220 protein-coding genes and 3 pseudogenes (2 of these 223 running past the window's edge) are annotated in these 230,686 nt (G+C 41.9%); 97 read left to right on the top strand and 126 right to left on the bottom strand.

Features of this window, described 5'->3' with window-relative positions; genetic code table 11:
* The 3 genes in view from ACOOE0_RS06300 to ACOOE0_RS06290 are tightly spaced (at most 21 nt apart) and all read right to left on the bottom strand, a layout consistent with a single transcriptional unit that may run on beyond the window.
* Positions 1–631: the 5' portion of a nucleoside permease gene (locus ACOOE0_RS06300; RefSeq protein WP_420401620.1), read on the bottom strand. It extends 599 nt beyond the left edge of the window; the window shows 631 of its 1,230 coding nt (coding positions 1–631); its start codon is at positions 629–631; its stop codon lies beyond the left edge, outside the window.
* Positions 632–643: 12 nt separating this feature from the next.
* A complete protein-coding gene (locus tag ACOOE0_RS06295; RefSeq protein ID WP_420401619.1) occupies positions 644–1,087 on the bottom strand; it encodes a DinB family protein in 444 nt (147 codons plus the stop codon).
* A gap of 21 nt (positions 1,088–1,108) precedes the next feature.
* Entirely contained in the window at positions 1,109–2,092 is a 984-nt protein-coding gene (locus tag ACOOE0_RS06290; RefSeq protein WP_420401618.1) for a sugar phosphate isomerase/epimerase family protein, read from the bottom strand.
* A gap of 136 nt (positions 2,093–2,228) precedes the next feature.
* Here ACOOE0_RS06290 and ACOOE0_RS06285 point away from each other — a divergent pair, with 136 nt between their 5' ends.
* The 3 genes from ACOOE0_RS06285 (at position 2,229) to ACOOE0_RS06275 (ending at position 6,339) form a co-directional block, all read left to right on the top strand.
* The gene (locus ACOOE0_RS06285; protein ID WP_420401617.1) at positions 2,229–3,947 is read left to right on the top strand and encodes a GMC oxidoreductase; all 1,719 of its coding nucleotides are present in this window, start codon (positions 2,229–2,231) and stop codon (positions 3,945–3,947) included.
* Complete coding sequence (locus ACOOE0_RS06280) at positions 3,947–4,597, top strand: gluconate 2-dehydrogenase subunit 3 family protein (protein ID WP_420401616.1); 651 nt, start codon at positions 3,947–3,949, stop codon at positions 4,595–4,597. Before ACOOE0_RS06285 ends, ACOOE0_RS06280 begins: the two co-directional genes overlap by 1 nt.
* Before the next feature lie 206 nt (positions 4,598–4,803).
* Positions 4,804–6,339, top strand: coding sequence for a Kelch repeat-containing protein (locus ACOOE0_RS06275; protein ID WP_420401615.1), 1,536 nt, complete (start codon positions 4,804–4,806; stop codon positions 6,337–6,339).
* Between the two features lie 293 nt (positions 6,340–6,632).
* Here ACOOE0_RS06275 and ACOOE0_RS06270 read toward each other — a convergent pair whose 3' ends face one another.
* On the bottom strand, positions 6,633–9,110 hold the full coding sequence (locus tag ACOOE0_RS06270) for a ribonucleoside-diphosphate reductase subunit alpha (protein ID WP_420401614.1): 2,478 nt from the start codon (positions 9,108–9,110) through the stop codon (positions 6,633–6,635).
* 45 nt (positions 9,111–9,155) lie between these two features.
* Between ACOOE0_RS06270 and ACOOE0_RS06265 the strand changes: the two genes are divergently transcribed.
* Positions 9,156–9,353 carry a hypothetical protein gene (locus tag ACOOE0_RS06265; protein WP_420401613.1) on the top strand — a complete coding sequence of 66 codons (198 nt, stop codon included), beginning with the start codon at positions 9,156–9,158 and terminating at the stop codon, positions 9,351–9,353.
* On the opposite strand, the gene ACOOE0_RS06260 is transcribed toward ACOOE0_RS06265, so the two are convergent.
* The 3 genes from ACOOE0_RS06260 to ACOOE0_RS06250 all read right to left on the bottom strand — a co-directional run bounded on the left by ACOOE0_RS06260 (position 9,350) and on the right by ACOOE0_RS06250 (position 10,951).
* Positions 9,350–10,336: a ribonucleotide-diphosphate reductase subunit beta gene (locus ACOOE0_RS06260; RefSeq protein WP_420401612.1), complete on the bottom strand. Its 987-nt coding sequence runs from the start codon at positions 10,334–10,336 to the stop codon at positions 9,350–9,352. The genes ACOOE0_RS06265 and ACOOE0_RS06260 overlap by 4 nt on opposite strands.
* A 281-nt stretch (positions 10,337–10,617) precedes the next feature.
* Entirely contained in the window at positions 10,618–10,818 is a 201-nt protein-coding gene (locus tag ACOOE0_RS06255) for a hypothetical protein (protein ID WP_420401611.1), read from the bottom strand.
* Positions 10,819–10,828: 10 nt separating this feature from the next.
* On the bottom strand, positions 10,829–10,951 hold the full coding sequence (locus tag ACOOE0_RS06250) for a hypothetical protein (RefSeq protein ID WP_420401610.1): 123 nt from the start codon (positions 10,949–10,951) through the stop codon (positions 10,829–10,831).
* Between the two features lie 287 nt (positions 10,952–11,238).
* Between ACOOE0_RS06250 and ACOOE0_RS06245 the strand changes: the two genes are divergently transcribed.
* On the top strand, positions 11,239–11,973 hold the full coding sequence (locus ACOOE0_RS06245) for a LytR/AlgR family response regulator transcription factor (RefSeq protein WP_420401609.1): 735 nt from the start codon (positions 11,239–11,241) through the stop codon (positions 11,971–11,973).
* 84 nt (positions 11,974–12,057) lie between these two features.
* The gene (locus tag ACOOE0_RS06240; RefSeq protein ID WP_420402201.1) at positions 12,058–13,956 is read left to right on the top strand and encodes a tetratricopeptide repeat-containing sensor histidine kinase; all 1,899 of its coding nucleotides are present in this window, start codon (positions 12,058–12,060) and stop codon (positions 13,954–13,956) included.
* Here the strand turns inward: ACOOE0_RS06240 and ACOOE0_RS06235 are convergent.
* Positions 13,946–14,518 carry a DUF3109 family protein gene (locus tag ACOOE0_RS06235; protein WP_420401608.1) on the bottom strand — a complete coding sequence of 191 codons (573 nt, stop codon included), beginning with the start codon at positions 14,516–14,518 and terminating at the stop codon, positions 13,946–13,948. The genes ACOOE0_RS06240 and ACOOE0_RS06235 overlap by 11 nt on opposite strands.
* A 122-nt stretch (positions 14,519–14,640) precedes the next feature.
* Between ACOOE0_RS06235 and ACOOE0_RS06230 the strand changes: the two genes are divergently transcribed.
* Both ACOOE0_RS06230 and ACOOE0_RS06225 read left to right on the top strand, forming a co-directional pair.
* A complete protein-coding gene (locus tag ACOOE0_RS06230; RefSeq protein ID WP_420401607.1) occupies positions 14,641–15,219 on the top strand; it encodes a MarC family protein in 579 nt (192 codons plus the stop codon).
* Between the two features lie 20 nt (positions 15,220–15,239).
* Positions 15,240–15,443 carry a hypothetical protein gene (locus ACOOE0_RS06225; RefSeq protein WP_420401606.1) on the top strand — a complete coding sequence of 68 codons (204 nt, stop codon included), beginning with the start codon at positions 15,240–15,242 and terminating at the stop codon, positions 15,441–15,443.
* On the opposite strand, the gene ACOOE0_RS06220 is transcribed toward ACOOE0_RS06225, so the two are convergent.
* From ACOOE0_RS06220 to ACOOE0_RS06205, 4 genes are all read right to left on the bottom strand, one after another.
* Positions 15,440–17,065: a S41 family peptidase gene (locus tag ACOOE0_RS06220; RefSeq protein WP_420401605.1), complete on the bottom strand. Its 1,626-nt coding sequence runs from the start codon at positions 17,063–17,065 to the stop codon at positions 15,440–15,442. The genes ACOOE0_RS06225 and ACOOE0_RS06220 overlap by 4 nt on opposite strands.
* 17 nt (positions 17,066–17,082) lie before the next feature.
* Positions 17,083–17,520 carry a deoxycytidylate deaminase gene (locus tag ACOOE0_RS06215; RefSeq protein ID WP_420401604.1) on the bottom strand — a complete coding sequence of 146 codons (438 nt, stop codon included), beginning with the start codon at positions 17,518–17,520 and terminating at the stop codon, positions 17,083–17,085.
* Between the two features lie 86 nt (positions 17,521–17,606).
* Positions 17,607–18,191 (bottom strand): HupE/UreJ family protein, encoded by a 585-nt coding sequence (locus ACOOE0_RS06210; protein WP_420401603.1) that lies wholly within the window; start codon positions 18,189–18,191, stop codon positions 17,607–17,609.
* A gap of 97 nt (positions 18,192–18,288) precedes the next feature.
* On the bottom strand, positions 18,289–19,029 hold the full coding sequence (locus tag ACOOE0_RS06205) for a TerB family tellurite resistance protein (protein ID WP_420401602.1): 741 nt from the start codon (positions 19,027–19,029) through the stop codon (positions 18,289–18,291).
* Between the two features lie 121 nt (positions 19,030–19,150).
* On the opposite strand from ACOOE0_RS06205, the gene ACOOE0_RS06200 reads away from it, so the two are divergent.
* Positions 19,151–19,561: a BrxA/BrxB family bacilliredoxin gene (locus ACOOE0_RS06200; protein WP_420401601.1), complete on the top strand. Its 411-nt coding sequence runs from the start codon at positions 19,151–19,153 to the stop codon at positions 19,559–19,561.
* Between the two features lie 75 nt (positions 19,562–19,636).
* Here the strand turns inward: ACOOE0_RS06200 and ACOOE0_RS06195 are convergent, their stop codons facing one another.
* On the bottom strand, positions 19,637–21,196 hold the full coding sequence (locus ACOOE0_RS06195) for an IPT/TIG domain-containing protein (protein ID WP_420401600.1): 1,560 nt from the start codon (positions 21,194–21,196) through the stop codon (positions 19,637–19,639).
* Positions 21,197–21,447: 251 nt separating this feature from the next.
* On the opposite strand from ACOOE0_RS06195, the gene ACOOE0_RS06190 reads away from it, so the two are divergent.
* The 4 genes from ACOOE0_RS06190 to ACOOE0_RS06175 all read left to right on the top strand — a co-directional run bounded on the left by ACOOE0_RS06190 (position 21,448) and on the right by ACOOE0_RS06175 (position 25,494).
* Positions 21,448–22,188, top strand: a complete 741-nt coding sequence (locus ACOOE0_RS06190; RefSeq protein WP_420401599.1) for a lysophospholipid acyltransferase family protein — start codon at positions 21,448–21,450, stop codon at positions 22,186–22,188.
* Positions 22,185–22,835, top strand: coding sequence for an HD domain-containing protein (locus ACOOE0_RS06185; RefSeq protein WP_420401598.1), 651 nt, complete (start codon positions 22,185–22,187; stop codon positions 22,833–22,835). The genes ACOOE0_RS06190 and ACOOE0_RS06185 overlap by 4 nt, the downstream gene beginning before the upstream one ends.
* A 60-nt stretch (positions 22,836–22,895) precedes the next feature.
* Entirely contained in the window at positions 22,896–24,320 is a 1,425-nt protein-coding gene (locus ACOOE0_RS06180; RefSeq protein ID WP_420401597.1) for a Gfo/Idh/MocA family protein, read from the top strand.
* A gap of 79 nt (positions 24,321–24,399) precedes the next feature.
* The gene (locus ACOOE0_RS06175; RefSeq protein WP_420401596.1) at positions 24,400–25,494 is read left to right on the top strand and encodes an acyltransferase family protein; all 1,095 of its coding nucleotides are present in this window, start codon (positions 24,400–24,402) and stop codon (positions 25,492–25,494) included.
* On the opposite strand, the gene ACOOE0_RS06170 is transcribed toward ACOOE0_RS06175, so the two are convergent.
* From ACOOE0_RS06170 to ACOOE0_RS06160, 3 genes are read right to left on the bottom strand one after another with little or no spacing between them, the layout of a single operon-like run.
* Entirely contained in the window at positions 25,491–26,738 is a 1,248-nt protein-coding gene (locus ACOOE0_RS06170; protein WP_420401595.1) for an RNA polymerase sigma factor, read from the bottom strand. The genes ACOOE0_RS06175 and ACOOE0_RS06170 overlap by 4 nt on opposite strands.
* Before the next feature lie 46 nt (positions 26,739–26,784).
* Positions 26,785–27,138, bottom strand: a complete 354-nt coding sequence (locus tag ACOOE0_RS06165) for a YciI family protein (protein ID WP_420401594.1) — start codon at positions 27,136–27,138, stop codon at positions 26,785–26,787.
* An 8-nt stretch (positions 27,139–27,146) separates the two neighbouring features.
* Entirely contained in the window at positions 27,147–27,500 is a 354-nt protein-coding gene (locus ACOOE0_RS06160; protein WP_420401593.1) for a YciI family protein, read from the bottom strand.
* A 156-nt stretch (positions 27,501–27,656) separates the two neighbouring features.
* Between ACOOE0_RS06160 and ACOOE0_RS06155 the strand changes: the two genes are divergently transcribed.
* Positions 27,657–28,310 carry a hypothetical protein gene (locus ACOOE0_RS06155; RefSeq protein ID WP_420401592.1) on the top strand — a complete coding sequence of 218 codons (654 nt, stop codon included), beginning with the start codon at positions 27,657–27,659 and terminating at the stop codon, positions 28,308–28,310.
* Here the strand turns inward: ACOOE0_RS06155 and ACOOE0_RS06150 are convergent.
* From ACOOE0_RS06150 to ACOOE0_RS06115, 8 genes are all read right to left on the bottom strand, one after another.
* Positions 28,307–29,380: a PA0069 family radical SAM protein gene (locus tag ACOOE0_RS06150; protein ID WP_420401591.1), complete on the bottom strand. Its 1,074-nt coding sequence runs from the start codon at positions 29,378–29,380 to the stop codon at positions 28,307–28,309. The two genes, ACOOE0_RS06155 and ACOOE0_RS06150, sit on opposite strands and share 4 nt — an antisense overlap.
* Before the next feature lie 52 nt (positions 29,381–29,432).
* Complete coding sequence (locus ACOOE0_RS06145; RefSeq protein ID WP_420401590.1) at positions 29,433–29,885, bottom strand: META domain-containing protein; 453 nt, start codon at positions 29,883–29,885, stop codon at positions 29,433–29,435.
* Positions 29,886–29,939: 54 nt separating this feature from the next.
* Positions 29,940–31,496 carry a hypothetical protein gene (locus tag ACOOE0_RS06140; RefSeq protein ID WP_420401589.1) on the bottom strand — a complete coding sequence of 519 codons (1,557 nt, stop codon included), beginning with the start codon at positions 31,494–31,496 and terminating at the stop codon, positions 29,940–29,942.
* A gap of 21 nt (positions 31,497–31,517) precedes the next feature.
* A complete protein-coding gene (locus ACOOE0_RS06135; RefSeq protein WP_420401588.1) occupies positions 31,518–32,300 on the bottom strand; it encodes an enoyl-CoA hydratase/isomerase family protein in 783 nt (260 codons plus the stop codon).
* Between the two features lie 129 nt (positions 32,301–32,429).
* Complete coding sequence (locus ACOOE0_RS06130) at positions 32,430–33,836, bottom strand: ATP-binding protein (protein WP_420402200.1); 1,407 nt, start codon at positions 33,834–33,836, stop codon at positions 32,430–32,432.
* 143 nt (positions 33,837–33,979) lie between these two features.
* Complete coding sequence (locus tag ACOOE0_RS06125; protein WP_420401587.1) at positions 33,980–34,525, bottom strand: CopD family protein; 546 nt, start codon at positions 34,523–34,525, stop codon at positions 33,980–33,982.
* Positions 34,526–34,584: 59 nt separating this feature from the next.
* Positions 34,585–36,360, bottom strand: a complete 1,776-nt coding sequence (locus tag ACOOE0_RS06120; protein WP_420401586.1) for a MutS-related protein — start codon at positions 36,358–36,360, stop codon at positions 34,585–34,587.
* 76 nt (positions 36,361–36,436) lie between these two features.
* Complete coding sequence (locus ACOOE0_RS06115) at positions 36,437–39,571, bottom strand: WD40/YVTN/BNR-like repeat-containing protein (RefSeq protein ID WP_420401585.1); 3,135 nt, start codon at positions 39,569–39,571, stop codon at positions 36,437–36,439.
* Positions 39,572–39,727: 156 nt separating this feature from the next.
* Here ACOOE0_RS06115 and ACOOE0_RS06110 point away from each other — a divergent pair, with 156 nt between their 5' ends.
* From ACOOE0_RS06110 to ACOOE0_RS06065, 10 genes are all read left to right on the top strand, one after another.
* A complete protein-coding gene (locus ACOOE0_RS06110; protein ID WP_420401584.1) occupies positions 39,728–40,576 on the top strand; it encodes a DUF4328 domain-containing protein in 849 nt (282 codons plus the stop codon).
* Positions 40,577–40,703: 127 nt separating this feature from the next.
* The gene (locus ACOOE0_RS06105; protein ID WP_420401583.1) at positions 40,704–41,819 is read left to right on the top strand and encodes an SPFH domain-containing protein; all 1,116 of its coding nucleotides are present in this window, start codon (positions 40,704–40,706) and stop codon (positions 41,817–41,819) included.
* A gap of 71 nt (positions 41,820–41,890) precedes the next feature.
* Positions 41,891–42,985, top strand: coding sequence for a DNA helicase PriA (locus tag ACOOE0_RS06100; protein WP_420401582.1), 1,095 nt, complete (start codon positions 41,891–41,893; stop codon positions 42,983–42,985).
* Positions 42,986–43,058: 73 nt separating this feature from the next.
* Positions 43,059–43,814: a LytR/AlgR family response regulator transcription factor gene (locus ACOOE0_RS06095; protein WP_420401581.1), complete on the top strand. Its 756-nt coding sequence runs from the start codon at positions 43,059–43,061 to the stop codon at positions 43,812–43,814.
* A 95-nt stretch (positions 43,815–43,909) separates the two neighbouring features.
* The gene (locus tag ACOOE0_RS06090) at positions 43,910–46,135 is read left to right on the top strand and encodes a DUF5916 domain-containing protein (RefSeq protein ID WP_420401580.1); all 2,226 of its coding nucleotides are present in this window, start codon (positions 43,910–43,912) and stop codon (positions 46,133–46,135) included.
* Positions 46,136–46,146: 11 nt separating this feature from the next.
* Positions 46,147–46,611 (top strand): nuclear transport factor 2 family protein, encoded by a 465-nt coding sequence (locus tag ACOOE0_RS06085; protein WP_420401579.1) that lies wholly within the window; start codon positions 46,147–46,149, stop codon positions 46,609–46,611.
* A 40-nt stretch (positions 46,612–46,651) separates the two neighbouring features.
* Complete coding sequence (locus ACOOE0_RS06080) at positions 46,652–47,767, top strand: alpha/beta hydrolase-fold protein (RefSeq protein WP_420401578.1); 1,116 nt, start codon at positions 46,652–46,654, stop codon at positions 47,765–47,767.
* A gap of 93 nt (positions 47,768–47,860) precedes the next feature.
* Complete coding sequence (locus tag ACOOE0_RS06075) at positions 47,861–48,808, top strand: SMP-30/gluconolactonase/LRE family protein (RefSeq protein ID WP_420401577.1); 948 nt, start codon at positions 47,861–47,863, stop codon at positions 48,806–48,808.
* A gap of 1 nt (position 48,809) precedes the next feature.
* Entirely contained in the window at positions 48,810–49,226 is a 417-nt protein-coding gene (locus tag ACOOE0_RS06070; protein WP_420401576.1) for a hypothetical protein, read from the top strand.
* Positions 49,219–50,196: a hypothetical protein gene (locus tag ACOOE0_RS06065; RefSeq protein ID WP_420401575.1), complete on the top strand. Its 978-nt coding sequence runs from the start codon at positions 49,219–49,221 to the stop codon at positions 50,194–50,196. The genes ACOOE0_RS06070 and ACOOE0_RS06065 overlap by 8 nt, the downstream gene beginning before the upstream one ends.
* Here ACOOE0_RS06065 and ACOOE0_RS06060 read toward each other — a convergent pair.
* The gene (locus ACOOE0_RS06060) at positions 50,193–51,293 is read right to left on the bottom strand and encodes a lactonase family protein (protein ID WP_420401574.1); all 1,101 of its coding nucleotides are present in this window, start codon (positions 51,291–51,293) and stop codon (positions 50,193–50,195) included. The genes ACOOE0_RS06065 and ACOOE0_RS06060 overlap by 4 nt on opposite strands.
* A gap of 82 nt (positions 51,294–51,375) precedes the next feature.
* On the opposite strand from ACOOE0_RS06060, the gene ACOOE0_RS06055 reads away from it, so the two are divergent.
* The 3 genes from ACOOE0_RS06055 to ACOOE0_RS06045 all read left to right on the top strand — a co-directional run bounded on the left by ACOOE0_RS06055 (position 51,376) and on the right by ACOOE0_RS06045 (position 54,073).
* A complete protein-coding gene (locus tag ACOOE0_RS06055; RefSeq protein ID WP_420401573.1) occupies positions 51,376–52,389 on the top strand; it encodes a helix-turn-helix domain-containing protein in 1,014 nt (337 codons plus the stop codon).
* An 81-nt stretch (positions 52,390–52,470) separates the two neighbouring features.
* A complete protein-coding gene (locus ACOOE0_RS06050) occupies positions 52,471–53,622 on the top strand; it encodes a PQQ-dependent sugar dehydrogenase (RefSeq protein ID WP_420401572.1) in 1,152 nt (383 codons plus the stop codon).
* 16 nt (positions 53,623–53,638) lie between these two features.
* Positions 53,639–54,073: a nuclear transport factor 2 family protein gene (locus ACOOE0_RS06045; protein WP_420401571.1), complete on the top strand. Its 435-nt coding sequence runs from the start codon at positions 53,639–53,641 to the stop codon at positions 54,071–54,073.
* Here the strand turns inward: ACOOE0_RS06045 and ACOOE0_RS06040 are convergent.
* Together ACOOE0_RS06040 and hemH are read right to left on the bottom strand one after the other, a co-directional pair.
* The gene (locus ACOOE0_RS06040; RefSeq protein ID WP_420401570.1) at positions 54,070–55,452 is read right to left on the bottom strand and encodes an MATE family efflux transporter; all 1,383 of its coding nucleotides are present in this window, start codon (positions 55,450–55,452) and stop codon (positions 54,070–54,072) included. The two genes, ACOOE0_RS06045 and ACOOE0_RS06040, sit on opposite strands and share 4 nt — an antisense overlap.
* Positions 55,453–55,554: 102 nt before the next feature.
* Positions 55,555–56,586, bottom strand: a complete 1,032-nt coding sequence (gene hemH, locus ACOOE0_RS06035; protein ID WP_420401569.1) for a ferrochelatase — start codon at positions 56,584–56,586, stop codon at positions 55,555–55,557.
* A 118-nt stretch (positions 56,587–56,704) separates the two neighbouring features.
* On the opposite strand from hemH, the gene ACOOE0_RS06030 reads away from it, so the two are divergent.
* The gene (locus ACOOE0_RS06030) at positions 56,705–57,556 is read left to right on the top strand and encodes an N-acetylmuramoyl-L-alanine amidase-like domain-containing protein (RefSeq protein ID WP_420401568.1); all 852 of its coding nucleotides are present in this window, start codon (positions 56,705–56,707) and stop codon (positions 57,554–57,556) included.
* Here ACOOE0_RS06030 and ACOOE0_RS06025 read toward each other — a convergent pair.
* Both ACOOE0_RS06025 and ACOOE0_RS06020 read right to left on the bottom strand, forming a co-directional pair.
* The gene (locus ACOOE0_RS06025; RefSeq protein WP_420401567.1) at positions 57,542–58,294 is read right to left on the bottom strand and encodes a ThuA domain-containing protein; all 753 of its coding nucleotides are present in this window, start codon (positions 58,292–58,294) and stop codon (positions 57,542–57,544) included. The genes ACOOE0_RS06030 and ACOOE0_RS06025 overlap by 15 nt on opposite strands.
* 9 nt (positions 58,295–58,303) lie before the next feature.
* Positions 58,304–59,182 carry a helix-turn-helix domain-containing protein gene (locus tag ACOOE0_RS06020; protein ID WP_420401566.1) on the bottom strand — a complete coding sequence of 293 codons (879 nt, stop codon included), beginning with the start codon at positions 59,180–59,182 and terminating at the stop codon, positions 58,304–58,306.
* Positions 59,183–59,392: 210 nt separating this feature from the next.
* On the opposite strand from ACOOE0_RS06020, the gene hemA reads away from it, so the two are divergent.
* The 14 genes from hemA to ACOOE0_RS05950 all read left to right on the top strand — a co-directional run bounded on the left by hemA (position 59,393) and on the right by ACOOE0_RS05950 (position 71,353).
* On the top strand, positions 59,393–60,649 hold the full coding sequence (gene hemA / locus ACOOE0_RS06015; protein ID WP_420401565.1) for a glutamyl-tRNA reductase: 1,257 nt from the start codon (positions 59,393–59,395) through the stop codon (positions 60,647–60,649).
* Complete coding sequence (gene hemC / locus ACOOE0_RS06010; protein ID WP_420401564.1) at positions 60,646–61,572, top strand: hydroxymethylbilane synthase; 927 nt, start codon at positions 60,646–60,648, stop codon at positions 61,570–61,572. The genes hemA and hemC overlap by 4 nt, the downstream gene beginning before the upstream one ends.
* The gene (locus tag ACOOE0_RS06005; RefSeq protein ID WP_420401563.1) at positions 61,550–62,215 is read left to right on the top strand and encodes a uroporphyrinogen-III synthase; all 666 of its coding nucleotides are present in this window, start codon (positions 61,550–61,552) and stop codon (positions 62,213–62,215) included. The genes hemC and ACOOE0_RS06005 overlap by 23 nt, the downstream gene beginning before the upstream one ends.
* A 59-nt stretch (positions 62,216–62,274) precedes the next feature.
* Positions 62,275–63,300 carry a uroporphyrinogen decarboxylase gene (hemE, locus tag ACOOE0_RS06000; protein WP_420401562.1) on the top strand — a complete coding sequence of 342 codons (1,026 nt, stop codon included), beginning with the start codon at positions 62,275–62,277 and terminating at the stop codon, positions 63,298–63,300.
* Positions 63,301–63,481: 181 nt separating this feature from the next.
* A complete protein-coding gene (locus tag ACOOE0_RS05995) occupies positions 63,482–63,859 on the top strand; it encodes a DUF6973 domain-containing protein (RefSeq protein ID WP_420401561.1) in 378 nt (125 codons plus the stop codon).
* A complete protein-coding gene (gene hemF / locus ACOOE0_RS05990; protein WP_420401560.1) occupies positions 63,856–64,761 on the top strand; it encodes an oxygen-dependent coproporphyrinogen oxidase in 906 nt (301 codons plus the stop codon). Before ACOOE0_RS05995 ends, hemF begins: the two co-directional genes overlap by 4 nt.
* A 33-nt stretch (positions 64,762–64,794) precedes the next feature.
* Complete coding sequence (locus ACOOE0_RS05985; RefSeq protein ID WP_420401559.1) at positions 64,795–65,154, top strand: four helix bundle protein; 360 nt, start codon at positions 64,795–64,797, stop codon at positions 65,152–65,154.
* Between the two features lie 27 nt (positions 65,155–65,181).
* A complete protein-coding gene (locus ACOOE0_RS05980; RefSeq protein WP_420401558.1) occupies positions 65,182–65,970 on the top strand; it encodes a PhzF family phenazine biosynthesis protein in 789 nt (262 codons plus the stop codon).
* Between the two features lie 86 nt (positions 65,971–66,056).
* Positions 66,057–66,665, top strand: a complete 609-nt coding sequence (locus ACOOE0_RS05975; protein ID WP_420401557.1) for a hypothetical protein — start codon at positions 66,057–66,059, stop codon at positions 66,663–66,665.
* 13 nt (positions 66,666–66,678) lie between these two features.
* Positions 66,679–67,668 (top strand): porphobilinogen synthase, encoded by a 990-nt coding sequence (gene hemB / locus ACOOE0_RS05970; protein WP_420401556.1) that lies wholly within the window; start codon positions 66,679–66,681, stop codon positions 67,666–67,668.
* A 121-nt stretch (positions 67,669–67,789) separates the two neighbouring features.
* Positions 67,790–68,986, top strand: a complete 1,197-nt coding sequence (locus tag ACOOE0_RS05965; RefSeq protein WP_420401555.1) for a serine hydrolase domain-containing protein — start codon at positions 67,790–67,792, stop codon at positions 68,984–68,986.
* A 52-nt stretch (positions 68,987–69,038) separates the two neighbouring features.
* On the top strand, positions 69,039–70,160 hold the full coding sequence (locus ACOOE0_RS05960; RefSeq protein ID WP_420401554.1) for a CNNM domain-containing protein: 1,122 nt from the start codon (positions 69,039–69,041) through the stop codon (positions 70,158–70,160).
* Entirely contained in the window at positions 70,160–70,630 is a 471-nt protein-coding gene (locus ACOOE0_RS05955; RefSeq protein WP_420401553.1) for a methylated-DNA--[protein]-cysteine S-methyltransferase, read from the top strand. The genes ACOOE0_RS05960 and ACOOE0_RS05955 overlap by 1 nt, the downstream gene beginning before the upstream one ends.
* Before the next feature lie 9 nt (positions 70,631–70,639).
* On the top strand, positions 70,640–71,353 hold the full coding sequence (locus ACOOE0_RS05950) for a 3'-5' exonuclease (RefSeq protein WP_420401552.1): 714 nt from the start codon (positions 70,640–70,642) through the stop codon (positions 71,351–71,353).
* Positions 71,354–71,441: 88 nt separating this feature from the next.
* Here the strand turns inward: ACOOE0_RS05950 and ACOOE0_RS05945 are convergent, their stop codons facing one another.
* Together ACOOE0_RS05945 and ACOOE0_RS05940 are read right to left on the bottom strand one after the other, a co-directional pair.
* The gene (locus ACOOE0_RS05945) at positions 71,442–73,634 is read right to left on the bottom strand and encodes a S8 family serine peptidase (protein ID WP_420401551.1); all 2,193 of its coding nucleotides are present in this window, start codon (positions 73,632–73,634) and stop codon (positions 71,442–71,444) included.
* A gap of 157 nt (positions 73,635–73,791) precedes the next feature.
* Positions 73,792–74,736 carry an endonuclease gene (locus ACOOE0_RS05940; protein WP_420401550.1) on the bottom strand — a complete coding sequence of 315 codons (945 nt, stop codon included), beginning with the start codon at positions 74,734–74,736 and terminating at the stop codon, positions 73,792–73,794.
* A 262-nt stretch (positions 74,737–74,998) separates the two neighbouring features.
* Here ACOOE0_RS05940 and hflX point away from each other — a divergent pair, with 262 nt between their 5' ends.
* Positions 74,999–76,210, top strand: coding sequence for a GTPase HflX (gene hflX / locus ACOOE0_RS05935; protein ID WP_420401549.1), 1,212 nt, complete (start codon positions 74,999–75,001; stop codon positions 76,208–76,210).
* Between the two features lie 27 nt (positions 76,211–76,237).
* On the opposite strand, the gene ACOOE0_RS05930 is transcribed toward hflX, so the two are convergent.
* The 3 genes from ACOOE0_RS05930 to ACOOE0_RS05920 form a co-directional block, all read right to left on the bottom strand.
* Positions 76,238–76,807, bottom strand: a complete 570-nt coding sequence (locus tag ACOOE0_RS05930) for a porin family protein (RefSeq protein WP_420401548.1) — start codon at positions 76,805–76,807, stop codon at positions 76,238–76,240.
* Positions 76,808–76,930: 123 nt separating this feature from the next.
* On the bottom strand, positions 76,931–79,651 hold the full coding sequence (locus tag ACOOE0_RS05925; protein WP_420401547.1) for a tetratricopeptide repeat protein: 2,721 nt from the start codon (positions 79,649–79,651) through the stop codon (positions 76,931–76,933).
* 666 nt (positions 79,652–80,317) lie between these two features.
* Complete coding sequence (locus ACOOE0_RS05920) at positions 80,318–81,247, bottom strand: DUF3078 domain-containing protein (RefSeq protein ID WP_420401546.1); 930 nt, start codon at positions 81,245–81,247, stop codon at positions 80,318–80,320.
* 375 nt (positions 81,248–81,622) lie between these two features.
* Between ACOOE0_RS05920 and ACOOE0_RS05915 the strand changes: the two genes are divergently transcribed.
* Complete coding sequence (locus ACOOE0_RS05915) at positions 81,623–83,182, top strand: IPT/TIG domain-containing protein (protein WP_420401545.1); 1,560 nt, start codon at positions 81,623–81,625, stop codon at positions 83,180–83,182.
* Between the two features lie 45 nt (positions 83,183–83,227).
* On the opposite strand, the gene ACOOE0_RS05910 is transcribed toward ACOOE0_RS05915, so the two are convergent.
* The 10 genes from ACOOE0_RS05910 to ACOOE0_RS05865 all read right to left on the bottom strand — a co-directional run bounded on the left by ACOOE0_RS05910 (position 83,228) and on the right by ACOOE0_RS05865 (position 92,748).
* Complete coding sequence (locus ACOOE0_RS05910) at positions 83,228–83,731, bottom strand: DUF2480 family protein (protein ID WP_420401544.1); 504 nt, start codon at positions 83,729–83,731, stop codon at positions 83,228–83,230.
* A 76-nt stretch (positions 83,732–83,807) separates the two neighbouring features.
* Positions 83,808–84,137, bottom strand: coding sequence for a DUF59 domain-containing protein (locus ACOOE0_RS05905; protein WP_299385923.1), 330 nt, complete (start codon positions 84,135–84,137; stop codon positions 83,808–83,810).
* A 73-nt stretch (positions 84,138–84,210) separates the two neighbouring features.
* Complete coding sequence (locus ACOOE0_RS05900; RefSeq protein ID WP_420401543.1) at positions 84,211–84,633, bottom strand: SufE family protein; 423 nt, start codon at positions 84,631–84,633, stop codon at positions 84,211–84,213.
* Positions 84,634–84,704: 71 nt separating this feature from the next.
* A complete protein-coding gene (locus ACOOE0_RS05895) occupies positions 84,705–85,931 on the bottom strand; it encodes an aminotransferase class V-fold PLP-dependent enzyme (RefSeq protein WP_420401542.1) in 1,227 nt (408 codons plus the stop codon).
* A 3-nt stretch (positions 85,932–85,934) separates the two neighbouring features.
* Positions 85,935–87,251 (bottom strand): Fe-S cluster assembly protein SufD, encoded by a 1,317-nt coding sequence (gene sufD / locus ACOOE0_RS05890; RefSeq protein ID WP_420401541.1) that lies wholly within the window; start codon positions 87,249–87,251, stop codon positions 85,935–85,937.
* 96 nt (positions 87,252–87,347) lie between these two features.
* Positions 87,348–88,100: a Fe-S cluster assembly ATPase SufC gene (gene sufC, locus ACOOE0_RS05885; RefSeq protein ID WP_420401540.1), complete on the bottom strand. Its 753-nt coding sequence runs from the start codon at positions 88,098–88,100 to the stop codon at positions 87,348–87,350.
* 82 nt (positions 88,101–88,182) lie between these two features.
* Entirely contained in the window at positions 88,183–89,628 is a 1,446-nt protein-coding gene (gene sufB, locus ACOOE0_RS05880; protein WP_420401539.1) for a Fe-S cluster assembly protein SufB, read from the bottom strand.
* Positions 89,629–89,673: 45 nt separating this feature from the next.
* Positions 89,674–90,003: a HesB/IscA family protein gene (locus tag ACOOE0_RS05875; protein ID WP_138836632.1), complete on the bottom strand. Its 330-nt coding sequence runs from the start codon at positions 90,001–90,003 to the stop codon at positions 89,674–89,676.
* A gap of 117 nt (positions 90,004–90,120) precedes the next feature.
* A complete protein-coding gene (locus ACOOE0_RS05870; protein WP_420401538.1) occupies positions 90,121–91,461 on the bottom strand; it encodes a hypothetical protein in 1,341 nt (446 codons plus the stop codon).
* Between the two features lie 9 nt (positions 91,462–91,470).
* Positions 91,471–92,748 carry a choice-of-anchor B family protein gene (locus tag ACOOE0_RS05865; RefSeq protein WP_420401537.1) on the bottom strand — a complete coding sequence of 426 codons (1,278 nt, stop codon included), beginning with the start codon at positions 92,746–92,748 and terminating at the stop codon, positions 91,471–91,473.
* Between the two features lie 65 nt (positions 92,749–92,813).
* On the opposite strand from ACOOE0_RS05865, the gene thiL reads away from it, so the two are divergent.
* Entirely contained in the window at positions 92,814–93,860 is a 1,047-nt protein-coding gene (gene thiL / locus ACOOE0_RS05860) for a thiamine-phosphate kinase (protein WP_420401536.1), read from the top strand.
* A gap of 118 nt (positions 93,861–93,978) precedes the next feature.
* On the opposite strand, the gene ACOOE0_RS05855 is transcribed toward thiL, so the two are convergent.
* The gene (locus ACOOE0_RS05855) at positions 93,979–94,236 is read right to left on the bottom strand and encodes a hypothetical protein (RefSeq protein WP_420401535.1); all 258 of its coding nucleotides are present in this window, start codon (positions 94,234–94,236) and stop codon (positions 93,979–93,981) included.
* Between the two features lie 272 nt (positions 94,237–94,508).
* On the opposite strand from ACOOE0_RS05855, the gene brnQ reads away from it, so the two are divergent.
* Positions 94,509–95,990, top strand: a complete 1,482-nt coding sequence (brnQ, locus tag ACOOE0_RS05850; protein ID WP_420401534.1) for a branched-chain amino acid transport system II carrier protein — start codon at positions 94,509–94,511, stop codon at positions 95,988–95,990.
* Position 95,991: 1 nt separating this feature from the next.
* Positions 95,992–96,054, top strand: a pseudogene (locus tag ACOOE0_RS05845) (AbiH family protein); the annotation flags it as partial.
* 41 nt (positions 96,055–96,095) lie between these two features.
* Here the strand turns inward: ACOOE0_RS05845 and ACOOE0_RS05840 are convergent.
* Positions 96,096–96,293, bottom strand: a complete 198-nt coding sequence (locus ACOOE0_RS05840) for a SymE family type I addiction module toxin (protein ID WP_420401533.1) — start codon at positions 96,291–96,293, stop codon at positions 96,096–96,098.
* 146 nt (positions 96,294–96,439) lie between these two features.
* Here ACOOE0_RS05840 and ACOOE0_RS05835 point away from each other — a divergent pair, with 146 nt between their 5' ends.
* Positions 96,440–96,649, top strand: coding sequence for a helix-turn-helix transcriptional regulator (locus ACOOE0_RS05835; RefSeq protein WP_138836648.1), 210 nt, complete (start codon positions 96,440–96,442; stop codon positions 96,647–96,649).
* Between the two features lie 31 nt (positions 96,650–96,680).
* Here the strand turns inward: ACOOE0_RS05835 and ACOOE0_RS05830 are convergent, their stop codons facing one another.
* Both ACOOE0_RS05830 and ACOOE0_RS05825 read right to left on the bottom strand, forming a co-directional pair.
* Positions 96,681–96,848 carry a hypothetical protein gene (locus tag ACOOE0_RS05830; protein ID WP_420401532.1) on the bottom strand — a complete coding sequence of 56 codons (168 nt, stop codon included), beginning with the start codon at positions 96,846–96,848 and terminating at the stop codon, positions 96,681–96,683.
* Positions 96,849–96,962: 114 nt separating this feature from the next.
* On the bottom strand, positions 96,963–98,252 hold the full coding sequence (locus tag ACOOE0_RS05825) for an aminopeptidase P family protein (protein ID WP_420401531.1): 1,290 nt from the start codon (positions 98,250–98,252) through the stop codon (positions 96,963–96,965).
* Between the two features lie 86 nt (positions 98,253–98,338).
* Between ACOOE0_RS05825 and ACOOE0_RS05820 the strand changes: the two genes are divergently transcribed.
* The 6 genes from ACOOE0_RS05820 (at position 98,339) to ACOOE0_RS05795 (ending at position 105,913) form a co-directional block, all read left to right on the top strand.
* Positions 98,339–101,182, top strand: a complete 2,844-nt coding sequence (locus ACOOE0_RS05820) for a VPS10 domain-containing protein (RefSeq protein ID WP_420401530.1) — start codon at positions 98,339–98,341, stop codon at positions 101,180–101,182.
* A 197-nt stretch (positions 101,183–101,379) separates the two neighbouring features.
* Complete coding sequence (locus tag ACOOE0_RS05815) at positions 101,380–102,558, top strand: DUF1624 domain-containing protein (protein ID WP_420401529.1); 1,179 nt, start codon at positions 101,380–101,382, stop codon at positions 102,556–102,558.
* A 48-nt stretch (positions 102,559–102,606) separates the two neighbouring features.
* The gene (locus tag ACOOE0_RS05810) at positions 102,607–103,473 is read left to right on the top strand and encodes a helix-turn-helix domain-containing protein (RefSeq protein WP_420401528.1); all 867 of its coding nucleotides are present in this window, start codon (positions 102,607–102,609) and stop codon (positions 103,471–103,473) included.
* A gap of 120 nt (positions 103,474–103,593) precedes the next feature.
* Positions 103,594–104,715 carry an acyl-CoA dehydrogenase family protein gene (locus ACOOE0_RS05805; RefSeq protein ID WP_420401527.1) on the top strand — a complete coding sequence of 374 codons (1,122 nt, stop codon included), beginning with the start codon at positions 103,594–103,596 and terminating at the stop codon, positions 104,713–104,715.
* A gap of 20 nt (positions 104,716–104,735) precedes the next feature.
* Positions 104,736–105,272: a hypothetical protein gene (locus ACOOE0_RS05800; protein WP_420401526.1), complete on the top strand. Its 537-nt coding sequence runs from the start codon at positions 104,736–104,738 to the stop codon at positions 105,270–105,272.
* A 152-nt stretch (positions 105,273–105,424) separates the two neighbouring features.
* Positions 105,425–105,913 carry a hypothetical protein gene (locus ACOOE0_RS05795; RefSeq protein WP_420401525.1) on the top strand — a complete coding sequence of 163 codons (489 nt, stop codon included), beginning with the start codon at positions 105,425–105,427 and terminating at the stop codon, positions 105,911–105,913.
* Here the strand turns inward: ACOOE0_RS05795 and ACOOE0_RS05790 are convergent.
* Together ACOOE0_RS05790 and ACOOE0_RS05785 are read right to left on the bottom strand one after the other, a co-directional pair.
* The gene (locus tag ACOOE0_RS05790) at positions 105,910–106,869 is read right to left on the bottom strand and encodes a succinylglutamate desuccinylase/aspartoacylase family protein (RefSeq protein WP_420401524.1); all 960 of its coding nucleotides are present in this window, start codon (positions 106,867–106,869) and stop codon (positions 105,910–105,912) included. The two genes, ACOOE0_RS05795 and ACOOE0_RS05790, sit on opposite strands and share 4 nt — an antisense overlap.
* Complete coding sequence (locus tag ACOOE0_RS05785) at positions 106,847–107,737, bottom strand: RimK family alpha-L-glutamate ligase (protein WP_420401523.1); 891 nt, start codon at positions 107,735–107,737, stop codon at positions 106,847–106,849. The genes ACOOE0_RS05790 and ACOOE0_RS05785 overlap by 23 nt, the downstream gene beginning before the upstream one ends.
* Positions 107,738–107,935: 198 nt before the next feature.
* On the opposite strand from ACOOE0_RS05785, the gene ACOOE0_RS05780 reads away from it, so the two are divergent.
* From ACOOE0_RS05780 to ACOOE0_RS05765, 4 genes are read left to right on the top strand one after another with little or no spacing between them, the layout of a single operon-like run.
* Positions 107,936–108,604 carry a succinate dehydrogenase cytochrome b subunit gene (locus tag ACOOE0_RS05780; RefSeq protein ID WP_420401522.1) on the top strand — a complete coding sequence of 223 codons (669 nt, stop codon included), beginning with the start codon at positions 107,936–107,938 and terminating at the stop codon, positions 108,602–108,604.
* Between the two features lie 2 nt (positions 108,605–108,606).
* The gene (locus tag ACOOE0_RS05775; protein WP_420401521.1) at positions 108,607–110,610 is read left to right on the top strand and encodes a fumarate reductase/succinate dehydrogenase flavoprotein subunit; all 2,004 of its coding nucleotides are present in this window, start codon (positions 108,607–108,609) and stop codon (positions 110,608–110,610) included.
* A 33-nt stretch (positions 110,611–110,643) separates the two neighbouring features.
* Positions 110,644–111,024 carry a four helix bundle protein gene (locus ACOOE0_RS05770; protein ID WP_420401520.1) on the top strand — a complete coding sequence of 127 codons (381 nt, stop codon included), beginning with the start codon at positions 110,644–110,646 and terminating at the stop codon, positions 111,022–111,024.
* Between the two features lie 39 nt (positions 111,025–111,063).
* Positions 111,064–111,810, top strand: a complete 747-nt coding sequence (locus ACOOE0_RS05765; RefSeq protein WP_420401519.1) for a succinate dehydrogenase/fumarate reductase iron-sulfur subunit — start codon at positions 111,064–111,066, stop codon at positions 111,808–111,810.
* A gap of 55 nt (positions 111,811–111,865) precedes the next feature.
* On the opposite strand, the gene ACOOE0_RS05760 is transcribed toward ACOOE0_RS05765, so the two are convergent.
* Positions 111,866–112,828 (bottom strand): WD40 repeat domain-containing protein, encoded by a 963-nt coding sequence (locus tag ACOOE0_RS05760; RefSeq protein WP_420401518.1) that lies wholly within the window; start codon positions 112,826–112,828, stop codon positions 111,866–111,868.
* Positions 112,829–113,413, bottom strand: coding sequence for a YceI family protein (locus ACOOE0_RS05755; RefSeq protein WP_420401517.1), 585 nt, complete (start codon positions 113,411–113,413; stop codon positions 112,829–112,831).
* A gap of 108 nt (positions 113,414–113,521) precedes the next feature.
* Here ACOOE0_RS05755 and ACOOE0_RS05750 point away from each other — a divergent pair, with 108 nt between their 5' ends.
* From ACOOE0_RS05750 to ACOOE0_RS05740, 3 genes are read left to right on the top strand one after another with little or no spacing between them, the layout of a single operon-like run.
* A complete protein-coding gene (locus tag ACOOE0_RS05750) occupies positions 113,522–114,403 on the top strand; it encodes a winged helix-turn-helix domain-containing protein (protein WP_420401516.1) in 882 nt (293 codons plus the stop codon).
* A gap of 59 nt (positions 114,404–114,462) precedes the next feature.
* A complete protein-coding gene (locus ACOOE0_RS05745) occupies positions 114,463–114,936 on the top strand; it encodes a very short patch repair endonuclease (RefSeq protein ID WP_420401515.1) in 474 nt (157 codons plus the stop codon).
* Entirely contained in the window at positions 114,933–116,078 is a 1,146-nt protein-coding gene (locus tag ACOOE0_RS05740) for a methionine aminotransferase (RefSeq protein ID WP_420401514.1), read from the top strand. Before ACOOE0_RS05745 ends, ACOOE0_RS05740 begins: the two co-directional genes overlap by 4 nt.
* Positions 116,079–116,082: 4 nt before the next feature.
* Here the strand turns inward: ACOOE0_RS05740 and ACOOE0_RS05735 are convergent, their stop codons facing one another.
* Complete coding sequence (locus ACOOE0_RS05735) at positions 116,083–116,790, bottom strand: helix-turn-helix domain-containing protein (protein WP_420401513.1); 708 nt, start codon at positions 116,788–116,790, stop codon at positions 116,083–116,085.
* A 144-nt stretch (positions 116,791–116,934) separates the two neighbouring features.
* Here ACOOE0_RS05735 and ACOOE0_RS05730 point away from each other — a divergent pair, with 144 nt between their 5' ends.
* Complete coding sequence (locus tag ACOOE0_RS05730; protein ID WP_420401512.1) at positions 116,935–117,255, top strand: hypothetical protein; 321 nt, start codon at positions 116,935–116,937, stop codon at positions 117,253–117,255.
* Here the strand turns inward: ACOOE0_RS05730 and ACOOE0_RS05725 are convergent.
* From ACOOE0_RS05725 to ACOOE0_RS05680, 10 genes are all read right to left on the bottom strand, one after another.
* Positions 117,244–117,774, bottom strand: coding sequence for a GNAT family N-acetyltransferase (locus ACOOE0_RS05725; RefSeq protein WP_420401511.1), 531 nt, complete (start codon positions 117,772–117,774; stop codon positions 117,244–117,246). The genes ACOOE0_RS05730 and ACOOE0_RS05725 overlap by 12 nt on opposite strands.
* A 313-nt stretch (positions 117,775–118,087) precedes the next feature.
* Positions 118,088–118,741: a 3-oxoacid CoA-transferase subunit B gene (locus ACOOE0_RS05720; protein WP_420401510.1), complete on the bottom strand. Its 654-nt coding sequence runs from the start codon at positions 118,739–118,741 to the stop codon at positions 118,088–118,090.
* A gap of 42 nt (positions 118,742–118,783) precedes the next feature.
* A complete protein-coding gene (locus ACOOE0_RS05715; protein ID WP_420401509.1) occupies positions 118,784–119,134 on the bottom strand; it encodes a four helix bundle protein in 351 nt (116 codons plus the stop codon).
* A gap of 60 nt (positions 119,135–119,194) precedes the next feature.
* Positions 119,195–119,896, bottom strand: a complete 702-nt coding sequence (locus tag ACOOE0_RS05710; RefSeq protein ID WP_420401508.1) for a CoA transferase subunit A — start codon at positions 119,894–119,896, stop codon at positions 119,195–119,197.
* A 226-nt stretch (positions 119,897–120,122) separates the two neighbouring features.
* On the bottom strand, positions 120,123–122,456 hold the full coding sequence (locus ACOOE0_RS05705; RefSeq protein WP_420401507.1) for a penicillin-binding protein 1A: 2,334 nt from the start codon (positions 122,454–122,456) through the stop codon (positions 120,123–120,125).
* A 4-nt stretch (positions 122,457–122,460) separates the two neighbouring features.
* A complete protein-coding gene (locus tag ACOOE0_RS05700; protein WP_420401506.1) occupies positions 122,461–122,949 on the bottom strand; it encodes a gliding motility lipoprotein GldH in 489 nt (162 codons plus the stop codon).
* The gene (locus ACOOE0_RS05695) at positions 122,939–124,096 is read right to left on the bottom strand and encodes a PSP1 domain-containing protein (RefSeq protein ID WP_420401505.1); all 1,158 of its coding nucleotides are present in this window, start codon (positions 124,094–124,096) and stop codon (positions 122,939–122,941) included. The genes ACOOE0_RS05700 and ACOOE0_RS05695 overlap by 11 nt, the downstream gene beginning before the upstream one ends.
* Positions 124,097–124,215: 119 nt before the next feature.
* Positions 124,216–124,578, bottom strand: coding sequence for a type II toxin-antitoxin system HicB family antitoxin (locus ACOOE0_RS05690; protein ID WP_420401504.1), 363 nt, complete (start codon positions 124,576–124,578; stop codon positions 124,216–124,218).
* Between the two features lie 2 nt (positions 124,579–124,580).
* Positions 124,581–124,826, bottom strand: a complete 246-nt coding sequence (locus ACOOE0_RS05685; protein ID WP_420401503.1) for a type II toxin-antitoxin system HicA family toxin — start codon at positions 124,824–124,826, stop codon at positions 124,581–124,583.
* A gap of 42 nt (positions 124,827–124,868) precedes the next feature.
* Positions 124,869–125,021 carry a hypothetical protein gene (locus tag ACOOE0_RS05680; RefSeq protein ID WP_420401502.1) on the bottom strand — a complete coding sequence of 51 codons (153 nt, stop codon included), beginning with the start codon at positions 125,019–125,021 and terminating at the stop codon, positions 124,869–124,871.
* A gap of 31 nt (positions 125,022–125,052) precedes the next feature.
* On the opposite strand from ACOOE0_RS05680, the gene ACOOE0_RS05675 reads away from it, so the two are divergent.
* A complete protein-coding gene (locus ACOOE0_RS05675) occupies positions 125,053–126,558 on the top strand; it encodes a BspA family leucine-rich repeat surface protein (RefSeq protein WP_420401501.1) in 1,506 nt (501 codons plus the stop codon).
* 338 nt (positions 126,559–126,896) lie between these two features.
* On the opposite strand, the gene ACOOE0_RS05670 is transcribed toward ACOOE0_RS05675, so the two are convergent.
* Positions 126,897–127,928, bottom strand: a complete 1,032-nt coding sequence (locus tag ACOOE0_RS05670; RefSeq protein WP_420401500.1) for a rhodanese-related sulfurtransferase — start codon at positions 127,926–127,928, stop codon at positions 126,897–126,899.
* Positions 127,929–128,221: 293 nt separating this feature from the next.
* On the opposite strand from ACOOE0_RS05670, the gene recA reads away from it, so the two are divergent.
* From recA to ACOOE0_RS05645, 5 genes are all read left to right on the top strand, one after another.
* Positions 128,222–129,229, top strand: a complete 1,008-nt coding sequence (recA, locus tag ACOOE0_RS05665) for a recombinase RecA (protein ID WP_420401499.1) — start codon at positions 128,222–128,224, stop codon at positions 129,227–129,229.
* A gap of 89 nt (positions 129,230–129,318) precedes the next feature.
* Positions 129,319–129,741, top strand: a complete 423-nt coding sequence (locus tag ACOOE0_RS05660; RefSeq protein WP_420401498.1) for a hypothetical protein — start codon at positions 129,319–129,321, stop codon at positions 129,739–129,741.
* 42 nt (positions 129,742–129,783) lie between these two features.
* A complete protein-coding gene (locus ACOOE0_RS05655) occupies positions 129,784–130,314 on the top strand; it encodes an RNA polymerase sigma factor (RefSeq protein WP_420401497.1) in 531 nt (176 codons plus the stop codon).
* Positions 130,315–131,847, top strand: a complete 1,533-nt coding sequence (locus ACOOE0_RS05650) for an outer membrane beta-barrel protein (RefSeq protein ID WP_420401496.1) — start codon at positions 130,315–130,317, stop codon at positions 131,845–131,847.
* A gap of 223 nt (positions 131,848–132,070) precedes the next feature.
* Complete coding sequence (locus tag ACOOE0_RS05645; protein WP_420401495.1) at positions 132,071–133,237, top strand: histidine kinase; 1,167 nt, start codon at positions 132,071–132,073, stop codon at positions 133,235–133,237.
* On the opposite strand, the gene ACOOE0_RS05640 is transcribed toward ACOOE0_RS05645, so the two are convergent.
* Positions 133,220–133,951 carry a lysophospholipid acyltransferase family protein gene (locus ACOOE0_RS05640; protein ID WP_420401494.1) on the bottom strand — a complete coding sequence of 244 codons (732 nt, stop codon included), beginning with the start codon at positions 133,949–133,951 and terminating at the stop codon, positions 133,220–133,222. The two genes, ACOOE0_RS05645 and ACOOE0_RS05640, sit on opposite strands and share 18 nt — an antisense overlap.
* Positions 133,952–134,007: 56 nt before the next feature.
* On the opposite strand from ACOOE0_RS05640, the gene ACOOE0_RS05635 reads away from it, so the two are divergent.
* Together ACOOE0_RS05635 and trpS are read left to right on the top strand one after the other, a co-directional pair.
* The gene (locus ACOOE0_RS05635; protein ID WP_420401493.1) at positions 134,008–134,250 is read left to right on the top strand and encodes a GlsB/YeaQ/YmgE family stress response membrane protein; all 243 of its coding nucleotides are present in this window, start codon (positions 134,008–134,010) and stop codon (positions 134,248–134,250) included.
* 85 nt (positions 134,251–134,335) lie between these two features.
* Positions 134,336–135,304, top strand: a complete 969-nt coding sequence (trpS, locus tag ACOOE0_RS05630) for a tryptophan--tRNA ligase (protein WP_420401492.1) — start codon at positions 134,336–134,338, stop codon at positions 135,302–135,304.
* Between the two features lie 151 nt (positions 135,305–135,455).
* Here trpS and ACOOE0_RS05625 read toward each other — a convergent pair whose 3' ends face one another.
* Both ACOOE0_RS05625 and dprA read right to left on the bottom strand, forming a co-directional pair.
* On the bottom strand, positions 135,456–135,764 hold the full coding sequence (locus tag ACOOE0_RS05625; protein ID WP_420401491.1) for a GIY-YIG nuclease family protein: 309 nt from the start codon (positions 135,762–135,764) through the stop codon (positions 135,456–135,458).
* A gap of 41 nt (positions 135,765–135,805) precedes the next feature.
* Positions 135,806–136,912: a DNA-processing protein DprA gene (gene dprA / locus ACOOE0_RS05620; RefSeq protein ID WP_420401490.1), complete on the bottom strand. Its 1,107-nt coding sequence runs from the start codon at positions 136,910–136,912 to the stop codon at positions 135,806–135,808.
* Positions 136,913–137,016: 104 nt separating this feature from the next.
* Between dprA and ACOOE0_RS05615 the strand changes: the two genes are divergently transcribed.
* Together ACOOE0_RS05615 and ACOOE0_RS05610 are read left to right on the top strand one after the other, a co-directional pair.
* A complete protein-coding gene (locus ACOOE0_RS05615; RefSeq protein WP_420401489.1) occupies positions 137,017–137,961 on the top strand; it encodes an SPOR domain-containing protein in 945 nt (314 codons plus the stop codon).
* Between the two features lie 60 nt (positions 137,962–138,021).
* On the top strand, positions 138,022–138,534 hold the full coding sequence (locus tag ACOOE0_RS05610; RefSeq protein WP_420401488.1) for an acyl-CoA thioesterase: 513 nt from the start codon (positions 138,022–138,024) through the stop codon (positions 138,532–138,534).
* A gap of 131 nt (positions 138,535–138,665) precedes the next feature.
* Here the strand turns inward: ACOOE0_RS05610 and ACOOE0_RS05605 are convergent, their stop codons facing one another.
* From ACOOE0_RS05605 to ACOOE0_RS05575, 7 genes are read right to left on the bottom strand one after another with little or no spacing between them, the layout of a single operon-like run.
* Entirely contained in the window at positions 138,666–139,502 is an 837-nt protein-coding gene (locus ACOOE0_RS05605) for an aldo/keto reductase (RefSeq protein ID WP_420401487.1), read from the bottom strand.
* Between the two features lies 1 nt (position 139,503).
* Positions 139,504–140,730 carry a murein hydrolase activator EnvC family protein gene (locus ACOOE0_RS05600; protein ID WP_420401486.1) on the bottom strand — a complete coding sequence of 409 codons (1,227 nt, stop codon included), beginning with the start codon at positions 140,728–140,730 and terminating at the stop codon, positions 139,504–139,506.
* A 1-nt stretch (position 140,731) separates the two neighbouring features.
* Complete coding sequence (locus tag ACOOE0_RS05595) at positions 140,732–141,520, bottom strand: DUF4292 domain-containing protein (RefSeq protein WP_420401485.1); 789 nt, start codon at positions 141,518–141,520, stop codon at positions 140,732–140,734.
* Positions 141,520–142,437 (bottom strand): tetratricopeptide repeat protein, encoded by a 918-nt coding sequence (locus ACOOE0_RS05590; RefSeq protein WP_420401484.1) that lies wholly within the window; start codon positions 142,435–142,437, stop codon positions 141,520–141,522. The genes ACOOE0_RS05595 and ACOOE0_RS05590 overlap by 1 nt, the downstream gene beginning before the upstream one ends.
* A 28-nt stretch (positions 142,438–142,465) precedes the next feature.
* Complete coding sequence (locus ACOOE0_RS05585) at positions 142,466–143,482, bottom strand: sugar phosphate nucleotidyltransferase (RefSeq protein WP_420401483.1); 1,017 nt, start codon at positions 143,480–143,482, stop codon at positions 142,466–142,468.
* Positions 143,483–143,516: 34 nt separating this feature from the next.
* The gene (gene dut / locus ACOOE0_RS05580; RefSeq protein WP_420401482.1) at positions 143,517–143,951 is read right to left on the bottom strand and encodes a dUTP diphosphatase; all 435 of its coding nucleotides are present in this window, start codon (positions 143,949–143,951) and stop codon (positions 143,517–143,519) included.
* A complete protein-coding gene (locus ACOOE0_RS05575; protein ID WP_420401481.1) occupies positions 143,941–145,410 on the bottom strand; it encodes a lipopolysaccharide biosynthesis protein in 1,470 nt (489 codons plus the stop codon). The genes dut and ACOOE0_RS05575 overlap by 11 nt, the downstream gene beginning before the upstream one ends.
* Positions 145,411–145,648: 238 nt before the next feature.
* Here ACOOE0_RS05575 and ACOOE0_RS05570 point away from each other — a divergent pair, with 238 nt between their 5' ends.
* The gene (locus tag ACOOE0_RS05570; protein ID WP_420401480.1) at positions 145,649–147,166 is read left to right on the top strand and encodes a sulfatase; all 1,518 of its coding nucleotides are present in this window, start codon (positions 145,649–145,651) and stop codon (positions 147,164–147,166) included.
* A gap of 172 nt (positions 147,167–147,338) precedes the next feature.
* On the opposite strand, the gene atpG is transcribed toward ACOOE0_RS05570, so the two are convergent.
* The 11 genes from atpG to ACOOE0_RS05515 all read right to left on the bottom strand — a co-directional run bounded on the left by atpG (position 147,339) and on the right by ACOOE0_RS05515 (position 157,366).
* A complete protein-coding gene (gene atpG, locus ACOOE0_RS05565) occupies positions 147,339–148,199 on the bottom strand; it encodes an ATP synthase F1 subunit gamma (RefSeq protein WP_420401479.1) in 861 nt (286 codons plus the stop codon).
* Between the two features lie 98 nt (positions 148,200–148,297).
* Positions 148,298–149,878, bottom strand: a complete 1,581-nt coding sequence (gene atpA / locus ACOOE0_RS05560) for a F0F1 ATP synthase subunit alpha (RefSeq protein WP_420401478.1) — start codon at positions 149,876–149,878, stop codon at positions 148,298–148,300.
* 105 nt (positions 149,879–149,983) lie between these two features.
* Positions 149,984–150,523 carry an ATP synthase F1 subunit delta gene (atpH, locus tag ACOOE0_RS05555; protein WP_420401477.1) on the bottom strand — a complete coding sequence of 180 codons (540 nt, stop codon included), beginning with the start codon at positions 150,521–150,523 and terminating at the stop codon, positions 149,984–149,986.
* Positions 150,524–150,529: 6 nt separating this feature from the next.
* A complete protein-coding gene (locus tag ACOOE0_RS05550; protein ID WP_420401476.1) occupies positions 150,530–151,030 on the bottom strand; it encodes a F0F1 ATP synthase subunit B in 501 nt (166 codons plus the stop codon).
* Between the two features lie 86 nt (positions 151,031–151,116).
* Entirely contained in the window at positions 151,117–151,308 is a 192-nt protein-coding gene (atpE, locus tag ACOOE0_RS05545; protein ID WP_045801726.1) for an ATP synthase F0 subunit C, read from the bottom strand.
* Between the two features lie 91 nt (positions 151,309–151,399).
* On the bottom strand, positions 151,400–152,524 hold the full coding sequence (atpB, locus tag ACOOE0_RS05540; RefSeq protein ID WP_420401475.1) for a F0F1 ATP synthase subunit A: 1,125 nt from the start codon (positions 152,522–152,524) through the stop codon (positions 151,400–151,402).
* Between the two features lie 119 nt (positions 152,525–152,643).
* A complete protein-coding gene (locus ACOOE0_RS05535) occupies positions 152,644–153,033 on the bottom strand; it encodes a DUF6168 family protein (RefSeq protein ID WP_420401474.1) in 390 nt (129 codons plus the stop codon).
* A complete protein-coding gene (locus ACOOE0_RS05530) occupies positions 153,033–153,263 on the bottom strand; it encodes an AtpZ/AtpI family protein (RefSeq protein WP_420401473.1) in 231 nt (76 codons plus the stop codon). The genes ACOOE0_RS05535 and ACOOE0_RS05530 overlap by 1 nt, the downstream gene beginning before the upstream one ends.
* On the bottom strand, positions 153,241–153,675 hold the full coding sequence (locus ACOOE0_RS05525) for a bactofilin family protein (RefSeq protein WP_420401472.1): 435 nt from the start codon (positions 153,673–153,675) through the stop codon (positions 153,241–153,243). The genes ACOOE0_RS05530 and ACOOE0_RS05525 overlap by 23 nt, the downstream gene beginning before the upstream one ends.
* A gap of 6 nt (positions 153,676–153,681) precedes the next feature.
* On the bottom strand, positions 153,682–156,237 hold the full coding sequence (locus tag ACOOE0_RS05520) for a tetratricopeptide repeat protein (RefSeq protein ID WP_420401471.1): 2,556 nt from the start codon (positions 156,235–156,237) through the stop codon (positions 153,682–153,684).
* A 115-nt stretch (positions 156,238–156,352) separates the two neighbouring features.
* On the bottom strand, positions 156,353–157,366 hold the full coding sequence (locus ACOOE0_RS05515; RefSeq protein WP_420401470.1) for a GlxA family transcriptional regulator: 1,014 nt from the start codon (positions 157,364–157,366) through the stop codon (positions 156,353–156,355).
* Positions 157,367–157,476: 110 nt separating this feature from the next.
* Between ACOOE0_RS05515 and ACOOE0_RS05510 the strand changes: the two genes are divergently transcribed.
* Genes ACOOE0_RS05510 through ACOOE0_RS05495 form a run of 4 tightly spaced genes read left to right on the top strand, consistent with a single transcriptional unit; the run spans position 157,477 to position 159,165 of the window.
* Positions 157,477–157,791: a hypothetical protein gene (locus ACOOE0_RS05510; RefSeq protein WP_420401469.1), complete on the top strand. Its 315-nt coding sequence runs from the start codon at positions 157,477–157,479 to the stop codon at positions 157,789–157,791.
* Positions 157,792–157,794: 3 nt separating this feature from the next.
* Positions 157,795–158,085, top strand: a complete 291-nt coding sequence (locus tag ACOOE0_RS05505) for a putative quinol monooxygenase (protein WP_420401468.1) — start codon at positions 157,795–157,797, stop codon at positions 158,083–158,085.
* A gap of 10 nt (positions 158,086–158,095) precedes the next feature.
* Positions 158,096–158,755 (top strand): DUF2461 domain-containing protein, encoded by a 660-nt coding sequence (locus tag ACOOE0_RS05500; protein WP_420401467.1) that lies wholly within the window; start codon positions 158,096–158,098, stop codon positions 158,753–158,755.
* A 38-nt stretch (positions 158,756–158,793) separates the two neighbouring features.
* Entirely contained in the window at positions 158,794–159,165 is a 372-nt protein-coding gene (locus ACOOE0_RS05495; protein ID WP_138836762.1) for a SnoaL-like domain-containing protein, read from the top strand.
* 159 nt (positions 159,166–159,324) lie between these two features.
* On the opposite strand, the gene ACOOE0_RS05490 is transcribed toward ACOOE0_RS05495, so the two are convergent.
* From ACOOE0_RS05490 to ACOOE0_RS05480, 3 genes are all read right to left on the bottom strand, one after another.
* Positions 159,325–161,127: an Ig-like domain-containing protein gene (locus tag ACOOE0_RS05490; RefSeq protein ID WP_420401466.1), complete on the bottom strand. Its 1,803-nt coding sequence runs from the start codon at positions 161,125–161,127 to the stop codon at positions 159,325–159,327.
* 329 nt (positions 161,128–161,456) lie between these two features.
* A complete protein-coding gene (locus ACOOE0_RS05485; RefSeq protein ID WP_420401465.1) occupies positions 161,457–162,152 on the bottom strand; it encodes an ABC transporter ATP-binding protein in 696 nt (231 codons plus the stop codon).
* A 183-nt stretch (positions 162,153–162,335) separates the two neighbouring features.
* Positions 162,336–163,805, bottom strand: a complete 1,470-nt coding sequence (locus ACOOE0_RS05480) for a DUF5687 family protein (RefSeq protein WP_420401464.1) — start codon at positions 163,803–163,805, stop codon at positions 162,336–162,338.
* A 123-nt stretch (positions 163,806–163,928) separates the two neighbouring features.
* On the opposite strand from ACOOE0_RS05480, the gene ACOOE0_RS05475 reads away from it, so the two are divergent.
* The gene (locus tag ACOOE0_RS05475; RefSeq protein ID WP_420401463.1) at positions 163,929–164,978 is read left to right on the top strand and encodes an FAD-binding oxidoreductase; all 1,050 of its coding nucleotides are present in this window, start codon (positions 163,929–163,931) and stop codon (positions 164,976–164,978) included.
* A gap of 110 nt (positions 164,979–165,088) precedes the next feature.
* Here the strand turns inward: ACOOE0_RS05475 and ACOOE0_RS05470 are convergent, their stop codons facing one another.
* Positions 165,089–165,874, bottom strand: coding sequence for a patatin-like phospholipase family protein (locus tag ACOOE0_RS05470; protein WP_420401462.1), 786 nt, complete (start codon positions 165,872–165,874; stop codon positions 165,089–165,091).
* A gap of 341 nt (positions 165,875–166,215) precedes the next feature.
* Here ACOOE0_RS05470 and ACOOE0_RS05465 point away from each other — a divergent pair, with 341 nt between their 5' ends.
* From ACOOE0_RS05465 to arsS, 3 genes are all read left to right on the top strand, one after another.
* Positions 166,216–166,884, top strand: coding sequence for a TIGR04282 family arsenosugar biosynthesis glycosyltransferase (locus tag ACOOE0_RS05465; protein WP_420401461.1), 669 nt, complete (start codon positions 166,216–166,218; stop codon positions 166,882–166,884).
* 92 nt (positions 166,885–166,976) lie between these two features.
* The gene (locus tag ACOOE0_RS05460) at positions 166,977–167,312 is read left to right on the top strand and encodes an arsenosugar biosynthesis-associated peroxidase-like protein (RefSeq protein WP_055397919.1); all 336 of its coding nucleotides are present in this window, start codon (positions 166,977–166,979) and stop codon (positions 167,310–167,312) included.
* Between the two features lie 76 nt (positions 167,313–167,388).
* On the top strand, positions 167,389–168,477 hold the full coding sequence (gene arsS, locus ACOOE0_RS05455) for an arsenosugar biosynthesis radical SAM (seleno)protein ArsS (protein ID WP_138836776.1): 1,089 nt from the start codon (positions 167,389–167,391) through the stop codon (positions 168,475–168,477).
* 22 nt (positions 168,478–168,499) lie between these two features.
* On the opposite strand, the gene bla is transcribed toward arsS, so the two are convergent.
* Positions 168,500–169,402 carry a class A beta-lactamase, subclass A2 gene (gene bla / locus ACOOE0_RS05450; protein ID WP_420401460.1) on the bottom strand — a complete coding sequence of 301 codons (903 nt, stop codon included), beginning with the start codon at positions 169,400–169,402 and terminating at the stop codon, positions 168,500–168,502.
* 550 nt (positions 169,403–169,952) lie between these two features.
* On the opposite strand from bla, the gene ACOOE0_RS05445 reads away from it, so the two are divergent.
* Positions 169,953–170,570: a TetR/AcrR family transcriptional regulator gene (locus ACOOE0_RS05445; protein WP_420401459.1), complete on the top strand. Its 618-nt coding sequence runs from the start codon at positions 169,953–169,955 to the stop codon at positions 170,568–170,570.
* Positions 170,571–170,705: 135 nt separating this feature from the next.
* Here the strand turns inward: ACOOE0_RS05445 and ACOOE0_RS05440 are convergent, their stop codons facing one another.
* Genes ACOOE0_RS05440 through ACOOE0_RS05430 form a run of 3 tightly spaced genes read right to left on the bottom strand, consistent with a single transcriptional unit; the run spans position 170,706 to position 173,313 of the window.
* Complete coding sequence (locus tag ACOOE0_RS05440) at positions 170,706–171,755, bottom strand: glycosyltransferase family 9 protein (protein WP_420401458.1); 1,050 nt, start codon at positions 171,753–171,755, stop codon at positions 170,706–170,708.
* Positions 171,739–172,344, bottom strand: a complete 606-nt coding sequence (locus tag ACOOE0_RS05435; protein ID WP_420401457.1) for a DUF4254 domain-containing protein — start codon at positions 172,342–172,344, stop codon at positions 171,739–171,741. Before ACOOE0_RS05435 ends, ACOOE0_RS05440 begins: the two co-directional genes overlap by 17 nt.
* 36 nt (positions 172,345–172,380) lie before the next feature.
* The gene (locus ACOOE0_RS05430; protein WP_420401456.1) at positions 172,381–173,313 is read right to left on the bottom strand and encodes a DUF6427 family protein; all 933 of its coding nucleotides are present in this window, start codon (positions 173,311–173,313) and stop codon (positions 172,381–172,383) included.
* A 39-nt stretch (positions 173,314–173,352) separates the two neighbouring features.
* On the opposite strand from ACOOE0_RS05430, the gene ACOOE0_RS05425 reads away from it, so the two are divergent.
* Positions 173,353–173,574, top strand: a complete 222-nt coding sequence (locus ACOOE0_RS05425; protein ID WP_420401455.1) for a DUF6341 family protein — start codon at positions 173,353–173,355, stop codon at positions 173,572–173,574.
* A gap of 49 nt (positions 173,575–173,623) precedes the next feature.
* On the opposite strand, the gene purD is transcribed toward ACOOE0_RS05425, so the two are convergent.
* The 4 genes from purD to ACOOE0_RS05405 all read right to left on the bottom strand — a co-directional run bounded on the left by purD (position 173,624) and on the right by ACOOE0_RS05405 (position 178,489).
* On the bottom strand, positions 173,624–174,895 hold the full coding sequence (gene purD, locus ACOOE0_RS05420; protein WP_420401454.1) for a phosphoribosylamine--glycine ligase: 1,272 nt from the start codon (positions 174,893–174,895) through the stop codon (positions 173,624–173,626).
* A 59-nt stretch (positions 174,896–174,954) separates the two neighbouring features.
* On the bottom strand, positions 174,955–175,947 hold the full coding sequence (locus ACOOE0_RS05415) for a UDP-glucuronic acid decarboxylase family protein (protein WP_420401453.1): 993 nt from the start codon (positions 175,945–175,947) through the stop codon (positions 174,955–174,957).
* Between the two features lie 77 nt (positions 175,948–176,024).
* Complete coding sequence (locus tag ACOOE0_RS05410; protein WP_420402199.1) at positions 176,025–177,299, bottom strand: exopolysaccharide biosynthesis polyprenyl glycosylphosphotransferase; 1,275 nt, start codon at positions 177,297–177,299, stop codon at positions 176,025–176,027.
* A 185-nt stretch (positions 177,300–177,484) separates the two neighbouring features.
* Positions 177,485–178,489 carry an NAD-dependent epimerase/dehydratase family protein gene (locus tag ACOOE0_RS05405; RefSeq protein WP_420401452.1) on the bottom strand — a complete coding sequence of 335 codons (1,005 nt, stop codon included), beginning with the start codon at positions 178,487–178,489 and terminating at the stop codon, positions 177,485–177,487.
* A gap of 41 nt (positions 178,490–178,530) precedes the next feature.
* Between ACOOE0_RS05405 and ACOOE0_RS05400 the strand changes: the two genes are divergently transcribed.
* Positions 178,531–179,604: a glycosyltransferase gene (locus ACOOE0_RS05400; protein ID WP_420401451.1), complete on the top strand. Its 1,074-nt coding sequence runs from the start codon at positions 178,531–178,533 to the stop codon at positions 179,602–179,604.
* A gap of 4 nt (positions 179,605–179,608) precedes the next feature.
* Positions 179,609–180,760 carry a sialidase family protein gene (locus tag ACOOE0_RS05395; RefSeq protein ID WP_420401450.1) on the top strand — a complete coding sequence of 384 codons (1,152 nt, stop codon included), beginning with the start codon at positions 179,609–179,611 and terminating at the stop codon, positions 180,758–180,760.
* Between the two features lie 12 nt (positions 180,761–180,772).
* On the opposite strand, the gene ACOOE0_RS05390 is transcribed toward ACOOE0_RS05395, so the two are convergent.
* The 19 genes from ACOOE0_RS05390 to ACOOE0_RS05300 all read right to left on the bottom strand — a co-directional run bounded on the left by ACOOE0_RS05390 (position 180,773) and on the right by ACOOE0_RS05300 (position 200,960).
* The gene (locus ACOOE0_RS05390; RefSeq protein ID WP_420401449.1) at positions 180,773–182,005 is read right to left on the bottom strand and encodes an O-antigen ligase family protein; all 1,233 of its coding nucleotides are present in this window, start codon (positions 182,003–182,005) and stop codon (positions 180,773–180,775) included.
* Positions 182,006–182,027: 22 nt separating this feature from the next.
* Positions 182,028–182,435, bottom strand: a complete 408-nt coding sequence (locus ACOOE0_RS05385; RefSeq protein WP_420401448.1) for a DUF6418 domain-containing protein — start codon at positions 182,433–182,435, stop codon at positions 182,028–182,030.
* Between the two features lie 860 nt (positions 182,436–183,295).
* Positions 183,296–184,324, bottom strand: coding sequence for a polysialyltransferase family glycosyltransferase (locus ACOOE0_RS05380; RefSeq protein ID WP_420401447.1), 1,029 nt, complete (start codon positions 184,322–184,324; stop codon positions 183,296–183,298).
* Positions 184,305–185,534: a lipopolysaccharide biosynthesis protein gene (locus tag ACOOE0_RS05375; protein ID WP_420401446.1), complete on the bottom strand. Its 1,230-nt coding sequence runs from the start codon at positions 185,532–185,534 to the stop codon at positions 184,305–184,307. Before ACOOE0_RS05375 ends, ACOOE0_RS05380 begins: the two co-directional genes overlap by 20 nt.
* A gap of 50 nt (positions 185,535–185,584) precedes the next feature.
* Complete coding sequence (gene pseI, locus ACOOE0_RS05370; protein ID WP_420401445.1) at positions 185,585–186,598, bottom strand: pseudaminic acid synthase; 1,014 nt, start codon at positions 186,596–186,598, stop codon at positions 185,585–185,587.
* A 13-nt stretch (positions 186,599–186,611) separates the two neighbouring features.
* Positions 186,612–187,214, bottom strand: coding sequence for a hypothetical protein (locus tag ACOOE0_RS05365; RefSeq protein ID WP_420401444.1), 603 nt, complete (start codon positions 187,212–187,214; stop codon positions 186,612–186,614).
* A gap of 5 nt (positions 187,215–187,219) precedes the next feature.
* Entirely contained in the window at positions 187,220–188,260 is a 1,041-nt protein-coding gene (locus ACOOE0_RS05360; protein WP_420401443.1) for a hypothetical protein, read from the bottom strand.
* A 2-nt stretch (positions 188,261–188,262) separates the two neighbouring features.
* Positions 188,263–189,135 (bottom strand): hypothetical protein, encoded by an 873-nt coding sequence (locus ACOOE0_RS05355; protein WP_420401442.1) that lies wholly within the window; start codon positions 189,133–189,135, stop codon positions 188,263–188,265.
* The gene (locus tag ACOOE0_RS05350) at positions 189,125–189,370 is read right to left on the bottom strand and encodes an acyl carrier protein (RefSeq protein WP_420401441.1); all 246 of its coding nucleotides are present in this window, start codon (positions 189,368–189,370) and stop codon (positions 189,125–189,127) included. The genes ACOOE0_RS05355 and ACOOE0_RS05350 overlap by 11 nt, the downstream gene beginning before the upstream one ends.
* Before the next feature lie 9 nt (positions 189,371–189,379).
* Positions 189,380–190,303 carry a ketoacyl-ACP synthase III gene (locus tag ACOOE0_RS05345; protein WP_420401440.1) on the bottom strand — a complete coding sequence of 308 codons (924 nt, stop codon included), beginning with the start codon at positions 190,301–190,303 and terminating at the stop codon, positions 189,380–189,382.
* 24 nt (positions 190,304–190,327) lie between these two features.
* Entirely contained in the window at positions 190,328–190,993 is a 666-nt protein-coding gene (gene pseF, locus ACOOE0_RS05340; RefSeq protein WP_420401439.1) for a pseudaminic acid cytidylyltransferase, read from the bottom strand.
* Entirely contained in the window at positions 190,986–192,137 is a 1,152-nt protein-coding gene (gene pseC, locus ACOOE0_RS05335) for a UDP-4-amino-4,6-dideoxy-N-acetyl-beta-L-altrosamine transaminase (RefSeq protein ID WP_420401438.1), read from the bottom strand. Before pseC ends, pseF begins: the two co-directional genes overlap by 8 nt.
* Positions 192,127–193,152: a UDP-N-acetylglucosamine 4,6-dehydratase (inverting) gene (gene pseB, locus ACOOE0_RS05330; RefSeq protein WP_420401437.1), complete on the bottom strand. Its 1,026-nt coding sequence runs from the start codon at positions 193,150–193,152 to the stop codon at positions 192,127–192,129. Before pseB ends, pseC begins: the two co-directional genes overlap by 11 nt.
* A 22-nt stretch (positions 193,153–193,174) precedes the next feature.
* Positions 193,175–194,218 (bottom strand): hypothetical protein, encoded by a 1,044-nt coding sequence (locus ACOOE0_RS05325; protein WP_420401436.1) that lies wholly within the window; start codon positions 194,216–194,218, stop codon positions 193,175–193,177.
* A 1-nt stretch (position 194,219) separates the two neighbouring features.
* Complete coding sequence (locus ACOOE0_RS05320; RefSeq protein WP_420401435.1) at positions 194,220–195,905, bottom strand: DUF6909 family protein; 1,686 nt, start codon at positions 195,903–195,905, stop codon at positions 194,220–194,222.
* Between the two features lie 139 nt (positions 195,906–196,044).
* Positions 196,045–197,298, bottom strand: a complete 1,254-nt coding sequence (locus tag ACOOE0_RS05315; protein WP_420401434.1) for a sulfate adenylyltransferase subunit 1 — start codon at positions 197,296–197,298, stop codon at positions 196,045–196,047.
* A gap of 12 nt (positions 197,299–197,310) precedes the next feature.
* Positions 197,311–198,216: a sulfate adenylyltransferase subunit CysD gene (gene cysD, locus ACOOE0_RS05310; protein WP_420401433.1), complete on the bottom strand. Its 906-nt coding sequence runs from the start codon at positions 198,214–198,216 to the stop codon at positions 197,311–197,313.
* A gap of 380 nt (positions 198,217–198,596) precedes the next feature.
* Positions 198,597–200,093, bottom strand: a complete 1,497-nt coding sequence (locus ACOOE0_RS05305; RefSeq protein ID WP_420401432.1) for a GH3 auxin-responsive promoter family protein — start codon at positions 200,091–200,093, stop codon at positions 198,597–198,599.
* A complete protein-coding gene (locus ACOOE0_RS05300) occupies positions 200,094–200,960 on the bottom strand; it encodes a M23 family metallopeptidase (protein WP_420401431.1) in 867 nt (288 codons plus the stop codon).
* 171 nt (positions 200,961–201,131) lie between these two features.
* On the opposite strand from ACOOE0_RS05300, the gene tatA reads away from it, so the two are divergent.
* The 3 genes from tatA to ACOOE0_RS05285 all read left to right on the top strand — a co-directional run bounded on the left by tatA (position 201,132) and on the right by ACOOE0_RS05285 (position 204,047).
* A complete protein-coding gene (tatA, locus tag ACOOE0_RS05295) occupies positions 201,132–201,326 on the top strand; it encodes a twin-arginine translocase TatA/TatE family subunit (RefSeq protein ID WP_138836833.1) in 195 nt (64 codons plus the stop codon).
* Positions 201,327–201,554: 228 nt separating this feature from the next.
* A complete protein-coding gene (locus ACOOE0_RS05290; RefSeq protein WP_420401430.1) occupies positions 201,555–203,615 on the top strand; it encodes an OmpA family protein in 2,061 nt (686 codons plus the stop codon).
* 261 nt (positions 203,616–203,876) lie between these two features.
* Positions 203,877–204,047, top strand: a complete 171-nt coding sequence (locus ACOOE0_RS05285; protein WP_202619558.1) for a DUF6747 family protein — start codon at positions 203,877–203,879, stop codon at positions 204,045–204,047.
* Positions 204,048–204,133: 86 nt separating this feature from the next.
* On the opposite strand, the gene ACOOE0_RS05280 is transcribed toward ACOOE0_RS05285, so the two are convergent.
* From ACOOE0_RS05280 to ACOOE0_RS05270, 3 genes are all read right to left on the bottom strand, one after another.
* A complete protein-coding gene (locus tag ACOOE0_RS05280; RefSeq protein WP_420401429.1) occupies positions 204,134–205,123 on the bottom strand; it encodes a DUF4837 family protein in 990 nt (329 codons plus the stop codon).
* 12 nt (positions 205,124–205,135) lie between these two features.
* The gene (locus tag ACOOE0_RS05275) at positions 205,136–206,767 is read right to left on the bottom strand and encodes a LysM peptidoglycan-binding domain-containing protein (protein WP_420401428.1); all 1,632 of its coding nucleotides are present in this window, start codon (positions 206,765–206,767) and stop codon (positions 205,136–205,138) included.
* A gap of 118 nt (positions 206,768–206,885) precedes the next feature.
* Positions 206,886–208,076: a phosphoglycerate kinase gene (locus ACOOE0_RS05270; protein ID WP_420401427.1), complete on the bottom strand. Its 1,191-nt coding sequence runs from the start codon at positions 208,074–208,076 to the stop codon at positions 206,886–206,888.
* 132 nt (positions 208,077–208,208) lie between these two features.
* On the opposite strand from ACOOE0_RS05270, the gene ACOOE0_RS05265 reads away from it, so the two are divergent.
* The 3 genes from ACOOE0_RS05265 to ACOOE0_RS05255 are packed head-to-tail and all read left to right on the top strand — an operon-like array spanning position 208,209 to position 211,782.
* Entirely contained in the window at positions 208,209–209,360 is a 1,152-nt protein-coding gene (locus ACOOE0_RS05265; RefSeq protein ID WP_420402198.1) for an ATP-binding protein, read from the top strand.
* Between the two features lie 12 nt (positions 209,361–209,372).
* Positions 209,373–209,768: a DoxX family protein gene (locus ACOOE0_RS05260; protein WP_420401426.1), complete on the top strand. Its 396-nt coding sequence runs from the start codon at positions 209,373–209,375 to the stop codon at positions 209,766–209,768.
* 22 nt (positions 209,769–209,790) lie between these two features.
* On the top strand, positions 209,791–211,782 hold the full coding sequence (locus tag ACOOE0_RS05255) for an amidohydrolase family protein (RefSeq protein WP_420401425.1): 1,992 nt from the start codon (positions 209,791–209,793) through the stop codon (positions 211,780–211,782).
* Between the two features lie 53 nt (positions 211,783–211,835).
* On the opposite strand, the gene ACOOE0_RS05250 is transcribed toward ACOOE0_RS05255, so the two are convergent.
* The 5 genes from ACOOE0_RS05250 to ACOOE0_RS05230 all read right to left on the bottom strand — a co-directional run bounded on the left by ACOOE0_RS05250 (position 211,836) and on the right by ACOOE0_RS05230 (position 219,255).
* Positions 211,836–212,342, bottom strand: coding sequence for an OmpH family outer membrane protein (locus ACOOE0_RS05250; RefSeq protein ID WP_420401424.1), 507 nt, complete (start codon positions 212,340–212,342; stop codon positions 211,836–211,838).
* A 218-nt stretch (positions 212,343–212,560) separates the two neighbouring features.
* A complete protein-coding gene (locus tag ACOOE0_RS05245; RefSeq protein ID WP_420401423.1) occupies positions 212,561–213,391 on the bottom strand; it encodes a class I SAM-dependent methyltransferase in 831 nt (276 codons plus the stop codon).
* Between the two features lie 149 nt (positions 213,392–213,540).
* The gene (mnmG, locus tag ACOOE0_RS05240; RefSeq protein ID WP_420401422.1) at positions 213,541–215,409 is read right to left on the bottom strand and encodes a tRNA uridine-5-carboxymethylaminomethyl(34) synthesis enzyme MnmG; all 1,869 of its coding nucleotides are present in this window, start codon (positions 215,407–215,409) and stop codon (positions 213,541–213,543) included.
* Positions 215,410–215,411: 2 nt separating this feature from the next.
* Positions 215,412–215,831, bottom strand: a complete 420-nt coding sequence (gene ybeY / locus ACOOE0_RS05235) for an rRNA maturation RNase YbeY (RefSeq protein ID WP_420401421.1) — start codon at positions 215,829–215,831, stop codon at positions 215,412–215,414.
* Positions 215,824–219,255 (bottom strand): hypothetical protein, encoded by a 3,432-nt coding sequence (locus ACOOE0_RS05230; protein WP_420401420.1) that lies wholly within the window; start codon positions 219,253–219,255, stop codon positions 215,824–215,826. Before ACOOE0_RS05230 ends, ybeY begins: the two co-directional genes overlap by 8 nt.
* 141 nt (positions 219,256–219,396) lie before the next feature.
* Between ACOOE0_RS05230 and gltX the strand changes: the two genes are divergently transcribed.
* The 4 genes and pseudogenes from gltX to ACOOE0_RS05210 all read left to right on the top strand — a co-directional run.
* Positions 219,397–220,905 (top strand): glutamate--tRNA ligase, encoded by a 1,509-nt coding sequence (gltX, locus tag ACOOE0_RS05225; RefSeq protein ID WP_420401419.1) that lies wholly within the window; start codon positions 219,397–219,399, stop codon positions 220,903–220,905.
* Positions 220,906–220,963: 58 nt separating this feature from the next.
* On the top strand, positions 220,964–222,187 hold the full coding sequence (locus ACOOE0_RS05220; protein WP_420401418.1) for a hypothetical protein: 1,224 nt from the start codon (positions 220,964–220,966) through the stop codon (positions 222,185–222,187).
* Positions 222,188–222,285: 98 nt separating this feature from the next.
* Positions 222,286–223,218, top strand: coding sequence for an SPFH domain-containing protein (locus tag ACOOE0_RS05215; RefSeq protein ID WP_420401417.1), 933 nt, complete (start codon positions 222,286–222,288; stop codon positions 223,216–223,218).
* Between the two features lie 1,066 nt (positions 223,219–224,284).
* Positions 224,285–224,347: pseudogene (locus tag ACOOE0_RS05210) on the top strand (hypothetical protein); the annotation flags it as partial.
* Between the two features lie 9 nt (positions 224,348–224,356).
* On the opposite strand, the pseudogene ACOOE0_RS05205 reads toward ACOOE0_RS05210, so the two are convergent.
* Positions 224,357–224,569 (bottom strand): annotated as a pseudogene (locus ACOOE0_RS05205) (POTRA domain-containing protein); the annotation flags it as partial.
* A 211-nt stretch (positions 224,570–224,780) separates the two neighbouring features.
* Positions 224,781–226,466, bottom strand: coding sequence for a glutamine--tRNA ligase/YqeY domain fusion protein (locus tag ACOOE0_RS05200; RefSeq protein ID WP_420401416.1), 1,686 nt, complete (start codon positions 226,464–226,466; stop codon positions 224,781–224,783).
* 259 nt (positions 226,467–226,725) lie between these two features.
* Between ACOOE0_RS05200 and ACOOE0_RS05195 the strand changes: the two genes are divergently transcribed.
* Both ACOOE0_RS05195 and ACOOE0_RS05190 read left to right on the top strand, forming a co-directional pair.
* The gene (locus ACOOE0_RS05195) at positions 226,726–228,987 is read left to right on the top strand and encodes a gliding motility-associated C-terminal domain-containing protein (protein ID WP_420401415.1); all 2,262 of its coding nucleotides are present in this window, start codon (positions 226,726–226,728) and stop codon (positions 228,985–228,987) included.
* Positions 228,988–228,992: 5 nt separating this feature from the next.
* On the top strand, positions 228,993–230,686 hold the 5' portion of the coding sequence (locus ACOOE0_RS05190; RefSeq protein WP_420401414.1) for a PorP/SprF family type IX secretion system membrane protein. It continues 364 nt past the right edge of the window; the window shows 1,694 of its 2,058 coding nt (coding positions 1–1,694); its start codon is at positions 228,993–228,995; its stop codon lies beyond the right edge, outside the window.

The raw sequence follows: 230,686 nt of genomic DNA, 5'->3' as shown, positions 1-230,686 counted from the left end.
TCAGCGCATCCAATCCCAACAAACTGGCAATGTCCACCTTTTCATCTTTCTTGACCATTGGGGGTGTTTTTGGGAGGGTAAAACTGAACAATCCCAAAACAGCCGAAGCAATGGAAACCATAAGAAAAGTGTTTTTCAAAAGTCCTGATTGAATGCCCTCTGATGAATCCCAAACAAACACATAGCTTATAACTAGTCCCGCCGCAATCCAACCAATTGTGCCAAAAACCCGAATGGGCGAAAACTCTTTGGTAGGGTCCGACATTTGATTAAAGGAGATGGAATTTACCAGGGCCAAGGTGGGCATATATAATAACATATAGCCCAAAACATAAGGATAGAACACGGAAAAATCCGAAGTCTGGTGCATGAGATATAACAAACCGGCCCCTATCAAATGCAGCACGCCCAAAATGCGTTCTGCGTTAAAAAATCTGTCTGCAACAAGACCAATTATAAAAGGGGCTATGATCGCGCCCCAAGACTGGGTAGAAAAAGCCAAGGCAATTTCACCATCCGTCGCATTCAGGTTATTTCCTAAAAAAGTTCCCAGGGTCACAAACCAGCCTCCCCAAATGAAAAACTCCAAAAACATCATAAAAGCAAGCTGAAATCGAACTGCGAACCTCATTAAACTGAATTTTTATCTTTTGTAAAAAATGTAATCCAAAGGTTCGGGCTCCATTCCTGAGTTCCTGAAATCCGTCAAAATCTGGCCCCTATGATGGGTAGAATGGTTGATGATATGAAACAGGATGTCTTTTAGGTCGTTGGCATACGTCCTCCCCTGACTATTTTCATAATCAATTCTTCTATTGAAATCCTCGGTATTCCTAATAATTTCAAAAGAGGTACGCTGATTCTCATAATGAAGGTCTCCCCACTCCTCCAAGGAGTGCAACTGCCATACCGTAAATTCCGATGGCTTGCCTACAATTCTATGATTCCAGATATGGTGGGCGTTCAAAATATGACTGAACAGCTGCATACTTTTTTCAGGAACCTTTCCCATAGCGGAACATTGCTCAATGAGCTTTTTGTTGCTATAAAAATTGTAATCAAAGAGTTGCTGTAGAAATCCCTTCATAGGCCTGAGGTTTGGTAAGGACTACTTCATCAATTTACGCAATAAGTCTCGAGTGGCAATAATCCCATCTTCTTCGCTTAGCTCGCTTCCTTCGTATTCCACTCCAATATAACCGGAATATCCTGCATCCTTTACAATCTTGAGCATGCGTCCATAATCTGAATGGATCTCATTGCCGTTTTCATCAAAATCATGGGATTTGGCACTTACCGCCTTGGCATAGGGCATTATTTCTTCCATTCCCTTGTACCTGTCATACCACTCAAGACATTCAGGCCATTCTCCCCAAGTAATGCAGAAATTGCCAAAATCCGGTAGCGTGCCACAGTTGTCCATATTTACGGTTTTAAATACATTGGCCAACATGGCTCCATTGGAGGACAGCCCTCCGTGGTTTTCCACCAAGATATTGATGTTCTTGTCCTTGGCATAGGTGGACAGTTTGGTCAATCCATCAACGGAAGCAGCGGTCCATTCATCAGGGTCTTGGGTACCGCTTAGGTTTACCCTTATGGAATGACATCCCAATGCAGCGGCGGCATCTACCCATTTGTAATGGTTTTCTACGGCAGCATTCCTTTCGGCTTCATCCGGAGTAGCCAAATCTCCTTGACCATCAATCATGATGATCAGATTTTCCAGTCCATGTTTTTTACTTTCTGCAAGGCTTTTGTCTACAAAGCTCTTCATGGCCGCCTCTGAGAAATTATCCTTCTCCAATTCTGGATAGTACAATCCACTTACATATTCCAATCCTTCAAATTCCCAGGCTTTGGCTTTTTCGGCAAAGGTGTATGGGTCTAACCCATCTTCCCGTATCATCTTGTGCATGGACCATTGGGCCAACGATATTTTGAAATTGGGTTCGGTGCTCATTTGAACTTCTTCAACAGTTTCGGAAGCTACTTCTTCCTGTTTCTTGTTTTGCTTACAAGCCACGGCGCTGGCAAGCAATAAAACAATCACAAATTTGGTACTGAAATGTTTTAAATTTCTTCTTTTCATAAGGGTTGATCAACTTAAATTAAATGGAATTTAAAAACTACAACGTTATAGTAGTGAATTCTCAATAAACATAAGGATTAAATGTAGAAAATTAATTTAATAATTAATACTTTTAGGAAATAAACAATCCTTATTGATGAGTAAATTTTATTATAACGAAGAGCAGGAATCATACGATGCCATTGTAGTAGGAACGGGCATTAGTGGTGGTTGGGCTGCTAAAGAACTGTGCGAAAATGGACTGAAGACCCTGGTGCTGGAACGCGGTAGAATGGTCAAGCACAGAGAGGACTATCCAACGGCTAATTTGGATCCCTGGGACTTGCCCAATAATGGGGAGCCGACAAGGGAGGATATTGCCAAACAAGAAAAACAAAACCGGACTGGCTATACGGTTAAAACTCCTTCCAAACATTGGTTTGTTGATGATCTAAAACACCCCTATAACGAAACCAAGCGTTTTGATTGGATGCGTGGTTACCATGTGGGTGGACGCTCCATTATGTGGGGACGTCATAGTTACCGTTGGAGCGACTTGGATTTTGAGGCCAACAGAAAAGATGGCATCGCCGTGGACTGGCCTGTTCGCTATAAAGATATTGCTCCTTGGTATGATAGGGTTGAGAGTTACATTGGAGTTACCGGTGAAAAATTGGGACTTCCGCAACTTCCAGATGGACAGTTTGAGCCCATGATGGAGTTGAACTGTGTGGAACAACATGTTAGGGATAAAGTCTACGAACATTTTGATGGCCGTGTAATTACTGCCGGTCGTGTGGCACACATTAATAGTAACAAGAAATTTGAGGGAGACGGAAGAACGCGTTGCCAATTCCGTAACCGCTGTATCAGAGGATGTCCTTTTGGGGCCTACTTTAGTAGTGTATCCTCTACCCTACCTGCTGCCGAAAGAACAGGGAACATGACGCTACGTCCTGATTCCATTGTTCATGAAGTAATTTACGATCCGGATACCAAAAAGGCAACTGGTGTAAAAGTCATTGATCGGGAGACCAAAGAAGAGTTTGAGTTCAAGGCAAAAGTGATTTTCCTTTGTGCCTCTGCCATTGCTTCCACATCCATTTTGATGCAATCCAAATCCGATAGGTTTGAGAATGGTCTTGGAAATGACTCCGATCAATTGGGAAGAAACATCATGGACCACCATTTGGGCGTAGGTGCCGGTGGAAAGTTGGATGGATACGAAGACAAATATTATAAGGGAAGAAAGCCCAATGGCATTTACCTACCTCGATTTAGAAACTTGGGTGGTAGTTCCAATACAGATAAGTTTATTCGGGGGTATGGGTATCAAGGAGGTGCAAGTCGTGGCAATTGGGAAGATGTAATTTCCGAAGTGTCCCATGGAAAGGACCTTAAGGATGCCATCCTGAAGCCAGGAGGCTGGACCTTTGGAATGGGTGGTTTTGGAGAAGTGCTTCCGTACGAGGACAACCGAATGACCTTGGATTATGACAAGTTGGACGAATGGGGCTTGCCTACCGTTACCTTCGATGCCGAATTCAAGGAAAATGAATGGAACATGCGCGAGGATATGAAAAACCAAGCGGTGGATATGCTTGAAAAAGCAGGCTTAAGAGACGTTCAGCCTTTTGACAGACCTGGCGCCCTTGGATTGGGTATCCACGAAATGGGAACTGCCAGAATGGGAAGGGATAGAAAAACTTCCGTCCTCAATGGCTTTAACCAAGTGCACGATTGTAAGAATGTTTACGTCACCGACGGGGCCTTTATGACCTCCGCCAGTTGTGTTAACCCATCATTGACCTATATGGCCTTTACGGCAAGAGCTGCCAACCATGCAGCAGAAGAACTTAAAAAAGGAAATTTATAATGGAAAGAAGAGTAGCATTAAAAAATATGGGGCTTGTCTTTGGTTATGCCGTGGCCACCCCTACCCTTTTAGGAATTGTACAAAGCTGTCAAGGTAAAAAAGTCCTGGATTGGACACCCAATTTCTTTTCCAAAGATGAAGGAACTGTTGTTCATACATTGTTGGACATCTTGTTACCGAAGACGGACACGCCATCGGCCACGGATGTAAATGTACATGTGTTTATAGATACGTTTGCTAACGATGTGCTGCCCGCAGAGCAGCAAGCTTTCTTTAAAATGTGCATGGGCAAGTTTACCGATAAGGTCTTGGCCGACACCCAAAAAGAATCTTTGGCAGATTTGGATGCGGAGGATTTAGAGCCTGTCTTTGCCACGTATTTGAAAAAGCAGACAGATGAGGTGGAGGAAGCACATGGAGAGGCACTACAGGCTTATTTTGAGGCCGTAGAGGAAAATGGAAGCGCCGTACTGGACGATGAGATTGCCAGATACCAATTTGCCACCAATTTGCGCAATAGTGCCATTTGGGCCTATAAAAACAGCGAGTTTGTTGGCGAAGAGGTTTTGGCCTACTTGCCAGTACCCGGAGAGTATATTGGTTGTGGGGATTTGGAGACCTTGACCCAAGGCAGAGCTTGGTCGTTGTAACCTAATTCCTTTACATAAGATAAAAAGCCGCTTGATAGCGGCTTTTTTTTTATTCATTGTCAAGATTGACCTTCTAAAAATCCAGAAATTCAACAATCCACATATCCAAAACACGCATTCGTCAATCCAAAAGGGCTGTCCGTCAATTGAGTAGGATTTTTTAGGCCTGTTTGTTCTTCCTTTAAACAGAACCCAAATAACTTGCCATGAAAAAACCTTACCTACTTTTTATCTGCACTGCGACCTTTCTGTTTCTTAATTGTAAAAAAGATGATGGTTCCCTTCCTGTGGATGATAATCCATCGGAAGAGGTTGAATATCCAGAAACGGACATCTTTGACTTTTCGCCAGCGCTTGGGGGATGGGGTACCAAAGTAACCATCAGAGGGGAGAATTTTGATCCCTTACCTGAAGGAAACGAAGTCCAATTCAATGGGATGGCTGCCCAAGTGGAAAGTGCATCCGAGACTACTTTAGTAGCAATTGTTCCCGAAGATGCCACTACAGGAAAAATAAAGCTGTCCGCCAACGGGTATGATTACACTTCCTTTCAGGATTTTACGGTTTTGCTTCCACCTCCCATTATAAGTGATTTTGAGCCCAAAACAGGCGTGGAAGGTGATGAAGTAACCATTACTGGTGACCACTTTGGGGATAATCCCAGTGCTGTGGATGTACTCTTCCATGGTGCCGAAACTCCAGCCGAGATAAAGAGCTTTTCAGATACCGAAATTGTTGTTGGGGTGCCGGTTGGGTATAAAGGCCCCATTCAAATGGGAGTGGGAGACCAATACACCATATCCAGTGAAGAGTTTACCTATTTACCTTGGCGACAAATGAAAAATTTTGAAGGAGTGGGAAGAAGATTTGCCATTGCTGAAGTCATTCAAGGTAAAATTTACATGGGATTTGGGCAGGGAAAGAATGGAAGTCTTGGAGATTTATGGGAGTATGATCCAAAAGTAGATGAGTGGAACGCCAAAAAGAACTTTCCAGGAGGTGCCCGATATGGAGTTTTTCATTTTACCTTAAATGGATCTCTTTATATCGGTGCTGGGGATGAAGAATTTATGGTTGATGGGCCTCATGATTTTTATAAGTTTGACCCTATTACCAATCAATGGGAAAAACTTGATGATTTTCCAGGAAATCCTGGTCAGGCCAGACAATTTGCTTCTTCATTTGTAATTGGAGGGAAAGCATACATTTATGGAGGCTCTCAGGATGATATCAATGCCCCACTCCACAATGATCTTTGGGAGTATGATCCAACCCAAAATATATGGACTCAAAAGGCTAGTTTCGAACTAATCGGAAGAGTCGGTGCTGTGGGTTTTTCAATTGGAAATAAAGGATATATATCAACAGGAATTAATAATCCTTTAAACCATCTAGACGATATCTGGGAGTACAATCCAACAACCAATTCATGGATTGAAAAAAAGTCTCTACCAGCAACAATGGAAAGATACGGAGCAATTAGTTTTACAATTGGTAGTAAAGGCTATTTAGGATTAGGAATTGGTTCCCAATTTAATATTCTTACGGATTTATGGGAGTTTGACCCAATTGGAAATGAAGGTGTTGGTAGCTGGGTAAGAAGAACTGATTTCCCGAGTGTGGAACGATATTGGAGCTTTGCTTCAGTTATCGATGAAAAGGCCTATTTGGGGTTGGGAAGAGATTTCGATTACAATTTCCCAACAGACATCTGGGAATATACCCCAAGGCATGATGAGTAAGATAAAGTCCAAATGCCGTCAGTTCGAGTGGATTTTGCCCATAGACATGGGTAAAATTTGTATCGAGAACAAAGTGGTTCCGCTTCGTCATCAGTTCTCGATACGTCCCGAATTGGATTCGGGACACTCGAACTGACGTGCCGATAAAATTAAAAAAGCCGCTATCAAGCGGCTTTTTTTGTTGTTGAATCTTGCAATTCAAGGAAAACACCTCGGAAGTTGTTCGTGTGGGGTGAACTATCCGAGGTATCTAATCAATAAACACTATCACATACTGATACGCTCAGTATTTGTTATGATCCACACATTAAGCAGTCATCGTCAGCCTGGCCTTCTTTGGAGCGCGCGATCAATTCCTTCATTTCTTCCGCAGTCATGGGCTGTATATCCACATCCTGCTGCTCCACTGGGGTTGAATCAACTTTTAACTCTTCAGCTGCCTTGGGAGCTGCAGCCAAAACTTCGGCCTCAGCAGCTACACTGATTGGCACTTCCTTTTTCTTGGTATTGTCCAAGGTGAACTTAATGGCATCTACAGCTGCCTTGGTCCTGAGATAATACATTCCTGTTTTCAATCCGCTTTTCCAGGCATAGAAATGCATCGAGGTCAACTTGGAGTAGTTGGCATTTTCCATGAACAGGTTCAAAGATTGGCTTTGGTCAATGAAATAACCACGGTGGCGGCTCATATCAATGATGTCCTTCATACTGAGCTCCCAAACGGTCTTGTACAGTTCCTTTATATCCTCTGGAATCACATCAATATGTTGTACCGATCCATTGGCACGCATCAATTCCTGTTTTAGGTTTTCGTTCCACAACCCTAGTTTTACCAAGTCTTCCAATAGGTGCTTGTTCACCACGATGAACTCGCCAGACAATACCCTTCGGGTATAAATGTTGGAGGTATAAGGTTCAAAACATTCGTTGTTTCCTAAAATCTGGGAAGTGGAAGCCGTTGGCATTGGTGCTACCAACAAGGAGTTACGCACTCCGTGTTTTTTCACATCTTTTCTCAACTTGGCCCAATCCCATCTTCCAGAAAGTTCTTCATCCTTAACCCCCCAAAGGTTATGTTGAAACTCCCCATTGGCCATGGGCGAACCTTCGTAGCTAGAATAGACTCCATCCGTTTTGGCTTCCTCCATAGATGCGGTTACCGCAGCAAAATAGAGGGTTTCAAAAATTTCTTGGTTCAATTGCTTGGCCTCATCGCTGGTAAAGGGCAAACGAAGCATAATAAAGGTATCTGCCAATCCTTGTACCCCCAGACCAACAGGTCTGTGCCTCATGTTGGAATTCTCAGCCTCTTTTACTGGATAGTAGTTGCGATCAATTACCCTATTCAGGTTTTTGGTCACTCGCTTGGTGACCTTAAATAGCTCTTTATGATCAAACTTGCCATTCTTCACAAACATGGGGAGGGCAATGGAAGCCAAATTACATACCGCGACCTCATCTGGAGAAGTATATTCCAAAATCTCCGTGCACAAGTTGGAGGAACGGATGGTTCCCAAATTTTTCTGGTTGCTCTTTCTGTTGGCCGCATCCTTGTAAAGCATGTAAGGAGTTCCCGTTTCAATTTGGGACTCCAAAATTTTCTCCCAAAGATCACGCGCCTTTATGGTCTTGCGTCCTTTCCCTTCAGCTTCATATTTGGTGTACAGCGCTTCAAATTCCTCACTATGTGAGTCGAAAAGTCCCGGACACTCGTTAGGGCACATCAACGTCCACTCTCCATCGGCCTCTACTCTTTTCATAAACAAATCTGGAATCCACATGGCGTAGAACAAATCACGAGCACGCATTTCCTCCTTTCCGTGGTTCTTTTTCAGATCCAGGAATTCATAGATATCCGCATGCCAAGGTTCCACATAAATGGCAAAGCTTCCTTTTCGTTTTCCACCACCTTGATCCACATAACGGGCTGTGTCGTTGTATACCCTAAGCATGGGCACAATTCCATTGGAAGTTCCGTTGGTTCCAGCAATATATGATCCAGTGGCCCTAACATTGTGAATAGATAGTCCTATCCCTCCCGCCGACTGGGAAATTTTTGCAGTCTGCTTGAGGGTGTCGTAAATGCCATCAATGCTATCATCTTTCATTGCCAAAAGGAAACAGGATGACATTTGTGGCTTAGGCGTTCCAGAATTGAACAAGGTAGGTGTTGCATGGGTGAAATACTTTTTGGACATCAACTCGTACGTCTCAATGGCCGCATCCAAATCATCCAGATGAATTCCAACCGCAACCCGCATCAACATATGCTGTGGGCGTTCGGCTATTTTCCCATTCAACTTGAGCAAGTATGATCGTTCCAAAGTCTTAAAACCGAAATAATCGTAGCCAAAATCCCGATTGTAAATTATGGTGGAATCCAATTTTTCTGCATTCTCCGAAATCACCTTAAAGACCTCATCAGATAGCAACGGGGCCTTCTTTCCTGTTCTTGGATTCACATATTCGTAGAGATCCTTCATGGTCTCGGAGAAGGATTTTTTGGTATTCTTGTGCAAATTGGAAACCGAGATGCGAGCCGCCAACTTAGCATAATCTGGATGGGTAGTGGTCATAGTTGCCGCAATTTCGGCTGCCAAGTTATCCAGTTCGGATGTGGTTACTCCATCATATAATCCCTCAATGACACGCATGGCCACCTTAACCGGATCCACCAGACCGTTGAGGCCATAACAAAGTTTTCTTACTCTGGCCGTGATCTTGTCGAACATCATCGGCTCCTTTCTTCCATCTCTTTTTACTACATACATGTGCTACGAATTTTTTTAAATGATACCTGTTGGTTATACCAAAGCATGATTAATGACCGTGGACATGCCCACGATACATTTGAGGCCAAGTTCTTTCACACCTCTGGGGCAAGAGGCTATTTTATATTGTTATCGGTCTTAATAAAGAATTTCAAGAAATTCTGTTATTTAGATTCCCATTTTGATGGGAATGACAATTTTATCGGTAACCCGCAGCAAGCTGCGGGGAATTTTTTCAATTAAAAGTCCGCGTCGAAGCTAATTTTCTGGGAATCCGTGTCCTTTTCCTTGTTCAAAACACCTGCTTTCTGATATTCAGACACGCGTTTCTCGAAGAAATTGGTCTTTCCTTGAAGCGAAATCATATCCATGAAATCGAACGGATTTGTGGCATTGTACACCTTCTCACATTGCAGTTCCACCAACAGTCTGTCGGTCACGAACTCCAAGTACTGGGTCATCAATTTGGCATTCATTCCTATAAGGCTTACCGGAAGTGATTCGGTAATAAATTCTCTTTCAATATTCAGGGCATCCACAATGATCTCCTTGATTCTTTCCTTTGGCACTTTGTTCACCAAGTGATTGTTGTGCAGGTGTACCGCGTAATCGCAATGCATTCCTTCATCTCTGGAAATCAACTCGTTGGAGAAAGTCAGTCCTGGCATCAATCCTCTTTTCTTTAACCAGAAAATGGAACAGAAGGCTCCTGAAAAGAAAATCCCTTCCACTGCAGCAAAGGCAATCAAACGCTCGGCAAAGCTGGGTGACTCAATCCATTTGAGGGCCCAATCTGCTTTCTTTTTGATAGCTGGAAAATTCTCAATGGCCTTGAACAGCACATTTTTTTCCTTTTCATCCTTTACATAGGTATCTATCAACAAGGAGTAGGTCTCTGAGTGGATGTTTTCCATCATAATCTGGAAACCGTAGAAAAACTTGGCCTCGGAATATTGAACCTCGTTCACAAAATTTTCCGCCAAATTTTCATTCACAATACCATCTGAAGCTGCAAAAAATGCCAAGATATGCTTGATGAAATAACGCTCGTCATCGTTGAGTTTGTTGTTCCAGTCTGTCAAATCTTGGTGCAAATCGATTTCTTCAGCAGTCCAAAAACAGGCTTCCTGCTTTTTATACCAGTCCCACAAATCGTGATGTTGGATTGGAAAAATTACAAATCTGTCTTTGTTTTCTTCTAATATAGGTTCTATGGCTGCTGACATAAGTGTGCGTTAAAAAAATTATAAAATGGAGAAAATTTCCTTGCGAACAGGGCTAACAAAGATTCAAAAATGTCACCAGATAGTAAAGGTAGTTTTATGAAATACGATCCAAAGTTTTTAACACAACATGTTGAAATCTAGGCTGGCTATTGATGTTACTTGGGTTTGAAGAAGATGATCCCCAAGGAGGTTTTTTGATTGGAATCTTCCAAAATAAAATAGACCAAAAAGTATATGTTTTTTATACTTTTTGGTCTAAATATTAATGGAAATTACGCTTGTTATTGGCATTCCTTAGGTTCATTATCAAAAGTACGGCCATTCCCAGTTACATCTTTGGACGGTTTTAATTCTAGGTAGTTCCCCCGAAACCTAAAACCAAACAAATCCGTGGATTCCCTGGGATATCTTTTGCAAGCAGTTTCTATGATCAAGAGGTTGGTTGCTCTGGCCGTACGTTTGTTGATAATGTGAAAGAACATTTGGTAAAGGCTACCTATTATTGGCCACCTCGTCCCAGTTGGAATGTATCTTTAAATCATTTCCCTCTTCCATTACAGCAGCGCAAATCAGGGCAACAATCAGAAGCACAAATAAAATAAGACACTTTCGCATTGGAATAGGGTTGATTACTTTCAGTTTTTGACAAGACCAAAGTATAAAACAATTGCCCCAGAGCAGATGCCGTATGTATAATCGGTCTTTTTTTGTGTATAAATGGTTAATGATTTTCAGGCTTTTAGATGTAAAAACAGCAAAATAGCACCTCCAATAGGGCAAAGTCACCCTTTTTCGGTTAATCGGCATTTTCTACCAGTTATACGTGTAAAGCGTCCATTAGCACATAATTTTGATACCTTATAGGGAATAATCCTAAATTTGAAAGTATATTAAAATAGAGCATGTTAGAAGCAGTTATTGTTGATGACGAGGTCAAAGCGTTGCAAAGTCTTAGTTGGGAGTTGACGAATTTGAGCGATGAAGTTGATATTGTGGCATCCTTTACCGATGCCCATGAAGCTTTGGACTATTTGGAACGGAATACCCCGGATTGTCTGTTCCTGGATATTGAGATGCCCGCAATGGACGGATTTCAGTTCATCAAAAGCCTTAAGAATAAAAATTTCCCTGTGGTCATCACCACAGCCTACAACCAATATGCCCTAAAAGCCCTTAAGAACGAGGCCATTGATTATTTGCTAAAACCGATTGATACGGATGATCTGGAAGTGACCATTGCCAAGATCAAAAAATACAACACCAAGAATTTGACTTCCGAAAAACTGGAAAAGATTCTTTTGAATTTCAACGCTGAATCCCACAGCAAGAAAATCACAATCAATACGGACGGAAAGCTTTTGTTCCTTAACAGTGACGATATTCTATATGCGGAATCCGATGGAAACTATAGTACCATCTTTTTGAGTGATGGCCAAAAGATTCTGCTTACCAAAAAGCTTAAAGAAGTAAACACTTTGCTTCCCGATAATAGTTTTTTCCGAATTCACAATTCGTACATCATCAATCTAAACAAGATAAAAGAATTTCTAAAGACAGATGGCTATGTGGTGCTGGAATCCAACCACAAAATCCCTGTTTCAAGACAAAAGAAATCCGATTTTTTGGATATGCTGTAACCCCCGATAACTCCCGTGTCTATTTTCCGATCAACAAAATCCCCACACTCGGTAGCCCTCAAAAGAAATTTTCTTTTGTCCCTCGTGATTTTAGGGATTTCCCATTTTGGTCATGCCCAAGAAATTCCGGAAGCCTTCAAGGAAAAAGCAGAGCGTATTGTGGAAATGAGACCCAAGACCTATTTGGTCTTGAACACGGAACTCAAATCCGAAGGCAGGGATACCACCCTACTTCGGTATTTTGCCAATTTAAGCAAGGATGCCAAATACCTGGAGGGAGAGTCTTACGCCTTGGATCAGATAGGCGCCATCTATAGGAACTTTTCCAGATTTGAGCAAGCTGTCAATCTGCACCAAAAAGCCCTAGAGTTGGCAGAGGAAGCCAACAATGTGGAGCTAAAGGTAAGATGCCTAAACATGCTGGGCGTGGTGTACCGAAGAACCGACGCCATTAAAACCGCCTTGGATTATAATCAGCAGGCTTTGGAAATGGCCGAGCAAGTGGAGAAACCCTCCCACCACATCAAAAGAAATATCAATGTATCCCTCAACAGTATTGGCAATCTATATCAAACTTTAGAGCAATACGACTTGGCCATCCTCCAATTTAAAAGGGCTCTGAAAATGGAAGAGGAGCTTGGCAATAAACTGGGGCTTGCCATTAATCATCAAAATATTGGTGAATGTTTGGATCGTAAGGGAGATTTGGAAGGCGCCTTGGAGCACTACCGAAAATCCTTGGCCTTTAATGAGGACATCAACTCCACATACGGCCGAATCATCTGTAAAAATAGCTTGGCACAGATTTATTTAAAACAGGACATGCCCTATGCGGCCCTGGTACTTTTGGAACCACTTCATGAACAGTCCAAAACTATCGGAGATTATTTTATTACCCCTCTAATTTTCATTAATACAGGTTGGGCATATACCGAATTGGGCAACTATAACAAAGCCCATGATTTTATCATGGAAGGTTTGGAAATGGCACAAACCCATAATATCCCGAGTAATGTTCTCTATGCCTACCAAAAGCTTTCCGATTTTGAACATAAGCGGGGAAACTACCAAGCTGCTTACAATTACTATAAAAAAGCGGACGAGTTTGATGAGGAGATTTCCAGTGCCACCAATTTTAGGTACATGAACGATGTAATCGTCAAATACGAAGCGGATAAAAAGAACAACCAAATTTCGGTGTTGGCCAAGGAGAACGAAATTGTTCGTTTAAGACTCCGAAAAAACCAAACCACTTTATTGGTAAGTGCCTTGATTGTTGGCCTTATTTCTTCCATACTCTACATCTTGTACAGACAGTATCAAAGCAAGAACGAAAAACGGGTGCTCAGCTTGGAGCAAAACATGCTTCGCAGTCAAATGAACCCGCACTTTTTGTTTAATTCCTTGAATTCCATCAAGCTTTATATCATAAACAACGAGCAAAAAAATGCCGTGCATTACCTCAACAAATTTTCCAAGTTGGTGCGTAAAATTTTGGAAGCTTCGTCATTAAAGGAGATTACCTTGGCCGAAGAACTGGAAACCGTTGAGCTATATATGAACATTGAGAACATCCGCTTTTCCAATGAAATAAACTTTAGCATCAATGTTTGTGACGAAATCAACCCCGAGGCTGTTAAAATACCTTCCTTGGCCCTGCAACCCTTTTTGGAAAATTCCCTCTGGCATGGACTGTCTCCCAAAGAAGGCGAGAAAATCATTTCACTGAACGTTCTAAAGAAAACTGCGGGACATGTCACCATAGAAATTGTGGACAATGGTGTGGGAAGGGGCGCCGCCCAGGTGAACAAGGAAAATAGGGTACTCAAAAGAAAGTCTGTAGGTATCAGGATCACCAAAGAGCGCTTTGCGAACTTCTCCAAAGATTACCAAAATAGCTTTGATGTGGATATTGTAGATCTCTTTGATGAAAAGGGAAAACCCAAGGGCACCAAGGTTATTCTGGATATACCTACGATTTAGTCTTTTCCTTGGCCACTTCCTCCAATTCTTGATACCAAGCGGCTCCAAATTTCCGAATCAGGGCGTCTTTAACAAACTTATAAATGGGAACTTTTAATTCCTTTCCCAACTGGCAAGCGGGGTCGCAGATTTCCCATCTGTGGTAGTTCACAGCAGTAAATTCTGAATATTCCCTTGTTCTTACAGGGTACAAATGACACGAAACAGGTTTTTTCCAAGAAACAGCGCCATCTAGATATGCGGCTTCTATCCCACATTTGGTGATTCCCTTGTCATCAAAAATGACGTAGGCACATTCACTTTTATTTACCAAGGGCGTTTCCCATTCACCATCTTCACCTTTCACAAAGGCTCCTTGTTCCATTATGGCCTTGACCCCTTCGGGGCGTAGATATGGTTTTACCCTGTCAAAAATATCCCCCAGTATTTGGGTTTCCTCTTCTTCAAGTGGAGCACCGTATTCACCATCCACACAACAGGCACCTTTGCATGCCGTAAGGTTACACACAAAATCATTGTCAATAATCTCTTCGGAAACTATGGTCTTATCAATTTGGAACATGCCGAAACCTCCTTTTTGGGTAAAGGTAAACCAAAAGCAAAAACTTGGCCATTTCATCATGTCAAACAACATCCAAAACCCTCTTTTTCATCGTACATTTGCGTACTAAAAAATTACAGGCTATGAACTTCATTTTTAAGGAAATAGTTACAGCAAGCATGGTACTCTTTGCCGTGATAGATATCTTGGGCAGTATCCCAATCATCCTTTCGCTTCGCAAAAAGGTGGGGCATATCCAATCCGAAAAAGCTTCCATTGTTGCTGCTGTAATTATGACGGCATTTTTGTTTGTGGGAGAGCGCATCTTAGGGCTTATCGGAATAGATGTGAATTCATTTGCTGTGGCGGGTGCCTTTGTCATCTTCTTTTTGGCCTTGGAGATGGTTCTGGGCATTACCTTGTTCAAAGACGATGAGGTGGAAACCGCATCCGTGGTGCCTATTGCCTTTCCTTTGATTGCAGGTGCTGGTACCCTGACTTCCATTTTGGCGCTAAGGGCAGAATTTCACGTAGAGAATATAGTAGTGGCCATTGTGGTGAACATTATCTTTGTGTACTTGGTACTCAAGTCCAGTGCCAGGATTGAGCGTTTGTTGGGCAAAAACGGACTTCACGTAATACGAAAGATATTTGGGGTCATCCTGTTGGCCATTGCGGTCAAACTTTTTGCCACCAACGTCAATCAATTATTCATTAACTAATTATTTAGAGCTTATTAGCTATGAACAGAGCTTTTGTTATTGTTTTAGTGATTTTAGCACTGGGGTTGATAGCCTTTAACGTTACCTTGGTTGATTTTAATGACCCTCTTCAAGGAGATAGCACTATCGCATTGATCGGTATTGTGGCCTCATTGTGTGCCCTGGTATTGATCCTGATATTTGCCCTCAGCAAAAAAATCGATAAGAAATTAAAGGAAGATTAGTCCCTGAGCTCAACCGTCTCAACATCTGAATCATTAAAAATAGCTTGGTCCAGTTCCATTACCTTTTTAAGCATGGCATCGTACTCTCCCTTAATTTGAGCGGAAAGATTGGGTGAGAACAACTGCTCTGCGATGTTGGCTTTTAGATAGTCCTTGATCTTGTCTTCCTGGGCATAAAAGTCCAGTTTGATTTTTCGATTCAACACAAACTGAATGAATTCATCAAATAGGATGTCGTCCACCCTAAAATCATCCAAGAATTCATTCTTTGAAAGATAGGAATAACGGGTTCTATCCTTTTCCAAATGTTCAAACACAAAACGGGAAAAGAACTCGGCTCCATCCAAACTTTCCACGGCTTCCTCCTCATTGTTGCCAATAGGTACAAACACATCGGGGATAATTCCACCACCACCATATACTATCTTGCCCTTTGGCGTAACAAATTTCAAAGAGTCGGCCACCTTGATGCTGTCCACAGAGGTCAACTCCCCATTTCTATAGCGCTCCATAAAGGTTTGATAGTAATCTTTATGCCCTTTTTTGTACGATCTTTGGATGGATCTACCTGTAGGTGTATAATATCTGGAAACAGTTAAACGTACTGCAGAGCCATCACCCAAATCCATTTCCCGTTGCACCAATCCTTTTCCAAAAGAACGGCGACCAACGATGGTACCAATATCATTATCCTGAAGGGCTCCTGCAATAATTTCACTGGCAGATGCAGATCGTTCATTGATCAGTACATACACCGGTTTGTCTTCAAACTCTCCTTTCTTGGTGGCAAATGCTTTCTTGATTCTCCCCTTTTTGTTTTTGGTGTAGAGGATAAGTTTGTCATCCGTTAGAAATTCATCCGCAAGTTTTTCTGCGATGCCCAAATAGCCCCCTGGATTGTCTCTTAGGTCGAGCACCAATTTTTCTGCACCCCTGATTTTAAGTTTTCGAAGGGCATCCTTGAATTCATCAAAAGTGGATTCTGCAAACCGATTGATTTTGATATACCCCATATCCCTGGAAAGCATATAATAAGAATCTACACTTCTGATGGGAACCCTATCCCGGGTTACCGTAACGTCCAAGGTTCGGTCTTCCTGCTTTCTAAATACCTTCAAATCTACCTTGGTTCCTATTTTTCCTTTAAGCGTGGCCACCACCTCATTGTTGGGAATCCTTCTTCCAAAGAGGGTATCCTGGTCTGCAATAAGAATTCGGTCACCAGGTTTTATCCCGCTTTTGTGGCTCGGCCCATTTTTAATGGTTCTAATCACTGTAATAGTATCATGATACATGTAGAAGCTGATTCCGATACCCACAAAATCCCCCTTCATGTTTTCGGAAACTTCCTCCATCTCACTCCTTGGTATATAAACCGAATGCGGGTCAAGTTTCCCTAGAATATTGTTCACGGTAACATCCACAATACTGTCGGTATCTATTTCATCCACATATTCGTAGTCGATGTAATCTATAAGTCGATTGAGCTTATCTTTCTTGGAATTGGTGCTGAAGAGCTTTTCTGGAGAATCGTCAAAGTGAAGTTTGCCTCCAATAAAAATGCCCACAGCCAGCACAAAGGCCAGAATGGTGGGGAGTATATACTGATATTTCTTTTTCATAATGTAAAATGGTGAGGTTAGACCATTTCTTCCAGAATCGGCAGATGATAGGTCTCTACGCCTGCCCTTTCTAAAAATCGCAGCCCTGAATCATCTTTATAGGCCGTCTGGTAAACCACACGTTTTATGCCAGCCTGATGAATCAGCTTACTGCACTCCCTACAGGGAGACAAAGTGATGTACAATGTTGCACCTTCACAAGATTGGGTAGAAGCGGCTACTTTTAAAATGGCGTTTGCCTCGGCATGAAGCACATACCATTTGGTGTAACCTTCTTCATCTTCGCAAAAATTCTCAAAACCTGTGGGTGTGCCATTGTAGCCATCAGATATGATCATTCTGTCCTTTACAATGATGGCGCCCACTTGTTTTCTTTTGCAATAGGAGAGTTTCCCCCATTCCTTGGCCATTCTTAAATAGGCCTTATCATACTTTTCTTGTTTGCGCTCGTTCATAGATCGGTAAATAGGCTGATCATTAATTAAATATACCCGCTTTACAAGACTCGTACAACCTTATTCAATTAATTTTAACGAAGGCCCTATTGGGGAAACGTTGCAATTAGCAGCGGTATTGTAATGGCAATGACCAAAATGGATGCAATTCCGATGAAAAGCTTTCTTTTCACTTTTAATACGTCCAAAATCAGGAAAGCCACGCCCAAAATGATCAAAATGATGGCCACTTGCGAAAATTCAATCCCCGTGGCAAAACCCAATAACGGAAGCACTTTATCTTCCTGCTCCGCCATGAGCATCTTAAAATAATTGGAGAACCCAAAACCATGGACCAACCCAAAAAAAGCCGTGGCCAACACATGCACATACCTCCCAGATGCTTGGGAATCACCAAAAACATAGGTCAAGTTGTACAGTGCTGTCGATAAAATAGTAACAGGAATCAGGAATTCTATGAGGCCTACATCCACGGTCATTACCTCAAAGGCAGACAGGGCCAAAGAAGTACAGTGTGCTATGGTAAAGATTGTGGCCAAAATTACTACGCGCTTCCAGTTTTTAAATGTAAAGGGTATGGCCAAGGCCGATAGAAACAGGATGTGGTCATAAGCTCCCAAATCCAGCACATGGTTAAATCCCAATTTAATGTAGAACCAGAATTCTTGCATTGTTTAATGAGTTTAAATGTTTAGGTGTTGATGTGTTTATATTAAATGACGTTTGTGGTTAGTAGCTAAACTTTTAAACATTTCAACTTCTAACCTCTTATGAGATTCCCCGCTCCTGCTGAATGGTTTCATACGCTTTTTGAACTTCCTTAAACTTTTCCTCCGCCCCTTTTTTGATGGCCTCGTTTTGAGTTACCACCCGATCTGGATGGTATTTTTTAGCCATGTTCCTGTAAGCTTTTTTCACTTCATCATCTGTTGCAGATTTCGCAATCTCCAAGATCTTGTAGGCATTGTCCGCAGATTTGATGAACATGGCCATGATACTTTCAAAATCGTGCAGACCAACACGAAGGTAACCTGCCAATTCCCTTAGCTTGTTTACTTCGGCCTTGCTGACCTGTCCATCCGCTTGGGCAATCCCAAAGAGGAAATGCAAAAGCTGTAATCGGACTTCATAACGCGTGCGCTGTACCAAGTAAGTGCAAATTCTTTGGGCAGAAACTTCCCTCTTTTTAATGACATCATTAAAAGTCCTAAAAATAGCATTGGCCTTTTCCTTTCCATAGGTGCTTAAAAAATATTGGCGTACATAGTCCAATTCCCGTTGGCTTACCTGCCCATCAGCCTTGATGACAATGGAGCATAGAGAGAGAAGATTCAGTTCAAAATCGGCTGGGGAAACGGACTGTCTGGTAAAGTCCGAAAATACGCTTCTACCTCCTCGGGAACCTGAACCGCCCAAGGTATCCAAAAAACTGCCCACAAGAAAGCCAATTATGGCTCCCGCAAAACCTCTGATAAAAAATCCAACGAAGGCGGCCGCCCACTTGATCATTGCAACAAATTTAAAGCCCAAATATAGGCTTTTGCCCAAGAACAAAACTGGTTGCAGCTGTTAAGGCTTCCTGAAAAAATGCGACAAAAACCGTATCTTTGAACCTTAAATTAAAAAGATTATGTATCCTGAAGAATTGGTAAAACCTATGAGAGCCGACCTAGCCACTGCTGGGTTCGAGGAACTATATACAAGTGCAGCCGTGGAAAATGCATTGAAACAAGAAGGAACCACCTTGGTTGTGGTGAATTCTGTTTGCGGATGTGCCGCGGCCAACGCAAGACCTGGAGCAAAGTTGAGCCTACAAAACAACAAAAAGCCAGACCATTTGGTCACGGTTTTTGCCGGGGTAGATACCGATGCGGTTGACACTGCAAGAAACCATATGGTTCCCTTCCCTCCATCTTCACCAAGTATGGCCTTGTTCAAAAACGGCGAGTTGGTACATATGATCGAAAGACATCATATTGAAGGAAGACCAGCGGAATTGATCGCGGAAAATTTAATGGAAGCGTATAACGATCATTGTTAGGCTACTTACCGACGAAATGTATTTATAAAACGCTCCCAGAAGTATTTTACTTTTGGGAGCGTTTTAAGTTTACCATTATTTAATAAATAAAGATGCCGCTCTATAGTTTTTGGTGCCTAAAGGCCCATCTAATTCGATTGTTTCGATTTCCTCGTTGTCAAGATTAACTTTCCAGACAACAGCAGCGTCTTTACTTTCTACCTTTCTTTTGCCAGAAATATATGCAAAACCATCATGAATTTTAATTTCAGTGGCCTCTGAGGTAACGGTTGCCAATGGGATAGATTTTGTATTAATCCATAGAGTTGCCCTGAACCCTTCTTCTCCAACAATATAGAGATTATCAGCTGTGGCTACTAAAGATCTAGCACTCGAAGAATTGACATTGTCGTATAAACTCAAATGCAAATTCCCATTCTCCCATACATTTGCTTTAAAATAACCATCAAAAAACTCCACTCCTGCGGTATAGACCAATCCATCTAATACAGTAATTGAGTTTGCACTTAAACTATAGCTTTCATCAGATTTAGGTAAGGTATATAGCTCGTTTTCATTTAACCAAACTGTTGAGGCACTATTTCCCACATCTCCGACAGTATATACATCTTGTTCATATAATATCAGGTCACTAGCTGAACTAGGTCCATTATGCAAAACCGTTGCATCGCCGTTGTGCCAATAAGCAGCCTCATAGGATTGCCCGCTATGTTTGGAGCCTGCAACATATAGTTCCTCATTATCCGTGACATGAATGTCCACTGCTAACACGTCGAAAGGTTCGCCCTCCTCCAGCACCATCACTTCTTCCCCATTTCTCCATACCTTGGATACACGAGAAAGGTTGGGTTCAATAATATGGCCGGTTACATATATATAATTGGAGTTGCTAACGAATATGGATTGACCATAGGCATCATTACCATCGTTGTTAATTGAATAAAGTACCTCCCCATTTTTCCATACTTTGATATAATCGTAAAACCCATTGTTTTCGCTACCGACAACAAATTCACTTGGCGAGATGTTCACCATAACTTCTGCTGTGAACTCAACTTCATTTGAAACCACAGTAACCTCAAGGGTCGCTTCTCCTGATTGTAATGCTTTAAGCACTCCTTCTTCGTCCACTTCCAAAGTGCTTTCGCTATCGGACTCATAGGAAATCGTAGGATTTTCAAATTCGTCCAAATTTGTAATCTCAGGAAATTGTCCTATATCCAAGGTTCGCATTTCCAAACTGGTTACGGCAAGTTCAATCGCATCAGGGCCAGAAGTTTCTTCTGTTACAACAAAATCATTGGTACTTTTTTTCTCAACATCTCCTATGGTCACGGAAATTTTTCCGTCGGATGCTCCGTTGGGTACGGTGATGTATAATTCTGTACCAGAGCTGTTCGCCCCTGTTATGGCTGCTGTAGTTCCTCCTATGGCAGCGGAGGCATCTTGGGTTGTAAGGTTAGTTCCTGTTATAGTTACCTCGGTTCCAACTGGGCCATTTGGCGGAGTAAAACCAGTAACGGTATGCGTTTGGGTCTCTTCAGGAGGAAGATCATCTTTGTCGTCACTTTTACAGGCAACTACCAGAATACCAGCCAAGACAAATAACGAAATGAAATAGGCAATTTTTTTCATATTACATGTTATTATGGTTAAAAGGGCAAGGAAATCGAAACTGGTAAAAAAGAATGGTGTTAATTGATGGATACCCTTTTTGAGTTGACGGATACGTGGTTTCAGTTATTAAAATCCCTCCAGACCCATCTCAGGGGAAAATTCGAACATGGTTTTTTCGATTCTATACGTCATCTTGGTTCTTTATTTTTGTGCCATAGATAACCAACTTTTATTTTCTCAGCGCCTCAGAGCTACAATAGAGTGTAAGCATGCAAAAGTTACTTTCTTATCCGATTACCATCATATACTTTATCTGTTTTGGATTGACCCTGGTGATTTTTCATCCCATACAATGGGTATGTTTAAATATATTCGGGTATAAAGCACATAAAGGAAGTGTGAGCATCCTTAATTGGTTCTTGATGCGATGTACCAATCTTTTGGGCACACGATATCATTTTGAAAATGCGCATAGCATACCTACAGATAAACCCCTGATCATCGTCACCAACCACCAGAGTATGTACGATATCCCTCCCATTATTTGGTATATGCGAAAGCACCATCCCAAGTTTGTGAGCAAAATAGAATTGGGCAAGGGTATCCCGAGTGTCTCCTTTAATTTAAGACATGGAGGTTCCGCGTTAATAAATAGAAAGGATCCCAAACAATCCATTGAAGCTTTACAGCAACTAGGTCAATACATAGAAAAGCACAACCGCAGCGCTGTTATCTTTCCTGAAGGAACTCGAAGCAGAACCGGTGTTCCCAAACCATTCCGCACCACGGGATTAAAAGTACTGATGAAACAAGCTCCGTCCGCCTTGGTTGTCCCGATAAGCATCAACAACTCCTGGAAGATGCTTCGTTTTGGACAGTTTCCGATGGGATTGGGAGCATTTATCAAATTCAAGGTGCATCCTCCAATGGCAATTCAAGCTGATGCTGAAGCGCAGATTGCCCAAGTTGAAGAACAGATTAAAAATGACATAACCGAAGTCAAATCATGAATGAACTTTTGATAGAAGCAACCAAGAATTTTGTAAAGGAGCAACTTAAGTATGCAGAAGGGGGCCATGACTGGTTTCACACGGAACGGGTTTTTAAAACGGCCAAGAAAATTTCGGAAAAGGAACAAGTAGATCCGTTGGTGGTTCAGCTGGCAGCGCTACTTCATGATATTGCTGATCCCAAATTCCATGATGGGGATGAGGAAATCGGCCCAAAGACCGCCCAAGAATTTTTAGCTTCTCAAGATTTGGATTCTGTCCGAACGGATCATGTCGCAAACATTATAAGGCATATGTCGTTCAAAAATAGTTTGGACAAAGGCCAACCCGTGTTTAATTCGTTGGAATTGCAGGTGGTTCAGGATGCGGATAGATTGGATGCCATTGGAGCGATCGGGATTGCCCGAACATTCAACTACGGTGGATTCAAAAACAGACCCATGTACGATCCGGAGATTGAACCCAATCTGAACATGAGCAAGGAGGAGTACAAAAAGTCCAATGCCCCCACCATTAATCACTTTTACGAAAAATTGCTACTGCTCAAGGACAAAATAAACACGGATACCGGTCGGGAATTGGCAGCGGAACGGCATCAATTCATGTTAGATTATTTGGAACAATTTTACAAAGAGTGGAATACATAACAAGCTGTATGTCTCTACAGTTGTTTTTTGTATCTTGATTGCTTAACTAAACAATCCAAAATGCAAAGAAGAAAGTTCCTTAAAAATACTGCAGCGGCCTCTGCAGCATTTTCCATTGTTCCCAGTCATGTTTTGGGCAAGACCCATGTAGCACCCAGCGACACTCTTTACGTAGGTGCCTTTGGTGTGGGCGGACGAGGTCACGGTGTAATTAATGGCCTGGCCAGTACTGGAAAGGTGAAATTTGTCTCCTTTTGTGATGTTGATGACAGACGTGCCGAAAGAACTTTTAAGGAGTTCCCCGATGTTAAACGTTATAAGGATTTTCGAAAGGTTTACGATAAGCATTTGAAAGATATTGATGCGGTAATGGTGGCCACACCCGATCATACCCACGCAACCATTGCTCTCCCATTTATGCGTGAAAAAAAACACGCCTATGTGGAAAAACCTCTGACACATAACATTCATGAAGCCCGTTTGATGACTCAAGTAGCGGCTGAAAATGGTATTGTGACCCAAATGGGAAACCAAGGAGCTTCCAGTGATGACAGTCGGATAGCCCGCGAATGGGTAGAATCTGGAATTATTGGGAAAGTACACACCATAGATTGTTGGACAAACCGACCTGTTTGGCCGCAAGGTGTTCCCGTTCCTGTTGAAAAGCAAGCTGTTCCCAAAGGACTCGATTGGGATCTCTGGTTAGGCCCAGCGGCAATGCGTGATTATAATGAAGCCTACCTGCCATTCAAATGGCGAGGTTGGTGGGATTTTGGTACCGGTGCCTTAGGAGATATGGGATGCCATATTATGGAAACCCCGTTCAGTGTTCTGGATTTGGGTTATCCTACAGAAGCCGAAGCCAGTTGCACCTCTGTTTGGGTAGGAGACTTTGTGGAGGCCGATTATAGCCCTTCTTGCCCTCCTTCTTCCAAAATCCATTTGAAATTTAATCATGAGCACCATGGTGATATTGCCCTAAATTGGTACGATGGGGGTCTAATGCCCGACTTACCGGACGAACTAAAAGATGGCGAAAGAGTAGGCAACGGAGATGGCGGAACTGTAATGTATGGTGATAAAGGCATCTTGGTTTGCGATACCTACTCCAGAAACGCGCGCTTATTGCCTTCTGATATGATGGGCTTGTTCAACGCTCCAAAACCGAAATACCCTAGAGTTCCAGATAGTATGGGCGGCCATATTGCCAATTTTGTTGACGGTTGTATCAAAGGTGATGCCACCTCTTCCAATTTTGCCAAAGCTGGACCACTAACGGAGACAGTGCTTATGGGTAATCTTGCGGTAAAAGCATATCAGTACAAGGTACTTCAGGATGGTAAAAAACCTGGAGATTGGGCTCCTTATGACTATCCGGGAAGACGTAAATTGCTTTGGGATGGTGAGAACATGAAAATCACCAATTACGATAAAGCCAATGAATGGGTTACCCGCGAGTATCGAAAAGGCTGGGAACTATCGTAATTCCAATAAAGAAATGAAAAATACGGGCTGCAAGGTGATTTCTTAACGGAGTCAGTTGCAGCCCAATAACCAACCTAAAATGGGCCAACCATCTAAAAGAATCCTTTCCATTGATGCATTGAGAGGATTTGATATGTTGCTCATTATTTTCGCCGACCACTTTTTCTATAATCTACATCAGGGTAGCCAGACCTCATTTACCGAAGGCCTGGCCAAACAGTTCAGTCACCCCGAATGGTTTGGTTCCACTTTTTATGACATTATCATGCCTCTTTTCCTCTTTGTTGTAGGTGCCGTCATTCCCTTTTCCATGTCCAAAAGAATGCAGGACAAAAGTGGTAAAGGTCATGTCTATATAAAGCTGGCTAAGCGGTTTGTGATTCTTTTTGTTCTCGGATGGATCGTACAAGGCAATTTGTTGGCTTTTGACCTCTCCCAATTCCATGTTTTTAGTAATACCTTGCAAGCCATTGCGGTTGGATACTTGTTTTCCTGCCTTGCCTATATCCACCTAAATCAAAAATGGCGTTATGTGGTTTTTGCCGCTTGCCTAATTGTCTATGCCTTACTTTTAACTGTACCCAATGTTCCTGGGGTGGGACAAAGCGTGTTGCTACAAGACCAAAATTTTGCGCTTTATTTTGACCGATTGATCCTAGGAAGATTTGATGATGGCCTGCAATACACATGGCTACTCAGTGGACTTGGGTTTACCGCCACCACCTTATCAGGGGTCTTTGCAGGTGAATTGATAAAATCCAAGCTGCCTAGAAACAAAGTTGCGCTGTATCTGTTTGTGGCTGGCATAGCTGGATTGGTTTTAGGCCTCATTTGGGGTATCTGGCATCCCATAGTCAAAAAAATCTGGTCAAGCTCCTTTGTGCTGGCATCCTCGGGCGTGTGTTTTCTTCTCTTGGCTTTGTTCTATTGGATTATTGATGTAAAAGGCAAGACCAAATGGACGTATCCGCTAAAAGTCATCGGGATGAACGCCATTACGGCCTATGTTTTGTCTCATGTGATCAATTTTCCCGAAGTTTCAAAATTTCTTTTGTTCGGATTGGAACCATACGCTGGATCCTATTATCCAATGCTGACTTCCATAGGAGGGTTTGGCATCCTCTATTTGTTGCTTTGGTATATGTACAAGAACAACACCTTTATCAAAGTTTAGGGCAATTTCTTTTGTAGATGTCTTTTCACCAAATCATTGTCTGAGAGTTCGATGGCTTTGGTCAAAGCACTTTGATAATCTTTATCGTTCAATTCCTGAAGCAATTCGGCTTTTATCGCATAAAACAGACCTATGGTTTCAAAATTTGAATTTTTGGCCAATCTATTCAGTTCTTCTAGCGCCTTTGCAGCACCATGAATCTTTGCAAAGGGAACAATCCTGTTCAAAGCGACCATGGGTGAATACTGCTGTTTGAGTTGTACGTCATACAGATAAAGGATGCTCTTCCAATCGGTCTGTCCAAAACTTTTTGCTGCACAATGATAATAGGATCGAGCGGCCTCTAAATGATAATGTGATGGCGTTTTGTCCAACGTCCCAGCTCCCTCCAAATGTCGAATTCCAATTTCAATCAACTCCCTGTTATATTTGCTGCGGTCTTGAAATTCCAAGGTGACCAATTCTCCGTTTTCGTCCAATCTTGCTTCAAATCGTGAAGCATGGAAACACATTAGGGCAATCAATGCTTCCAAATTGGGATGTTTGCAATATTTGTTTTCCCTGAGCAAAAGGGCCAAACGTAAGGCCTCATAACAAATATCCCGTTTGATGACCTGTGAGCCTGTCGAAGCTGCATAGCCCTCGGTAAAGAGCAGATAAATAACCCGAAGAACAACAAACAATCTGGACTGAAGCCCCATTTGCACGGGAATTTTTAGCATTTGTACCTCATTCCTGAATTTCTTTTTCCCACGAGTGAAGGATTTGGCAACGGCTTCTTCCTTTTTAAGCAGAGCTTCTGCCAATTCCTTGTTGCTAAAACCCCCTATAAGTTTGAGACTTAAAATAATCTGATGCTCCTGGGAAAGGGAGGGGTCGCAACAGGCAAAAATGAGCTGGAGTTGGCTGTCCGAGATTACATCTTCCAGCAGTACCCCATCGGAGGGGTTCTCCGAAACTTCCTTAAGCACATGCTCCTCAAAAGTTGAAGATTTCTTGTCCTTTCGGAGCACATCAATCAACGAATTGTTCGCTACTCGATACAGCCAGGCGGTTGGATTGTTGGGCATTTCCTTATAGGCCCAAATCTTCATTGCCTTTAAAAAAGTGTCTTGCACGGCATCCTCTATTTTCTCAATATGGGACGTGCCATACTTCCTAATCAAAACGGCCACCACCTTTCCATACTCGTTACGAAACAGGTGTTCAATGGTATTGTCAAGTTGGTTATTCTCCATGTTCATAAAAAAAGCCTGAACCACGTCAGGCTTTCTTCTTCATATGCTAAAATTAATGGACTTCATCGTTAATAATCTGCCGAACTTCCAGGGTGCCTTCTTCAAATCCAAAATGGGGATTACCCTTGGAAAGCGCCACGGCCTCTGCCAAATCCTGCGCGGATATGATGGTATATCCTCCAACCACCTCGGCACCTTCAGCAAAAGGACCATTGGTGACCAGTTCCCCTCTGTTATAGACTACGCGACCTTCTTGTGAAAGTGGCAAACCTTCAATCAGCTTGCCTGCTTGCTTCAGATTCTCCAACCACTTGGTCCAATCCTGGTTCAAGGCCTCCCTTTCTTCATCAGATAGTTGGTTGTAGTCCTGGTACCCTCCTCGGAACAGCCAAAGAAAATTACTCATCGCCACAATTAATGTCCGTCCATGGATAAGATTTCCCGAACCTCTACATAGCTTCCGTCATAATCAAAAATTGGGCATCCTTTAGACATTTCAACGGCTTCATCAATATCCTTGGCCACAACAATCAAATAGCCTCCTACCACTTCAGCGCCTTCAGCAAAGGGTCCGTTGGTGACCATTTCACCGCGTTGATGCACCACTCTTCCATCCTCTGCCAAGGGGAGTCCGTCCAAAAGTTGGCCTTTTTCTTTTAAACCTCCCATCCACTCTCCCCACACCTGCATATGGGCTTGTTTTTCTTCTTGCGATAGCTCTTGGTACGCATCATGACCTCCTCGAAATAAATACAAAAAATTACTCATTGGTTTAAATTTTATGCCCCCTAAGGGACCAGTTTATACTTTGTTTCGATGTTATGACGAAGAGCAAAGTGTGGATTGGACAATCCTTATAAATTTATTCAAAATTATCTCATAACAGGCGTGGGCTATGGCATATTTGTTGATGATCTATAGCCTATGAAACACATTTTGGCATTTCTTCTTTTTACTACATTCTGCGTAAGTTACTCCCAGATGCAACCCCCAGAAGCCTATATTTCGTTTGCTGCTTTTTATGAAGACGAGTTTGAGCCATCGGCCTATCTTAACTTTTCAGTGGGTTCTGAGCTTTTTGCCCTAAAACATGTGGCCCCCGAGGTTGATGTAACCTATTATTTTGGTGGTCGCTCCGATGAAGATTGGGCTATTGATCCTTCAGGTGATATTGGATTTCGCTCTTTTTTAAACCGTTTTTTTGATGCTTGGGTCTGGGGTGTTGGCCCCAAGTTTTTTATTCAAGATGATTATAGTCGGGTGGTGTTCATTCCCAAATATCATTTTGGAAATCAAAGAGCTATTGGAGATTACACTGACACCGACCAAATTGATGTCAGACAGGAAACCAAAAGCAAATTTAACTTTTGGACCTTCTCTCTTGGTTATGAATTCTTGGGAACGGACAAAATTGGAAAGCTGGGCCTTTATCTAACCTATACCGCTTTCAATGCCGGGAAGTCTTTAAACCAACTCGATTTTTCTGAACAAGACTACCACAAACAAAACTTCAATACCAAAGCCATAGGAATCACGGTTCGCCTGTCCACGGGTTTTGGAAAGCGCAAAACATCCTAGAACAATTTCATCTGGCCTGTTTTGTACTGCTCATGTAAATCGTGATTGAGCTTGGGAAACACTCTACCCTTAAAATATTTTTGGCGGGCAAGCCTGGCCATTTCATGAATCTGCGTGGCAATCTTGCCCTCTCCCCTGGTTCTGATTCCAAATCTACTATCATTTAAGGTTCCCGAATGACAATCTTGGATCAGGTGCAATACTTTTTCCGCCCTATCGGGCATTGCTTTTTTTATCCAATCCGCAAAAATCTGACCTATGGCACCGTTTAATCGCACTACAGTAAAACCAAACGACAAGGCCCCTTCGTCTGCAACTGCTTTGGCCAGTTTTAGCATTTCATGACTATTGATTCCAGGAATCATGGGTGCCAACATCGCATTTACAGGAATTCCATTTTCACTCAGTACCCGAATGGTTTTCAGTCTTTTTTGAATGGATGCGGTACGGGGTTCCAACTTCCTTCTTGTTTTTTCTGATAAGGAGGTAACGGAAATATTTACCCCAACCAACTGGTGAGAACCTAATTCGGTCAGAATGTCCAAATCCCGAAGGATAAACGCATTTTTGGTGATAATGCCCACAGGATGCCTGTATTTTAGAAAGACCTCCAGGCACTTTCGGGTAATGCTAAATTTTTGCTCTGCCGGCTGATAGCAATCTGTATTACCGGATAATACAATGGTATTTGGTTTCCAGTTTTTATGTTTGATTTTGGCCTCCAACAACTTCGGTGCTGCCTTCTTCACCAAAATTTTACGTTCAAAATCCTGTCCAGCACTATAGCCCCAGTACTCATGGGTATTTCTGGCATAGCAATAGACACATCCATGTTCGCACCCTTGGTACGGGTTCATGGAATAGAGCATGCCCACATCAGGACTGTCCACTTTATTGACTATGGATTTGGGAAAAATAGGAATGTATTGGGTTTTGTTGACTTCTGCTTCTTCCCCTTCCAGTCGGCAGAATTCGAGAAAATCTTCCCTTATTTCATACACATCTTTTAGGAATCTGTTGTGTGGATTTTTTTGGGCGCCTCTTCCTTTTTGTAGGTCATTCAAGTTCATTTCATGGATTTATTCCAAATATATGGATATAATCCAATTTATGTTGTTAAGATCATTGCTTTTGCAGACCCAAAAATTTGAAGTTCTGGTATTCAAGATTTAGTAGATTCCCGTCTTGGAAAGAAAGTTCAAATTCGGAAAACCCCGTGTCCGTACTTCTACTTCCTTCAAAGGCTTCATAAAAAGCTTGCCCAAATACGGTATCGGCCACCTCGGTGGTTATCATTTCTTCAATAAAAAGGGTAGTATCGGTAGCCGAAAATTCCCCGCCAAAGGTGTTGGCTGAAGTTGTCCCTTCAAAGGTTCCATTTTGAAAAAAAATAATGGAAATAATCTCACCCGTGAGTGGCCCTAAAGTTGGGCCCGAAGGACTTGAGTTGTGGATGGCGGTAACCTGCCACTCCCCAATAATTTTTTGATTGTCAACATCAACATCGTCACCCGTGCACGCTATCAAAGCAATACAAAGGAATGTGAAAATACACCTTCTCAACCCTACGTCCATGATTTTGGTTTTTACTTTTAAGAGTCAAGTAAGGGGAAAGCGTTGCTTACGATCTTATAAAAAGGAGACTTTTACCAGCTGTTTTTTGCTGCCTCGCTTGGCATAGAAGAGCATTTTACTTTCATCCACATCCTTTAACGGTTTGGAGACCATTAAAGGAAGTCGTGCTTCCTGGTTGTCTATGATCTTTTCATAGTCCATGACCCCATTTTCATCCAAGGAAATCATAAACACATTTCGGTTTCGGCTGAGTCCCTGTTTAAAGATTAGGCGTTCGTTATTGATCAATTGCGGGTTATCTGCTGCGGTGCAAATGAAAAAATAGGTCTTTCCATTTTTGCAATAGGAACTATAAGAAGCATAGGCGCCATCACCTTGGGTAACCTCAGCTTTATTAATATTTCTGGCCCAAACCAAATTCCCTTCGGTATCGAGTTTGGCACTCACAATGTCGTTATGGTGAAACCGTTCCAACTTAACCCGTTGACCGGCACCTGTAACTTCCATACCTGTGGTCACGAAGTACTCCTCGGCATTAAAGAAGATCTCATTGCTTTCAGTGACTTCAACACCCTTGAACACCAGATTTTTCACCACCTTGTCTTCGTCCCTACCAAATTTATCTTCCATAAACTGAAGGGAAAATGGGTTGTATTTTTTAGCGTTGATCGCCAAGCTTATCGGATTGATATCAAAATAGGCAATACCATTGTAGCGATTGTCCTTTCTATCCGCATAAAATCCCGTACAGACCAGTCTGTTCCGTAAAATTATGGGGTATAGGGCCTCTGGATACTTTCCTTCATCCACAAAAGATTGGGTTTGGCTTCCATTGGCCGAAACTTTAATCAATTCATATTGAAACTTGCGTTCGTCTACCCTAAAACGCTTCTTTTTGAAATAGGCCTTCCCTACAATGTAGGCTGTGGACAAATCGGTGGAGATAGCCAGATTTTCAAAGGCATAGTTTTTCTCCTCAATTTCATGGGAAAAGTCATGTTCAAACCTTTTACTTAGGCCTGTATCATATAAGTGGATGATGTGCTTGTTGTTTTTTCCTCTTTTGTGGTGCGTACTGATCACAAAGCCCGTTTTCTCCTGATTGAACAGGATGGAAGTGGAAAATCCCTTGGAGAAGTTTCTGTTATAGTAATTCTTGTCTACTGGATTCCGTACTTCTTCCGAAGCAATGGACAGTAGTTTTTGAGGTCTGAAATTATAACTGACAATTGGGCTTCTATGCACCCAATATTCATATTGCCCCCTATCGTAGTTGTAATTGAGAAACAGCAGATTCAGCTGTCCGTTTTTAAGGAAACCGTCCACAAAGTCGAGTCCCTTCAACTTATAGTTGTATTCTGACACCAGCTCCAAATTGCTGTTGTACTGTTCAATTAAATAACCTTTTGGCTTTAAGATCAACCCTTGAAAATAGGCTCTAACCAAAATATAACCACCTGAGCCATCATCGGAAATGGTCAGTAAGTTGGAGTAACGGTATCTATCATTGAATTTTTCACCAAAATCGTAGGTTACGGGCATCTTGTCCTGGGCACATACCAGTGCTCCAACAAAAAGCAAGCAAAACAACAGGATTCTTTGTTTCATCATAGTCTGGTTTGGTTACCATGGCTATGAACCGGGGAAATCGGCTTTTCGTTTTTCCAAAAAGGCTGAAGTACCTTCCCTGAAATCGTTGGTGCCAAAGCAGGTGCCAAAGGCATCTATCTCCGTTGCATAACCATTCACATCATACTTAAAACCAGCATTTACCGCTTTTATTGCATATTTTATGGCCACAGGGGAGTTATTCGATATCCTGCTCGCTATTTTAAGACTTAGGGGCAACAATTCCTCTTGGGGCACCACATGATTGACCAAACCATACTGCAATGCTTGATCGGCGGTAATCATCCCCGCCGTCATGATTATTTCCATGGCTCTTCCCTTTCCAACCAACTGCGGTAAGCGTTGGGTTCCTCCATATCCAGGAATAACACCCAATGATACTTCAGGGAGGCCCATTTTGGCGTTATCACTAGCGATTCTAAAATGGCTGGACATGGCCAACTCCAGTCCCCCACCCAAGGCAAAACCATTCACTGCGGCTATTACAGGGGTGGACAGGTTTTCTACAAAATCAAACAGGATCTCTTGTCCTTCGGCTGCCAGTTTTCTTCCTTCCTTAACCGAAAAATCAGCAAATTCAGAAATATCGGCTCCTGCTACAAATGCCTTTTCCCCGCTTCCAGTGACAATAATCACGCGAATTTCATCATCCTCGTCCAGTTCCTTAAAGGCCGTATGCAATTCAGAAATGGTTCTTTTATTGAGCGCATTCAGCTTCTTGGGCCTATTAATGGTGATGGTGGCAATGTTGTTTTCCTCTTCGATGTAAATGTTCTCGTAGTTCAAGGGCTTGGTGTTTGGTGTTTGGTGTTTGGTGTTTGGTGTTTGGTGTTTGGTGTTTGGTGTTTGGTGTTTGGTGTTTGGTAAAATTACGCATCCACCATCAATCATCCAATAGCGTTGGATAAGGGTAGGTTATTCCTTGGGAAATTTTACGGTGAATACTGTTCCTTTTCCTTCCTGGGATGTAAAATCAATGGTTCCTTGATAATTCTCCACAATGTTCTTCACCATTCCCAAGCCAAGGCCCATGCCGCTGGACTTCGTGGTAAACTTTGGCTCAAATATTTTGTCCTTGAAATCATCGGTGATTCCCACGCCATTATCCGCAACGGATATCTTTACTTCTGCCCCTTCAGAGGCCACGGTCACCAGAATTCTGGGAGATTCCACCTCAGGAACCGCTTGGATTGCATTCTTCACCAGATTGGTGACCACCCGTATCAACTGGGTTCGGTCCAATTTGGCTATGATCTCTTTTTCATCAGAAATAAAATGGATATAATCCTCTTGAAATATTTCCAAGGCCAACTTAACAATTTTGACAACATTCAAAGTCTCATTTTGCTGGGCAGGCATGTTGGCAAAATTTGAAAAGGCCGAGGCAATATTGCTCAACGTATCTATCTGTTGGATCACGGTTTTGGAAAACTCTTGGATCTTTTGTTCGGCTTTGGCATCATTGGGGTCAAACTTGCGTTGAAAACTTTGAATGGTAAGTCGCAAGGGAGTTAATGGATTTTTGATTTCATGGGCCACCTGCTTGGCCATTTCTCGCCATGCCTGCTCGCGTTCGCTACGGGCCAATTTGGCCGCGCTTTCCTCCAATTCATCAATCATACCATTATAGGAATCCACCAATTTACCAATCTCTTCCGTAGGTCTTTCTATGTAGATTTTTTCGTTGCGCTGGGTCAAATCCGTTTGGGCCATTTTATCCGAAATGGTCTGCAGGGAGCGCGTAATGTATTTGGAAATGAAATAGGCCAAAATAATGGCAGAAAGTAGCATGAGCAAATAAACCCCTCCCAATCTGAACATGAATTCCCGCAGCTCCATATTGCTAAAGGAATTGTCCTCAAAATAAGGCAAGTTAACTATACCGATTGGTTTAAACTGTGAATCATTGATAAAGGTATAGGAGGCTTGATAGTTGTCGCCCGCGGCCTTTTTCTTCTCCACATAACGCTTTTCTGCCTGGACTTTTAGCTTGTTCAATACTTCGGCATCCAAGCAATTGGAAATGGAATCGGCTTCAAAAGCGGGTCGGGAACTTTTGATCAATCCACCTTCCAGGTCATAAATATTAAAGGTGACATTCTGGACATCTGCAATCTTATAAATTTCATCCTTAAAGATGTTGCTTAAATTTTCCGTGGTAACGGGATAAGTGGTTTCCTTGAGAACATAGGAGATACTTTGTAGAATTTGTTCTTCCTTTCGCTCCAGCCTGTTTTCATGGTAATCCTTGCTCTGTTCCCTATACTGATAAATAGTGACTCCGGCAATTAACACGGAAGCGATAACCACCAGCATGATCATGGTGAAAAAGATACGGGAACGAAGCGATAGTTTTTTAAACAATCCTTTTGCAGTTTGGAATAAAGTTAGCAATAATCGAACCAAAAAATTCCAAGTACCAAAATCCAAAAGTTGGGATTTGGAGTTTAATAATTGGATTTTGTTTACGCATTCGGATTTTTATCCCGGATTCTTTTGTACAATCGAATCCCGAGCATAAGTAAAATGGCAAGTACTATAATTCCAAGGGTGCCATAGATCCAATCCAAGGAATTCTTTAAGATTACAAGGAACACCACGGCGAACAAAACCAATGTTGCAATTTCGTTCCAAATTCGCATAAATTGAGAAGTGTATTTCACCTCATCCCGTTGCAACTGCTTAAAAATTTGATGGCATTTTAAGTGGTAGAAAATTAGTAGTCCCACGAATCCCAACTTGATATGCATCCAGGATTGATTTAGCCATTCAGGCATCAATACCAATAGCCAAATGGCAAAAAGCGTACACAAAATAGCAGATGGCCAGGTAATGATATACCACAAGCGTTTGGTCATCAATTTGAGTTGGTCGGATAAAATTTCCCTTTCGGGCGAAGGTTTTTGCCAGGCCTCAATATGATAAATGAACAAACGAGGAATATAGAACAAGCCGGCAAACCAAGTAACCACAAAAATCAGATGCAGCGATTTTATATAGGGATATAACATTGGGTTATGGATTAGGTTCAAAATTCCAAGGCTAAATTTAAGGTTTAACCACCCTTAAATCATTCAACTATGCCCATTTTTTTTAGTAAAAAACTCGCATTCATGTTTTGGCAAACACCTTTTTTTAATTGGTAATCGAAGATGAGTTCGCCATCCACTATTTGGGCATCAAAAAAATAATTGGATACGTTTTCATGCGTTTGTGCAACCTCACACAGGCTAAGGTCATGGGTGGCCACAATTCCAGTACCTTTCATGCCGACCAGTTTATCAATGAATTTTTGAGATCCAATGGCCTTGTCCTTGCTATTGGTTCCCTTTAGAATCTCGTCCAGAACAATAAAGTACCTATCGGAATCCATCTCTTCAATAATAAATTTCAGTCTTTTTAATTCGCTGAAAAAATAGCTTTCATCATCCTTCAGACTATCGGTGGTTCGCATACTGGTAATCAACTTAATTGGTCTATAGCTTGAAGATTCCGCACAAAGCGGAAGTCCAACATTTGCCATGACCAAGTGGAGGGCAATTGTTCTTAGAAAGGTGCTTTTTCCCGCCATGTTGGCGCCGGTAACGATATAAAAATCTTCAAGGTTGATGGTAATATCATTGGGCACTGCTTTTTCTGGAGCCAATAGGGGATGCACAATTGCTTTGCATTCCAAGGTTTTTCCTTCATCCATTAAAGTGGGATAAACATGGTCTGGATGATTGAAGGCATAATTGCCCAAACTGTTGTACGCATCAAAAAAGGCAATGACGTCAAACCATTTTGGAACTACATGCTTGTTTTGATCTATCCAAGCTTCGATGTAGCCGCAGATCATCAAATCCCGAAGAAAAAACCCATTGAGGATGAAGCCAACCAAAATGTTATTTCGCTGATCCAATCGATCCAAAAGATTGGAGAAGCGTTTCAACACCCCAGCGCTTGAGTTCACTTCATTTTTAATTTCTTTATGCCTTTGAACTAGAAGCTGACTTTCAAATTTTTGATCTTCCAAGAGGGCCAGTAAACGGGCGTATTGGGTGAATGTGTTTTGTATTTCGGATACATGCACTGAAAGTGTGCTTACCTTCTTCACAAACTTCCCGCTTATTGCCATACCCACAACAAACACCACCAATGTCCAAATCCAGGAAATCCATCCCATACTGCATGCGGTAACAATCACTAGGGAAATTGCTGAAAAAACATAAGCCCCTTTTATCATGCTAGTTGGAACAAAAGGGTCGTAATTGGAAAGCCACTCAACAATCTTGTATGCTGGAATTTGTGTTCTGACCAAGGTGGCCGTAGCACCATATTCCTGCCTCCATTCGGGCTTGGCGGCCAGCTCGGCAATGGCAGCTTGTTTTAAATCAATGTCTTCGATGTTGTTGGACAAGAGTAACCGTGCCAGCTCCTTGGAACCACTTTCCAAAGCAGTTCTATTTAGGTATTGGTAAAAGGATCCGCTGCCAAACAAATCGATATCCTTGCTGTACCAATGATTGGAATCTTGAAACTCCTTTCCATCTGGCAAATCGGAAAACTCCCTTTCGAGTACACGAATCTCTTTTTGATTTCTAGTCAACAACTCCCGAGTCAGATTCTGCCGATATTTAATCCGATCATGGCGAACAACCAAATAGGTAAAGGTTGCCGCTCCTAAAAGGAAGAGGGAAATGACTAATTCCATGGTTCCCCAAGCCAAATAAACCCCCAATAAAGTTGCAATCGCCACCAAAAGTCTAATGGCGCTTGAAAAATCCAGCTTTTTCCCAAGGATGGTCAGCTCATTTTCAAACTTTAAAGACTGGCTTGTATAAAATGTATTGGGATCATTACTCATAAATCGTCTATAAAACTTCTGCGGCTCTTGGTAACCAAGAGCCGCAAATTTAGACGAATTCCCTTATGTTCTTTATTTATTCCTCCACAAATAGATAATTCAAGTTCAAACTGTTGAATTCTCGATTGAACTGTTGCATCTCCTTGTCCACCAAGGCATCAAAAGCATCCAATTGAGTGTTGATTTTGGCGGTCAGTTCATTTTTTACAGCTATATCCTGAGCGGTAGGTGGGAAATCATCAATGGACACCAAACTGTTCAAATGGCCCAGTTTATTGGTCAACCGAATTGGGAAATTCAAAGGATCTTGGTTGCTACGGTTTTTGGTTTGGTACAAGGCCTTTTCAATAGTGCCAAAATCCTCTTTCATTTTTTTGGCTTTCTCTACCAAGTCCTTGGTACGTTCATCCTCTTTATATTGCTTACTAAAAGCATCCAACCGCTCCGTTATTTTCCTGATTTTTTTGATGGATTGATGCGCCCTATCCACCGTAGTATTGATATCGGTGATAAACTCATATTGTCTTTGCATATCAGCTACGGAGACCTCAGCCCTTGGATCAGGCAAAATTTTGAATTCCTGTGTTTGGTTTGACCCGTTTACATTTAAGTGAACCTTGTACGAACCTGGAACTGCTTTGGCACCATCCAAATTGGCCCACCACAGAATCATCCCTTTCAATTTTTCAGCTCCTTTTCCACGTGTATTCCAAACATGGGTATTACCCCCTTGCTTCGCTTTGAGTTTTTTCTTCTCCTCTTTGGCAAAAGTGCTATAGCTGGCCAAGGTGTCTCCCGCCATGGATGTATAAGTCAAACTGATACTATCTTTATCCGATACGTTTTTCAGGTAGAAATGTGAAACAACACCATTGGGATGGTTTTGCCCCTCCGTCTTTGATGGCTTTTTTGCTGCTGTTCCTTTGGTGCGATAGCTGTCCTTGGGTTGATACAAAACGGCAGTAGAACTTTTCTTTGATGCATCCAATTGGTGCAAGACCGTCAGATCATCTATTATCCATACGCTCCTACCCTGAGTTGCCACCACCAGGTTGTTGTCCTTTATGGTCAAATCGGTAATAGGAACTATAGGGAGATTCAATTGAAAGTTCTCCCAATTTTGTCCGTCATTGAAGGAAATATACATTCCGGTTTCTGTCCCTGCATATAGCAATCCCTTTCTTTTAGGGTCTTCACGGAGTGCGCGCGTAAAGTGCTCATCATTTATACCGTTCGTTATTTTAGTCCAGGTTTTTCCATAATCCGTGGTTTTGTAGAGGTACGGCCTAAAATCTCCCAACTTGTATCTAGTGGCTGCCACATAGCAAGTGCCTTCATCAAAATTGGAAGGTTCTATGCTGTTGATCATGCTCCACTCTGGCATATTGGTTGGGGTCACATTCTCCCATGTGGATCCCCCATCCTTGGTTACGTGGATCAAGCCATCATCACTACCCACCCAAAGCAAACCTTCTTTTAAAGGACTTTCATTGGCTGCGAAAATGGTACAATAATATTCAACCCCCGTGTTATCTTGGGTGATAGGCCCGCCGCTGCTAACCAGTTTAGCAGGATCGTTTCGGGTTAAGTCATCACTCAACAACTCCCAGCTTTGCCCTTCATTGGTACTCAGGTGCACATGATTGGAAAAGGTATACAGCTTCTTGGGATCGTGTTTGCTAAAAATAATGGGGAAGTTCCATTGAAAACGATATTTCATTCCCTCGGCACCATAGCCCATGGGGTTGTCCGGCCAAACATTGATACCGCGCACTGTTCCTTTATCGTGATTCACCCGAGTTAAAAACCCTCCATAACTACCTCCATAAACAATATCATTGTTTGTGGGATCGACTGCAATATGTGCCGATTCGCCCCCAGCAGTTGGTTCCCAATCGTCCTCGCCAATGGAACCTTCATCACTTCGGTGATTGATTCGGATAGTGGAATTATCCTGTTGGGCCACATAAATGCGATATGGGAATGAATTATCCGTAGTAACGCGATAAAATTGCGCAGTTGGCTGGTTGTAATAGGTACTCCAGGTTTCCCCACCATCGTAGCTTACCTGTGCCCCTCCATCATCTCCAATAATCATACGCTTGGCATTTTCAGGGGAAATCCAGAGGTCATGGTGATCCCCATGAGGCGCATTGAAGGTATTAAAGGTCTTTCCGCCATCGGTGGATTTATGATACCGAACATTGAGGACATAAACCACATCTTCATCCTGAGTATCCGCATAAACTCGCGTGTAATACCAAGCCCGCTGACGCAATTTTCTTTCGCTGTTCACCTGTGTCCATTTTTCCCCACCATCATCAGAACGATATAGTCCGCCTTTTTCCTTGTTCTCAACAATCGCCCAGACTCTTTCGCTGTTTTTTGGGGATACTGTTACCCCGATGATACCCAAGGTGTCTTTTGGAAAACCTTCATTTTTGGAAATCTCCGTCCAGGTTTCGCCACTATCCGTACTTTTCCATAACGCCGAACCGTCACCTCCGCTGCTTAAACTATATGGGGTGCGTTTGGCCCTCCATGTAGAAGCATATAGGATTCGGGGATTATTGGGGTCAAAAGTAAGATCTACCGCTCCAGATTGATCATTGACAAACAAAACTTGTTTCCAGCTTTTGCCACCATCCGTACTTTTGTACACTCCCCTTTCTTTTGTGGGTTTGTAAATGTTCCCCAAAACTGCAGCGTATACCGTATTATAATCTGTGGGATGAATTCGGATTCGTGGCACATGCCTACTTTTTTCCAGACCTGCTTTTTGCCAAGTCTTACCAGCATCTTCCGTTTTCCAAATACCATATCCACTGGAAACATTTCCACGCAGGGTCTTTTCACCACCTCCAACATAGATTACATTAGGGTCGCTTTGGGCCACTTCCACGGCTCCTATACTTCCACCAAAATAACCATCCGAAATGTTCTCCCACGAACGGCCACCATCCGTAGTTTTCCAAACGCCACCTCCAGTAGCCCCAAAATAAAATAGATTGGGTTCTCCAGGCACACCAGTTACCGCAGCGGAACGGCCCCCTCTAAACGGGCCTACCAAGCGGTACTCCAAACTGGAATACAATTCCTTGGGATATTCTGGGCTTGTTTGGGTTGATTTTCTTCTTTGGGATTGCGTCGAGGTTGCAAAAAGGCAAAAAACCAGCAAGAACAAGCCGGTTTGCGAAAGCAAATGTTTCATTTTCTAGGATGTTGAATTAGTCGGTACTAAATGTAGGGAAAATAGTAGACCTTATCGATTAAATATTCCAACACATTCCCAATTTTCAAGTTCAGCTTGTAAAAAAAGAATTACATTCGGAGTAGAATCAATCTTAAACTTGAACAACCTTCCTTAATGACCCGTGAAGAACAATTGGTGTTCTGCAAAAAATGCAAGCACCGTTATCTAGATTTTGACCGTGGAATCCTATGTAAAATAACCAAAAAAGAAGCTGATTTTGAAGACGAGTGCTCCTTCTATGTACATGACCCAGAGAGTAGTATCGTACCCAAAATAACCAATCTGATCAAACCCAATCGACAAAGAGCCAAGTGGGCTGAGTATCTAATCTGGGCGATATTGGCTCTCAGCATATTTTCCCTTATTTCATCTTATCTGCAACATGATTTACTATTAAAAATTCAAGAAGGCTTTCCAGTTTCAGACCATCAATTGGAAATGAATGATCTTCGAGAGGGTATCGTAGGGATACTGACAATTATTCTGTATGTAATTTCGGTCATCACTTTCATACGCTGGTTCCGCAGAGCTTATTTTAATTTGCACAGTAGATCTGCGAACCCAACATATGATGAAGGTTGGGCGGCGGGTGCATGGTTTGTTCCCATTCTAAATTTGTTCCGTCCTTATAAAATTATGGAAGAACTGGATGAAAAAATGTCCTATCTAATCAAACAAAGAACAGAAGAAGAAGTCAAATCAAACAAGCCACTTATTGGAGCTTGGTGGGCACTTTGGATTCTTGGAGGTATAATTGGAAAATATATAGCCAAGGCTGGTCTTAAGGCAGAAACCTTGGAAGAGTACATTTCAAGTACAAATGCTGATATGCTTGGAATCATTTTTGACATCCCTCTATCCCTTTTGGCAATTTTTGTAATCAGGACCGTTTCAAAAAAAGAAGAACGTCTGGTACATCTTGAGGCGCAAGATTCCAATAAATCAAATACTGAAGTAGAATAGCTTATAGGCATTTGAGAACAAATTTGTTAGCTGCAATTGAAACAATTTGCCCTATTTGCATACTAATCAATTGTGAAAAGGATTTCGTTTTCATAGCTTTAGTAGGCAATTTTAAAAACACTTTACCATGGATATTTTTAGCAAGATCAAAGAGAAACTCACGCACGAGTTTATCGATATTATTGAGTGGCTGGATTATACGGATGACACCATTGCGCATCGGTTTGAACGCTACCAAAATGAAATTAAGAACGGGGCCAAGCTTATTGTGAGGGAAGGGCAGACCGCTGTTTTTGTGAATGAAGGTCAATTGGCAGATGTATTTGAACCTGGCACTTACGACCTCACCACCAAGAACCTACCCATCTTAGCCACCCTAAAGGGATGGAAATATGGTTTTAATTCACCTTTCAAAGCCGAGGTTTATTTTGTAAACACCCATCTGTTCACTGATGAGAAATGGGGCACCAAAAGTCCGATTACTTTAAGTGATGATCGCTTTGGCTTGGTGGAAATTAGAGCATTCGGAACCTATGCCTTTAAAATTTCGGATGCCGGAAAGTTCATCGTTGATATCGTTGGAACGGATAATAACTTCACCAGTTTTGAAATCAATGAGCATCTTAAAAGTTTGATCGCTACGCGATTTACCGACACGGTCGGAGAAGCCAATCTTCCCATTGAATTGTATGCGGCTAACACCTCGGAGCTTTCAGACACTTGTCGGGAGGTTATGGCTCCGGAATTTGAGACCGTGGGCATCTCTTTGGAGAAATTCTATATCGAAAATGTCTCCATGCCGGAAGATCTTAAAAAAGAAATCTTCGAGTATAGCCGAATCGACAAATTGGATCTGGACAAGTTGACCAAGTTCAAAACGGCCAAAGCCATTGAAGCTGCCGCCAAAAATGAAGGCGGAACCGCGGGTGCAGGAATGGGAATGGGAATGGGATTTGTATTGGCGCAGCAAATGGGTGGTATGATGAGTCCACAAATGCAGCAAGCAGGAGCTCCAGTTCCACCTCCAATGCCAATTGCCGTGCAATACTTTTACGCAGTAAACGGGGTGCAACAAGGGCCTGTTTCCTTTGAACAATTGCAGGCGCTCTTTGCAGGGAGGACCATCAATCGTGATAGCTTGGTATGGAAGCAGGGAATGGCCACCTGGACTGCATTGAAGGATGTGGAAGAGTTAAAGTCGTTTTTGGGCGGCAATACCCCACCTCCTTTGCCGAACCCATAATACTATTTTGTCATTCCTGCGGAAGCAGGAATCCATAACACAAAGATTCCCGCCCTAGCGGGAATGACCGCATGGAGAAATCAATTCAAAAAACAGAGCTTAAAAAGCCCTGCGTCAACTGCGGGGCAGAACTCAAATACAAACCTGGAACCACCAATATCAGTTGCGAATATTGTGGGCATCAAGAGTCCATTCAAGTGGATGAAAATGGGTTTGAGGAGCTTGAACTTTATCCCTATCTGCAGGAGATGGGTTCCCAAAAGCACAGTGAGGAGATTTCCATGCTCCACTGTAAAAACTGTGGTGCCAATCAACATGTGGAGGAAAACTATAAGTCGCTCCACTGTGTGTATTGTAGCATGCCCTTGATCCTGGAAGACGCCTATAAAGAGGAGTGGATTTTGCCCGGTGCCGTACTGCCCTTTCAAATAGAAAAAGAAAGGTCATTTCTTATTTTTAAAAAATGGGTGGATCGCTTGTGGTGGGCTCCCAACAAACTAAAAAAGGCCGCATTGGACCCTCAGTTTACCAAAGGGCTTTATTTACCTTACTGGACCTTTGATGCACAACTGTCCGCATCTTATTCAGGACAGCGGGGGGAATACTACTACGAAACGCGGAGAGTGCGAAACGCCCAAGGGAAAATGGTTACACAACGGGTTCGGAAAACGCGTTGGTATCCAGCATCCGGCAGGGTTTCGGGTTTTGTGGATGATACTTTGATAGAGGCCTCAAAACAAAAATCGGGGAGAATCCCCAGTAAAATTGCCCGTTGGAACCTGAAGAAACTTCAACCTTTCAACAGCAGTTTTCTATCTGGTTTTGTAACGGAAAAATATACCATCCCCTTAAAACAAGGCCATCTTCATTCCAAGGAAATTGCTAAAGATATTGCCCGCCGTTGGTGCAGACAAGATATTGGTGGAGACACCCAACGGGTGACTCAAATGGACATGCAACTAACGGAAGAGACGTTTAAACATATTTTGCTTCCTGTATATATTAGCGCGTATCGATACCAAGGCAAGGAATACCATTTTTTCATCAATGGAGAAAATGGGCAAATCTCCGGGTCTAGGCCCTATAGCTTTTGGAAGATATTTTTTGCCATAGTTTTAGGTCTTGCCCTAATAGGCATATTGGTTTTCCTTGGTAAAGGAGGTTGAAAATAATAGCATCAGCTGTTTAAAGACCGTTAAAGTCCATCCGTGCCATTTGTTTTTCCACTACATTTACTCCATGTCCAAACGGATTTCTCTTATTAGCATTTTTGTACTGCTCAATATGGGCCTGGGCCGATTGTTTCAGGAAAGTTTGGGAGCCAGCTGCTTTTCCGAACTCTCCATTTTGGCCATTACCAGTTTCTTTTTCTGGAATTTCTCTGCTAGACAAATCAAAACTTGGAGCGGAAAGTGGGGTGTAACCGCATCTGGAAAAAACATATTGATTCAAGGGGGGCTGGGCTTGTCCGCTTCCGCCATAAATATTATCATTGGACAGGTCTTGGTGGTTTTCTTGATGACCACCATCTACAACTGCACTTCGCCCAGTTTCAATATGCTTAATGCAAGCCTTACCAATAACATAGCGGTAAACCTGCTTTGTTACTTTGCACTGTTATTTTATTTTATCCCATCTGAAAAATCAAAAGAACGGACACCAACACCCGAACCTAAAGAAACCAGAATTCCCGTTTCCAAACAGGGGTATCAATTCCAGCTGCAACCTAATGAGATCATTTATGTGGAAACCAGCAACAACTGTGTGGTTCTTCACACTGAAAAAGGAAAATTTGTAAAATACCAAAGTTTAAAGTCGCTTTCCGAGCTACTGTGTCCCAATACTTTTAAGCGGGTGCATCGCTCGTATTTGGTCAACTCAGAGTTTATTGATCATATCCAAAAGAACCATAGTGGAGATGGGAAGCTTAAATTAAAAACTGGGGACGACCTGAAGTTTAGCCGAACCTATCTTCAGGAATTGGCCCAAATTTAGATTCCGCAACTCGCCCTTTTTTTTCCGCAGCTTACATAGCTATTTCATACTCGAAGATTTTCCACAAGTAGATTTGACCAAAACGGTAATTCTACATGCGACGATTAATTTTCCTAGCCTTTTCCATTATGCCAATGGTTATACTGTCCCAGGATTATTTAAACAGTACCACAAACATCCATGGAACGACCCTTGATCTCCATTTGGACGGTTTTCTAAATGAAGCCCTATGGGAAGAAGCCCAGCAATTCCCGTTTATGGAATGGCGCCCCGATTGGGGAGCTTCGGACAGTCTTACCACACTTTTTGTAACCTTTGATAAGGACTATCTGTATGTGGCCATGGATGCCAAAGACCCGAATCCAGAGAAGATTATCGGAAGAAATCTGGTAAGGGACGGCTGGTATGGCGACGATTATTTTGCATTTCAAATAGATCCCAACCGAACACGAAAGAATGCCTTTATCTTTAGTATTTACCCCACGGGCAGTAGATACGATGATGCGATTTACAATGACAATGTACCCTTGGGCAATGCCCCTTCCACTCCAGCCTATGATATGCTTTGGGAGGGTAAGACCCAAATTACGGACAAAGGATGGCAAGCTGAATATCGAATCCCTTTGTCCAATTTGAGATTTGAAATCCGGGATGGAGAAGTTTTGGGCGGAATCTCCGCGCAGCGCACCATCAATTATGACAACAAGCTTTTGGTGTATCCCGAAGTCCCTCAAAACATTACGGGGGCCAACGGTAAACCCTCCTTAAAAAAACCCGTTCGATTTGTAGGTTTGGAACCTAAAAAGGACCTGCAGGTCACCCCCTACCTACTGGCATCCACCCAAAACAATTATCGCCATAATTCCAGCCAATCAACCTATGAAAAAAATGCATTCAATGAATTGGATGTTGGTTTAGACGTTCGCTATGGCATCACGCCAAGCCTTACGTTGGACCTCACCTTGAACACGGATTTTTCCCAGGTGGAAATAGATGATCAGATTGTTAATTTAGGTCGGGTTTCCATATTTTTTCCTGAGCGGCGGAAGTTCTTTTTACAACAATCGGGGTTGTTCGATTTTGACATGGGCATCCTTTCCCAACTCTTCTACAGTAGGACTATTGGTATCAACAATGGACAATTAACCCCCATTATTGGCGGGGCCAAACTCACAGGGGAATTGGGCAATTGGGATGTAGGATTCCTATCGCTACAAACCGAAGGGACCCGCATAAACTCCGAAGCATTGCCCACAGAAAATTTTTCTGTACTGCGATTGCGCAGGAAGGTCTTTAACGATAGATCTTTTATTGGCTTCATGGCTACCAATCGGGCAAGGAAAGATTATGTCAATACAGCTTTGGGGGTAGATGGAGTTATTGATGTTGGTGATGAAAACTTCATCATTACTTCCCTGGCTACAACCGTGGAAGGTGAAAATTTTTCCAGTGCGGATTATGACTTGATTGACAATTCCCGTTTCGCATTTCAGTTCGCCCGGCGTAAACGCGATGGATGGTTTTATCGCGGTGCCTACGAATTTTCAGGGAAGGCATTCAACCCAGGAATGGGGTTCCTACTTAGGGAAAAACACCACAATTTTTATGTTGGGCTCAATCATGGAAAATTCAATTCCGACAGCGAAAACAATTCGTTCCAATACAGAAGGTGGATGCCGATAAATTCCGACCTGTATTTTACCACGGATTTTTCGGAAGTCCTAACATGGTACAACAGAAGCCAGTGGTCTGGAACCCTATTTAACAATGATGCGGTTATGCTCTTTGGGCAAGTCCAATATGAATTCCTTCAAGAACCGCTTCAATTTTCGAACAAGATTACGATCCCTCAAGGTGATTATTTTTACTCCTTTTTTGGTGCTTCGTACACCAGTGGTTTTCAAAGGGCACTTAAAATTCCAATCTCTGCAGAATACGGAAGCTTTTTTGATGGGGAGAATCTAGAGTTCAGGCTATCTCCCGAATGGAGCGTCAATGAGCATCTCACCTTTGAAGGATCCTGGCGCTTAAACTACCTCAACTTTAGGGAAAGGGAAGTAAGTGAGTGGATCAATGTGCCCCAACTTCGGGTTAATTGGGCCTACAACCTACATCTTTCGGGAAGTATCACCGCACAGTACAACTCTATTCAAGATCAAGTGTTCACCAGTGCCCGATTACGATACAACTTTCGGGATGGCCATAATCTTTATGTGGTTTACAATCAGGATTACAACACGGACCGTATGCAATTTATGCCACAACTACCTCGATTCAACAACCAGTTGGTTACCCTCAAATATGTTTACACATTCTTCTAAAACTTCAAATCATGAAAAAAACGATTGGTATTTTAATTTTGCTTTGCGCACTATCCGCTTGCAAGGATACTCCAATGGAGCCGCAAACTACAAGCCTCATTACTCCAGCAGACCACGGAATCCTAAGAAATCTCAAGGAAGTCCAATGGCCCAAAGCCTACAGGGAGCAAGACACAGTGTTATTGGATAAAATTCTAGGAGATGACTTTCAAATGATAGATGCCAGTGGTACCTGGTCTGACAAACAAGGAGAATTGGAATGGATCAAGGAAAATGCCATGCAGCACGACTCCTTTCATTATGAAATAAAGCGCTTGGATGTTTTGGATAACGGAACCGCCCTGATTTGCGGTACCGGTCATATCATCAATGATTCCATTGAGACCATTTATCAGTCCAGCAATATCCTGATCAAACGCAATGGAATGTGGAAGGCCGTGGCATCGCACGTGTCCGGAATCAAACAACTTGATTGATCTTTAATATTTCAGTAGTTTTAATTCGATTCCAAAAGAAATGCTGAGAATTAAGCTCATACTGTTCTCTATCTTTTCAGTTTTTGTATCCTTCGGGCAAGCGATTGATTCCAAATCAACAGAGGAGTTATACTCCCAAATACTGCAGGAAAATAGAACCCTCCAGATTGCAACCCCGAATTCGTATGCCATCTCCAATAGCGCTTATCCCGTTCTTTTTGTATTGGATTCGGAATACATTTTTGAGTATGCAAAGGGTTCCGTGGATTTCTTGAGCAACAACTTTGGATTTCACCCTGAAGTCATTGTGGTTGGTATTCCCAACACGGATAGAAATCGGGATCTATATGTTACTCTTCAACCCGAAGGGTCCTACCTGAAATTTATCCAATTCTTGGAGGAAGAACTGCTTCCATACATCCAAAACAATTACAGAACCAACGGTTTCAAACTGCTTTTTGGCTGGTCTTCGGGGGCAGGGTTGGCCAACTATGTGATGGTGAAAAAACCCAAAGCATTTGATGCCTATATTTTGGCTGGAGCGGGCATCGGTCCCAATACGGCAGCATTTATTAAACAAGAATTGGACTCCAATGCGTACAAAAACACCTTCTTTTTTGCTTCCGCGGAGGGCTCAACCCCAAGAGCCGACGGACTTAAAACACATCAACAGTTGATCGAGGAAATCAATCCGAAAGGGTTGGATTGGAAGTTTAAAACTTACCCCAGCGCAAACCATGTTGAAGCCATGTCAAAAGGACTTTATGATGGGTTGAAGTTTGTTTTTAGGCATTATCACATTCCTGATTCCTTGGTTTCCTTGGGAAGCCAGAAAATTCTGGATTACTACCAAGACTTGCAAAGCAAGTATGGTTTCAAAACCCAAATTCCAATAGGCGCCATCAACGAAATAAGTGGGATTCTGATGCATCAGGAGCAATCGGAAGAAGCCCAAAAATTGCTCGACCATGGTCTTTCCTTATATCCAAAAAGTCACATGCTTTGGGCCGTTAAAGCTGAAATGTACTTAGGTTTAAATCAAACTGAAAAAGCCATCCAAAATTATCGGATGGCCTTGAAGAAGGCAACAGATAAACATGCCAAAAACAAATACCAGGTCCTGCTTAAAGGTTTGGCAGAAGAACAAGAAAAGTAGTTGGCGAATGGATCCAAAGGGTTTAACATAAATTTTAAACCTTCTAAAAAAATAATGCTTAATCTTGAGTAATTCATTCAATCAGAAGACCTTATGAGATTCTTGTTCTGGAGTCTTTTTTTTGCGTCCGGAGTCGTCATGGCCCAAAATAATTCCACAGAGGTGGAATTGGGTTTTGAAAAGGACCTTATCCCAGAGGGTATTGCTGTTGACCTGCAACACCAAAAACTTTTTATAAACAGTTTAAGACATAACAAGGTTGTACGTTGCAATCTGGATGGAAGCCAAGCCGAAGACTTTATTGAAAGTAGACAGCACGGATACCTGTCCGGTTTTGGCATGGCCATCAAAGGCGATGTGCTCTATGCGTTGGGCAATAGCCTGCCCAAACCAAAAAATGAATCCATTCTGCTGCTGTTGAATATCAAAACTGGGGAGTTGATCAATTCCTTTAAACTAAAAGAAGCTGGTTTCGCTTACCTCAATGATTTAGCTATCAGCAGTAAGGGAACCCTCTATATAACAGACTCGGAAAGCAATAAAATCTACACGGTGAATTCAAAGAAGGGCAAGCTGGAAATTTTTTATGCCCATGATGAGCTTAAACACTGCAACGGTATTGCCATTTCCGATGACGATAAGCATCTATATTTTGCCTCCTATACCAGTGGCCTTCGGGTGTTGGACATTGCATCCAAAACCTTGGTGAACCAGCCCAATAACTTTAAGGGCATCGACGGGCTTAAGTTCCACCAAAACAGTTTGGTTGCCATTGTGAACACGAAAAGAGATGCAACGCAAAATGGCGTCTACCAATTTCAACTTAATCAAAGTCTAACGGAAATCACAGGTGAGGAAAAAATTTGGAATCTCAGAAACGAATCGGATATCCCAACCACCTTTGCCATTAAAAATGGCTGTATGTATTTTGTTGCGGACTCACAATTGGACCATTTGGATCAGGAAAAAGTTATTATTTCAGATGTATCCAAATTGGAAAACTACACCTTGATCATCCATCCACTTCCAAAAGAAAATTAAAATGAAATTAAAAGTCCGGCTCTTCTGTTTTATCTGCTTGTTCCACGTTGCTGTCTCTTTTGGGCAGGACAAAAAGGAAAACACGGTAATCTCTAAAAACTACTGCACCGAAATCGGCCGCTTTGATCTTTTGTTTGATGGGGATGAAATTGCCGGGGCCTATTATTTGATGCCCAAAAATGCCTTGGGCGGAATCTGGGGAAGGCTCGAAGGTAAGGTAATGACAGGTAGGTGGCTTGATGCAGATGGCGAAGGAGACATCATACTCACTTTTAACGAGGACTTTTCCTTTTTTACCGCAGATTATAGAGGTGATGATGAGCCTGAAAAATGGTACAGGGATTCATGGCACGGATCTCTCCGCCCAAACAATGATAAAACTTTTGAGTCCAATGGTAAATCGTATCGCTGTGAGTAAATTAAATTTCCTTCCCCTTTTTATGTTGATTGCCGTACTAGGGTGTCAAAATCACCAACAACATGTTCAACCTGAAACAGTGGAAAAGCCCAAAAAGCTAGGCCCTTTTTTTGGTGTTGTGCCCAGTGCTTCCCCAAAACTTTTGGCTCCGGAACTATTGGCTTCGCCAGCTACAGAATATAACGGGACCTTCACACCAGACGGTACGGAGTTTTTCTATACCACGGATTTACCAAATAATGCGTATATCACCTTTACCCAAATGAATGCTGACAGTACTTGGAGTGAACCTCGTATTGCACCTTTTTCTGGGACATACTCTGATTACGATCCTTTGTTTTCCCCTGATGGGAATAGATTGTATTTCAGCTCCAGCAGACCCGAAGGGGACAACGAAAACAGTAAAATTTGGTATGTGGAAAGGGAAGGCAAGGGCTGGGGGAATCCCATTGCAGTGGTTTTAACTGGGGAAGAAAACGGTGAATACTATAGCTCCTTGACCCATTCAGGCGCCATTTATTTTAATATTTGGTCCAAGGGGGACATCTATAAAGCAATTCCATTGGACTCCACTTACACGGTAGAAGCCCTACCTGAAATCATCAACAAGGGGAGGGACAAAGGGGATCCCTTTATAGACCCCAATGAGGAATATTTGATTTATAGGGGATACGATGATACAATTGGACGTGGGGATTTGTATATCACCTTTAATATGGATGGCGAATGGACCGAGCCCGAAAATCTTGGAGAGCCCATCAATTCCACCCAGCATGAAATGTGCCCGTGGGTGAGCCAAGATGGAAAGTTGTTCATTTTTGCCAGCGGAAGGGCAGCTGATCCCATTCCTGCGAAAGCCTTAGACCCCATTAAAAACATTAACAGCACCTACAACAGTGGGCAGCTCAATCTGTATTATATGTCCGCGGATTTTATTCAGGAAATGAAAGCCAAGCACATCAAGGGTTAGTTTAAAAACTCAAGGCACACAGGGCTCGGCATTTTAAATTCGTTTAAGAATTGAAGGGTTCCCTGTTCCTCATCCCTGGAATAAACGGTAATGTTATGGCTTCTTTGGTTAGCGACCAATAGGAATTTCCCTGTGGGATCCAAGCTAAAATTCCGTGGCCAATCTCCATGGACGGAAGTTCTGCCAACCACATTCAAAAGTCCAGAGTTTTCTTCCACAGAAAAGACCACAATGGTATTTTCACCCCGATTGGAACCATATAAAAACTTGCCATCTGCGGACAAATGAATGTCGGCACAATAGCTTTTCCCTTCAAAATCCGAAGCCAAGGTTTCCACGGTCTGAATTTCCTCGTAATCGCCATTTTCCTTCTTTTCAAAAACCGTTACAGTCGAGTTGAGTTCATTGATCACATACAAAATCCCATTTTTGCCAAAAGTAAAATGCCTCGGCCCTGCACCTTCGGGGATGTTCAAGGATGATTGCTTTGCTGGACCAAACATGTCTCCATCCAATTGATATCTTTTAACCGCATCCAATCCCAAATCAGCCACAAACAAGCTGTTCCCATCAAATTGAGCCATATGGGCATGTGCAGTTTTGGTAGTATCCAATACTTTATGATCTATCACCTGTGAGTTTTCCGGAAGCGATCCATCATCGTTCAACTTAAAGACTGAAAAGTTCCCGCCAGAGTAGTTGGAAGCAGCCAAAAAACCATTATCCGAAACGGAGACATGGCAAGGATGTTTCCCTCCAGTGCCCATACTATTCTGAAATTCCAAAATGCTATCCTTTACAAGAAATGCAGAGACCCCGCCTCCCAAACTGTCAAAATCGGCCACTTCATGCACCGCGTATAGATTTGTCTTGTCTTCAGAAATCTTTAAAAAGGAAGGGTTGGCCAATTCAGCTACCAGTGTTTTGTTGCCTAATTCTCCCGTGGAAGCATTGAAAGTCAATCTGTAAATTCCCTCACTTTCCCCATCAGTATAGGTGCCTACAAACAAATGATGTTTCTTTTCCATTTTTTTCTTTTCAGAGCATCCTATCCCAAACAACAGGAGCATGGCCAAAATTGAAGTATATAATCGCATCTAAATCAAAGTGTTTTGCTAAAAATAACAACTTAAAACGGATTCCGGATTTTCTTTGGGTGGGACTTTCTATTTTTGAGTCATGAATAAAGATGTTATTTGGTTGGTTTTGAGCTGTTTGGGAATTGCACAAGCCCTTTTCCTCTTTGTTTATCTCGTCTCACTTCGCAAAACAAGTGATAAAACCAACATATTTCTGGCTTTTGTTATTTTGGGCCTTACCATTCGGATCGGGAAGTCCATTCTAAACGTGCATTTTGATTTGCTTCCCTGGCAACGCAATCTGGGGATTTCCGGAATTCTAATGACAGGGCCTTTTCTTTGGTTTTATGGTAAAGAGCTTCTGGCCAATCACAGAAAGTTCAATCGCAAAAATTATTTTCACCTGTTGCCCTTTGCCTTGTTTGCAGTTTTCTGTTCCTTGATTCCAAACGATGGCCGCCTCATTTCCTATGTTATTTACATCCTGGTCTTTGTACATCTTTTGTTCTACCTTGGACTTTCGGCAATGGTCTATCTTAAGGGTAGAAAAAAAGTACATCCACAGCGCGCTTCTTGGTACAGAAATTTGATTGTTGGGGTCGGTCTCCTTTGGCTTTTCTATATGGGAAATCTTGCAGGACTCATCCCATTTTATATTGGAGGTGCTGTCTTCTTTTCCTTTCTGATTTACATTTTCTCCTTCCTCTTCCTTCAAAAACACGCGTTTCAATTAGGAAAATACAATGCCTCGACCTTGAACAAATCCGAATCTGGAAGTTTGGTCAAGGAAGCGAAAGCACTACTGACCAAGGAAGAACTTTTTTTGGATGCGAATGTTTCGCTGGAATCCATAGCGCAGCGGATGCAAACACCCCCACGAAAATTATCACAGGCCATCAATGAAAATGAACACAAGAATTTTTCTGATTTTGTAAACGAGTTCCGGATTGAAAAAGCCAAGCAGATGCTTGCTGACCCAAAACACCAACAAGATAAAATTGTGGCCATTGCCTACGACTGTGGATTTGGAAATGTCACTTCCTTTAATCTTGCCTTCAAAGCCAAGACCCAACTGACGCCGACTGCTTTTAGGAAACAGGCACAGGACTCCTAGGAAAGTTTTTCGTTTTAAAAATCATGATTTTTAAAGCCTTCTGGGCTGAATTTTATGTCATTTGCATCAAAGTTTTTTCCCATGAGGAAATTCATTCCAGTTTTACTGATGCTGACATTGTTGCTGGCCTGTGACGAAAAACAGGTGTCTTCTTCCATACCAGTTCCTGAGAAGAAAACTGTACTTGATGGGCTTAACCATCCGTGGAGCATAGCTTTTCTAACGCCCACCCAAGCACTTATATCGGAAAAGGATGGCAACCTGCTCAAAGTTGATCTGGAAACCAAAACAAAGAGCATCATCAAAGGCTTTCCAGATGACCTAACGGATAGCATTCGCGCTGTTCATTTTGGCGACAACTCTGGAATCTTTGAAGTTTTAATTGACCCCAACTTCAAGAAAACACCTTGGGTGTATTTGAGTTATGCAGCTAAAAAGCCAGGTGTGGGAACTACCACCAAGGTGATTCGTGCCCAAATGAAAAATGATTCGCTTTACGGACATGAAACTTTGATCGAGGCAGCACCGTATACCAAGGAATATTTCCATTACGGCGGAGGTATGGTGTTTGGTCCAGAGGGGAAACTCTATGTAACCCTTGGGGAACGGCTTTTTTGGGAACGGGATGAACCTGAAATTCCCATTGCGCAAGATCTAACTGACAAACGAGGAAAAATTTACAGGATAAACCCTGATGGGAGTATTCCGGAAGATAATCCAGATTTGGGGGGCGATGCTGTTCCAGGAATTTATGCCCTTGGGATTAGGGCCGCCCAAGGCATCACGGTGCAACCAGGCACTGGGAACATTTGGTTCAGCGAGCATGGCACCATTCAAGGGGATGAAATCAACCTTTTAAAAGCGGGAGCCAATTATGGTTGGCCCAATGTAACCTCAGGTAGGCTTCGAAGTTCAGATTATACGCCTCCTAAATTGGAAGGGGTCACTTTTACTCCTCCCATCTGGTTTTGGTCACACACGGTAGCTCCCACTGGACTCACATTTTATACTGGGGACGAATTTCCACAATGGAAGAATGACCTTTTGGTGCCAGGATTGTCCAGAGGAAGTCTTTGGCGATTCCGAGTAGAAAATGAAATCATAAAAAGTGCCGAAGAATTGTTCGTGGATGACCGCGTGCGAATTCGGAAAGTAAGGCAAAGCCCTGATGGTAAACTCTATTTCTTGACGGACGAAGACAACGGAAAACTCATTCAAATTATACCACAATAAATCATAATCATTTAGCATGCACAAAATACTTTTATTTACCATTGCCCTGTTCGCATTCCTTTCCGTGAACGCCCAAGACGAAGAGACCGCTATCCGTGCCACCCTTCAAAATTACCTGGACGGGTCTTCCTATAGCAATCTGGAACAGATTACCTCAGCCTTTTATCCTGAAGCTGATTTGTTTCTATCTAAAAAAGATCAAGAATTGTGGGTTTTATCTCCCCAAGAGTATGCAGATCTATTTAAAAATCGGGAGCAGGGAAAATTTAATGGCCGAGTGGGAAAAATTCTATCCATAGATCAATCCCATAATATTGCCTTGGCCAAAGCCTCCATTGAAATCCCTTCCAGAAGTATGATGTTTATTGACATCTTCCTTCTGAAAAAGCTTGCTGGGGAATGGAAGATCATCAGCAAAGCGGCCACCTTATTGCCAGAGCAAAAAAGCTAGGCCACGGTTAGTTTTGTCTTGATTTCCTTCCTCAAGTAGTAGCCTGTTACTATGGTTGCCAACACATCGGCAATAGGAAAGGAGAGCCAAACCCCAAGTTCACCCATAAAATGGGGCAATAGCAGAATCAAGGGAATAAAAAAGAACCCTTGACGGGTCAAGGTCAGTAACAAGGCTGGAATGGCCTTGCCCACCGCTTGGAAATAGGCCGCCCCTATCAATTGCAAAGCAATAATGGGAGTGGCTGCAAAAACCATGCGCATGGCATTGGGGGCATGATCCATTACAAACGCATTGGTCATAATTTCTTCCAGAGGTAAATTCTCCTTATTGCTTAAAAACAAGCCAGTAAAGAAATCGGGGAAAATCATAAGTCCGATGAAAACTACAGTAGCGACCAATGAAGCATATTTAATGGCCGTATAGATGGATTCCTTGACACGATCGTACTTAACCGCTCCGTAATTGAATCCGGCAATGGGCAAAAATCCTTGGGTAACTCCAAAAACGGGAAAAAAGGCAAACATCAACATGCGACCAATGATGGCATATACGGCCACCATGGCTTCTCCCCCCAAGTTGAACAAAATATTGTTCATCAACAGGTAGGTGATGCTGGTTACGGCCTGTCTGGCCAAAGTGACAAATCCCAAAGAACCCATCTCGGATAAAATGGGGAGGTTGAGCCAAAAATGGGAAATCCCAATCTTTAATTCGGAGTTCTTGGAAAGAAAAAAGTAGAGAATGTACCCAAAGCAAAAGAGATATCCTGCAGTAGTGGCCCAAGCTGCACCATGCATTCCCCAATCGAACACATAGATAAAAATATAATCCATGAGCAAATTCCCCACGGAAGGAATGATCATGGCAATCATGGCAAACTTGGGTTTCCCCTCAGCCCGGATTACCGTATTCCCCATCATACAAAGGGCCAAAAACGGAACCCCGTAAAGTACAATGGTGTAGTAAACCTTAGCCAGTGGAAAAATGCTCCCCTTGCCCCCAAAGGCCGGAATAAGATCATCTACAAAATAGAGGCCCAAAGCAACCATGGCTATGGTCAGCAGGAGGGTAAGGGCTATCTGATTTCCAAAAGTTTTGAGTGCCTTTTGTTTATCTCCAGAGCCCAGTGCGCGGGAAATAATACTGGAACCCCCCACCCCAATGGCCATTCCCAAGGCAGCAATAAAAAAAGAGACCGGAAGCACCACATTAATGGCAGCAATAGCGATGGAACCAATCCAATTCCCCACAAAAATGGAATCCACCAATACATTTAGGGACATTACCAAGATACCAATGGAAGCAGGAACGGCTTGCTTGATCAGCAATTTGCCGATGGGTTCTGTTCCCAGTTGATCAGAGGAGACTTTGGCCATAAATTAATGTCCTATTGAGCGCAGCCAAGATAGGGACCGTTTATTTAAGAGGTCTCGACTGCCTGCCTGTCGGCAGACATGGCGCTCGACCTGACAATTAGTTCATATTGGAAGAGTTCCCTCACTCTCCCATTCGTTGATCCATTTGGCCATAAGAGATACCCAATCCTCATCTTCATTTAAACAGGGAATATGGATATAGGATTCCCCTCCAGCCTCCATAAACTGATGTTTTCCTTCCATAGCAATCTCCTCCAATGTCTCCAAACAGTCCGCAACAAAAGCCGGAGTAATCACCGCCAACTTGGTTTTTCCTTCTTTGGCCAGGCGTTCAAACTCAAAATCTGTGAACGGCTTTAGCCAAGGATCATTTGGTAATCTGGATTGAAACGAAATACTCGTTTTATCTTCTTCCAATCCTAAAACCGCCTCTACTTTCTCTGTAGTTGCAAAGCACTGGTGTCTATAACAGGTATGGTGGGCTACCGAATTGGTGGAACAACAACTTTGGTCAATCTTGCAATGGAATTTTGTGGGATCTGACTTTCTAATATGTCGTTCTGGAATTCCGTGATAGGAAAACAAAATATGGTCATAATCAAACCCCTCCAGTCCCTTGGCTATACTTTTTGAAAGTACTTCGATGTAATCTGGGTTGCCATAAAAAGCGGGTAAAGTGGTTATCTTCAGTTCATTGAAATGCGCCTTCTGCACTTCCATAGCCTTGACAACCACAGTCTCAAAAGAGCTCATCGCATATTGCGGATATAGCGGTACCAACAAAACATCGTCCACACCCTTATCCTTTAATTCTTGCAGTCCCTTTTTTATGGTCATGGAACCATATCGCATTCCCAAAGCCACTGGCATCTTGGTTTGCTGTTGTACTTTTTGTGCAAATCGCTCCGAAATTACAATCAATGGAGACCCTTCGTCCCACCAAATTTTGGAATACGCCTCGGCTGACTTTTTGGGTCGTGTCTGCAATATTATTCCCCTTACAATGATGTTGCGCAGCCATTTTGGGGTATCTATGACCCGCTCATCCATAAGGAATTCATCCAAATAGGGTTTTACATCTTTAGCAGTTGGACTGTCCGGTGAACCTAAGTTGACAAGTAGTACTCCTTTCATAGCGGCTTATTCTATAGCATGGCAAAAATACTATTTGGGATTGATCTACTATTTGATTCCGTGAATTTGTTTCCTATAACTCTATAGATAATATTAATTTAGAGCGTAAATAGTAAAGATGAAACGGATATTCCTATTTCTTTTGGCGCTTTTTCTTTTAACAACTTGTGCCCTCCAAGCTCAAATTGTTTGTGTGCCCAACGATTCAGTTGCCTTTTCCATAAAGATGGATCAGCTGGAACAAATGGATAATGCTGTTCTGGAAAATCCGATCATGGCGGTGGGCAATTCATTTATGGGAATGCCCTATGTTGAAAAAACCCTTGAAATTGGAGAAACCGAGTCCTTGGTGATTAATCTTAGGGGCTTTGATTGTACTACCTATGTGGAGAATGTTTTAGCCTTTAGCCTCTTGCTTCAAAACAAGGAACAGCAGTTTAAAAATTTTGCCAAAAACCTAGAGACCATTCGGTATAGAAATGGCAAATTAGATAGATATCCTTCTCGTTTGCACTACTTTACGGAATGGATTAGAAACAATGAACAAAAGGGATTGGTCAAAAACATCACCAACGAATTGGGTGGTAAAGAGCACAAAAAAGCCATCAACTTTATGGGCACCCATAGAGAACTTTATCCTTTTTTGGCGGACGATCAAAACTATCATGATATGCTGCAGGTGGAACAAGAATTAGCCAAAGAAAGTCTTTGCATTCTGGCCCAAGATGAAATCGAAAACAAGGAGAATAGCATCCGCTCAGGAGATATCATCGCACTTGCTACATCCATTAAAGGACTGGATGTTACCCACACTGGATTTGCCATCGAGCACAATGGGAGAATCCATTTACTTCATGCTTCCAGCTCAGGTTCGGTAAGAATTACCCAAGAACCCCTGGTGGACTACCTGAAAAAAATAAAAAGTAATATTGGGATTATTGTGGCGAGGCCAACGTTACTTTCGCCCTAAACACCATTCAATTCCGCCTAGAAGGTGTTGTTTAAAATCAGCATCGTCAAAGGCTGCTTCTGTATGCCCCAATCCAGTGTAAAATGCCCTGCCACCATCATATTCATGGTACCACGCTATAGGATGGTTATCCCCATTGGTTCCGCCATCATAGCTGGATTCATCCAACTTCATGAGCACATGGACATCCGGATTCAGATTCATAAAGTTGTACCACTCGTCAAAATGAAACCACTCTTCCTTTAGGTGCTGGGTGGATGGATGGTTTCTGTCCACCACCTCAATTCTGGCCTTTTGCTGTTGTGGATGGTTTTCAAAATAGGCCCCTACCATTTTACCATACCAAGGCCAGTCGTATTCGGTGTCGGTTGCCGCATGGATTCCCATATAATTCCCGCCACTATTTATATAAGCTTTGAATGCATCTTGCTCTTGATCGTTAAGTACATCCATAGTAGTACTCAGGAAAACAACAAGCTTGTAGTTTTTAAGGTTTGCCGCATTGAAGTCCGCTGAGGTTTCCGTCTGTAATACGATAAAACCATTGGCCCTTCCCAATTCCTTTAAGGTCTGCGCACCTTTTTCTATAGACTTATGCCGATAGCCTTCGGTTTTGCTAAATATTAAAACCAGCTCCGGTATTTTGGTTTGCGCGGACTCTTCTGTTTCTGTTTGGTCTTGGGCATTTACCCCTATGGCCATGGAAAGGGCCAAAAGGAACAGCTTGTAGGACTTCATGTTGATTATTTAAGTGCTTGAAGTTAAATATTTTTTGGGTGTTGTCCCATACTTCTTTTTAAATGATGCGATAAAATGACTGGCTGTACTATACCCAACTTTTAAACCCACCTCATTCACATTATGCCCGCCAGCCTCCAACATTTTTCGAGCGTATTCCATCTTGTAATCAAACAAAAATCCATACACTGAATCGCCATAAATTTGCTTGAACCCTTCCTTAAGTTTTTTTAAGCTCAGACCTATTTCTTGTGACAGTTCGGCTAATGTGGGAGGTTCCGCCATTCTGGATATAATAATTTCCTTGGCCAGTTTTAACCGCTTAACGTTGTCTTCATCAGCCAGAAAGGGGCATTGCTCCAAATCGGCATCTTGGGTTTTGTTGAAATACAGGGACATCAATTCATAAATCTTTCCCTTTACATACAGCGTCTTGATGGAAGGATGCAGGTTGTAGTTCATCAACTGACTTAGAACCACGGCCATAGCGGGAGTAACCACTTCTTGGGAATAGTATTTTTTTTCCTTGTTCTCCTCGCTCAAGAAAGGAATATAGCTGGCTTCATTGGAGAATAGCGAATGGAACTTTCGTATGGTCATGACCACGGATAGTAGCCAAGTATCCGGAAACACGCTAAGATTCAGAGGCAAATCCTTTTGGGTGTTATAGAGTAAAAGTGAATTTTCCTCAGATACTTCCAATTGATAATTTCCTTGGTTAAAATTGAATTTTCCACCTCCTTTTAAACAAAAGTGAAACTGTATGAAAGAGCTGTCAATCTCCCGTTCCACAAATCGGGTTTGATCTGTATCGTTCTGAATCTTAAGGACATAAAAGCCCTCTTCAATCAAAATTTCCTGGTATGACCCTTCGGCGACATTTTTCATATAGTTAATGGCTTGAATTTCTTATTTTCTTCTATTTAGAATGGCTCTAAATTAACTAATGCGCTATCAAATTTACCAATAAAATCAATGTTTTTGGGAATTTATCGCTAAAAGAACCCTTAATGGCCTCTTGTCTGATACTTATAGTACCGCTAGCGTTATTTTTTGTGAAATAGTGCACTTACTTTTGTTACCGTTTTAATATCCTTTATGAGGAGTTACCACATTTCAAGACATAATTCTTTTTATGCCATTGGCTTAAGCTATAAAAAAGCAGATGCCGAAGTCAGGGGAAAGTTCAGTTTGGATGTCCCTGCCATTGATCGCATTATGGTTCAAGCCAAAGAACAGGGTGTGGATGGACTCCTAGCCATTTCTACCTGTAACCGCACCGAGTTGTATGGGTTTGCCCAACATCCCTTTCAACTGATAAAAGCACTTTGTGATGAAACCCCAGGAAGTGTGGAAGAGTTTCAAGAGGTAGCCTATGTGTTCAAAAACCATGATGCCATATCGCACATGTTCAAAGTGGGCACTGGATTGGACAGTCAAATTTTGGGCGACTTTGAAATCATTAGTCAAATCAAACAGGGCTTTTACCGTGCCAAAAAGCACGAAATGGCCAATCCATTTATAGAACGACTTTGCAATGCTGTGATTCAGGCTAGTAAACGGATCAAAAATGAAACCGAACTTTCTTCCGGTGCCACATCTGTGGCCTTTGCCTCGGTAAAGTATATCCTAAATCACGTTTCGGATATTGAAAACAAGAATATTTTATTGTTTGGAACTGGAAAAATAGGCCGCAACACCTGTGAAAACCTGATCAAGCATTCCAACAATTCCCATATTACCCTAATCAATAGAACGCGGGCCAAAGCAGAGGACATTGCCGGGAAATTTCATTTAACAGTCAAGGATTATGGAGATCTTCAGACAGAAATTAGAAAGGCTGACATCCTTGTAGTTGCGACTGGTGCCCAACTACCTACGGTTTCCAAGGCCCTCATTTATCCCAAAAAACCCTTGTTGATTCTGGATCTATCCGTTCCAAAAAATGTTTCGGATGATGTTCAGGAGTTGGACAATGTTACTTTGGTACACTTGGACCAACTTTCTCGGATTACAGATGATACCCTGGTCAAACGAAAAGCCTTTATCCCAAAAGCCGAGGGCATTATTGAAGAAGTGAAAAAGGATTTTATCAAATGGTTGGAAACCCGAAAATTTGCTCCCGTCATCAATGCTCTTAAAGAAAAATTGAACACCATGAAGGCGGAGGAAATCGATTTCCATTCCAAGAAAATCTCCGATTTTAACCAAGATCAGGCCGAAATTCTATCGGAGCGCATTATCCAAAAAATCACTAAACAATTCGCAAACCATTTAAAGAGTGCCGAGGTAGATACTGCCGATAGTTTGGAACTTATCCAAAAGGTGTTCCAATTAGAAATCGATTCGAAATGAGCAAAATCATAAGAATTGGTACTCGCGATAGCGAGTTGGCATTATGGCAAGCTACAACCGTCCAAAACCAGTTGGCCGATTTGGGATATGACAGCACCCTGATTCCTATAAAATCCACAGGTGATCAAGTTTTGGACAAGCCGCTTTATGAACTTGGCATAACTGGAATTTTTACGAAAACGCTGGACGTGGCCATGCTTAAAGGCCAGATAGATATTGCTGTCCATTCCATGAAAGATGTGCCAACGCAACTCCCAAAAGGAATCGTTCAAGCTGCTGTTCTGGAAAGGGCTGTTACCGAAGATATATTGGTTCACAAAGGGTTGGATTTTTTGGATAATGATGTTCCAGCAACCATTGCCACAGGGAGTTTGCGAAGAAAAGCACAATGGCTCAACAAATATCCAAATCATAAAGTTGTAGATCTTAGGGGTAATGTGAATACGAGGCTCATCAAGCTCATAGAAAACGATTGGCAAGGGGCCATTTTTGCCAAGGCTGGTTTGGAACGAATCAAGTTGTTACCTAAGGATGTATTACCTCTGGATTGGATGGTTCCCGCTCCCGCGCAAGGCGCCATGTTGGCGGTTGCCATGGAAAATGATGAATTTTCAAGAGAAGCCCTCCAAAAACTGAATCATTCCAATTCTGAGTTGGCAACTAGTATAGAAAGGGAGTTCCTGAGGACTTTGGAAGGGGGTTGTACAGCACCCATAGGTGCCTTGGCCCACATAGAAAATGAAAATGTTCATTTTAAAGGAGTTCTCTTTTCCTTGGATGGACGTCAAAAGCTTCAAATAGAAAAGACCGTTTCCTTGACCGCAGCCAAAGAATTGGGACAAAAATCTGCCAAGGAAATCCTTGACAAGGGGGGAGATAAATTAATGGACGAGATTCGAAATGAAAACAGTGCTCTCCACTAAGGTTCTATCGCATTCCCAAAAAGAATTATTCCTTAATTCCGGTATTGGCCTGATAGAATACAACGCACTAAAGTTTAATTTTTTGGAGGTTGATATTCCACAACAGATTACTCACTTAATTTTTACCAGCAAGAATGCCGTAAGGGCATTTCTTGATCAATCCCCTCAACTACAAGTTTCAACCTACCGCATATTTTGTGTGGGTGAAAAAACTAAATCGCTTTTGGAGGAAAACGGTCTAAATGTGGTTAAAATGGCAGAAAATGCTTCAGAATTGGCTCATTTTATAGAAAAAAACCATAAAAAAGAACATTTTTTGTTTATCTGCGGAAATCGGAGAAGGGAAGAATTGCCCAACATTTTATCAGAAAATAACATTCGGTATGATGAAATAGAGGTCTATCAAACGGAATTGGTTCCAAAAAAGTTTAACCGCTCCTTTGATGGCCTTCTTTTTTTTAGTCCAAGTGGTATAAAAAGTTTTCTATTGGAAAACAGCATTAAAGATAGTTGGCTTTTTTGCATTGGACATACCACAGCGCAAGAAGCCAAGAAATATTCAGATAAGTTGATTATCGCGAAGCGACCAACAGTGGAAAATGTGTTGGTACAGGCTGTGAAAAAGCTGTCATTCCGCACTTGATGTGGAATCCATAACATTAAAATAAGACTCCTGCTAAGGCAGGAATGCAAATGATACATATGATTAAAAACGATTTGTTCCTTAGAGCACTAAAAGGTGAAACGGTAGACAGACCTCCCGTATGGATGATGCGTCAGGCAGGACGTTATTTACCCGAATTCATGGAACTAAGAAAGAAGTATGACTTCTTTACTCGATGCCAGACTCCAGAATTGGCTTCAGAAATCACCGTACAGCCTATCCGCAGATACGGAATGGATGCGGCCATTCTTTTTAGCGATATCTTGGTGATTCCGCAAGCCATGGATATTGAGGTTCAAATGAAGCCTAATTTTGGCCCTTACCTCCCTTCCCCCATTCGCTCCTTGGAAGATGTTGATCGGGTTGTGATCCCAGATATCCAAGAATCTTTGGGCTATGTTATGGATGCCATTACCATGACCAAGGAAAAGTTGGAGGATGAAATCCCATTGATCGGTTTTGCTGGATCACCATGGACCATTCTTTGTTATTGTGTGGAAGGGCAAGGCAGTAAGAGCTTTGACAAGGCAAGAGGGTTCTGTTTTACCCAACCTGAAGCTGCCCACCAGTTGCTTCAGAAAATTACGGATACTACAATTTCGTATTTAAAGGCCAAGGTGAAAGCAGGGGTAAACGCTGTCCAGGTATTTGATTCCTGGGGCGGAATGTTATCTCCTGTGGATTATCAGGAATTTTCCTGGAAGTACATCCAGCAGATTGTGGATGCTTTGAAAGATGAAGCTCCAGTAATTGTTTTTGGAAAAGGATGTTGGTTCGCCCTAAGGGAAATGGCCCAATCGGGTGCTTCAGCCGTTGGTGTGGACTGGACGTGTTCGGCACAAAATGCCCGATATCTTACTGGAGGCAAAATCACTTTACAAGGAAACTTTGATCCTGCCCGACTGCTTTCTCCACCAGCTAAAATCAAGGAAATGGTCACCCAAATGATCAGGGATTTTGGCAAGGACAGATATGTGGTGAATTTAGGACACGGTATTTTGCCCCATATTCCTTTGGAGAATGCCCAAGCCTTTATCGATGCGGTAAAAGCATATAAAGAATAGAAAAAAGCAAGCTAAGGATGCCGACTGAATTTGAAGTTCAGAAACTAAAGATCAAAACAACACCATGAATCCTTTCAAGGTTTTGCAACGATTGGATCTTAAAAGCATTTGGCTTCTAATAAAACTGTGTTTGAAATACCCTTTGTTGGTTTGGCCCACCCTATTGGCAACCAGGGAATGCATGGCGATTTCAACAAGGGAATATGGCAAACTGCATCACAAAAACGGCCCTGCCAACGCATTTAGGCACGCATTATGGAATTTTTTGATTGCCCAAAAATGCCATAAATGGAATAAAAACAAGCAAAGAGTATTGAAATGGACGGAGAAAATAACGGACTGGCATGAGCATGCATTTCCAAATTCGGAATTAGCCAAAAAGATGGATTTGCACAACAATGCCATAGGCAGGATTCTTTTTCGTGAACAGGAATCGCATTCCGTACATCATATGGTGGTCATGCTAAAACAAATGGCAGCAGTCTCCACAAAAGTTAACTCCGCTTCAGACCTTGAAAGCTTACATAACAAATTGATCCATATCGTAGAAGAACAATGAAAGATAAATTTTATGCCTATATAGAGCAATTACAAGACACCATAACTTCCAAATTGGAAGAAGTGGATGGCAAGGCGAAGTTTCAACAAGATCTATGGAAACGTCCAGAAGGTGGTGGAGGTCGAACCCGGGTGATCGAAAATGGAAACGTCTTTGAAAAAGGAGGTGTAAACATATCTGCCGTTCATGGGGAACTTCCTAAAAGCATGCAACAGTATTTTGGGGTTCAGGATGCAGATTTCTTTGCCTGTGGTCTAAGTTTGGTCATACACCCTAAGAGTCCAATGGTGCCAACGGTACATGCCAACTGGCGTTACTTTGAAATGTATGACAAACAAGGTAACATAGTAGACCAATGGTTTGGGGGCGGACAGGATTTGACGCCCTACTATCTGTTTGAAGAAGACGCCAAGCATTTTCATTCGGTTTGCAAAAAAGCCTGTGAGACCCATGACCCAGAATTTTATCCGAACTATAAAAAGCGCTGTGACGAGTACTTTTGGAATGCGCACAGAAACGAGGCAAGAGGGGTCGGCGGTCTTTTCTTCGATTACTGTAAAAAATCGGATACCATGCAAATGGAGGATTGGTACAGCTTTGTAACCGAGGTTGGGAACAGCTTTCTTGATGCTTATGTACCAATCGTTACAAAAAGAATGAACCTGCCTTATACGCAAGAACAAAGGGATTGGCAGGAAATCAGGAGGGGTCGTTATGTTGAATTTAACCTAGTGCATGACAAGGGTACATTGTTTGGTCTAAGAACCAATGGCCGCATAGAAAGTATCTTAATGAGCCTTCCACCCCATGTGCAATGGCAATATGACCATCATCCAGAACAGGGAAGCGAGGAGGAGAAGTTAATTGAGGTGTTACAATCACCCCGAGAATGGGTTCGCTAGGCTTACGGCTAACAGCATCTAGCAAAACAGTTTATGGTTGATTACAGAAATTATAAAGTTTGGCAAAAAGCTCACCTTTTGGTAATTGAAGTTTATCAAACTACCGACGCTTTTCCAAAAAAAGAACAATTCGGACTGGTATCCCAAATCAACCGAGCAGTAATATCGATTCCAACAAATATTGCAGAAGGTTGTGGAAGAGAAACCCAAAAGGAGTTGATCCGATTTCTATACATCTCATCTGGCTCCGCTCACGAATTGGAATATTTAATAATGCTTTCAAAAGAACTAAACTTCATTAACGATGAACAGTTTAGTAACTTATCCTCCAAAATTGAGGAGATAAAGAAAATGTTGGCCTCCTTGATCAAAAAGATAAAACAAGACTTATAACCGTAAACCGTAAGCTGTTACCTTATAATGAAACTTACCCTATACCAAATAGACGCTTTTACTGACCATGTTTTTGGTGGCAATCCCGCTGCTGTTTGTATTTTGGATTCTTGGTTGGATTCCCAATTGATGCAGCAAATTGCAGAGGAAAACAACCTGGCCGAAACCGCATTTGTAGTTCAAAAAAACAACGTTTTTGAATTACGCTGGTTCACTCCAGAGACGGAGGTGGATCTCTGTGGACATGCTACTTTAGCCACCGCCTATGTGCTGTTCAACTACCACGGAGTCAATGAAAAAACAATCAATTTTCATTCCCCGCGAAGTGGTGCTTTGTCCGTAGAACAACATTCCAATGGGTTGATGACCTTGGATTTTCCCACGGATCAAACAGCTGCATTAAGGGGAATCTCGGAAATCAATAATGCCATTGGCCTTACCCCTATTAAAACCATAAAGGGGAAAACAGACTATCTATTGATATACAACTCCCAACAGGAAATTGAGGCCATTAAACCCAACTTTCATTTGTTAGATCAGTTGGATTGCAGAGGAGTGATTGTGTCCGCACCAGGAGATAAGGTTGATTTTGTTTCAAGAGCCTTTTTCCCTCAATGTGGCATTCCTGAAGATCCAGTTACGGGGTCTGCACACACCACATTGACCCCTTATTGGTCCAAAGTCTTGGGAAAAACCAAACTCAAGGCAAGGCAATTATCAAAGAGAGGCGGCGACTTGCTTTGCGAATACCTGGGTGATCGGGTAAAAATATCTGGGAAGGCAGTACCGTATCTGATAGGTGAAATTGAAATCTAAAACATGCGCTCCCCATAAGGCCATTTGAAAAATTAGTGAAACCTGCCTACTGGCTGACAGGTTCGTGTCAGAACACGATTTAAAACATGAAAAAACTAAGACTGGAATATGCCTCCCTTTTGCAAGGTGAATTTGCTCCTGGAAAACGAAATTTACTCTTCGTTTTTCAAGTGAATTGCCCAGGTTGTTTTTTCTATGGCTTTCCAACAGTTAGCAATCTCCAAAAGGCATACGGGGAGCAATTAAGTTTTCTGGGATTGAGTACTGCTTTTGAGGATTTTGAACTGAATACCCATGATAATACAAGCTTGTTATTGTCAGAAAAAAAGCTGGTTGGTGAAACCAAAAAGGCAGCTGAATCCCATCCCAATGATTTTCAGCTTTCAAGTATTGATTTCCCTGTGGCTATGGATGTGTTGAGTGATGCATCTTTCATTACCCAAGAAAATATCTCCCACATTGGAAATAATTTCCCAAATTATTCCGAAGCATCAACGGAGGAGCGACAACAATTTGATCTCAAAATCAAGGATTATCTGACTACCAATCCCATAATCCCTGTTACTTTTACATTGAACCAATTTCGAGGTACTCCCACTTTTGTGCTTTTTGATGAGACATTAAACATCCTTGAACATTGGTTTGGGCACAAACCCTATGATGAAATAGAATCCATTGTTAAACCTTGGCTTTAAAATTCAATAATATATGTTTCCACTAATTCGAAATAGAAGACTTCGAGCCTCCGAATCCATTAGACGGTTGGTTCGAGAAACTACAATCACACCTGATGATTTCTTGGTTCCCCTTTTTGTGGTTGAGGGAAAGGGTATTAAGGAGGAAATCCCCTCCATGCCCAATTATTATCGCATGAGTTTGGACTATCTGGAAAAGGAAGTGAAGGAACTATGGGAAATGGGCTTTTGTGCCGTTTTGCTTTTTGTGAAAGTCGCTGATGAATTGAAAGACAACATGGGCAAAGAAGCTTTAAATCCAGATGGATTGATGCAGCGATCCATTAAGACGGTCAAAAGCGCTTGTCCACAAATGTTGATCATGACGGATGTTGCCCTTGATCCCTTTTCTTCTTATGGCCACGATGGTATTGTGGCCGAAGGTCAAATCTTAAACGATGAAACCTCAGAAGTGTTGGCTGAAATGAGCGTCTCACATGCCCAGGCCGGAGCGGATTTCGTTGCTCCAAGCGATATGATGGATGGCCGAATCCTAACTATACGTGAAGGCCTGGAAGATGAGGGTTTTCACAACACAGGAATCATGAGTTATTCAGCCAAATATGCCAGTGCATATTATGGTCCTTTCAGGGATGCTTTGGATTCAGCACCAGTGGATATCGCCAATGTGCCCAAGAATAAAAAAACCTATCAAATGGATTACGCAAATAGGTTTGAAGCTATCCGAGAAACTCAAATGGATGTGGATGAAGGAGCCGATATTGTGATGGTTAAGCCAGGATTACCCTATTTGGACATTGTCCGTGAAATCAAGAATGAGGTGGATGTCCCAGTAGCAGTATATCAGGTTTCTGGTGAATATGCCATGCTTAAGGCCGCCGCTGAAAAGGGCTGGCTGGATCATGACTCAGTAATGCTAGAGCAACTCACCGCTATCAAAAGAGCTGGCGCCAATATAATTGCCAGTTATTTTGCTAGGGATTTTATCCGCATAATGGGTTAACTTTAAGGCATATAACCGTCCTATGAAACAACCCATACTTCTCTTGATTTTTTTAGTTACATGCTATGGGCAAAATTTTGCCCAAACTAACTTGGAACATTCAAGTCCATCCCACTTGGGCATGGATGAGTCATCCATTAACCAACAAGTGGATTCCATCATGCAGCTCGGAATCCAGGAACAGGCATTTCCAGGTGCCCAAATTCTAGTCGCCAAGGGCAACGAGGTTATTTTTCACAAAGCTTATGGTTACCATACTTATGACAGTGTTCAAAAAGTTGGACTGGACGATTTATATGATCTCGCCTCAGTAACCAAAATTACCGGGCCCTTGCCCGCCCTTATGAAGTTGGTGGATGAGCAAAAACTGGATTTGGATGCTCCTTTTAGTACCTATTGGGAACCCTGGGCGAAACGTAAAGACAAAAAAGATTTGACCCTTCGTGAGATTCTGAGCCATCAGGCGGGTTTGGTTCCGTACATCATCTTCTTGGAAAAAGTGATGAAAAAAGAAAAAATCAAGAAGCGTTTTATCCGTACAAAGCCATCCGAAAAGTTTCAAAAACAGGTGTATGAAGGACTCTATGTCAAAAACAGGTTCCTCAGAAAAATCTACAGGATGATTAATAGGTCTGAAGTTTCTACAGACAAAAAGTACCGCTATTCAGGACTCACCTTTTTGATTTACCCGGAACTGATTTCCAATCTAACTGGGACAGCTTATGAGTCCTATTTAAAAACTACCTTTTACGATCCCATTGGCAGCAAGACCTTAGGTTTTAATCCCATGACCAAGGGATATCCCAATAAAATTGTTCCTACAGAAGTGGACACGTTATTTAGAAAAGATCTGACATATGGCTGGGTCCACGATGAAAATGCTTCGCTTCTAGGTGGAATATCGGGCAACGCTGGGCTTTTTGGAACAGCAGAGGATTTGGCCAAGATCATGTTGTTTTACCAAAGTCTCGGTGTCACCCTAGGCGGAGAACAAATCATATCCAAAGCTACAGTAGAGGAATTTATTAAAGTGCAGTATCCTGAAAATGAAAACCGCAGGGGACTGGGCTTTGACAAACCACTTTTGGGTAATGACACCCTAGCCATAGCAGATGCCTACCCGTCCCCAAAGGCTAGCCCTAAAAGCTTTGGGCATGCTGGATTTACAGGAACATTTGTTTGGGCAGACCCAGAAAACCAATTGGTATTTGTATTCTTGTCCAACAGGGTATACCCTACGCGTACACATCGTAAACTTTACAGTTTAAATATACGGACAGCGCTTCAGGATGTTTTTTACACGGCTCTTGCCAAATGATGTAGCTGGAATTCAATCCGAATCATTACCTTAGTACAACTAGATAAATCCCATGGGTCTTCTCCTTTTTTACGCTTTTATTTCCATTTTTTTCTCATTTCTATGCTCCATTTTGGAAGCAGTATTGCTTAGCATCTCCCCCACATTTATCAATCTTAAAAAACAGGAAGGAAAGGAATATGCTGCGCAGTTGGAAACCCTTAAAAAGGATGTGGACAAACCCTTGATAGCCATTTTGACCTTAAATACCATAGCCCACACTGTCGGTGCTATTTTGGTAGGGGTGCAAGCCAAGGTTACCTACGCTGAACTGTACGGCAACACTACCAGAACAATTTTTGGTATCGAATTTACCGAAGACCTGATGGTCGGGGTGGTTTCTACCATTATGACGATTTTGATTTTAGTGGCTTCCGAGATTATTCCCAAAACCATTGGTGCTACCTACTGGAAGCAGTTGGCCAATTTTACGGCCAAAGCCTTGCAGATTATGGTATTTCTCCTCAAATGGACTGGTTTGCTGTGGCTTTTGCAACTGTTCACCAGACTTATTGGTAAAAAAGGACATCACGGAAGTGTCCTTAGCAGGGAGGACTTTACAGCCATGACCGAGATTGCCCATGAGGAAGGGGTTTTCCAAGAATCTGAATCCAAGGTGATAAAAAACCTATTGAAATTTGATGAAATCCTGGCCAAAGATGTGATGACACCAAGAACCGTTATGAAAATAGCTTCGGAAGACACCACAATCCAGGAGTTTTTTGAGGCCAATAGACCTTTGCGCTTTTCCAGGATTCCACTTTATAAAAGCAGCATGGACAACATCACCGGCTTTTTCCTAAAAGACGAATTGCTCGAGGCCATTATCAATAAAAAAGGGAAAGAAAATCTGGGAACCATTAAACGGGAAATTTTGGTGACCAATAGAAACAAGCCCATTCCTGAGCTTTTTGAAAAGTTTGTGGAACAAAATGAGCATGTTTCCTTGGTTGTAGATGAATACGGTTCCGTAAGTGGCCTGGTAACCCAGGAAGATGTGATTGAAACCCTTCTTGGATTGGAAATCATGGACGAAAGTGATAACGTGGAAGACCTTCAATTACTGGCCAGAAAGAACTGGGAATCCCGAGCAAGGCGTTTAGGACTTATTGAAGGTATAAATGAAGTAGAATAGTGGAAGTAGCTTATTTACAAACTCCTATAGGAATTTCAGAGTTCAAGGGAGATGAAAACGGGCTTGTTTCCGCACGAGTTTTGGATGAAAATGTACCTATCGGAATAATTCCGGAAGTGCTGGAAGATGCTGTATGCCAATTTCGGGAATATTTTGAGGGAAAACGGCAAAAATTCGACCTAAAGCTCAACCCTGAAGGTACTTCATTTCAAAAAAAAGTATGGGAATTGCTGCAAGAGATCCCCTACGGAAAAACTATTTCGTATCTTGAGCTTTCCAAACGCTTAGGCGACCCCAAAGCCATTAGGGCAGTAGCCGCTGCCAATGGCAAAAACCCACTCTGGATCATTGTTCCCTGCCATAGGGTCATTGGAAGCAATGGCGACCTCACCGGATATGCTGGCGGTTTATACCGCAAAAAATGGCTGTTGGAACATGAGAGCCCTGCCAAACAGATGGCTCTTTTTTAATACTTGACCATGCTTTACAAACTTAACCTGGAACACATCCTCTTTTTGGATATTGAAACCGTGCCCCAAAAACCTGAATTTGGGCAATTGGATGAGATCACCCAACAATTGTGGGCCCAAAAAACACAATACCAGCGAAAAGAAGAATTTACTCCTGAAGAATTTTACGAACGGGCGGGGATTTGGGCAGAATTTGGAAAAATCATTTGTATTTCCGTAGGCTATTTTACGTTTAAAGGAGATTCTAGAAATTTTAGGGTCACTTCATTTCATGGAGAGGAAACGGAATTGCTCAAACAATTCAAACAGCTTTTAAAAGACCACTTCAATCAAGCTAAACACCTACTCTGCGCCCACAATGGCAAGGAATTTGACTTTCCCTATATCGCCCGTAGAATGGTCATAAATGGAATCAATTTGCCATACAAGCTGGATCTTTTCGGGAAAAAGCCATGGGAAGTACCACACTTGGACACCATGGAACTATGGAAATTTGGGGACTACAAACATTACACCTCATTAAAATTGATGGCCCATGTATTGGGAGTTCCTTCACCCAAGGAAGATATGGACGGAAGTATGGTTCGGGAAGTCTTTTATCAGGATAACGACTTGGACAGAATTATCTCCTACTGCGAATTGGATGTGGTGACCACAGCGCAGGTTTTCCTCCGTCTACGGAATGAAACGCTCTTGGAAGAACAAGAAATCAAAAGAGTCTAAGAAAGAAAAGCTTCAAGAGTAATCTGGTATTTTCTTCTTCGTGAGTGACCACACCGCCCGTTCTAAGGTTTTTGAAAGTTTTGATGGGTCAGCTTTTATAGAATTTTGTAGTTCGCATCCCTGCATGGTCTTCCACCATCAAAACATACAATCCGGAAGCTAAACAGGAAACGTCAATAGGACCTCTGGCCTTCCCGGATTTAATTGTATTTCCCGATGTGGTAATTATGGAATACATGGCATCTTCCGAAAGTTTGGCGTCCACAGCAATTTGGCTTACAGCCGGATTCGGAAATACGGTGATGGAAAGTTCTTCCCCGTACGATAATCGTTCGTAGGTGAACAATTCCGTTTCCTCGCCCCTAAACTCAAACTGGATTTCATCCGAAAAATCAGAAACAGCGCTTTCGGTACAAATGGAACGTAGCCTTACTTGATAAACCTGTCCTGTGGTCAAATTGGAAAGATCATTGCTGTTTTCCCATGATAATTGGGACTGCCATTCATTATCGCTATAGGTCTTGTACTGCAGCTCAAACAGTGTTTCCGCCGCTTCTTCCCATCCTACGGTAACTCCATCTGTATGGGACAAGAGTAAATCCAATCCCTCAGGAACAGAGGTCTCACAAAGCGAAGCTTTAACCCCTGATAGAATCAAGGAAAAATCCTGGAATCCATTTTTCAAACTCCCTTTGTGCGCAACAGTAATGGTATAAGTTCCGTGAGCATTTAAAATTTCAATTCGCTCGTAAGGGTCTACAAGATTGTCACCTTGTGTCGCAGCATCTGAGGCTCTGGAAGGGTTCAATTTCCAAGGGAAATAGGTTTTACCGTCTTTTGAAATTCGGATGTCCAAATCATTGGTCAAGGCCGCAGTCCCATTGTTCATCTCTCCCCTATTGATGTATTCCCCTTCTGGATCGGTCCAGCTTATGGAGGCCATTAAGGTTTGTCCTTCCCTTGCTTCAATGGTCATGGAAAAAGTTTCGCCATCCAAAAGACTTTCTTCCTCCACCATACTGCTGTATTCCCTATTTTGAAGTAATTCCGCAGCCGTCTTAGCATTCATAACCCCCCAGCCCATTTTATAGTCGGGCCCTTTGGTCTCCACATCATCAGCCGTGTGCAAGGCCAAACCTTTTAGTGTTGCAGCCTTCATATAACTACCGAACAATTCTTGGTGATATTGCTGAAGCAAAAGCAACGAACCGGTTACCCCAGGTGCAGCCATGGAAGTTCCAAAGGAAGTATTATAGCTTGTATTGCTCTCTGAGGAAGCAGAAAGAATGGACGATCCATCTCCCGCCAAATCCGGTTTTACTCTTCCATCATCAACCGGTCCCAAACTGCTGTAGGCTGCTACCTTTACATTTTTGAGCTCTCCTTTACTTCCAATCTCCGTATTGGCACCGGCCACTACAAGTCCATTTTTGGACGTAGCAAAACCCAACAACAAATCATACCCATCCGCAGTCTTTCCGTAAATGGGACTTTCGTTATCAAAGGATTTTTGGGCATTTCCAGCAGCGGTTACCATCAGGTAGTAAGGTGCATTGTACATGATTTTATCCCAATCTTGCGAAACTCTGATATAAGCTCCAAAGTACCAATCAGGAACCCTGTCGGATTTAATTCCATAGGAGTGATTGCTCATCAAAAGCCCATTCATGGCAGCTTCCGCCACCTCAATTTTATCCCTTGTCCAGTTGTGTGAAATAGCTTTTGCCTGATAGGCCACTCCCTTGGCATTGGGTTTGATCCCGGATGAGATTAAATTTCCTGTTACCATGGTGGCATGTGCATCCACTTCCTCGCTGGCATCTCCATTCGCCGCCCTCCCGTTGAACTCTTGGTGTGTGGTCAAGCTAACCCCAGCATCCCATACTCCTACGGTCATTCCGGTACCGTCCAAGCCCAAATCCAACAAACCATTACTATATAAGGTATGCGCGCGTGAGGTTTGTCGGGTTGGATCGTTGAGGGTGGTATAAAATATGGGGGTGCCATCTGTTCCGATGTCCTGGAGAGATACTACGGCACCATCTTTCTGCTTTTCTACTTGTTTCCAAGCTTTCCCCGTAATCAATTGCCGTAATTGGGCTTCCTTGGTATTCTGTTCTTCCTTCCATTTTGAAATAAAGGAAGTCATCTTACTTTGATTATATGTGGAACGGATAAACTGTTGCTGGTCCGAGGTCTGACCATGTCCCAAATAAAAAGAAAAGAGAAAAAAATAGGAGGTAAAAAGCCCTTTTGCCCAAGTAGAATTTTTGCCATCCATAATATTGATTAAGTAAGATTAGGACTACAAAAATAAATTTGACCACTAAATCATCGACGAAAAACCCTTTTAATTCGATGAAATACACCGCTTTTTGGAAAGAGGTGTTGTGAAACATCCAAAAGGTGTGGTGTAGTAATTTTCCTTCTTTTTGTTTTTATCGATTTTCCTTCATCACTATATAAACAGGAAAGTGATCACTATACCCTCCCAAGTACTTTTTGCCCACATAGGTTCGGAATGGGTTGCCTTTGTATTTTCCTTTCCATTCCTTTAAAAATTTTGGCGCGAAGATTTTGGCCTTTTTAAAACTATGGGTTCCTTTTTGGTAATTCAAAAAACTATGGGAAACCAAGATTTGATCAAATAAACTCCATTCCCCTTTATAATTTGCGCTTCCTGTAGCCGGGGACAATAGTTGCTGCATGGGATTCACAAACAATCCTGAGTCCATTAGGGTTTGGATGCTCTTGGAGTTGGGGTCGTCGTTAAAATCCCCCATGACAATAATATTGGGATTCTCGCTTTCCAAACCATTGATCTTGTCCAAAACGGTTTCCGCAGCTTTGATGCGCTTGTGCTCTGTCTCATCTGCCCCATCCCTTCTAGAGGGCCAATGGTTCACAAAGACATGTATTTCTTCGTCATGTAGTCTCCCGTGAACATATAAAATATCACGGGTGTAATCCCTATCCCCATTACCATTGGAAATCAGTAGTGGAATAATCTCCGCATCCAAGACTTTAAAATGATCTTTATGGTAGATCAATGCGGTATCTATTCCCCGCTCATCAGGAGAATCAAAGTGGACATAATCATAATCCACTTCCTTGATCGACTTTGTTCCAAGAATGGCATCCAATGCTATTTTGTTTTCCACTTCGGCCACCCCAACCAATACCGGAGGTACGGAACTATAGTCTTTTCCCATCAACGCAATGGTCCTGCCCAGCTTCTTGGACTTTTTCCGAAACCTGGATTCACTCCACTCCTTTTTTCCATCCGGAGTAAAGTCATCATCCAAGGTGTGGGGATCGTCATGGGTATCAAAGAAATTTTCGAGATTGTAAAAAGCGATGGTAAACTGGTCTTCCTGATGCATCAGTTCTATGGAATTAAATGGAATAGTGTTTAAAAACACAAAGTACAAAAAACAGCTTCCAAAACATTGATTAGATTTGCACTTTAATAGAAAAGGATTCCTCGTGGCCGACCACGAGGAACCCGTAAAATGTCATTCCCGCTAAAGCGGGAATCCAAATAACAGAGTTTTTGGCCCCGGATTCAGAAGGCAACCATCCAAGTGTCGTAGATCAACGTTTAGAAGAACATTTTGGACTCAAAAACTCCCATTAAACTATTCAATGCTAGAAAAGAAAGCCATAGATTATGAAAAGGCGGTGCTTATTGGAGTAATCAATAAGGATCAAAGTGATGCCAAGGTTAAAGAGTATTTGGATGAATTGGAATTCTTGACCTACACGGCCGGTGGGGAGGTCACCCAAAGGTTTACCCAACGCATTGAGGTGCCCAATCCAAAGACATACATTGGTAGTGGTAAAATGGAAGAAGTGCAGCGCTATGTCAAGGAAAATGAAATAGGTTCTGTCATTTTTGATGATGAGCTTTCCCCAGCCCAACAGAATAATATTGAGAAAATTCTCAAGTGCAAGATTTTGGATCGAACCAGTTTAATCCTGGATATTTTTGCCCAACGCGCCAAAACAAGCTATGCCCGAACCCAGGTGGAACTGGCCCAATATGAATATCTGCTTCCGCGTTTGACCGGACTTTGGACCCACTTGGAACGTCAGCGTGGGGGTATTGGTATGCGAGGTCCAGGGGAAACAGAAATTGAAACGGATAGACGTATTGTTCGTAATCGAATTGCGTTATTAAAGAAAAAGCTGTCAAAGATCGACCGCCAAATGGAAACCCAAAGGGGTAACCGCGGCGCTCTGGTCAGGGTAGCTTTGGTGGGCTATACCAATGTGGGCAAGTCTACGCTTATGAACGTCATCAGCAAAAGTGATGTTTTTGCGGAGAACAAGCTTTTTGCAACTTTGGATACCACAGTCAGAAAGGTGGTCATTGGCAATCTTCCTTTTTTGCTGAGCGACACCGTTGGTTTTATCCGAAAATTGCCCACCCAATTGGTGGAGAGTTTCAAGAGTACCCTGGACGAGGTAAGGGAAGCGGATCTGCTGTTACACGTGGTGGACATTTCCCATCCCAATTTTGAAGAACATATAGCCTCCGTCAACAAAATCCTGGATGAGATTAAAAGTGCGGATAAAAAGACCATTATGGTCTTCAACAAAATTGATCAATACGAAGCGGAAGTAATCGAAGATGACGATTTGGTCACGGAAAAGACCAAGGCGCACTTTACAATAGAAGAATGGAAAAAGACCTGGTTCAGTAAGATTGGTGATCGCGCCCTTTTTATTTCCGCGCTGAACAAGGAAAATTTGGACGAGTTTAGAAAACGGGTGTACGATGAAGTAAGAGACATCCACGTAACCCGTTTTCCTTATAACAACTTTTTATACCCAGAACACTTGGATCAATATTAGTCCAATCTGGGTTTCGGTTGGGAGGTTTCAATCAAAAAAATACCCGACAAACAATTGAAATACCCGATTGGCGAATTTGTCCGGGTCCTCATCCAAATCATTTACATCCGAACCCAAGATATATCGAGCCCCAAAATTAAGCCCATTGTCCAATTTGTATCCCATTCCAAAGGCAATGCCCAAATCGGTTGATTTGGTAATGTCCTTTAAGTCTGTGGTTTCTCCATTGTCCTCTACTTCGGCCTTGAGTAAAATCCCTATTTGTGGTCCAGCCTCAATACTAAGGTTTTCGGCCACATAAAACTTGGCCAAGATGGGAAGGGTCAAATAATCCAATCTAACAATCTCATCATCATCAGATTCATCCTTTGTCCCTTGGGCAGAGAACAATAACTCTGGTTGGATGGACAGTTTCTCTGAAATGGAGACTTCAGCTACCGCTCCCAAATGGAGGGCTGTTCGCGTGGTGGGGTCATTCAAATCAGGTTGAAGAATGGCAAAGTTGGGTCCAGCCTTAGCCCCAAACTGAACATCTTGAGCCTGCAGCGTCAAAAGGGGCAAGATCAAGGTCATTGAAAACAAAATCAATTTTTTCATTGTAAAAGTATTTTTGTTTGACATTATGGGGACACTTTGGAATCTCTCCAAAACTACTTGCAGTATCTGTTTTACGCTGACAGTTTAATCCCAGATGATGACACTTGTGTTCCTGGAAGGCAATTAATAGGAAGAAGGGGAAACCCCGTAGAGTGCTTTAAAGCATTTGGCGAAATAGGAGAGATTGTTGAAACCTACTTGATAGGCAATCTGGGTAACCGAATCCGACTTGCTGGAAAGAAGTTGCGCCGCCCGTTTTAATCTAAAATTTCGAAGAAGTTCTCCAGGGGATTCATTGGTAAGCGCTTTTAATTTTCGATGCAATTGGGTTTTGCTCATGGCCATGGCTTCTTGCATCTGGGGAACTCCAAATTGGGGATTTGAATGTTCTTCTTCCAAAACTTCCAACAGCTTTTCCAGAAACTTTTGATCCAATGAGGTAGTTGCCACTTTGGAAGGATCCACCTTGTTTTCTAAATCGGTAAAATGCTGTTTGAGGCGCTCTCTTTGGGCAATCAAGTTTTTTACCCTGGTTCTAAGTTCCTTTGCATTAAATGGTTTGGTCATATATTCATCCGCTCCACTTTCCAGGCCTTCAATCTTGTTATCCATTCCCGCCCTAGCGGTCAGCATAATGATCGGCAAATGACTTGTTTCCAAATCGCTCTTCAATATTTGGCAAAGTTCTATCCCATCCATTTTTGGCATCATCAAATCGGTTATTACCAAATCAGGTTCCATGCTTTTGGCCTTTTCCACCCCAGCCGCTCCGTGATGTGCTTCGGTTATTCGGTATAAATCCAAAAGATTCCCTTTGATGAACTGTCTCATATCCGCATTGTCCTCCACCAATAATATTTGAGGCAATTTTCGCTTATCTGCCTTGGTAAGCTCAAAGGGGTTTGGACGTTCTTTGTCTGAATCTATCTGACGAATTGCATCCGCCTTTGTCCGCCTTGTCTCAATTTTGGTTACCGGTAGTTGCACGGTAAAAAAAGTACCTTTTCCTTCCTCACTGGTTACTGTAATAGTTCCATCCATCAATGCAACCAAATCTTTCGAAAGCGATAATCCAATACCTGAACCTCCCTGTTCCCTGGTACTCCCTCCATCAACTTGATAAAATCGATCAAAAATAAAAGGGAGTTTTTCTTCGGAAATGCCTTTTCCCGAATCGGAAACCTGCAAATTGAGCTCCCCCTCCTTATAACTGGCCCAAAAACTAATCAAGGATCCATCTGGGGTAAATTTGAATGCGTTGCTCAATAGGTTATAGACCACTTTTTCCAGTTTGTCCCGATCAAAAGAGGCCCACAAGGGCGTATCCGGTATTTGCACGCGGTAATCCATGTTCCGCTGGGCCGCATGTGAATTAAAGGACGAGGTAGCGGCCCAAAGACATTTGAACACATCACCCTCCGTAGGTTTTAATTTTAACTTCCCCTGGTCTATTTTGGAAAGCTCCAACAGCTGGTTGACCAACCCAAGAACTTTATTTGCATTCCTTCGTATCATTTTCACATCCTCCCGATCCAGACTTTCTTCAGGATTTTGTTCCAATCGTTCAATGGGCCCTTTGATCAGTGTCAAGGGAGTTCTAAATTCGTGCGAAACATTCGCAAAAAAATTGGACTTCAATTCATCCAATTCACGGAGTTCCCTATTGGCTTTTTTCTTGATTCGAAACTGGTTGTAAAACAACCCTCCCAGTAAAAGCGACAGGAGGGTCAGCACAATGATTCCATTTCTTTCGGTTTCCCTTTTTTTTAGTTGGAGGGATTGAAGCTCCTTCTCTGATGCCAAGAGTTCTATTTCCTTGGTCTTTTGATCGTTTTGGTATTTGGCCTCCAACTCGTTGGTGACCGAAAGCATATTTTTACTGTACAAACTATCCGAAAGAACCTGTCTTTGAAGGGCGTGCGAGTGGGCCTTTTCAAAATCTCCCAGATTTGCGTAAGAACCTTGTAGATATTTGTGAAGTTTTAGATCCAGCTCCAAGTCCTTGAGGGGTTTGGATTGTACCATTAAATTTTGGGACATGCGAATGCTTTCCTCAAAATTCCCTAGACCAAATGCTGTAGCCACTTTCCCAAACATGGCATCGGAATACAGGTTCTTGTCTCCCACCTCTTGGGCCAGGGCAAGCGCCTCATCAAATTTTGGTCCTGCTCTTTTAAAGTCTTCGAGCTTGTTATAGACCACCCCAATATTGTTCAACACCCTGCCCTGTCCCAATCTATCATTCATCAAAATTTTAAGTTCCAGCGCCTGTTCATGATACTTCAAGGCATCTTCAAATCTGTCAACTTCCATGTATACACCAGCCAAATTGGTTAGACAAGCAGAAATCCCTGGTTTAAAATCGAGTTCTTCAACTAGAGCCAATGCGTTTTTATAATGGGATATGGCCTTGTCGTACAGCTTTTGCTTTTTATAGATGCTGGCTACGTAATTTAGGATACGTGCCTCGTTGTCCTTGTTTTCAACTTCCTTGGCCAATTCCAAGGCAGCAAAATAATGGTTCAGGGCATCCTCAAAGTTGGATTGGATGTGATCCAGGTAGCCAAGTTCGGTCAATACGTCGGCCTCCATCTTTTTATCATTCAGGCGGACAAAAATTTCTAGGGCTTCATCCAATGCTGCCTTGGCTTCCACGTTCCTCCCCAAACCTGAGAGCGCAAAACTCTTTACCCGTTTGGCATCTGCATACTCAAATTCACGATTAAGTTTCTTTGTCAATTCTTCTGCCGCCAAGGCATAGTTGAGCGCATCTGGGTAGCTATTTCGAAACGTTTGCCAATACAGGTCAAAGTATGCTTTTACTTTGAGGCTGTCATCGGGCATGGATGGTAATTTATGAAGTATACTGTCCACCTTCGATTGGGGGAACGCAAAAATCGAAACAAGAAAAAAAAGGATATGGAGTTGCCGTACCACCTTTGGGCCTATTACCTACAAGTTATTCAAATTGAACGAATAATGGTAGTACAATCTCATTTGGAACACTAACAGGGAAGTTCCATTTTATCCCATTTGTGTATCCAAAACAAGATTTTCAACGGCTATTCTCAACTATTGTCCAGAGGATTCCATCGCTTTGGAAAAAGACCAACGGTCAAGTTCTTCGATGAAGTGTTTGCCCCCTCATCTTCCACCACAACTTTTGGATTATTCACAACAAAAGTTTAGGCACAAACAACAGATAAGCTACTTTCATAATGTTTTTAAGTGTTAGTGTTACAACCTGGTCTTCCATAAGCTTAACCTACTTAGACCTTGGTACACAAAACACCCCAAATTGTAAAATAACCCCACAAAAAAGCCCTCCATTTTGAGGGCTTTTTTGATTGTAGAAGTGAGCTTAAGTTAATTAGTCCTTCGAGCCAATTCGAGTAATTCGTGTCAGACCATTAAGCCAAGTATTGAAGCTCCTTACGGTTCTCGATACATCCCGAATTTCATTTGGGGCACTCGAACTGACGGTGAAATCGATTTTCCCTGTTCCTTGATCTAAAAGGAATAGCTCAGTCCGAAAGTCCAATAGGTTTGCAACTCATTATCAATAGTGTCAAAGGTTGCAGTTGGGTCTGGTGTTGGAGCGTTGTTTACTATATAATTCAGGGTCTCCTGTTTGTTGTTTCGCAAACCAAAATCAAACCCAACCCCGATGACCTTCCATAAGGTATAGGCGAATGAGTTGGTCCAGGTCCAGTTACTTAAATCCCCACTCTCATAACTTTGGAACATGGACAAATTGGTCTTAAAGCTTACGGCTCCCAATTTCTTGGTATAGTCGGCCACAATCTTTGCTCCAAGTGAAGAATTGAATATGGTGTCCTCATTGCTAAATACAAAGTTGTAGTTCAGTGGATGGATAACCACCACCAAATCCGTAACGGGTGTCCAAGTTCCCCCAACACCCAAATCCAAATAACCCGGGTCATTAAAGTTGCTTAAAATGGTGGTTCGATATTCGCCTAATCCCGAAACTGCAAATTTGTCACTGAGTTTTCTTCCATAAAGCGATGAGATGTTGAACACATCCGTAGCTTCTCGGAATCCGTCATCATCGGTAGGATCGTCCTTGTCGTCCAGTTTTACCCAACTTAAATTGATGTTGGCTGCATTGCGCCAAAAGAATTTTTCTTCCTGTTGGTTGGCAAAGGCATTCACGGTGAACCCAATGGTACCTGAACTGTTGTTGGGCAGGCCTTGGGCAAACCAATTGTTAAAGTTGGACAAGCTTCCGCCAATGGTTCCAAAGGCACCCACCTTCCATCCTGGCAGGGCATCCAATTGGGCTTGAAGTGCATCCACACGCCCTTGGATAGCAGCAATTGAATCTTTTTTCGGAGCCATTTCGGCTTTGATTTCCTCGGCCGTCTGGGCTCGGGATAAAAATGCAGTAAGCAGCGCTGTTGCAAAAAGTAGTCGTTTCATAGTATGGAGTTTAATGCTTAGAACCGTAAAAATAAAAAAGGTCACATAGAATCTCGAATAAAGAATCAAGTTCAAAATACAAGCTCAAGTTCAATGACCAATGTCTGGTGTTTGGTGTTTGGTGTTTGTTGCTGGGTGCTGGGTGAAGCTGATAGCTGTCAACCGTGAACTGTCAACTGACCACTGATTACTGATTACTGATTACTGATTACTGATTACTAAAGAACAATTTTCCATTTTCAACTAAACCCCTACCCCTTTTCCCATTAACCCAAATATGCCATCCATCAATCCAAACAGGGCATTCGTCAATTGGCACCCAAAACTGCAATCATTTTATACTTCCTTGCGCCTTTAATCTAAAATCCAAAAAAGATGAAAAAGATTCCCTACTTCGTTTCCATGCTACTTTTGATAGGAATTATAGTTGTGGCCTGTAAAAAAGATGATGACTCCACGCCACCTGGTGCTAACCATACGGTGACAGGTTTTACCCCTGCCAGCGGGTCGGTTGGAACCTTGGTGACCGTTAACGGAACCAACTTTACAAATCAAAACATTTCCGTGAATTTTAATGGAGTTGATGCCACCGTAAGCAGTGTCAATATATCCGGTAAATCCTTAATGGTTTTTGTTCCCGAAGATGCCGAAACTGGAAAAATTTCCGTAACCATAGATGATGTAGAGGTCAAGAGTGCTGCAAACTTTACTGTAACTGATGAGGTTTCTGGGCCAGAATCCATTGAACTTGCCGATAACTATTTGGAAATGTACACTTTGGATACCGCCAAATTTCCAGAGATTACCAATTGGGACGAGTTCCCCGATGGTTCTTCCATTCAGATTGAATCCAACAACCCAGACATTGTTGACATTAATGAAGATGGGGATTTGGTCGCTTTGCAATCTGGGGTAGCTGATATAACGATCACCATTGGTGAACTGACTGCTACTGTGGATGTGGATGTAAATCCCAGTATTATTGTGGCTGGTTATGATACCGATGACCAAGACAATTCTTTTGCCACCTTATGGATCAATGGTATACCAACCAGACTAACAGATGGCAACTCCGCCGCTGCTGCCGATGCTGTTGTTTTGGAGGGTCAAAAAATTTATGCTGCTGGTACCGATCACAATGGAACTACATATGTTGCATATACCTGGGAGGTTGATGGTACGACCAAAATTGCCACAGAGTTAACAGAAGGAATTTATAGTGCGCGAGCGCGTGGAATTGCAATTAAAGATGATATAGTTTATGCTGTAGGTTATGAAAGTAATGGCGATACCACAAAAGCATATCAGTGGGAGAACATAAATTCAGTTGAATTGAGCCCAACAACTTCCGTTGCTAAAGCTATAACTCTTAATGGAGATGATGTATTGGTTGGAGGCTATTATTTTAAAAACGGAAAAGATATTGCGGTAGTCTGGGAGAATAAGCTTCCTACTGATTTGACCTTGGGGGAATTTGATGCAAGTGCTAATTCGGTCTATGCCTACAACAACTATTCCTTTGCAGCAGGTTACGAAAAAAATGAAAACAACAAAAGGGTTGCAAAAGTGTGGGTCAAGGATGTATCCGTTCATGAATTGACCGACGGAACCAACAGTGCTGTGGCATACTCTGTAACCGCCAATGGCTCGCAGGTCTGCGCTGTGGGCAATGAAACCATAAATGGGGTAAATGTTGCCAAGTTTTGGATAATAAAAGATGGTATAATCACATCCAAGGATATTACAAACGGAGAAATGGATGCAGGCGCAGATTCAATTTTTGAACTCAATGGGGTTTATTATGTAGCTGGATATGAAAATGATGGAGGAAAAGATATTGCTGTTTATTGGATTGTTGACCAAAACGGAGTTGTCATTGATAAAGAAGAATTATCGTCATATTACAGCTACACTCATTCCATAATTGCAAGATAATTTTGGAAATAAAATATCATTTAAGGCCGCCCAAAGGGCGGCTTTTTATTTCCTCTTATAAAGAGGCACCGCAGAACAAGCCTCACCGTACATTACGCTTTTGGCAACCTGTTGTATTTGGGTCATGGCCAAGATATAGGCGTTTTCCGGTACGGGTTTGTTGGAGCAACCTTTAATAATAACGGGTTTATCCTTTAAGGGTTCCAAGTCCAATTGGAGGAGTTGCTCTTGGTAAAGTGCAGTTTCCAAAGTTTCTAAATCGCCCAAAACCACTTTTTTGGCAAAAGGGGCCAATTTGGAGGTCACCAACATATAGGCCCAACCCGGTACTATGGCATCTGTAGAACACGTCAAAGCCACATAGGCATCTTGGTATTGGGACCAATCTTGAATATCCAAGTGGGCCCTATATTCCTTTTCCCGAAGAATGAAGCCTTCATGCAGCCAATCTTTAATATCCAATACTTCCCTGCGACCTTCTTGGTATAGATCCTCAAGGTCAAAGGTGATCAGTTTGCTTTCTGCTACTCTGTTTCTTATTTCTTCCATCTGTCATTCCTGTGAAAACAGGAATCTTTTTAAACTAACTGGATTCCGCATTAAATGCGGAATGACATTCCGTTCCCTAGAGAAGTCCCAACTCCAACTTCGCCTCTTCACTCATCAAATCCTGGGTCCAAGGGGGGTCAAAGGTGATTTCCACCTCAACATCTTTAAGGATATCCAAGGATTTTACCTTTTCCTCTACCTCAACTGGCAAAGTTTCTGCCACCGGGCAATTGGGCGTAGTCAAGGTCATAAGAATCTTCACATCGTAATCCTCATTAACAAATACGTCGTAAATCAATCCCAGTTCGTAAATGTCCACTGGAATTTCCGGATCATAAATGGTCTTCAACACCCCAACGATTTTCTCTCCGAGTTCTTGGGTATCTATAGTGGTTTCTTCACTCATTTTTTTAGTTTAGGTGTTTAGATGTTTATTGTTTAGAAGGCCTATAAACTCCCAAACTCTTGCCCTTCTAAACTCAATTCAATTGTGTCTGATAGGCCACAGCATACAACTTCAGTTGCTTGATCATGCTTACCAAACCATTGGCCCGTGTGGGCGATAAATGTTCCTTAAGTCCAATCTCATCAATAAATTCCGTATCGGCATCTATAATATCCTGCGGTCTTTGGTTGCTAAAGGCCCGAATCAAAATGGCAATGATTCCCTTGGTAATAATAGCATCACTATCCGCAGTAAACACCAGTTTGTCATTGTCCAATTCAGCATGCACCCACACTTTACTTTGGCAACCTTTGATAATATTGTCCTCGGTTTTGTATTGCTCTTCTATCAGGGGAAGGGATTTGCCCAGTTCAATCATGTACTCGTACCGCTGCATCCAATCGTCAAACATGGAAAACTCGTCAACAATCTCTTCCTGTATTTCAGCTATGGTCATCTATAAATTTTGTTCAAAAATACGATTCAGGCTCTTGCCCATCAAACCTTTAAGATAAAGATAACTTTAGGCTAGAGCAGCATGTTCCTGGCCCGCTTAACGCCTTCAACCAGCACATCCACTTCCTCTTTGGTATTGTAAAAGCTAAAGCTTGCACGTACCGTTCCCGGAATACCATAAAAGTCCATGATAGGTTGCGCGCAGTGGTGCCCAGTACGTACCGCTATGCCCAATTTATCCAAGATGGTTCCTATATCGTAGGGATGAATGCCTTCAATATTGAATGAAATCACAGACGTCTTGTCCTCTGCTGTACCATAAATCCGAAGTCCTTCAATACTTAACAACTGCTCCGTGGCATATTCGAGTAAGTCCGATTCGTATTGGGCTATGGTTTCCATTCCAATGCCGTTCAGATAGTCCAGCGCCGCACCAAATGCAATCCCGCCACAAATATTGGGTGTGCCTGCCTCAAATTTATGCGGTAAATCAGCATAGGTGGTCTTTTCAAAAGTAACCTCTGCAATCATCTCACCTCCACCTTGATGGGGAGGCAATTTCTTCAACCATTCCTCTTTTCCATATAACATTCCAACCCCCGTTGGGCCACACATTTTATGAGCTGATGCGGTATAGAAATCCACATCCAAAGCTTGCATATCGGCTTTGATATGGGCTGCTGCCTGTGCTCCATCTATCAATACTGCAGCACCTACCTTATGGGAAGCTTCAATAATTTCTTCAATGGGATTTACCGTACCCAATGCATTGGAAACATGGTTGCAGAACACCAGTTTAGTTCGGTCTGAAAGCAGCTTATGGAACTCTTCCATCACCAATTCCCCATTTTCGTTCATGGGAATCACCTTCAAGACTCCTCCAGTTCTTTCACACAACATCTGCCAAGGCACAATATTGGAGTGGTGCTCCATGGCCGAAACCAAAATCTGATCGCCTTCGTTCAACAATGAAGTAAATCCGCTCGCTACCAAATTGATGCCATGGGTAGTTCCCGAAGTTAGGATTACCTGGTAAGCTTTGGCAATATTGAAATGGTTCTGGATTTTTTCGCGTGCAGCCTCATAGGCATCTGTGGCTTCCTGGGACAAGCTATGCACCCCACGATGGATGTTGGCATTGTACCTGTGGTAGTAATCCACAATCACATCAATGACCTGCTGAGGGGTTTGGGATGTTGCCGCGTTGTCCAAATACACCAGCGGCTTTCCATTCACCTCTCTTTGCAAAATGGGAAAATCCTTTCGGATTTTTTGGATATCCAAGCCTACTTCCAACATAGATTACAGATCAAATCCCACCCTTACACCAAGGGTGTTTGCGATAATTTTGTTGATGCGTTTTTTGAGTTCGGGAATGCGAACACTTTCCAATACGTTGTTGGCAAAGGCATACATCAATAATGCGGTGGCTTCCTTCTTTGGGATTCCCCTGGATTGCAGATAGAACAAAGCATCTTCATCCAATTGGCCTATGGTACAACCGTGGGAGCATTTTACGTCGTCCGCAAAAATTTCCAATTGGGGCTTGGTATTAATTGTTGCCTTGTCGCTAAGTAGAATGTTATTGTTCTGCTGAAAGGCATTGGTCTTTTGAGCTATCTGATCTACGATGATCTTCCCATTGAAAACTCCAGTTGACCTCTCCCCAAAAATTCCCTTGTAATCCTGATGGCTTTCACAATTGGGTTGTGCATGGTGCACCAAGGTGTGATGATCTACATGCTGTTTTTCACCCAAAATGGTCACCCCTTTTAAGGTCGAATCAATTCGTTCCCCGTTTTGATAAAAATTAAGGTTGTTTCGCGTTAGTTTTCCGCCAAAGGAAAAGGTATGCACGCGAACAACGCTGTTATCTTTTTGGGAGATATAGGTGTTATCCACCAAGGAAGCGGTCTTCGCATCGTTTTGAACTTTGTAGTAATCCACAATGGCATCTTTGGCAGCAAAAATCTCCGTCACAGCATTGGTGAACACTTCGTTTTTGGTTAAACTTTGATGACGCTCAATAATCTGTACCTCAGCATTTTCTTCCGCAATGATCAAATTCCGGGGTTGAAGCATCAATGCAGCTTCGTTTCCAGTTGCAAAATGTACAATCTGAATAGGTTTTCTTGGCGCTTTGTTCTTTGGAATATAGATATAGGCACCCTCTCTACTGAAAGCGGTATTCAATGTGGTAAGCGACTCATCCTTGGAGGCCACTTTATTAAAATAAAGCTCTATGATCTGCTTGTACATGGGCTTGCTGAATGCAGCACTCATCAAACAGACATCTACTCCGTCATGTGTAGTTTCCGACAGGTATGAGCTATAGACCCCATCAATAAAAACAATCTTGTAGGTATCTATCTCGTGAAGGAAATATTTTTTGATGTCCCTGTACTCCAGGGTATTTTCCTGTTTTGGAAATACACTGAAGTCGACCTTTTGAAGATTGTTCAAGGAAGTATACTTCCAGGCCTCTTCTTTTTTGGAAGGAAACCCTTTTTCCTCAAAATTCTTGATGGCCTCTGACCGAACTTCGTGTATCGGATTATCCAAATCCACGTTGTTCTCAAAAGCTATAAATGAAGAAAGTAATTTATCTTTTAAATCCATTTTCTTTCTCGTTGTCATTCCCGTGAAAACGGGAATCTTAAAATTTTCGGTTTATCACATCAAAGGATTCCTACGACCGTAGGAATGACGTAGGACTTAGACAACCGTCTCCTGCTTTATCCAGTCGTACCCTTTTTCCTCCAATTCCAATGCCAATTCCTTGGTGCCCGATTTTACAATTTTTCCGTCGTGCAATACGTGCACAAAGTCGGGAACAATATACTCCAGCAATCTTTGGTAGTGGGTAATCACAATGATGGCATTCTCTCCACCACGTAACTTATTTACGCCATTGGCCACAATGCGCAATGCATCGATATCCAACCCTGAATCCGTTTCATCCAAGATAGCCAGTTTAGGTTCCATCATCGCCATTTGGAAAATCTCATTTCGTTTTTTCTCTCCTCCAGAAAATCCTTCGTTCAATGAACGGGACAAAAACTTGCGGTCTATTTCCAACAGCTCAGATTTTTCACGAATCAACTTTAGCATCTGGTTGGCAGGCATATCCTCCAAGCCCCGTGCTTTTCTGGATTCATTGATGGCCGTTTTCATGAAGTTGGTCACCGATACCCCTGGAATCTCAACCGGATATTGGAAGGAAAGAAAAATTCCTTTGTGCGCTCTTTCTTCAGGAGCCAATTCTTCCAAATCTTCGCCTTCCAAAGCAATGCTTCCTTTTTTAACCTCAAATTCTTCCTTGCCCGCAATTACCGAAGCCAAGGTACTTTTCCCGGAACCATTGGGCCCCATAATGGCATGAACCTCTCCTGGATTCACCTGAAGGTTGATTCCCTTAAGGATTTTTTTGTCCTCCACGCTGGCGTGTAAATTCTTTATCTCTAGCATTTTCAAAATTGTCTTCTTTGTTTGAATTATTTGATTTCGGCTACGCTCAATCACCCTGATAGGTAGCTGAGCGGAGTCGAGGCTATCCAACTGAGCCTTCCAGGCTTATTTCCAATAATTTTTGGGCTTCAACGGCGAACTCCATGGGAAGTTTGTTCAAAACCTCCTTGCTAAATCCGTTTACGATCAAGGCTATGGCCTTTTCCGTATCAATCCCTCTTTGGTTGCAATAGAAGATTTGATCCTCCCCAATTTTACTGGTCGTGGCCTCATGCTCTATTTGTGCCGATTTATTTTTTGTTTCGATATACGGGAAAGTATGCGCACCGCAACGGTTGCCCATCAAAAGTGAGTCACACTGTGAAAAGTTTCTGGCATTTTCTGCTCTGCTGTTCACCTGGACCAAACCACGGTAACTGTTTTGTGATTGCCCCGCAGAAATTCCCTTGGAAATAATGGTACTCTTGGTGTTTTTCCCCAAGTGGATCATTTTGGTTCCCGTATCTGCCTGTTGGAAATTGTTTGTTACTGCAATGGAATAAAATTCCCCAATGGAATTGTCTCCTTTTAGCACACAGGATGGATATTTCCAGGTCACTGCCGATCCCGTTTCTACCTGTGTCCAAGAAATTTTCGCGTTTTTCTCGCAAATCCCTCTTTTGGTCACAAAGTTGAACACACCCCCTTTACCTTCTTTATCACCAGGAAACCAGTTCTGTACGGTAGAATACTTAATTTCAGCATCATCCAGGGCTATAAGTTCTACCACAGCGGCATGCAATTGATTTTCATCCCGTGAAGGGGCTGTACACCCTTCCAGATAACTCACATAACTTCCTTCATCCGCAATTACCAAAGTTCTTTCGAACTGACCCGTACCTGCTTGGTTGATCCTGAAATACGTGGAAAGTTCCATGGGACATCTAACTCCTTTCGGGATATAACAGAAAGATCCGTCAGAGAAAACTGCCGAGTTCAATGCTGCATAAAAGTTGTCTTTTTGGGGAACCACGGTCCCGATATATTTTTTGACCAATTCTGGATGTTCTTGGATCGCTTCAGAAATGGAACAAAAGATGATTCCTTTTTCCGCCAAGGTTTTTTTGAAGGTCGTCGCCACGGAAACAGAATCCATGACAATATCCACCGCAACACCTGCCAACTTTTTCTGTTCATCCAAAGAAATTCCCAACCGCTTGAAAGTGTCCAGCAACTCGGGATCTACCTCATCCAAGCTATTGTACTTGGGTTTTTTGTTCGGCGCGGAATAATAGGAGATGTCCTGAAAATTGGGTTTCTCGTATTGCACATTGGCCCACTCCGGTTCTTCCATGGCTTTCCAGGCACGGAAGGCCTCCAGACGCCATTCGGTCATCCATTCGGGTTCCTGTTTCTTTTGGGAAATGGCAATAACAATGTCCTCGCTCAATCCCTTGGGAAAGGTGTCCGATTCAATATCTGTGTAGAAACCATACTCGTATTCCTTGGTTTCCAGTTCTTTCTTTAATTCTTCCTCTGTATAAGCCATACTTTACATTTAGCCAATGAGCAATGGACAATTAACAATGTTCAATTAGAGTGAAAAGCTTTCTCCACAGCCACATGTTCTTTGGGCGTTGGGGTTGTTGAAGACAAAGCCTTTACCGTTGAGTCCCCCTGAATATTCCAGTGTGGTGCCCACTAAGTATAAAAAGCTCTTTTTATCTACGATAATTCGCACTGCATTATCCTCAAAAACCTTGTCGTTTTCTGCAGCGGATTTGTCAAAATTCAGTTCATAGGATAATCCACTGCAGCCCCCACTTTTTACACCAACCCGAACAAAGTCCGTGGATGCATCGAAGCCTTCCTCAGTCATCAAGCTAACTACCTTTTGTTTGGCTGTTTCCGAAACTTTAATCATTCTACTTGGATTTATTCTAAATAGCGTACAAATATAGGTCTTTAGTGGGGTTTTACCATAGTTCCTAACATTATAATAACGAATGCTGGAATAGGGGTTATCTATGGAACAGGGAAGTTATTTTATTTTGATGACCACAAGATCGCTCAGTCCTTTGGGCACGAGGCCTGGGAAGTCATCACTGGCGCTCTCTCCAACAAGCACCAAACTGCCATCGCTGTTCTCTACAACATCAAAGCCAAAATCGATTCCGGAACCCCCGAAAGTTTGTTGATATTCGATATTCCCGGATGCATCTGTCTTAATGACCCAAAGGTCGTTTTCCCCCTGGTTTTCCAGGGCATCTCCGTCAGTGCTTTTGGAGTTCCCCGCAATCAATAATCCCCCTTCTGCAGTTGCACTCACAGACTGGGCTGCATCAAAGGCCGTTCCCCCATACGTCCTTTCCCAAATCAATGCGCCAGCATCACTAACCTTGATCAACCATACATCGGACTCTCCATTATTTCTCGAAATATCGGTATCTGTGCTGAACGTGTTTCCAGTAACCACATAGGCCCCATCCAAAGTTTTTGCTATGCCATAGGCCTTGTCAATGCCTGTTCCTCCAAAAGACTGCTGCCAAATCAACTCTCCCTGATTGCTCACTTTGAGCACCCAAAAATCATAGCTTCCTTTGGGATCGGTAATATCAAAATCATCGCTTTCCGAAGCACCCGCCAAAACAAATCCGCCGTCGTCCGCCTGAACCACCCCATAGGAGCGGTCATTGTTGGTGCCTCCAAAATATCTACGCCATTCCAGATTGCCCTGTGCATCCAATTTGGTTCCCCAAAATTCTCCAACCCCATGCCTTGTTAGATAACCGCCTTTGCCCTCATTCCCTGCTCCGCCAGAAGAGGTTACATCCAAAAAACCTGAGAAGAAGAACCCGCCATCGGCCGTCTCAACAACATCATACGAATGGTCGTGACCAGAAAACCCAAAGCTCTTTTCCCAAAGAATATTTCCAGAATTGTCCAATTTCAAAATCCAGTTGTCATGGAACCCTTCGTTATTGCTCCCATCTCCATCATCACTCATGGCATAGCCCACTATGGCATAGCCTCCATCCCTGGTTTGAATCACGGACTGCCCCCGGTCATCTTTGGTTCCTCCGTAGGTTTTGCTCCAACTGAGATTGCCTTCTTGATCGAGCTTCAACAACCAATAGTCATTAACATTGGTGGACTTACCTGCCAAATCCCCATCCATACTGTTGCTATAACCTAAAACCGCATAGCCGCCATCCGAAGTTTGGATCACGGATTGGGCAGTGTCCTCCCCACTTCCTCCAAAACTTATCATCCAATCCACCTCTCCCACAAAGGTTCGCTGTAAGGGAAGATTTGTTGGTGAATCGTCATTGAGGCAACCCACTAGCATTGCCAGTATCAACATTCCTGCTAACTTCTTCATGGGACAATTTTAATTGGATTTTTGGATGACAAAGAGCCCGCCAACCGTATCACTGATAATAATTTTACCGCTTTCAAAAAATGGATATACACTCCAAACCCCATCAAATCCAGCAGTATTGTTGGCTGGAAGGGTGTCAAAAAAAGCTTTTTCCGAAATATTCTCATTTTCAATGTCCGAAATGTCAAGGACTCTCAGTCCAGCGGAATAATTGGCCAGGTAAAACTCATCTCCCAACACATAGCCGTTATGGTCAATTGCCCCTGTGGGACCCAAATAGGTGGTATGTAAAGTTGGGGTGTCCAAGTCTATAAAATCAAAAATGAGGGTTCGGGAATTGAATCCAAAATCGGGTTCGTCCAGTTCATCCCCTAAAATAAAGTAGCGGTGATCCTCGGTAAACCATCCCTGATGGGTATACCCCACATTGGTATAGGATAAAGTAGATATCCCTACTGGATTGGACTTGTCCGTGATATCCACAATGGCAATTTGGTTTTCATTGGCTCCAACAAAAATCTCTTGACCAGTGTAGTCCGTGTCCGGTCCTTGATAGGTAATCACTTGGGCATCATGGGTGTATCCGTTACCACCGTAGCCACCAACACCAGACGGACTGGTGGGATTTTGAACATTAATGAAATGAACCCCTCCGTTAAACATGTCGTTACGGGCCGTTCCTACAGGATAGGCATAGCCCATTTCTTCGTTGATGACAATGTTATGGGCATTCCCTATCCCTGTGTACCTGGCATCTGCTGATAAAACTTGGGGTGGGCTTTGCACATTCCGAAGTCTGGTTAAATCAAAAACCTGCATCCCATGATCAGGGGCTTCCGAAACAACAAAGGCATGGTTATTATAGACTTTTATATCTCTCCAGGTGCTATTGTCCGTTGCCGTTGGCATTTTTCCAACGTATATTGGATTTGAGGTGTCGGTAATATCCACAAAAGCAGTTCCATTGTTTAGCCCAATCAACGCATACTCCCTACTGTTTTCGGTATCTGTCCATCCCCAGATATCATTCCCGGAACCCGCGCTCAAGGAACTCAAATTCATATGGAATAACAAATCGTACCCATCACAAGGATATATTGCCGCCGTTCCACTTTCACAAGGTGTGGCTCCACGTGTTACATCCCCGCTTCCTATGTCTACAGTATTGCCTCCGCCATTATTGCCCCCATTGTTTCCTCCATTGTCTATGGGAGAAACAAAACCGTCATCACTGGAACACGATAGCATAATGAAAACCAAAAGGATGGTAAAGTGAGGTTTTACCATTTCAAAGCAATTTTAAGTTTAACTTAAAGATACCATTTTATAATTATCCTATTTACTTTTGCAAAATGCTAGAAAACAAGAACTCGCAGCGAACTGCCCTAGAGCAAATGGGTGAATTTGGCTTGATCAAACATCTGACCCAGCATTTTGAACTGACCCAACCTTCATCTTTGAAAGGGGTGGGCGATGATGCGGCAGTTTTGGACTTCAAGAACCAAAAAACCATTGTGTCCACTGATCTTTTGGTGGAAGGCGTACATTTTGATCTAAGCTATATGCCCCTAAAGCATTTGGGTTATAAGGCCGTCATGGTAAATCTTTCGGATGTCTATGCCATGAATGCCTCCGCAACACAGATTACAGTTTCGCTTGCAGTTTCCAACCGATTTCCTTTGGAAGCCCTTGAAGAATTCTACGCAGGCGTTGTCCAAGCCTGTAAATTATACAAGGTTGATTTGATAGGGGGCGATACCACCTCATCCACCAAAGGAATGTTGATTAGCGTAACGGCGCTAGGGGTTGCCAATGAGGATGATTTGGTTTATCGATCAGGCGCCAAAGCCAATGATCTATTGGTGGTAACGGGGGATTTGGGAGGTGCCTATTTGGGCCTTCAGGTTTTGGAACGTGAAAAAGAGGTGTTCAAGGTTAACCCCAACAGTCAACCTGATCTTGACCCCTACTCTTATATTGTGGAAAGGCAGTTAAAGCCTGAAGCTCGCAAAGACATTGTTGAACTACTGGACAAACTAGAGGTAAAACCAACTGCAATGATTGATATCAGTGATGGACTTTCTTCGGAAATTTTGCACCTCTGCGAGCAAAGTGGAACGGGTTGTAATCTTTTTGAGGATAAAATTCCATTGGACCCCACAGTGATTTCCACCGCTGAGGAGTTTAAAATGGATTCCACTACCATAGCTTTAAGTGGCGGGGAGGATTACGAATTACTCTTCACCATTGACCAAGCAGATTTCCCAAAGATCAAAGCCAATCCCAACCTAACGGTAATTGGTCATATGACCTCGAAAGAAGAGGGAACCCATTTGATCACCAGAGCCAACACAAAAATTGCTTTAACTGCTCAAGGTTGGAGTTCCTTCAACAAATAAAAATCCCGAAAACAAGGGCAACACTCGAAAGACGGTCTTGGGGCACGCGACTGCACTGAACGAGTTGCTTACTTAATTTCCGGGATAGCCCTTGAAATTTTTAATAGTGTGACGCTTACTACGCCACTTGGGGAACTTGTCTATTACGTCTTTTGCGATACATATCTGCCAAAGTACTGTTGATGTCCTGTCGCTGTGGGGTTAAAGCAGAAAGTTTACCACTTGCATCGGTGGTCACTTCTTTTTGACAATGCAGACATTTGTACTCTTTAATATGTTCTGTGACCTTTTTGGAAACTACGTAATGGTGTCCAAAAATGTTGCAGAAGAAAGAAGAAAATTTGTTGCCATGGTTGTGGGAGGAGGAAGTCTTCATAAGTTGGTGTTGTTTGGGGGGCATTCAAACGATTTGGGGATCGAAAAATGCGGTAACATTTAACTGTAATTCTATTTTATAATTCTAATGTTTTAGATTAGACATTTATTACTGCAACGGCTGTTGATAACTTTTTATTTTGTGAATCTAGCTGAAAAAGTTTTTTTTCGATGAAATACACACTTATCGATAAAAAGGGGCATTCCGCCGTTGACTTACTTGTTCGAAATATAATTATTTGATTTATTTTAACAAAAAATTATTAACACTTTATGAACAAAAAAACTGTCGCCGTAACCGCATTTGCACTTTTCTCCCTTTTTTTTGGCGCAGGTAATCTTATTCTACCACCGCTTATGGGTTTTAAGTCTGGAGATTTATGGTGGTTGGTTGCGCTAGGGTTTTGTTTATCGGCGGTTCTCATTCCCATTCTGGGAATTCTCGCCCACGCAAAATTACAGGGCACCATGTTCGACTTTGCCAAGAAGGTCTCTCCTACGTTCAGTATCGTCTATTGTTATATTGTATACGCCATTTCTATTGCCTTGCCGTCCCCCAGAACAGCATCGGTTACTCACGAAATGGCCATTCAACCCATTTGGGATTCCTCTTCCCTTCTGACTAGTATTATCTATTTTGTGTTGGTCTACATTTTTGTGGTCAACCGTTCCAAGATTTTGGATGTGATAGGTAAATTTTTGACTCCTGGAATTTTGATCGTGTTGGTATTGATCATGGGGGCAGCCATTTTTGGCTTGGATTTCAATTTTGGGGTTTCCCAGTTCAACAACTCCTTTACGGCCGGAATCTTGGAAGGTTACCAAACCTTTGACGCTATTGGAGCTGTAGTGGTAGGCGGGGTAATTATCATATCCATTAACCTAAAGGACAAGCAGGCCTCTTATGAAACCAAAAAAGGTCTTATCGCTAGAGCTGGATGGTTTGCTGGTCTGGGACTGTTTCTTATTTATGCAGGCTTGATCTTAACAGGATCTCTCTTCGGTGATTCTTTTGATTCTGAAATTTCCCGAACAGCACTGCTTAGTGGCATAAGCCAAAAAACTTGGGGAAACACCGCAGCACTATTGCTCAGTATCCTAGTGGGCCTTGCCTGTTTTACAACAGCCGTTGGAATCGTCACGGGCACCGCGGATTTCATCAAAGGACGATTTAATGATTCCCAAACAGCATATACCATCACCGCTATTATTGGCTGTATCCTTGGGGTACTCATGGGGCAATTCAATGTTGGGTATATTATTGCAGTGGCCTTACCAGCTCTGATGTTTATTTACCCCATTACCATTGTTTTGATCATTCTGAATGTGTTACCCGAAAAGTGGGCTTCGGCCAGGGTTTTCCGTTGGGTAGTGGCAGCCGCTATTCTATTTAGCGTTCCCGATTTTTTAAGGAGTGTTGGTCTCAAGGAACTTGTGCCGTATTATTTAACCAGTTTTCCTTTAGGCGAATTTAGCTTGGGCTGGATTTTACCCGCTATATCAGCATTCATCCTTAGCAGTATTAAACTGAACAGTACTATGCCCCACAAGAAAATTGCCCTTAATCATTTCGGCCTGTTCATAGGACTTCTAGGCTTTTTCTTCATCTTCTCCGAAATTTTAGTGGTTAAATTGTTCGGAGAAATTCATAATGTTATTCTCTGGTTACAAATGTTATTGGCGGGAACGATATTGTTGTTCCTTGTTACATTACTTTCATACTTTGTTTTTATCCTAAAAAAAACAAGAAAGTAAAATGAACAAACTCATTATTGTAGGTAACGGTTTTGATTTGGCTCACGGACTTCCAACATCATATAGACATTTTATTGATGATTTTTGGAGAAGTTTGAAAACCACTTATGGAAATGTACTAGACTTTTTTTCATCTTTGATTGGTGTAATAACCAATTTATCCTGCACCCATTCCACTTGTACGTATTCCCCTAATCTGAATCCCAACGCTTCCAACCATTTCCCTTCAATTCTAATCTCGGGAATAATAATTTGATCATACGTTCTTTTTCTATGCTTGGGTTGAATTTTAATTTTTTTCATTCATGAATTTTTATTGGGTTTTGCTCAAAAATAAGAAACTTATTTTCGTTTTACGAAACTTTATTTTCGAATATAGAAAATAATTGTTGAATTTAAGATGTTTTTGAATCAACTATTTTTGCGCTGCATGCAAATTAGTTGACTTAATGTCAAAACCTAGATATAACAGAATTAAGATTGTTCTTGCAGAAAAAGAAAAATCTGCAAAGTGGTTAGGTGAACAGTTAGGTAAAGATAAATCCACTATTTCTCGATGGTGTACAAATGATATGCAACCACCCGTTGAAACATTTTACAAGATTGCTGAAATTTTAGATATCGAAGTAAGGGAACTGTTCGTTGCTTCCAAAGAATAGATTCTATAGATGGACTTTTTGTAATAATGTATCAGGATCCCCTTTTCTTTTTGTTATAATGGTATATCGCATAAGCGATTCCCACCAGAACCACAAATGGGAGGTAGGAACCAATAACCACCCCTATCTCATACCAACTGTCCGGAGCCTCCTCTATTTTCTTATCTATATCTACTTGAAGTAAGCCTAAAAATCTCATTTGTTCCTTTGTCTTAATTGTCACTCTGAACAAAGTGAAGAGTCCAACTTTTTAATGCTGCAATTAGATGCTTCGCGATACTCAGCATGACATTGCAGCCCAAATTTCTAGCTACTAGTTCATCAACTCCTCAATTTCCTCAGCTTCAATTGGGATGTTCCGCATAAGGTTAAATGGCTCCCCTTTCTCTTGGATGACCACATCATCTTCCAATCGCACCCCAAAGCCCTCATCCGGGATATAGATTCCAGGTTCCACGGTGAACACCATATTGGCTTTCATAGGGGTCTTGAGCTCCCCATAATCATGCGTGTCCAATCCAATATGGTGACTGGTGCCATGCATAAAGTACTTTTTATAGGCGGGCCAATCTTTGTTTTCATTTTGTACATCCGCCTTGTCCAATAGTCCCAAGCCCAAAAGTTCCGAGGTCATAATCTTCCCCACTTCTTTGTGGTACTCTGCCCAAATTGTTCCAGGCACCAGCATTTTTGTAGCCTCGTTTTTCACTCGGAGTACGGCATCATAGACCGCTCGTTGCCGGGCATTGTATTTCCCGTTTGCCGGAATGGTTCGGGTAAGGTCACTGGCATAGTTTGCATATTCCGCTGCCAAATCCATAAGAATCAAATCCCCGTCCTTAAGCTGTTGATTGTTTTCAATATAGTGCAATACATTGGCATTGTTTCCCGAAGCAATGATCGGGGTATAGGCAAAACCTTTGGAGCGATTTTTTACAAATTCATGGAGAAACTCTGCTTCCATTTCATACTCCCAAACCCCGGGTTTGGTGAATCCCAATATCCTTCTAAATCCTTTTTCGGTGATATCACAGGCCTGCTGCATCAACGCAATTTCCTCTGGCTCCTTTACCCCTCTAATTTGCTGTAAAATAGGATTGCTCTTCGCCCATCTATGCGCGGGAAAGTCTTTTTTACACTTTTCGATAAATCGATCTTCCCTGGTTTGGGTTATCACAGCCTGCCTGTAGTGTTCATTGGTATTAAAGTAAACGGTATCTGCTTCCGTCATCAAATCAAAGAAGATCTTGTCAAAATCGGTAAGCCAATAAACCGTTTCAATTCCAGAAACCTCCGTCGCTTGTTCCTTGGTCAATTTTGCTCCTTCCCAAACGGCAATATGCTCATTGGTTTCCCTAACAAACAGGATTTCCCTGTGTTTTTTATCCATGGCGTCTGGGAAAAGCAGCAATATGGTTTCCTCCTGATCAGCCCCACTTAGATAAAAAATATCCCTGTGTTGTTCAAAGGCCATGGTGCTATCCGCACTAATGGGATAAATATCATTGGAATTGAACACAGCAATACTTTTGGGCTCCATTTGAGCCATAAATTTCTTGCGGTTTTTAACAAAAAGCTGATTGCTGATCGCGTGGTATTTCATGTTTCAAAAAGGTTTGTCCAAATGTAGGTAATTGCTATACCGATGACAAATTCATACCTTCCACAATGAAACAAAACAGCTAGTTCATGAAACGATTCCTACTCCCATTACTGCTCCTTCTTTTTCAAGCAATTCCAGCACAACAAAAGCCCACCGAGGCCCATACGGTAATTGAGGCTTTGTCACATAAAACACAAATGACCCAAACATCATTGGTTAAAAATATTCCCTTAAAAAATATTGGCCCTTCGGTGATGAGCGGTAGGGTGGTGGACTTGGATGTCAACCCCACTGATCCAACAGAATTTTATGTGGCTTATGCTTCCGGGGGATTATGGTATACCCATACCAATGGGATTTCATTTACCCCGATCATGGATAATTCAAATACCCAAAATATAGGGGATATTGCTGTGGACTGGAACAATGGAACTATTTGGGTGGGAACGGGCGAAAATAATTCCTCCCGTTCTTCCTATGCCGGCATCGGCGTTTTAAAATCCACGGACAAAGGGGAAACTTGGCAAAATATGGGATTGCACGATTCGCACCATATTGGTAGAATCTTGATCAATCCCAACAATCCAAATGAGGTTGTTGTAGGGGTAACGGGTCATCTTTATTCACCAAATAAAGAGCGAGGAATCTATAAAACCACAGATGGTGGACAGACCTGGACACAAACACTTTTTGTAAATGATGCAACGGGAATCATTGATATGGCCTTTGCACCCAACAACTTCAATATACAATATGCCGCGGCCTGGGAAAAGGATCGTAAAGCCTGGAATTTTACTGGAAATGGCTCAGCTTCGGGTATTTACAAAAGTGTGGATGGTGGTAGCCACTGGACATTGATCAGCACTGAGGGCAGCGGTTTCCCAACAGGAAATGGTGTAGGCCGTATTGGACTGGCGGTTTTTGATGACAACACTGTTTATGCCGTTCATGATAGCCAGTTTAGACGGGAGAAAAAAGAGAAGAAAAAAGAGGATGGGTTGACCAAGGACGACTTTAAGACAATGGATGTGGAAGTATTTCTTGCTTTGGATGATAAAAAGTTGAACGAATATTTGAAGACCAACGGCTTTCAGGAAAAGTATCGGGCCCAGAACGTAAAACAATTGGTTCGAAGTGGTTCGGTGAAGCCTGTGGATTTGGCCAAGTATTTGGAAAATGCCAACTCACTTTTATTTGACACCCCTGTAATTGGTGCGGAAGTATATCGCAGTGACAACGCAGGATCCAGCTGGCAAAAAATGAATTCAAACTATATTGATGACCTATTCTATAGTTACGGTTATTACTTTGCGCAAATCAGGATAGACCCCAACAACAAAGATCATATTTATTTGGCCGGGGTGCCTCTGGTCAAGTCTGAAGACGGAGGGGATACCTTTACATCCATTGGCAAGGAAAATGTGCATGTGGACCATCATGCGCTTTGGATCAACCCAAATCGGCCAGGGCACTTGATCAATGGTAATGATGGAGGGCTCAACATTAGCTATGACGATGGGGAAAATTGGGTAAAAAACAATTCGCCCAAAGTGGGACAATTCTATGCCATCAATATAGACCATGAGGAACCCTACAATGTATATGGTGGTTTACAGGACAATGGGGTTTGGAAAGGGGCACACAACAACAAAGAAGATCGGGGATGGCACCAAAGTGGTTCCAATCCTTGGAAATCCATTCTGGGAGGGGATGGCATGCAGGTCCAGATAGACAATAGAAACTCCAATACAGTATATACAGGGTATCAGTTTGGAAATTATTACCGTTTGGATTTGGAGAATGGGAAGCAAAAGTACATTCAGCCTAAGCATGAGTTGGGCGAATCCCCGTACCGTTTCAACTGGCAAACGCCCATCCTGTTGTCAGAGCATAATCAGGACATCCTCTATTTAGGTAGTAACAAATTGCACCGATCGTTGAACCAAGGTGACGAGTGGGAAACCATTTCCAACGATTTGACCCAAGGAGGCAAACCCGGTAATGTGGCCTATGGCACCCTGACCACATTATCTGAATCGCGATTTAAATTTGGGTTATTATATACGGGAAGTGATGACGGTCTGATCCAGGTTTCCCAAAATGGAGGTGGAAGTTGGGACCTTATCTCTGGTTCCCTTCCCCAAAATTTATGGGTAAGTGAAGTGGCAGCATCCAAACATAAAATGGAAAGGGTGTATGCAAGCTTGAACGGCTATCGCTTGGATGATTTTACTCCTTATATATATGTAAGCGAGAACTATGGAAAGTCTTGGAAGAATATTTCAAGTAATATTCCTGCATCACCGGTAAACGCCCTAGTTGAGGATCCCGAGAACGAAAATCTACTATTTGCAGGAACGGATAACGGTTTGTACGCCAGCTTTAACCGAGGAGAAACCTGGGAACTTTTTCAAAATGGAATGCCCAATGTGGCCGTACATGATTTGGTTATCCAACCAGAGGCCAAACATCTTTTGGTTGGAACCCATGGCCGAAGCATCTATAAGGCAGATATTTCAGTGTTGCAGCAAATGACACCCGAAGCTATTTCCAAAGATTTGGTTGTTTTTGAGGTAAATGCCATTAAGCATTCCAAGAGTTGGGGCAACGCTACCTACACTTGGGGCAAACCGGATACGCCAGGCTTGGATATAAATTTCTATTGTTCAGCTCCAGGTTCTTGCGTTGCCAGAGTGTTGACCGCGAACGGCACGGAAGTCAGCTCCACTGAAATGGAAGCTCAAAAAGGACTAAACATCCTTTCCTATGATTTGGCCTTCTCCAAAAAAGGGAAAAGTAACTTCCTGAAACGAAACAAAATGAAATTGGAAGAAGCCAAGGATGGAAAAACGTATCTCCCAAAAGGAAGTTATGCCGTGGAAATTTCCGGAAATGGGCAGACCCAAAAAATTGAATTCTCCATAGAGTAGTTTCCATCAGGTTTGTGGGACTTTCTTCACCTAATCAGTTTGAAGAATAGTTCCAAGTGTATCAGTTTGGTAATCAGCTACAAAGAATTAAAGATTTTCTTAAATTTAGAAAACTTGATGGTTCAATTGCATCCTTCCCCCACTTTTGGTTGAACCCTTTAGCACTGGCGAATACATCAACCTAAACCTTTCAAATCATGGAAAATGATAGACGAAAACGCATTAAGTCCATTGACATGTTGCGCGGACTTGTAATGATCATCATGGCATTAGATCATGTTCGTGATTATTTCCATGCCGACGCCTACTTTTTTGATCCTTCGGATTTAACCCAGACTAACGTGCCATTGTTCTGGACCCGCTTTGTGACCCATTTCTGCGCCCCAGTTTTTGTTTTTCTTGCGGGAACCTCCGCTTTTTTTGTTGGACAGCGTAGAAATAAAAAATCACTTTCCGTTTGGCTTCTGAAAAGAGGGATTTGGTTGATCATTGCCGAGTTTACCATTATTAAGCTAGCTTGGATGTTCAAATTGGACTATTCAGGAGTTCTCCTACAGGTTATCTGGGTGCTTGGGGTAAGTATGATATTCTTGGCCGCATTTATCCATCTTCCCAAAAAATTGGGTCTCGTCATTTGTTTAGTGGCGGTTTTTGGTCATAATTTATTGGATTCGGTTGCCCCTACCACACCATTGGTGGCCGGGCTATGGACCTTTCTGCATTCGTTCAATCTTGTTGATCTGGGATTCATCCAGCTTTTTGTGGCTTACCCCATGATTCCCTGGATTTTCGTAATGCCCCTTGGTTACTATTTGGGTGAACTTTATAAACCCTCTTTTGATCCCAAACTGAGAATTTCCCGATTGTTGCAAATAGGTTTGGGTTTAACCCTTTTATTTTTTGCCCTGAGGGCCATCAATATTTATGGGGATTCGTATCATTGGGCCACACAGGATTCTGTCGGACTCACTGTAGCATCCTTTTTCAACATTACCAAATATCCCCCGTCCCTTCATTTCTTGCTGATAACCCTTGGCCCCTCTTTGGTGTTCTTGGCGCTTGTGGAAAACTGGCAGAACAAATGGACTGAAAAAATGGTGGTTATTGGTAGGGTTCCCATGTTTTTTTACATCGTTCATATTTATGTCATTCATGCGTTGGCCGTAATTGCCGCAATGATGACAGGCTTCAGTTTTTCTGATATGGTGATCGATCTTTGGATTACCCTCCAGCCCCAATTGCAGGGGTATGGCTTTAATCTTTGGGTAGTTTACCTTATTTGGGTTGTCCTCATTATTGCGCTTTATCCCATTTGTAGCTGGTACAATAACTATAAGACCGCCCATAGGGAAAAATGGTGGTTGAGTTATTTGTAGCTAATTTTATGGCAGACCCAGACTTTCAATTGGCCTAATTGACAAAGAATGATAGTAGATATTCAGCGGTATTTTGAGCGACATCCCAAGTTCAACAAACTCATGGGTGACAATTATTTGTTTGTGGAATACAAATGCCCCATCGATGTTGAGAATTTTCAGCTATTTACCGATTCCCACATCATTAACTATGTTATAAGTGGTAAAAAAGATTGGTTCGGACCCAATAAATCTTATGCAATCCAGGGAGGGGATGCTCTTTTTGTGAGGAAGGGGGTATATACCACACGTCAACATTTTGAAGTGGACTACTGCGTAATCCTCTTTTTTATAACGGATGATTTTGTGGTCAATTTTTTCAAGGATCACCCAGATTTAGAATTTAACTCTTCCCAAACCGATTTTGACCAGATTTTTGAGGTTGATGTAAACGATTCCTTCGAGGCCTTGATCTTGAGCATCTTCAACTACTTCAAACAGGATGGAGAAATTCCTCAAAGTTTGGTGGAGATAAAATTTCGGGAGTTACTTTTCAACATCCTTTTAAATCCAAGAAACGGAAGCTTGGCACAGTATCTCTATTCCCTACTCGATACTCAAAAGTCAGATATGGAACATATGATGTTGCGCAACTTTCAATATGATCTTGGCCTTGATGAATTTGCTCGACTTTGTGGACGTAGTCTTTCTGCATTCAAGCGCGATTTTAAATCCCATTTTAAGGAAACCCCGGGTCGCTGGATCAAGAACAAACGGCTCGAATATGCCAAAACCCTCTTGAACCAATCTTCGCTGACCATCAATGAAATCTGTTACGAAAGTGGGTTCAAAAACACCTCTCATTTCAATAGTATCTTTAAGGAAAAGTATGGACTACCTCCCCTTCAGTTTCGGTCCAGAATACAATCACATTAACTGCAACATTCTGTTTTTAAGTTGAATGGCCTGGGCTCTAGCACAAACTATTTGGGCTTTTGGGAAAATCAATCCTTTTAAGGTTGTGCCAATTTTGCATGGTAATCAAATTAGAAAACCATGGAAACAACAATCAAAACAGAAAACTGGACCCACTTGGCCCAACAATTGGGCGCACTTTTTGCCCAACGGGCCAATGAAAAAGATCATACGGCTTCCTTTGTCCATGAAAACTACGAAGACTTAAAAGTCCATAGGTTCTTCTCCGCGCTCATCCCAAAGGAGTTGGGCGGTGGCGGGTTATCCTACACAGAAATGTGTGAGATTATTCGAATCATTGGTAACCATTGTGGATCTACTGCCTTAGCCTTTTCCATGCACCAGCATTTGGTGGCAGCAGCGGTTTGGAAATACAAGAACAAAAATGAGGGTGCCGAAACATTGACAAAGATTGCAGACCAACAATTAGTCTTGGTCAGTACGGGAGCCAAGGATTGGTTGGACTCCAATGGATCTCTTAAAAAAGTGGATGGAGGATATTTGTTTTCCGCCAAAAAACACTTTGCGAGTCAATCTGTAGTTGGGGATGTGGCCGTAACCAGTTCTGTGTTTGCAGACGCGGATGATGGAGAATATGTGCTTCATTTTTCCATTCCGTTAAAACAGCAAGGGGTTTCCCTATTGGATGATTGGCATACCTTGGGGATGAGGGCCACGGGTTCCCAAACCATCATTTTTGAAGAAGTGTTTGTTCCCGAGGAAAGTATCGCGCTAAAAAGGGAAAGGAATGAATTTCATCCTGTCTGGAACGCAGTGTTAACAGTGGCCATGCCATTGATCATGTCCGCCTATATAGGTATTGCTGAAAAAGCTGAGCATCTGGCCATAGCCGCTGCACAAAAAAGAAGTCAGCACCATTTACCCTATAGTCTTGGAAAACTCCACAATACATTTTTGGGTTGCAAAGCACAATGGATGGCCATGCGGTCCTTTGTCAACAACCTCAACTTCAAACCTCTGGGATTAACCTCGGCCGATGTTCTGGCTTATAAGACCAATGTGTCGGACTTGGCACGGGAGACTGTTAGCTCAGCAATGGAAATAATCGGGGGGCAGGGGTTTTATCAAAAGCACTTGTTGGAACGCTTGTTCAGGGATGTTCAGGCATCACAGTTCCATCCCTTGCCCAAATGGAGCCAGTACGAATTTACCAGCAGGCACCTTATCGAAAATTATAAATAGTAATCCTAAAAAACCAAAAAATGAAAAATAAATTATTCAACACCGCACTTTTAGCGTTGGCCTTGTTCACGACTGCCAGCGGACAAGAATTAGATCTATTGGCCTATAACCAGATAGATGAACCTAAGAGATATGCTTCTGTTTCCTTAAGCAATCCCAAGGTACCCAATGCACACTATGTTTCGAAGCTAACTTCAAGTAGTTTCCATACTTCAGTACAACCTTTACAGCAAAAAGTGGCCAACTTTGAATTGAATGCTTTGCAGGAATTCGATGAAAACGAACCGTCACGTTATCATGTTGTTTTCTCCAATGAAAATGCCTTGGTTCATGCCTGGTATGATAGTAAGGGGGAACTTAGCAAAACTATAGAACGATATAGAAATCAAGTCCTCCCCTTCAAGGTCAGACAAAAAATCGCTTTAGAGTATCCAAAGTGGTCATTCGGAGACAATGTGTTGGTTGTTCGATTTGTCCGTGGGAAAAAATTGCGGCACTATTTAAGACTGCAATTGACCCTTGGTAAAAATCGAAAAACGGCAAAATTTAGCTATTAGAAAAAGACCCGTAAAAGAAAAACCTCAATCTTTTACGGGTTTTATTTTTACAGATATCCTTGAAAACCCCAATTACAACAGGGTGTTTACTTAAAAAATACGAACATAATCCTCAAATTTCTGGGAGATTAAGCCCAATAATTCCTATTTTTATGGTTTCCAACCAACCTTTTTCAATCTTTTTAACCAATTACCTCTTTTTGGAACGTATGCAACGTGTTCGGGAAATAGCATTCTTTAAAAATATTCGGGAAATTCGTGAATATGAGTTTGGGGTATTCTATTTTTTTGATGGGCTTGTTATTTCCGAAATCAAAGAGGGTGTGGTCTTTAATTGGTCCATGGCCCAAAAAGCCATCGATGCCGCTTATGAAGTGATTGGACAAGACAGACCTATCGCCTATGTATCCAACCGAATCCACAACTACTCTGTGGTGCCCACGGACTGGATCAAGTTCTATACTCACCGTCATAAACTGGAACTTTACTCGGTTGTAGCTTATAACAAAAGTGGACTCGCCAGTATTATTCTGGAGAAAATGTTCTTCAGGAACAACATTCGCCAATTTTCTGATTTGGAGACTGCAATCAATTGGAGCATATCAAAAATTGAGGCTAAAAACGAACAGCCAACCATTTAACTCCCTAAATGAAATAGAGCATCTCCTTGGTTAACCACTGCCTGATGGTTAATGCAAAAGATATATCCATCAAAGGGCGCTTTTATTTTCTTGTTTTTTTTGGCGTCCGTATCGGTGATCATCCCAATGACTTCACCCTTAACCACGGCACTCCCATTGCTTTTTTGGGGAATAAACATGCCTGCTCTGGAAGCCCTAAGCCAGCGTGTTCTATTTAATTCAATAGACTGTCGTTCCCGTGATGCCCCTTTTTTAGAGAGCATTCCCAGAGAATTCAATACATTTTTAATTCCAAGGATTCCTTGCTCAATTGACCCTTCATCAAAACGCATGCTTTCTCCTGCCTCATACACTATGGTTGGGATTCCCATCCTGAGCGAAGCCTTCCTAAAGGAACCTGCAATCAATCTAGAAGCAAAATAAAAGGGAGCGTTAAAAGCCTCCGCCAATTTTTTGCTTTGCTTGTCTTCTTGGGAATACCTGATCTGTGGAAAATTGAACCGCTGTCCACCTCCGGTATGAAGGTCTATTCCATAATCGATTTGGGGTAAAATTTCAGAGGTGTAGGTATAGGCGATCCTACTTGCCAAGGAACCTGTTTTTCTTCCAGGAAAACTCCTGTTCACATCCTTCCCATCCGGAACATCCCGTGAAAAATGAATAAACCCAAAAATATTTAGAATCGGCACCACAATTACAGCTCCTTTCTTGATATCAAACAAATCGTTCTGAAGCATTCTTCTGACCGTTTCCACCCCATTGATTTCATCGCCATGCAAGCCTGCCTGCACCAAAACCGTTGGGCCTGCTTTTTTTGCATTAAAAACATGCACGGGAATATGAATCAAGGTGCCCGTTGGTAATCGGGCAATATCTATCTGCACCAACTTATTCTGTCCTGGAGCCACTTTCTCTCCATTGATGGCAATGGTTTTATTTTCGCTTTCGATACCCATTTTTTTCTACAAATTGAATAATGTGCTTGGCCACGTTAACCCCGGTTGCAGCTTCAATGCCCTGTAAACCTGGAGAGGCATTGACCTCAATTAGAACCGGGCCTTTCTTGGAGCGCATTAGATCTACACCAGCAACGCCAAGTCCTAAATATTTGGTGGCATTCAGGGCTATGTACTGCTCCTTGGCGGTAGGTTTGATAGCCGTCGTATCTGCCCCGCGATGCACATTGGATCGAAAATCGTCCAAGTCACTGGTTCGCTTCATACTGGCCACCACCTTGTTGCCCACCACAATAATTCGGATGTCCTCCCCATTCGCCTCGGCAATATAGCGCTGTAAAAGAATACTGGTATCCATCTTGTATAGAGTATCTATGATGGATTTGGCCGATTTTTTGGTTTCGGCCAAAATCACTCCCATTCCATGGGTTCCCTCTTGAAGCTTAATGATTACCGGGGGGCCGCCCAACAATTTGATCTGCTCCTCAATGTTATCAGGATTGATGGAAAAGACCGTCTCGGGAATTGGTATGCCCTTGCGTGCCATAATTTGTAGAGTCCGTACCTTGTTTCTTGCCCTGGTGATCCCGAGGGAACGTGCCGTGCTGAACACATTGTTCATTTCAAACTGTTTTACAATGGCTGCTCCGTGCCTGGTAACCTTGGCTCCAATTCTGGGGATAATGGCATCAAACTCATTGGTCACGTTTTCCTCATCCAGATAAATCTGGGGGTTCCCCTCACCCAATTTTACAGAGCATTTGGTATGGTCAATAACCTCCACATAATGTCCGGCATTCTGGGCTTCCTCAACAATCCTCTTGGTAGAGCGTACATTAAGGCTCACGGATAAGATGGCAATGTCCATAAGGGATTTTGGTCAGTTACAAATCAATTGTAATATCGGTTAAAAATCCCATTTGTTGGAAATTTATCCCAATTAAATGCTTCAAGTTGAAGCCATTCCGAGCTTAGGTTATAATCGGTCTAAATAAGACACTTATGGCTGTTGAAAGCTTGTTAAAAACTCAATCGTGACGTAAATTTGTAGCTAAAACCAACGCTAATGAGTGGATTGATAAAATCTTCGATTGCCCGCAAGGTAGTGATGGCACTTTCGGGTCTCTTTCTGGTAATTTTTCTAGTACTGCACGTAACCATCAATTTAGCATCGGTCATCTCCCCCGATTTTTTTAATGAAGCTTCCCACTTTATGGGATACAACCCACTGGTGCAATACCTCATGCAACCCATTTTGATCATCGGGGTCATTGTACATTTTGTGATGGGGTTTGGTCTTGAATTGCAGAACAAAAGGGCTAGGGGAATCAGCTATGTAAAATATAGTGGCAGCGCCAACGCTCCCTGGGTTTCCAGAAACATGATCTATTCCGGTCTAGTTATTTTGGCATTTTTGGGATTGCACTTCTACGATTTTTGGGTTCATGAAATGACCTACAAATACATCGAAATGAATCCTGAAAACCCTACCCGATACTATGCGGAAACGGTTGAAAAGTTTGCCCCTTTTTGGAGAACCGTCATTTATGTGGTTTCATTTGTGCTGCTAAGTCTACATCTGTGGCACGGATTTTCTTCCTCCTTCCAATCCATGGGAGTAAATAACAAATACACCCCAGCCATTAAATCTTTTACAAAAATATTTGCGGTGGTAGTGCCTTTGGCCTTTGTGTTTATTGCACTATACCATCACCTTAACCCAATAACACATTAATTATGGGCATATTGGATTCCAAAATTCCATCCGGTCCTTTGGCCGATAAATGGACCAAACATAAAAATGACATCGACTTGGTTAACCCAGCCAACAAGCGAAACATTGACGTGATCGTGGTTGGAACTGGATTGGCGGGTGGAGCCGCGGCAGCCACATTGGCCGAGTTGGGTTATAACGTGAAGACTTTTTGCTACCAGGATTCTCCTAGAAGAGCGCACTCCATTGCGGCACAGGGAGGCATCAATGCAGCCAAAAACTACCAAGGAGACGGGGATAGCCCTTATCGGTTGTTTTACGACACCATCAAAGGGGGAGACTACCGTTCCAGGGAAGCCAACGTATATCGTTTGGCGGAGGAATCGGCCAATATCATAGATCAATGTGTGGCACAAGGTGTGCCCTTTGCCCGTGAATATGGCGGTCTTTTGGACAACCGTTCATTTGGAGGGGTTTTGGTCTCCAGAACCTTTTATGCCAAAGGACAGACAGGACAGCAGTTGCTCTTAGGTGCCTACGCAGCTATGAACCGACAAATCAATCGAGGGAAAATCCAAGCGTACAACCGCCATGAAATGATGGATTTGGTTTTAGTGGATGGAAAAGCTCGGGGCATTATTGCCCGTGATTTGGTTAGCGGAGAAATCCAAAGGCATAGTGCCCATGCCGTAGTTTTGGCAACTGGGGGGTATGGAAATGTTTTCTTCTTGTCCACCAACGCCATGGGAAGCAACGTGATGGCAGCTTGGCGCGCCCATAAAAAAGGAGCCTTCTTTGCCAATCCTTGTTATACGCAAATCCACCCAACCTGTATTCCGGTTTCCGGAGAACATCAATCCAAGTTGACACTGATGTCAGAATCTTTGAGGAACGATGGTCGTATCTGGGTGCCAAAGCGCAAGGAGGATGCCGTTGCCATTCGCGAAGGGAAATTAAGACCCACCCAACTAGGCGAGGAAGAACGTGATTACTATTTGGAACGTAGATACCCCGCCTTTGGAAATTTGGTTCCCCGTGACGTGGCTTCAAGAGCCGCTAAAGAACGATGCGATGCCGGGTTTGGAGTAAACAAAACCGGTGAGGCCGTCTATCTTGATTTTGCCGCAGCTATAGAACGTTATGGTAAGGAAAAGGCGATGACCTCTGGTATCAAAAATCCAGATAAAGAAACCATCACACTGCTGGGAGAGGAAATTATAGAGGCCAAATACGGTAACCTTTTCCAGATGTATGAAAAAATCGTGGATGAGAATCCATATAAGACCCCAATGATGATCTACCCTGCGGTGCATTATACCATGGGAGGTCTTTGGGTGGATTATAATTTACAGACCACCATCCCTGGTTGTTACTGTGCTGGAGAAGCCAACTTCAGTGACCATGGCGCCAACCGACTTGGAGCTTCAGCCTTGATGCAAGGATTGGCAGATGGTTATTTTGTACTACCGTATACCATCGGTGACTATTTATCAGACGACATCCGCACAGGAACCATTTCAACGGATTCTCCAGAATTTGAAGCTGCCGAAAACGAAGTTAGGGGTCGTCTGGAAAAATTGATGTCAGGGACTGGAATCCATTCCGTGGATTACTATCATAAAAAGTTGGGCAAAATCATGTGGAACAAATGTGGTATGTCCAGAAACGAAAAAGAATTGGAGGAAGCCATTGGCGAAATAGCCGAATTGCGAAAGGATTTTTGGGAAAATGTAAAAATTCCTGGTCAAGCCGATTCCAAAAACCAAGAGTTGGAGAAAGCTGGAAGGGTTGCCGACTTTTTGGAATTGGGAGAACTTTTTGCCAAGGATGCCTTGCATAGAAAAGAATCTTGTGGAGGACATTTTAGGGAAGAATACCAGACCGAAGAAGGAGAGGCCTTGCGTGATGATGAAAACTTCAAGTATGTGGCTGCATGGGAGTTTAAGGGTGAACCCAAGGATGCCGAGCTGCACAAGGAGGATTTGGTCTACGAGAATATTGAATTAAAAACAAGAAGTTATAAGTAAGTATTTGGGTTAACCGTTATTGGTTAATAGGTAATGGATGTTGACATTAAGACATTTGAAGATTTAGAATGCTGGAAATCCGCAACCAAGTTGCGAAAGGCCGTCTCCAAAGTCATTAAAACGTTTCCAGATATTGAGAAGTACGAACTGACTTCTCAAATGCGAAGAGCATCCAGATCCGTTACCCACAACATTGCCGAAGGATATGGTCGTTTTCATTTTAGGGAAAACGCGCAATTTTGCAGAACCTCCAGGGGCTCTGTTTACGAATTATTAGACCAGATCTTGGTTGCTTATGATGAAGAATATATCGATAAAGAAAAATATGATGAGTTAAGGTCTATGATATTTGATTGTCTTAAGATTTTAAATGGATATATCAATTATTTGATTAAGGCAGACAACACCAAATAACATTTAACTCATTAACCAATAACTTAGAATAGCGAAGCTATGAAGCTAACATTAAAAATTTGGAGACAAAAAGATGCCGAAACTAAGGGTCAAATCGTGGATTATACCCTAGATGGTGTTGAGGGCGATATGTCTTTTTTGGAAATGCTGGATATCCTAAACGAAGAACTGGTTTCAAAAGGTGAGGAACCTGTAGAGTTTGATCACGATTGTAGGGAGGGTATCTGCGGAACTTGTTCGTTACAAATCAATGGGGAACCCCACGGGCCCGATAGGTTGATCACCACTTGCCAATTGCACATGCGCAAGTTCAACGATGGGGATACTATCGTAATAGAACCTTTTAGGGCCAAAGCTTTTCCTGTTATCAAGGATTTGATTGTTGACCGAAGCTCATTTGACCGAATTCAACAAGCAGGGGGGTTCATCTCTGTAAATACCTCGGGGAACACTGTTGATGCCAATGCCATTCCCATTCCAAAAGAAGATGCGGACAAAGCCATGGATGCTGCAACCTGCATTGGTTGTGGGGCCTGCGTAGCAGCCTGTAAAAATGCCAGTGCCATGCTGTTTACCTCAGCAAAAGTTTCCCAATTTGCCTTATTGCCCCAAGGTCAGGTGGAGGCCTCTGATCGTGTACAGAACATGGTCCGCCAAATGGACTTGGAAGGTTTTGGAAATTGCACCAATACAGGAGCTTGCGAAGTGGAATGCCCAAAAGGAATTTCTTTGGAGAATATTGCCCGAATGAACCGGGAATATCTTTCTGCTACAACAAAAGGATAAAATTCCAATACTCATAAACCAAAACCCAAATTCCTTAAGGAGTTTGGGTTTTTTGTTACTCAATTGTTCTAAGGAGGTTGGCATTTTTATCCCATAAAGCAATCTTCCCCTCGCTGCTTGAAGTTACTATGAACTTTCCATCAGGACTCCAATCCACACCCCATAGATAATCATTTGCCGATGCCGATTCAGCTATAAGCTCTCCTGCTAGGGACCAAATCCGCAATGCATCACTTGCACTGGCCAATCTTTCGCCGTCAGGGTTCCATCTTATATTTCTGTATTCGGCCTTTTTTGGTTTGATTTCATGAAGCTTTTTACCATCACTATTCCAAAATTGGAGGAGTTTGTCTTTATCGCTTACTTTATTCTCAAGTAGGCCATAATCCCCAACAGCAAAAAAATCGCCAGAAGTATGCCATTCCACACACAGTACAAGGGTCTCTTCATTTCTTGGTAGAAAAGCATTGATCGTATCACCCAAATGCGTGTAAATCCCTATCTGATCCCCGACTGTGACCATAATGTTTTTTGAAGGATGCCAATCCAAGCCAGCAACTCCCTTTGAGTCGGCTAAAAATCGACTTACACGGCTCCCATGCATGGTATAAACTGACACCGCATCTTCAAGTTCGGAAACAGCGAGCAGTTCTCCAGTATGATTCCAGTCCAGTGCTCTAAAGCCCGATTCCAAATCCTGCAGCTCTCTCCATTTCCCAGTGTCCAAATCAAGTATTTTGGCTTTAAAGGTTCTTCCTTGGGTAATAACGGCCAAAAGATTTTTGCTTGGATGCCACTTTAGGCGACTTAGTTGTACCCCTGGAACCGGGTAAGTGTTCAACAGTTCAAAAGTCTTGGCATCAAACACTTTTAGTACATCCTGATTACCCCCTGTTGCGATGTATTTCCCATCCGGACTCCAAGCTACGGTCCATAGGGTTTCTTTGTTCTCAACCTGCTCCTGACAACAGATATTGGTCAAGGTGTACAACAACAGAAAAAAGAAAAGCTTTTTCATTTAACACCCTGGTTTGGTCACCAAAACCACCTCAAAAGCGATTGCATCTGAAATGATGCTTTCCTTGACACTTCCAATAATCCCTTTGGATTCATAGCTAATGCCCCAACGGGTGCGGTCAATTGCAAACTTGGATTTAAACACATATAGCTGATCTCGCTGTTCAACGCTCATGTTAAATTTGACGGGATGGGTAACCTCCTTTATGGTCAACAGCGCTTCAACACCTATTTCGTCTTCTTCAACATACAGGGCCTCCACAATCTTTAATTGGGCAATGGGATGGTTTTCCACATCAAAGAAATCCTCATTTTTTAAATGGGACACCAACATATCATTGAACTTGCCATCGGTATTGACAATGGAATTCATGTCCGCCTCAAAATAGCCTCCCATGACCATATCTCCTGACCAAAAAATGGTGCCCTTTGAAAACGCTACCGTACCATAATGCTCATTGAACTGGAACAGTTTAGATCCCGACCATTTGATCACACTCTTTTCTGTATCAATATTTATGGTACCTTGTCCATACATAAAGGCGTTAAACCCAATGCCCACAACTAATAAGATGATTTTTTTCATTGTTTTGTTTTGGACAAATCTAGGTTTGGGGGTCTCAGGGGAGGTGAATAAAATGTAAATGAAGTGCAAAAAATTGCAAATTTTTAATTTGACAAAAATCCGCCATAAATGAAAGTTGTACTCTATATATATAGCGCGTTGTTCGTGTTTGCACTTTCTTTTGCGGTGATCAAAAATGAGCCCAAAAACCAAGATGACACTTTTTCAAACCGGGTAAAGGTTGCACTTAGGAATACAGGAAACACCTTGTTGTTGCAAAGCCAGGATTCCAGCTCGTTGGTCTTGCCGGTAATACAAAATGGGCCTCAAAGTTTTCAGCTGACTTTTGAAATGGAGTTACCCATAGTTCCGGATAGCTTAGTGGCATCGGTAGAGCGAAATTTTAAGGCCATGAACCTGCCCAGTGACTATTTGGTGGAAGTAGTGGACTGCCAACAGAACGAAGTGAATTACAGCTATGCGGTCTCAGATAGTGAAGAGCGGAACATTGTACCCTGTTTGGGCAGAAATCTCCCCATGAATTGCTATTCCATCCATGTGATTTTTCCCAAGCCCACAGATGTCAAAGAATCCAAATTGAGTGCCCCATGGTACACGCTAGTGGTGTTTGGCACTTTAGGAATAGGTCTGTTTTTCCTGGTAAAGCGTAAGGAATCGTCAGAACCCCAAAATACATTGGCCTATATACCCCTTGGCAATTACGCTTTTTACACAGATCAGAACAAATTGGTCAAGGATGGTACGGATATTGGGTTAACCGCAAAGGAGACGGACTTACTTAAAATTTTTGCCGACAACATCAACCAAGTGGTTAGCCGTGATCAATTACTCAAGGAAGTTTGGGAAAACAAGGGTGTGTTTGTTGGTCGAAGTTTGGACACCTTCATCTCCAAACTCAGAAAGAAGTTCAAGGACGAGGATCATATCAATCTGATCAATGTGCATGGGGTTGGTTATAAACTGGAAATACTGAAGGATTCCAAGAAATAATCCGCACAAGAAATCCCATCGGAATGAAATTTAAGCTTCCCTTTTTGCTATCTTGAAACATGCCCAAAAACTATCCCAAAGAGCGCATTAAAGTTCCTCGGTTCAATGAGGAGTCCGGTTTTTATACCACGCCTGAACGTTCCAAGATCATGGGCAAGATCCGCGGCAAGAACACCAAACCAGAATTGGCTTTTAGAAAAGCATTATGGGCCGCTGGCTACCGTTATCGCATAGATTATAAAAAGTTGATTGGAAAGCCGGACATTGTGCTTAAAAAGTATCGAACAGCCATATTTATTGATGGGGAGTTTTGGCACGGCCACAATTGGGGGGAACGCAAGCTCAAAATCAAAACAAACAAAGAGTTCTGGATTCCCAAAATAGAGCGAAACATACAACGTGATCAAGAGGTTAACGAAGCCTTGGAAGAAATGGGATACACCGTATTTCGATTTTGGGAAAGTGAAATCAAAAAAGAACTTGATCGTTGTTTGGATGAGGTAATTGTATGGTTAAAAAAGCAACCCGAATGATTAAAATCAACTCCAAATTGCCCAATTTAGGCACTACAATTTTCACGGTCATTGGTCAGTTGGCCAAGGAACATAACGCCATCAACCTATCCCAGGGGTTTCCCAATTTCTCCCCCGATTCCAAATTGCTGCGGTTGGTGAACCAGGCTCACCAAGACGATTTTAATCAATATGCCCCCATGCAGGGTATTTTAAGTCTTCGGGAAACCATTTCAGAAAAAACGGAAAGTCTCTACGGCAAATCCTATCATCCCGAAACAGAGATTACGATTACTGCAGGGGCAACTGAAGCCATCTTCACCAGCATTGCGGCCTTTGTTCGGCCCAAGGATGAAGTCATTGTACTTCGTCCAGCCTATGACTGTTATGAACCCGCCATTGAACTATTTGGTGGCATGGTGGTTCCCATTGCATTGGAGGGACCATCATTTAAGGTAGATTGGAATGGACTTAAAAAAGCCATCTCCCCTAAAACCCGAATGATGATCATCAATACGCCCCACAATCCCACGGGCACAATTTGGTCCGAATCAGATATGCTACAATTGCAGGAAATCCTTAAGGATACCAATATAATCTTGCTGAGCGACGAGGTCTATGAACATATCACCTTTGATGGGGAACAGCACCATAGTGTATCCAAATTTCCTGATTTGGCCTCACGAAGCATCGTTTGTTCCTCCTTTGGAAAGACCTTCCATGTTACGGGTTGGAAAATTGGATATTGTGTGGCCCCCAAAGCTTTGATGCAAGAGTTCCATAAGGTTCACCAGTACAATGTTTTTTCGGTAAACCATGCGCTTCAAATTGCATTGAATGAATACCTGCAATCTCCTGAACATTATCTTGAACTAGGGAGTTTTTATCAAAAGAAGCGAGATTATTTTTTAAATGCCATCCAAGGTTCAAGGTTTGAGGCCGTGCCTTCTGCTGGAACCTACTTTCAATTGTTGGATTATGGAAAAATAACGGATGAGAAAGACATGGATTTTGCGATACGTCTCATCAGGGAACATCAATTGGCCAGCATTCCCATTTCGGTATTTTGCGGGCCTGATTACAATCAAAGGTTCCTGCGGTTTTGCTTCGGGAAAACAGAAGATGTCCTTGACCAAGCGGCAGAAATACTACAACGAATCTAAGCGGTTACAGCTGTCTTCTAGCAATCCGAAAGATTTGGAGCACATCCTTTCCCGAAAGCTCAAAATCCTGGAACTCGGGTGCCTTGTTTAGATTGTTACACTGGAAAACATCTTTTTCAACATTATAGTTGGTGATTCGCTTACAGATAATGCGGTCCTTGCAGACCAAAACATACGATTTGTTGAATAGCCCATTGTTTTCCAAAGCAAACTCCTTGACGTCCACCTCTACGCCTAGAACTATGGATTTGTTGGGAATGGAATCTATGGTTCCGTCATACATGGAATTCCCCGTTATTTCAAAAGCCATGTGAAGTTCATCGTCAATGGAGTCCATCACAAACCCTGTTTCGAATGCATTTTGGGAAACAAGACCGGTTTTTACACGGGTAATATATTCCTTTTGCTGCTCCATGAGCACCAAAGGGGACATTACCAATAGTTTTCCGTGTTCCAAAGGGTAGAACACGCTACCCTGTTTGGCGTAGGGTTTCTTTTTCCCATAGGTATCGTTGGGGTCGTGGAACTCATGAATGACGAGTTCGGGGATGGTCATATCAAAAAATTGGGCAATTTTCTTTAAATTTTTATTTGGAATATTGGCGTCTCTTCTCTCATAAAGCTGCACGGTTCGCAGGCTAACACCAATGGCATGGGCAAATTCTGTTTGACTTATTCCTTTTTTTCGTCTTAACTCTTTTATTATGTGCATAAAATCACTATCTTGTGTAATATTTTTACGCATACCCATAAAAATGCGTAATTCTCAACTTCACCTTTGTACTTCCCTTACGATCAAATATAGAAAAAGGGAATTATTTCATTTATTACAAGTTTAACTTAACAATTTACATGTATGGGCACGCTCAAATCTTCCGACCTACGAATCAAATACGAGGAAATGTTTACCAGCTCCGATTTTGGTAAACCGATTGGACAGGAACTTTCCACGATTTTAAGAAGAAACCTGAACAAGGACAATTTGGCCAATATTGCTTCAGGGTGTAGTATCAGTTTTTCCACGGTAAGGGACCTGGTTTATAGAACCAATAGTTTAACCGAAGGTAACTCCATGGCATTGGCCCTGCTCATCCACGCAGCCTTGGAAAATTCCGTAGCAAGGAAATTGCAGTCTGAAGGAGACATTATGTTTTTGGATGGTATTTTAAAGCATTAACCGAAGCAACCAATCCGTTTGTTTGTCGTTCCCGATGTAATACGGATGGGTGCCAAACTTGGTAAACCCATGTTTTTGGTAGAATCTTATGGCTCCTGGGTTATGTTCCCATACCCCTAACCACACATAGGCCATGCCTTTATGTTTGGCCAAATTGATAATTTGTTGGAGCATCCATGCCCCAATGCCCTTGCCTTGGTGACCGTCAACAACATAGATCCGTTCCAATTCCAACGAATTATTGTCTTTAACATCTGTTTGCGCTTGGCCGTTGTTCACTTTGAAGTAGCCCACCAAATCCATATTTTCAAAAACAAAATAGAATTGGGAGTCGATATTCAACAGTTCCTTTTGCAGTTGTTCCCTGCTAAATGCTGATGCTATATATTCCCTGAAATCCTTGGGTTCATTTTCTGCTTCAAATGCTGCGATAAAAGTGTCTTTGGATATTTGGATTAAGACATCCAAATCCGACAATGTGCATTCCCGAAAAGTTAAATGATTGGAGGGCTTATTCATCCCTCTAAATTATGGAATAAAAAAAGAGCCTAACAATTTTGTTGGCCCTTACATTTTTTCATTTTATGGGTCTTAAAGCATAAAAAGCTTCTTGATCAATAACATAAATCCTGTGAAAAAATCGTTTCTGTAAACTTGAACGTTGTCCTCTACTGAGGAGCGGAAAAATTTGGGTGCCATGGTGTTGATTTTAAGGATGGTTAATTTGGGAAAATTATTCAACACTACCAAAATACAGCTAAAGAAAAATCAAATAAAAAATTTGTTGTGAAGCTGCGGTATATTGTGGTAAACAAACTGATTGGTATAGAGACTATATTTCCATCTCGGGAATCTCCCCCTGCACCTGTAGCTTACCTTCTGTAGCATTCACCACATCTTCCACAGATACCCCAGGAGCCCTTTCCAATAATTTAAACCCATCCGGGGTCACCTCCAATACGGCCAAATTGGTGACAATTTTCTTTACGCAACCCACTCCTGTCAGTGGAAGCGAACATCTTTTAAGCAATTTGGATTTTCCAGCCTTATTGGTATGCATCATGGCCACTATGATATTCTCAGCCGAGGCCACCAAATCCATTGCACCGCCCATACCTTTTACCATCTTGCCCGGAATCTTCCAGTTGGCGATATCGCCATTTTCTGCCACCTCCATAGCTCCTAAAATGGTCAAGTCCACATGTTGCCCCCTAATCATGCCAAAACTTAGTGCAGAGTCAAAAAAAGAAGCTCCTGGAAGGGTGGTTATGGTCTGTTTTCCAGCATTTATGATATCGGCATCCTCTTCGCCCTCAAACGGGAATGGCCCCATGCCCAACACTCCATTTTCGCTCTGAAATTCCACACTGATATCTTCCCGCACAAAATTGGCCACCAAAGTGGGTATTCCTATCCCTAGGTTCACATAATATCCGTCCTTGACTTCTTTTGCAATCCGTTTTGCGATTCCGTTTTTATCCAACATGCTTAATATGCTAATTTTTCAATTTGGCAATGTGCCAATTCCTTATTTCTTTGAATTTCTTTTACTTGTACTTACAATTTTGCCTAAAATCAATCCCAATTCCTTGGTCATTGGTCCCAGTTCGGACTTTGATGGATAGGTAGGGGCCTTTTCACAAAGTTCCAACCAGTATTTGGTCTCCTCCAACTCTTTGGCTGCAATTTTTAGCTTATGGATGAAGTAAGCCCTGCTTTCTGCATGTTGCGATTCTCGAATATTTGCCCCAACACTTGTTCCCGACCTTAATAGTTGCTTGCCCACAACAAACTTCTTTTTTGCCTCAAGCACTTCGCAAAATGAAATTATCTCCAAAGCCAATTCCGTAGATTTTACCACAACAACGTTCTCCTTCATTCCCACAAACTATTAGGCCATTTTTACATTTGCTCATTTTCAAATTTCCACATTGGACAATTAATCAACTGACCGAACGGTCCTCTGCTCTATCCTTTTCTCGTACCGCTCTCCTTGAAAAATGCGCTGTACAAAAATCCCAGGGATATGAATTGTATTGGGATCCAGACTTCCTGCAGGAACCAATTCCTCCACCTCCGCCACCGTTATCTTGGCAGCACCACACATACAAGGATTAAAATTTCTTGCGGTTCCCTTGAAAATCAAATTGCCCGCTTCATCCCCTTTCCATGCTTTTACAAAGGCAAAATCTGCTTTGTATGCAGGTTCCAAAACATACATCTTGCCATCAAATTCACGAGTTTCCTTTCCTTCAGCGACCTCGGTTCCATAGCCCGCTGGGGTGTAAAATGCCGGGAATCCCGCTTGAGCCGCCCTACATTTTTCTGCCAAAGTGCCTTGGGGAGTCAATTCCACTTCTAATTCCCCACTTAGCATCTGGCGCTCAAACTCATCGTTTTCTCCCACATAGGAAGAGATCATTTTTTTGATTTGATGTTGTTGCAGCAAAAGCCCCAATCCAAAATCGTCAACCCCTGCGTTGTTGGAGATACAGGTAATGTCCTTAATCCCTAAGCTTACCAATTGCCCAATGGCATTTTCCGGGATTCCGCAGAGCCCAAACCCTCCTAGCATAAAGGTCATTCCATCCGCTACCCCTTCCAAAGCTTGTTCTACAGTTGCTACAGTTTTCTTGATCATCCAATTCCAATTTTATTGCTGTTGAAATTACGATAATTAAAGAATTCCTGAAACCGTTTTGTTTTCAAAAGAAACCCTAAGAGTGCATCCGCATGGTTTCCTGCAAAAGCAGGAATGACAATGCCACGGAATCTATGCCGTTAATGTTGTGATTCCAGTGGCAGAAAAAAAGCCCCAAGGAAGAATCTTCACATGGAGCTTATTTTTCAGTGTTTTTTCCTTTGGCCTAAAAGCCTATATCCTCGTCCAAATCGTCCTCGGTATCCGTTTCTTCCTTGAGTTCCTCCAACACTTTGGTACAGTCCACATTAATGGACAACTCTTCGGGCTCCTCAAAAGCTTCCGTGGATACTCCCAACTCCTCATTTTCATAGTTCTTCTTCATGTACAATGCCCAAATAGGCAAGGCCATTGAAGCTCCCTGACCGTACGTGAGACTTTTAAAGTGTATGGATCGATCATCACCGCCTACCCAAACTCCTGTGACCAAGTTGGGTACCATCCCCATAAACCATCCATCACTTTGATTTTGCGTAGTTCCCGTCTTTCCCGCAATGGGATTGGTCAATTCATATGGGTATCCTGTTATAATATCTTGGTAAACCCGCTGTTCTTTTGCAAAAGTATGGCGCAACCTGGTACCAGAACCTCCCTGGGTCACTCCTTCCATTAAATTTACCATGGCGTAGGCCACGTCCTTGCTCAATACATCTTTGGTCTCGGGAACATACTCATATAGTACGGTTCCATTTTTGTCTTCAATCCGGGTAACCATTACAGGCTTAACATAGACCCCCTGGTTGGCAAAAGTGCCATAAGCCCCTACCATGTCATAAACTCCAAAATCATGGGTGCCCAAAGCAATGGATGGCACTTCTGGAATATCATCGCCCAAGCCCATATTTTTAGCAATATTGACCACCGATGCCGGACCAACTTGATCAATCAATTGGGCAGTAACCGTGTTCACCGAATTTGCCAGTGCATTTTTAAGTGTCCTGTTTTTCCCTGAGTATTTTCCATCAGAGTTTTTGGGGCACCAAGCCTCCATATTCCCATGCTTTAATGGCTCTATACAATACTGATTGTCCGGCAGCGAATCGCAAGGGGAATAGCGAAGTTGGTCAATTGCCGCGGCATAGACGAATGGTTTAAAGGTAGATCCCGCCTGGCGGGCACCCTGAATTACATTGTCATATTGAAAGTGCTTATAATCCACTCCACCAACCCAAGCTTTCACATGACCTGTTTGCGGTTCCATCGACATCATGGCCGTTCTCAAAAACATTTTATAGTAGCGAATGGAATCCAAAGGAGTCATAATGGTGTCCTTTTCATACGAATCGCTATTCCAATCAAAGACGGTCATTTCCGTTTTTTCATGGAAAGATTTTTTAATTTCCTCTTCAGATTTTCCTTGTCTTGACATACTTCTCCAACGCGCTGAACGCCTCATAGCGCTCCGCATTATCGTATCGATGGCCCCGTTAGTGATATCCAAAAATGGTGCCGTAGGGTTCCTTTTTGTGGTGTTTTGATGGAAGAACTCGGCTTGAAGATTCTTCATGTGTTCCTCCATGGCTTCCTCTGCATTCTTCTGCATGCGGGAGTCAATAGTGGTGAAAATCTTTAATCCGTCCAAATAGATATTATACTTCTCCCCGTCTGGTTTTGGATTTTCCTTTACCCATCTGTTCAGCCATCGTTGGGCATACATCCTGAAATAGGTTGCCAAACCCTCTCTATGGGATTCTGGACTAAAGTTGATGTCCATTTCCATCTTTTGAAGGGAGTCTTTTTCAGCTTGTGTTATGTAATCATACTTCGCCATTTGTCCCAATACCGTATTCCTTCGGCCTAAAACCATTTCCGGTCTTCTAATCGGATTGAATAGGGAGGAGTTCTTCAGCATCCCCACCAAAACAGCGGACTCTTGTGTTCTCAATTCCGATGGCTCCTTTCCGAAATAAATTCGGGCTGCGGAACGAATGCCATCTGCGGCATATCCAAAATCATAGATGTTCATATACATGGCTATGATTTCCTCCTTGGTATAATTGCGTTCCAAACGGGTGGCAATTACCCATTCCTTAATTTTTTGAAATAAGGCGTTGGTTGTACTTTGCTTGTCCCTTACCCCTATGAAGAGTTGTCTTGCCAATTGCTGGGAGATCGTACTTGCACCTCCCTTTCGTCCTAAATAGGCAAAGGCGCGTATGGTTCCCCTGGCATCTATCCCTGCGTGGTCAAAATAACGGGCGTCCTCAGTGGCCACTAAGGCGTCCACCAAATTTTGGGGCAGCTCCTTAAAGGCAACAGGAGTTCGGTTATCGTCCAAGTAAAGTTTTCCCAGGGTTTCCCCATCCGAAGAAATGATTTCCGTGGCTAAATTGGTGTTGGGGTTTTCCAAGTGCTCAAAAGTGGGCATTTCACCAAAGGCGCCCCAAGATGCCAATAAAAATATCAGTGCTGCCGAGAGAATCCCGACTCCGAAAAGAATCCAAAACCATTTAATGAAAGGAAGAAAGCTCTTCGGCTTCTTCTGTTTAGCTTTTGCCATTGCTTTATTGGGTGCTTTTTTCAATTTCCAAACCTACATCGGTAATGCCCTCCAAAATGTGAAGACCTTCTACCTCGCCATTTTTACGCATGGCGTGCGCCACACTCAATTTATATACGCCAGAATCGGGGAAAACGATGTTTTCCTTGTACCAAAGCTTGTTTTCCTTGATACTGCCAAATCCTTTGCCCAGCCATTCCCCAGTGGGTTCCGCCATTTTGTATTCCAAGGTATCCTTCTGGGTCTGGCCATTGGGAAACTCCAGTTCCGTAATCAAAAAGAGGTTGCTGAACGGGTAGGTATTGTCGTTTCTTATATTGATGAACATGTTATGGCCCTGTACCGAATCCAATTCTGAAAACTGGAAATCCACCAGCTGATCCATTTGCCATTTGCCATTGGACATGGGTTCAAATTCAGAAAATACCAGATTACTGTTACACGATACCAAGCCTAGGAATAAAACCAAGGCATAGTAAATTTTATTGTGCATTGGAAGAAGATTTTGGTTTGTTTTTTCTTCTTTTCTTGTTGCGTTTCTTTCGCTTGGGTCGATCAAAACGGGTAAGGCTGTCCTGCCCCACCACATTTTCAAAGGCCATTTTTTCGTCGCTTACATTGTCTTGGGCATATTCCTCCAAGCTAGCGATTTTTTCATTCTTCTTGTTCAGTTCCAAGATTTCCAGCACATGGTCCTTGTCCAAGGCATGCCAGGTGGCCGGGTCATCCCTATAGGAAAACCAAAGGGTCTGCTTAAAAATATCCGCTTTTTGGCAAAAGGCAACTCCCTTTTTGGTCTGAAGCTTGCTGTCCTGGGAAGGGAAATCCTTCAATGCCTCCAGATACATGTCCAATTCATAATTGAGGCAACATTTGAGCTTTCCACATTGTCCTGCCAGCTTTTGGGGATTCAATGCCAATTGTTGGTATCGAGCCGAAGCTGTGCTTACCGATCTAAAATCGGTTAGCCAAGTAGAACAACAAAGTTCGCGACCGCAAGATCCTATCCCGCCCAAACGTTGGGCTTCTTGTCGGTAACCAATCTGGCGCATCTCAATACGGATGCCAAAGGCTTTGGCCATGTCCTTGATCAACTGCCTAAAGTCCACCCTTTCCTCGGCAGTGTAATAAAAAGTTGCTTTGGAACCGTCACCTTGAAACTCCACATCGCTCAATTTCATTTCCAATTTTAGGGAAATGGCTATTTCGCGCGAGCGCTTTTGCACCTCCGCCTCCTTGCTTCGGCTTTTTTGCCAGATGTCAATATCGCGTTGCGAAGCTTTTCTATAAATCTTGGGAAGGGTTTTGTCGTCCAGCGCTACTTTTTTTCTTCGCATCTGTACCTTGACCAATTCCCCGGTCAACGTTACAATCCCCACATCGTGGCCAGATTTGGCCTGGGTGGCCACTACATCCCCAATGGAGAGCGGAATGCCGTCCACATTTCTAAAGAATTCCTTTCTACTGTTCTTGAATCGTACCTCAACGCAATCAAAAGGTTTTTGACCGTTGGGCAGCGACATATTGGAAAGCCAGTCAAAGACTGTAAGCTTGTTACAACCATCTGTGCCGCAAGTACCGTTGTTCTTGCAACCCCGCGGTTGTCCATCCTTGCCGGTTGAACAACTGCTACATCCCATATTTAATATCTTGATTTAGAGCGATGCTGAAGCATCAGTCTAAAAAGGGTTCATAAAAAATCTTGAGGTAAAGATAGCATAAATTGGGCAGTGGAGAAATGCTACTTCTGTGTCATTGGCTATTGAGCCTTGCCAAAAACTTCCTCTTCATGCTTTATTAAATATTCAAAGGAAACATTTACCACCTCATTCAGCTTTAGCTTTCTTTTACCTGCTATAAGGGCAAGATCCCTGTGGCGATCAGATCCTGTGCGCACATTAAACACCCCTTTATAAAATTTATCGGGTTCTTTATCCATCTCCTTGCAAGTATGCAAATAGTCATCTACAGCTTCCATGAAGGCGGTTCTGAGCCCATCAACGGAAATTGCCTCAAAGTTTATCAAGTCGTTTATGCCCAACACTTTGCCATATAGAACATTGTCTTCTGCACTAAATTCCACGGAGCCTATATAATTTTTGTATTCTAAAAAACTTCCCATACCTATAAATTCAGTTTTTCCAACACTTGCCTTATAACATATTGTTTTACAATGTTTCCTGGATGGGGTTTGTGCAAGCTGATAATTTCTTTATCACTATTGCCAAATTTTACCCGAGAACCTCCTGTTTTTCCTTTCTTTCCAATCTCGTGGTATCCAAAATGAGCAAGGATTTTAATCAGTTCGCTCCAAGTAAAATCTTTTGGAACATTTTTAAATCGCTCTATTAGTTTATCAATTCTGCTCATGGCAAAGGTAAAACAAAATATGTAACTAAAAAATAGTTACAATTAAAATTGGTTATTGGTAGTCTGAAACCCATGGTTAAAGCTGGTCATTTTCCAGTCAGCTGGCAAAAAATCCGTCAACCCAAAACCATCATCCATCAACTCAAAACCAGCATCCGTCAGTTGGGTCTGCTCAGAATAGAAAATAGAAAGCACTTTTAGGCCTTTAACTTTAAACCCAAAAATTATGAAACTGAAAATCCTATTTCCAATTATGCTATTTGGATTGGTCTTCCTTGCATCTTGTGAAAAAGACAAAGTGCAGGAAAACCGACCCCCTCAAATAACGGTCTTGGAGTATGATGCCCAAGAAAATAGCTCCCCTGTTGATGTAATTACTACCATTCAGGCTTCCGATGCTGATGCCGACGCTCTATCATTTGCCATTGTAACCAATGATAATGACCTTTTTGTTATTTCTGATCGAGGTGAACTACGAGTTGCCAATGGACAAAGCTTGGATTATAATACGGCCACCTCACACGAAATTGTAATCAGTGTTTCTGACGGCGCCGAAACTACCACAGCCACTATCACAATCAATGTAATCAACACGAATCAAGCACCACAAATTTCATCACAAGCATTTGAGGTGTACGAAGATGCATCCAGTATTGATATAATCGGCACCCTTGACGCAGAGGATCCAGATGGTGACGAAATTATGTTTGAGATTATTACCAATGACAATGATTTGTTTGCAATAAACAGCAATGGGGAATTGTTCTTAGCGGACGGTGCAAGCTTGGATTATGAAACAGTGACCTCCCATGCTATAACTGTGGAGGTAAGTGATGGCGGTAAAACTGAACAAGGGGTAATTACTATTAATGTGTTGAACGTTATTGATGACCCTTACCACTTGGAAGAAAGCTCCTTTGTTTTCACTATGGAAACCACTGAGGCCAATGAATCGGTTACCCTTGGAATTGCCGAAGGAGGCGATTATAACTATATCCTAGATTGGGGTGATGGAACTATAGAAGAGGTTACTGGTTACAATACCCTGCCTGAACATACATATACAGTTGCTGATGTTTATTCTATATCTATAAATACAGATGGTATAGAAAATGGGGCGTTTTCCAGGATATTATGGGATAACAGTCCTCCCAATGCTGCAAAAGTTAAGAGCATAGAACAATGGGGCACTATTGAATGGGAAAGTTTTACTCTAGCCTTCCGTGGTTGTACCGATATGATTTATAATGCCGAAGACGCCCCTGATCTAAAGAATGTAACAAGCCTCTATGGCATGTTCGTTGATGCCTCTTCCTTTAACGGTGATTTGAACAATTGGGATGTAAGCTCTATAACCAGCACGGCGTACATGTTCTTTGGAGCCTCTTCATTTAATCAAGATCTTAGCAATTGGGATGTATCCAAAGTGGAAATTATGACCGCAATGTTTGATCATTCATTTGCATTTGACCAAAACCTAGGTGGTTGGGATATTAGAAGTGTCCAAACCATGGAGCATATGTTTACCAGTTCTGGGCTTTCTAAAGAAAATTATAGTAAAACTTTGGTGGGTTGGGAAGCTCAAGAGTTTACGCCTATTGGTATCACCTTGGGAGCTACTGGGCTAGTATATTGCGGTGCGGAAGCAATAGCTGCTCGGGACATTTTAACAGATCCTAACGGACTGGATTGGGGTATACTAGGAGATACTGAATGTCCGCCAGATCCTTGATTAAGGATGCCTTTAACTATTTAATTGTAAATGGGGGCCTCGGAATCCAATTTCTGGGGTTCCTTCTTAGGATAACACTTCCCTGATTTCGCTCCGCAAAATCTTTCCCTTCTCAAGAAGGGATTTTGCTCAACTGCTCCATAAACAGCTTCCCTCTTAAGAGGGGTTGGGATGTGGTTATCAATAGGAAATTCTTACTGCTTCGACTATGCCTACGCTAAAGTTTCAGCGACACGCGTACGCTCAACCGCCAAGAATTTTACTCGAACTGACAGGTATAGACCTCTCGACTGCTCCTTCGACTGCGCTCAGGATGACAGCTCGAGGTGACCTAAAGGTCACTTTTTATATTTCAACACTTCGGAACGGCCCTTCTTAAAAATCTTGTTGCTGGCATGTTTCCCTTTTCGTAAGCGTTTTTGTTCTTCGTAAGGCAGGGCATGTACCTCCTGGCATTCGGTGGAGCAACAGTTGTCCATGGCCTTGGCGCAGTCCTCGCATTGTATAAAGAGCAAATGACATGCCTCATTGGCACAGTTTACATGGGTGTCGCATGGTTTGCCACATTGGTGGCAGTTAGCTATCACATCTTCGGAAATACGCTCTCCTCTACGGTGATCAAACACAAAGTTTTTGCCCAAGAACTTGTTCTCCAAGCCTTCGGCTTTTACTTGGCGAGTATATTCAATGATCCCTCCTTCCAATTGAAATACATTTTTAAATCCTTTATGTTTGTAGTAGGCACTGGCTTTCTCGCAACGGATTCCCCCAGTACAATACATCACCAATTTTTTATCCTCCTTGTGTTCTTTTAAATCTTCTTCAATAATGTCCAAAGAATCCCTAAAAGTGTCCACATCTGGGGTAACGGCATTTTTAAAATGGCCTATCTCACTTTCGTAATGGTTACGCATATCCACCAAAACCGTGTCTGGGTCTTCAATAAGTTCATTGAATCTTTCGGCTCCTACATGAACGCCTTTATCGGTTACGTCAAAAGTGTCATCGTTCAGGCCATCCGCAACAATCTTGTTGCGCACCTTTACTTTGAGTTTAAGGAAAGATTTGTTGTCCTGCTCCACGGCAATGTTCAAACGAACATTTTCCAAAAAGGAAATACTATCCAAATGGGTTTTAAAGGCATCAAAATTATCCGCTGGAACAGATAGTTGGGCATTCACCCCTTCGTAAGCCACATAAATTCTGCCCAGAACATCCATTTCGTTCCAAGCAATAAATAGGTGGTTCCTTAAAATCTGCGGATTTCCAATGTGTGCATATTTGTAGAAAGAGATGGTAAGCCGATCCTTGCCGGCCTCCTCAATAAGCTGTTCTCTTTCCTTTGCACTTAATGTATTGTACAGTTGCATGCTATACCAATAGTTAAGATTAAAGAATAGATTGTCTAAAAGTGGGGCAAAGTTATAAAATCCAACCAGCTAAAAAAGAAAAAGGGTTTCTTAAAAAGAAACCCCTCCCAACCGATTAATCCTTTTTCATAGCGCAAATTTTCCCTTTTGCCAAAGGCAACGAGCCCTAGTTAGGCCCGCTATGATAATACGAGTTAGTACCGTTTAGATACAGTTGTTCAAAAAGGTTGCGTGAGGCTGTTGTTGCGTGCCAAAAGAAATGGTATTTTTAGCCTTCCAAATAAGATGATACCATGAGCAACGAGAAAGAAGCAAAGTTAAAAGCCTTAAAATTAACCCTGGATAAATTGGACAAAACCTATGGAAAAGGCGCTGTCATGAAACTGGGGGACAGTGTGGTGGAAGATGTGGATGTTATCCCATCTGGATCCCTAGGTTTGGACATTGCTTTGGGCGTTGGCGGTTACCCAAGAGGTAGGGTCATCGAGATTTATGGGCCTGAATCTTCTGGTAAAACTACCTTAACGCTTCATGCCATCGCCGAGGCGCAAAAAAATGGAGGCATTGCCGCTTTTATAGATGCGGAACATGCTTTTGACCGTTTTTATGCCCAAAAATTGGGAGTGGATATTGACAATCTGATCATTTCCCAGCCCGACCATGGGGAGCAGGCTTTGGAAATTGCGGATAACCTAATTCGTTCTGGTGCCATTGATATTGTTATTGTGGATTCCGTCGCAGCCCTGACCCCAAAAAGTGAGATTGAAGGGGAAATGGGAGATTCCAAAATGGGGTTACATGCTAGATTGATGTCACAGGCTCTACGTAAGTTGACCTCAACCATCAGCAAGACCAATTGTACGGTCATCTTCATCAACCAGCTGCGTGAAAAAATTGGGGTCATGTTCGGGAACCCCGAAACCACTACAGGAGGTAACGCCCTTAAATTTTATGCTTCGGTTCGTTTGGATATCCGTCGCTCTACCCAAATAAAGGATACCCATGGTGGTGTTCAAGGAAACAAGACCCGTGTTAAAGTGGTAAAGAACAAAGTGGCACCACCCTTTAGGACTGCGGAATTTGATATTATGTACGGAGAAGGCATTTCGAAAATTGGGGAAATCCTAGACCTCGGAGTGGCCTATGAAATTGTAAAGAAAAGCGGTTCCTGGTTCAGTTATGGAGACACCAAACTAGGCCAGGGAAGGGATGCCGTAAAGGCATTGCTACAAGACAATCCAGAGCTTTCCGAGGAGCTGGAGGGCAAGATCAAGGAAGCCATTTCCTTGGTAAGTGCATAGCACTCACAGCAAATAACTGGATTTAAGGTTGCAAATCTTACGCAACCCTTATGATTGCTGTTCATCTAGGAATAAAAAAGGAAATTTTTATGATGAGAAAGGCAATAATGCTTGTCATGCTTATTGGAACAGCGGGGCTGTTCAATGCCTGTGATTTGGATGATGGTCAAAACTTTCGTTTTACTACCTTGTCCATTGTAGATGCCAACGTCCCCGAATCCTTTGAACTGAATGAAACCTACAGCATTGAGGTCACCTATGTAAGACCTAACGGCTGTACATTTTTTGAAGGATTTGATGTGGCCAGAACGGCCCAAACCGACCGAGAAGTGGTTGTTATTGGTTCTGTTCTGACCGATGATACGGCATGCACTCAGGTAGTCCAGGAAGTTAATGCTTCATTTGATTTTCAAGTGTTGTATTCCGGGGAATACCATTTTAGGTTTTATACTGGACAGGATGAAAACGATAATTCCGAATTTTTGGAATTTACCATTCCCGTAATTGAGTAATCGTTACATTAAGGGCATCCTTAATCCAAAATTGACCAACATTTGGATATAAACGAGCTGATACATAATTGCAAAAAAGGCAAAAGGCAGGCGCAGGCCGAATTGTACCGGAAATATTCCGGTATTCTTTTCGGTATGTGTCTCAAGTATTCTCGGAACCGAACGGAGGCCGAGGATAATTTGCACGACAGCTTTATGACCATCTTCAACAAGATCGATCAGTACAAGTTCAATGGGTCATTTGAAGGTTGGATCAAAAGAATCACCGTAAACACGGTGCTTCAGAAATATAGAAAAGAGCAGTACATGGATGTTGTCTCTGAAAATGTTGGCGAAGAGGTGGAAGTAGATACGGAGCAGACAGACATAAGCCTTTCCACCTTGCTGGGGTACATTCAGGAACTGCCCAATAAATATAGGTTAACGTTTAACCTGTACGTTTTGGATGGCTATAGCCATAAAGAGATCAGTGAGATGTTGGGGACATCCACAGGCACCTCCAAGAGCAACTTGGCCAGGGCCAAGATGATCTTGAGAGAAAAGATAGAAAAGGAAAACATAAACATTGCTTAGATGGGGAAAAAGAATTTAGAGCAATTGTTCAAAGAAAAGTTGGGAGACTTTCAAGAGCTTCCGGATGATGCAGTCTGGAAATCCATTGAAGCCTCTTTGGACAAAAAGAAACAGAAGAAAAGGGTTGTGCCCATTTGGTGGCGGCTTGGGGGAGCTGCAGCCGTAATGGCCATCCTGTTGTATGTGATCAATCCATTTGGTGACAGTGACAACAATGAACCAATTATCATTTCGGAAACGGAAAACACCGAAATCCTTGATGAACAAAACAATGCTTCGGACAAGATTGAACAGTCCACTATTTCTGAAGAAGATGGATTGGTGGACACTCAAGAAAACAACACCTTGGAATCCAATCAAAATGACGTTGTGGAAACCAGCGAGGGAAAATCCAATTCGGTAAGCTCCAATCCAAGTCAATTTGTGAGCGGGCAGGAAGTTGCAGAAAGCCCATTGACTGGTAACCAGAATCCAACCCAAGCCGATCCGTTAAGGAAAGATGCGCCAAAAACCCATGAATACGCTGATGTTGCGGCTACCGAATCTTCGGAAAAACGCAATGCTGTTGGTCAAGAAGTGCAAAACAAGGAACGTAAAGATGTGTTGGATTTGGCACCTCAACCTGAGAAAGAAGCAGTAGCTACCAACAATCCAAATCAGCAGCAATCCAAAACCAATTTGCTGGAGAATGCGACCCAGGAAGAAGATGCTATTGTCCAAAATCAAGTTGAAGAAACTAAGAATGAAGGACAATCCATTTTTGATGCCATTGCCGAGCAGGAAGAAGACGTGGTTGCCCAAAACTCTGGTAGTAAATGGTCCGTTGGACCATCCATTGCTCCCGTTTACTTTAGTGCTGCAGGCGAAGGGTCTCCCGTGCACTCTTCATTTGCCTCCAATTCCAAATCTGGAAATGTGGATCTAAGCTATGGTGTTTTTGTGGCTTATGAGGTGGGTAAAAAATTAAAGGTGCGTACCGGGGTGCACCGTGTCAATTTTGGATACGACACCAATGACGTGGTTTTCTCCTCTTCTTTGGATGGCTCCTCTGTTAATCTTATTGACAATATTGATTATGCCAGACAATCCGAAAACATTGTAGTGGAAAGTAGGGATAAAGGCGCCCTCAGTTTGGATAAGGAAGAAGTTAACTTTAGTTCCAGTGCGGTTTTGGATGGAAAGATGATCCAAAATTTGGGTTATTTGGAAATTCCCCTGGAACTGAACTATAGTCTTATTGATAAAAAGTTTGGAGTAGACCTAATTGGTGGTGTAAGTTCCCTTTTCTTGGTGGACAACTCCGTTTTGTTGGAGTCCGAAGGTTTGGTGACCGAAGTGGGTGAAGCCAACAATGCCAACTCCATGAATTTTAGTACCAATGTTGGGCTTGGGTTCAACTATAAGTTTTCGCCTAAAGTGCAATTGAATCTGGAACCCGTATTCAAGTATCAGTTGAATACGTTTTCCGATACTTCTGGCTCCTTCAGACCATTCTCGGTTGGAGTTTACAGTGGTTTCAGCTTCAAATTTTAAATAAACAGGGGCCACCTATAATTTCCTGTTGGGCTGAACGGCACAAAGACGTTGGTTAGGTTGATTGTCCCTTTAGACAATCATGAAGCACCCTGCATTCCTGTGGGGTGTTTTTTTATGTTGTCATTCGAGGTATGTCAGATTTTTCCCTTGAACTTGTTTGTAAAATGTGTCGCAGTGACAAAAAATCCTTAATTTACTCTGCCTTCTAAGTCCCTTATACTTGAAAACTAACCAATTTGAGGACATACTTATCTATTTTTCCAAATCGCTTTTAGGAAAGGAAAATGAAGATGAGATCTTATGGGATCTTGCCAAAAACTGCATTGCCAAACTGGGATTTGTGGATTGCGTAGTCTATTTGATAGACCAAGACCAAAAGCTACTGGTACAAAAGGCGGCCTATGGCCCAAAAAATCCAAAGGACCATAATCTGTACAATCCGGTGGAAATAAGTTTGGGGGAGGGCATCACTGGAGCGGTAGCCGTTTCTGGCAAAGCGGAAATTGTTCCGAACACCTCCAAGGACTCCCGCTATATTGTGGATGATGATCAGCGACTATCCGAAATCTGTGTGCCCATTTCCAATGAGGACATCATTTATGGGGTAATTGATTGCGAACATCCCGAAGAAGGTTTTTTTACCGAGCACCACCTAAAAATGTTGTCCGCCGTGGCATCCATTTGCGCTATCAAAATCAAAAGCGTACGGGCCAACAGAGCGTTACGGGAAAAACAGGAAAGCCTGCTTCAGATTAAGGAAGAAATGATGGAGCTTAAACTCAAGGCGCTCAACTCCCAACTCAATCCCCATTTTGTATTCAATGTGCTAAATGCCATTCAATATTATGTGACTTCCGAAAACAAAAAGTCCGCTTTGGAATATTTATCCACCTTTAGCAAGCTTATCCGACATAACCTAAAACATCTGGGTGCTGAGGTGGTGGAACTCAAGGAGGAAATTAAAATGCTGGGGTGGTATTTAAAACTTCAAAAGTTGCGATATGATGACCAATTTGAATTTACTTTGGACGTAGGGAACCCTGTGGGACAATGGGACGCTACGGTTCCTGCAACACTTATCCAAACCTTGCTGGAAAATACCATCGAAAACCTGATGTCGAGCAATCGAAGCAAAGTTCATCTGAACATTGTCTTTAAACTTTCAAAAGATCAGGTTTTATTGGAAATCCAGCATGAGCACAATGAGATGAATTCCCTGTTGGAACCTACTCCCCAATATCAGGAGCACAATGCGCAACTTTTGGATCAGATTCGGCTTTTAAACACCCACAAAGGGTATCGGATAAGCAAGGAGGACTTTCTGGATTCAAATGCCAACAAGAGTACAATTGTATTGGCCATGCCCAATTTATTTAAGCTCATTTAAAATCACCTCCCTCACTTCTTCCCGTAAAGTAGATTTATCTTCCTCACCCAAAATCCCCGTTTCAAAAAAGGGATGTACTTTGGCCCTGATCCTACCAGGCCCCCCGCTAAAAAAAGTAAAGGAAAAACGCTTTTTATTGTCGTAAAACGTAATGGGTACCACAGGAATCTTATGGGCAATGGCCATCTTAAAAGCGCCATCCTTAAAGGCATCCAAAATAATGTGCTCCTCTGGCACACCGCCTTCGGGAAAAATACAAATGCTGAGCCCTTGATCCAACCTTCGTTGCGCCCGTAGATATACTCCCGTTCTGCTTTTAATGCTGTCTCGATCTACCATAATGCAGACACGTTTGTAGAAAAAACCGAAAACGGGAATCTTCACCAGCTCCTTTTTGCCCACAAAAACAAAGGGGTTTTTGCTTACCACCAACATGAGCATAATATCCAACATACTGGTATGGTTGGATATGAGCATATAACTCTTCCCTTTTTCCATTTGTTGTTCCCTTTCAATTTTTGGGAAACAGCCCATACCATATAAAATGGGTTTGGCCCATAGGTTTCGGGCCAACCAAAAAAACTGCGGATAGGTCTTTTCGGAAAAGACAGTCAGGAGTAAAAATGGGAAAAAGAGAAAGATGGGAAGGGCAACCAACACATAGAACCAAATTCGGTAGAGGACATGCCCAACGTTCCTGAAAAATTGAACCATATTTCAAAAGTAGAATTTTTGAATATCTTTAAGGAAACAACCTAAAAAACTTGATTATGGGAATTTTGTATGCCATTTTAGTTGGAGCGGCGGCCGGTTGGCTGGCGGGAAAAATCATGAAAGGCGGCGGTTTTGGTGCCTTGATCAACATTATCCTGGGTATTGTTGGTGGTGCCGTGGGCAACTGGCTCTTTGGCACCTTGGGTGTTCAGATTGGCTCAGGTCTAGTGGGCGACTTGATTACCGGAGTTATTGGTGCCGTGGTGATTCTTTTTGTAGCGGGCCTCTTTAAAAAATAACATTTTACCCTCTTTTTCGGCAAGCGGTCTATCCTTGCTTTTTTTATCGCATGCGGATTGTTACTTTTACGGCCAAAATTAAGGCATGGCCAGAATCTTAACGGGAATCCAAAGTACGGGGGTCCCGCATTTGGGAAACATATTGGGGGCAATTGTTCCTGCCATTCAAATGGCACAAGACCCCAACAATGAATCGTTTCTTTTTATTGCGGATATGCATTCCCTTACCCAAATAAAAAATGGGGAGGAATTGCGAAACAACACCTATGCCACTGCGGCAACCTGGTTGGCCTTTGGTCTGGACATTGAAAAGACTGTTTTTTACAGACAAAGTGATGTTCCCCAAGTAACGGAACTGGCCTGGTACCTGAGCTGTTTCTTTCCCTACCAACGCCTCACCTTGGCACATTCGTTTAAGGATAAAGCGGATCGGTTGGAAGATGTTAATGCAGGGTTGTTCACTTATCCCATGTTAATGGCTGCTGATATTTTGTTGTACGATGCCCATATTGTTCCTGTTGGGAAAGACCAACTGCAACATTTGGAAATGACCCGTGATGTGGCTTCCAGGTTCCATCATCAATTTGGGGAGACTTTTGTTTTACCTGATGCCAAGGTTCAAGAAGAGACCATGTACATACCAGGCACGGATGGGGAAAAAATGAGCAAGAGCAAGGGGAACCTTATCAATCTGTTTCAACCCGATAAAAAACTGCGTAAGCAGATTATGGGAATTGTTACGGACAGTACTCCCATGGAAGACCCCAAGGATCCCACCAACGACAATGTGTTTGCCTTATATAAAATCTTGGCGCAACCAGACCAAATTGAAGAGATGAGTGCCAACTATCTTGCAGGAAACTACGGTTATGGCCACGCCAAACAAGCCCTCTTTGAGGTCATCATGGAACGGTTTGCCGATCCACGGGAAAAGTTTGAATACTACATGAATAACTTGAAAGAGGTGGATGAGGCTTTGGCCATTGGGGCTGAAAAAGCCAAAAAAGTGGCGGATGGGGTGCTTGCCCGTGTTCGTGAGAAAATAGGGTATTAAAACTGCCTTTAAGGTCATTCTGAACCCCAACAAAGTGAGGGTGAAGAATCCCACTAAGCCCTTCAATTGCCAAGAGATACTTCGCTTTGCTCAGTATGACTGACAGGAATATTCTTAGACACTAACCTTATTCGGATACAACCATAAAGTTTCACAGAAACAAGTGTTCCAAAAACTCCATCTCTGGATTCATGGTTTTAATCAATTTCAACTTTTTCACCCTGAGCCAACCTTTGATTTCTTTTTCTCTTGCTATGGCATCGAGAATCCGAGAGAACTGCTCATAGTAAAGCAGATGTCTACAATTGTATCTGGCCGCAAATGTCCGCTTTCTCAATATGATATTTTCATGATGTTCGGACAATCTTCGTGTCAAATTGTTAGTTACTCCAGTGTATAGAACAGTTTTATTTTTATTGGTTAAGATGTAGATATAATAGGTGCGCCAAGGATAATTCATAATAATGGTTTGAGACTCTTCGCTTCGCTCAGAATGACGTTTTAGATCGCTTCAAACAACTTCCCCGGCAGGGCACGTACCAAGCCCTTCATTTCCATAGAAAGAAGTGTGGATGAAACCTTGAAAATGGGCAATTGACATTCCACAGCCACCAAGTCCAAAAGCTGTTTCCCATTCGATTGCAAATAAGAATAAATGGACTTTTCGGTTTCATCCAGTTGCACAAAAAGTTGTTTTTGAATGGGAGCATTGGCTTCATCTGGTTCCAGTTCCCAACCTAAATGGTAAACCAAATCCGCGGCGGAAGTAAGCATATGGGCCTGCTGTCGCTTAATAAGATTATTGCACCCTATGCTATACTTATCTGTATATCGTCCTGGAACTGCAAAAACTTCCCGATTATATCCATTGGCCAAGTCCGCGGTAACCAAGCTGCCTCCCTTTTCCGCCGATTCCACTACGAGCGTAGCTTCACTAATACCCGCTATAATCCGATTTCGTTTTAAGAAGTTCTCTCGGTCAGGATTGCTCATGCTCCAAAACTCGGTGAGGAACCCACCATTTTTCTCAACTTTGGAAACATACTTTCTATGGGCCTTGGGATACATTTGATTTAAGCCATGTGCCAAACAACCAATGGTCTGCAAACCGTGCTCCAATGCCAATTTCTGAATTGTGATATCCACCCCGTAGGCAAAACCACTAACAATAATCGGATTCAATGGAGCAATTTCTTCAACAAAGGCCTCGCAGAACGCCCTGCCGTAATTGGTGATGTTTCTTGTGCCTACAATGCTGATTATCTTCTTGTGCTTTAAGTCAATGTTGCCTCGATGAAAAAGCAGTAGAGGCCCATCTGCACAGTGCTTTAAATAATCAGGATAGGTTGTATCCATAAAATAGGAGTAGTCCAACTTTTCGTGGGAAACAAATTCAAACTCACTTTCAGCTTCATGGGCATAGCTGGAATCATGAAGTCCCTTAAGAGTCATTTTTCCAATGCCCTCAATCTTTAATAAGTGTTGCACATTATCTTGAAAAACTGCTGTTGGACTACCGCAGTGGGCAATCAGTTTTTTGGCGGTCAAATCCCCAATATTTGGGACCGCCTGCAGCCGAAGAGCCGCAAGAAATTCATCCTCAGTCATTTATTAAGTAGGTTAAGTTGTTCACAAAGTACAGATTTTCAAATGTTAATAAAAAGTTATCTGGCATATTTTGTCCTCAGGGTTTTTTTGCAATATTTGTGTCGATGCGTATCGACTCGTACATAGAAGATTTGTTGTACAATTACAATTGTGTGGTGGTTCCTGAATTTGGTGCCTTTTTGGCCCATGGGAAATCTGCTGCGTTGGATTTGTCCACCAATACCTTGATTCCTCCCACCAAGTCTGTTTCCTTTAACGCGCAGTTGAGCAAGAATGACGGTCTTTTGGTTTCCCATATTGCAGAGGTAAAAGGTCTGACCTATGACGAGATACTCTCTGAAGTGGAAGCTGTTGCCGAGGATTGGAAAAAGAGATTGAACCAAGGAGATGGCATCGAGCTTTTTGGGGTTGGAAAACTATGGCTCAATAACGAGCAAAAAGTGCAGTTTCAGCCTGAGAATAAAAACAACTTTCTAACCTCTTCTTTTGGGTTGTCCGCATTTGCGGCTACTCCAATCCAAAGAGAATCCCTTAAGGAAGAAGTGGAGGAACTTGAAGAGCGAATCCCATTTATTATCACCCCGGAAAAAAGAGAACAATCCTCTTTTAGACCGTGGTTAAAATATGCGGCCATTCTGCTATTGGCTGTTTCAGTGGGAACTACATCCTTTAAAGCCTACCAACAATTACAGGAAAACCAATTGGCCACCCAAGAGGCTGCTCGGAATCAGGTGGAACAACACATTCAGGAGGCCACTTTTTTTGACAGTGCGCCTTTTGAACTTCCAGCTTTAAATATTGAGGTAACCAAAAAGCAGTTGGGCAAACACCATGTCATCGCTGGTGCGTTCCGTGTAGAACAAAATGCCGAAAAGAAGGTGACTCAGCTAAAAGAGCAGGGGTACAATGCCTTTTATTTGGGTGTTAACCGCTTTGGGCTCCATCAAGTGGCCTATGACAGTTTTGAGGATCCCAAGGAAGCTCTTGCCTACCTTAAAAAGATCAAAAGAACGGAATCACCAGATGCTTGGTTGTTGTCTGAGCGATAATCCCCGTCTCTTTTCTTTAATACCCTAATTCTCTTCAATATCTTTGCGCAAAAATTAGGTATGCGCCCAAAAAAGCCCAGTGAATCAAGAACGGTGATGACCGATATGGTTTTGCCCAGTGAAACCAACCCATTGAACAATCTATTTGGTGGCGAACTTTTGGCCCGAATGGATCGGGCTGCCAGTATAGCTGCCAGAAGGCATAGCCGTAGGATCACGGTTACGGCTTCGGTGAACCATGTTGCTTTTAACCGCTCCGTCCCTCTTGGAAGCGTTGTTACTGTGGAAGCCACAGTCTCTAGAGCTTTTAGAACCTCTATGGAAATCTATATTGATGTATGGATGGAAGACCGATTTACAGGGGAACGCGCCAAGGCCAATGAGGCCATCTATACCTTTGTTGCGGTTGACGATACTGGAATTCCTACTGAAGTGCCTCCCTTGGAACCTGAAACCGAACAGGAAAAAGAACGGTTCGCGGCAGCCTTGCGAAGAAAGCAGTTGAGTTTGGTTCTAGCAGGCAAAATGAAACCTTCAGACGCTTCGGAATTAAAGGCTTTATTTACTTCTTAAAATATTGTCTGGTCGAGCGCAGTCGAGACCTATTTTGAGTTGTTAATTTCATGCACTTCTCGACTGCGCTCGAAGTGACAATTCCAAAAATTAACAAGTGCTAGTAAGGCCTTACACGGTTCTTTTTCTGTTTAGAAATCGAAATTGTTTGGGTCAGGGCCAAAGCGCTGGCCACGGTCAAGATTGTCCAATACATGAACATCTTCCGCGCTCAGTTCAAAATCAAATAGGTCTGCATTGGAAACAATGCGTTCGGGTTTTGAGGATTTTGGAATGGTGACCACCCCTTTCTGCAAATCCCATCGCAGTACAATCTGGGCCACGGTTTTGCCATATTTTCCCGCCATCTGCTTTAAAATGGGGAGGTCAAATATATTCCCTTGCATCATGGGGGACCAGGCCTCGTATTGAATGCCTTTGCCCTTACAAAAATTGACAAGGTCTTGCTGCACCAAATAGGGATGAAATTCCATTTGATTTACCATGGGAACTATCTCAGCATCGGTCAATACATCTTCGAGGTGATGCTGCATAAAATTACTTACCCCTATGGCCCGCACTCTCTTTTCCCTGTAAATCCGCTCCATGGCTTTCCAAGTTTCTTTGGAGCGTTCACCCTTAGGCCAATGAATCAGATATAGGTCTAGATAGTCCAATCCGAGCCGTTCCAAGCTGGCATCAAAAGCTCTTAATGTTGAGTCGTATCCCTGGTCAGCGTTCCACACCTTGCTCACCACAAAAACATCCTTTCTGTCCACATTGCTTTCTTTGATGCCAAGCCCAACGCCCACCTCATTGTTGTAGATTGATGCCGTGTCCACATGTCTATACCCATGTTTAAGTGCAACCTTAACGGCGTTTGATACTTCTTCCCCATCCTTGGCAAGGTATACACCTAAACCAAAATATGGCATCTGAACCCCATTGTGCAATTCAAAAGATCCTTGTAAATCGGTAATTTTTCCCATGCTATAATTGATATATCCAGTCTTCTGGATTTAATCGATTTGTATCTTGATAAAGATAGAACTTAAGTTTGGTGGTTCCGTCAAACCGATTGGTATAAACGTCTCCCAGAACGTCTTTGGCCGCCACTTTGTCCCCTTTTTTCACATAAAGATTCGTGAGATTATAATAGGTGCTGATATAGTTACCATGCTTTACAGACACTCCTTTACTACCTCCTGGCACAGCTATTACCGCAATGACCTCCCCTTCAAAAATGGCCCGTGCCTTACTTCCCTTATCCGTTGCAATAGTGACCCCATTGTTTCTATGTTTTATTCCCGGATAAAAGCGATCGGCGTAAACGCCATACCCCTGGCTTTTAATCCCTTTTTCCACTGGCCAAATCAGCTTTCCTTTGTTGGCCGAGAAATTTGTCGCCACCAATTTGGCTTCGGGGGTCAATACAAACTTGGTTCTTGAGCTTGAAGAGCCTGCCTTTCGGTTCGTGCTAGCAATCGCGCTTTTAATAAGTCGCTCAATCTCCCGGTCTATCTTTCGTGCTTCCCGCTGTTTCTTCTGAATGGCCGCTGTATACTTACTCTCATTTTGACGAATGCTCTGCAACAGATCTTTTTGCGTTTGGATTTCATCAAAGAGACTTGCTTTTACTCTTTTGTTTTCCGCTAGTAATTGCTCCTTGGACTTTCTTTGTTGAACCAATTCTTGGTTCAATTGAGCCAATTGGTCTGTCTTTTTCTGAATATCCTCCCCCTGCTTTTTTCTATGCTTTGCATATTGCTCCATATATTGGAGCCGTTTAAAAGCTTGAAAGAAGTTGTCTGCTGACAATAAGAACATCAAACGATTGTTCTGTGCCTTATTCTGATAAGTTTTGCGGATCAATTGTGCATAATCCTCCTTTAAAATCTTTAAATCTTCCCGAAGCTTGCTAATGCTTCTGATGTTCACATTGATTTGTCTGTTGAGTAAGTTGGACTGCTGATTGGTTACACGAATCAACTCCTGACGAACATTGATTCGATTATCCAAAGCCTCCATTTGATCCAAGACGTTCCCTTTTTCCTTCTTTTCCGCAAAAAGTAATCTGTTAATTTCCTTGATTTCTTTTTGAAGTCGCTCCCTTTTGGCCTCCAATGCTTTTTGTTCACTTGTTTGCGCAGATATCGAACCAACACATAGCAATGTAAAAAGCAATAGGTAAGCACAATATGGCAGTTTATTGAACATATTACTTTAATATAATTTTATCAAACCCTTTCGGAATTTTATAGGGAAAATTCAAGGGTCTGTTCAATTCAAGGCTTCTAAAACTAAGGTCAATTTTTGTGTTCTCATTATTTTCCAATGCAACAATATGAATCTCATTGGGCAATACGCTTCCAGAAATATCCTGATAGGTATATTCAGCCGTTAGCAGTCTGTTGTTTTCTGGCTGTGCTATTTCCTGGGAATGAATTTTAAAATTTCCAGGTTCCAATTGGAACAAGATCTTAAACAATTCCCGGGCCTTCTTAGGTTTTAACTGATAATTGCTCCCATTTATTGTGGAAGTATATTTTTCATCCCTCATATCTAAAACCGCTGTGCCTAAAAGCAGGTTCTGCACCTTGGTAAAGTCCAAGTCTGTCCCCAACAAATCGCTTAGGTAGCTAAAGTCCCCATCAAAATATTCGTTCTGAAGCTTGTTATAGAAAGATACCCGCTCTGGGGTAATATGAGCCTTAACCATTCCCAATGGAGCGCTGATCCAAATCACCTCATCTTTTTCCATTCGAAGACTCACCGTGACACCCTGGGCATCCTCACCATCAGAATAATCAATTTTGACCCGCCCGCTTAGCGTTTTAAATTCGAGCTGGTTCGCATAATGGTTCTCAATAATCCGTTTGGTAGATAGCCTGGAATCCACTTCACCACCAGTTACACTCTTGGTAGATTTACAAGCGGTAAAACCCATCAGCAGGGCCAACGCAATTGCGGGATAAAGATTTTTTAGATTAAACTGAATGCCCTTCATTACAATCCCGGTTTTATTTTGTTAAGATATTCCGTTGCCTTGGAGGAATTTCCAATTTTGGTGTAAGCCTTGGAAAGTTCCTTATATATTTTATTGGCAAGAGCATCGTCATCAAATAAAAAATCCAAAGCTTCTTCCAACACTTCTATGGCTTTTGCCGTGTCCGATTTTCCATTAAGGGCCGCTCCATAGGCATAGTGAAAATAAGCCTGCAACGGATAAGCTTCCAGTGCTTGTTCGGCCACTTTTTCCAAAGCCCCATAGTCCGATGTCCCTAAAAGCTCCTCCATTTTGGCTATATTCTGGGACACTGGATCATCTTCTTGGGGAGTATGTTCCTTTACAGGTTTTGCCTGGGAGTCCTTGTTCTTCTTGTTCAAGGAATCCTTTATTTTCAATCCAAGCTCATTGGCAAATTTGGAGTTGCCCATTTCCTTTAAAACCTTTTGAGCCTCCGCATAGTTAGCCTTTTTGAAATAAATCAATGCCAGGTTCTCCTTTAGCTTCAAATTTTCTAAAGGTAACCGCCCCTTCAACGATTCCATAGAACTCCCTTGCGCTTCAATAATGTTGACGAGGTTTTCCAAATACCAAAAATCCCCTGATTTGGCCATGAGGGTTGCAATGGCATATTCTTGGGCTTGGATATATTGCTTATCCAAAAAATAGGTTTTGGCCAATTGGTAGTCAATAACATCACTTGAAACATCCAATTGCTTACATTCCAAAAAAAGGTTGATGGCCTTATCATAATTTTGGATGCTCTTCTGCTTTACAGCTTCAAAGAAGGTCTCTTGAAATTCGTCGGTATATTCCTCCAGATAGACTTCTGCACTCTCTTCTTCTTGGGCATAGTTTGTATACCCCGTTCCGAGGAACAGAGCCAATACAGCCCAAAAATTCAAGTGCTTTTTCATCCGTCCATCACTTATATCTGCCTGTTATTTATGCCAATACGGAATAGTCCCCAATACTTATGGATTCGAAGTTGCCATCAAAAACCACATTGTTACCAATCATGGCATTATCCAGATTGGCATTGGAAATCCTACTGTTGCTTTGGATCAAACTGTTTTTTATGGTAGAGTTCTCTACTACAGTGTCCGCCCCTATGGAAACATATGGACCAACGGTCGTGTCTTTTAGTATTACATTTTCGCCAATGAAACAGGGTTCGATAATATTTGCGTTTTCCTGTTTTACTGAATCAGCGATCAAACTTTCACCATCCTTTTCCAAAAAGCCCAACATCCGTTGATTGGTTTCTACGGTTACATTTTTGTTTCCGCAATCCATCCATTCATCCACCTTTCCTGGAACAAACTTCATGCCCTTCTCCATCATCCGTTTGATTCCGTCATTGATTTGATATTCCCCGCCATGCACAATGTTGTTATCAAGTACATATTGAAGCTCATTTTTCAGGACTCCAACATCTTTAAAATAATAGATGCCAATAACTGCTAGATCAGACACAAATTCCTGTGGTTTTTCCACCAACTCAACGATCTCATTGTCCTCATTTAGGTTGACCACCCCAAATGCTTCTGGGCGTTCTACCTGTTTTACCCATATTACGCTATCAGCCGACTTATCCAGATCAAAATCCGCACGAATTAAAGTGTCCGCATAAGCAATTACCGCAGGGCCGCTAAGGGATTCCTTCGCACTCATAATGGCATGCCCGGTTCCGAGCGGTTCATCTTGCCTGTAAATGGATCCTTTTGCTCCCAATTCTTCGGCCAAGTTCATTAGGCTCTCAACCACATCATCTCCAAAGAACGCAGGATCTCCCAGGATGAAGGCTACTTCCTCGATTTGTTCATCCAGCACCTTGGCTATATCCGTCACCAAACGATGCACAATGGGCTTTCCTGCCACAGGTATCAATGGTTTGGGAATGGTTAATGTATGTGGTCTTAAGCGAGATCCCCGTCCCGCCATAGGTACTATAATCTTCATGCTTATGAGTATATAACGTAGTTAGTGTTTTCCTCTATTGTCTTCCAGTACTTCCAAACCCTCCAGCTCCTCTATCTGTGCTGGAAAGTTCTTCCACCTCGATCCATTCGGCCTGTTCGTGTTTGGCAATGACCATTTGGGCCACCCGCTCACCATTTTCAATGGTAAAATCCTCTGCGGACAAGTTGGCCAAAATAACCCCGACTTCCCCTCTGTAGTCGGCATCGACTGTGCCAGGGGCGTTCAAAACCGTGATTCCTTTTTTGGCCGCCAATCCACTTCGTGGCCGCACTTGGGCTTCATAGCCAACAGGTAGTTCTATATAAAGACCTGTTGGAATTATGGTCCTTTCCAAGGATTTTAATGTGATGGGTTGGTCGATATTTGCCCTCAGGTCCATTCCAGCCGAAGCTATAGTTTCATAATGGGGCAATGGGTGGTTTGATTTATTGATGATCTTAACTTTCACGCTGCAAAAATATGGTCTTTAACTTATCCCCTTCCATTTTATAAACTAACATCAAAAATAATAAAAGTAACAGGCCTCCAGCTATTAAATTTCGGTTAAAAACATAGAAGGAGAGGGCAGAAAATATCAGGGAAACGGACATATAGAAAACGATTTTCCTCATGTTGTACGGAACGGGATAGTACTTTCTCCCAAAGTAATAGGACATGAGCATCATGCTTCCGTAAGCGGCCAGGGTTGCAAGGGCGGAAGCCATATACCCAATTTTATCAATAAAGGCTAAATTAACGATCAAGGTGATCAAAGCTCCAATTGAGGAAATGTAAGCGCCAAACTTAGTCTGGTCCGTAACCTTATACCATACCGATAGGTTATGATAGATCCCCAAGCAAAAGCTGGCCAAAAGAATAATGGGTACCACCCGAAGCGCTTCCCAATAGGTAGAATTCCGTATCAATAGTTTTCCCAGAGGCTCCACAAAGACAATCACCGTAAGCAATATAAGGCTTCCCAAAATGACAAAGTAGTTGGTGATCTGCGCATATGTTTTTTGGGGTTTCTCTGAATTTGCATGACTAAAAAAGAAGGGTTCCACCCCCATTCTAAATGCGGTTCCAAAAAGGGTCATGAACAGGGCCAATTTATAACAGGCCCCATATTTGCCCACCTCGGCCTCGGCCACATCAGGATGTAAAAGTTCGGTCAATAGAATTTTGTCAAATACCTCATTGATGGTAAAAGCAACCCCTGCTACCATTACGGGGCCTGCATATTTGAGCATGCCTTTCCAAATGGAAAAATCGAAGCTGTAGGACGTTTTAAAATAGGTTGGCAACAATAATAGCAGCGTTATCCCGCTGGCAATAATGTTGGAAATGAAGATATACTGAATTTCCCATCCTTCATGGTACATTCCCGCCAAAAACCCTTCTGGATTTTGCTGCGCGAGTCCAGGGAGAATCAAAAGGAAAAACACATTGAACCCAAGATTGATCGCCACATTGATCGTTTTCAGTGTGGCATATTTCATAGGTTTTTCCTGAGCTCTTAGCAATGCAAAAGGAATGATTACCAAGGCATCCAGCACCAAAATATAAGTGGTAAACTTGATATAATCGATATTAATGTTGGTGATATTGGCCAAGTTCTCTTTGACAACCAAAGCCAAAATCAAAAACAGCAGCGAGGAACATAAAAGGGAAATCAAAGAAGTGGAAATGACCGACCTTTTATCCTCCTGTTTGTGATAAAATCGAAAAAAAGCGGTTTCCATTCCATAGGCCAAAAACACATTGAATATCGCTATCCAAGCATAGATGTTGATATACTGCCCATAACCTGCCGCGTTTTCAAAAACCGAAGTGTACAAGGGAAGAAGGAAGAAGGAAAGCACCCTGGGCAAAACGGTGGCCAGGCCATAGATAAAAGTCTGTTTAAAAAGCCGCTTAAGTGGGTTCAATAGAAACTCCTTGTTATGATATCATTCCTTTGAAGAGTACAAGTTACGCAAATCGTTTTGGTTATAGCTTTAGCGGAACAATTTGTACCTTTTTGACTTGTATAAATAAATCAACCCAATGCAAACCATTTCAAAAACATTTTGCCTCATCTTTTCAACCCTATTGTTAGTCTCATGTGCAGAGAAGAAAAATGAAGCCCAAACCGAAAATCAAACAAGACCTAACATCCTGTTTATCATGTCAGATGATCATGCCTATCAGGCCATAAGTGCCTACAATGACCATCTGATCCAAACCCCACATATTGATCGAATAGGAAAGGAGGGTATTGTCTTTACCAATGCCTGTGTTACCAACTCCATATGCGCTCCGTCCAGGGCCACAATTTTAACGGGAAAGCACACCCATATCAATGGCAAAGTGGACAATTTAATGCCCTTTGACACCACTCAGGTGACCTTTCCACAGTTGTTCCAAAAAGCGGGCTACCAAACCGCTATGTTTGGAAAACTCCACTTTGGGAACAACCCCAAAGGAGTGGATGACTTTATGATTCTTCCAGGCCAGGGTCAATATATCAATCCTGATTTTATCACTCAAAATGGGGATACGACCATAACAGGTTATGCTACGGACATCACAACCGACATCACGCTCAACTGGTTGGATAAAAAACGAGATCCCAACAAGCCGTTCATGCTGATGTATTTACATAAGGCCCCCCATAGACCTTGGTGGCCAACCCCGGAAAAATTCAAGGAATTTTATGGAAAGGAATTTCCGATTCCTGAAACTCTTTTTGATGATTATAGCAATAGAGGTTCAGCAGCAAAAACAGCAGAAATGAACCTATTGACCCATATGAAGTATGTTTATGACACCAAGGTTTGGCCAGAAACCATTGCAAGCATGGGCAAGGTGACTCCAGAAGTACCGGATTTGGTGAATGCCTTTAATAACCAATACAACCGTGCCACGGAAGAGCAAAAAGCCCATTTAAAGCCCTTTCTAGACGCCATAAGCAAGGATTTTGAAGAGAACTGGCCCTCTATGAACGATAGGGAAAAGATGATTTGGAAATACCAACGTTATATGCAGGATTATCTGGCCTGTATTTCTTCTGTTGATGATAATGTGGGGCGCGTCCTGGATTACTTGGATGAAAATGAGCTATCGGAAAACACCTTGGTGGTTTACACTTCGGACCAAGGATTTTATCTGGGTGAACATGGCTGGTTCGATAAGCGATTTATTTATGATGAATCCTTTAAAACCCCATTATTGATTCGATGGCCAAACAAAATCAAGCCAGGAATCACCAATGAGGAAATGGTTCAAAATTTAGATTTTGCCCAGACCTTTTTGGAAGCCGCACAAATTGAAATTCCTGATGATATGCAAGGGGAAAGTTTAATGCCTCTTTTGACATCGAACGAGGAGAAATGGACAAGGGATGCCGTGTATTACCACTATTATGAATATCCTGCTGAACATCAGGTGATGAGACATTATGGGATTGTTACTACAGACTATAAATTGGCCCATTTCTATTATGATGTGGACGAGTGGGAGCTCTATGACCGTAAAAAGGATCCACAGGAGATGAACAATGTTTACAGTGATCCAGCTTATGCGGAAGTAGTGAAGGAGCTAAAGATAAGGTTGGAGGAACTTCGGGTTCAGTATAAAGATTCAGATGAGCTCAACCAGTACTATATTGATTTGCACGAGTCCAGAAGGGCCAAATCACATTAGCCGTGTGCATGATAAAACGAAAAAGGCCGCTCCAATGGAGCGGCCTTTTTTATTCCTATTAATTGACACTAGTTGTTCAATGCTTCCGCACTTAAGCTATTTGGCTTCACCATGTATCGCCTAATTGTTTAGTGCTTCCGCACTTAGGCTATTTGGCTTCACTATGTATCGCCTAATTGTTTAGTGCTTCCGCACCACCAACAATTTCCAAGATTTCATTGGTAATTGCAGCTTGTCTTGCTTTGTTATAGGTAAGCGTCAACTGATCTTTAAGTTCGGAGGCGTTATCCGTTGCTTTGTGCATTGCCGTCATACGGGCACCATGTTCACTGGCAAAGGAATCACGGACCGCTTTGTACAATTGGGTCTTTAACGACTTTGGAATCAATTGCTCCACGATTTCAGGCTTTGAAGGCTCAAAGATGTAATCGGCAGCACCTGTGTTATCTCCTTCAACAGGGACAATGGGCAAAAACTGCTCGGTCATCACAATCTGTGTCGCAGCATTTTTGAACTTGTTGTATACCAACTCAATCTTGTCATAATCCCCTTCCGTGAAGTGGTTCATCAAAGTCTCAGCAATGGCTGCAACGTTTTCAAAGGTTAGGTCATCAAAAACTTGGCTATGATTGGCAACAACATTCCCATTCTTGCCTAGAATATCATTTCCTTTTTTACCAATGGCAATAACATCAACCTGCTTTCCAGCATAGGTTTCGTTGATCAATGCATTGGTCTGTTTGATGATGTTGGAATTAAACGCACCACACAACCCACGATTGGATGTAATGGCCACTACCAATACTTTGTTGACGGCTCTAGCATCCGCAAATTTGCTTCCGGCATCCCCGTCCAAACTTGCACTAAGGCTTTGCAGCAATTCCGTAAGTTTATTTGCATAGGGGCGCATAGCGGTAATGGCGTCTTGGGCCTTTTTCAACTTGGCAGCAGATACCATTTTCATGGCACTGGTAATCTGCATGGTCGACTTTACCGATGCTATCCTATTTCGTATTTCCTTTAGATTTGCCATTCTTCTTATTTGTCATTCCGCACTTGATGCGGAATCTTATTATTATGGATTCCCGCTTTCCTTCGACTGAGCTCAGTATGACGGCGGGAATGACAACTTTATGCACTATACTTTCCAGACAGGTCTTTACAAACCGCTGTCAAAGTATCAGTAAGCTCATCTGTCAATTTACCAGCCTTAAGCGTATCCAATACGTCTCTATGCTTGGCATTCATAAACTCGATGAAATCTCTTTCAAATTCCTTTACCTTGTCCACAGGAACATCCCTCAACAAGTTTTTAGAACCTGCGAAGATGATGGCCACCTGATCTTCCACGGTAAATGGATCGTTCTGGGCCTGCTTCAAGATTTCCACGTTTCTACGACCTTTCTCAATTACGTTCAAGGTAGCAGCATCCAAATCAGAACCGAATTTGGCAAAAGCTTCCAATTCACGGAACTGGGCTTGATCCAATTTCAAAGTACCTGCTACTTTTTTCATGGATTTGATCTGCGCCGAACCACCTACACGGGATACAGAGATACCCACGTTGATCGCTGGTCTAACCCCTTGGTTGAACAAATCCTGCTCCAAGAATATCTGACCATCCGTAATGGAAATTACGTTGGTTGGGATATAGGCGGAAACGTCACCTGCTTGGGTTTCAATAATTGGAAGTGCCGTTAAAGAACCTCCCCCTTTTACCATAGGCTTAAGCGCATCCGGTAAATCGTTCATGTTCTTGGCAATATCATCATCCGCAATCACTTTTGCAGCACGCTCCAACAATCTTGAGTGCAAGTAGAATACGTCACCAGGATATGCCTCACGACCTGGAGGTCTTCTCAAAAGAAGGGATACCTCACGATAAGCAACTGCTTGTTTTGACAAATCATCATAGATGATCAAGGCTGGACGACCCGTATCCCTAAAATATTCCCCAATCGCAGCACCGGCGAAAGGAGCATATACCTGCATCGGTGCAGGATCGGATGCATTAGCCGCTACGATAGTGGTATAAGCCAAAGCACCTTTGTCTTCCAAGGTTTTGGCTATAGCTGCAACAGTAGAAGCCTTTTGACCTACAGCAACGTAGATACAATATACAGGCTCCCCAGCATCGTAAAATTCTTTTTGGTTCAAGATGGTATCAATACAAACGGTGGTCTTACCTGTTTGACGGTCACCAATAACCAACTCCCTTTGTCCTCTACCAATTGGAATCATGGCATCGATAGCCTTAACCCCGGTTTGCAATGGCTCATTTACTGGCTGACGGTAAATAACCCCAGGTGCTTTACGCTCCAATGGCATTTCGTAAGTGTCACCAGCGATAGGCCCTTTACCATCGATAGGGTTACCCAAGGTATCCACAACACGACCAACAATTCCTTCACCTACATTGATGGATGCGATACGTTGTGTTCTTTTTACGGTTGCACCTTCCATTACTTGTTTGGATGGGCCCAACAATACTACACCAACATTATCTTCTTCCAAGTTCAAAACAATACCTTCCATGCCCCCATCGAACTCCACAAGCTCTCCATATTGAGCATTGGAAAGTCCATAGACGCGGGCAATACCGTCACCTACTTGTAATACGGTACCTACTTCGTCCAAGGAAGCGGATGCCTCAAATCCTGATAATTGTTCCTTCAAAATTGCTGATACTTCAGCGGCTTTTACTCCTGCCATTTTGACTAGATATTAGACTTTAGACGATAGATTTTAGATTGCTATACGTCTTATTTTAATTCCTATATTGATATAAACTCTTAGTCCGTAGCTCTTTGCGAAGGGCTATAGACTGTTTGTAAATTCTCTTTTTAAACTGTTCAATTTGTTGGATACGCTGGCATCGTACTGTAAATCCCCAATGCGCAACACAAATCCACCCAAGATGTTTTCATCCACCTTGTTTTCTATAGTGACTTTGTTTCCTGTGATTTTATTCACTTGGGCCAACACCTCTTTTTCCAAGGCTGCCGTCAATGGAACCGCAGTGGTCACATAGGCTACATCCTCACCTTTCAATTGCTCATGAAGGATAATGTACTTGTAGGCCACCTCTTGCAACAGACCAACCCTTTTATTGTCGGTCAAGGTATTGATCAAGCCCAAAGTAATTTGGTTAGACCCTTTGAATATCTTTTTTAGCGCCTCCTTTTTTGCTTCACCTTTAATGACCGGGCTTCCCAATAAGCTCTGAAGCTCGGCATTATCGTTGATGGTAGCAGCAATGCTTCGCATATCTTTTTCAACGACTTCTGCCGCTTTCTTTTCGATAGCGAAATCCAAGGTTGCTTTTGCGTAACGTGCGGCTGCCCTACTTTCGTTCATCTATTCTTAGTTCAATTCGATGTCACCCAACATGTCCTTAACAAGCTTTTCCTGCTTCTTCTTATCGGACAGTTCTTCCTTGATTACTTTTTCTGCAATATCTATGGAAAGATTGGCTACCTGAGCTTTGATATCGGCAACAGCAGCTTTCTTTTCACTTTCGATGGTTGCTTGGGCTTGTTTGATCATTTTGTCGCCTTCCACTTGGGCCTGCTCTTTGGCATCGGCAACAATTTTGTCCTTGATCTCGCGCGCCTCCTTTAATAGGGTCTCACGTTCTGCTCTGGCCTCTTTCAACAACTTCTCGCTATCCGCAGTAACGTTCTGCATTTCTTTTTTGGCCTCCTCAGCAGCATCCAAGGCATTTTTGATGCCTTCCTCACGGTCATTGATTGCATTCAGGATAGGTTTCCATGCAAATTTCCAAAGTAGGAACAACAATAATCCGAACAATAAAGTCTGCCAGAAAAACAATCCCAACGAAAACTCTTCCAATAACTTTTCCATAATCTATTCTATGCTTTTATACTTTGAATTCTTAAACTAAGTAAAAGCTGCAACCAACCGTTACAGCCTTTACTTTGTGGGTTTGATTATACTGCGAATAGGGCAGCGAAACCAATACCTTCAATCAACGCTGCTGCAATCAACATCGCTGTTTGGATTTTTCCGTAAGCTTCAGGCTGACGAGCGATAGCCTCCATAGCAGAACCACCGATTCTACCAATACCAAGACCTACACCGATTACTACCAAACCTGCACCTACCATTACTGGAATTTCCATATCTATCTAGTTTAAAAATTAAATATTCAATCTTTGATTCCTGCTTTCCGTCTCGACTGCGCTCGACATGACAGCAGGAACTACATACTTATTAATGTGCAACCTCTGCGTCATGGTCGTGCTCATGTTCTTCGGAAGCGAATCCGAAATACAGAGCGGACAACATGGTGAAAATATATGCTTGCAGCAAGGCCACCAATACTTCAATCAAAGAGATGGCGAAAGCCAGTCCAAATGACAAAGGACTTCCCAACCAGCTCTTAAAAATGAACATCAATCCAATCAAACTCATCAATACGATGTGACCTGCTTGCATGTTTGCATACAAACGAATCAATAACGAGAAAGGTTTGATGATCAATCCCAACAATTCGATGGGAACCAAAATAATGTACAATGGAATTTTACCATACCAAGGCAGGGATTTACCCAATGGATCAAACTGGTGCATCCAGTAATCCTTGGTTCCTGTGAAATTCGTAATCAAAAACGTCATGATGGCCAAAGAAACCGTGATGGCAATATTTCCTGTCACGTTAATTCCAAGGGGGGTCAATCCAAAAATGTTCAAAAACCAGATAAAGAAAAAGATGGTCAACAAGAAAGGCATGTACTTCCTGTATCTTTTTTCCCCAATGTTTGGTCTTGCAATATCATCCCTAATATATAGGACTATTGGTTCGAAGAAACGGCCTGCACCTGTGGGAATACCATTGTTCTTTCCATAAGATCTTGCTAAACTGGAGAACAACCACAACATCAACAAGCCAGTTACGATAATCATCACCACGTTCTTGGTAATGGAAAAATCCAAAGGCTTTACATTGGTAGCGTGGTGGTCTTCATCATAATGGATGGTCCCTTCTGCGTCTGTTTTATATATCTTGCTGTGATAAAGCTTGTAATAGTTACCATCAACTTCGGCCAAAGTTTCGCCGTGATGGAATTTTGAAGAGGAAAAAACTTTCAATCCGTTATCCCAAAGAATAACCGGCAATGGAAATCCAACATACTTGTGCTCCCCATTTTCCTTGGTATAGGAAAACAATGAAAAATCATGGGCATCTTGAAGGTGATGGGCGATGTATTCCTTAATTTCTGTCTTAAGGTCCTTGCCGTGTCCATCGGCTTCTTCTTTGGTTTCACTTGCAAAAGTGAACTGACCTAAAAATAGTGCTGCAATAAGAAGAAATCTCGTAAAAAAAGTTTTTCGCATTTCGCTCAAAATATCGGTCTCTCAAAATCGGTGCAAATGTAAGTCATTCTCACAAAAAGAAAAAAGCTTTCAAACTTTTATTTTTGAGCACCTTGAGTGGGATAATTTTAAGGTCTATCCTATAGGTTTTTGAGCATTTTGGAAGTATAAAATGTCTCCAAAAAAAGTGAGATGGCGTAGGGAACAAAAAATGCGGCAAACTCCAAGCCGGACATATCGCCGTCACTCTTGTAGGTAGGATAAAAAAGCAAGAAGAAAAAAACAAACTTGAGCAGGCTTCCGCCCATGAACAAAAATCCAATCTGATTCTTCAACTTCTCCCTGAATTTATACAGCAAGAGGAAAATTACGGCGGCCAAAATTGCGTTGACCACATAGGAAAGCACAATAAGGTTGTCAAAAAGAGGAAGGTTCCTCAGCGACAGGATTCCTAAATGCGCTCCAAAGGACAGGAGCAACAATAACAGAAGAAGTGCAATAAATTTGGTGGGCAAATTGAGATTGGGCATTAGTATTTTATCCGTTTTAGCTGTTGCAAAACTACCCAAATAGAAATTGCCACTCCCAATAAAGTGGCAATTACCGTGAAAATATTTTTTTCGTTCCCGTAATGGGCATCCAGCCATTTCCCTCCCTTAACGGCAAGAAAAATTATGGCTCCCATTTCAAACGCAATGCCGGAAAGCATTGCAGCATTCTTAAAATTGTTCTTTTTTTTAGGAGACTTTTGCTGGTTCATTGGTCTTGTTGGGCTGCAGTTTGTGCGTTGAGGCTGCAGCTGGTGCCGAAGCTCCCTTGCCCATGGTACAAGCAGCATTAAATGTGGCTCCAGGTTCTACTGCCAACTTGGAAACACTAACCGTTCCCTCTATAATTGCAGATGCCTTAAGGGAAAGTAGATCATTCACTTGAAGTTCGCCATTGAATTTCCCTTCAATATCGGCATTTACACATTCTACTTTTCCTTTGATGTAGCCATCTTTTCCGATAACCACTTTTCCGGAAGTTTTTACGTTGCCTTCGAGTTTACCATCGATTCGAAAATCGGCCTCTGAAGTAATGTCACCCTTAATTTTGGTGTTCTTCTCAATTCTGTTGGGTTGTCCTCCAAATTCTGTCATAGTCCGAGGTTTTTTGTTGTCTGAAAACATTGTTTTCTAGGGTTTTGGGGTTAAAATCTGCGCTTTGTACGCAGCTAAATTTTTGTGTACTTGTATGATTTTATAATTGTTGGATAAAACTACAAAATTCTCATCGTAGATGCGGTAGTCCTTGTTCTTTTTTATAAGCTCTGCATAGCCTAGGGCAAAGTCCTTTGACTTAAAACCGTGCACTACTACAAATTGGTCCTCCAACGTATAAATATCCTTGGAAACCACATTTTTATAATTAAGGTCCTTGATGGATGCCTCCAATCGTTCCTTTAATTTCAACGCTTTTTCGTTGTCCTTTATTTTGAATGGGAAAACTACTTTCCAGTTCCCAGCCCCAGTTGATCCCGTTTCAGGAGAAAATTCCTTGGTTTCCAATTTGGGTAATTGTTCCGCAACCATGGCTTCGGCTTTTTTCCCTTCTGGATTGTTGGGATAGGTCAGCGCCACAAAATTCAGTGCTTCCCTGAACGACTCAAATCCTTGCAGTCGCCCAATGGCATTCGCTTTCAACATTTCAAACTTGGGAACAATGGGGTCCCCTGTAAATTTATTGATGTAATCCTGGGTCAGGGTTATTACCTGAAGATATTCTTGCTGTTCGTACAATTTGTAAAGCGAAGCATACCTAGCATCCGGACTATCTGTATTTCCAGCCAGAACGGCTTGTGGATTCAATAGGATTTCGGCATATCTGGTATCAGGATGGTTCGTGATGATATCCTGCTTCATATTCTGCGCCAAAGGACTGCCTGTTTCCTCATATATTTTGTACAGATTGTATTTGGACGGAAGGATCAAACGCTCCTCTGGATTTAAAGCCAGCACTCTTTCCAGTTTACCCGCGGCCAATAAGTTCTCCTTGAATTTTTCCTTATAGATCAATCCCAATTGATAGTTGGCAAAATTGCGTTCCCCCCAAAGACTGTCAATTACCTTTTCATCGGTGGGTATCTGGCTTAAATAAAAATCCAGCGAATATTTTTGTTCCTCCGAAATTGCCGTAGCGGGCTGACCATTCGCAGAAACAACTTCTCCGGTTGCTTCCGAAACCAGGGTTCTGCTTTTATTACTCCAGCGCCAATCGTCCTCCAGGGTACGATCGCCCCAGCGGGTTCTAAAATCATTTTTTCCGTAGCCCAAACTGGTAATGTTGTAGAAGTAGAACTTGCCCTTGTTTTCTTTTCCTCCCTTGGATTCGGCAAACGTGGCAAAGCCAGCGGTTGTTCGTTCCAATTCCGCCTGGGCGGCTTCCTCATCCTTGCGTTTGAGCTCTGCAATTAGTTCTTCAAAATAAACCTTGCGTTCTGCTTCCGGCATTTCGTACAAAGTGATTACACTATCAGCGTGCTGAACGATGTCCTCGTACTTGATCACATCTTCCAAATTGTCCAACTTCTTCTTGATCCGACGATGCTCCTTGGTGTTCACCACAAGGTTGGTCAGGGTGCTATCGTAATATGCTCCAGAAGTTTTGTAAGCGTCTTGATCAAAGTAGTAATCCCCCAAATCCTTATAATTGAGCGCATTTAATTTACGCTCCCCCGTATTGGCCCTTAAAGATTTGTTGAAATAGACAATGGCCAGGCTGTCCGATTGGGTGTTCAAATGAAACTGTGCAATCTCTCGATAGATCTTGTCCAAAAAAGGGCGGTTTTCCCTATTCTCTTCCAGCTCGGTCAGATATTCCAATAATTCTTCCTGATTGGTATCCGTAATCTGCGTGTTCTGGATTTTTTTTAGATGGGCATTGATCATGTAAACTCTTGGGGACTTCCTGTTCAATGCAATAACCTTGTCAAAAGCATAGTTGGCGCTATCCTTGAATCCCAAACTGTTGTACAGTTGACCGATGATGAACAGGTATCTTCCTTTTTCAGCATTCTTTCTGGTATAGGCCTGGGCTATTTTTAATTTTTGGATGGCCGTGTCCTTGGCCTTTAGGTTGATGTAGCACTGGGCCATCACTGCATTGGCATCGGCATGCTCCTGGTCTTTTAAACGCTCAAACTTGAACAATCTTTCCAGATTCTTGATAGCCAGTTCGGGATTGTCCAAACGCATGTTGGTCTTCTCCCGCCAGATGGTGGCTTCATTCAGCTTATCGCTTTCGGTATATTTTCTCAGAATGTAATTGAAGGATTCCAAAGCCGGAATATAGCGTTGGTCAAAATAGCGGGCCTTGCCCAACAAAAGAAAAGCCTCATCCGTTTGTGGATTGCGCTCTTCATCCTTAATGTCCATGCTGTGTTTTTGGATGGCCTTGGTGGCCTTCTCCTCGGCAATGATAAAATTGGGGTTGTTGTCTTCAGAGTCCAACTTCACCTCATCCGTCACTTCCAAGCGTTCCACCGGTAAGATTTCCCAGTAATCATCTCGGTAGTTGGCATTGAGTTCTTCCCTTCCTTGCTCAAAGGCAATGTTGCCGTTGTAAAGGGTGTTGTATTTGGTGTTTAGGGCGTGCCAATTGCGATTAAGGAACTTGTCCTTTTTTGTGGAACAGGAGTTAAAAAGCAATCCTCCGCAGACAATTGCGCCAAAAATGATATGTTGAAGCTTCAAAATTATCGATAATCGTGTCTAACCTTAACTGAAAAACATCCAGATTATTATAAGGCTCATCGGTAAAATGCAATAATTTTTTTGCCTGAGCGAAACATTAACCAAAAAGGAGCATTTACCAGGCCGAAGGTCTTTCAAAATTGGTCCTGCTTCTATTGTATTTTGACTTGTATGCCACTGGGGAAAGTCCCACATATTTTTTAAAGACGGTCCGAAACGCTTTTTGATCCGCATAACCCACCTGGTACATGACCTCATTGACGTTTTGTTGGGTAGATTCCAAGCTTCTTTTCGCAGCTTCAATCTTCACTCTTTGAATGTATTCCAACGGGGTGTTCTGGGTAGCCTTTTTAAATCTTCGCACAAAATTGCGACTGCTGATTGCATATTTCTCTGCCAAACGTTCCACAGATATCTTGCTCTTCACATTATTTTCAATGTACTTCTGAGCTTCTTTTATTGCATCATCCTCGTGATCCTTTTGTGCTTGAAAAATCGCAAATTGGTTCTGGTCCTGCCGATCCATATCAATCTCAAAAAACTTGGAGAGATAAATAGCTGCTGGTCGGCCACAGTATTTTTCCACCAAATGTAGGATAAGGTTCAAAAAGGAAAAAGCTCCGCCACTTGTATAAATGCCATCTTCGTCGGTCACAATTTTGTTGGACACCAAGTTTACTTGTGGAAACATTTTCCTGAACATTTCCATCCCAGCCCAATGGGTAGCGCATTGTTTCCCATCCACCAATCCCGTTTGAGCCAACAAAAAAGCGCCCATGCACATGCTGGCCACTTCGGCATTGTTCTGGAGTCGCTGGTTCACAATCCATGGAATAAAATCCTTGTTCTGATCCAAATCGGCATCTAGTTTGTCCGGCCTTAAGGCGGGAATAAGAATCAAATCCGTCTTTTTAATATCATCTATTGTACTATCGCAATGTATACTGAAAAGTCCTTCGTACAATGAATAGTCATGATCCAAACCCACCAAATGCAGTTCAAAATAATCATCTTCCCGAATCCCGGCTTTTTTCAAGAACTGATTGGCGGCCATCAATATTTTAAATGGGCCTACCACACTACTTAAAATGGCATTGCCCTTGGGCACCAATATACTTACATGTTTCATTATCAGCTTTTTTACACTATAAATGTAGTGGGAATACTTGGCACAATCAACCCTTAAAAGTGTCATATTTACCCTTTTACCTGCATAGGCCTCTTTTGTAGCTTTGGGATATGGAGTTCGAAAAATTCTTGGAAATACGGGATAAGCTTTGCTTACAAGAGGCTGGTGTTACCGAAGGCAAAATGATGAGTTCCCAGGCCATTCACTATAAAAAGAAGGTGTTTGCTTTTTTCTCAAAAAAAGATAAAATGGTTTTTAAGCTGGGACAGCCATCTGCTGTGGAAGGAATTGAAGTTGAACTTATGGAATTTAACCCTTTCAAGAACAAAGGGCCATTGAAAGGTTGGTATGAAGCGGACTTCCAATACCACGAAAGTTGGGGGAAATTAGCGGACATCGCCTTGGAAAAAATCAAAACGGACTGAGCCATGATACATGTATTTGTACCGTACAAGGTAAGACCGGATTCCCTTGAAACTGTAAAGGAAATTGTAGGCAAGTTCATTTCCCATATTAAGGAAAATGAGCCTGGAACCTTGTTGTACAAATCATTCCAGGATGCTGAAGACCCCACAAGTTTTACACATGTGATGACCTTTGCCAACCCTGAGGCTGAAACGTTACACAAGAAGAGTAGCTATTGCAGGGAATTTACGGATGTGCTATATCCGCTTTGCGAAATTATGCCCAGGCCAGTGCTCCAAAATGAAATCCAATAACAACCTATGCATGATCACAAAAGCCTATACTTCGTTCTTTAAGGAATTGGCCAAAAACAATAACAAGGACTGGTTCCATGCCAATAAAAAGCGGTACGAAAATGATGTCAAAAACCCTTTTTTGCTTCTTTTGGAAGAATTGATTCCCGACTTGACCGAATGGGATCATAGAATTCTTGCAGACCCCAAAAAGGCCATGTTCCGCATTAACAGGGATGTTCGTTTTTCCAAGGACAAAACACCCTACCACACTATTTTAAAAGCTGGCTTCTCCCCTAATGGGAAAAAGTCTGTTTTACCAGGGTATTATTTGGGCATTGATGCGGAAAACATCCATGTAGGTGGTGGACTTTTTATGCTGCGCCCACCAGAGTTAAAGAAAGTGCGGGAACATATTGCGGATGACCCAGAGGTTTTGATCAAGCTTGTTTCAGACACTTCCTTTACCCAAAATTTTGGCAAGCTCAAGGGCGAAAAAGCCAAGCGTCTGGATAAAAGTTTACTTCCTATTGCAGAAAAAACAGATTTAATCTATCACAAACAATTCTATGCCATGGCAGAGTTTCCTTTGGAGCCTTTTTATGGAAATGGGGAACTACAGGCCGAGGTGTTATCCCATTTTGAAGCCATTAAACCTTTGAATACTTATCTGGGACAAGCATTGGATTGAAAACAAGTTTATTTATTAATCATAAAAACAGAAACAAAATGACAACACAAGAAGTAGCAGACAAACTAGTGGGCCTTTGTAGGGAAGGCAAATATGAGGAAGCTTATGGTCTTTATGCCAAGGATGCCGTGAGCGTGGAGATGCCAGGTGTGCCCAACGAAAAAACCGAAGGACTGGACAACATACTTCAAGGTTTTGCCCAATGGGCCAGTAATATTGAAGAATCCCATGGCGGAACCGTGGGCGACCCCATGGTAGTGGGCAACCACTTTGTGGTACCCATGACCAGTGATGTGACCTTTAAACAGGGAGGCCGTATCAACATGGAAGAATTCTGTATGTACCAAGTAGAAAATGGCCAGATTACCAAAGCCCAGTTTTTTTATGATCCTTCTGTGATGGGGGGGTAAGAATAGTGTCAGTTCGAGCGCAGTCGAGAACTTTTTAAGCTTGATACTACTGAAATGAAAAGGCTCCGCTTTAAAAGCGGAGCCTTTTTGTGTGCTAAAAACAGAATTGTGCTAAGACTTAAAGTTCTTTGGTTAAGTCCTTAACTCATCTTAGCCCGTTTATCTCACCACGATATCGTATGCTCTGGCATTAAAGTTACCATCTGTAAGCTCTTCTGTTACAATGTCGCCTTCTCCATCTCGCCACCAATATGTTGCCACATTTATAGTTCCATTTGTGCCACTTCTTTCATATCCTGAGAAGTACGCAATGTTGCCATGAACAAACACTGAATGAGCTATGGCATAATATTCACCATCAGTTAGCTCTACCTCTTCTTCCACATTTTTCCAATACTTGGCAATTGCCGTTCCCTGAAATTCAAATCCGGTTACGTAAACGTTTTCTCCATTAATAAGCATATCCAATGCTCTGGCGTGATTCTCTTCTGTTAGGTTGACACCTTGCCCAACAATCCACAATTTAGCTGTCCCAATATTGTTAGCGTCATTCTCATGTCCGCACATCCCAATTACATCATCTTCAATAGCAATTGATGAAATCTGTATATCATAATTGCCATTGGTTTGAGTATCAATCAGATTACCATTCATCCATACTTTACCTTCTCTATAATTCCCATTTTTCTCATATCCAGCGCAGTAAATATTATTGTTGCTATCAACTGCTATACCAAGTGCTTCGGCATGATTATCACCATTGGTCAATACAAAAAGTTCATTGCCATCTTGCCAAACCTTGGCCACCTGTACATTCTCATCATTCATTTCATAACCGACTGTAATTACATTACCATTAAGTAATGCTATATCATGCGCTTTGGCATCCCTGTTACCAGTTGTTATCTTTGTTTCTTGTCCATTTTTCCAATATTTAGCCACAAGTTTGGAGCCATTGGACTCGTATCCAGAGGCATATATATCTCCTGTTGCGGGGTCTACAAATCCTGCCAAGATTTCAGCGTTGTTATCACCGTTCGTCAGATAATCTGCAACGCCATTTTTCCATACCACGGCCCTATTTTTTGATCCATCACTTTCCGCTCCAAAAGCAATAACATCATGTTTTACGGTTATCAACCGATTTGTTGAAGCATTATCAACTGTCACGGTTATTTCTGCTTCCCCTGGAGAAATTGCAGTTACCTGTCCTTCTTCATCTACAGTTGCTACTTCTTCATTATCTGAAATCCATACCGCTGCGCCAGTACTTTCAACCTCTGATTCAATGGTAAGCTCTAAGTCCACCGTATCATCTCTAAAAAGCTCAATTTCTTTGGGTGTTATTTCCAGTGAATTTACAGGCCCATCTGCCACAGTAATGACACATTCTGCGGTTACTCCATTAAGGGAAGCGGTGATGGTGGTGGTTCCCAATGTCAAGGGGGTTACCTCTCCATCTTCGTCTACAGTAGCTACATCGGTGTCGCTGCTGTTCCAGTTAATGGTTGGGTTTTCAATATTGGTAGTGGCCTCCAAAGTTTCTATATAATGTTCGTAAGGATAGAGAGTTAGTGTGGTTTTGTTCAAGGATAGGGTGGTATTTCCATCACCTGTGGTTACCTCAAAATCATCTTCGCTGGTGTCAGAACCTCCAGCGGTGGTCACCTGGATCTTGCCTGTGGTGGCATTTGCGGGCACCTCTCCCGTCAATTTGGTGGTTTTGGCCTCACTTAGTGTTACAGCCACCCCATTTAAGGTCACGGTATTTTCCGCAATGGAGGCCCCAAAGTTGGTGCCGTTTATAATCAGGGTAGATCCAACAGGCCCACTTTCCGTATGGCTTACAATATTTGGGGCTTTGGCCTCTGGTGCATTTGGCCCATCATCTTTGCCACAGGCGAGTACTATTAAAATCGTTGATAGGGCCGCAGCGGCCCATTGCGCAATTCTTTTCATCATTTGGGTTTTTATGGTTAACCCATAAAGTAAAATGATGATGTCCAAGCAGACACCTCCCAATTGACGGATGCCCTATATGAATTGATGGATGGGGGTTTGGAGTTGATACAGTTTTTTCGAGACCGTCAGTTCGAGTGTCCCGAACTTTATTCGGGATGTATCGAGAACGACACACCCCTGCCCCTCTCAAGAGGGGAATTTTATGTTGGGTAACAGTCAGCCTCCCTTCTTGAGAAGGGAAAGATTTCGGGAAACCGAAATCAGGGATGTGTATTTTAGGTACAGGTCAAAAAAGTTAAACGCCTCCTTCGCATCCATATGAGTAGGGATTACCCCCCAAAGAAAGTTTCCAGTTCTTGAAGGGTTTCTTTAGAGGTCTGGATATCCTTTACGATTTCGCCCTTGTTCAAAACCACAATGCGCTCACAGACTTCTGTCACATGGGCCAGATCATGACTGGAAATCAAAACGGTAACACCTTCCTTGGCCGCTAACTCCTTGATGATCGCCTTTAGGCGGATTTGAGTAGTGGGATCCAAATTGGCAAAGGGTTCGTCCAAAATCACCACTTCCGGGTTGCCAATAAAGGATGCAACAATGCCTGCTTTTTTCTGGTTTCCCTTAGATAGGTCACGCAAATATTTCTTTTGCCCCAGAATTTCTCCGTGGAAAAAGTCTTCAAACGAGGCCAACAGCTTATCCACATCGGCTTTGTTTCTGCCGCGGAGGTCACCAATAAAATAGAAGTACTCTTCGGGGGTTAAATAGCCTATCAAAAAAGATTCATCAATAAAGGCGGAGGTGAAGGGTTTCCAATCCTCGCTGGCATTGATCTGAATCCCATTGTTTTCCACATGCCCGGTAGTGGGTTGGATCAAATCCAATAACAGACTAAAAAAGGTGGTCTTCCCAGCCCCATTGTTCCCGACCAAACCAAAACTCTGCCCTTTGGGTATATCCAGGAATTCTATATTCAATACTAGCTGCGATCCGTATTTTTTGGTGAGGTTTTGTGAAGTTATCATAATGATAGAGTATCAAGTTCAATATTAAAGTTCAAGCTCAAAAGTCAAGTTCAAGTTCAATCTTTTTTTTACCCAAGTCTATTCGAGCCATTCGTGAAATTCGTGTCAAACTATTATAGGTGTCATTCGTGAAACGTGCCTGCCGGCAGACAGGTTCGTGTCAAACCACAACACGCAATAGTTTTACCCTTCCTTTTCTTTAAAGCCGGCTATCATGCCATATTTTTTCTTTCTATAGCGTTCCGTGATGGCATCCAAGAGTTTACTTTTCAGCGCAAATCCGATAATTCCCAAAACGGAAAGTGTAACCACAGCCGCTTCCAGTGAAATAAGAAAATACACCCCGGTAAAAATCAAAATGGGAAGCCCCAAAACCGGTAGGATAATCAAAAATTGCGTAGCACTGGTGCCTTGCATATTCCCCAAAGGACTCTTGTCCAAATCGATTCTTTTCTTATTGAACGACCCAAAAAATAGGATAACCGGAATGTTTACACCGAGGTTGTAAAGTGCGCTTCCAAAATTGATCGCAAGGGCATTCCATCCAAAATAGACATAGGGAATGGTCAACAAAAACATGACCGCCACACTGACCGAAATCAAACTGGCTTTGGATTCCAAATATTTGCGAAGGGGTATGTTCTGGGACATCATCATACTATAATAGGAGCTATCCCAAGCCGGTATGAATTGTCCAAAATTGGTCAGGAAAATGCCTGTCATGAAGATGCCCAAGAATGCCAGCATGGGCATCATATTGGCGAATTCTTCCTGCGAATAAAAAATCAAGCCGTAAAAAACAAAGAGCAGGGAGATAACTACTTGGGCTTTGGTCCTCTTGTTGCGCCAAATCATTTTAAGATCCAATTGTAAAAAAGGCGCCATATCCCCAAAGCGTTTGGTCCAAGCCAAATCTGATGTTTTGGCTTCCTTGGATTTGGTCTTGAGCGAAGCATCCAAAAATATACGGTTCCTCAAATATCTGTAGTTAATGTAGTATGTAATTGCTGCCAGGGTAAGCGGTATCAAAACCGTAATGGGATATTGGTACAATCCATGAAATAGCGGCCCAAAAAATTCCCTGACAGGAAGCAGTTGAAAATAATCAAGCCCATAAAGTAGGAGCAAAATTCCACCTATGATCATCAAGGCCTTGTCACTCTTGTTTACTATAAAATTGAGATAGTTGATACACAAGACCAAGGCCATAATGGACACCAACCAAAGACCTACGTTTAATATGGGATAACCTCTGGATAGCAGCACCAATCCATAGGGAACAAATAGGAAAAATGCCATCAGGTTGTACACAGAAATTGCCGATTTTCCAAGAATATAATGTGTGATGGCACTCTTTTTAATTGGCATGGACAAGAGTGGTTTCACATCCATTACAGGAAGTTTTTGCATGAAATACCGGAAGAAGAGCTCCACCAAAATCCAGTATACCATAAACTGGCTCAGCATCCACATTGGATTTTGATCCGGGAAAATCTTTCGGAGGACAAAGTAGAGCACCACCCCCAAACCAACCAGGGCAGACAACAAATAGAGTCCAAAAAAGATCATCACAATTTTTAGAGCCAGCCCCTTTCCGAAAGAAGAAGACCGGAAAAAGGATTTCCACTGCAGCTGGATAAAACGTTTAAACATGGTTGGAGGTTTATCGATTGGTTAGTAGCCCATTCCGTTCATTTGTTACAAAAAGTACTCTTTTTTAAAAATTGGCACTCCAAAATAGCCCGAATCCGTAGTTTTGCACAAAAATTGATTACAATGAGCGAATTCCATGCTTTGAAAATAGCTTCGACGGAAGCATTGACCCCAAATTCAGTTGCACTTACTTTTGAAATAACCACGGACCTAAAAGATACATTTTCCTTTGCCGCTGGTCAATATATCACGCTAAAACATGAGGTGAACGGAGCCGAGGTCCGACGAGCTTATTCCATTTCCTCTTCCCCATCATCAGGCCAAATCACTGTGGGGATTAAGAAAGTACCCAACGGTACATTTTCTGTTTATGCCAATGAACAATTAAAGGCTGGGGATGTATTGGAGGTAATGGTGCCTGAGGGTCGTTTTGTGTTTGAACCAAATTCTTCCCCAAAAAATGTTGCTGCCTTTGCCGCGGGCAGTGGAATTACACCTATTATGAGCATTGCCCAAACAGTTTTGGAGTCTCATCCAGAAAGCACATTTGTGTTGGTCTTTGGGAACCAAAATCCTGATGAAACCATGTATTTAAAGGATTTAGAAGAATTACAAAGAAAATATTCCGATAGGTTTTTTATTCAAAAGGTGTACAGTCGTTCACAGGAAGAAGGCGCCCTGTTTGGAAGGATTGAAACCTCAACCGTCAACTTTATTGTAAAAAACAAGTTCAAGAAAACCGCTTTTGATGCCTTTTACCTTTGTGGCCCAGAAGAAATGATCAATACGGTATCTGACACTTTGAAAAACAATGGGGTTTCTGAAGATAAAATTCTCTTTGAGCTATTTACCGCCTCAGAGTCCGAAGATACCTTGGCCGAAAACTTGGATGGAAAAACCCAAGTAGAAGTAGTGGTGGACGATGAGACCTTTTCTTTCGCCATGGATAAAAAGAGCCTTGTACTCGATGCTGTATTGAAGGAAAAAATAGATGCTCCCTATTCCTGTCAGGGCGGTGTTTGCAGCAGCTGTATTGCCCGTATTACGGAAGGAAAGGCCGAGATGGTGAAAAATCAAATCCTAACTGACGGGGAAGTTGCCGAAGGGCTAATCCTAACCTGCCAAGCACATCCGTTGACGCCCACTTTAAAGGTGGATTATGATGATGTGTAGGTAAAAGGTGCTAAAGGTTAAGGGTTAAGAGCTTGCGGGCATATTATGGAACCAGTTTCAATTCGATAAATTGGTGAAACCTGCCTGCCGGTAGGCAGGTTCGTGTCAGGCTAATTTGGAACGCTTGCTAGTTCTAACGCCCTGCTCCCATGTTCATATCCGATATTAAAGGCCTTTTCTATCCCTTTTTTGTCCAGAACGCCAATACCTTCCAACTCTCTGGGCTCTATACTGATATCACATTCCAACAACTTCCTGTGACTGGAGGCATAGATCATTAAGCCAGTTACCCTTCCGGCCAATAAAATGGAATTTCGGATGGCTCTTTTGTCAATTTCATCTGCAATGGAAACATTACTGCCAATGATGAAATCCGCTTTGTCATCCAAGTATTCCTTTGGGAAGTTGTTCATGACCCCGCCATCTGCATAAAGAGTCTTTTCAATTTCAATTGGACTAAATACTGGCGGTAAGGCTGCCGAAGCCAACAGTGGCCTAATCAATTCTCCCCGAGAAAAAACCTTTTCTTCTCCTTTAAGGAGGTCGGTTGCAACTACAAACAATGGAATTCGCAATGCCTCAAAAGAATCTTCCCGAAAGTATCCCTTAAAAATCTTGAAATAACGTTCAGTGTCAATAAATCCGGGCTTGTTGATGGCAAAAAAGTCATATTTGAACAAAGGGGTTTCCTTAAAAAACTGCAACATCTCATCAATGGAATTCCCGTTGGCATAGAGCGCTCCCACCAAAGCTCCCACACTCGAACCCGAAACTACTTGTGCCCGAACGCCCTTTTCCTCCATTGCCTTGAGCAGTCCAATATGGGCCATGCCTCGGATACCACCTCCAGATAGCACAAGTCCTACAGATTTTGCATCAGAAATTACTTTGTTCATAGATTCAAGATTTTAGGCACGATAAAATTAGCTTCCAATAGGGAAAAATCCAGTTTATACCTGAAAATTTATGGAATAGTTACAGACTGACGGGTCGGTTTGAAACACAAATTGGGATGGTTTGTGCATTTTATCGAAATGTCATCGATTTTAATCTGGACTTTTTTGAGGGTGCCTTTTTCGTTGACCGACTGGGGAGTCGGTATGTTAAAATTTGGAAAAAGCGGCATAAAATGTAAACTGAAAACCCATTTTTCGACCTAAATTGAAGCCTAGATTGTTGTAAGTTTACTTACATATAAGCTGTTTTAATCAAAGCGCATACAAAACATACTGCCATTTTGCTCTTCGCCAATTCTGCCGAAGAGGATATTCGCGCAAAAAAATTGCATGCGGACAGCGGTTTGTTGGAATCCCTCAATCAACACGTTATAAAGGTTATTGAGGCCACTGATCTTCCCCATTTTCATTTCTCAGAAAAGGAACAGGTTGGAAATTCCTTTGGAAAACGTTTTGTTAATGCTATTCAGGCCATATTTGACAAAGGCTATCTCAACGTTATTGCCATCGGAAATGACAGTCCCCATCTAGGAAAACACCATATACAGGAAGCCTCAAGGCTGCTTTTACAAAAGAAGGTGGTTCTTGGCCCTTCATTGGATGGTGGATTTTACCTTTTGGGAATCACGAGAGAACATTTTGACGCCAATGGGTTGGAATCCCTTTCCTGGCAGACTTCAAACTTATATCGGGACACTCTTGCTTATTTTGATTCCGTTGCTTGCCAACTGGCTACATTGGAAACCTTATCGGATGTAGACTCAATAATCGACATTAAACATCTCTCTAATTTTGCGAAAACATTGAGCAAAAATTGGTTGTCCTTGTTTTCCAAAATGTTGAAAACAAAACATCGCTTCATTTCAACTATAGAAATATCTCCTGAAATCCTAAGTCGACAAAATCCCTTTAACAAGGGCTCGCCGGTTCGTTTTACCCAACTCTATTAATTCTTGAACCTGAGAAAGGTTCTTTTTCCCATTTAATTATTAGTGATACGCTATAGCGTTATTCACATTTACGAACCAAAAAAGCAAAACAGATGGCAAATTCATATTACGATCCCGCGGACTTACGGAAGTTTGGAAAAATCACCGAATGGAGCGAGGAATTGGGCAACAAATTCTTTGATTACTACGGAAAAGTTTTTGAGGAAGGCGCACTTAGTGCTCGTGAAAAATCTTTGATCGCCCTTGCAGTGGCACACGTGGTCAAATGCCCATATTGCATTGATGCCTATACCAAAGATGGGCTACAGCGAGGAATCACCAAAGAGGAAATGATGGAAGCGGTTCACGCTGGAGCTGCCATTGAAAGTGGCGCTACCCTAGTGCACGGAGTGCAAATGATGAACAAGTACAACAAATTATCTATGTAAGCATGGACGCGCTGCGCTCTTGGATATTAGACCGCTTCGCTTCTAGAAACAAGACCAAATAATTGAGTTTACACAAATGGAACAAAGCATATTACCTCAAATAAAAAAAGCGGCTAAAAAATCCCTTAAGGCTAGGGAAAATGAGCTTGCGGAAACCAACAAGCAATTGGAAATCCTGAATGGGGGAATTTTCGCCGATGGGGAGCTTCCTTATTTTAAGGATAAGATTGCGGAGATTGGGCATTTTCCACTACGACCGAATAAGCTGGAAATTTTGCAAATCAATGTAGGTTACATGTGCAACCAGGTCTGTGAACACTGTCATGTGGATGCTGGGCCCGATCGGAAGGAAATCATGACGCGCGAAACCATGGAGTTGTGTTTGGAGGTTATCCGGAACACGGGCGCCCATACCTTGGATCTTACAGGGGGAGCCCCGGAAATGAATCCGAATTTTAGATGGTTTGTTGAGGAGGCCGCCAAAGCAGGCATCCAAGATTTTATTGTGCGTAGTAACCTCACCATTATACGAGCCAACAAGAAGTATTATGATCTTCCTGAGTTCTTTAAGAAGCACAATGTTCATGTGGTTTCTTCCATGCCGCATTATACCAGAGGTAAAACGGACAAACAGCGAGGGGATGGGGTTTTTGACAAGTCAATCAAGGCGTTACAGGAACTAAACGCCGTGGGTTACGGTATGCCAGGGAGTGATTTAAGGTTGGATTTGGTATACAATCCTTCGGGCGCTTTTTTACCTGGAGACCAAATGGCCATGGAGCGCGACTTTAAGAAAGCACTGGATGAAGATTTTGGAATCCAGTTCCATAATCTGTTTGCCATTACCAATCTGCCCATATCCCGTTTCTTGGATTATTTGATTGCATCGGACAACTATGAGGACTATATGTATGCCCTTGTGGAGGCCTATAATCCCTCAGCGGTTTCAAATGTAATGTGTACCAATACCATTTCCGTAAGTTGGGATGGATGGTTGTACGATTGTGACTTTAACCAAATGCTGGAACTAAAAGTAGCCAGTAAGGTGAAGCACATCAAAGATTATAACGAGGACTTGCTAAACGACCGAAACATTGTAATATCCCAACATTGTTATGGTTGTACCGCTGGGGCAGGTAGTAGTTGCCAGGGAACGGTAGCCTAATCCCTTCTATGCGTTAGCATCGTTACTTTTCCAAGAAGTAGTCCCAAGCTGCTTTGGAAATGTCCGCTATTATTTTCTCATTGGCCTCAAGAGTTTCAGATGATTCAGAGACAAAGACGCTAATTGTAAAATGCTCCCCGTTAGGCAAGAAAACAATTCCTATGTTGTTCACTGCAGCGGTTATCCCTGTTTCCTTATGTTTTCCAGACCAGCCTGTTTTATGTGCCACTACGGTTTCCTCAGGTAGGTGTCCGCGTAATCGTTTCTTTCCTGTTTTGGTCCCTTTCATTATGTCCCAGATAAAATCATAGCTCTCCTTAGAGAGCAGATTGTTGTCGTCTTTGTAAAATGTTGCCAATATCCTGTTGGCTTCTTTTGGAGTTGTCCAATTTAGGAACTGAAGATCCCAATTACCTTGCATGACCTCTTCATTTATCTTAACCGCAAAATCGGTAAAGCCGAGATTGGCAAAATACCTTTCAACGGCCTGAGGTTGCCCCAGTAATCTTAACAGCGCATCGCAACCCACATTATCACTCAAAGCGACTGTGTACTCTATAATTTCATCTATGGAAATCGAACCCCCTTCTGGATATTTTTTTCTTAACGGACTCCAAAGACCAGGTAGTAATTGGCTTTTCTTGATGTCAATTTTTTGGTCTAGGGTGAGATGGCCTTTATCAACTTCAGCTAAAATGGTCAACGCAATTGGAAACTTGAACACGCTTTGCATAGGAAAGTGCCTTTGACCGTTGATGCTCAAGGTATCTTTAGTATCCATCCCATTGATGGCCACCCCAACCGTGGCATTTTTGGAACTTATTATGCCCTCGATTTGATGTCTTAAGGTTTCCATTTTTTGCGAATAGCCCTGAATGGAAACTATGAATAAGGTCAAGATTGCAGCAAGCGTGTATTTTGTCATTATTTATCTTTTGTTTTTAGGTGTTATTTAAATTAAAGAAGGGTTATAGTTCTTTTTGCCAAAGTTTAAATGTGGAGAGTAGGAAAATGGGGTTGAAAATTTTATTCATAATGTAGGTTAAGATTGAAGAATTACCTCCAAAAATGATTTTTATGGCAAAATGTGCCTAAATGGACTTGTAGAGATGAAGTTCGGAAAATTTTGGTTAAAAATCCTATCTAAATTTTTGCTTATCGGTTTTGGCTTTATGTTTTTAATCCCAAAAAAGAACCCCTTAAACCGACCCGCTGGTCGGTTCCATTTTTTTGCCTCTCAAGATTTGGGGCCTTTTTGGTCACTTCACCGATTTTTCTTACAAATACATCCTTGATTCTTGAGCCTGGGACAAAACTGGGGAAACTTTGTAACCGACTTAACAGTCTGAACAAGGAATTTCCGAAAATTGAAATTCGCTTGTTTGGATTCCCGCGGTTGCGGGAATGACAGTTAATCGGAAACCCCGCAGTGAACTGCGAGGAATTCGTTAAGAATCCCCCAAAACCCAAATCTTATGGACAAAAACCTAAAAAAACGCGAAACCATGCACCGCCTGTGTGCCAAAGGCCTGGAAGTTTTCCATGAAAAAGGCTATTACAACACCAATCTGGATGACATCTTAAAAGACCTTTCTTTATCTAAAGGTGCTTTTTACCATCATTTTAAATCTAAGGAGGATTACTTTATTGCCATTGTGCAAAATCTAGTTCAGCAAAAAGTTTATGCACTTTTGGTAGAACCTTTAAATACCCATGAAAATCCCTTGCCGGTAATTTTGGATAGTATTGAGAAGGCCTTAGAACCCGGTAGGCCCAATGAAATTGCCTATGGCTTTATGTTGAACGATTTTATCACGGAATTCAGCAAACGAAACGAAGAAATTGCCACCTATTTGCGGGATATCCTAAAAGTATGGGAGGTCAACTTGGTCTCCATTCTAAAACGGGGAAAAGTGGATGGCTATATTGCCCGACATGTGGACTGCGAAGGTGCAGCAAGCTATATTATTGCCTCTTATTTGGGTATGCGAACGCTTTTATCTGAAAGTACAAACAGGCAGTTGAAGTATAATTATGTTCAGCAGCTGAAACTGTATTTTAATGCCATTGAGGAAAGACAGGTAGTAGCCTAAATCAGTTAAGAATTCGTCACTCCGAGTTAAATGCTGAAAGCATCTAGTATCGAGAAGTGCTTAAAGCTCGCAATTTTCTTGTTTTCGACACACCAAATCTTTGATTTGCCACTCAAACTGACAAAAATTTTCCTCTTAATTCTCCAATATGTTGATAAGCCTATCTACCACTTTTTGCGGTGGAATGGATTCCATCACGGATTCGTATCCTTTGGGCAGTTTGTTTCCATATACCGATGTGGGAACCAAAGGAAATTCATTTCGGTCTGATAGCAGCGCATTCTCCTTGGGCTGTGCAAAGGGTGCAAAGCCCGCAAAGGGATGGGTAACCCCCCAAAGCGTTACCACCGGAATACCGTAGTTGGCCGCCAAATGGGCGTTGCCACTATCCATGGAAAGCATTACATCCAGATTGGATATTAGTTCCAACTCTTCGGCCAAACTCAACTTTCCTGCCACATTTTGAATGTTACTATTGGATACTGCAATAGCATTTAGCTGTTCAACTTCACTGGCCCCTCCCCCAAAAAGCAATATTTTATACTTATCGGTATCTGTTAGTGCCTTAACGACTTCCCTCATCAGTTTCAGCGGGTACATCTTGCCCTCATGGGCCGCAAAGGGTGCTATACCCACCCATTTCTTGGCATCTTGTGTCACCGCTTTCAAGACATTTTCTGAAAGTTGCAATCTGGCTAGTGGTTTTGCATCCTCCAAATTAATTGGGTAACCCAGTTCGGAGAACACATCCGCATATCGCTGGTGGGTGGTCTTTAATTGATGGAAGGCTTTGTTGGATTTCTGTGTTAATGCCTTTTTTTCTTTTCTTCCTTTGTCAATTTGAACAAAGGGTACCCCATCCAAGGCAAAATATTTCTTCAAAATCCGACTTCGGAGGACATTATGAAGATCCGCAACCTCATCAAACTTAAACTTGGACAGTTCCTTGTACAATCGCCATAGCCCAATTAGGCCTTTATGCTTCGTTTTTACCTCAGCGTGGTATACAGATACCCTATCCAGTTGTGAAAAAATGGGAGCAAAATGTTTTTTGGTAAGAACAGTAAATCTCACTTCTGGATACGCATCCAAAACAGCACTTAAAACAGGAATGGTCATGGCAACATCACCCATGGCCGAAAGCCGGATGACCAAAATGTGGACAGGTTTACCCTTTTTGTCCACGAAGCACCGGATTTAGTTCATCATCGTTGTACATTTTCATCTGTTTGTAGACTTTCATGTACTTGTTTCCCGCTTCAATATCGGCCAATAGTTGATCAATGGCGGAAGAAAGATCCTTTTTCTGTTCTTGTAGCACAGCAAGTTTGGCCGAGCACTTCTCAATGTGCTCTTGCGAAGCATCGGTACGATCCACCTCCTCTTGCATGTGGTAAATCTTCAAGGCCAAAATGGAAAGACGATCTATGGCCCAAGCTGGGCTTTCCGTATTGATGGTGGCATCTTCCTTCACTTGAACCGATTGGTATTTTTGAAAAAAATAGCTATCAATGTACTCTACCAAGTCCGTTCTGTCCTGATTGCTGGCATCGATTTTTCGCTTTAAATCCAGGGCTGCCGTGGGTTCAATGGCAGGATCACGAATAATGTCCTCATAATGCCATTGTACCGTATCTATCCAATTTTTTCGATATAGCAAATGTTCCACTTGATCCTTGGGATAGGGATTTGTAAAATCCTGGTATACGTCGTCCTTAATATGATAGGTGTCTATACTCTCCTGAAAAATGCTAAAAGCAAACGCGCTAAACATGTTGTATCAATTTGCGCAAAGATATTGCTTTATGGTTTATTGGTTTAGGCTTTGAACAAAAAGCAAAATGGGAAGCACTATACAAGCGGCCAAAACCAATTCCTTGATTCTTGGACGCTTTATAGTTTCCAAAAAATTGGTCAGAAAAACAGCGGCAGGGAAAAAAGTGATCAATATGGTAGCTGTTCCGTTTTGGGTGAGAAAACAAAATATGGCTCCCAAAATAAAAGCCAGAAACAATATGCGTAAAGGTACCAACCTACCACCTCCTTTTCTTCTTACTTGAAGGAACACCAAGGAGGCCATCGCCCCTACCAGAGACAAATAAATTAGCGACAGCAATACGCCCTTTTGAGTGAAAACCCCATCTTCCAAAAAACCAAAGGAAAATCGATAGTTCATTTGATAAAACTCAGAAATGCCAAACAGTCTTGTAATCCCAAATGTTAAAACAAAAACGGTAAAAATAGCCATGAAGGGAACTATCCAATTTTTTACGGTTTTCCTGTCATATACATTGATCACCACAAACACCAAAATTAGGAACACAATAGCCCAATCATAGAACAAACTGGCCACACATATTAAAAAAGAAGCATCAAAAATCTTGTGTTTCACATTTTTGATTGATCTAACGGCCAAGAGTCTCCAAATGGCAAGCAACAGAAAAAAGGAGGCAAAAATTGCATTTTTATCCTGAATAATGTTAGAAAATGCGACCAAGAGCAAAACAAAAAACAACATGGCATAGGAGCTAAACTCAGTGACTTTTTCCGTTTTAATAATCTGATTGATTACAAAAATGGTCAGGATCAACGTGCCTAAGGTCAAGACTTCCAATGGGATAGAAAGATTCCTTTCGCTACCATGGATTTGAAGAATTTGGAACAAGCCATAGAACAGAACCAAAAAGACGGACAAAACAATGTAGTTTATGGGTTTTGTTTTTCCGAAAAAGCTTGAAATCATCGCGGGTTTTACTACTTTTGCAAAGTAAATATAGCCAACATGAGCAAGTTTTTTTACGGCATTGAAGACTTATTTGTAAACTACCTTTTTGCCCCTTATGATTTATTCCGTTTTATGGAAAGCTGGTGGGCCTCCAATACTGTAAACTGGATCTTTACCATTATCGGTTTTGTAGCCATGGTTTATTGGATGAAGGAGTTGAAGATTTTCAATGACAACGGCGAGGAAGACAAGAGTATCACTTCCCACACTTACCTATAATATCTCCCCGATATTCGTTTTCTTTTTTGGGATAATCCTGGCTATTTGGCTATAGGTCAAATCCTAGGTCTTTGCGGTAGTATATCCCGTCAAAATGGAGTTTTTCCATGCTGTTGTAGGATTTTTTCAGGGCTTGGTGGAAATCTTCTCCAAAAGAAGTCACAGCGATTACCCTTCCGCCATTGGTTACCACTTTACCTTCTGTGGTTTTGGTTCCCGCATGGAATACCAATGAACCTTCCACCTTATCTATCCCCGTTATCTCCTTGCCCTTTTCATAAGCCTCTGGATATCCGCCTGAAACAGCCATAACAGTGGTTGCCGCCCTTTCATCAATTTGAAGGTCTATTTGATTTAGTGTTCCATTTGCCATGGCGGTCAGAATATCCACCAAATCTGTTTGGACCCTTGGGATAACCACTTCGGTTTCCGGATCTCCCATTCTAACATTGTATTCTATGACCTTGGGTTGATTCCCAACCTTGATCAATCCAATAAAAATGAATCCAACATAAGGCAACTGATCCTTTTTAAGGCCTTCTACGGTGGGTATAACAATTTGCTCCTCTATCATTTGCATGAAGGCATTATCTGCAAATGGAACGGGAGAAATGGCGCCCATACCGCCTGTATTTAATCCTGTGTCTCCCTCGCCAATACGTTTGTAGTCTTTTGCGGTGGGCAAGACTTTATAATTGGTTCCATCCGTGAGTACAAAGCAGCTCAATTCTATTCCGTCCAAGAACTCTTCGATAACCACTGTTGCGCTGGCCTTTCCAAATTTGGAATCGAGCAACATGGCACTAAGTTCTTTTTTGGCCTCTTCGAGGTTCTGGAGAATAAGAACCCCCTTCCCAGCAGCCAAGCCATCTGCCTTGAGGACATAAGGAGGTTGCAAAGTTTCCAAGAAGGCATAACCTTCTTCCAGATTATCAGAAGTAAAACTTTGATAGGCAGCGGTAGGAATGTTATGTCGCATCATAAATTCCTTGGCGAATTCCTTGCTCCCTTCCAAGGCAGCAGCTGCCTTTTGCGGGCCAATAACGGACACCTTTTGCAGTTCTGGGTCGTTCAGGAAAAAATCATGTACTCCATTTACCAACGGATCTTCCGGCCCCACAACAACCAGATTGATGTTCTTGTCCAAAACCAAATTTTTGATTCCTTCAAAATCATTCACCCCAAGCTCAACATTGCTGGCAATTTGGGAAGTGCCCGCGTTACCTGGAGCGACATAAAGATTGTTGATTTTTGGGCTTTGTGAAATCTTATGGGCAATCGCATGTTCACGACCCCCGGAACCAAGGACAAGAATGTTCATCAATCAAAATTTTGGCAAAAATAGTTCAATTCGAGGACCTCTCTGCCGCATAAAAAGGTTTATTTCCCATTTAAATGTGAAAAATCCCGATGTTCTTTTTGGTGTAATTCTTCGGGTGACAAGGACTTAAAGTAATCATAGACCTTCTTCAAACCTTCGGAGCGATGCACTTTGGGCTCCCAATTTAATATTTCCTTCGCCCTTGAAATGTCTGGTTGTCGTTGTAATGGGTCGTTTACTGGCAGGGGTTTAAATATAATTTTTTGATTGGTGCCTGTCAATTTTATGATTTCATCTGCAAACTCGAGAATGGTAGTTTCGTCAGGATTTCCAATGTTAATTGGTTCCACGAAGTCACTCATCAATAAGCGAAATATTCCCTCAACCTGATCGTCAATATATGTAAAAGACCGGGTTTGCGAACCATCCCCAAAGACCGTCAAATCCTCTCCACGTAGTGCTTGCCCCATAAAGGCCGGCACCACTCGGCCGTCATTCAATCGCATTCTGGCGCCATAGGTGTTGAAAATCCGAACTATACGGGTATCCAAACCATGATGACGGTGATAGGCCATAGTAATGGACTCCATAAAACGTTTGGCCTCATCATAAACACCACGAGGGCCAATGGGGCTCACATTTCCATAGTACTCCTCATTCTGGGGATGAACAAGGGGATCACCATATACCTCGGAAGTGGAAGCGACCAAAATACGGGCATTCTTTTCTTTGGCCAGGCCCAAGAGATTAAGCGTACCCAAAGAACCCACTTTTAGGGTTTCAATTGGAATTTTCAGATAATCAATGGGACTTGCAGGAGACGCAAAATGTAGAATATAATCCAACTCGCCTCCCAAATGGACAAAAGTGGACACATCGTGATGATGGAACTCGAAACGTTCCAATGGGAAAAGGTGCTCTATGTTCTTTAGGTCACCTGTAATGAGGTTGTCCATCCCAATGACATGGTATCCCTCTGCAATAAATCGATCACAAAGATGGGATCCCAAGAAGCCCGCCGCTCCGGTGATCAATATGCGTTTAGTTTTCATATAATTTCATTTAAAGCACAAAAATAGAAATACCGCCCTGTATTCAGCAGAAAGTTTTTAAAAACTAATGATTGGAATCAATATGCCTTATCCTCACCCCTAAAAGCATTGACTATTGTTTGGACAATTATCTTAAAATCCAAAAACATTGACCAATTCTCTATATAAAAAATATCAAACTTGATTCTGTTTTGAATGTCAATGTCGTTTTCGATCTCACCCCTATAGCCTCTAACCTGTGCAAGCCCTGTTATCCCAGGTTTAACAAAGTGGCGCACCATGTACTTGTCCACACTCATCGCATACTCGTTGGTGTGCTTGACCATATGTGGCCTTGGGCCCACCACAGACATTGTACCAAAAAAAACATTGTAGAACTGGGGTAACTCATCAATGCTGGTGCGTCTTATTATTTTACCAATCTTGGTTACCCGCATATCATTTTTTGTTGCAGAATGACTGTCCGCGTTGTTGTTTGGGGCCATGGAGCGAAACTTGTAGCAATAAAACTCACGATTATCTATACCATTTCTTGCTTGCCTGAAAAATACTGGGCCCTTGGACTCCAAAGTAATCAATATTGCCAATAAAGGGGTTAGCCAAGATAAGAGACCTAAAATTACAAGTAAGGAAAAAAAGATGTCAAAACTTCTTTTCAAAAAAGCATTGATTGGATTGAGCAAGGGAATATCCCTTAATGACAATACTGGGATATAATCATAGTATTCAAACTTTAGTTTTTTGGCAAATATGTTTTTGTTGTCTGGAATGAACTTTAGCGTTTTAAGATTATTGTCCGCAAAATTGATGAACTGAGTCAACTCATTATCCTTAAGTTCAGAAACGGAGCAATAGATTTCATCTATTTTGTTCTCCAAAATAAAGTTATAGCAACTTTCAATATTGTATTCTGTTCCCTTCAAAGAAAACTGTTTTACAAAATTATAGCCATATTCCGTGCGCTCCTTAAACACCGATATTAGTTGATCTGTTTTCTTGTTTTTACCCAAAACCACAACATTTCTTATATTTCCCTTTGTCCTTCCTCTATACTTCATCAACAAATAATAGTTCATAAACTTAATGGTTGAAACCAACACCAAGGACATTGATAAGTACTCCGCAATCGCCAAGCGACTCATATTTGGTTGTTTAAAAAGCCCAATAAATGCATATTGGAGCAAGAAGAAGAAAAAGAACTGCCTAAATATCAATACCAAAACACGAGTGACCTTGGTATAGCGATGAATAAGATAAAATTGAACTTTGAAAGCCGTAACTATCCAAGCTATTGTGATATAAGAATGAAAAAGAATCGGATATCTAAACTGAAGAGGGAAGTAATAGGCCAATAGATTTATTACTATCAAATCCAATAAAAGTGATAGGGGCAAAATAAGGCCTGAATATCTATAGTTACTAAAGAACAAATTCGATAAAGGTTTAGTTATGCGGTCTAATCATGTAAACATACTATTATTCCTTTTGGCACTCTATATATTTACCATTTTATGGGCTATCCGAATCCATTTTATAATCAAAAATCATCTGGTGCCACGGATTTCCAGTGCTCTAAGGATTTCTCGAAATCGTATCTAAAATCAAATCCATTTTCTATCAGGAATCCAGGTTTGATATTTGTGGGGAAACTTGCCTTTTTTACCCTAACTGGATGAATATCCGATTTTTTACCCACTATCCGGGTAGCCACCTGTATAATTCCCGCAATAACAGCCAGAAACGAAGTGGGCACCGAAAGTGCAGGTCTTGAATACCCAAACTTTTTTCGAACTATTTGTGTCATCTCCTTAAGTGGAACCAATGGATTTTCCGCATAGTTGTAAACTATAAGTGGTTCTTTTCTTGAATCCATAGTGAACATTACACTTTCCACAAGCCCAAACACGTAACCATAGGCTTTTATAACTTTTCCTCCGTTGGGTAAGACAAAGGTCCCCTTTTTCAATGCCTTAATCATTCGTAAAACATTACCTGGGTCATGAGGTCCATAAATGACAGAAGGTCTAACAATTATGAGCCTTTTCTCTGCCCTATTTTGGTTAAGCCATTTTTGATGAATCTGTTCCGCGATTGCCTTGGAAATACCGTAGCCCGTTTCTGGATAAAGGCTAGAAGATTCATTTCTCTGTTCCCTAGACCTCCCATATGGAGCAATACTACTAGTGAAAAAAATGTTTTTAACTCCCAAATTATTGGCAAAGTCATTCACATTTTGTGCTCCTGGTATGTTAGTGTCGAAATATTCCTTAAAGTCATGACCTGGTTCTCTATGTACTGCGGCCAGATTAAAAACCCAAGATTCTTTTCCATCCATTTTAATGCCAATGTTTGGTAGTGTTTTTCTAACATCAGCTCTTACGAATTCAACTTTTCCAGAATCAATTTCATGTTTAAACCCCTCCAAAGGGTTAATGTCCATTACAGTGTATTGGTCAAACCTATTCCTATCGAGAAAGTACAACAATAAGTTTCTGCCTATATACCCCGATCCTCCAATAATTATGGCAACTTTACTATTCATATATGTATATCCGGCTTAAAAATAGTTTTATTTTTGACGGTATGAAAAAAATAAAAGTTTTGCATATTACGGAACCTTTTGCCGCAGGGGTTTACAACTATGTAAAAGAAATTTGTGGTTTTTTTGACTCTGAAAAGGAGTTTGAAAATTATGTGATTTATAGCCCAAACCGCAATGGGACCGATTTCGATAAAATTGCAAAGGACTTCTCTAAAAAAACTACACTGATTCAACTACCAATGTCCCGTGAAATTAATCCCGGGTCAGATTTAAGGGCAATAGCTTCTTTGGTGAAACAAATCAGGAAAATACAGCCGGACGTCATACATCTTCACTCCTCAAAAGCTAGCATCCTTGGGCGTGTTGCTTCGGCCTTCTACCGAAAAGCCAAGGTTTATTACACTCCAAATGGGTACTCCTTTTTACGAGAAGATGTAAGTAATAGTAAAAAAAGGTTCTTCCTCTTTGTGGAAAAGTGGATTGCGAAGATATTTGGTGGTACAACAATAGCTTGTGGCGATACGGAGTATGAGCATGCCAAAAAAATTGGGCGTGCCTTATTAGTGAGAAATGGGGTGTCTCCAAACGAAATTTCCGAATTCAAGAAGCCCCATAACAACGGGAAGTTTACAATAGGGACCATGGGACGCCTCAGTCCTCAAAAAAACCCTGGTCTTTTTAACAAAGTAGCTCTAGATTTCCCAGATATCGAATTTGTATGGATAGGAGATGGTCAATTGAAAACCGAATTAACCAGCAGCAATATCCACGTTACCGGATGGAAAATCCATTCCGAGGCAATAGCGCTTGTGAACACCTTTGATGTTTACATCCAAACATCGCTATGGGAAGGACTCCCTTTCACCATTATTGAGGCCATGGCATTGGAAAAACCAATAGTTGCCACCAATGTGGTGGGAAACAAAGATGCTGTTGAACATGGCCATAATGGTTTTCTGTGCGATAATCTTGAAGATTTTACCGTCGGTATTGGAGAACTCTACAAAAACCCCGAAAAGCTTAGTAGCATGGGTCGAAACTCTGAAAGTAGATGTAGATCTCTATTTGACCAACATAAGAACTTTACTACCTTAAAGGAAATCTACTTGACGTAAGCCTATGGGTTCCAAAAAAGCGCGCTATTGTCTTTTGTTAATTTTTCTATGCTTTTCCTGTGACACATCAGATTATGAGCCTGAAGGGGAAGTGTTCGATTATTACATCAGTGGTTTTCACGATTTATCTTCCAACGGACATGTTTCTGAAGGTGGACTAGCTAGGCTGGGCGAGAATAATGTTGTTGCCATTTACAGAAAGGATTCCTCCTTCTCCCATGTTAGCAACTATGGAAAAATCGTGGGAAAAATAAGTCCAGACAATGGGGTCTCTTGGGGATCCGAGTTCGATATTTATGATAGCATGTTTGACGACAGAAACCTGGTAGTGGGAACCTTGGGCTCTGGTGAAATTATTGTGGTTTTTAGAAGGTTTGATGCAGAAAATTCTACAACGATTGATTCTGGGTTCATTAAAAGTAGTAACGGCGCTGAATGGTCTGACTACAATGAAATTCAAAACACTCAGAACATTCCCAATCAACCTTTTGGGATGGTCAATTCCGATTCAGGGCAGCATTCCTTTTTGGTTGCATTTCGGAATGGTACTGTTCGTAAGTATTTTTCAAAAGATAACTTCTCAAATCATTTGGATGATTCGCTAATCATCCAAGAACCTTCTATGGAATTACAAGAGCCTTTCCAAATTAATCTGGGAAATGGCAGAAGCATTATTTTGTGCAGAAATGGAAGTGGGGAGGAAGAAGCTCCTTCTTTTTTTCAGTTTAGTTCTTCTGATGGACTGAACTACAGTTTTGACGGCAATACCAATTTATTTGCCGATTTTGAATATTCTGTCAGATGCCCTGTGTCCATGGCTTATGACCCTATTAGTGATATGTTGGAAGTGGTCGGAAACACCAGGTATCTATACAATACTTCAAAAAATCACGACAATGAGCTCAGGGTTTATAGACAAACGGCCACTATGGTTTTTGAAAACGCACAAAATTATGTGCATGTACAAACACAAAACAGACCTTTGCCTTCCAACCATTGGTTTTATGGTTATCCCAAAAGTTTGGATTTGGACTTAAACAATCGGCTATATATGGTGACCGATGCCAAAATTCATCAAATGGATGGAACCTCGCATCTGCAAAATGAGGATGCAAACTTATATTTGTTTCAAATAAGAAAAATTAAGGAAAACTGATTTTTGTCTAAATCAAGCCACTTTTTTCCTGAGACTTCGACTGTCCTTTTCCACCATAGTTAAGCTTAGAATTATTGCAAAAACAAAAACTCCTTTTTGTCTTACTAAAATAGACTCCGTATTGAAGGCCAAAAACAAAACCACAATGCATAAAAGTTGCTGCCAGTTTTTTTTCTTGATGGCATGATAAGCCAAAACTATAAAAATTGAAAGCAGGCTAAATAGCCCCACCACTCCGTGGTTCAACGTAGTAGTCAAGAATTGGTTATGAGAATTGAATCCTTCCAGATTAGAATACCCATTTCTTTGATACTGTTCTTCCAAAAATTTCTGAGATCCATTGGGTCCAAATCCAAGTATAGGCTTGGATTTGATCAATTCGAACGAGCTGCTCCATAACATGGTTCTCAATGACATTTTATGATAATCCGACCCTATCTCGGAGACATATTTTTCGGTTCCCAAGCCAAAATTGGATAGTGTATCAAAGAACTTGTCTTTAGCATATTTGCTACTGCTGATCATAAGAACCGCTACTATTCCTAGAATAATTGCCTTTGCCACGAACTGAAGACTATATATCTTCCTAAAATTCTTTATAAAGTATACCGTACTGATTACACCGAAAGTAAAAACCCCCATTCTAACCCCTGAAAGAAGAATAAAAATGAAAAAAACGGCGCCCATCCATCCACGAAAAGTCTTTAACTTCTCCTCACTCAAAAGGAAAACGTATGCTATATTGATATACAGCACATCATATGGATAATGAAAGTGGTACATTGACCTTTGAATAAAGTTATAGTTTAACCTATGCTCATAATTTAAAGCCAGGTTATAACCGAGTGTTACAAACGCAAGGATACAAAGTAAAAGGCAGGACCAAACAAAGACGTATTTGGCCTTTTTAATTTGTTCTTTTTCAACATTTGCTATAGAAACAAATAAGGGAAGCAGCAATAAGGGAAGTTGTGATGCTATTCTGCTATACTTGAATCCAAGTTGATAGGAATAGAACAAGCCAATTACCCCTATTAGATAGTATATAAAAAATAGGGGGAAAACCTTATTCCCCATTAAACGGGATTTTGTCTCCTCCCAATTACCATATAACAGTACCATTACCACAAATAGTACCATTACTATTGGGGCCAAAACCATCAAAAATGGCAATGAGGCCATTAATAACATAAGTGAATATGCTATCAGTTCCCGTCCAGTGGTTTTCCCCAATATTCCTCTCATCCAGTTCACTTAAAACAAAGGGTTAGGTTAATGAACTCTGCCTACTCTGATATACCATAAAAGCAAAGAATGTATAGAACAAAACAAAAATCACTGGGATTTGAAGTTTGTAAAAGTATCCCATTTTAAACGCATAAACTACCCAATTGAAAAGCTGGAAAGAAATCACCGCAAAGACTACGTTTTTACCTGTAATAATTTTCTTGAACATCCAAAGAAGGGGGCCAAGAACAAATATCATAAGTACGGCATGGGCAAAATAGGAAAGATAAACAGGGAAGATTCGCAATAAGATGGCAGGATAGGCATTCGTAAAACTAAATCCGATACTAATAGATCTATTAAGCTGTTCAATATCCCCAGGGTAAAAATGCCTCATAAGGTGGTGCATACCTTGATTTAGTTCCCAAACCCTCCATGTATTTTCCATACCATGAGTTACGTAGTTTTCAACACACCCCCAAAATATGTGGGCCTGTAATCCGAATGCTCTATAAATAATGGCCTCAAATGGCGTTTCAGCACCTGCGCGCACGAAGGGATTGTGTAAAGAATACTTGTAATAAACAATAGAGAATAGGGCTAAAAAAATAAGTGCTGTTCTTACCGTAAGGAACCTTCTTATTCTTATTTGCGTATTGGACCCGAGCCTCATAACTATAGGGAAAAAAAAGGCATATAATCCGCTAATTATTGGTGAGAACTTTTGGCCTATCAGTACCATATTTAGAAAATATAGCACGAGAAGTGCAATCGCCAGATATCTATATTTTCTAATCAATATTCCAAGGGCAAATGGCACAAATATGGAAGTATTTCCAAAAACCCCGTTTAGAAAACTCAGCCTTGAGTTTTGCCAATAGGTAAATCGGGTGACTTCGGAACTAAAAATTGGGGATGGTGATAGGTAAACATTTAAATACAAAAGAAAAAGAACCAATACTATGAAGACCAGCAGGAATCTATAACCTATCCTTAATTTAAACAAAGAGATGTTGAAATCTGAAAAGGCCAAATTCTTGTCAAGATATTTTATCGTTTTTTCGCACAGAACAATGGTAAGGAAAAAGAAAACTATGTAAAAAAATACCGAACCAACAAAGTATCCGTCCCTACCCTGCTCATTTATAAAGACCCCTTCTTCTATATAAGTAAGAGACGCAATGGTGTTAAACCCTTGAAAATAAAAAAGCAAAAGAATGTAGAAAATCTTGAAGTCTCGTTTCAGAGCATAGTACGAGAAGGTCAAAAAAATCAAAAACAAAAATAAATTTAATGCCAGGGTAAATGTCATCTCAATATTCGTATTCCAAACTTCTCAAACAATTCAACCAATCTGGGGGCAGAGGCAAATGGGTGCGCATAAAAACAAACATCAGAGTCCTCTGCCAAAGCCAACTTGATGTTAAGAAGTCCTGAAGAACTAAATGAAAAAATTTTACTTGGCCTTATGTCCGATACCATTTCTTCAATGGGTGTATTGTCCTCATGCAGTTCAAAAGCATCTCCAAAATTGATCCTGCCATACTTCCGTGCCAGGAACGAATCACCATTTCTGTGCGGCTTATAAATCAATCTGTCTCTATGTTGATCAAAGTTTGTTATCTCGTTGATTTTACTAAAAAAATAAGCAATTCTTTTTTCATATTCTTCGTTGCCACAGACGTTGGCAATTATATCCTGGCCTATGAACAAGAAAGTGCCGTCCAAGGGAGTATATGCTATTTTATCAAAAGGAAGTTGTACCGCCTTTTCCGGAGCAATGGCAACTTCAGGTAATCTTACATACTGTTTTTTTACATGCTCGTAATCTATCCCTGTAATATTTCCTTCAAGAAATTTAAATGGTATGTTGTGCAATCTACACAGAAGGAATTTGATAAAGTATATAAAAGACTTATTGTTTTCAATTTTTCGTTCATAATAGTTCAATATCCCGTCTTCAACAACGATTTTTTCTTGGGGCTTTGTTTTCCTAAATGAAAAGAAAAAATAATTGTTCAACACATCCTCTAAATGAGAATAATAAATAGCATAACTCGCAGCACTTTCAATATTGCGTTCAATATGGACTATAAACCTTTTGTACCACCTTATCTTATAAAATTGGTACTTAATTTTTTTTATCCGTTTCGTTTCCTTTGATACCGACAAATTTCCATTAAACACCTCATCCCATAATTTACCATCATATATAAAACCTCCTGGGTTCAATAAAATATTTTGCCCTTTTAAGTGTTGCGTTGAAACAATACTTTCAAAGTTCCGCGTGTGCATGGGAGTTATCGAAACAAAGATATTAAGATGAGTATTGCCCATTCTCAAATATTAAATCCTTATTAAACCTAAACCAATTGATCGTTTTAAGAAAATAGATTAGAATAAAACTTGCGGCAGTAGCAATTGCCGCTCCAATAATATTCTCTAAAAAGAACAGTAAAATCAGATTTAAAGCTATGTTCAAAAACATTCCCAGAACCATAGGTGCGATGTTCTTCTTGTCCTTGTTAAAGGAATATAGCAAATAGTGTGGCAAGAAAGATAGGTTTAAGAAAACATTGCCTATCAGAAGCAAAAAGAACCCAGTAATAAAAGTATTGTATTCTTCCTTGTTTATCCAATCGAGAACTGGAAAAATAGTTATTGCAAGCAGAATACTTATTCCAAAGGTTACCAAAATCAATTCCTTTCTGAATTTTTTCTTATAGAAAATGTACTCTTGGTACCGTTTTTTTTTGACCGAAGACACCAATTTTGGGAAAATCATAAGGGTTACCACAGTATTGACAATAATGTTCACAACATTTGCATAATTGCTAAACAGGCCATAGATTCCAACTTGCTCCTTTCCCAATATTATATCTATAATAAACCTGTCGGAGTATTCTATTAATTTATATGAAATAGTGCCAACCAATATTGGAATGCAAATCATTAGCGCTTTTCGAATCTTTGAAAAGTCGATATCCGAAAATGAAAAAAAATTGGCCATTGGTTGTGGATACTCCTTATAGAGAAGAAACAAGCCAATTAAAAAGGAGAAGAAACTACCAAAAATCCAATAGGTCAAAATTAGTTCTGTTGAGAAGGAGTGTATCTCAAAAACCTGCACATCCAAACAAATCAATACTACCCACAAAAACGTTCTAAAAGCCAGCAATATATTGGAGGTCAAATGTTTATCGTGAAAAATGAAAATTCGATAAAGCTCCTGTGAGAAATGTTCCAAAACCAGCAGAACATAAAATGCTATAAAAAAGTCTGCGGAAAGAAATTGCCTGCAAAATAGGTATATCAATGGGGCAAAGCATAAATAAACCAAGCTGTGAAAAACAAACTGATGCTTAATAAACACAAATTTTTTGTCCCCCGAAGTAGCCAAAATCTCTCTTGCGGTATAGCTATAATAATCAAGTCCCAACAAGAACATCAAAAATGTTATACTGGTCACCATCAAGGTATATTCACCATATTCTTCAACTTGCATGAATTTGGAAACATAAAGGGCAAACAAGAATTTTGCTCCCATTGAAATGCCCCTCAAAAAAAGGTTGGAAAATTTGTAATAGGTGGAATGAGTTAATCCAGATACTCCCATTTCAATGCTTCTCCTTTGGCTATTTTGACCTTTGTCCTTTTGCCCAGAATATTTGGCAATTCTTTTGGGTGAATCCCATAACCGGGTCTAATGGATCTAACGTTCTTCGAGCTTATTATCTCACCTGGTTCTAGATCCTCCGTTACGAAAAGTGACCGTCTTCTGTGTTTGTTGTTTTCCGAGACCTCATATGAAATGTTTCCCAAGGATTTTTCCGCGTTTCTTACGCCGTCAACCATTGCCTTGAACTCTTGGGGCTCCATAGAAAAAGAGGCGTCCGGACCTCCCAAACTCCTGTCCAAAACAAAGTGCTTTTCAATTACGGTAGCTCCCAAAGCTACGGAAACAATAGGTACAATACTTCCCATGGTATGGTCTGAAAGACCCACCTTGACATTGAAAGTCGATTTGAGATGTGGTATTGTTATCAAGTTGGCATCTTTAATTTCGGCAGGATAGTTAGAGGTACATTTTAACAATGTAATGTCATTGTTGCCAACCTCCCTGCATGCATCCACCGCAAGCTTTATATCTTCTTGCTCTGCCACTCCAGTGGAAATTATCATAGGTTTTCCCTTCGAAGCGGCATACTTTATCAACGGAATATCCGTAATCTCGAAAGATGCTATCTTATATATAGGGTTCCCCATACTTTCCAGAAAATCCACAGCTTCTCTGTCAAATGGCGAACTGAAAAATTGCATCCCCAATTTTTCTGCGATTATCTTTAACTTAGGTTGCCAATCGTAGGGCATAGCCGCTTCTTTGTAAAGTTCCCATGGCGTGTATCCTTTCCATAGACCTTCTGTTTTGGGAGCAAAATACCCCTCGTTTAAATCCAGTGTCAGGCTTTCAGGTCTATACGTTTGAACCTTTACGGCATCCGCACCCGCCTTTGCCATTTCTTCAATGGTTCTAACCGTCAACTCAAAATCATTGTTGTGGTTAGCTGAAAGTTCAGCAATGATAAAAATATTGGAATTGTCTTTTGCCATGCTTCTAACTAGGTTATTGTTGTGGGACTTTGGAAAAGAATATATTTCCTATTATTTCACCATCAAATGCTATGCTTGATTTAGTGATTTTTGACCCTATGTTTTTTATCAATTGAATTTCGATGTTAGATGCCTTAATTGGATTAACATCTTCAGACACTTGTAATCGAGCAAAATACCATTTTCCGGGGTCGGGTAGAATATGGCTTAATAAAATCTTGTTCATTGCGACTACAAGTTCAATATTGGAAAATTTGTCTTTAGGGGCTAATCCTATCCGCTTTTCTTGGGCATGGATTACGGCCATTTGTTCAATTTCACTTTCGACGTAATCATATCTTTCTTTAACGTTCTCATCTGTTTCGGATAAACCCACAAGATACTTTTGTCCTTTATGGTTAAATTTAAAAATGCACGCTTGATTGGAAAAACCCAAAGAATTGTCCTCCTGCTCCAATACGAGCATTTTCAGTTGCTTGTTTGCAACTTTGTGGAAACTTAATTCCAGCATTTCAAGTGGTTCATATTCTTGCTTAAGCACCTCCACAAGTCTCGTGTAAATATCGGTTCCGTGAACGTAATCTCTGTCGCCTTTAAATTTAAAATTGAGGTTCATTTTCTTCAAATTAAGATTTTTTCTATTTCCTCAGCCACCTTTTCAACCCCTTTTGGGTTTATCATTCCTCTTAGATGGTCAAGTCTTGAATAAAATTCAGTGGTTCCCAAAACCAATTCTTTTTCCAAAAGTTCAAATTTTTTAATGGATAATGGTTCATCATAGTTTGATATGGTTAACCCATAGTGCTGGTCATTGAGAAATTTTGCAATTGGTTTTTCTCGAGGAGAACTCGAAAGCAGAATTGTACGCAATCCCAATAAAATGGATTCCCAATATACCATTCCAGGAGAACACACAGCAATTGCACATGACTGCATTATCTCCTTCATTCTAATCGTATTGTAATAAACGCTCACATTTCCAACACCGGAGCACATCTCCATTATATCATCTAACTGCGGGTTCAGTGGACCGACCACAACATGGAAGTTAATGTGTTCCAGTTCTGTCTTGGTCAAAATAAATTTCATTAACTGAAAGGTGTAATTACATGGGTCCGCACCGCCAAAAGCAATCAATACATCTCCATTAGTTTTTGTTTTTTTCCTTACACCTTCATCCCTGTATTCGAGTTTGTATATAAAGTATTCCGGTCCAAAGAGTGCTCTTGTCTCTTTTGAAGTATCATAGTTCTGGGAGAGGGAGAGTATGTTTTGGTTTAGAATTAGATGGGAAACATACTTAAAATTGGGATTCACCGTAATGATCATCAATTTCGTTCCCGTTTGGATTACGGCATTCTGAAAATCGAGTTCATAAAATTCGGTTAAGTCGCTATCCACTATTAGCAAATTACGCCTTTGCTTGCCTGATTGTCCATTCAAGTATTCCGTAAATCCCTCTTTTAGAGTCGTATTTAATGCAGTACCTGGATATTCTTTTTCAGCAAGGACTTGTTGTAATTTATCAGATAATGAGGTGTACAAAAAAGTTATTGCCAGTTGCCTTTTCCTAAGTTCATCTGCAATATTAAGACACCGCCAGAAATGACCGGATCCTATTTTGGAATTTCCATTACAGTAAACAAAGACATTCTTTTGCACTGTTATTTTTCTCTATCACCTATTTTTCTTGCTGGATTGCCCAGATACAAGCTATCTGGCAACGCATCTTTTATAAGTACTGCCCCTGTGCCTATTTTGCAGTTCTTTTCTACCCTTATATTGTCAGTAAGAGTAACACCTACGGCCAACCAACAATTATCCTCAATAACACAGGCCCCGCCAATAGTAACTCCAGAGGAAATGTAGCAGTTTTTCCCTATTTGAACACTATGTCCAATGTTAACATTGTTGGCAATCCTGGTTCCGGACCCAATGACAGTGTCCTCCAACATACCCTTCAAAATGCTGACATTGGATCCTATGGTTACATTGGATCCTATTTTCACCCCGCCCAGGTGCACAAATTTATGGTAGCTTCCTTCGTGCCATAAATCTCCCAACCCAGGAAGACCTATCACCGTTCCAGACAAAATTGTGGAATGACTCCCAATCGTTGTTGGATTAAAAAGGGAAACATTGGGATAAACCTTGCAGTCTTTACCCAAATCCACCTCCTTTTCAATGTATGCCATCCTAGAAATCTCCCCGTTCCCTTGGACCTCTTTTAAATCTTGCTCAAAGAAAGTGTCTACAAAAAAATCCTGGAGCAATTTTAAGAAGGTATATTTGGGCTTAGGAGAAAACACTATAGCGCCTGAGTTAAAATCCCCAACCAATGATTGAAGTTTTGAATCAGCAATGACTATTCCGGCATTAATTTCTTCAAGGTAAGCCTTATCGTGTCCGCTATAAAAAATAATTGAAGTACTATTTGCGGTTCGAAGCGATGCAATATTATCCGCTTCAAAAGTCCCACTACCATGAAATGGCAATTCAAAATAGTCAGGGGTAGTTGGTGGGATGTTAGTGTTCACCTATCTTTTCTTTCAGATAATCAAGAATATCATTAATCGACTTCATCTTATCAATATCATCATCCGGTATTTGAATCCCAAAGGTTTCTTCGATATTTAGATAAAAATCCAACATGTCCAATGAATCCACTCCTTGTTCCGTCAAACCGTTCTCATTGTCAAATTCCTCCACTTTCTCTCCCAGCGAAGAAGATTTTGATAACACCTTTTTTAGGTTCCCAGCTGTTAATTCCATATAGTTTATCTAATTTTTTCTTTTTAAAATAGAGCTTGACCAAGAAAGACCAACTCCAAAGCCGCAAATTAAAATAGTCCTCACTTCCTTGTTGGCCAATTGTTTTGCTATAATCAAGGGTATGGAGGATGATACCGTGTTTCCATATTCCATGGCATCAAAAATGACTTTTTCTTTAGGTAATCCAAGTTTTTTTGAAATTGTATCAACTATATACTTGCTTCCCTGGTGAAAAACAAAGCTGTCTATGTCTTCAATCGTCATCTTGTTTTTTTCCAACAATTGATTTACATCTTTTGGAACATATCTGGCAGCAAAGTTAAAAATACTTCGGCCATTCATATTCAAATATCCATTCATTGTATGAAGCCCCTCCCAATCCTTGCCAATTGAACCAAAATTGAATTGCCCAGCCAACAGTTCCGGCTCATCTGAAATGTAAGTTGCTGTTGCTGCATCTCCAAACAGTAAAGAAGTGTTTCTATCCTTTGGGTCAAGGATTTTAGTATAAGGGTCTGAAGTAAGTAATACCCCATGTTTCATGCCATTTCCCTTCATAAAATTCATGATGACGGACAAACCATAAACAAAGCCTGAACAACCCAGAGAGATATCAAAACACGCACATGTCTCTGGTAACTCCAGTGCCTTATGTACCAAGGCTGAGGTATGGGGAATATTTGAGTCCGGTGACTGGGTTACCAAAATTAGCACCTCAATATTTTCTTTGTCTATTTCTATTTTGGATTCAAGGTTCCCAAATGCCTTGATGGCCAAATCTGAAGTGTCTTCTTCATTGGCTTTAACGGCTACACTCGAAATTCCTATTTTGTTGAGAATAAAGTCCTCGTTGGTATCCAATTCCTCCATTCTTTCAAAATTGGATATCCTCCCCGATGGGATATATACTCCTATTTCTTTTATTCCTAACATGCTTAGTTATTTTAAAATAATCCCTTAGCCAAACATCTGTTTGTACTTTAATTCCGCCAACAGCCAATCCTCATTATAATCTATATCCTGTACCTCCCTTTCGTCGATAATTATGGCGCCTTTGTTTTCACTTTTTAATCCTGATTCTACCTTCATCCAATAGAATTGTCCTGCATCATGATATGCCGCTTCCAAATCTTGGGATCTATGATTGAAAAACTCCGGATTCATAAAACTAATTCTATTATCCGAACTTATCCTAATCGCCCTTTGAATGGGATAACTAAATTTTGAAATTGGTCGCACAGAGTCAAAACTATTTTCAATAAGTACTTTTAATGCCAAGTCAATATTCTGAGCTTTTATCAAAGGTGCAGTGGGTAAAATACAACATGCATACGTATACTTGTCCTTATATGGTTGTAACACTTCCTCCATTACGTCGGCCAGCGTCGCAAAATCATCAGAATTTTTGTCTGATCTCATAAAAGGGACAGTTGCCCCATGTTTTTTTGCTATGTCCCCAATCTCATTGCTGTCTGTTGATACTATTACTTCGTCAAAAAGATTACTGTCCAATGCAGCGTTAATTGAATAAGCAATGATTGGCTTTCCTAAAAAGTCCTTTATATTTTTCTTAGGAATCCTTTTGCTTCCTCCCCTAGCGGGAATAATTGCCAAGTTACCCATGATGATGCTCTAAAACCTTATTTATCACAAACATCTGCTCTTCATGCTCCAATGTCGGATACATTGGCAGGCTAATACATCTCTTATAATATGCTTCGGCACTTTTTAGGTCAGCTTCACCATATCCTATTTGCTTGTAATAAGGCAACTTATGTATTGGGATGTAATGTATTTGAGCAAAGATGTTATGTGCTCTTAAATGTTCATATAGATCCAATCTATTCTCAACCTCAATAACGAATAAGTGATGGGCATTGTAAAATCCCTCAGGTAAATCTTGGTACTTTATCATGTCCCTAAAGGCTTGTTGATACTTCTGAGAAATTAGATTGCGTTTCTTAACCCCTTCATGATTTTTGGACAACTGCGTTATCCCTAGGGCACATTGTACATCGGTTAATCTATAGTTGTAGCCCAACTCCTGCATTTCATAATACCATCCTCCATGGTTTTCCTCCATGTTTTGCTTTGTAATACCATGTGTTCTTAATAACTGCAGCTTTTGGTACAATTCTTCTTTATTGGTGGTAATCATGCCTCCTTCACCACAGGCAATATGCTTGACCGGATGGAATGAAAACACACTTAGGTCTGCATAATTTCCATTCCCACAAAACTGTTTCTTGCCCGTTGAATCAACAAAATAACCTCCAGGGGCATGACATGCATCTTCAATTAGCCACAGCCCATGTTCGTCGGCAAGCTCACGAAATTGCTCCAAGTCTACTGGGAGCCCCGCAAAGTCGACAGGTATGATTCCATTAAAGTACCCCTTTGGTTTACTTTCTATCAGTTCTTTCGTCTTTTGATAGGATAGAAGATACGTGTCCGGGTCAATATCAGCAAACCAGACTTCACCCCCAACATAGCGAATACAATTTGCCGTAGCTGCAAACGTAATTGGTGTGGTAATTACGCGATCATGCTTTTTTGTTCCCAATGCCGCAACTGAAAGGTGTAGCCCTGCAGTTGCATTACTGACAGCCACCGCATATTTGGCGCCAACATAGTCCGCGAAACTTTTTTCAAATTCTTGGATTTTAGGGCCCTGCGTTAAAAAATCAGAAGTTAATGTTCCAACAACTGCGGCTATGTCCTGTTCGTCAATATGCTGACGGCCATAAGGGATTATTTTATTCTTCATTTACTTTAAAGCTTGAATCCACATGTTCGGCGATGAGGTTTCTAAGACTGTCCACGGTTTCCCATTCTTCGTTCTCCCCAGAATTGTACTTAAATCCATTGGGAACTTTTTTGGCGCTAAAGGTTTTGATAAAGTCGTCCAACTTCCATGAATGGGTAACGGGGAGTATTGCATAGTATTTTCCTAGGTCATAAGTATAAAAAGAGTCCGATACGGTTATCATCTCCTCATGTACTTTTTCTCCCGGCCGTATGCCAACGATAGGTTTTTCACATTCGGGGCCTATGGCTTCCGCTACATCCATTATTTTGTAAGACGGTATTTTTGGAACAAAAAGCTCTCCTCCCCAAGCATGTTCCAATGCATGCATAACCATATCGACGCCTCCTTGTAGTGAAATATTAAAGCGTGTCATTTTTGGGTCAGTTATAGGAAGCTTTCCGTCTTGCTTGCTTTTCTTTATAAAAAAAGGGATTACAGATCCATTGGATCCCATCACGTTTCCGTAGCGAACAACTGAAAACCGTATGGGGTTGCTCCCTTTAATGTTATTGGCGGCTACAAACAATTTATCAGACGTAAGTTTTGTTGCCCCATACAAATTGATCGGGGCACAGGCTTTGTCCGTTGAAAGTGCAACTACCCGCTCCACATTTGTTTCAAAACAGGCATCCACAACATTTTGTGCTCCACCAATGTTTGTTTTGATGCACTCCTCTGGATTATATTCTGCCAAATGCACATGTTTCATCGCTGCGGCATGAATTACATAATCCACACCTTTAAAGGCTCTTATCAATCTATCCTTATCGCGGACATCGCCAATAAAGTATCGTATCTGAGGATATTTATCAACAGGATATTCCTGAGCCATTTGAAACTGCTTTTGCTCATCTCGTGAGAAAATAATCAATCTCCTTATTTCAGGGTGGTTTGATAAGATATCCTTAGTCAAAGCCTTGCCCAAAGATCCCGTACCCCCTGTAATTAATAGTGATTTACCCTCAAAAGTCATAGTCTAATTACTTGATTTCTAATTATTTATATTGTTTTAAAAAAGTGTTCAAGCGCAAAATCGCCAATATGAAAAATACCATCCCTAATAATATCAGCGGCAACAAAACTTTATAACTTTTTAAAAGCCCTTTCTGTTTTACTCCTCGGGTTGGGAAATCGGAAATAACATTTAAAATCTCCGATTTGTTTGCCCTTTCACGGTTTAGCTCAACCAGTCTTTCTTTTAACACCTCCCGTTCCTGTACCAAAGCCAGTTCCTTGTTTTGGGACTCTCCATTTTCTGCCAAGTTAATATTTGTACCCTGCATGGGTTTGTCAGCTCCCTTGATTAAAACTGTTCTATAAAGGCTTTGAAGCGAATCTATTTCAGTTAATTGCTTCTGGTAAATTCTTTCTTGTAAATCCAAGTTTTCATCATTGATTCTCTTTTGTAGTTTGAAATAGTCATTTACCGAAATAGACCCAATGATAGCCTGCTGCATCTTTTTTGCCACTTTATTGTCTATACTTACAACAGAAATCTGATGAAATCTTGCGTCAAGGGAATTGAAATTCTTTAGATAATTTTCAAAATCTATGGTCTTTATCGTTGTGGTATCCAAATTTTTGATAAAGCCATCAAAAAGTTCTATTTTTTGGTTCTCGTCAGAGTAAGAGTCAACAAAGATCTCCTTGATGCTTCCAGCTTCATGTTCAGTTATGTTCAGTGCTGTTGCCAAAGTGGTTGAATCCTGGGCTTTGGCCAAATCATTGTAAAAATCAATGTTGTTATACAATTGTTGGACGCTGTTAAAATTCGGCTCCACGACCATTTTGGAAATATACTTTTCAGGTAAGTTTTTGTCTAAAAAATATCCTGCAACGCCCCCAGCTACTACAGCAATTGAAAGAACAATGAAATTCTTTTGAATAAAAAGAAGGAGTAGAATAATCCAATGGAATACTCCTTTGAAAAGAGAACCTATAAAGTTGAAGAATCGCTCAATTACCCTTCCGACCATTTGGAATAACTGGCCCAAGTCTATTTCGTCCGAACTACTGTTGTTATTTGGTTGATCTGCCATCTTATGAATTGAATATTTGTTTTAAAATCCGATCTGTTATCAAGTACGTTGGTTTTACCCCTGTGGTTCCTAGTCCTCCTGATGCCAAGGTACTCCCTGTTTCCAATGGGTTATCCGAGGCGTAGTACGCATACCGCACTTTTACATCCTTTTTAATGCTTTTCCGAATCTTGGAAGCTGATTGAATAGCCTTTTGATAATGCACCCCCTCCATCTCCAGGCCGATCACGTTCCAGGTAGATTCATGAAAAAACTTGAGGATATCCTTGTTCTGCAAGGACGTGCCCAAAACAGTTACCATTGCTCCTTCCAAAACCAGTAGGTCATGCCCTTCAAAGTCTTCCTTGCACAATTCGTTGTCAAAAGGGTAATTGTCAGCAGATCCTTCAAAAATATGGGCCGAAGGAATCATCAAATCCCCCTTGCCTCCTTCCAAGATCCCAGCTTTACCCATAACGGAGATGGAATCCACATTCAAAAATTGCTTCTTTCCCTTATACTCTATTGGCTTTAATAGCTCGTCTATAGTCTCATACGCCTGTTCACCAAATGCGTAATCCATTACAAAGATAACAGGTTTGTCTGCCTCAGAAATTCCATCTGGAAAGTCATAACAGCAAGCGTTGGCACCAAATTTGGCCGAATCGAAAATTTGAACATCAATATTGGCTCCGGACGCGTCATCCAAAAACAGCATCCCGTTCTTTTCGGCCACTTGCTGCACTTTTTTTCTTAACTCTTTGTTTTCAGACGAACTCAAAGCTTCATAAATGTCCAAGGATTTTGTTTCCGGCAATTCCTTGGACAAGGTTTTTTTGGCAAACAAGGAATTCATGACACTGTGCATGTTAGCACTGATAATGTGAAGGGGTCGCTCCAACAAACCGTTTTTGATCAAGGTTTGTTTGATCATGTCCGCCCATCGTTCTCCATGAATATGATGCCCCAATCTTTCACGTAATAGCGGGCTAAAAGTGATGGTCCGTTTTAAGCCTGTTGTTTCTTCCTCAATGGCCAACTTCCCAAGCCAATAAATCACATCCAAAAAGCGATCAGGATTTTCCTTTGTTCTAAGTTTATCCTGAATCTCAACCACCTCCTCAAAAGTCCTGCCTAGAATGTTGGCTGCATGAATCATGGCGATTTCCCGTTCAGCGCTACTCTTTTCTTCACTTGTGATAAATTCCGAAAGCTTATCCCAGTCCCTAATGGTTTCGGTTTGGTCCACCAACACCCGTTTGCAGATCTTTCCCGATTCAATGTACAGAAACGTAAGGTGGGTAAGAATATCATAGATATCGCTTCGGCCACGAGTAATTTCAATGTTCATTTGCTCCTCATCAATACGGTAGCAATTACGTCTTCTTTTAGGGGGAATGATGGCTGACAAATGTGATTTGGAAAATCCCTCATCCGAGGTAAGATTGATAAATCGGCATTCCTCTATGCCTTCCGGCAATCGCTCCAAAACATAAATAAGTCCGTTCAGCTCTGCCTTATCCTCTGCAACAGAACCATAAATCTCAGGCCTTAATAACAGAAGGGCGGTCCTAAGGGCATTGCCCGATACTCCCGATGGCTTATAAAACCCGCGGTTCAGTAAATGGCGCATGGTAATATAAAGTCGCTCTATGGCATTAGTGGATTCCTGTGCGCGAGTCGCCTGTTTTACTTTGGTGGTCATCATAATTTAGCGACAAAAATACATGAATTCCTACGAAAGCTGAGCCTAAATGCTAAATCAAATAAGAATAAGCTACAAGCCGGCAGAATGCTTGAAACAAACCCTAACAATGCATTCTGGAATACAGGCCGTTATTTGTTGGTTAAACTACCATACCGGCAGCCACCGTTTCGTTGGTGTTCTCGTCAATTAAAACAAAACTTCCCGTAGTTCTGTTCTCCCTATATGAATCGATCAACAACGGTTTTGTGGTCCTTATTCTCACCTTGCAGATATCGTTCATTCCCAATTCAACATCGTCTGGCTTTCTATTGAGCGTGTTTATGTCAATTTTATAAACAACCTCTTTGATCATGGCTGTCTGCTCATTGGAGGTATGCCGGATCGTGTATTTTGCTCTTGGTTTGGCAGGGTCATTGTGCAACCAACAAAGCATGGCTTCCACATCTTGACTGGGTTCTGGTTTGTTGTTGGAGCGTGCAATCATATCGCCTCGGCCTATGTCAATATCATCCTCCAGTGTAATGGAAACGGACATAGGGGCAAAAGCTTCTTCCAGCTCCCCATTATTGGTGTCAATAGATTTTATTTTTGAAGTAAACCCCGATGGTAGCACGGTCACTTCGTCCCCTTTCCTGAACACCCCACTTGCAACCCTCCCAGCGTATCCGCGATAATCACGGTATTCCTCACTTTGCGGCCTCAAAACGGTTTGCACAGGGAATCTGGCATCCACTTTATTGATATCGCTGCTGATGTGCATGGTCTCCAAGGTATGTAGCAAAGGTGCTCCTTGATACCAGTCCATATGTTCCGATCTGTTGACCACATTATCCCCCAACAAGGCACTTATTGGAATAAAACGAACGTCTCTCACCAATAATTTGGATGAAAACTCCTCGACCTGACCAATTACGTTGTTGTAGGCTTCCTCTTTGAAGTCAACCAAGTCCATTTTATTTATACACACAATTATATGTGGAATTTGTAACAAGGAGGCAATGAACGCATGTCGTTTGGTTTGTTCAATTACCCCATGTCTGGCATCTACCAGAATAATTGCGGCATTGGCCGTAGAGGCTCCTGTTACCATATTTCTGGTATACTGAATATGACCTGGTGTATCTGCGATGATAAATTTCCGTCTTGGGGTGGTAAAGTAGCGATAGGCCACATCGATGGTGATTCCTTGTTCCCGTTCGTCCCGCAACCCATCCGTAAAAAGTGCTAGGTCAACACCCTCATGTCCTTTTTGCTTGCTCGTGTTTTCAATGGCTTCCAATTGATCCTCAAAAATGGACTTGGAATCGTAAAGGAGTCGCCCAATTAAGGTGCTCTTTCCATCATCTACACTTCCAGCAGTGGTAAATCGTAATAACTGATTGTTGTCTAACATCTGTCTGCTTGTCTAAAAATAACCTTGCTTTTTTCTATCCTCCATGGCAGTTTCCGAACGTTTGTCGTCGCTTCGGTTACCCCTTTCCGTTTTCCGCATAGCGGCCACTTCTTGGGCAATTTTTTCCACAGTATCCGCATCCGATTCAATACCCCCCGTAATGGTAATGTCCCCTAGGGTTCTGAATCGAATTCTTTTAGTTTCAATTTTTTCGTCGTCCTCCAACTTTAAAAACTCGGAATTTGGAATCCAGGAATCATTTCTCCACACCACTTCCCTTTTGTGGGCGAAATACAGGGATGGGATTTCTATATTTTCCCGGTTGATGTAGTTCCAAACGTCCATTTCCGTCCAATTGCTAATTGGAAATGCCCTAAAGTGCTCCCCTTCAAAGTGCTTTCCGTTGAAAAGGTTCCATAATTCGGGCCTTTGGTTCTTGGGATCCCACTGACCAAAATCATCACGGTGCGAAAAGAAGCGCTCCTTGGCCCTGGCCTTTTCCTCATCCCTTCGACCTCCACCAATAGCGCAATCCACCTTGTTGGTTTCAATGGCATCCAAAAGGGTGGTAATCTGAAGTGCGTTCCGTGTGGCGTTTTTTCCTTTTTCCTCGGCAACTCTTCCAGTATCAATGGATTCTTGAACCGAACCCACAATTAACCTAACCCCCAAATCACTTATAAGGTCGTCCCTAAATTTTATGGTCTCCGGGAAATTATGGCCCGTGTCAACATGCATCAGGGCAAATGGGATTTTGCTAGGATGAAACGCTTTTTTCGCCAAATGGGTCACGACAATGGAGTCCTTCCCGCCCGAAAATAAAATCACTGGATTTTGAAATTGCGCCCATACCTCACGAAGTACATATATGGCCTCTGATTCCAGTTCATCCAGATAGTTCAAATAGTATTTGCTCATGTTTCTTATGTTCTAATTTTTCACGAATAGCCCGATAGTTGATTTCGATGCTATCCGATCACTTTTTGCTTTACCTTTTTTAATTGGTTTCCAAATCTTTAGGGAGCATTCGGAAAGATTCTGCCAACCACAAGTCAAAATTAATCCCTCTTAAGATATTTTCAACCTTTAACCTGTATGTTTTTATGCCCGAATTGAATAGAAAGTGTTATAAAATCAAGTTTTAAGAGTTATCCCTACCTGATAAAATTCGCAAAGGGGGTTCCCGCTTGTTCAAAAATCTTTATTGCCGCTACTCGTTTTACGCTTACAGTATATTTAATTGACTTGAGGTGTCAAGTGGTTACCTCATGAAATCGAATCAAAATAATTCATGAATTCTACAAGAGAAAAGGCTGTAGGCCTTCTGCCACCTTGCGATCGTTGGAAAGGCGTTGCACCTTGTTTTGTCCGCCCAGTTTGCCAATGGTCTTCATGTATTCTTGGAATCCGCCTGTTTGTACTTTGGAAATTTTTAGCGGTTGTAGAATATTTCCAGCGATCAAATCCAAATAATAGCTGTTTTGGCCCTTCATACTTTCTTCCAAATGGGATATGAAGGTCGGCACATCTGAGGGTTGCTTTTCAAATTCTATGAGCCATTCGTGATAGGGAAGTTCTCCAGTGGGCGGGGAGGTCTGGGGAGCCACAGTAAATTCATTTACTATGGCATCTGACTTTGAAATGGCGGTTTGAATGGCTTGCTCCACTTCTTTGGCAATCACATGCTCGCCAAAAGCAGAAATGAAATGTTTGATTCGCCCAGATACCACCACCCTATAGGGTTTTGCAGAAACAAACCGAACGGTATCTCCTAGGTTGTAGGCCCATAACCCCGCATTGGTGGAAATAATCATGGCGTAGTCCACACCAACTTCCACATCCTTAATGGTTATTCGTTTGGGGTTTTCGTCAAAAAACTCGTCCGCCTTGATAAATTCATAGAAAATTCCCGCATTGAGCAATAGGAGCATTCCCTCTTCCTTCTGTGAGTCCTGATAAGCAAAGAAACCTTCGCTTGCAGGGAACAATTCAATACTGTCCACCTTTTTGCCCATCAATTCCTCAAATTTGGCCCTGTAAGGTTCGTAATTCACTCCTCCATAAATGAACAACTGAAAATTTTTGAACAGCTCCCCGACCTTCCTGCCTGATTTCGCATTCAATTTTTCAAAGTACATCTGGACCCAGGACGGAATGCCGGCAATCACCGTCATGTTTTCATTTTCGGTCTCCTCTACAATTTTATCCACTTTGGTTTCCCAATCTTCAATACAATTAGTCTCCCAGCTAGGTAGCCTGTTTTTCTGTAGATAGTTGGGAACGTAATGGGCCGATATTCCGGAAAGTCGTCCCAATTTTATGCCTCCTTTTTCTTCCAATTCCGGACTTCCCTGTAAAAAAATCATACGGCCATCCACAAAATCTGCATTGCCAGTCTCATGGATGTAACTCAGAATTGCATTTCTGGAGGCCTCAACCTGATGTTTAATGGATTCCCTGGTAATGGGTATGTATTTGGCTCCTGAAGTAGTTCCCGAAGTTTTTGCAAAGTAGACCGGCTTTTCTGGCCATAACACATCATTTTCGCCATCAATAATTCTATGAACGTAGGCTTTGAGCTCCTCATAGTCCCGTACAGGAACCTGCCTGGTAAAATCCGAATGTGATTTAATCCCATTAAAACCATGATCTAAACCAAACTGGGTGTTTTTGGCCCTCGCAATAAGATTTTGAAATAGCCGATCCTGAACTTGGACAGGGTTGCTGGACCATGCCCTTGTTTTTTTGGCTATTCTTTTGGCAAAAAGTTTTGCTGCAAATGACTTTAGGGACATTTATTTGAAGTCGATATAATTTAATGGATTCACGGGCTTGCCCTTTTTCCAGAGTTCAAAATGAAGATGGGGGCCTGTAGTCAACTCGCCAGTGTTTCCAATAGAAGCAATCACTTCCCCAGCTCTCACCAAGTCTCCCTGTGATTTGCTCAAGGAGCCATTGTGTTTGTACACGGAAGTCAAGTCATCCTGGTGTTTAACAATGATTACATAGCCCGTCTCGGCCGTCCATTCTGAAAAAAGTACCGTTCCATCGGCTATGGACTTAACGGGAGTGTCCTTGGGTGCCACAACATCCACCGCATAATGCTTGTTGTTGGGATCAAAGCCTTGGGACAATGTTCCGCTTAAGGGAGCAAACAGTAAGGTGCCAACATTTTCAATGTTTCTTTCGAAAAGATTGTACTTATCTTCAAGATCTACTTCTTCCCGAAGCAGCAAATCCTCCCGAATAGGAGTTAAATCCACCGTTGAAGGGTCTAATTTGTACTTTTCAAAAAGCGAATCCCTGTTGACCTCATTGTTTTCCACGTCTCCTCTCAGCACTAAACGGACATTGTCCAAATACCTATTGGTATAATTCAGAACAGTTACCAAGGAATCCGTCTTATAGGTAAGCTCCGTAGCCTGTCTTTTTAGTCGAGTAGAAGAATAGCCGGGAATATATTCCCGAAGAGGTGTAAAGGCAATGATCAAGGTGGTCAGTCCTATTAGGACGATTATAAAAAGAGTTCCGGTAACAAAAACATTGAGTCTGCTTAGCTTAAATGAGATTTTTTCCTCAAAAGTGCTCTCGTTCAAAATCACCAAGCGATACTTGTGTAGAAGCTTTTGCTTGAATTCTTTTCTCTTCTTGTCCTTTGCCATGATGGACAAAGATAGCCTTAGATTTTTATATAGATGTTAAGCTTTTATAAAACCCCCTTCGCTGGCAACTATTTGTTCCAGAAACAGCTGGAACTGCTAATTTTCGTTAATCACCTAGAGCCTTACAGTTCTTTTTACTAATTTTACCGTTCATTTAAAGGCATTGCGATTATGATTGCTCAAACTTTTTTTCTTGGTATGCTAGGCCCATGGCAAATTGTACTTATTGTGGTAGTTGTTCTTTTGCTGTTTGGAGGCAAAAAAATCCCAGAACTCATGCGCGGTTTGGGAAGCGGCATTAAAGAATTCAAAGATGCTTCCAAAGAAGACGAAAAGCTGGAAAGCGGCAAGGAACCCGAAGCTTAAATCCATTTTTTTGGCAGATTTTTCTTACTCACAAATTCCCAGTATTTATAGGGGATTGTCGATGAAAAACAACATATTTGCCTAGTTCATGCCATAATTCCCCCCTTTCACAACAAAAACTTATTCGCGCTAATACCATATTTTATTTTAGCGGTAGATATGCTACTAATAGGTTAAAGGCCTATGTAGCAACCATACCAAATGGTGTGTAGTTCAGAAGGAGGGACTATGAAAAGACCTATTTTTATTTTATTCCTAATGCTGGCCTTGGGGCTTAATGCCCAATCTGTGTCCTTTTTGCAATTTGAGGATGAAGATCTATATAAGGAAACCCAGGGCGTTCGCGAAACATATTCCTCTCAAACCGCATTTTTAAAACATCTGGAAGGGATGAGCAATAAATCCCTTTCCAAATTTGTCCGTAAAAAAGGAGTAACGGAAAAGCTCATAAAGCAAGCCAACGAATTTTTTGATAAGATGTGGTATGCAGAAGCAGCGCGCATTTTCGACATTGTTCTTGAAAAAAGTGAAGCAGAGCACACTTTTGAGCTGTTGTCAAGAGCAGGGGACTCACACTACTTCTCAGGCAATATGGAAAAGGCCTATAAGTGGTACCACGAATTGTATTTGACCTTTACCGACGATATCTCCGAGGAAAAGTTTTTTAAATATGCCCATGCACTTAAGGGCACAGGGCGTTACCGCAGGGCGGCCAAACTAACCAAGTTGTTTAGGCAAAAAAGAAACGAGCCCTTGAACGAACTAGGGAAAGACCCAACCACTTGGAAGAGTCCCCGATTGGTAGAGGTCAAGAATTTGGCCATTAACTCCAAATATTCCGAGTTTTCACCCATGTTCCATAATGATTCTGAGGTGGTTTTTGCTTCTTCGTTGGATTCCTCCTTTCTGACTACCCGAAAATACCGCTGGAACAACCAACCGTTTTTGGACCTTTATGTGGCAAAAGCGGATGTTGAGAACGACAACCTGACCCAACCCAAAAAGTTCTCAAGGAAAATCAATACCAAATATCACGAAGCTTCTGTTTCCTTCTCCCCAGATCAAAAAACCATCTATTTTACCCGCAACAACTATGGGAAAAAATTAAAGCGGGGCAAAAATGGAATCAACCACCTTAAAATTTATAAGTCCCAACTAGTGGATGGCGAATGGACCAAGGCTGTTGAATTGCCTTTTAACAGCGAGGATTACTCCACAGGGCATCCTTCAGTGAGTCCTGATGGCAAAAAAATCTATTTTGTTTCTGACAGACCAGGTGGATTTGGGGGAACTGATGTTTACGTAGCGGACATTCTTGAGAATGGGAAATTTTCTGAGCCTCAAAACCTGGGGCGGACCGTTAACACCAGCAAAAAGGAAATGTTTCCCTACATCACCAATGATGCGCTTTACTTCTCTTCAGACCGAACCATGGGGCTTGGTGGATTGGACATTTATAAGTCTGATCATGTTGATGGGATCTTTAGTGTAGGTATCAACCTTGGAGAACCCATAAACAGTAATCGAGACGATTTCTCCTATATTATAGAAGAAAGTGGTGAAAAAGGATATTTTGCTTCCAACCGAAAAGGAGGCAAGGGAGATGATGATATCTATTCCTTTAAAAACATCCTCAATCTAAATGCCATTTCTGGAAATGTTTTGGACGACCTAACGGGTGAAGCCATAACCGAGGCCGAAGTGATGCTTTTCGATAAGGACGACATCCAAGTTGCACAATTGCAGACGCAGCCAGATGGAAGCTTCATCTTTAAAAACCTTCAACCAGTTTCCAGATACACATTAAAAACTGTGAAAAAGGGCTATTTTGATGCTACCACCAACGTAGATACCAAAGAAAATGAGGATATCTCATTGATACAATCGCTTAAACCCTTGGAAGAAATTATTGCGGAAGATGAGGGAGTCTTAAAGTTGGAGGTGGAAACCATCTACTTTGATTTTGATAAATTCAACATTAAACCTAGAGCAGCGCAAGAATTGGACAAACTAGTAGCGGTCATGACCGAATACCCCGATATGGTCATCAAAATTGAATCCCATACGGATGCCATTGGTACCCGTGCGTACAACAAATACCTGTCTGACAAACGGGCTAAATCAACACGGGATTATATTATTGCACATGGGATAGACCCCGGCAGAATAGAAAGTGCTGTGGGCTACGGAGAGGAGCAGCTGCTCAACGACTGCTCAGATGGAGTACGGTGCGGCAGAATAAAACACAGCGAAAACCGCCGATCGGAATTCATCATTGTGAACATGTAACAACTAATCAACCAAATATTGGGCCCCGAAAACGGGGCCTTTTTTAGTTTATAAATCCGTCCATGCACTTTATCGATCAAGTCCCTCGATAAAGCAACATCCTTCCCTTTACCGTTGGTCGATGAAAGTTTTACGTTAGTGGGGTTTTCTAAGAATTTGATTGCATTAATCAAATTTTTACGCCCGTTCATCCCGTTGTTTTCCAATCCGTTTGAGCTTGCATAATCTTTGTAATGTCTTTAAATCTTAAAACTTATACTTATGAAAAAACTATTACTCATTAAAGAAATCTACTTAGAGGGATTCCGAAACTTAGGTCATATTCTCTTGGAAAAATATTTTAAGGCCTTTTCCTGGTTCTGTTTCATCATGTTCTTTATAGTTCTTTATGCTTTTGTTTACAGAATTGCTACAGGATTTGCCTTTGACTAAAAAATACGTTTAAGCATTTAGAGAACAAAAAAGCCCGGTATGTTCCGGCATACTGGGCTTTTCTGTTTTTGTTTTATCCAATTACTTCAAGGGCCAGATTTGAACTCTACTGTCTTTAAGATGGCCTCCAGCTGAAACATATAATCACGCTTTTCCTCATTAGGGGCAAAGGTGAAACCTTCCAGTACCATTTTTCGATTGTTCTCCTTATCGTTGATAATATAGGTGACGAAAGGGCCTGCCATTGGATAACCCTCAATTTCCCAGGTTCCTCTTGTTTCTGCTGCCTTCTTTCCACCAACTTGAGCCGGGAAAACATAGGGCGAAAAAGCCTTTTCCGTAATCATATAAGTGCCATCATAAGGTCCTGGAATGTATTTCTTTCCAATACTGTCCCTCATTTTTACAATATCCTGCACAAAAGTGGAGTCCGTGGCAAAACTGTCCCAAGGCATTTCATAGGCCAGAATATTCATGGAGCCTTTGGGTATCTGGATATCCATCCAAACAAAATTATCTTCATGCTTTCCAACTGTATACAGCGAAGGTACCTTTAAACTGATTCCAAATTCATCTTCGAAAACCGTTTCTTTGGTAAGAGAGCGGGTAAACCTACGTTGGGCCTCTGCAATCTCCACCTTTTTAAAAGCGGCAATGGCCATTCCAGCAATGGAGTCCAAATTACCGGCCAAATCGTTATAGGTTTCCCCAGTAACCACTGCAATCCTTTGAGGTTTGGCATACACATTTGTCTTTATGTGCGCTGCGGATACCGAATCCTGTTCCAGAAAAAGAACAGATCGCGAATAAGCTGTTGCTCCTTTGAATACTTGAGGGGGTATTTGGGTGATGGTAAACTTCGGTTCTGCCCTGGGAAGACCTAGTATAGGCGCGGCAAAATGCTCCCTTACCTTATCTCCTATACCGCCCTTCCAGAGTTCGGTATCCATTACAACCATCAAAGAATTGATTCCCCCTGTTGAGGGCGGCAAAAAGCGTTGTTTGGGGCCAGAATCCCCACATGATATCCCCACCAAAAGAAAAATGGTGAAGCATAGTGTTCCAAGTTTTTTCATATCGTGTTCAATTTACGAAGAACAATCGCACAATTTTAGTTTTGTGCCGGGTTTAAGATTGTTCCCGCTAAGACCGTTCCATTCTCGAAGATTTTCAATGGAAACTCCAGGATATTTTCTGGAAATGGTCCAAAGGGAGTCCCCTTCTTGCACCGTATGAACCTTGTTGCCGCTAGCCACCGAACCAGAACTGGCCTTTGAGGCCGTAGATTTGGATGTTGTTTTTCTAGGGATATAGGGTTTTCTTGGGAAAATAGTCAGTCGCTGCCCAATTCTCAAGTTATTGCTTCGCAATCCATTCCATCTTTTGATCTGGCTAACCCCAACGCCGTATCGCTCTGCAATCTTTCCTAAATAATCCCCACTTCTAACCTTATAGCGAATCTGATTCTTGGTTTCTACAAATTGGGGTAAAGGTTTTTCCAGGGAATCCAGCTCCTTTTTTACAAAAGCATAAATCTCATCTTCATTGCTTACAAACTGGCCAATTTTGGTTACTGGTAATCGCAATACGTAGTCCTTCCCCTTTACCTTTGGAATGATGTTGAGCTTGTAGGAAGGATTCAACATTTCCAGTTCTTCCGTGCTTATATCCACCAGCTTGGAAATCTGGTCAAAGGTTATCAGTTGCTTTACATGGATTGTATCGGTTTCAAAATAAGGGCGTTCTGCCTTTTTATAATGAAGTCCGTGCTCCTCCGCATATTCAAAAATGTACATGGTAGCCAAAAACGCGGGTAAATACCCTGCTGTTTCACGGGGAAGATTTCTACGGATGTTCCAATAGTTTTTATATCCCCCAGAACGTCTAATGGCCTTGTTCACGTTTCCTGGGCCAGAATTATAGGCAGCAAGAGCCAAATCCCAATCATTGAAAATGTCATACAATTTGGACAAATATTTACTGGCAGCCTTGGTGGCCAAAATGGGGTCATGGCGTTCATCCACATAACTGCTCACATCCAAACCATACATTTTTCCCGTGCCGTACATAAACTGCCAAAGACCTTTTGCCCCAACTCGGGAACGCGCCTTTGGGTTTAGGGCAGATTCCACAATGGCCAAATATTTTATTTCCAACGGAATATCATGATTGTCCAGTTCCTGTTCAAATAATGGAAAGTAAAATTGGCTTGCCGTGATCATGCGCTGCATCAAGTCCTTCTTTCTAACCAAAAAGGATTTGATAACAGATTCCAAAGAAGAGTTGTATGAAATATTGAAGGGTGTTTTCTCGTCCAAAAGGGCCAACCTTGCCTTGAGTGTATCCGTTGGCAGGTCTACCATTTCAATTTCTTCCTCGTTCGGGTTGATAATTTCCAGCTCCAACTCGCTGAACAGCTGGGCACTCTTATACAATTCCCTTAACCAAAGACTGTCATATTTCCTGGCTTCCTCCCTGTCCTTTAAGACATACTTTTTTTCACCATTGGTTTCAATCACCTGAACACCATCAATGGGTTTTTCGGTATTTTTTATCTCGAATGAGCTTGCATTGGGGGTAGAAACGGAATCGGTAATCTGTGTATTTTGCTCCCCAGAATCGGTTTGGGCAGTCTCTGTAGACTTGGCCTCTTGGGCGTTCATCAATGGAGCCGAGAATATCAGCGCCACTACAACAGCTTTTCTAAAAACTTGGTTCATGCTGGATTGGGTTTGATTTTGGGGCAAACGAAAATGGGGTTTTTTTCCGAAAAATTAAAGTTTTCGGCCAAAAACCTAACACTTTTAGGATTTCTCCTATTAATTCATAACGTGTGGGTTAGCCCAATATTGCAGCAATTCCAGGGAGGGTTCTTCCCTCTAAACTCTCCAGCATGGCGCCTCCTCCTGTAGATACATAACTGACCTTGTCCTGAAACCCAAATTGCTTCACGGCGGCTACGGAGTCCCCTCCGCCAACCAAAGAAAACGCCCCGCTTTGGGTAGCTTCGTCAATGGCATTTCCTACGGAGATGGTTCCCTTGGCAAAGCTTTCCATTTCAAAAACACCTACAGGTCCATTCCAAAGTATGGTCTTGGATTCCAAAATAACTTGCTTGAAGTTTTCCAGGGTTTGTGGTCCGGCATCCAGGCCCTGCCAGCCATCGGGAATCTGGTTCACATCCAAAAACTGGGTATTGGCATTATTGTCAAATGTGTCTGCGGCCAAAACGTCCACAGGCAAATGAATCTTTACTCCTTTTTCATCGGCCTGCTTTAAAATATCCAGGGCCAATTCCATTTTGTCGTCCTCGCAGATGGAATCGCCTACCGTACCTCCCTTGGCTTTGACAAACGTATAGGTCATTCCGCCACCAATGATCAAGTTATCTACCTTGTCCAAAATATTTTCGATAATGGTAATCTTGGACGAAACTTTGGCCCCGCCCAAAATGGCGGTAACAGGTTTTTCCCCCGTTTGCATCACCTTTTCAATCGCTTTGATTTCCTTGGCCAACAAATACCCAAAACATTTGGCATCCGCAAAATAGTTGGCTACAATGGTTGTGGAGGCATGTGCTCTATGCGCCGTTCCAAAGGCATCATTTACATAAATGTCCCCTAACCGGGAAAGCGATTCTGCAAAACTTGGATCCCCTTTCTCCTCTTGTGCATAAAAACGAAGGTTTTCCAAAAGCAATACCTCGCCATCCTGTAACTCAGAGACAGCAGCTTCAACAGTGTCTCCAATACAATCATTCACAAATTTTACCTGTACCCCAATAATTTCTGAAACCTTTTCAACGATATGGGACAATGACATGTCCGGATTGGCCTGTCCTTTAGGTCTGCCCAAATGACTCATCAGAACAGCAGCCCCACCGTCTTCCAAAACCTTAAGAATGGTTGGCTTTGCTGCCTCAATTCTACTGGTATCGGTAACATTGAAATCCCCGTCCAACGGTACATTAAAATCAACACGGATCAGTGCTTTCTTCCCTTCAAAATTATAATCGTCTATGGTCTTCATCTATCTTGGTTTAAGGTAAGCCCAAATGTAAAGATTTCCTACTTTTCCTGCCTTGGGGATGGGCCATATTTTTAAACTTTCAACAAAAAAGATGGGAAACCACACAGAACCTAAAAAATGTATCTTTGGCTTATGCTGTTCAAAGACGTTTTGGGCCTCGAGCACATAAAAAAACACCTGGTGACCACGGCAGAAACCGGACGGGTTGCGCATGCCCAACTTTTTGTTGGCCCAGAGGGTTGCGGAACACTTCCCATGGCCATTGCTTATGCACAATATCTTCTTTGCGGAAATACTGACGGAGAAAATGAGGGAAGCGACCTGATCTGTAATACCAAGTGCCATTCACTGACCCATCCCGATCTTCATTTTGCATTTCCTGTTTCCAATTCAGATAAAGTTAAATCCCATGCGGTCAGCGATCATTATCTGGAAGAATGGCGACAGTTTGTGCAGAATCAACCTTATGGAAATCTCTTTGATTGGTACCGCTTGATTGGGATAGAAAAGAAGCAAGGTCAAATTGGGGTTGACGAGGCTCAGGATGTGGTTAAAAAACTCTCCTTAAAATCTTATGAGGGGGGATACAAGGTTTTGATCATCTGGATGGCCGAAAAAATGAACATCTCCGCCTCCAACAAACTGCTAAAATTAATTGAGGAGCCGCCAGAAAAAACAGTTATTCTTCTAATTGCGGAGGATGAGGAGTTGATCATCAACACCATTCGCTCGCGCTGTCAGATTTTACATTTTCCGCCCCTGCCAGAAACTGCAATCCTAAATGCATTGCTACAAAAGGGTGTGGCCGATGCCGAAGCCAATTCGATGGCACAAGAAGCCAATGGCAACTACAACAAGGCACTGGATCTGCTCAATAAAGATTCTGAAGATTTAGTTTTTGAACGCTGGTTTGTGCAATGGGTAAGAAGCGCCTTTAAGGCAAAAGGCAATAAAGCTGCAATTCAAGAACTCATTATGTGGAGTGATGAAGTGGCCAAAACCGGACGGGAAGTGCAAAAGCAGTTTTTACACTATTGCCTTACTGTTATGAGACAAGCCCTGCTTCTGAATTACAATGCCAATGATTTGGTTTATCTAAAAATCCATTTGGAGGGGTTTGACCTCAAAAAGTTTGCTCCATTTGTACATGAAAACAACATTTTGGCCATAGTTGAGGAGTTGGAAAAGGCCATTTTTCACGTGGAACGCAATGGGAATGCCAAAATCATCTTTACCGACCTATCTATAAAACTAACTCGTCTGCTTCATACCAAAGCAGCATAAAACCAACATATCATGGAACATTTTACATCCAATGCGGCACAAGTTCTTTTGCTCGCAGGCCTCACCATTACATTTTTACAGAGCGGATTTGACAAAATTTTGGATTGGAAGGGCAATCTAAGCTGGCTTACTGGACACTTTTCCAAAACGGTCTTCAAAGCAATGGTGCCCGTACTCCTTGGAGTGGTTCTTTTTGGAGAATTGGCTTCAGGGGTTTTATGTGCCATCGGTATTTATGAATTTCTATATTCTGGAAGCGGCTCCATGGCATTTTGTGGTGCGGTCCTTTCCTCCATCACCTTATTGATGCTGCTTCTTGGACAACGAATTGCAAAGGATTACGAAGGGGCCAAGACCATTGTGGTTTATCTTATTTTGGCCATCTTTTTGGTTTACATTCTACAATAACATTTTAGTCAAATTCAACCTCATGAAAACGTGTTTTCCCTTACTTCTGATAGCGCTCTTGGTCTCTTGTCAAGAATCCGAAACAACAAAGGACTATACTACCAAAACCTATCAAGTATACATGCGCGACAACCTTGCCGGTTCCCATACCAGCTCAATGGATTCCTTGGGCAACTATGTATATACTTTTGAGTTTAATGACCGGGGAAGGGGGCCCGAAATCTTGGAAAAAATCAGATTGGATGAAACGGGCAACATTTCTTATTTGGAAATTACTGGAGTCAATTATTTGAAAGATACCGTAGCAGAGACCTATTCCTACCTGAATGGCTCAGCAGAATGGAAAAGCACCTCCGAAGCTGGTGAAAAAGAAACAGACGGCAGTCCGTTTTACTCCAGTGTAAACAGTACGCTTGGGGATAACGAATTGTTAATTCGTCGCCTGCTCTCTGCTGAAAACCATACCGTGGAATTGCTCCCCAGTGGAATAGCCGCTATTTCAAACATTGAAAAAATTACTGTGGATTCCATTCCGTTGCGCCTAGTTGAAATCACAGGTTTTGGGTTTACCCCATTCTACGAATGGATTGATGAGGATGATCGGATTTTTGCCTCTGTCTCTTCTTGGTTGAGCATCATTTCCGAAGAACATTCCGGAATGATTGAATCCCTGTTGGAGATCCAGAAGAAAAAGGAAGATGCGTTTTTTGCTTCCTTGGCTATGGAACTAACAGAAACTCCCGAAGCCAAAACCCTGATTCAAAATGTGAACCTGTTCGATGCAAAAAATGGGCGTGTTGTTCCTGGCCAATATGTGGTGGTCAATGGGAACAAAATTGAATCAATTTCCAGTGTGGTTCCAAACCTTTCCGAAGGAACCAAAATAATCGATGGAACTGGAAAAACGCTTTTGCCAGGGCTTTTTGATAACCATTGCCATGTGCAAAAAGAGGATGGCATATTGCATTTGGCCGCTGGAGTGACCTCGGTTAGGGACATGGCCAATTCCATGGAGCTTCTGGAAATCAAAAAACAATTTGATGAAAACAGCAATATTGGGCCTCGGGTGGTCACATTGGCTGGGTTCATAGATCAGAAAGGGCCCTTTGCTGGACCTGGCCTTACCATTACCAATGTTGCCGAAGGGGAAGAAGCAATCCAAAACTATAAGGACCACGGCTATCATCAAATTAAACTCTACAGTTCCATTGACCCCTCCTGGGTAAAGCCACTTGCGCAAAAAGCCCATGATTTGGACATGAAACTGAGCGGGCATATTCCTGCGCATATGTTGGCCGAAGATGCGATAAAAGATGGTTTTGATGAGATTCAGCACGTAAACATGGTCGCTTTGAATTTCTTGTCCGATACCATTGATACCCGAACACCTTTGCGGTTTTCCGCTGTTGCTGAAAACACCCATAATTTGGATTTGGATGGGGCCGAATTCAAAGCATTTGTCCAACTTTTAAAGGAGAAAGAAATAGAAATAGATCCCACAGTTTCCATTTTTGAGGGCATGTTCTCTACAAAAGCTGGAGAGCCAGACCCCCAATTTGAAGCTATAATAGACCGTCTGCCCATCCAAGTTCAACGTGGCTATTATTCTGGGGGCCTTCCCGTTCCCGAAGGGAAGGAACAACAGTACAAGGATTCTTTTTCCAAACTCTTGGAAATTCTTGAGAACCTGCATTCCAATGGGATCACGCTTCTTCCCGGCACGGACGCCATGCCAGGATTTGCTTTGCACAAGGAGCTGGAAAATTATGTGAAGGCAGGAATTCCTGCCAACGAAGTACTTCAACTTGCCACGATTGTATCCGCAAAAAATGTTGGTATGGAAGATCGGTTGGGATCCGTTGAAAAAGGGAAAATGGCCGACCTGGTTTTAGTTGATGGAAATCCAGTTGAAAACATCAGTGATATCCGACGGGTGGAACTTACCATCAAGGACGGTAAAGTTTTCGATGCGAAGGAACTTTATGGATCCCTCGGTATTCAACATTACAAATAAAAAAGCCCGTTCTAAAGAACGGGCCATTTCCTAATTTGACTTTATTTTAGGTCTTACTTTTTGTACTTGTCGTTCAAGATTTTGACAATGGCATCTGTAAGGTTTTGAGGGTCTTGTCCGTAAAGCACAGCGCCTCCTGTTCCCCCAGTAAGAATATAAGTGAAGCCATTGGCCTTCCCATACTCCTTAACCTCTTTTCTTACTTTGCTCACCAAAGAGTCCATTTCGGTTTGACTGCTCAACTGCAATTGCTGTTCTTCCTGTTGTAGTTGCTGCCCCATAAATTGCCCTCTTTGTTGTAATAAGGCGTACTCTTCCTGAGCACTTTTTTGGGACATTTTTTGTGATTTAGTTTGGAACGCTTGAAGCTCCAATTGAAAAGCTTGGGAAATACTATCCCTTTTTTTGGTCAAGGCATCAACCTTGGTTTTGTACTTTGCCTCAATATCTACTTTCTCCTGATAATCGTCCAGTAGTTTAACATTATCTACATATCCAATTTTGTTCTGCTGACAAGCCATTGCGCTCATCGCCAAAACAACCATCACTAATTTTTTCATCTTTTTCTTTTAAGGATGCGCTAAAATAGAAAAGCTTTTTGATATGTCGTTATGGCCTCAATTTAAGGCTATAGAAAACATCTATTGTTCCAAGAGCAATCGATAAGGTTCAATTATTTTCCTGAAGTCTTAGCACGCATGCTGTGCGCTTATTTTTTGAACTCGGGTAGATAGGTTTGCTATAAAGCCCGAAATGTCCGTAAATCAGCTTAAAATGGCTATTGCCTCTTTTTGATGAGATAAATTACAGATGAATACTCTTTGCTAAAAAGCGCACTTATATTGGACCATAGACCAATTAAAAATGCACTAAAGAAATAAAATTTGTTTCCTCTATATTTTTCTGATAACAGGGATACGTAGAAAGAATCAAAAATCATTGGATGTGTTTTAATCACCTCCATTTGATGCCGCTCAAACAATTTGGAAATGGATGTTTTTGAAAAATGCCATAAATGTCTAGGTGCATCATAGGCGGCCCAATGCGATTTGTAGTGTTTGGCGTCAAAGGATTTATAGTTGGGTACGGCAACAACCAATAAGCCATCCTCCTCTAAAAGTTCCTTTAATTCCTTCAGATGCCCTTCCAGATTTGGAAGGTGTTCCAACACATGCCATAGTGTAATCACACCGTATTTTCTATTATGTAAATCCGTAAGGCTTTCGCTAAGTTCAATTCCCTTTTGTTTCGCCCGGTCCCTAGCCTTTTTATTGGGTTCCACCCCATAAACCTCAAATCCCCTTTGGTTTGCAGTAGCCAGAAAATCCCCGGTTCCAGCACCGAAATCCAAGAGTTTTTTGTTTCTAGTGCCTTGATTTTCAGCGATTTGAATCTTTTTCCTGAGATTAAACCCCTTTACAAGCTGATATAACTTATCCACAACGGAAGTCTTAGCGTCTGTATGGGATATATAGGCTTCACTTTCGTAATATCGAAATAGGTTTTCAGGTTGTGGTTGAGTAACCAACATATCCAATTCCGAATCATAGAGCAAATCAAACTCCTCATTGGAGACGGAATAATCTTTGGTTTTTAGAAACAACTTCATAAAGGTGTGACAACTAAACTTCTTTTCTGGGATTTCGAAGATACGCTATAAGCTTGTTTGAATAGAACAAGATTGTCTAGATATTCCCAGCTGAAAGAAACAGGTAAAATAATCAAGGGTATATTTTGTTCCACGTGGAACATTTTGGGCTATCTTCCTAAGAAAACCAAAAGAACACTAACATCCGAAGGAGAAACCCCGCTTATTCTAGAAGCTTGAGAAATTGTAACAGGTTTTATTGCTTTTAATTTTTCCCTGGCTTCGGATGAAAGCGATTTTAATTGAGAATAATCAAAGTTTTCAGGAATGCGAACATTTTCTAGACGATGCAACTTGTCTGCGTTGTTTTTTTCCTTTTCTATGTAACCTGAATATTTAACCTGTATTTCAGCTTGCTCTAAAATTTCAGAATTTAAATCATTTTCATCCACGAATTTTGAAACCGACTCCAATTGTAGCATATGGTCCATAGTTACCCTTGGTCTGGAAAAAACTTTAAACAACTTATCCGATTGTTTCACTTGGGAAGAATCCAATGATTCTAAAATTGGATTTATCTCCTCAGGAACAAAACTGGTTTTTCTAAAAAACTGGATGAACTTATCAGACTGAGCTTCTTTTTGTTCCATCTTTCTCATTCGTTCCTCCGTTGCCAATCCAATCTCATGGCTCATGGGAGTGAGTCTTAAATCAGCATTGTCTTGACGTAATAAAGTTCTGTATTCTGCCCTTGAGGTAAACATCCTATAGGGCTCCTCGGTTCCTTTGGTAATCAAGTCATCAATCAACACCCCAATGTAGGCTTCATCTCTTTTAAGCACAAAAGGCTCTTTTCCATTAATCTTAAGATGCGCATTGATTCCTGCCATTAGTCCTTGGGATGCCGCCTCCTCATATCCCGTAGTGCCATTTATCTGACCCGCAAAGTAGAGGTTGTCCACCAATTTGGTCTCTAAGGTGTGCCGTAGTTGAGTAGGAGGGAAATAGTCATATTCAATCGCATAACCTGGCCTAAAGAACTTTACTTCCTCAAATCCCTTTACCGACTTTAGTGCCTTATACTGGATGTCCTCTGGTAACGAAGTTGAGAAACCATTTACATAAACCTCAACCGTGTTCCATCCTTCGGGCTCCACAAAAATTTGATGGGAATCTTTGTCAGCAAAGCGGTTAATTTTGTCCTCAATGGACGGACAATATCTAGGACCAACACTTTTTATTCTTCCGTTGAACATTGGAGACCGGTCAAAACCTTCCCTCAACAAGTCATGAACCAACGCACTTGTATGGGTCATATGACAGTCCCTCTGAAAAGTCAATTTTTGGGTGTCCAAATAGGAGAACTTTTCCGGCTTTACATCTCCTGGCTGCGGAATCATCTTGGAATAGTCTAGAGATCTTCCATCAACTCTAGGGGGAGTTCCCGTTTTCATCCTGCCACTATCAAAACCAAAATCAACTAGCTGTTCAGTAATCCCCGTTGCAGCTTTTTCCCCCGCTCTTCCTCCCCCAAATTGCTTCTCACCAATATGGATCAATCCATTTAAAAAAGTTCCGTTTGTTAGAACCACAGCCTTCGCTCTAATATCAATTCCCAAAGAAGTTCTGACCCCAACGATTTTACCATTCTCTTCCAACAGTCCAGACACCATTTCCTGATAGAAATCTGCATTTGGTGTACCTTCCAAAGCAATCCTCCATTCCTCAGCAAACCTCATTCTGTCATTCTGTGCTCTAGGGCTCCACATCGCAGGGCCTTTGGACTTATTGAGCATCTTAAATTGGATTGCAGACTTGTCTGTTATAATTCCGCTATAACCTCCCAACGCATCAATTTCCCTTACAATCTGACCCTTTGCAATACCGCCCATGGCCGGATTACAAGACATCTGACCAATGGTTTGCAGGTTCATAGTCACCAGTAAAGTCTTAGACCCCATGTTAGCGGCAGCAGCCGTAGCTTCAGCTCCTGCATGCCCCCCACCTACAACAATTACGTCATATTCCTTCTCAAACATACCTATGGTTCCACGTGGAACAATTTAATCTTTTCATCTTCCTTCTGTCGCATGACTTTGGCCTCATTTCTGCCTTTGTCTTTATATCCCATAAGGTGCAGCACTCCATGTGCCATCACCCGCTTAAGCTCATTTTCAAAAGCCACATCAAACTTAGTTGCATTATCCCTTATCCTGTCTACGGATATAAAAATATCACCCGAAATCAGGTTTGTATCTGTATAATCAAATGTAATTATGTCGGTAAAAGTGTCGTGGTTTAAATACTCTTGATTAAGGTTCAACAAGTACTCGTCCGAACAAAATATATAATCAATCTCACCACATACAAAAGCTTCAGAACTAACAACCTTTTCTATCCAATCAACATACCTTAATGACTCTTCCAGTTCAAAATTCGCTTTGTAATGAAACTCAATCATTGTTGAAATAACCCTTTACCCTGTTTTCATAATTTCGCCGCAAAGGTAAGGCTTGTCTGTTTAAAATCTCAATGTTATTGTTCCCCCTATTCAAAAGTGACGGCTTGGTAGTTATAGGGTTAGCGAACTCATCTATACTGGTATCACTTTCTCTTTCTTTCTTCTCTCCCTGTTTCAATGCAGCATTCTCCAGTTTCAGCAACTCATGTTGTATTTGGTTCACCTTGTTTTGGGTGCGCTCGGTAATCCCGTTTTCCAATAAATCGTTTTCAAATTCCTCCATCTGCCTAACCAGCTTCTTAGCCAAATTCCTGTCTGCTTTCTCAATCAAATTATTTAACTGCTCCTCCAATTTCCTCCGCAATGCTTGTTGTTGTTTATAAATCTCATAGATTTCATTCAATCCCAATTCATCGCCCTGACCAGATGCATTTTGGTTGCCAGATTCAGAACCATTACCTTCAGTACCGCTTTTACCTTCATTGCCGCCCTGCTTGCCTCCTTCCCGGTTCCCATTCCTTCCACTTTCATTTCCATCATTACCTTCTCCATTTTCTCCTCCTTGTTCACCTTCCTTGCCAGATTTACCCTGACCTGAGGAACCGTTCATTTTATCCTTTACACTCTGCTGTCCTTGAATAATGTCCGGAAGTTGAAAATCACTGCCCTGACCACCTCCTTGACCAGGCTTCATACTCTGTTGCATATTCCCCAAAACATCCGCCAAAAACTCAGCCAACGAATTGGTGGAATTAATCACATACTGCTGATATGAAGCGCCCTTATAAATTTGGTTGTCAGCAATACTTTCCAAAGCCTTATCAATATTATAATATACCTCCGTTATCTCCTCATTAACAAACTCAGATAATTCAACCCTTCGCAGCGACAGCGCAAACAAGCTATCATCCACATGTTCAAACAGTCTCCTAAGTTCCTTTTGATCCCTAACGGTTTCCGAGAAGCGTGAAATATCAACATCGGCCTCACTAACCTTGTCAAACAAAGTTTCTTGCTTGAATGAAAAGACGACTAAATTATCCAACACCTGCCGTAACATTTCGGCATCCTCCGTAATATTCGACCCACCCCCTCCAGAAGAGCTATCACCAAGAGCTTCACTCATTTCCTTCATTTTCTGTGCAGCAGACTTCTGTTTCTGCTTTACCTTATTGGCTCTTTCCCTTGCTTCCTCCTCATTTGTGCCTTGTTCACTTTCAGTGCCCCTCTTTATCTCATCCAATGCCTCCTTTTGGTCCTCCTTAACTCTATTTTGATCCTTGGGTGTAACATCAAGGCCAACAGGCTTACGTAAATCCTGATCATCCTTCCTAAGTTCATCAAGCTCTTCGGACAATTGTTCAAACCTATCATTTAAATCCCTTTGTTGTTCCTCATCCAAATTCCCTCCCAATTCTTCTTCAGAAAGCTTACTTTGCTCATCAGATAATCTCTCGAGTTCCTTCGAAAGCTGCTTCATCTTCTCCGTTACATAATATCTTTTTGTCAGTTCCAGAATTTGCTCCAGATTCCGAGTACCCGAACTTTGCTTTTTGCCCAGCTCTTCCAGCTTGCTCTTTAATTCCTCTTTGTTAATCTTATCCGCTATCTTGTTAAGTTCCTCCAACAACTTTTTGTTTTTCTTAGCTTCCAACTCCTGCCGTTCCAAACGTTCCTCAAGCATTCTCTTAAACTCATCATTTCCATCAGATTCAGAAACACTCCTCTTTAAATCCTTAGCAAATTTCTCCATCATCAATTCCTGGGCCTGCTGCTTTTGTAACAATTCCCTTATCTCCCCTTCCTTTTCAAAAGACGATTTCTTATCTACAACTTCCTTTTTATTAAACTCACTTACCGCCTGCCCATTATTTTTATACTCCAGCAAAGACCTTTCAAAATCTCTCAAATCTTGTCTGTTGTAATCTAACTGTCTGTTTTTCAGCTCTTTATCATCATAAATTCTGGATCTAAAGGTTCGACTTTTAGTAACTTTTCCACCTCGAAGACCATCGTTGTCAACCACCTCAAAATGAATCAAATAATCCTTGCCCTCATCAAGCCTCAACCCAGACGGAAACGTGTAATAAAACTCCCTAACAGCTGTATTGGGTCGCTCCAAAACCAGCCTTTGGGAATCATTTTTACTGCCCACAACATTACACACAACCCTTACTTCCTTAATTCCATGATCATCATTTGCCAAACCGGTATACCAAACCACATTAGGGTTTAACGAGTCCACAGTTTGCTCCATATCCAATGCAGGATAAGCATCCTTAACTACCTCTATCTCATATCCCAATCGCTCATAGTCCTTAACATCCCCATTTGAGGTTGATACTTGATACCTAAAATCATCAAAAATTTGCCTTTGCCATTGAAATCCATCCTCCAATCGATTCATCAAAACCAAGGTGTCGGCATAACCAAAACTCACCTCGTCAACATTACTTCCCTCTATCAACCAATCTATTCGGGTTCCTTCAGGCACTACGCCATTACCCGTGCCCGAAATCACATCATCAGGTATAGCTAAATAACCAGGATACCTCAACTTCATGACAAAACCCTTTAGAACAGGACTCTGTAATTTGCGTATCTCATAAACTCTAGAATCCCAACCATTAGCAGTAAAATGAAAGCTGATATCTTCCCCAAGTAAATTAACCAAATGAACAAAGGAACTTCCATCCCACTTCATCAAAATCTCCTTGTCCTCAGTCACCAAGAAAACATCCTCTGGAACAGCATCCCCTACAACTCCCACTTTAATCTCCAGCGGCTCTGAATCCAAAACCTCAAGCTTCTCATTTAACAGAACAAACTGAAAAGGAGCGGGTCTTTCATACGCAACATCATAATTGACAATTCGAGAATGGGAACTCATAAAAGAACTTATATCCCCTAGAACCCAAAAACCAACCAATATCGCAGCAGGAATAATTAAATATCTCCAATATCTAAATCCCTCCATTACTTTAACAGCGCGAGCAAAAGGTATAGGCTTCAACTCCTTTGCCCGCTGATCAATACTAGCCAATAAAAGTTCACTGGAGTTTGTGTCATCTGCTAAATCCAACAGATTATGAAGTCGATCACTAACATTCGGAAAATGCCTGGAAATAACTTTTGCAGCATCCCTGTTTGAAATTCCCTTTCTCAAGCCGAACAAGAAAATCAACGGAACAACAACGAAGCGATACAAAAGCACAAGCTCAACCACCACAAAAACACTAAACAGGGCAAGTCTGCCTTGCTGATTCAACCACAACATATATTCCAAGGACAAAACAAGCAACCAAAACAACAAGCCCAAGGACACGAAAAGTAGCGTTCCCTTAATTAGGCGCTTGGTATAGAACTTTTTTGAGAAGTCCTCTAGCTTATCCAATATGTGCCGATACTCACCCAACCTTTTCATATTTATAACCAAGATACCCGATACAACACAATACGATCGAAAATTATTTGTTAAAACCCATACAAAAAGACTAAAACGGATAGGATTTAGCCTTTTTTCATCTTTTAAACCGAACTATCTTTGCAGGCAAATAAAATGTCTATGCCCACTAAAGTTCGGGTTCGCTTTGCCCCCAGCCCAACAGGCCCGTTGCATATTGGCGGTGTTCGTACCGCCCTCTTTAACTATCTGTTTGCTAAAAAACATAACGGAGATTTTGTGCTGCGTATTGAGGACACAGACCAAAATAGGTACGTAGAAGGTGCTGAAGACTATATTATTGAAGCCCTAAATTGGTGTGGGATTCCGTTTGACGAAGGCCCTGGAAAAGAGGGTGGATTTGGTCCTTATCGCCAAAGCGAGCGCAAAGATCTCTATAAAAAATATGCGATCCAACTTATAGATCAAGGGAATGCCTATTACGCCTTTGATACGCCAGACACCCTTGATGGCCACAGAAAAGATCATGAGGCCAAGGGGAAGACTTTTATTTATAACTGGCACAACAGGTTAAAACTGACCAACTCCCTATCCCTTTCAGCAGAGGAGGTCCAAAACCGACTGGATTCCGGGGAGCCTTATGTAATTCGTTTTAAAACCCCGCAGAACCAACTTCTTGAGCTACAGGACAGCATAAGAGGGACCATAAAAATCGATACCAACATCCTGGATGACAAAATTCTTTTCAAAAGTGATGGGATGCCTACCTATCATTTGGCCAATATTGTGGATGACCATTTAATGGAAATTTCACATGTTATCCGTGGAGAGGAGTGGTTGCCATCCTTGGCACTGCATCAACTCCTATACGACTCGTTTGGATGGAAAGCTCCTGAGTTCGCCCATCTTCCATTGATTATGAAACCTGTAGGGAAAGGGAAGCTCAGCAAACGAGATGGAGAGAAAGGTGGTTTCCCAATATTTCCATTATCCTGGAACGAATCTGAAGGATATAGAGAAGCCGGGTACTTTCCTGAGGCCGTTGTCAACTTTCTTGCACTTCTTGGATGGAATCCTGGCACAGAGCAGGAGATCTTCGATTTGTCCACATTAATAGACAGCTTTAGTCTAGATCGCGTAAACAAATCCGGTGCGCGTTTTGATCCAGAAAAAACAAGATGGTACAACCATCACTATCTGCAGCAAAAAAGCAATGAAACTCTCGCGTCTGATTTCATGCCCATTCTGGCAGGACAAATTAAAACGGATAAACTACCCGATGACGCCTACATCACATCAGTAATCGAACTTATTAAAGAACGGGCGGACTTTACTAAAGACCTCTGGGAACTGGGAAACTTCTTTTTCCAAGCTCCCACGTCCTACAACGAAAAGGCAGCTAAAAAACAATGGAAGGAGGATACATCCCATCTTATGACACAAGTGGCCCAACTCATTTCCGAGACAGATGATTGGAATTCATCATCATTGGAATCCAACATCAAAACTTGGATAACCGACAGTGAACTTTCCTTCGGAAAGATCATGGGTCCACTAAGACTACTATTGGTTGGCGATCTAAAAGGCCCCCATTTATTTGACATCATTGCCTTGTTGGGCAAGAAAGAATCGACAAACCGTATTGAATCAGGGATAAAAGCCCTTGATTAAGCACGCAGAAAAATAAATTCCTACTTTTAGGAAGATAACCAACCTTCCTAAAAACCTCATGTACAAGTACATACACTTAGTGCTTCTTCTTGTATGCATTATGGTCATGTGCCCCTTTCAGACAACTTCAGCCCAACATAAAGGTGACGACCTCCACCTAAAAAATGGCATATCCAAACCCAATACCTTGGCCACCCATCCTTTTGGAATACTGTTCTATACTTTGCCTCATAATTTTAAATCCAGACCAGACAATGCAACCCTGTTTGACATTCACCTGAGTAGTGGGAATATATGGGGACAACCAGTTGATGTTTTTGTCCCAAGCCTAGCAGCAGACCAAGCAAGAATGGAAGCTCTGTCGTTTTACAGCCGTGATTCTCGGTTCAATCCATCTGAGAGTCCCTCCGACTCTTACTTCTTCCAATATGATGGTGTGATCAAAGATTTCCGGTTGACCTTATCCATTCCGTTGAGCGAACGAAACGAACTTAGGGTTTCCACCCGGTCCTTTCTATTGACTACGGGCAAATTTCCTTTTTCAACCATAACAGGAGACCAGTTTGTTGAGTTTTTTCACAGCAATGTGGCTGGTGGTGAGGATCCCTTTGGGCGGAGGGTTGTGGGAATGGATCAGGCACAAATCCAATATATTGACCGCCACGGCAACTCCTTTAATCTAACAGAAGATTCCTTCATATTCTCAGGAATAGAAACAGTCTTCTACACCTATTCCAACTTGTTTGCCAAACAACATATCATCCTCAACATTGGAGCACACGCCGGACTAAATCTTAGCTCAATAAATACATCCCTAGATCTAGGAGCCTCGGTAGGAGGAACAAAGAACTTTAGTCCAAATCGCAAGGGTCAATTCTTGGTTGGCCTGGGTCTCAATATTTTAAGAAAAAGGGCTGTAGGCTTTGACAGTAATCAGGTCGATTTGGGAACCAGTTCCGTCTTTGGGAGTTTTGAAGGCCATTTGGAATACTCCAAGCAAACACCAAAAGGCGCATACCATTCCTTTGGGTTAAACTATCGTATACAGACTCCATACAACAATAAAAAGGAGGAGGGTCATTATGTTCCCTCTAGCCCTGACAGGATTGCCAGGTGGCACGAAGCCGCCCGACACCTGTATAAATTTCCAAGTTATTGGTCCTTAATCTACTCCTTCACCAAAAAAACAGAAATATCGGTCTACTTACAGCAGGATATGTTGGTCAACAATGCACCGGATATACAACTGGGCGCGAACTTGAAAATTCCATTTTCCTTTTAATACCATCTGCCTCACCTTGTAACAAATGCGTCAATTTGCCTACCTATCATATTGAAGGGTTTTGTACCTTAAACGTCTAATCTAAAATCTATTTATCCATGAGCAATTTTTTCTTGTACCCACTTCTCATAATTATAGGGCTCTTGTTTTTCATCTCCCTGGTTTTCATTGTTAAACAACAAACTGCTGTACTTATAGAGACCTTTGGAAAGTTTACCAGTGTAAGACACTCTGGAATCCAGTTTAAAATCCCGTTCATTCAAAGAATTGCCGGAAGACTCAGCCTTAAAATTCAACAGCTGGATGTTATTGTTGAAACCAAAACCCTGGACGACGTATTTGTGAAACTGAAAGTTTCTGTTCAGTATGTGGTCATAAGAGAAAAAGTTTATGAGGCATTCTACAAACTCGAATATCCTCATGATCAAATTACTTCCTATGTTTTTGATGTGGTGCGTGCTGAAGTTCCTAAGATGAAGTTGGATGATGTCTTTGTTAAAAAGGATGATATTGCCATTGCCGTTAAAACGGAGTTACAAGATGCCATGTTGGAATATGGATATGATATCATCAAGACTTTGGTAACGGACATTGATCCTGATGCCCAAGTGAAGGAGGCCATGAACCGAATCAACGCTTCTGAACGAGAAAAAATTGCGGCGCAGTTTGAAGGTGATGCCGCAAGGATCCTTATTGTGGAAAAAGCCAAGGCCGAGGCCGAGAGCAAAAGACTTCAGGGGCAGGGTATTGCAGACCAACGAAGAGAAATTGCCAGAGGTTTGGAAGAATCTGTTGAGGTGTTGAACAAGGTTGGGATCAACTCGCAAGAGGCCTCCGCCTTGATCGTGGTTACACAACATTATGACACCCTGCAATCCATAGGGGAGGAAACCAACACCAATTTGATTTTATTGCCCAACTCCCCTCAAGCTGGAAGTGATATGTTGAACAATATGGTGGCTTCATTTACAGCAAGTAATATGATTGGGGAGCAGATGAAGAAAACTGGGGTTACCAAGAAAAAGGAATAAGTAAATCTGCCTGACCAAAATTCATAGGGGAGCTAAATTGCTCCCCCTTTTTATTGATCATATATCTTTTAACCTAAAAATATTGGCCTATGCCAAAGACAATCCCATTGGTGGCATTGTCTCCCAAACCAAAACCATAATCCAATCGGAAAACCGCATTAAAAATTCGCTTGTGTATAAACCGAACCCCAAGGCCCGGGTATACCCTAATATTGCTGCTGTCGAATAAGTCGGAAAACCCTTCTCCGGGATTTCTCCATGTGCCCGTATCCAAAAAAGCATTTCCCTGTAGCACAAACCAACCCTTTTCATACAGGGTATGCCTATATTCTGTATTCAACACAGCAGCTGCAATTCCCCTATCAACCGTGTTCCCAACTCCTCGGATGTTCAACTGATTGTCCAAAGTGAAAGGCGCAAAAGGTGAATCCTCGTTGCCAAAAGTAGTTGCCAAACGCAATCTGCTTGCCCAATTTCCATTTTGCCCGATCCTTTTATAATAGATTGCATCGTTACGCAACGACACAAAGGATTTTAAAAATTGGTTTCCCAATGCGTCGCCGTTCAACAAATCGATATACTGTGCGGTAAACTCATTGATCAGCCCATCAAAATATTGATAGTCGATATCCAAATCCACATAACGATACTGGCCCCGATAAATCAGTTTGTCAGCTTCAAGAAACAACAGATCATTAACCGCTTTGTCTTCGCCCAAAAATTCATATTGCTCTTTTACATAAGAAACGCCAAGTTCCGCTTCGTTGTTAAAATCAAAAGAAAATAACAACGCTCCTTCAACATTTCTAGCATTGAAGCGATAGTTTTCTGTTCCCTCTTCAAAAAAGACAGGCTCCTGTGTTGTTCGATCCTGATAATTGAACCCTATACCCAACTTGTCGCTGAACAAAAAAGGATGCTCCCAAAAAATCCCATACGAATCAAAAACATCGCGTTCATAGAATCCGCCCAAAAGTTGGTTGTTACCAAAAAGGTTAAACTCAAAAGCTGACAATCTGAAAGCAAACTCCCCGTTGTTGTCTGTTGAAATTCGAAGACCGGGGATGATGGTAAAATTTTCCTCTATCTCATAAAGCACCTCAATCCCATCATTAGTTTTCCGGGTTGAGAAAGAAGCGTTGGCAATTCCAGGTAATCTTTTCAAACGCTCAATATCTTCTTTGATCAAAATAGAATCATAGGCAGCATTGGGTTTTACCTTCACCAACCTTCGCAAAAAAGATTCCTTTGTCCGTTTTAGTCCTTCAAATTCTAGATTGTGTATTTCTTGTTCTTGTGCATACGAGTGCGCTCCGTAAAAAAGGAGGACAACCCAAATAAAGTTTCTCATCAAAGCAAATTTTAGTACTAAGACGAGAAATCGCGACCCACCCTACAGGTGTAGGGGCATTTTTTATTTTAAGCGCTTCTCCCGCAACTACTCCTCACAACCTAAAGCAGTGCTTTCCCAAAAGATGAAATGGGCAGAAAACCAGCCTAAAATTGGTTGTTTTAATAGATAAAATAGATGTGTTTAAGAATCGGGATAAGCTTTTCTTATGCTAGGATTTTTGCTCCAATTTTGCCCAAGTATCCCTTAAAGTTACTGTCCTATTGAAAACCAAATTTTCCGAAGAGGAATCCAGGTCTACGTTAAAATATCCCAATCGCTGAAACTGAAATCGCTCACCCGGTTGGGCATCTTTAAGGCTTGGTTCCAAAAACCCAGTAACCTTTTGCAATGAATTGGGATTCACAAACTCCATAAAATCCCTATCCTTATGTCCGTCGGGATTTGGATCATTGAAAAGACGATCGTATAATCTCACTTCTGCTTCCAAGGCATGTGGAATGGAAACCCAATGTAAAGTTCCCTTAACCTTTCTCAAACTTTCCTCCGTTCCACTTCCGCTTTTGCTTTTGGGATCATAAGTGCATTGAACCTCAATGATATTACCATCTTCATCCTTGGTGCAGCTTTCCGCTTTAATGATATATCCATTTTTTAAACGTACCTCACCTCCTAGTTTCAGTCTAAAAAACTTGCGATTTGCTTCTTCCCGAAAATCTTCCTTTTCTATATACAATTCTCTAGAAAAAGGAATCTTTCGACTTCCTGCAGACGGATCTTCTGGATTGTTCTCTGCTTCCAGCCATTCCTCATCACCCTCGCTATAGTTAGAGATAACAACTTTGAGCGGATTCAGAACCGCCATAACCCTGGGGGCAATTTTATTTAGATGCTCTCGAACATGAAATTCCAATAAGGAAACATCCACAATATTCTCACGCTTTGCTATTCCAATGGTATCAGCAAAGTTTCTAATCGATTCGGGAGTATATCCTCTTCTTCTCAATCCAGATATGGTCGGCATTCTTGGATCATCCCATCCAGAAACATCCCCATTCTCCACCAATTGAAGCAACTTTCGCTTGCTTACAACGGTATGACTAAGGTTTCTCCTTGCAAATTCCCGCTGTTTAGGCCGTAGCTTTTTCGAATCTACCAATTGGTCTAAAAACCAGTCATAAAGCTCACGGTGTGGAAGAAACTCCAGTGTACAAAGGGAATGGGAGACTTGTTCAATATAATCGCTCTCCCCGTGTGTCCAGTCGTACATAGGGTAAATACACCAATCGGTATTTGTTCTGTGGTGGGCTTTGTGAAGAATTCTGTACATAATTGGGTCGCGCATCAGCATATTGGAAGAACCCATATCGATTTTCGCCCTAAGCACATGCTCGCCTTCCTTGAATTCACCATTTTTCATGGCCTCAAAAAGGTTTAGGTTTTCTTCAACGGATCTATTCCTAAACGGGCTTTCCTTTCCAGATTCGGTCGGTGTTCCTTTTTGATTCGCGATTTCTTCAGAAGTTTGGCTATCCACATAAGCCTTTCCCTTCTTGATCAACTCTACCGCCCAATTGTAAAGCTGCCCAAAATAATCTGAGGCATAGCACTCCGTATCCCAGCTGTATCCCAACCACTCAACATCGGCTTTGATAGCCTCAACAAACTCCCGTTCCTCCTTGGCAGGATTGGTGTCATCAAACCTCAAATTGACAGGGGCATCATATCTCAAACCCAATCCAAAATTGAGGCAAATAGAGCTGGCATGACCTATATGCAGGTATCCATTGGGCTCAGGAGGGAAACGAAACCGAAGGTCCTTTTTGGCATAACCATCCTTCAAATCATCCTCGACAATATGCTCTATAAAATTTAATGATCGCTCTTCTTCCGACATATTCTAAAATTGAAGCGCAAATGTAGCAAAATGTAGGGTTTATAGCTATTCCAACCCCATAAGTGTATACAAAGAAAGCCATTTCACAACACTTTTACTGCCCCCTACAACAATATCTTTCTGTTCGACGAAAATAAAAGCATATTTGTTATTAGAACATTATATGGAATAGTTGGCGCTTTTGGCGCCCTCATAACTGAACAACATTAAGGGGCACAACATAGGCATTATTGCCACAACCCTCTTAAAACTAACGCTGATGAGGAAAACTAGTTCATATAACATCATTTTTGTGATAAGCTTCACAATGATGTTGCTTGGTGCAAATATGCTAACTGCCCAAGTACTCAACAAACCAGTTGCGGCGGACAATCCCAATCTTGCAGGTAACTCTGCCTGGACCGCTGCCTGTGCTTCCGATAGTTTCAACGAATACTTTGTCAATTTTACGTGGAGCCCACCTTTGGTAGCTTCCGACAACGAATTTGTTTTAGAACTTTCCGATGCCAATGGAAACTTTGGCTCCCCAATTGAGCTTGCCCGTGTTGATGACAAAAACGCAACATTCGACTTTGAATTTGAGTTCCAGGTCCCTGGCGACGTTCGGGGAGAAAGCTACAAAATGAGGGTCAGAAGTACCAATCCGGCCAAGACAAGTCCACCTTCTGATGCGTACCCTATGCACTATGTGGATTTTAGTTCGCCTTTACTTATCAGTCAAGATGGAAGTGGTGACATCCCTCCTGGAGGTAGCATACAACTTTGTGGTGCGGGTGATGTAACCCTGGAGCCGCATAACATATCCAATGCCGATACCTATATCTATAATTGGTATAGAAGTGGAACGTTGCTCGCAGAAAAAGGTGCGAGCCTTACTGTTTCTAACCCAGGCATGTACTATGTAGAGTTGGATTATGGATCCGTTTGTTCGGGTTCTGCCAACACCCTCTCGAACACCATTGAAATTACAACAGGTTCAAGTTCGGGCATTGCTTTGAATGGCTCTGACGATGTAGGCCTTTGTGCCGGTGACACCTATCAATTGGAAGCAAATATTAGTGGAATGGGGCTAACCTATACTTGGTATAAGGATGGATCTGTTGTTTCTGGGCCAACCTTGGAACAAACCACCTTTGATATTAACACCTCCGTTTCAGGTTTTGAAGGTTCATACGAAGTTGAAGTAGATGGGCCATCAGCCTGTTTGGAGCGTTCTGCCTCTGTGGTAATAAGAAACTTAGGCGACTTTGAGGTAACGCGGGAAAACGATTCCAATATTGTGCTCTTGCCGTCCCAAACAACAACGCTTTCCGCTTCATCAACAGCAACCAGCCCGTCATATCAATGGTACAAGGATGGTTCGCCGATTACTGATGCTACAAATTCAAGTTTGGAAATCAGTGAAATTGGTGACTACCATGTCCGCGTCATCGAAACTGGAGGTGGATGTTCGGCTTCGCCCGTGGATTCTCCAACAACAACGGTAGAAGCACCAGAATCCTTTGAGTTTGTTGTGGAATATGCAGGAGCCTATACTTCTTGCCAAAGTGGCGATGTGACCCTAAGCTTGTTGCGCATCAATGCTGTAAGTGATACAGGAGCCAAAACAGATGTTACTTCAGAATTGGAATCCACTTTTACCTATCAATGGATGCATGATGGAAGCGCAGTTACGGGGGAAACGTCCAAAACCATGACCATTTCCACTTTTGAGAATAACGGAGACTACTCCTTAACAGGTACGGTGGATAGCTTCAATGCCACATCCAATGACCTTGAGGTTACCATGTCTGCCAATACCACCTTGTCCATTTCAACCAATGGCACCGTTTTGTGTGAAGGTGCAGATCCCATTCGATTTGATGCTTCCGAAAGCCTTGGAGGTGAAACTTTTGAATGGTTAAGGGATGGCGAAGTCATTGACACGGCAACAGAAAGTATTACGGCAACAGAAGTAGGAGTTTATCAGTTACGAATTCTTACCCATGATTGTCCAATTGTTTCCAATGAACTTGAGGTTCGCGCTTTTGATGAATCCTTGTTGAGCTTAGATCGCTCAGAGGAACTTATCATTGTTGAGGGCGATACGGAAACCATCACAGCAAGTGGGGCGGAGTCCTATCAGTGGTTCGATGCAGAGAACAACCTTCTTGGAGCCCAAGATTCCTATGGTTTTCAAGAAGAGGGTGAATACCTTTTGGTGGCCAGTTTTGGAAACTGTACAGTGAGCAGGGTCATTAATGTTACCTATAGAGACCTATTTGCAATCCCAAATGTGATTACAGCCAATGGGGATGGAATCAACGATTTATGGGTATTGCCCAACAGCTACTCAAGACAAGACGACGTACTTGTAACCATATATGACGAACGAGGTAAAGAGGTCTTTAGTCAGACCAACTATGAAAACAACTGGCCTGAGTCCGTCACTCAATTCAACAAACTAAACATGATTTTCTACTACCGGGTAACCCGTGAAGGGGAAAGTCTGAAACAAGGAACCATAACAGTCATTAGATAAAGCGAATGCGCACCAACAAACCTCTACTAATACTAACCTTCTTACTGCTTGCTTTTTCTGGAATCCGCGCCCAGGAAGAGACTCCTTTTGTGGTATATGATGTGCCGTCCCAAAACTTGTTGAAATTCAACAGGTTTTTGATAAACCCTACATTTTCAACGGTTAGGGAGGACAAATCCTATATCAACCTTTTTCACAGAAACCAATCGGTATCTTTTGATGACAACAATCAGGTTTACTTCCTAAGTTACAGTGGAAGGGTAAGCGATAGAAGTGGTGTTGGGCTTAGCCTATTTACCAATAGGGAAGGGCTTTTCAACAATTTTGGTGTGCATGCAAATTACGCCTATGGCATACGATTAAGTCCAAAAAGCAATTTCACATTTGGTGCCAATATTTCATATTATCAAAGCTCTTTCAATCAAGACAGGGCCAATGCGCTAGACAACGATCCTTTCTTAAACTCATTGGAGAGCAGCTCATTAGTATTATTTCAGCCAGGCTTCAATCTTTCCTTCGGAAGTTTTGATTTTGGAGGTTATGCCGAAAACCTATTCGATTACAACCTCAAATCCAGTGAATCTGTAACGGAATTTGACGAGAAGACCTTTTCGGGTCATTTGCAATACACCCATACGTTTGAAAATGCAGCCGGAATTCTTGAACAAGCACGTTTAATGCCTTTGGCCAGGGCTAGGGTAACAGGTCAAAATGACGTAACCCTTGGCGGAAACCTTATCCTTGACCTTCCAAAACTTGGATGGATTCAGGCAGGATATGATGATTTCTATGGAGCTTCCGCAGGTCTTGGTTTCAATCTAAACAAGAACCTTTCCATTGGCTACACGGTAGAAAAAGGATTGTCCAGCAACTTTGAAAACTTTGGTGTGAGCCATGAAGTTTCCCTTGCTTATTCCTTTACGCCCAACCTAACCGAAAATCGTGTGTTATTGGATGACGAACTTGACTTGGTTTCGACCGATAGCATTCCACAAGAAAATCTAAGCCTTACTGAAAAGGACCTGGAAATTGCTCGATTACAAAACAAGCTGGCCGAAAACGATGCCATTTTGGACGAACTATTGCTACGCCAAGATTCTATGGAACAGGCTAGGGTGGGCGACCTTGAAAAAAGATTCGAAACCGTTATGAAAATGGTTCGGCGGGAAACTAGAGGCGAACGACCCGACCTTGAACAAAAGGCCAAAGAGGTCTACTTTGCCAATATGGACAGCACGGATATAATTTCCAAGCAAACTGTACAACCTCTTGCCAATCATGGTCTTACAAATACAACCGCAGCAAAGAAAGTCATTCGTTTAAGCGATTCAAAAAACAATGCGGTGGCCAGAACCTCAACGGTTAAAAAAGACAAGACCACTAGAGCCTCAGTCAAGAAAAACACAAGGTTCCGACCCTTTAATATTCCCAACGTGGAAAGTGGGCATTATCTAATTGCCAATGTGTTTAAGAATCCAAATAATGCAGACGCATTTGTGGCCAAGCTACAAAGCCAGAACATCAATGCAGATTCCTTTGTGAACCCACGAAATGGAATGATCTATGTTTATCTGGAAGGATTCAAGAACAAGAGTGAAGCGCTTGGCGCTTACCACTCCCAGCTCAATGGCACATACAATGGCGATGCGTGGGTAATGAACGTTAATGGCATTGACGCCCTTAATCATGTAACCCCAAC

This window comes from Flagellimonas sp., from assembly GCF_965215805.1.
Lineage (GTDB): Bacteria > Bacteroidota > Bacteroidia > Flavobacteriales > Flavobacteriaceae > Flagellimonas.
The sequence above is the reverse complement of the archived record's forward strand: the minus strand, read 5'-3'. Positions and strand labels throughout refer to the sequence as shown.

Bases quoted from the DNA above. Each gene is read 5' to 3' on its own strand.
- ACOOE0_RS05610 (WP_420401488.1), top strand. From the start codon at position 138,022: ATGCGCCCAAAAAAGCCCAGTGAATCAAGAACGGTGATGACCGATATG.
- ACOOE0_RS06260 (WP_420401612.1), bottom strand. From the start codon at position 10,336: ATGTCAGCAGCCATAGAACCTATATTAGAAGAAAACAAAGACAGATTT.
- ACOOE0_RS06235 (WP_420401608.1), bottom strand. From the start codon at position 14,518: ATGTTCCAAATTGATAAGACCATAGTTTCCGAAGAGATTATTGACAAT.
- ACOOE0_RS05855 (WP_420401535.1), bottom strand. From the start codon at position 94,236: ATGAAGACTTCCTCCTCCCACAACCATGGCAACAAATTTTCTTCTTTC.
- ACOOE0_RS05660 (WP_420401498.1), top strand. From the start codon at position 129,319: ATGATGAGAAAGGCAATAATGCTTGTCATGCTTATTGGAACAGCGGGG.
- ACOOE0_RS05325 (WP_420401436.1), bottom strand. From the start codon at position 194,218: ATGGCAGATCAACCAAATAACAACAGTAGTTCGGACGAAATAGACTTG.
- ACOOE0_RS05745 (WP_420401515.1), top strand. From the start codon at position 114,463: ATGCCCAAAAACTATCCCAAAGAGCGCATTAAAGTTCCTCGGTTCAAT.
- ACOOE0_RS06045 (WP_420401571.1), top strand. From the start codon at position 53,639: ATGCACAAAATACTTTTATTTACCATTGCCCTGTTCGCATTCCTTTCC.
- ACOOE0_RS05510 (WP_420401469.1), top strand. From the start codon at position 157,477: ATGGAGTTCGAAAAATTCTTGGAAATACGGGATAAGCTTTGCTTACAA.
- ACOOE0_RS05815 (WP_420401529.1), top strand. From the start codon at position 101,380: ATGGAAAATGATAGACGAAAACGCATTAAGTCCATTGACATGTTGCGC.
- ACOOE0_RS05800 (WP_420401526.1), top strand. From the start codon at position 104,736: ATGAAAAATAAATTATTCAACACCGCACTTTTAGCGTTGGCCTTGTTC.
- ACOOE0_RS06070 (WP_420401576.1), top strand. From the start codon at position 48,810: ATGAAATTAAAAGTCCGGCTCTTCTGTTTTATCTGCTTGTTCCACGTT.
- ACOOE0_RS05300 (WP_420401431.1), bottom strand. From the start codon at position 200,960: ATGGCAAAGGACAAGAAGAGAAAAGAATTCAAGCAAAAGCTTCTACAC.
- ACOOE0_RS05275 (WP_420401428.1), bottom strand. From the start codon at position 206,767: ATGAACCAAGTTTTTAGAAAAGCTGTTGTAGTGGCGCTGATATTCTCG.
- ACOOE0_RS05415 (WP_420401453.1), bottom strand. From the start codon at position 175,947: ATGAAAACTAAACGCATATTGATCACCGGAGCGGCGGGCTTCTTGGGA.
- ACOOE0_RS05790 (WP_420401524.1), bottom strand. From the start codon at position 106,869: ATGGGTATCGAAAGCGAAAATAAAACCATTGCCATCAATGGAGAGAAA.
- ACOOE0_RS06075 (WP_420401577.1), top strand. From the start codon at position 47,861: ATGAGATTCTTGTTCTGGAGTCTTTTTTTTGCGTCCGGAGTCGTCATG.
- ACOOE0_RS05930 (WP_420401548.1), bottom strand. From the start codon at position 76,807: ATGAAAAAATTGATTTTGTTTTCAATGACCTTGATCTTGCCCCTTTTG.
- ACOOE0_RS05605 (WP_420401487.1), bottom strand. From the start codon at position 139,502: ATGGGAAAAATTACCGATTTACAAGGATCTTTTGAATTGCACAATGGG.
- ACOOE0_RS05720 (WP_420401510.1), bottom strand. From the start codon at position 118,741: ATGTTGGATAAAAACGGAATCGCAAAACGGATTGCAAAAGAAGTCAAG.
- ACOOE0_RS06220 (WP_420401605.1), bottom strand. From the start codon at position 17,065: ATGAAAAAGAAATATCAGTATATACTCCCCACCATTCTGGCCTTTGTG.
- ACOOE0_RS05675 (WP_420401501.1), top strand. From the start codon at position 125,053: ATGAAACTGAAAATCCTATTTCCAATTATGCTATTTGGATTGGTCTTC.
- ACOOE0_RS05570 (WP_420401480.1), top strand. From the start codon at position 145,649: ATGTCAGATGATCATGCCTATCAGGCCATAAGTGCCTACAATGACCAT.
- ACOOE0_RS06265 (WP_420401613.1), top strand. From the start codon at position 9,156: ATGATTAATGACCGTGGACATGCCCACGATACATTTGAGGCCAAGTTC.
- ACOOE0_RS06120 (WP_420401586.1), bottom strand. From the start codon at position 36,360: ATGAGTAATGATCCCAATACATTTTATACAAGCCAGTCTTTAAAGTTT.
- ACOOE0_RS05480 (WP_420401464.1), bottom strand. From the start codon at position 163,805: ATGTTTAAACGTTTTATCCAGCTGCAGTGGAAATCCTTTTTCCGGTCT.
- ACOOE0_RS05200 (WP_420401416.1), bottom strand. From the start codon at position 226,466: ATGTCGGAAGAAGAGCGATCATTAAATTTTATAGAGCATATTGTCGAG.
- hemE (WP_420401562.1), top strand. From the start codon at position 62,275: ATGATTAAAAACGATTTGTTCCTTAGAGCACTAAAAGGTGAAACGGTA.
- ACOOE0_RS06285 (WP_420401617.1), top strand. From the start codon at position 2,229: ATGAGTAAATTTTATTATAACGAAGAGCAGGAATCATACGATGCCATT.
- ACOOE0_RS05975 (WP_420401557.1), top strand. From the start codon at position 66,057: ATGAAAAAACTAAGACTGGAATATGCCTCCCTTTTGCAAGGTGAATTT.
- ACOOE0_RS05530 (WP_420401473.1), bottom strand. From the start codon at position 153,263: ATGAACCAGCAAAAGTCTCCTAAAAAAAAGAACAATTTTAAGAATGCT.
- ybeY (WP_420401421.1), bottom strand. From the start codon at position 215,831: ATGATTGAGTTTCATTACAAAGCGAATTTTGAACTGGAAGAGTCATTA.
- ACOOE0_RS05495 (WP_138836762.1), top strand. From the start codon at position 158,794: ATGACAACACAAGAAGTAGCAGACAAACTAGTGGGCCTTTGTAGGGAA.
- pseF (WP_420401439.1), bottom strand. From the start codon at position 190,993: ATGGGTAACTTGGCAATTATTCCCGCTAGGGGAGGAAGCAAAAGGATT.
- ACOOE0_RS05345 (WP_420401440.1), bottom strand. From the start codon at position 190,303: ATGTTAGGAATAAAAGAAATAGGAGTATATATCCCATCGGGGAGGATA.
- ACOOE0_RS05820 (WP_420401530.1), top strand. From the start codon at position 98,339: ATGAAACGATTCCTACTCCCATTACTGCTCCTTCTTTTTCAAGCAATT.
- ACOOE0_RS05650 (WP_420401496.1), top strand. From the start codon at position 130,315: ATGGGGAAAAAGAATTTAGAGCAATTGTTCAAAGAAAAGTTGGGAGAC.
- ACOOE0_RS06110 (WP_420401584.1), top strand. From the start codon at position 39,728: ATGACCCGTGAAGAACAATTGGTGTTCTGCAAAAAATGCAAGCACCGT.
- ACOOE0_RS05525 (WP_420401472.1), bottom strand. From the start codon at position 153,675: ATGTTTTCAGACAACAAAAAACCTCGGACTATGACAGAATTTGGAGGA.
- ACOOE0_RS06145 (WP_420401590.1), bottom strand. From the start codon at position 29,885: ATGGACGTAGGGTTGAGAAGGTGTATTTTCACATTCCTTTGTATTGCT.
- ACOOE0_RS06210 (WP_420401603.1), bottom strand. From the start codon at position 18,191: ATGCAAGAATTCTGGTTCTACATTAAATTGGGATTTAACCATGTGCTG.
- cysD (WP_420401433.1), bottom strand. From the start codon at position 198,216: ATGAGCAAATACTATTTGAACTATCTGGATGAACTGGAATCAGAGGCC.
- ACOOE0_RS05895 (WP_420401542.1), bottom strand. From the start codon at position 85,931: ATGTTGGAAGTAGGCTTGGATATCCAAAAAATCCGAAAGGATTTTCCC.
- ACOOE0_RS06150 (WP_420401591.1), bottom strand. From the start codon at position 29,380: ATGAACTTGAATGACCTACAAAAAGGAAGAGGCGCCCAAAAAAATCCA.
- ACOOE0_RS05390 (WP_420401449.1), bottom strand. From the start codon at position 182,005: ATGAGAGGAATATTGGGGAAAACCACTGGACGGGAACTGATAGCATAT.
- ACOOE0_RS05750 (WP_420401516.1), top strand. From the start codon at position 113,522: ATGAAAGTTGTACTCTATATATATAGCGCGTTGTTCGTGTTTGCACTT.
- hemH (WP_420401569.1), bottom strand. From the start codon at position 56,586: ATGAAAGGAGTACTACTTGTCAACTTAGGTTCACCGGACAGTCCAACT.
- ACOOE0_RS06245 (WP_420401609.1), top strand. From the start codon at position 11,239: ATGTTAGAAGCAGTTATTGTTGATGACGAGGTCAAAGCGTTGCAAAGT.
- ACOOE0_RS05385 (WP_420401448.1), bottom strand. From the start codon at position 182,435: ATGGAAAATACATGGAGGGTTTGGGAACTAAATCAAGGTATGCACCAC.
- ACOOE0_RS05260 (WP_420401426.1), top strand. From the start codon at position 209,373: ATGGAACATTTTACATCCAATGCGGCACAAGTTCTTTTGCTCGCAGGC.
- bla (WP_420401460.1), bottom strand. From the start codon at position 169,402: ATGACAAAATACACGCTTGCTGCAATCTTGACCTTATTCATAGTTTCC.
- ACOOE0_RS06170 (WP_420401595.1), bottom strand. From the start codon at position 26,738: ATGAACATGGAGAATAACCAACTTGACAATACCATTGAACACCTGTTT.
- ACOOE0_RS05985 (WP_420401559.1), top strand. From the start codon at position 64,795: ATGGTTGATTACAGAAATTATAAAGTTTGGCAAAAAGCTCACCTTTTG.
- ACOOE0_RS05635 (WP_420401493.1), top strand. From the start codon at position 134,008: ATGGGAATTTTGTATGCCATTTTAGTTGGAGCGGCGGCCGGTTGGCTG.
- thiL (WP_420401536.1), top strand. From the start codon at position 92,814: ATGCTAGAAAACAAGAACTCGCAGCGAACTGCCCTAGAGCAAATGGGT.
- ACOOE0_RS05870 (WP_420401538.1), bottom strand. From the start codon at position 91,461: ATGAAGAAGTTAGCAGGAATGTTGATACTGGCAATGCTAGTGGGTTGC.
- ACOOE0_RS05380 (WP_420401447.1), bottom strand. From the start codon at position 184,324: ATGGGCAATACTCATCTTAATATCTTTGTTTCGATAACTCCCATGCAC.
- ACOOE0_RS05460 (WP_055397919.1), top strand. From the start codon at position 166,977: ATGGCAAATTCATATTACGATCCCGCGGACTTACGGAAGTTTGGAAAA.
- ACOOE0_RS05485 (WP_420401465.1), bottom strand. From the start codon at position 162,152: ATGATAACTTCACAAAACCTCACCAAAAAATACGGATCGCAGCTAGTA.
- ACOOE0_RS05625 (WP_420401491.1), bottom strand. From the start codon at position 135,764: ATGAATTATCCTTGGCGCACCTATTATATCTACATCTTAACCAATAAA.
- ACOOE0_RS05640 (WP_420401494.1), bottom strand. From the start codon at position 133,951: ATGGTTCAATTTTTCAGGAACGTTGGGCATGTCCTCTACCGAATTTGG.
- ACOOE0_RS05960 (WP_420401554.1), top strand. From the start codon at position 69,039: ATGGGTCTTCTCCTTTTTTACGCTTTTATTTCCATTTTTTTCTCATTT.
- pseB (WP_420401437.1), bottom strand. From the start codon at position 193,152: ATGACTTTTGAGGGTAAATCACTATTAATTACAGGGGGTACGGGATCT.
- ACOOE0_RS05725 (WP_420401511.1), bottom strand. From the start codon at position 117,774: ATGAATAAGCCCTCCAATCATTTAACTTTTCGGGAATGCACATTGTCG.
- ACOOE0_RS05290 (WP_420401430.1), top strand. From the start codon at position 201,555: ATGAAAAGACCTATTTTTATTTTATTCCTAATGCTGGCCTTGGGGCTT.
- ACOOE0_RS06130 (WP_420402200.1), bottom strand. From the start codon at position 33,836: ATGATCATGCTGGTGGTTATCGCTTCCGTGTTAATTGCCGGAGTCACT.
- ACOOE0_RS05255 (WP_420401425.1), top strand. From the start codon at position 209,791: ATGAAAACGTGTTTTCCCTTACTTCTGATAGCGCTCTTGGTCTCTTGT.
- ACOOE0_RS05825 (WP_420401531.1), bottom strand. From the start codon at position 98,252: ATGAAATACCACGCGATCAGCAATCAGCTTTTTGTTAAAAACCGCAAG.
- ACOOE0_RS05505 (WP_420401468.1), top strand. From the start codon at position 157,795: ATGATACATGTATTTGTACCGTACAAGGTAAGACCGGATTCCCTTGAA.
- ACOOE0_RS05280 (WP_420401429.1), bottom strand. From the start codon at position 205,123: ATGAAAAAACTTGGAACACTATGCTTCACCATTTTTCTTTTGGTGGGG.
- ACOOE0_RS05585 (WP_420401483.1), bottom strand. From the start codon at position 143,482: ATGAAGATTATAGTACCTATGGCGGGACGGGGATCTCGCTTAAGACCA.
- hemF (WP_420401560.1), top strand. From the start codon at position 63,856: ATGAAAGATAAATTTTATGCCTATATAGAGCAATTACAAGACACCATA.
- ACOOE0_RS06040 (WP_420401570.1), bottom strand. From the start codon at position 55,452: ATGGCCAAAGTCTCCTCTGATCAACTGGGAACAGAACCCATCGGCAAA.
- sufD (WP_420401541.1), bottom strand. From the start codon at position 87,251: ATGGATTTAAAAGATAAATTACTTTCTTCATTTATAGCTTTTGAGAAC.
- ACOOE0_RS06095 (WP_420401581.1), top strand. From the start codon at position 43,059: ATGTCCAAACGGATTTCTCTTATTAGCATTTTTGTACTGCTCAATATG.
- ACOOE0_RS06155 (WP_420401592.1), top strand. From the start codon at position 27,657: ATGAAACACATTTTGGCATTTCTTCTTTTTACTACATTCTGCGTAAGT.
- ACOOE0_RS05980 (WP_420401558.1), top strand. From the start codon at position 65,182: ATGAAACTTACCCTATACCAAATAGACGCTTTTACTGACCATGTTTTT.
- ACOOE0_RS05920 (WP_420401546.1), bottom strand. From the start codon at position 81,247: ATGAAACGACTACTTTTTGCAACAGCGCTGCTTACTGCATTTTTATCC.
- ACOOE0_RS05945 (WP_420401551.1), bottom strand. From the start codon at position 73,634: ATGGATGGCAAAAATTCTACTTGGGCAAAAGGGCTTTTTACCTCCTAT.
- ACOOE0_RS05230 (WP_420401420.1), bottom strand. From the start codon at position 219,255: ATGAAAAGGTTGGGTGAGTATCGGCACATATTGGATAAGCTAGAGGAC.
- mnmG (WP_420401422.1), bottom strand. From the start codon at position 215,409: ATGTTTGAGAAGGAATATGACGTAATTGTTGTAGGTGGGGGGCATGCA.
- ACOOE0_RS05900 (WP_420401543.1), bottom strand. From the start codon at position 84,633: ATGACCATAGCTGAAATACAGGAAGAGATTGTTGACGAGTTTTCCATG.
- ACOOE0_RS05915 (WP_420401545.1), top strand. From the start codon at position 81,623: ATGAAAAAGATTCCCTACTTCGTTTCCATGCTACTTTTGATAGGAATT.
- ACOOE0_RS05760 (WP_420401518.1), bottom strand. From the start codon at position 112,828: ATGAAAAAGCTTTTCTTTTTTCTGTTGTTGTACACCTTGACCAATATC.
- atpA (WP_420401478.1), bottom strand. From the start codon at position 149,878: ATGGCAGGAGTAAAAGCCGCTGAAGTATCAGCAATTTTGAAGGAACAA.
- trpS (WP_420401492.1), top strand. From the start codon at position 134,336: ATGGCCAGAATCTTAACGGGAATCCAAAGTACGGGGGTCCCGCATTTG.
- ACOOE0_RS06105 (WP_420401583.1), top strand. From the start codon at position 40,704: ATGGATATTTTTAGCAAGATCAAAGAGAAACTCACGCACGAGTTTATC.
- ACOOE0_RS05470 (WP_420401462.1), bottom strand. From the start codon at position 165,874: ATGAACAAAGTAATTTCTGATGCAAAATCTGTAGGACTTGTGCTATCT.
- ACOOE0_RS06085 (WP_420401579.1), top strand. From the start codon at position 46,147: ATGAAAAAAACGATTGGTATTTTAATTTTGCTTTGCGCACTATCCGCT.
- tatA (WP_138836833.1), top strand. From the start codon at position 201,132: ATGATTGCTCAAACTTTTTTTCTTGGTATGCTAGGCCCATGGCAAATT.
- ACOOE0_RS05995 (WP_420401561.1), top strand. From the start codon at position 63,482: ATGGCGATTTCAACAAGGGAATATGGCAAACTGCATCACAAAAACGGC.
- ACOOE0_RS05830 (WP_420401532.1), bottom strand. From the start codon at position 96,848: ATGAGATTTTTAGGCTTACTTCAAGTAGATATAGATAAGAAAATAGAG.
- ACOOE0_RS06225 (WP_420401606.1), top strand. From the start codon at position 15,240: ATGAACAGAGCTTTTGTTATTGTTTTAGTGATTTTAGCACTGGGGTTG.
- ACOOE0_RS05250 (WP_420401424.1), bottom strand. From the start codon at position 212,342: ATGAAAAAATTAGTGATGGTTGTTTTGGCGATGAGCGCAATGGCTTGT.
- ACOOE0_RS06140 (WP_420401589.1), bottom strand. From the start codon at position 31,496: ATGATGAAACAAAGAATCCTGTTGTTTTGCTTGCTTTTTGTTGGAGCA.
- ACOOE0_RS06205 (WP_420401602.1), bottom strand. From the start codon at position 19,029: ATGATCAAGTGGGCGGCCGCCTTCGTTGGATTTTTTATCAGAGGTTTT.
- ACOOE0_RS05435 (WP_420401457.1), bottom strand. From the start codon at position 172,344: ATGTTTAGCGCGTTTGCTTTTAGCATTTTTCAGGAGAGTATAGACACC.
- purD (WP_420401454.1), bottom strand. From the start codon at position 174,895: ATGAACATTCTTGTCCTTGGTTCCGGGGGTCGTGAACATGCGATTGCC.
- sufB (WP_420401539.1), bottom strand. From the start codon at position 89,628: ATGGCTTATACAGAGGAAGAATTAAAGAAAGAACTGGAAACCAAGGAA.
- ACOOE0_RS05375 (WP_420401446.1), bottom strand. From the start codon at position 185,534: ATGGGAGCAAAATTCTTGTTTGCCCTTTATGTTTCCAAATTCATGCAA.
- ACOOE0_RS05550 (WP_420401476.1), bottom strand. From the start codon at position 151,030: ATGGAAAAGTTATTGGAAGAGTTTTCGTTGGGATTGTTTTTCTGGCAG.
- ACOOE0_RS06165 (WP_420401594.1), bottom strand. From the start codon at position 27,138: ATGAGTAATTTTCTTTGGCTGTTCCGAGGAGGGTACCAGGACTACAAC.
- ACOOE0_RS06290 (WP_420401618.1), bottom strand. From the start codon at position 2,092: ATGAAAAGAAGAAATTTAAAACATTTCAGTACCAAATTTGTGATTGTT.
- ACOOE0_RS06005 (WP_420401563.1), top strand. From the start codon at position 61,550: ATGAAAACAGTGCTCTCCACTAAGGTTCTATCGCATTCCCAAAAAGAA.
- ACOOE0_RS06115 (WP_420401585.1), bottom strand. From the start codon at position 39,571: ATGAAACATTTGCTTTCGCAAACCGGCTTGTTCTTGCTGGTTTTTTGC.
- ACOOE0_RS05445 (WP_420401459.1), top strand. From the start codon at position 169,953: ATGGACAAAAACCTAAAAAAACGCGAAACCATGCACCGCCTGTGTGCC.
- ACOOE0_RS05600 (WP_420401486.1), bottom strand. From the start codon at position 140,730: ATGTTCAATAAACTGCCATATTGTGCTTACCTATTGCTTTTTACATTG.
- ACOOE0_RS05265 (WP_420402198.1), top strand. From the start codon at position 208,209: ATGCTGTTCAAAGACGTTTTGGGCCTCGAGCACATAAAAAAACACCTG.
- ACOOE0_RS05925 (WP_420401547.1), bottom strand. From the start codon at position 79,651: ATGCCCGATGACAGCCTCAAAGTAAAAGCATACTTTGACCTGTATTGG.
- ACOOE0_RS05695 (WP_420401505.1), bottom strand. From the start codon at position 124,096: ATGGGATGTAGCAGTTGTTCAACCGGCAAGGATGGACAACCGCGGGGT.
- ACOOE0_RS05950 (WP_420401552.1), top strand. From the start codon at position 70,640: ATGCTTTACAAACTTAACCTGGAACACATCCTCTTTTTGGATATTGAA.
- ACOOE0_RS06025 (WP_420401567.1), bottom strand. From the start codon at position 58,294: ATGAAGTCCTACAAGCTGTTCCTTTTGGCCCTTTCCATGGCCATAGGG.
- ACOOE0_RS06230 (WP_420401607.1), top strand. From the start codon at position 14,641: ATGAACTTCATTTTTAAGGAAATAGTTACAGCAAGCATGGTACTCTTT.
- ACOOE0_RS05350 (WP_420401441.1), bottom strand. From the start codon at position 189,370: ATGGAATTAACAGCTGGGAACCTAAAAAAGGTGTTATCAAAATCTTCT.
- ACOOE0_RS06175 (WP_420401596.1), top strand. From the start codon at position 24,400: ATGGGCCAACCATCTAAAAGAATCCTTTCCATTGATGCATTGAGAGGA.
- ACOOE0_RS05285 (WP_202619558.1), top strand. From the start codon at position 203,877: ATGAAAAAACTATTACTCATTAAAGAAATCTACTTAGAGGGATTCCGA.
- pseI (WP_420401445.1), bottom strand. From the start codon at position 186,598: ATGGCAAAAGACAATTCCAATATTTTTATCATTGCTGAACTTTCAGCT.
- hemC (WP_420401564.1), top strand. From the start codon at position 60,646: ATGAGCAAAATCATAAGAATTGGTACTCGCGATAGCGAGTTGGCATTA.
- ACOOE0_RS05780 (WP_420401522.1), top strand. From the start codon at position 107,936: ATGAGTGGATTGATAAAATCTTCGATTGCCCGCAAGGTAGTGATGGCA.
- ACOOE0_RS05805 (WP_420401527.1), top strand. From the start codon at position 103,594: ATGGAAACAACAATCAAAACAGAAAACTGGACCCACTTGGCCCAACAA.
- ACOOE0_RS05690 (WP_420401504.1), bottom strand. From the start codon at position 124,578: ATGGGAAGTTTTTTAGAATACAAAAATTATATAGGCTCCGTGGAATTT.
- ACOOE0_RS05905 (WP_299385923.1), bottom strand. From the start codon at position 84,137: ATGAGTGAAGAAACCACTATAGATACCCAAGAACTCGGAGAGAAAATC.
- ACOOE0_RS05700 (WP_420401506.1), bottom strand. From the start codon at position 122,949: ATGCACAATAAAATTTACTATGCCTTGGTTTTATTCCTAGGCTTGGTA.
- ACOOE0_RS05270 (WP_420401427.1), bottom strand. From the start codon at position 208,076: ATGAAGACCATAGACGATTATAATTTTGAAGGGAAGAAAGCACTGATC.
- recA (WP_420401499.1), top strand. From the start codon at position 128,222: ATGAGCAACGAGAAAGAAGCAAAGTTAAAAGCCTTAAAATTAACCCTG.
- ACOOE0_RS06280 (WP_420401616.1), top strand. From the start codon at position 3,947: ATGGAAAGAAGAGTAGCATTAAAAAATATGGGGCTTGTCTTTGGTTAT.
- arsS (WP_138836776.1), top strand. From the start codon at position 167,389: ATGGAACAAAGCATATTACCTCAAATAAAAAAAGCGGCTAAAAAATCC.
- ACOOE0_RS05775 (WP_420401521.1), top strand. From the start codon at position 108,607: ATGGGCATATTGGATTCCAAAATTCCATCCGGTCCTTTGGCCGATAAA.
- ACOOE0_RS06020 (WP_420401566.1), bottom strand. From the start codon at position 59,182: ATGAAAAATGTCGCCGAAGGGTCATACCAGGAAATTTTGATTGAAGAG.
- ACOOE0_RS06050 (WP_420401572.1), top strand. From the start codon at position 52,471: ATGAGGAAATTCATTCCAGTTTTACTGATGCTGACATTGTTGCTGGCC.
- ACOOE0_RS05765 (WP_420401519.1), top strand. From the start codon at position 111,064: ATGAAGCTAACATTAAAAATTTGGAGACAAAAAGATGCCGAAACTAAG.
- ACOOE0_RS06195 (WP_420401600.1), bottom strand. From the start codon at position 21,196: ATGAAAAAAATTGCCTATTTCATTTCGTTATTTGTCTTGGCTGGTATT.
- ACOOE0_RS05965 (WP_420401555.1), top strand. From the start codon at position 67,790: ATGGATGAGTCATCCATTAACCAACAAGTGGATTCCATCATGCAGCTC.
- ACOOE0_RS06200 (WP_420401601.1), top strand. From the start codon at position 19,151: ATGTATCCTGAAGAATTGGTAAAACCTATGAGAGCCGACCTAGCCACT.
- atpG (WP_420401479.1), bottom strand. From the start codon at position 148,199: ATGGCAAATCTAAAGGAAATACGAAATAGGATAGCATCGGTAAAGTCG.
- hemA (WP_420401565.1), top strand. From the start codon at position 59,393: ATGAGGAGTTACCACATTTCAAGACATAATTCTTTTTATGCCATTGGC.
- ACOOE0_RS05215 (WP_420401417.1), top strand. From the start codon at position 222,286: ATGAGCAATTTTTTCTTGTACCCACTTCTCATAATTATAGGGCTCTTG.
- ACOOE0_RS06030 (WP_420401568.1), top strand. From the start codon at position 56,705: ATGAAACGGATATTCCTATTTCTTTTGGCGCTTTTTCTTTTAACAACT.
- ACOOE0_RS06090 (WP_420401580.1), top strand. From the start codon at position 43,910: ATGCGACGATTAATTTTCCTAGCCTTTTCCATTATGCCAATGGTTATA.
- ACOOE0_RS05740 (WP_420401514.1), top strand. From the start codon at position 114,933: ATGATTAAAATCAACTCCAAATTGCCCAATTTAGGCACTACAATTTTC.
- ACOOE0_RS05515 (WP_420401470.1), bottom strand. From the start codon at position 157,366: ATGAAACATGTAAGTATATTGGTGCCCAAGGGCAATGCCATTTTAAGT.
- ACOOE0_RS05685 (WP_420401503.1), bottom strand. From the start codon at position 124,826: ATGAGCAGAATTGATAAACTAATAGAGCGATTTAAAAATGTTCCAAAA.
- ACOOE0_RS05840 (WP_420401533.1), bottom strand. From the start codon at position 96,293: ATGAAAAAAATTAAAATTCAACCCAAGCATAGAAAAAGAACGTATGAT.
- ACOOE0_RS06055 (WP_420401573.1), top strand. From the start codon at position 51,376: ATGAATAAAGATGTTATTTGGTTGGTTTTGAGCTGTTTGGGAATTGCA.
- ACOOE0_RS06190 (WP_420401599.1), top strand. From the start codon at position 21,448: ATGCAAAAGTTACTTTCTTATCCGATTACCATCATATACTTTATCTGT.
- ACOOE0_RS05715 (WP_420401509.1), bottom strand. From the start codon at position 119,134: ATGAAGGAGAACGTTGTTGTGGTAAAATCTACGGAATTGGCTTTGGAG.
- ACOOE0_RS05615 (WP_420401489.1), top strand. From the start codon at position 137,017: ATGCGTATCGACTCGTACATAGAAGATTTGTTGTACAATTACAATTGT.
- ACOOE0_RS05595 (WP_420401485.1), bottom strand. From the start codon at position 141,520: ATGAAGGGCATTCAGTTTAATCTAAAAAATCTTTATCCCGCAATTGCG.
- ACOOE0_RS05535 (WP_420401474.1), bottom strand. From the start codon at position 153,033: ATGCCCAATCTCAATTTGCCCACCAAATTTATTGCACTTCTTCTGTTA.
- hemB (WP_420401556.1), top strand. From the start codon at position 66,679: ATGTTTCCACTAATTCGAAATAGAAGACTTCGAGCCTCCGAATCCATT.
- ACOOE0_RS05400 (WP_420401451.1), top strand. From the start codon at position 178,531: ATGAAAAAAATAAAAGTTTTGCATATTACGGAACCTTTTGCCGCAGGG.
- ACOOE0_RS06125 (WP_420401587.1), bottom strand. From the start codon at position 34,525: ATGTTATATCCCTATATAAAATCGCTGCATCTGATTTTTGTGGTTACT.
- ACOOE0_RS05710 (WP_420401508.1), bottom strand. From the start codon at position 119,896: ATGATCAAGAAAACTGTAGCAACTGTAGAACAAGCTTTGGAAGGGGTA.
- ACOOE0_RS05590 (WP_420401484.1), bottom strand. From the start codon at position 142,437: ATGAAAAAGCACTTGAATTTTTGGGCTGTATTGGCTCTGTTCCTCGGA.
- ACOOE0_RS05305 (WP_420401432.1), bottom strand. From the start codon at position 200,093: ATGTCCCTAAAGTCATTTGCAGCAAAACTTTTTGCCAAAAGAATAGCC.
- ACOOE0_RS06295 (WP_420401619.1), bottom strand. From the start codon at position 1,087: ATGAAGGGATTTCTACAGCAACTCTTTGATTACAATTTTTATAGCAAC.
- ACOOE0_RS05245 (WP_420401423.1), bottom strand. From the start codon at position 213,391: ATGAAGTTGTTTCTAAAAACCAAAGATTATTCCGTCTCCAATGAGGAG.
- ACOOE0_RS05430 (WP_420401456.1), bottom strand. From the start codon at position 173,313: ATGATTTCAAGCTTTTTCGGAAAAACAAAACCCATAAACTACATTGTT.
- ACOOE0_RS06100 (WP_420401582.1), top strand. From the start codon at position 41,891: ATGGAGAAATCAATTCAAAAAACAGAGCTTAAAAAGCCCTGCGTCAAC.
- ACOOE0_RS05755 (WP_420401517.1), bottom strand. From the start codon at position 113,413: ATGAAAAAAATCATCTTATTAGTTGTGGGCATTGGGTTTAACGCCTTT.
- hflX (WP_420401549.1), top strand. From the start codon at position 74,999: ATGCTAGAAAAGAAAGCCATAGATTATGAAAAGGCGGTGCTTATTGGA.
- atpH (WP_420401477.1), bottom strand. From the start codon at position 150,523: ATGAACGAAAGTAGGGCAGCCGCACGTTACGCAAAAGCAACCTTGGAT.
- ACOOE0_RS05500 (WP_420401467.1), top strand. From the start codon at position 158,096: ATGATCACAAAAGCCTATACTTCGTTCTTTAAGGAATTGGCCAAAAAC.
- ACOOE0_RS06060 (WP_420401574.1), bottom strand. From the start codon at position 51,293: ATGCGATTATATACTTCAATTTTGGCCATGCTCCTGTTGTTTGGGATA.
- ACOOE0_RS06250 (WP_420401610.1), bottom strand. From the start codon at position 10,951: ATGCGAAAGTGTCTTATTTTATTTGTGCTTCTGATTGTTGCCCTGATT.
- ACOOE0_RS05785 (WP_420401523.1), bottom strand. From the start codon at position 107,737: ATGGACATTGCCATCTTATCCGTGAGCCTTAATGTACGCTCTACCAAG.
- ACOOE0_RS05910 (WP_420401544.1), bottom strand. From the start codon at position 83,731: ATGGAAGAAATAAGAAACAGAGTAGCAGAAAGCAAACTGATCACCTTT.
- sufC (WP_420401540.1), bottom strand. From the start codon at position 88,100: ATGCTAGAGATAAAGAATTTACACGCCAGCGTGGAGGACAAAAAAATC.
- atpB (WP_420401475.1), bottom strand. From the start codon at position 152,524: ATGCGAAAAACTTTTTTTACGAGATTTCTTCTTATTGCAGCACTATTT.
- ACOOE0_RS06185 (WP_420401598.1), top strand. From the start codon at position 22,185: ATGAATGAACTTTTGATAGAAGCAACCAAGAATTTTGTAAAGGAGCAA.
- ACOOE0_RS05220 (WP_420401418.1), top strand. From the start codon at position 220,964: ATGTACAAGTACATACACTTAGTGCTTCTTCTTGTATGCATTATGGTC.
- ACOOE0_RS05320 (WP_420401435.1), bottom strand. From the start codon at position 195,905: ATGATGACCACCAAAGTAAAACAGGCGACTCGCGCACAGGAATCCACT.
- ACOOE0_RS06270 (WP_420401614.1), bottom strand. From the start codon at position 9,110: ATGTATGTAGTAAAAAGAGATGGAAGAAAGGAGCCGATGATGTTCGAC.
- ACOOE0_RS05810 (WP_420401528.1), top strand. From the start codon at position 102,607: ATGATAGTAGATATTCAGCGGTATTTTGAGCGACATCCCAAGTTCAAC.
- ACOOE0_RS05835 (WP_138836648.1), top strand. From the start codon at position 96,440: ATGTCAAAACCTAGATATAACAGAATTAAGATTGTTCTTGCAGAAAAA.
- brnQ (WP_420401534.1), top strand. From the start codon at position 94,509: ATGAACAAAAAAACTGTCGCCGTAACCGCATTTGCACTTTTCTCCCTT.
- ACOOE0_RS05490 (WP_420401466.1), bottom strand. From the start codon at position 161,127: ATGATGAAAAGAATTGCGCAATGGGCCGCTGCGGCCCTATCAACGATT.
- ACOOE0_RS05875 (WP_138836632.1), bottom strand. From the start codon at position 90,003: ATGATTAAAGTTTCGGAAACAGCCAAACAAAAGGTAGTTAGCTTGATG.
- pseC (WP_420401438.1), bottom strand. From the start codon at position 192,137: ATGAAGAATAAAATAATCCCTTATGGCCGTCAGCATATTGACGAACAG.
- ACOOE0_RS05475 (WP_420401463.1), top strand. From the start codon at position 163,929: ATGAGCGAATTCCATGCTTTGAAAATAGCTTCGACGGAAGCATTGACC.
- ACOOE0_RS05365 (WP_420401444.1), bottom strand. From the start codon at position 187,214: ATGAACCTCAATTTTAAATTTAAAGGCGACAGAGATTACGTTCACGGA.
- ACOOE0_RS06275 (WP_420401615.1), top strand. From the start codon at position 4,804: ATGAAAAAACCTTACCTACTTTTTATCTGCACTGCGACCTTTCTGTTT.
- ACOOE0_RS05705 (WP_420401507.1), bottom strand. From the start codon at position 122,456: ATGGCAAAAGCTAAACAGAAGAAGCCGAAGAGCTTTCTTCCTTTCATT.
- ACOOE0_RS05395 (WP_420401450.1), top strand. From the start codon at position 179,609: ATGGGTTCCAAAAAAGCGCGCTATTGTCTTTTGTTAATTTTTCTATGC.
- ACOOE0_RS06080 (WP_420401578.1), top strand. From the start codon at position 46,652: ATGCTGAGAATTAAGCTCATACTGTTCTCTATCTTTTCAGTTTTTGTA.
- atpE (WP_045801726.1), bottom strand. From the start codon at position 151,308: ATGGAAATTCCAGTAATGGTAGGTGCAGGTTTGGTAGTAATCGGTGTA.
- ACOOE0_RS05670 (WP_420401500.1), bottom strand. From the start codon at position 127,928: ATGCAACTGTACAATACATTAAGTGCAAAGGAAAGAGAACAGCTTATT.
- ACOOE0_RS05195 (WP_420401415.1), top strand. From the start codon at position 226,726: ATGAGGAAAACTAGTTCATATAACATCATTTTTGTGATAAGCTTCACA.
- ACOOE0_RS05425 (WP_420401455.1), top strand. From the start codon at position 173,353: ATGAGCAAGTTTTTTTACGGCATTGAAGACTTATTTGTAAACTACCTT.
- ACOOE0_RS05405 (WP_420401452.1), bottom strand. From the start codon at position 178,489: ATGAATAGTAAAGTTGCCATAATTATTGGAGGATCGGGGTATATAGGC.
- ACOOE0_RS05795 (WP_420401525.1), top strand. From the start codon at position 105,425: ATGGTTTCCAACCAACCTTTTTCAATCTTTTTAACCAATTACCTCTTT.
- ACOOE0_RS05735 (WP_420401513.1), bottom strand. From the start codon at position 116,790: ATGCACATAATAAAAGAGTTAAGACGAAAAAAAGGAATAAGTCAAACA.
- ACOOE0_RS06160 (WP_420401593.1), bottom strand. From the start codon at position 27,500: ATGAGTAATTTTTTGTATTTATTTCGAGGAGGTCATGATGCGTACCAA.
- ACOOE0_RS05315 (WP_420401434.1), bottom strand. From the start codon at position 197,298: ATGTTAGACAACAATCAGTTATTACGATTTACCACTGCTGGAAGTGTA.
- ACOOE0_RS06180 (WP_420401597.1), top strand. From the start codon at position 22,896: ATGCAAAGAAGAAAGTTCCTTAAAAATACTGCAGCGGCCTCTGCAGCA.
- ACOOE0_RS05865 (WP_420401537.1), bottom strand. From the start codon at position 92,748: ATGGTAAAACCTCACTTTACCATCCTTTTGGTTTTCATTATGCTATCG.
- gltX (WP_420401419.1), top strand. From the start codon at position 219,397: ATGCCCACTAAAGTTCGGGTTCGCTTTGCCCCCAGCCCAACAGGCCCG.
- ACOOE0_RS06215 (WP_420401604.1), bottom strand. From the start codon at position 17,520: ATGAACGAGCGCAAACAAGAAAAGTATGATAAGGCCTATTTAAGAATG.
- ACOOE0_RS05940 (WP_420401550.1), bottom strand. From the start codon at position 74,736: ATGCATCAGGAAGACCAGTTTACCATCGCTTTTTACAATCTCGAAAAT.
- dprA (WP_420401490.1), bottom strand. From the start codon at position 136,912: ATGACTGAGGATGAATTTCTTGCGGCTCTTCGGCTGCAGGCGGTCCCA.
- ACOOE0_RS05730 (WP_420401512.1), top strand. From the start codon at position 116,935: ATGGGCACGCTCAAATCTTCCGACCTACGAATCAAATACGAGGAAATG.
- ACOOE0_RS05770 (WP_420401520.1), top strand. From the start codon at position 110,644: ATGGATGTTGACATTAAGACATTTGAAGATTTAGAATGCTGGAAATCC.
- ACOOE0_RS06255 (WP_420401611.1), bottom strand. From the start codon at position 10,818: ATGTTCTTTCACATTATCAACAAACGTACGGCCAGAGCAACCAACCTC.